The organism is Aetokthonos hydrillicola CCALA 1050, assembly GCF_017591665.1.
Lineage (GTDB): Bacteria > Cyanobacteriota > Cyanobacteriia > Cyanobacteriales > Nostocaceae > Aetokthonos > Aetokthonos hydrillicola.
In genome coordinates this window covers 57,672-219,693 of the sequence record NZ_JAAKGC010000002.1, presented here as the reverse complement: position 1 = coordinate 219,693, position 162,022 = coordinate 57,672, and the positions used below count along the sequence as shown (strand labels likewise).

The following is a 162,022-nucleotide window of genomic DNA, read 5'->3' as shown; positions in this document are numbered from 1 at the left end:
TCTTTGTTGGGGAGATTGGGGTGTAACTGCTGGTATTTGTGTTTGCTTTTTGACACGGTCAGAAAGTTTACTTTGTGTCCGTCTCGAAATTTTCTCTTCTCGCTTAGAATCTCTAAATTTTCTTCTTCTGCTAGATGACTTCTGCATGAGTGCATGAGGATTAATCAATTATCAGTGAAAAGCATAGGGGATAGGGCATAGGGCATAGGGCATTGGTAACATACCCCATGCCCCATGCCCCATGCCCCATGCCCAAAAACTCCATCTCCTCATGGGTGTAGTTTTTCATAAATTTGACTAATATCCTAGTGGGTTGGCTGTTTCCTGTTGTGTTTGAGAATTTTGTGTTGTGTTAGGGAGTATTCGTTTAGACCCGACAGGTGCTGGGTTCAAGAAAATGGTTCCTTTAGGACTTGGCGATACCAGTCCTGCTACTGGTCGTTGGGCTTCTTGTGCCATTTTCTCTTTCAGAATCTCGTTGGTTGTCGCCAACTGCCGCTCATGGTGTTGCAAGTTTTGCAGCTTACGGTAAGCCTGACTCCAAAGTTGTTGCGAATAGACAGTCCAACCATAAATCACCAGTGTAACTGTCACTAAGAAAAACACTACTATTGAAGAATACCGATGTATAGAGTATAACTTTATTAACCATAAAGGCACTGATTCCGAGTTAGGCATAACAGGAATACTCGGCAATGCTTCCTCGGAGGAAATTTGGTTTGAGGGTAACACTGTCCTAGATGGTTTCCTCAAGTTGGTCTGTGTAGCTATTTTTCCTCTTCGATGTGGTAACTGCTCCATCTGTTGCTTGTGTGGAGCTAAAGGGGCACGAGGGTGATCTAGGGAGAGTTCACGCCGTGGTGAAGTTTCACGGATGGGGGATCTTACAAGTTTTCCAGATGAAGTGGTAGAGCGTCGGTTTCTACGGTTTCTAATTGCCGTTTGGAACCAACTCCCCGTTGCAGAAACATCTGATTTGCGAGCAAAAGCCATAATTTTGTATTGAATTTAAAATACTACTGTACTTCTGATATTTTCTTTTCGGTAGCTGCACTGTTCTTGCGTGGGTATTGCTTACAGACAATTTTGAGGGATGAACACTCAACTCAAACGAGCAAGAGTGCCCTAAACCACATCTATTTTGAGAACCATAGTTTTTTTATATAGGGGGAGGCGGAGATCTCCCTAAAGATAGTGGCAAGCTTTGCAGCTCGCACTAATCCGGGTTTCAAAATCGACAAGGTTTAAAAAGTCATATTTTTTGGTATGATAACCTGCTGAGCGGCTAAGCCGTACTATTTGATGAATAAAAAAACTATGTTGTGGGATAATATTAGGACTTTGCATATAAATATGTACTCTTTAAGATAAGATCATTTAAAAAAAAGCAATAAATAGGGTATCGTAGTCAACAGGCTAAAATTGATCTTGCCGCAATTGGTGAAAGAGGAGTTATGAAAACAAAAATTCTTGGTTTGGCTCTGATGCTAAGTTTGGCAGCAGTTCTCGGAGCTTGTGAGGGTGGTGGCGGCGACAACACAACACCTTCAGCTACGTCTAGTAGCTCTCCTGCTGCTGAACCGACTGATACTGGCGCTGCAACTCCTGGTGGAGCTTTGAGTACTCCCGGTGGCGCTTCGAGTACATCTTCTCCCGGTGGAGCTTTGAGTACTCCCGGTGGCGCTTCGAGTACATCTTCTCCCGGTGGCGCTGCGGGTACATCCACTCCTGACGCGACTCCAAAGGCTGCTGCTACTAAAAAACCGAAATAGATTGTAGTCTGACAACTAAAACAAGCTTGATAAGAGCGATCGTCATTACATTAGTTCAGTGATGAGCGCAGTCGACTACGGGAGCATCCCGACTTGAAAAAACATATGTAGTAGGAGCATCTTGCTCCATATATCTAACGCGGCCTTTCTGTCCCAGACTACAACTTAGAAATTTGGGATGCTCCCTTTAGTATGGAGTAGATGACCTTTTTTGAATTGTTTTGACTCAATTTTGAGAGTGTAAAAAAATTACCACGCTCCCTAGCAATTTCTATTGGCTATTTTCTTATAGTCTAATACTGATTAAAAAAATAACGTGACCTGGTAGTGAGAGATCATTTGGCCAGGTCTTTATTTTTTTTAGTGGGTTTGCATCACAACGCTGATTTTTCTATCCCTACGCCCTGTATGATTCAATTATGTGGTGAACTACTACCACTACCACCAGGACTATGGGGATGGGAATACGCAAAGCAGGTCTGTTAACCGTTGTTGCTGGCGTAACGTTGGCATTAACTAGCCGTTTGGGGGCGTCAGTAATAGCATTACCGCCACCAGAAGATACGCCTGAAGAAATATTACGGACAGAGATTATTACAGAAGGGCGATCGCCAATCGACGGTACGCCAGTCAACGCCGCTGAATACGCGGAATTACAAGCACAACTGCAAACACGTCCAACCCCGAAACTTGCTCCTGTGATCAGGCAGAATATTTTTCTGCTACGTCTGCGTAAGGCATTACGTGTGGTTTTTCCTTTTCTCAAATTCTAAAAAAGTAGTCCTCCATCAGGATGACTCGTAACGAGACGTCCTCAAGACTATATAATAGGCACGCATAATATCTGAATTTTTGGATAAATGTAAAGAAAATTATATATAAATATATATATATAAATATTAAAAAACCAGAATTACTTACCCACTTTATTCCACGTAGGTAGCTTCATGTCTATGACCACGACCGCTCCTGATCAGGTTAACCGCATCGTTTGGAATCAGCACCACGACCCCTTTGAAATCCTTGGTTCCCACCAAATAGAAGAGAATGGTAAAAGCGTTTGGGCTGTGCGAGCTTACCTACCAAATGCCAGTGCAGTCTCGGTAATCCTTCCTGAAGATCGGAAGGAATACCCGATGCAATCGGTGCATCATCCCCACTTTTTTGAATGTGAGATTGATACAAAAGAATTAGTAAACTACCAATTACGAATTAAAGAAGGAGAACACGAGCGAGTCATCTACGATCCCTACGCCTTCCGCTCTCCTTACCTCACCGACTTTGATTTGCACCTGTTTGCCGAAGGTAATCATCACCGGATCTACGAGAAACTAGGATCACACCCCACAGAAATAGATGGTGTCAAAGGTGTTTATTTTGCAGTTTGGGCACCTAATGCTCGTAATGTCTCAATCTTGGGAGATTTCAACGAATGGGATGGGCGTAAACACCAAATGCGTAAGGGTGCTACCGGAGTTTGGGAATTGTTTATTCCCGAAGTCAGTTTAGGAGAGCGTTATAAATACGAAATTAAAAACTTGGAAGGACATATTTATGAAAAATCTGATCCTTACGGTTTTCAGCAAGAACCTCGTCCAAAAACCGCATCCATTGTCACTGACTTAAATGCCTACACTTGGACTGATCAAGACTGGTTAGAAGCAAGGCGTAACAGTGATCCCCTCACTCAGCCGATCTCGGTTTACGAAGTACATATAGGATCTTGGTTACATGCATCTAGTGCGGAACCTGCTAAACTGCCTAATGGTGAAACTGAGCCTGTTGTTCCTGTATCAGAACTCAACCCAAATGCACGTTTCCTGACTTACCGAGAATTGGCAGAGCGATTGATCCCCTACGTCAAAGACTTAGGATACACCCATATTGAATTACTACCTATTGCGGAGCATCCCTTCGATGGTTCATGGGGTTATCAAGTTACTGGGTATTACGCTCCTACCTCACGCTATGGTAGCGCTGAAGATTTTATGTACTTCGTTGACCAATGCCATAAAAATGGTATTGGCGTAATTGTGGATTGGGTTCCGGGACACTTTCCTAAAGATGGTCATGGTTTAGCCTTCTTTGACGGTACTCACCTTTACGAACACGCTGATCCCCGTAAAGGAGAACACAAAGAATGGGGTACTCTCGTATTCAACTACTCACGTAACGAAGTCCGAAATTTCCTTGTAGCAAATGCCCTGTTCTGGTTTGATAAGTACCACATTGATGGCATTCGTGTTGATGCTGTAGCATCAATGCTTTACCTCGATTATTGCCGTAAAGATGGAGAATGGCTTCCTAACCAGTACGGCGGTAGAGAAAATTTGGAAGCAGCAGATTTCTTACGTCAGGCAAATCATACTATCTTCAGCTACTTCCCCGGTATTGTTTCAGTTGCTGAAGAATCCACTTCTTGGCCTATGGTATCTTGGCCTACTTACACAGGGGGATTGGGCTTTAACTTAAAATGGAACATGGGCTGGATGCATGATATGTTGGATTATTTCAGCATGGATCCGTGGTTCCGCCAGTTCCATCAAAACAACATCACGTTTAGCATGTGGTATCACCACAGCGAAAACTTTATGCTTGCTCTTTCTCATGATGAAGTCGTGCATGGTAAGAGCAATATTATTGGCAAAATGCCAGGAGATAGATGGCAGAAATTCGCTAACGTACGTTGTTTATTTGCCTATATGTTTACTCATCCAGGCAAAAAGACTATGTTCATGAGCATGGAGTTTGGTCAATGGAGTGAGTGGAATGTCTGGGCTGACTTAGAGTGGCAATTATTTGAGTTTGAGCCACACCAACAGCTAAAACAATTTTTCAAAGAGTTAAACCATCTCTACCGTTCTGAACCAGCTTTATATACCAATGATTTTGCTCAAGAAGGGTTTGAATGGATTGACTGTAGCGATAACCGTCATAGTGTAGTGTCGTTCATTCGTAGAGATAAGGATTCTGACAACTTTATTGTCGCTGTTTGTAACTTTACTCCCCAACCTCATTCTCACTACCGCATCGGTGTTCCAGAACCAGGGTTTTATACCGAGTTGTTTAACAGTGATGCTCGCCAGTATGGTGGTAGCAATATGGGCAATTTAGGTGGTAAATGGACGGATAATTGGTCTATGCACAATCGTTCTTACTCTCTAGATTTGTGTTTACCACCCTTGGGCGTGTTGATTCTCAAGCTGGATAAACAGAAGACAGCAGAAGTGGTTGGGAATGGAGAGCAATAATGACTAATTAGGGTGTAGGGAACACACACCCTACACCCTATTTTTTCCATCCCAACTTCTAACTGTGAAATTCAGTAAAATGGAAGTCAAAGAATTGGCTGTGCAATAACTTAAAAGTCATGCTAGAAACTGCTATAGCTGAATCATCGGATGTCATACTACCACCAACACAGGCAGAACTTCCCTATGATGATGGAGTACCGATGGAAAGCGAACGACATAAAGCCCAGATGGATCTGCTGATTGACGGGTTATCACCTTGGCTAGCAGAAAGAGCAGATGGCTTTGTTGGTGGTAATATGTTTGTTTACTTCAGCCTGGCACAGGTGAAAAACCAAGATTTTCGTGGACCAGACTTTTTTGCTGTATTGGAAGTTCCAAAGGGAGAACGTCGTAGTTGGGTTGTTTGGGAAGAGGGAAAAGCCCCAGATGTTGTGATTGAACTCCTCTCTAACAGCACTGCACAGCAAGATAAGAATGAGAAAAAGCTAATTTACCAAAATCAGTTACGGGTATCAGAGTATTTTTGGTTTGATCCTTTTAAACCAGATGATTGGGCTGGCTTCTTTCTCAAGCAAGGAATTTATCAACCCCTAAATTTTAATGAGCAAAATCAACTAGTAAGTCAATCATTAAACTTAGCATTGCAGCTTTGGCAGGGTACTTACAAAGGTATTGATGCTACTTGGTTACGTTGGGCTAGAATCAAAGGTGAATTGCTGCTAACTTATGAGGAACAGGAACGCTCACGAGCAGAACAAGAACGCTTGCGAGCAGAACAAGAACGCTCGCGAGCAGAGAAAGCAGAATTACAATTGGAACAAGTGCAGTTGCAGCTACAGCAAACAGCACGCAATTTACTTCAGGCTGGGATGGAAGTTATGGAAGTTGCGAGAATTACAGGATTATCTGTATCTCAAGTAGAGCAATTGCTGAGCGAAAACTTATAGATAACGCTTTAGTAAACCGATCATCACTTCTGGTACTTCTAGATGAGGTAGTACTCCTGCATCTGCGATCGCGTGAAAATCTCGAATTGCATTTGGATTCAAAGCAGCCAGATTTCGCCCTACATTTATACTGGTGAATTGCGCTTGTTCACCCCAAAATATAACAGTAGGAATTGTGAGTTGTTGAATATAGGGACTCAAATCAAAGTAAAGATCACCGCGTAAAAATGATAATGCGGCAAACTTAGCGTTCTCCTGTTGTGCTGAAGTTAAATAAGCCTGCACCATTTCTTGAGAAACTCGTTTTGGTTTAGCAAACAGAAATCTTTGCAAAAAGTTACGTACAGCGATTTCATTTTCTGCTCCAATTGCATAAATTAAATTGTCCAAAATAGGTGTATTAATAACTGGAAGTGGAAGTCTACGCCCAGCACTTTGCTTAAAATCATTAAACCCAGATGGACAAACTAGAAACAGTTCTTGGAACAAAAAAGGGTGTTGAACAGCAAGTTGAATAATCAACGCTGCTGTTAAAGAAGATGCTACCACTGTCACAGATGAGCGGCAAGTTTGTCTAATAAACTCTGTTAAAACTCTCAAATAATCGCTAATTTGGTAATCTCGTACTGGATGGGCTGATTCGCCCCAGCCAATTAAATCCGGAGCTAAAATGCGATGTGTGGTTGCAAAAGCTGGATATATTTTAGACCATTCGTAAGCAGATGCTCCACCGCCAAAGTTGTGAAGAAAGACTAGCTCTGGTAAATTAACAGTCTCAGGAATTAACCAAGGTAAAGTGGTCTGGGTATAGTAAACCATAAACCCCAGTGAAGTATTAACGACTTTTTGCCCAAAACCAGGAGGTTGAAATTGAAGCATAGGGGGGGGAGTTTCAGTGAACAGTTATCAGTTATCAGTTATCAATCGTCGGGAGCAGGGAGCGAGCTGTATTGGTTTTTCTGCAAATGGTTTGGGATTGCTATATACAACGCTTTCGAGGTGGGTGAAGTACATTAGTAGGGGCAAACGGCGTTTGCCCTTGGACTATCGGTGTACCTCATTTGTCTCAAAACTGCTATATATAAAATTGTGCTTGACGACAGGCGATCGTGAATTTCTGAATTTTTTTAAGTCAAGCTGCTATTAGAATCATTTTACTCGTACACCTTATTACCTGGAAGTATCTCCCAATCGGAGCAATGTTATAAGCAACGTATCTTGCTAAGTTGTAAAAGCAAGAATTTAAACATCATTCGGTAACAAGTATGTACGTGCTAATAGGTGGAGCTGGCTTAGTGGGGTTGAGTTTGGCACAAAGATTGGTAGAATTGGGGCACACTATCGCCGTTATTGACCGCGATCCAGTCGCTTGCCGTTATGCTCGTGAGCAAGTGGGAGTGATGGCTTTTGAAGGTAGCGCTGTGAGTACAGAAGTTTTGCTAGAAGCTGGGATTCGCAGGGCTGGCTCTGTCGCAGCTGTCCTTAGAAGTGATGCGTTGAATTTGGCAATGGTGACTCTAGCCAAACATTACGGTGTCTCCCATATTTTAGCAAGGATGCGCCATCGCGATTTTGCCGAACCACTACGTCTGGCAGGAGCCAACCAAATCGTCAGTACTATTGACTTAGCAGTTTCAATGATGGTGAATGCCATTGAGTATCCCCAAGTCGAATCGATCATGCATTTTGAGCAGGGACAGATTGAGGTTTTAAAACTTTCTATTCAAAACAATTGCTATGTTGTTGGTCATAGCCTTGCTGAAATTGCTCAGGATTCACGATTTCCCCTTGATTCTCTAATTATTGGCTATCAACCTCATCCTAATGAAGGTTTAGTGATTCCTAACGGGAGTACAGTGCTAGAACCCGGTTCAACAGTACTAATTGCAACAAAACCAGGTTCGTTACACCAAGTTATCGATTTTATTGAGGGCTGCCAATAATTCTTATGAAGCTAAATTTTTACATAGCAATTGCTGTTATGGGTCTTGTATCTCTTGCATCTTGTAAATCATCAGAAATAGCACAACAGTCAAAAACCAATACAACGCTGGCAATTCCATCTCCAAAAACGGTAACTTTGGATAAAAATTTTCAGATAGCAACGGGTCAAACTACTTATGTTCCTGTTTATTCCCATATCTATCATGATAATAAAAAGGCAATTTTTAATTTAGCGGTTACGCTCAGTATTCGTAATACAGATTTAACCAATCCTATTATCATTACTTCTATACGCTACTATGACTCAAATGGTAAATTAGTCAAGCAGTATTTAAAACAACCTATTCAACTCGATGCTCTAGCTTCTACAGATTTTTTTGTTGATCGAGATGACAAAAGCGGAGGTTTAGGCGCAAACTTTATTGTGGAGTGGGTAGCCCAAACAGAAATATCTGAGCCTATAGTACAGGCGGTGATGATCGGTACTGACTTTCAGCAAGGAATTTCTTGGATCAGTCCTGGTAAGGTCATCAAGAGTCAAAAGAGGGAGCAGGGAGCAGGGAGCAGGGGGGTCAGCCAGCCAGCGATTAAATCGCTTGTTGATAGCTAAAGTCCTCTCAAGAGGACTGATCAAGGATTTTAGTCCATTTCAATGGACTTAAGCTATTAGCCCGGAACTTCAGTTCTGGGCGGGATATCGGGCTGATTCAGTCCGGGTGCAAGACGTCAGGTAAGGGAATACCCGTAGATTAAAATCATGGGGTTTTGAAAAGCTATTCATCCTCAAGTTGGAGCAGTTGTTCATCAATAGTTTTTATGCGTTCTCGGACAATTTCTTCTGAAAGAATTCTCTTACGTATTCCCTCGTTTAGCGCTCCTTTTTCTGCAAGTAGTAGGCGGCGACGGAGCGCATCAAGTTTAACACGCTGGTGAAGCTCTCCACTTTTGGGATCAAACTCATCTGGGCGGCGATTATAGAGTTCTCGCAAAGCTCTTTCTGCCCCAGCTACTTGCACTTGGTAAACTGATCGCATCTCTTCATAAATGGCTTTGGGCAATACTCCTGACTTTAACAAGCTATCCAATTCATCCTGTGCTGCCTTAGCAGTCATCAACTGAGCTTGCAATTCTTCTGTCTGTCGACGAGATGCTGAAAAGTGAGACAATCGCAAACGCTTAACTAACCAAGGTAAACTGAGCCCTTGTCCTACTACTGACAGCAACACTCCACCAAACACTAAAGCAATCAACTGTTCTCTTCCCTTCAAAGTAGCTGGTAAACTGAGCGCTAACGCCATCGAAACAGAGCCTTTGATGTTACCAAGAAACAAGACGTGCTGCCAGCGCCATGGAATTGGACGTTCAAAACGACGCATCCCAGCTAAGAGCGGGTAGACAGAGAGAATGCGTCCCACTTGGTATGCAAGAACCGCTACCAGAACGGAGGGCAGAGTTTTCCAGAAAGTTATCAGATCAACTTCTATCCCGATGAGTAGAAAAATTACGCTATTAACGCTAAAGCTAGCGTATTCCCAAAAGCTTAACAGGGTCAATCGACTAGAAGCCGATACTCTTTCAGATAGCCCAAGTGTACCAACAACTAACCCCGCAACAACGACTGCTACCACACCGGATACGTGCATTAAATTCCCAATTTGATTGGCTCCTAATGCGACTGCCATTGTCAGTAAGATACTACTGAGCGAGTCATCTGTGCGCACAAACAAACCTGTACTTAAATAACCCAAGGCTAATCCCACAAGGGTACCACCGACAATCACCACAAACAGTTCTTGAAGCCCATCGAGAATTGTGAGTGATCCCGTTGCATAAACTTTCGTCAGTAGGCTAAATAAAACCAGAGAAGCGCCATCATTGAATAAGCTTTCTCCCTCCACAATGGTGGCAAGCTGGGCTGGTACAGATATTTCCTTGAACGCCGCCATGACGGAAACGGTATCAGTGATAGCCAAAATGACGCCAGTGAACAGCGCCGGAATCCAAGCGAGTCCCAGTCCCCATTTCAACAGCACTGCTGTCACACCAGAACAAATAACAACCCCAGGTCCAGCTAGCAGGGCAACTGATTTAATACTACTGCGTAGGCGGCTAAAATTAACATTGATAGCTGCATCGAACAGCAGAATCGGCAAGAATACATTTAAAATTAGAGAGTCATTTAGGCCAATCCGCCGTGGTAATAGTTCAGTGATTGCTAAACCAGCTAACACTAAGCCTGAGACATAAGAGACTCTGAGTTTACGACACAGTAATGCTACGCTGGTGGCAACGAGCAAGAGAATAATTATAACGGTAACTAATTGAGCAACATCCACTTAGGTTTTCACCAGTAACAGGAAAATCTGAGGCAGCTTGTTACCAATATCACGCTGTGGTATTTACTAGCTGTTAGTGAATACCTAGGACTTTATCAAAAAACTAATCGTAAACGTTTGTTACATTATAACAACTCTGCTTGGAAACGTTGTTTTCTGAAGAAAATACCTGAAATTTATCATTATAAAGGGCTTTGAGATGAAAGATGACAAAAATTTATAATGGAAATTCATGTCGTGCAATTAATTTTGTCACAGTATCCATCAATTAAGTAAATTTTTGTAAAATAAATAAGGGTTTGTAGTTGCGCTTTAGCGCACTAAAGCGCAACTACAAACCAATGATGATTTATTTCTAATTCCCTATTCCCTACCCCCGAACGCTATGACTGATAAAAATCGCTCTCAATGGGACTTAGGCAGATTCATCCAAACCTTGACATACTTTGAGGTTATCCCATTCCTCAGCTGCATACAAAGATTATTTCAAGGTGCTAAAGATAGTAAAGATAAACCTGATGGAGCAAAACAAGTGGGTGTAATATTGGTAGCAGGTGCGACGGGTGGTGTTGGTAAGCGGGTGGTACGGCGATTGGTAGAAGGCGGTTATAAAGTGCGATCGCTTGTACGAGATATTGACAGAGCCAGGTCAATCTTAGACGATAACACTGAATTAGTCGTAGCAGATATCACTAAGCCAGAAACTTTGACTCCATTGGTGATGGCGAATATCCAAGCTGTAGTGTGTTGCACCGCAGTTCGTGTACAACCTGTAGAGGGAGATACTCCACAACGAGAAAAATATTACCAAGGTGTGAAATTTTATCAGCCAGAAATCGTTGGTGATACACCAGAGAATGTAGAGTATCAAGGCGTTAAAAACCTGGTAACAGCAGCAGCAAAATATCTCCCTAAACCAGGAGAAAAACTATTATTTGATTTTACAAATCCGTCAACAGAATTAAAGAATAGCTGGGGTGCTGTTGATGACGTTGTTATGGGTGGGGTGAGTCAAAGTAGTATCCAGTTAGTAGACAACACAGCATTGTTTGCAGGGAATGTCTCAACCGCTAACTCAGGAGGATTTGCTTCTGTAAGAACTAAAAATTTCACTCCACCTTTCAATTTATCTGGTTATCAAGGTATAGAATTACGTGTCAAAGGCGACGGTAAACGCTATAAGTTTCTCTTACGTACAGAAACACAATGGGATAGTCTTGCTTACAGCTATTCTTTCGATACGGTAGCAAATACCTGGATAGATGTTCGTGTTCCTTTTACAGATTTAATTCCTGTATTCCGAGCAAAAACGGTGAAAGATTGTCCGCCAATTGATGCAAGTAAAATTGTTGCGTTGCAACTGATGTTGAGCAAGTTTGAATACGATGGCGGGTTAAATAACACATTTTCACCAGGGGGTTTTGCTTTACAGGTGGAATCGATTAAAGGTTATGGTGATGCGATCGCACCACAGTTTGTCCTAATTAGTTCAGCAGGTGTCACCCGTCCAGGACGCCCCGGAATCAATTTAGACGAAGAACCGCCAGCAGTCAGATTAAACGACCAACTAGGAGGAATTCTCACTTGGAAGTTGAGAGGAGAAGACAGTTTAAGGGAAAGTGAAATCCCTTATGTGATTATTAGACCATGTGCTTTGACTGAGGAAGCAGGAGGCAAAGAGTTAATTTTTGAGCAAGGCGACAATATCAGAGGAAAAATCAGTCGAGATGATGTTGCAGAACTTTGTATACAGGCGTTAGAGCAAACGAAAGTATACAATGTTACTTTTGAAGTGAAAGAGCAAGAAAATAGTGCTAGGTCTACCGAGTTGCAGAATCTCTTTACTCGTGTGCAAGCAGATGTGAAAAAATGACTTTTGACTTTTGACTTTTGACTTTTGACTTCCCCAAAGGGGCTGACCGCTTTGCTAAGGACTATTTGGAAGAACTATTATCACCATTAGGTACAGTAGAAACAAGTAAAGATGTCGCTGGAGAAGTACTAGAAATTGATGTTTATTTTGTACCATCACCCCAATCCCAAATCGATCCAGAAATCTTAGGTTTACTAGGAAGATTTGCCGAAAAACCAGGACTTTTTGAACCTTTCCGTAATGCGGTAACAATATCAGAAATTCGTAGTTGCACGATTAAATTTTGTAATACTTGTGCCAAGAAAGAACGTGAAGCCAAACGTAATAAGGTAAGGTTATCAGAAGACTATTTACCAAAGTTATGGATTCTCTCCCCCACAGCTTCGCCAGAATTTTTGGATGGTTTTAACACAAAACCTGATGAAGAGAATTGGTTACCAGGTATTCATTTTTTTGGTAAATCTTGGCGAATGGCTATAGTGGTAATTCATCAATTACCAGTAATACCAGAAACACTTTGGTTAAGATTATTGGGCAAGGGAGGAGTACAAAAAAGGGCGATTGAAGAAGTGCAATCGTTGGATATTAACAATCCTTTACGGGAAAAAGCCATAAATTTATTGGCCAACTTGAAAACTACTTTAGAATTAAGTCAGAATTTAGACACAGAGGATAGGGATTTAATTATGCAGTTATCGCCGATTTACGAACAACGTTTGGCAGAGGCTGAACAAAAAGGTAGACAAGAAGGTAGACAAGAAGGAGAAATAAATGAACGTCGCACGATTATAGAAAACTTACTTCGAGTTCGATTTGGTACCTTAGATAACTCCCTGCAAGGAATTGTTGAACCTTTATTAGCATTACCACCAGAAGAATTTAGTTCTTTATTACTACAACTATCAAATTTATCTCGTGAAGATTTATTAAGGAGATTTCATCAACACTAAAATTACGGGTTTAAACGTCAACGCAGCACCAATATTTGAGTTTCAATTCTCTAGCATCTAGATTGTTGTGGATGAACGCAGTTAAAATGGGAATATTTAGGCGAACGTTCGATGTTGATGGCAAGGGGTGTCTCTAACTTTGATATTTATGCAGGAAAAGTCAGAATTGATGGAGAGATTTTTGATATTCCTGTTTATGCTGGTGGTGGAGTACCAGAAGTTTTACTCGGTCGTCGATGGCTGACTAATCGTAAGTTGGTCGTTGATATGCCATCAGGTGTTTTAACCTTGGGAGATTGACATAAAGTCGAGCTAGGATCAAACAAAGAAATTGAGAGCGCAGCCATGACGACTCACCTGTCCCGTCAGCCCCACGCAAAAAGTCAAGATCTGCCTACTCTGGAAAATGGCGATCGCTTAACTCGTTTTGAATTTGAGCGTCGGTATGCAGCAATGCCTCATCTCAAAAAAGCCGAATTGATTGAAGGAGTTGTTTACGTGGCTGCTGCTCTGCGGTTCAGAAATCATGGTCAACCTCACGCTCAACTATTAGGCTGGTTGTTTAATTATCAGGTTGCAACTCCAGGGATTGTTCTGGCAGACAACACCACTGTACGCTTGGATCGAAACAACGAACCCCAGCCAGATATTACACTGTTTCTCGATCCGACTGTTGGCGGACAGGTTAAGATTTCTGAGGATGACTACATTGAAGGCGCACCAGAACTAATAGCAGAAGTCGCCGCTAGCAGCGCATCTTACGACTTGGGTGATAAGAAAAAAGTTTATCTACGCAACGGAGTACAAGAATACATCGTCTGGCAAATGTTTGAGAACAGGCTGGATTGGTTTGTGTTGCAAGATGATGATTACGTGGTTTTGCTTCCTGACACCGACGGTATTATTCGCAGCCCGCAATTTCCGGGACTATGGCTAGCTGTTAATGCCTTGCTAGTGGGCGATATGGTGCAAGTGTTAGCGGTGCTGCAACAAGGATTAACCACGCCAGAGCATAAGGCATTTGTACAGCAGTTATCAAAGCACCATCACAGTTAAACACACGAAAAGATAAAATCATTGTAGTGCGGGCATCTTGCCCACGTTTTATATACAAATTAAGTGCGTAAAGGCAAAAGCATTTGTCAGTACCGCCCATCTCTACTCACTAAGCTAGCCGTTGGGAAGTTTTTTTGCTGGTAGGTGCTGTTAACAGCAACCCAGTTACTTGCAATAGGCATTCGCCAACCGGTACCAAAGGCGCGATCCGTGATTTTTAATCCCGGAGGTGCTTGTCGCCGCTTAAATTCTGCACGCGCTACCATTTTAATAACTCGGTCTACAACTGCTTGATCATGACCAGCAGCAATGATTTGTGTTGCTGATTGGTAATCATTAATTAGGCGTTGCAAAATATCGTCTAAAATATCGTAAGGTGGTAGGGAATCTTGATCAACTTGACCTGGTCTGAGTTCAGCACTGGGTGCTTTGGTAATAACGTTTTCTGGGATAATTTCAGTGGGGACGGCTTGCGAATGATTATTTAACCAATGACATATAGAATAAACGCGGGTTTTAGGAACATCAGCAATAACTGCTAATCCGCCATTCATATCACCGTAGAGAGTGCAGTAACCAACAGCCATTTCTGACTTGTTACCAGTAGACACAAGGAGATAGCCAAATTTGTTAGAAATTGCCATCAATAAATTTCCCCTAATTCGGGATTGAAGATTCTCCTCTGTTAGTCCAAACTCTGTTCCAGCAAACAACTCGCCTAAAGTTTTGTCATAGTCTTGCATCAACTCCCCTATCGGAATTGTGGTTGTTTTTATCCCAAGATTTTTCGCCAATGCTAAAGCATCGCTGATAGAATGAGCAGAACTATGGGGAGAAGGCATAAGAACACCGAGAACATTTTCTTTGCCTAGCGCTGCAGTGGCGATCGCCGCAACCAAAGAAGAATCCACACCACCACTTAAACCCAGCACCACTTTAGAAAATCCACACTTACGAGTATAGTCTCGTAACCCCAAAACCAAAGCGTGCCAAATTTCCTCATCTTCTGACTCATATCCTGGCGCAAGATAACCCATTTGCACATCCTGCTTGGCTTCATTAAACTCCACTATTTGCAGATCTGTCTCAAAAGCGTGAAGGCGACAAACAATCTCACCCTGACGATTTAAGGCAAAACTACTACCATCAAAAATTAAGTCGTCGTTTCCTCCTACTTGGTTTGCATAGATAATTGGTTGGTGAAACCTTATCGCGCCATGCTTTAGCATTTTTTCTCGAAAGCGTTGCTTACCAAAAGTGTAAGGAGAGGCTGACAAATTCACAGTTACATCTACACCGAGAATTGCTAAGTCAGCAATCGGATTGCTAGCGTAACTACGTTTACCCCAAAATTCTTCATCGTTCCACAAATCTTCACAAACGGTAACACCAATATTGAGATTATCTAGAGTGAAATAATTTGCTTGAAACCCAGGTTCAAAATAGCGATTTTCATCAAATACATCGTAGGTAGGCAAAAGCCGTTTATGAAAAAATCGCTGAACACTACCTTTTTCTAATAAGGCAATGCTATTAAATAATGGCTTACCACCATTAACATGTACTTTTAAATTCTCCTCAACTGTTCCTACTAAAACAGCTATATTTGGTGGCAAATCGCTTGCCAATTGCCGCAGTACAATGTCCATAGATTTAACAAACCCAGGATTTAGTAATAAATCCCGTGGTGGATAACCACACAAAGAAAGTTCTGGTGTTAATAACAAACGGGCACCTTTTGCTACTGCCTGATGTGCGGCATCTAGAATGTGTTTAGCGTTTTTAGGTAAATCACCTATGGTAGGATTTAGTTGAGCGATCGCAATCTTCATTTTCAGTTTCTAATTTTAAATTTTATAGACTTAATTAATTTGATTTTTACTAATTACTCAGTATAAATAATTCATCTCTGGTTCGTAGTTGCGCTAAAACGCAACTACGAACATAGCACCCTTGTTTCCTATCCCCTTAAATAAATACCAAAGGCTTATCTTTAAAAGGTGCAAAAGCCTCCGCATCAAATTTATATAAACTTGCTGGACGACCAGCACCCCGTGATACCTTAATACCAGTATCAGACAAAAAACCCAATTTCAACAGACGTGCCCGAAAATTAGAATAATCAGAGAAGTTTTCTCCTAAAACCGTTGTATACAGTTGATATAGATCGTTTAAAGTAAACGTTTCTGGTAACACGTCGAAAGCAACTGGACTATACTCCAACTTATTTCTTAACCGGCTATGTCCATAGGCAAGAATTTCATTATGGTCAAAAGCTAGTTGTGGAACTCGCTTTACTGGATACCAAGCTATTCCAGCAACTTTATCAGCAATCAATTCCGCTTCCTCGAAACGTACGAGGGCAAAGTAACTCACTGACAAATAGCGCACACCATAACTATCAGATGCTTCCCGTGGATCGCGTACTGGGCCACCAAAAGTATACAATTGCTCCAGATAGAGATTCTTAACGCGAATTTTCTCAGCTAAGATACGATACGCGGCATCTTCTAAGGATTCGCCTTGACGTACCAAAGTACCAGGAAGACTCCAATAATTTAAAAATGGCTCCTGCTGTCGCATAACTAATAGAACTAGCAGCCGATTTTGAGTAGTATCCACAGAAAAAATTACATTATCAACACCGACCTTAAAATCAGCTAAAGGTTGTTGATTTAGAAGATCTGTAATCTTTCTTTGGTTACGTCCTACCATAGAACTTTTTGTTCAAAGCCTTGCTTACTTTTACTATGCTGCTTAGTCTTGATGAAAGTTGCTTGTACATGTTATTTATACAAGTGCTGCCTGTGAATATACGCAAAAACAGGAGGCGCTAGGGCTTTGCGATCGCCATTGTTACGATACTCTGTAGAAGATACTTCTGGCCCTGTGAAGTTGGCGATCTCAATCTTTGCTCCTAACATGCGTACTTTTTCTAAACTCAACTCATCTATTGCATATCCTGGTCGCGGTATCACGAGTAATTGTACTTGTTGTAATAAATCTTCAAAACGATACCAACGCGGTAACTGAGTTAGCAAATCTGAACCGATTACCAACGTTAACTCAGCGTCGTTACCCCAACGTAATTTCGCCTTCTCCACCGTCTCCAGTGTTCGTAAACTACTCAAGTCTTGCTCTAACCGAACATTCTGCCATGATGGATTTTTATTCGCAATCAATAATTGTAGCATTGCCACCCGATGTTCTAAAGGTGTTTGATGGGATTTAAATGGATTATCCGCAGCCCAAACAGCGACCCTATCGTAACATTCAGATAACCAATTAATAACAGCCTGATGTCCTGCAGTTGGCGGATCAGCGCTTGTACCAAACAAAGCAACTCTCATAATAGCCTAGTTGTTAGTAGTAGGTTGTTTTTGTTCTTCAGCGTGGAGTTCGTTTCTTTGTTGTGTCTTTTGAGTCAATTCCTTCAACTCATCTGAAATTTCAACTTTTACGGACACAGGATTATTCAGTTGTCTTACTTGAGAAGGCAAACTTGCTACTGTTGCAGTAGTACGTTCGCGAATTTGTGCTAAAGTCTCTGGTGGCTTTACTCGTTTACCTTCTTTCATGAACAGTTGCAATAAAGGTTGTTCCCCAATAAAACTCTCTGTTGCTAATCCCAATCTGTCTTTCTTTAACATACCTCCTTCAAAAGAGCGGAAAATTTGCTTGCCTCCTGGATAAGTCACTTTCCCAGTTGATTGTTTCATCACTGGAACGCCATCAATCTCCACAAGTTTATAGACTCCGTTAACAGGCGAACCTGTAACGAGTTTCGTTCCGCAAGCATAACCATCAATTTCAGCACCGGCGGCTTTTAACCTTGCAATTTCCCACTCATCAAGATCGCCACTAGCGAAAATTGACACACCAGGAAGAAGCGATCGCACTTGTTTTGACAAAGAAACCAAATCACCAGAGTCTATTCTTACCCCAGCTAATTCTATTTCCCCGGAATTTACTTTTTCAGCCAACCGCTTAGCAGCGGCGACGGTATCGTAAGTATCAATCAACAATGATGCATTGGGAAAATAGCGATGAAAAGCTGTAAAAGCTTTGTCTTCACTTCCCTCCATCGCTGCCCAAGCCATCACCAAAGCGTGAGCCATTGTACCACTAGGTTTTTCCCCGAGTTGTAGCGCAGCCAACACATTTGATGTAGCATCTAAACCTCCTGCCAAAGCTGCTCTAGCTGCCCACAAAGAAGCTTGAGGACTAAATGCTCGTCTTGTTCCAAATTCGAGTACAGTTGCTTGTGAACCTGCTACATCACGAAGACGAGCAGCCCGCGTCGCAATCAAAGTCTGGTAATTGAGAGTATTCAGCAGATACGTCTCTACTAACTGAGCTTGCCAAAACGGTGCTTCCACCCGCAATAAAGGTTCAGAAGCAAATATTGCTGTCCCTTCTGGTACAGCCCAAACATCACCTGTAAAACTTCCCTCAGCTAGCACCGACCAAAATCGATCGGTCGCCTGCGCAAAAATACCCGTTGCTTGTAAAGCCTCTATTTGGGCTTGACTAAAACGGAATCTTTCTAAGTATTCTAACGCTTGCGCCAACCCCATAGCAATCAAGTAGCCAAAACCTTCTGGCAAATGCCTTGCGAACAACTCAAAGCTTGCTTGTTTTGTTTCGACTCCTTCACCCACGTAACAAGCCGCCATGGTTAGCTCATAAAGATCAGTTAGCAAGCTGTAATCAACAGCAGACAACGTCAGTTCCTCATTCTTAAAGCTTGCTGGGTGCTGATTGTTCGTATATCTAAAGTCTAGGCTAGGGAAAGTTGTCATCGCAGAGCGCCCTACAGAAATATTTATTTCTTTATGGTACTTATCACCATAATTAATGTCAACAGCCAGATGATATAGCGATCGTATAGATTGTATGAAGAATAGCTGATTTTATAGACTCGCTACAACCCCTATTTCTACAGTGTTTACTCTACAAGGGTTTTCCCCAATCCTCCAGGCTAGCTAGATTGCCAGAGAAAATCAGTTCAAGCAGTCTATTTACAGATAGCTTAATACTATATTTATCTAATACTTAATATTTTTAAATGGTTATTATGCATAATATCTAGTAAATAAAAGAGACTAGGAGAGCAAACGAAGTACATTTCCCCATGCCCCATGCCCCATGCCCCATTACAATCAGCATTAAAAAAGAAAGTTTGGCTTTATTCCAAGTCAAAGTATTGCAAATATGTATCAACGATTATTGCAGACAATGTAAATATATTTCAAACCTGAATATATTGGCGATGGCAAGACTAGAGTAGATACACGACTACAAAAAACCAGAAATTGGAGTTTGAGATTATGGCTATCAGCAGAATGCTTGCCAGGATGACCCAGTATATTTCTGAAGCGGTGATGCGGATTTTTGGTCCTAATGATGATGCTTATCCGAATATTGGTGTTCAACCCTTTACGGGTGAGCCTTACAGAGGAAGAACAGCAGACTCTTGGTAACATTAATTATCTTTCATAACATCAAAGTCGGTGGAGTCGAACAACCCAAATCCACCGCTTTTTATTTTTCTTGGGTTGTCAGCGAGGAAGTGATTACCAGGAACTCTCTTCAAGCGGCGCTTCATGATATCCCTTTTGTAGGGCTGTACCTTCCCCTGATCTAACATCAGCCTATTTATTGGTTTCACTGCGTAATTCCTATTTTATCCGACGTCTCGCAAGAGACATCTAATTTATTGCTTAGAGGAAAAGAAATTAGGAGTGTGAAACAATGTTTTGGAAATTGTTGATTAGTCTTTTAATATTGCCGAGTTTCTTGGGCTTTGATATAGTAGAAGCATCCATCAAACATGAGATTAATTTGCCAAAGTCAGAGGAAGTCCCAGAATTAAGCCAACAGACGCTGGCAAGTCACAATATAGTTAATTCCTCAACGTTTTCGCTCAAAGAAGATTCATTAATTGACACAAATCAAAAAGCTGATATAGGGGAAGTTAAACAAATAAACTACGAATACCCCTACAAAATAGCTCATGAATATTATTCCCGTCGTAGTCGGTGCAATCACAGTTACAGGAGGTATCACCGTCAAAGCAATTACTACCCTGACTACATTGATTACCGACGGTCTTACAATCGTGAGTACTACTATCCAGGATACTACCACCGTCGGTACTACAATAGTGGGTATTATCGTCCCACGTATTATCACAACAACGGGTATAACCATCACCAGTATTACCGTCCCAGATACCACAACAATGGGTATTACTACAACGGCTACTAACTGAGTATATATATAGATCGATTTCTAGGGGCTTAGGGTACGGTGTACCCTAAGCCCTGCGACAACGCTGCCCGTAGCTTGCTTTCCGGTAGAGCTCTGCGGGCATAGCTGTGTGTCGGGCAGGCTCGCGAGCGAGGAACTTCTAAGACAGTAGCGAGAACGGAGAGGAGTACACTTGCTTAGCGATAAGTTTTCTGTATTTTTTCTTATAATTTTTCTCTGAAAGTGGGAATCCTAAGTAAGTAGTCAATCTGTTTATGTATTTATGATGTCCTAAATAGAGAAATAAATGAGCTTACTCAAAGCTCACCCAATTTATGGTTCGAATACGATTAGTATATCAGCATTAATTAATAATGAGAGGGGTTTTTGTATGGAACAAAATAATTCTTCGCAAAAAGAATTATATCAAAATAACTATTTAGAGGGAAAAGAGACGATTTTAGTTATAGATGACAATCAATTTAACCTAGATTTTTTATTTTTTATACTAGAAACCTCTAATTATCAAGTTTTACTGGAAAAAGATAGTACTCAGGGAATTGAACGAGTTAAAAACGAAAAAGTTGATTTAATATTATTAGATGTTATTATGCCTCGAATCGATGGATTTGAGGTTTGCGAAATATTAAAATCTGATCCAGCAACACAAGATATTCCTATTATTTTCATGACTGCTCTTACAGACCAAGGACAAAAAGTTAAAGGACTTCGTCTAGGAGCAGTAGATTACATTACAAAGCCATTCCAACAAGAGGAGATATTAGCTAGGATTCAAGTACATATAAAAATGCGACGCTTAAATCTAGAGTTAGATCAACAAAAACAACAACTAGAACAACGAGTACAAGAACGAACTGCCGAATTATACCAAGCTCTTGAAGAACTAAAAAAAACTCAATTACAATTAATACAAAGTGAAAAAATATCTTCGTTAGGGCAGCTTGTTACTGGAGTTGCCCACGAAGTTAACAATCCCCTTGGTTTTATTTCTAGTAATTTGCATTATGCTCATCGGTATATTCAAGATCTGAGTAATTTGGTAAAACTGTATCAAAAACAATTTCCTGAGCCAGGGGATGACATTAACAAAGAAATTGAGACAATTGATCTAGAACATGTATTACAAGATTTGCCAAAACTGATTTCCTCAATGAAAATTGGCACTGATCGTATTCAAGGAATCATGCAGTCTTTACGAAAATTTTCGCGGGCAGATGGAGATAACAAAAAAGCTATTGACATTCATCATGGATTAGAAACGACCTTAATGATTTTGCAGCATCGCCTTAATGCTCAACGTCAGCGCCCGGCTATTAAAGTAGTCAAAGACTATGGGAATTTACCCTTAGTTAAATGCTACCCTGGACAACTCAATCAAGTGTTTATGAATTTGCTTGGAAACGCTATTGATGGTTTGGAAGAATCATTTATAGAGAATAAAGAACACATAAAAAGTTTACAAATTACCATATCTACTACAGTAGACAACGAGAAAGTAACAATTCGGATTCGAGATAATGGAATAGGAATACCAGAATCACAACAAAGTCACATATTTGAACCTTTTTTTACAAATAAGTCAGACAGTAAAGGAACTGGATTAGGGCTGTCTATTAGCTACCAAATTATTACGCAAAATCATGGTGGAAATTTGCAGTGTCTTTCATCTCTAGGACAAGGTACAGAATTTGTAATTCAAATTCCAATAAATACTGTTGGATAACTGATATTTCCTTGAATATTCAAATATTTTAAGATGAAAAATACGAATTATTAGCTCAAAAATAAATCCAAAATATATCCATAAATATACGAGGAAGCATAGAGTGTTTTCCCCAATTTTTCAACAATTTATTTTAAATAAAATTGGGAAAAAGTTGCTATAAATGATTTTATTGCTTAAAATAAAATTATACCAATTCAAAAAATGTTTGCGACAGATACCCCACCCGCCCTACCCTTAGCAAGGGGAGAGTTAGCCAGGGGTCTGTTCCATGTGTTGCATTCTTTTTTCAAATTTGTATTACCTTTTTAAAAATCATTAAACAAAGAATTATGTCTGGTGACAATATTGAAATTATTTTTAGCTTTGATACAACTGGAAGTATGTATCCTTGCTTGACCCAGGTACGCCGTAAAATCAAGGAAACTGTTAATCGGCTAATGAATGAAATCCCAAATATAAGCATTGGAATTATTGCTCATGGGGATTATTGTGATCAACACTCAACATATGTCACTAAACATTTCGACTTATCTAGAGATGTTGAATCTATTTGCAATTTTGTACAGAATGTAGAGCCAACTGGTGGAGGACATGCCCCAGAATGTTATGAATTAGTCTTACATGAGGCACAATCTCTATCTTGGTCAAATACATCTACTAAATCACTGGTTTTGATCGGTGATGATATTCCTCATCCGCCAGCACATAATCCCCAACAACTAAATTGGCGACAAGAAGCCGATCAATTGATTGACTCCCCTATGCCCATTGCCCCATGCCCTATGCCCAAAAAATTATTAACCTAGATCTGTTATTGGATGGAGAAGTATATGGTGGAATTAATGAACCCGGAAGTTAAAGAGCGTATTCAGGAGCTGCGGCAAGTACTACAAAAGGCAAGCTATGCTTACTATGTCCTCGATTCGCCTATTATGGAGGATGCTGTTTATGATCAGTTGTATCGAGAACTGCAACAGTTAGAAATTCAGTACCCTGAGTTTGTGACGCCAGATAGCCCTACTCAGCGAGTGGGTGAAAAACCTGCAACGCAGTTTACTTCAGTGCGTCATAACATTTCACTGTATAGTTTAGAAAATGCATTTAATATTGGCGAATTAAAGGCATGGGAGCAGCGTTGGCGTCGAAATTTAGAGACGGGGGCTGTAGAGTACGTTTCTGAACTGAAGATTGATGGTTCTGCTTTAGCCTTAACGTATGAAAATGGCATTCTCAAACGAGGTGCCACTAGGGGTGATGGCGTTATGGGTGAAGATATCACTCAGAATGTACGCACAATTCGCTCAATTCCTTTACGTTTAAATTTAGAAGCTATAGAAACTTTGCATGGAATGCCTCTACCAGAGCGAATAGAGGTTCGTGGTGAAGCATTTTTGCCTTTGGAAGTGTTTACACAAATTAATCAAGAACGGCAAAAAGCAGGTGAAGGGTTATTTGCTAATCCTCGAAATGCCGCAGCCGGTACACTACGACAATTAGACTCTCGGATTGTGGCAAGACGTCGGTTAGATTTCTTTGCTTACACACTGCATATTCCTGGTAGAGATGATACGAGTTTTGCTAATACTCAATGGGAAGCGTTGGAATTGTTGCAAAAAATGGGGTTCCGCGTCAATCCTAATCACAAGTTATGTCGTTCTTTGGACGAGGTTGCAGAATATTATGAACACTGGGATACAAAACGGCTGAATTTGCCGTACATGACTGATGGGGTGGTTGTAAAGCTCAATTCTTTTAAGGTGCAAGAACAATTGGGATTTACTCAGAAGTTTCCTCGTTGGGCGATCGCGCTTAAGTATGCAGCCGAACAAGCGCCTACCCGTGTTGAAAATATTGCCGTAAATGTCGGCAGAACCGGGGCTCTCACTCCTTTAGCACAAATGCGTCCAATCTTACTTGCTGGGACAACTGTTTCCCGTGCCACACTACACAATAGCGATCGCATCGCTCAATTAGATATCCGAATTGGTGATACAGTCATTGTTCATAAAGCTGGTGAAATTATACCGGAAGTAGTGCGCGTCCTCAAAGAACTTCGTCCTGCTGACGCTAAACCTTTTGTTATGCCTACACATTGTCCTGTTTGTGGGCAGCCGGTAGTGCGCCAGATGGGTGAAGCGGTAACTCGCTGTGTTAATACTTCCTGTCCAGCTATCCTAAAAGGGGCTATTGAACATTGGGTGAGTCGTGATGCTTTGGATATTAGAGGAGTGGGAGAAAAGCTAGTACACCAACTTGTCGATAGAGAAGTCGTGCATTCCGTTGCTGATTTATATCACTTGACAGAAGATAAATTATGTGGATTAGAACGACTAGGTAAAAAATCAGCCCAAAAATTACTGGAGGCGATCGCCCAATCAAAAAATCAACCTTGGTCACGTGTATTGTATGGTTTAGGTATTCGTCATGTTGGTAGCGTCAATGCTCAATCGTTAACTCAAAAGTTTCCCACTGTGCTACAGCTAGCAGAAGCATCTTTGGCAAATATTGAATCGGTTTACGGTATAGGGGCGGAGATAGCCCAGTCTGTCTACCAATGGTTCCGTATTGATGCTAATAAAACTTTGATTTCTCGCTTGCAAGAGGCTGGTTTACAATTTTCTGCAAAAGACGAAGCACCTACACTAGCCAACACTAATCAAAAGTTAGCGGGTAAAACTTTTGTGGTTACTGGTACGTTACCCACCTTGAAAAGAGACGAGGCAAAAGCTCTAATTCAATCATCAGGTGGAAAGGTTACAGATTCTGTTAGTAAAAAAACAGATTATTTAGTAGTTGGAGAAGATGCAGGTTCTAAATTAGCAAAGGCGCAAGAGTTGGGTATTACTCAGTTAACTGAGGCGCAGTTATTGGAGATTTTAGGTTAATAGCATGTTGCTTACACCATGGGTAAAGGGCAATAGGCAATTGGTGAACTACAGTAATTTTCACCCAAATAAACCACATGGCTTGTAAGGGCGCAATGCCTTGCGCCCCTACGAGTGTGGTCTAATAGTTCTAATTTCCCGTGCCCCATGCCCTATGCCCTATGCCCCTCTCACGCTATATGCATCTTCAAAACACTCTTAGGTGCTTTGCGGACTCTGGCTAGGATTGTTTCTTTGCCTAAGCGTTGACAAGCTTCATAGCGGTGACATCCAGAAAAACCGTAATATTGTCCATCTACTTCCAAGACATCTATTGGTTCTTGTTGTCCAATCTCAGCGATTGACTCCATTAAGGCTTGTACCTTTTGGGGATCGTTCTGACGGGGTAAAGGACGCTTAATTGCATTTAATGGAATTTCTTTAACCTTATTCATATGTTTGTTGTACTTTGTAACCCTCTGTCTAAATCATAGTCGTTATGAGTTTATTATGCAATAAGCTGGGATGAGAGTAACAAAACAGCAGAAACATTTACAATCCCGTAGTCGTCGTTGAGGATAGTCGCTAAACTCCAAAAAGCACTCCTCATAATTTTTATGAAAATCTCATTAGGGCGTTTTGCGTACACCTTGCTGACAACATTTTGTTTATTAGGGTTGACTGGTGCATCAGATCCGGCGAGTCAAACAAAAGATGTGAATCTGAAAATTGGGATTGTGCAGCGATTTGGAGAAAAGCCAAAAGCACAGATACAACTCGAACCAACGGTAGGCGATCGCCTAAAATTGAAATTCAAAGCTGGAAATCGAGAGGAAACACTAGTAACTGCCAGCCCAGTTAAACTAGAAACAGTCATGCAAGCTTTACCACAACCAGTCCTTGAAGAGAGGGTGGTTTTAGGAATTTACCGTACCTTTGAAACGGCTGAAGACAGTGCTGAAAATTGGAGAGAGCAAGGAATTGACGTAGAAATAGCACAGCCAGATCGTTGGCAAGTTTGGGCAAAACGGGAAGTTTACAACACCCCTTTATTAAGACGTTGGCTATTGCAAAGTGTGCAAGCTAAGGGAAACAACACAGCCTACCTTGATACTAAAATGTTGGGACAAGTACCAAGAGTCACTTGGGTAGTGAACGGGAACCGCTACAGTCGCAATCATTTAGAAATTAGCAGTGGCAAAAATTTAATCCGGGTGAATACCACTCAAAAACAAGAGCTTGCGCGTCTTTACCCTGGTAGCATGAAATTACAGCCAAATGCTTATGGTACATATACTTTGGTAAATGAAGTTCCTCTAGAAACTTATTTGCGAGGAGTTGTACCCAATGAAATTGGCACTTCAGCACCACTACCAGCATTAGAAGCACAAGCAATAATTGCCAGAACGTATGTCTTGCGTAATTTGCGTAGATTTGCTGTAGATAACTACCAGTTATGCGCCGATCCTCATTGCCAAGTTTACTATGGGTTAAACGGAGCATCTAGTAATACAGATAGAGCGATCGCAACAACACAGGGTAAGGTACTAACGTATCAAAACGAACTAGTTGACGCACTCTATTCTTCTACCACTGGTGGTGTTACTGCTTCCTTTAGTGATGTTTGGAATGGTAAAGACCGTCCTTACCTACAACCTATCATTGATACTCCAAGTAGTATTTGGAACTTGTCTGGGAAGAGTTTAGCAGATGAAAATAACTTCGAGCAATTTATCAGTCTACGGCAAGGGTTTAATGAGAGTGGTAACAATAGCGAAGCGCTCCATCTATTCCGCTGGCGCAAGGAAAGCAGTCTAGAAGATATCACTAAAGGATTGCAGAAATTTCTTAAGGTGAAAAACAGCCCTTATGCAAAGTTAAAAACGATTGAACAAATGGACGTAGTAGAGCGAAGCAAAAGCGGACGGATTCTCAAACTTAACGTCAAAACAGACATTGGCACGGTTACGCTCCACAAAGATGAGGTACGTAGTGCGTTTGCTGCTCCCATAAGTACACTGTTTTACCTAGAACCCTTAAATAAAGGAGAATCAAAACTTTGGGGATACGCCTTTATCGGTGGTGGTTTAGGACATGGAGTTGGTTTGAGTCAAACAGGTGCTCAAAATTTAGCCAAGCTTGGTTGGTCTAGTCCAAAAATTCTTCAATTCTATTATCCTGGCACTCAGATACAATTGCTCAGCAATAAGGTTAAGGGATAGGGTATGGGGCATGCATGGGGCATGCATGGGGCATGGGGCATGGGGCATAGGGCATAGGGCATAGGGCATGGGGAGCAGGGAGATAGAGGGCGAAATGACAATATTGTTAGTCTTCGAGGTTTCTATCATTAACAATGATATATTTACCAGTCCGCAATGCCCAATGCCCCGTGCCCAATGCCCCATGCCCTATCCCCACGACTCATAAAGTATATGCCACACTAGTAGTATGTCATGCCAATAGAACAGGAACACACACTTTTGTGTGTTCCCGTTTGGTGATGACTGATATAGATAGACTATTTGCCAAAGTAGACTTAACAAGCAGACACAGCAGAGAAAAAAATTTCTTTATGTGTGCTGCTTATTTTTTTGCTCTTGCACAAGATTAAGTGTTTGAGATACCTACTTTTAGTAAAGTTCTTCTTCTTTGTGGGTTTCGATAGTACAGTCAGAGACTGGATAGGCGACGCAGGTCAATACATACCCAGCTTCAATTTGGTCGTCATCTAAGAATGACTGATCAGATTGATCCACAGTACCCGCTACAATTTTACCAGCACAGGTAGAACAAGCACCAGCGCGACAAGAGTAGGGCAAATCTAGTCCAGCTTCTTCGGCAGCGTCTAGAATATAAGTATCATCGTCCACATCAATCGTCTGGTCTAAACCTTCAGATTCGTTTTTGAGTCTCACTTTAAAAGTTGCCATTCAGTAATCCTCTCTTTTGCTAACGGCAGTATAAGTTATCCTGAAGCAAACGCTAGGGCTCATAAAATATGGTGAGCCGGTTGCTCAAATTTACTTCACTTCTGATACTACGAGAAAAATTAAAAGATGTAACTGAAAATTGACCACGATTAGTAATGAAATTTAGTTGCTCATTACTGATAAGTATTACTTATATAAATAGAAATTACCCGTAGCTAGGTTATTAAATAAATTTATATTTATAAAAAAATATAAAGGTAAGTAACTATAATGTATAGTAAAATTGCTGATGTAAGATGTCCGGTAAGAGTGGGTTTAGCTGGAACTGGCTACGTAGCAAAGCTAAGAACTGAATTCTTGCTTCAAGATGAACGCTCGCATCTAGTAGCGGTTGTGGGCAATACACAAGAAAAGACACAAATCTTTGCAAACAACTACCAGATTGAAGCGATCAGTTCTTGGCAAGATCTGGTAGAGCGAGAAGATATCGATCTGGTTGTGATTTGCAATGTTAATCGGGATCATGGTGCGATCGCTTCATCGGCACTTTCTAAGGGCAAACATGTTATTGTAGAATACCCAATTTGTTTAGACCCACAAGAAGCAGAAGAACTAATTGCGCTGTCAAAAGCAAACAACAAACTTCTCCATGTGGAACACATTGAACTATTGGGCGGGATGCATCAAGCATTAAAGCAGCACTTACCAGAAGTTGGTGAAATATTCTATGTTCGCTACAGTACTATCAATCCCCAGCATCCTGCTCCTCGTAAATGGACTTATAACCATGAGCTTTTTGGGTTTCCCTTGGTTGGAGCACTCTCAAGATTGCATCGTCTTGTAGATTTGTTTGGTAAAGTCTCAACGGTTAACTGCCATAACCGATTTTGGCAAACAGAAGCAGAATATTACCAAGCTTGTCTTTGTACAGCCCAACTTAACTTAAAAAGCGGATTGCTAGCACAAGTGATTTATGGTAAGGGTGAAACCTTATGGCAGGCAGAACGAAAGTTTGAAGTTCATGGCGAACATGGAGCATTAATTTTTGATGGTGAGCAAGGATTTATAGTACAAGGTGAACAGAAGGTACCAATAGAGGTTGGTACTCGTCGCGGCTTATTTGCCAAAGATACAAGTCTAGTTTTAGACCATCTCATTAATGGCACTCCCTTATATATCACCCCAGAAGAAAGCTTGTACACTCTTAAAGTTGCAGATGCGGCAAGGCGTTCTGCTAACACCGGAGAAACTACAATTGTATCAGAGACATTAGATGAAGCTGCATGAAAACCGAAACAATTGTTATTTTATCCAACAGAGAAATAGACAAAATGCGAAAGGCTGGACAGTTAGCAGCCCAACTTTTAAATCATCTTGAACCAATGGTAAAACCAGGGATTAGCACCCTTGAAATAAATGATGAAGCAGAACGATGGACTCAGGCTCATGGAGCAAAAAGCGCACCTTTGAATTATAAAGGCTACCCAAAGTCTATCTGTACTAGTGTGAATGAGGTTATCTGCCACGGCATTCCGAGCGCGAAGCAAATCCTCAAGGAAGGAGATATAATTAACATTGACGTAACGCCTATTGTTGATGGCTATCACGGTGATACATCTAAAACTTTTTTTGTGGGTACACCATCCCCAAAGGCAAAAAAGTTAGTTGAGGTGACACAGGAGTGCCTAATGAGAGGTATTGCTGAAGTCAAACCCGATGCACGTATTGGAGACATTGGTGCAGCGATTCAAGAGTACGCTGAGGGAGAGGGCTTTTCTGTAGTGCGCGATTTTGTCGGACACGGTGTTAGCAATATTTTTCACACTGCACCAGAAATTCCTCACTTTGGTACACGTGGTAAAGGAAAGCGTCTCAGACCTGGTATGGTTTTTACTATCGAGCCAATGATTAACGAGGGAACTTGGGAAGTTGAGGTTCAAAGTGATAAATGGACTGCTTTGACACGCGATCGCAAGCTATCTGCCCAATTTGAACACACTGTAGTTGTGACAGAAGATGGTGTGGAAATCCTCACTTTGCCTTAATTGGGCATGGGGCATGGGGCAATGGGCATAGGGCAATGGGCAATGGGCAATGGACAATAGGCAATAGGCAATGGGTAATGGGAATAAAAAAAGAAGAAATACTATACAGTATTCACTTCCTTGCCGAAAACAAATTTACCAATATAATCTTTACTCACATGCCCCATGCCCTATACCCCATGCCCTATACCCCATGCCCCATGCCCCATGCCCCATTATGAAACGTTATTTTTCGCATGGTTTATATAAAGCGCGTAGAATTGACCAACTTCAAATCATTCGGGGGGACAACTCAAGTACCCCTGCTATCAGGGTTTACGGTCATTTCTGGACCAAATGGTTCCGGTAAATCAAATATCTTAGACTCTCTACTGTTTTGCCTTGGGCTCTCCAGTTCTAAGGGAATGCGAGCTGATCGCTTACCTGACTTAGTCAATAATACTCAGACGAGCAAATCGCGATCCACTGTTGAAGCTAGTGTCACAGTAACGTTTGATTTATCAGATTTTATAACAGATAAGCTCACAGATGATCAGCTGACTGAAGGAACAGAAGACACAGAAACAGAAACAGACGAAGCATCTGCTACAAAATCCGTTTCTAAAGCTACTGAATGGAGTGTTACCCGCAAGCTACGAGTCACCCAGCAAGGAACTTACACGTCAAATTATTATATTAACGGTGTTTCCTCTACCCTCACGGAATTACACGAACAACTAGAGAGATTGCGAGTGTATCCTGAAGGATACAATGTCGTGCTTCAAGGGGATGTGACTAGTATTATTTCAATGAACTCTCGTGAGAGGCGAGAAATCATTGATGAATTGGCTGGGGTGGCGGCATTTGATCGTAAGATTTCTCAAGCTAAGGGAACTTTAGACGAAGTTAAGGAGAAAGAAGATAGCTGCCGTATTGTCGAAACCGAATTAACTGCGCAGCGCGATCGCCTGGCGCAAGATCGTGCTAAAGCGGAAAAATACCAAAAACTCAAGACTGAATTTCTACAAAAACAATCTTGGGAAGCGGTTTTAGCATGGCGTTCTCTTCAGGAACAGCAAGAAAATTTAGTGGCGCAAATTCAAAGTGGCGATCGCACTACTGGTGAATTGACAAATGAGCTCACTACCCTTAACACCCAAATCAACAGCAAAACAGCTGAATTAGAAGAACTCAATGCTCAAGTCAAAGCATTAGGTGAAGAAAAACTTTTAGCAGTACAATCAACTCTTGCTACTCAAGAAGCAGAACGTAAACAAGTTCAGCGTTCAATAACAGAAGTACAAACAGCTAGCCAACAGACATCACAGCGTCTTGCAGGGCAAAAGCAAGATATTCAACAACATCAACATTCTCTACAGCAAGTAGCACAACAAGAAGTTGAACAAACTCAGTTAATCGCGGCGGCTCAGGAGCAACGAGATCAAGCTCAACAAGCTTTAGAAAATTCTCGCTTGTCTGCTGCGGAAATTGCATCAGCCTCGGAAGCTTGGGTACAGCAACAAACTGCTCTCAACCGTCAAATTGAAAACTTGCTACAAACAGTTGAACCTCAACGTACAGAGCAAGCACAAATTAGGGAGCGGAATAACCAGCTAAACGAGCTAATTCAACAGCAAACCCAAAGCATTCAAATTTTAGAACCTCAATTGGCACAAAGACAGGCTGAGTATACTCATCTTGAAACTGAGTTTAACACGTCTGCTGAACCGATTGAAAAATTAGCCCAGACTTTATCGGCTACAGAGCAAGAATTACAAATTCAGCAGGACACTCAAAAGCGCTTATATCAAGAGCAACGAGAAAAACAACGTTCGTTGGATAAACTAGAAGCGCAACTTGCAGCACAGCAAGAAGTACAAGGAACCCAAGCTAGTAAGGTTATTTTACAATCAGGAACGCCTGGTATTTGTGGTTTGGTTGTTCAGCTAGGACGTGTAGAACCTAGGTATCAGTTAGCTTTGGAAATTGCTGCTGGTGGACGTTTGGGGCATATTGTTGTGGAAGATGATAGCATCGCCGCAGCTTTGATTGAATTACTTAAACAAAAACGGGCTGGGCGCGCGACTTTTTTACCGCTAAATAAAATTCAGGTTCCAAAATTTACCCAAGATGCAACGTTGCGGCTGGCTAGCGGTTTTGTTGGTTATGCTGTGAACTTAATTGAGTGCGATCGCCGCTATCGGGATGTATTTTCCTACGTTTTTGGTAGCACGGTTGTGTTTGAAAATATTAATCAAGCACGTAAGCAGTTAGGGCTATATCGTATTGTTACTTTAGAAGGAGAATTGTTAGAAACCAGCGGCGCAATGACTGGTGGTAGCATCACCCAGCGTTCAGGGCTGCGGTTTGGCGCAGTGGAAGCGGCAGAATCGGAAGAAGTCGCCAGTTTAAAACGTCGCTTAGGGGATATTGACAGGATTTTAGACCGTTGTAACGAAGCGATTAGTTCTCTTTCTCAAAGAACTAAATTATTGTCACAAGAATTAACACTTTTGAGACAGACGCGACGAGAACAGCAGCTAAAGTTGGAACAATTGCAAAAAGAAATTAAAAGTTCAACGGCGCAGTTGGAAGGAACGCGATCGCAGCTTACCCAAAACACCGAAAGATTAGCCGTTGTTCAATCCCGTTTGGAGGTTTTAGATCGGGAATTACCAGATCAAGAACACGAACTGCAACAATTGCGACAAGCTTTAGCAGAGTTAGAACAGTCTCAAACCCCCCAAGAATGGCAACAAATTCAAGCAACCATTAAGATTCAAGAGCAACAATTGCAACAAAGAGAGACAGAATTCAGAAATGCCGAGCAAAAATTAAAAGATTTAGAAAATCAACAGCAACGATTGGAAGAAAAAATTACCGAATGTGAGCAACGCGTCCAAGAATACGAGAAGGAACAAATAAACCAGCAAAATCAGTTAACCACACTTAACACCAATCTAGAATCATTAAATAACCAAATTGCAGAAACTCGGCTTGCTTCGAGCCAGATGGAAGCTTCTTTGGGAGAAGAAAAGCAAAAACGGGATGCGACAGAACAAGAATTGCGCTCAGATTTGTCGCGTCAACAACACCTAGAGTGGGAACAACAAAAACTGCAAGAGACTCAAACAAAACGCCGTGAAGAACTAGTTTCTTTACAAACACAGTTACAAAATGTTACGGCGGAATTGCCTAATCCTTTGCCAGAAGTACCTATGAAGGTAGACTTAGAAGAACTGCAAAAAGAATTGCGATCGCTCTCAAAACGCCTACAAGCAATGGAACCAGTTAATATGCTGGCTTTAGAACAATATGAGCGTACTCAAAACCGCCTTGAGCAACTCAGCGAAAAATTAACGACTTTAGAAGCAGAACGTACCGAACTGCTGTTAAGGATTGAGAATTTCACCACTTTGCGACAACGCGCTTTTAAAGAGGCATTTGACGCCGTGAATGAAAACTTTCAATCTATTTTCGCCACCCTTTCTGAAGGTGATGGTTATTTACAGCTAGACAATCCGGAAGATCCTTTTAACAGTGGGTTAAATTTAGTTGCACATCCTAAAGGCAAACCAGTACAGCGCTTGGCGTCTATGTCTGGAGGCGAAAAATCTATGACAGCTTTAAGCTTTATTTTTGCCTTGCAACGCTACCGTCCATCACCATTTTATGCCTTTGACGAGGTAGATATGTTTTTAGATGGGGCAAATGTGGAACGATTAGCTAAAATGATCAAACAACAGGCGAAACAAGCACAATTTATAGTTGTAAGTTTGCGACGCCCGATGATTGAATCAGCCGAACGCACAATCGGCGTGACTCAGGCAAGAGGTGCTTACACTCAGGTGTTAGGAATGAAGTTAAAATCGGACCATACATCTGCTTGAGTTTTTGTTAATAATAGTGTATAGATTAACCGGATAAGAGATCAGGACTCAATATAGAATGACCTCTGAACAAATTATTAGACGTTCCGATATTTTAAATACCCAGGTCATCACCCGTGATAACGGCAAACGCCTTGGAGTCGTAAGCCAGGTGTGGATTGACATTGACCAAAGAGAGGTAGTAGCCCTTAGTTTACGAGACAGCCTGATTTCTATTTCTGGTGTGCCTCGCTACATGTACCTTAACAGCATTAACCAGATTGGGGATGTGGTTCTGGTTGATGATGAAGATGTGATTTCAGACGTTGATGTTGAAACCTACAGTAACCTTATAAACTGGGAGGTTATTACAGAAACCGGTGAAATGTTAGGCAAAGTACGGGGCTTCAAATTCAATGCCGAAACAGGTAAGATGCATTCTATCGTGATTGCTTCTTTCGGGCTCCCCCAAATTCCCGACCAATTTCTCAGCACCTACGAGTTAGGGGTAGAAGAAATTGTGAGCACTGGTCCAAATAGATTGATAGTATTTGAAGGAGCCGAAGAACGAGCGAACCAATTGACAGTTGGTTTACTAGAGCGCTTAGGGATTGGTAAAGCGCCTTGGGAGCGTGATGATGAGGAATACGGTAGCGGTTATGCTACTCGTACTACTCCAGTATCAAATCAGCTGCCCGCCGGGGTACCATTAGAGCAACCAAAACCAAGAACTATTCGCACACCAGAACCCGTAGCACGAGAAGAGTGGGATGAAGACTACATAGAAGAACGTCCCCGTCGTCAAGTGATGCAAGCGCGACAGTATGAGCCTGCTGACTATGAAGAAGACGAAGAACAAGATAACTGGAGTGAGGCTACAGGTAAAGACAAGTATCAACAACAACCAAAGTACGAACCCCAGCCTTACAATAAGCCGTACGCTGAAGAGTACACCGATTATGACGACGATCTAGAGCGCGATGCTTGGGATGATGATGAGCAACCAAAGCCAGTCAATATTCCTAAGAAAGTAAAAGAGAAACAGCCAGAATACGAAGAGGAAGGCGGATATTAAAATGCTCCTCATCCCCAGCCCTTCTCCCAATAGGGAGAACGGAGCTAAATTCTTTCTCCTCTCCCTGTTGGGAGAGGCTTAGGGTGAGGGATAAGTACATATTAAATGCGAGAAGTTCTCAGTATGGTTTTAACAAACATAGTCGCAGCAGCCTTAGAAGACCCTTTGATCGATACAAAAGGTGAACAAACTATAATAATATTTGTTTGGGTTCTTCTGATTGCTATCGCTACAAGCGTAGGGCTTTTTAGCCGCCGAATAGAGTATGCTTTAGCGGTTGCTTTTGTTACTAGCGTTATAACTATTGCTTTCTTCTTAATCCCTTAATCAACTGCGGCACGATATTGAAGTTAATCGAGAATTATAGGGAATGGGCTTGGGTACTCGAGATGTTAGGATAACAGTGCCTTTAGAGTTAACATACCAACCTCGCGCTGGAGGTGGCAGTTTTGGTGTATTCGTTTCACTTGTGGCGAGTGCAGAATTAGAAAGAGATTGTGCTTGAGTGGGACTAGATTCAAAACTTAGCAAAGTCTCACTGCTTAGCGGATCATCCGGTTGAGGTGGCAATCCTCCACGCCCAGTGATAGTAAACTTATTTTCATGTTGTGCTCTATTTGCTGGACAAATCTGTGCGACTATTTGTTCTGGTTTTATAATCTCTTCCGGCAAATTGATGACTTCAGCATTTTTTTCTATTTCTGGCGTGATGATTCGTACTATACCACTGAATCCTAATTGGGAACTAGCAGAAATCTGACAATCGGAGCAGGCGAATAATCCATTAGTATCGATTTGAATATTTCCCCCTCTTCCTTGAAAAGCATTGGCGTTAATTTTGCTACCCTCTAGCAACAAAACAGAATTGGGGAGGGTAAAGCGAGTGATGTTAATGTTCCCACCGTTGCCAGTCCCACCTGCTTGTGCTAATATTTGGCTCCCGTGGCGCATTTGTAAAGTATTCGTCTTGATGCTGATGTTTCCACCTTCACCTGATGTAGTGCTTGCAGATAGAGTCCCTTGATTATCAAGCTTGACAGAGTTAGCTTGAATTTCGAGATTACCTGCATTTCCTTTGCCTATACTTCTTACATCTATAGTTGCCCCATTTTGAACAATTAACTGATCTGTAGCAAGCTTGATATTTCCAGAGGCACCAGTTGCATTAAGATCTGGTAAATTTGCTCTTCCTGAGGCAGCAAATAAGCCCCCAAGAGTTAGACCATTGACTTTTATTCCACTCAGTTGGATAGACTCGGAAGCATTTACACTCAGAGTTCCTGCGTCTCCAGAACCCAAAGAATTTGTCGCTATATCTGCTCCATCTCGAACTATGAAGTTCTTAGTAGAAATTGTCAAGTTTCCTGCGTTGGAATTACTATAAGTTGTACTACCTATACCACTGGTAAATCTAGTATTAGCGGGGACGCCAGACACGTCTATAGAATCGGCTGTAATAAATAGATTTCCTCCCGAACCCCCTATTGGGATAACACCTGTTGGCAGCAAAGCCCCTGTATTGCTGCCAATCACTGCATCCCGGATATTTAGCTGTTTGGTGTCAATTCTAACATCACCGCCTTTTCCTTTGCCAAGGCTAGTGTTAGTATATATGCCGGTCAGAAGCAAAGCATCAGCCAGAGAGTTCAGCAGTTGTACAGAATCAGACGCTTTTATATCTACATTTCCTCCAGCACCATCGGCAAATGTCGCATTGATGACAACTCCTCCATCCCGAACAATCAACTGTCCTGTGTTAATTTTAATATTACCTGCTGAACCCGTACTACCAACTGCGGTTCCCGTTTCCAACGCAGAACCTATCACTTCTACTGACTTAGAATTGCTAATGTTAATGTCACCGCCTTTCCCTGTAGTAAAGGTAGGGCTAAATACGACTGCTCCATTATTGAGAAGCAATGAGGGAGTTTCAATTGTAATATCACCAGAGGATCCTGAACCTGCTGTGACACTTTCAATTCCAGTACCTCGATCAAATGGAGTGATTGTCCCATTTAAAACATTTACCTGAAAAGTCTGCTCATATTCTTTAAACCCAGTTCCAGTGAATTCCGCAGAGTTAGAAGCACGAACTGTAATATTCCCCCCTTTTCCTGCTCCAAAAGTTGTAGAAGAGAGGAATCCGCCATTATTAATAATTAAATTGCCCGTTCCAATCATCAAGTCTCCGCCAATTCCTGCACCGTAATTATCAGTTGATATTTGACTATTTTTGCCTGTGATTTGTCCTGACTGTGAGGCATTGACATTGATATTACCACCTGTTGCAGGAGTGAAGGTTTTCGCTTCAATGCTTCCTCCTCCCTCTACAGTTAACCGTTTGGTTGAGACATTAATATCTCCTCCTCTACCCGTTCCTACTGTTTCACTGGTTAGGCTGCTCTTAATTGTTCCATTTGCATTGGTTCCGCTCAATTTCACAGAATCAGAGGTATTAATGTTAATAGCTCCTGCTGGTTGAGTTCCCTGATTTTGTATCAAAAAAAGTGAACCACCACTCACTAACAGGTTTTGTCCTTGCACTTGGATAGAACCACCACTAGTCCCGCTAGCATCAGCGCTGGAGAGCGATCGCATTTCTATATCCTTGAAAGAAGACACTCCGTCATAGCCTAAAGCCCACCCACTGAGCGTGGGATTGAGACGAACTAAACCTTCCGCAACACCACCTAACTCTATTCGCCCTCTCTCTGCTGTGAGAGTTCCTCCATCTATGTTGATATTACCTCCAACTAAAGCCAAGGTTTTACCAGGCTGAACCCGCAAACCAGTTGAACTAGTGCCTCTATTTATAGGTAAGTTATCAGCAGCAGTTAAACTATGCCCCGTACCTTGCACATTAATTGCGCTTGAATTTTTCCCTAATTGCAAGCCTACCGGAACACTCACAATTATTAGGGGAGAAGTTTGCGGATTTACCGCGCTAAATTCTCCGCCATCAGCAAATTTCACGCTATTTGCCGTACTTGCTAAAAAAGAGCCACCAATATTTAATTGCGCATTTGAACCAAAATTAATACCATTGGGATTAATCAAGATTAAATTAGCGCCACCATTCGCTCGAATTAATCCATCAATACTAGAAATAGAATTGCCAGTAACCCTGCTAATAATATTGCTAATATCTAAACTGTTATTGAAAAAGGCTGTATTACCAGTAGGAACAGAAAACTCGACAAAGCTGTGAAAGAGGTTACCCCCAGCTTTTGTTCCTCCTGTAATCTCAAATACATTTCCAACTCTACTGACGTTAGTTTGAACAGTGTTATCAGCAGAAATTTGCGCTTGAGCAAAGTTGTTATTAGTAAAAATACAACACAAACTTAAAGTGCCAATTGTCAAAGTTTTTGATACAACTTGTTTCATTTTTAAGAGCTAGTAAACGTAACATAAATTGATTCAACAAAGCCTAACTGTGACGATATAGTAAACTTTTGTAAAAAATTACTTAAGATTTTTTATATTAAACTTTACGTAAATTTAACTATGATTATTGACTTTACAACGAAGAATCGATTTAAGTCAAGCAATTATGACATAGCCACAGATTATGCTTGTTTGTAACAAAATGTAAAACTCCTAAAATTCGTTCGTAGTAGCGCTGTCTTCGCAAAACCAAGAGTCATCTCGAATCCGATACCGTCTCTCATGAGAAAACAACCGCATAAACAGACTACCCTGTTTGACCACACAATTGCTGGTATCGCTTGTACTCGTAAGTTGGTTGATGGTCGCTGTGTTGCTCAACTACATAAGCGAGGATAACAGCTTCACCTGAAAGGGTTTGAAATTTCTTGTCTACGTATCTTGGTAGTATTGATCAACCGCGAACTCTTGAAAAATAGGACGATTCCCAAAAAAATAATTATTTTGAATTCGGTTGCCGGGAACAGTCACTCAAAGTCCATTTGGGCAAAGTGGTCTTGCAGCATTTTATGAATGAATCGATAGCGTCCACCAATACGTTGAACTAGTAGACGCTCAGTGCAGTAGTTGAGGAAACGGGCATAATTCCAGGGAATATAACCGTTAAAGTAAAGGATAAGGCGTAGGATAAAGTGTTTAATACAAGCGTCACCACCCCCAAGAAGAAAACTAATAATACCAATAATTAATCCATTAAATATTGCAAAATTTAAATCTAAATATACTGCAGTAATTAAAACCCCAGTTAGTGCACCTATAGCACCAAAAATTCCAATAGCAATGTCGTCAGCGTGATAATCTCGCAATACAACGGGAACGATATAGAGGGTGATAGCGCAATCTCACTACGTCGTTTTGGTAGCGTCTTTGTTTACTAGGCGGTGGATTCCTCGGCGCAATGAAAACTTAATTTGTGGAATCGCGACGGAGAATAAAAAAGAAAGGTTGAGAGGAGTTTTTCAAATCCATAACTCCTAATAAGGTATTGTCATCAATTTTCCGAAAAGCATCATTAATGGGAAAATGATCATAAATCATCGTGGCGCTAACTTTTGAGCGATATTCGACCATCCGCAGCCTGGCTTGGCTTTTCTCTGTTTTCAGTAAAGAATTAGTCAGAATCCCCAAAGGTTTGAAAAAATCATTTTTGAGAATGGGAAACTTCAAAGCTAAGTTTGTTATTGACATGTACTTGGGTTCAACTTTGATAACTTTTCCCTTGTTATCAAAGAATAGTAATGGGTGAACGTGTTCGGGATCGACAAATTCTTTTCCATACCAATTAAATTGTTCTAAATAGCCATCCATAGGATGATTTGTATGAAGCCCAGAACCTCGCCAACGACCGAGCATAAAAGTTAAATTAACGGGTTCGAGAGCGTCAAACAATTCTAAAGCTTTTTCTGTAGTTGTTTGACCACTTTTAAGAATCGAATCGTATGTTTCTAATGTTTGCATTTTTTCCTGTGTATCTTATTCGCTTTTTATAAGTTTTTATCCGAGTATGTTAAGCTTCTTGGTTTTGGTTTTCACCATGAAAAATCTTTCAAAAGTCTTTTTTCCGGTGAAAGATAGTTGATGTTACTAATTTTATACTTTGCTGTTTAAAAATAGCCGAGTCAAAAGGGGAACATTCCGAATTTTAAAACGCAGTGCAATCATCTTACTCGCTTGCCATGGTACGCGGGTAAAATCATTTCAGTCGAAAGCACAATACAGCTGGCATCGTTACGGGCTTTGAAATATCTATGCTTTGATAGACTCGTTACAGATTATCGTTCAGTTCTCTGCGTCCTGTCTCTGCCAAAGGAATGAGTTTTTTGGGCAAATTTACAACAATTAACCGTACAGATACCGTTTTAGAAACTGTTGACTGCTGTTTAAAAAGAGGTTTGTTGATAGAAATGTCAAGTTTTAATAACAATTCAGCGACGAGCTATCTTAATAATTGCTCCATTATGTAGCTTGTCCCACACCCTGCTGTTACAGTATCAGTCGACAAATTATTCAAAAGTTACTGGTAATTGTAGGGTTTGGGTCAGATCGCCTCCAGTTGAAGAGTTATCATTAAACAAGCATAGGAGCCAAGTTGGTAACTGCCTTGGGAAGCGTTTTCAACCCGAAAATTGTTTTGGCTCCCGCGTAGCGGTAATAGCATCATTCGTTGAGGTAATCACTATGACTCAAGCTTTACCAAAAACTAAGTTAGTAACCTTTGAAGAATTTGTAGCTTGGTATCCTGAAAATTCGGAACGGCGTTATGAGTTGTATGATGGAGTGATTGTAGAAATGCCTTTGCCAAAGGGTAAACATGAGAGAGTTGTTGGGTTTTTAGCAGGGAAGCTGACTGTGGAGTTTGACCGACTCAACCTACCCTACTTTATCCCAAAAACTGTAATCGTCAAACCACCTCTTCATGAATCTGGATACTCCCCAGATATACTGATACTAAACAACGACAATCTTGTAAATGAGCCTGTATGGGAAGACGAATCATTCATCCAAATGGCTGAATCAATATCTTTAGTGGTTGAAGTTGTGAGTACTAACTGGCGTGATGATTATCTCAAAAAATATGCTGATTATGAGGAAATGGGTATTCGTGAATATTGGATCGTCGATTATGCAGCTTTAGGTGGAAGAGAATTTATAGGAGATCCGAAACAACCTACTATTTTGGTTTGCTCATTGGATGAAGGTGAGTATCGAGTTACTAAGTTTCGAGGTGATGATCGTATCGTATCTCCTACGTTCCCGGAACTTACGTTAACTGCACAACAGGTTTTTAATGTTGGGGTATGAATCTATACTAGAAATTTAAAATATCTAACGATTCTTCTAGTTCTAAATCTAAAATTTTTTCTCTTACATTTTTGTGTTCTACTAGCTTACCATCTTTTCGATATAGTTCTGTTGCTTTGTAAAAATCTTCAATTGCTCCCTGCTTATCTCCTACCTCACAACGAGCATTACCACGTTCGTAATAAGCATCGGCATCGTTAGGATTGATCTTGATTGCTTGGGTATAATCTTCTATTGCTTTCTGGTAATCTTCCAAGTCAGAAAGAGCATTACCACGATTGTAATAAGCATCAGCATTGTTAGGATTAATCTTGATTGCCTGGGTGTAATCTTCAATTGCTCCTTCGTAATCTCCTAAATCAGAGCGAGCATTACCACGGTTTTTGTAAGCATCAGCATCATTAGGACTTATTTCGATAACCTGGGTGAAAACCTCAATTGCTCGTTTGTATTGTTCAATCTCAGAAAGAACATTACCATTTTTGTCATCAGCATTGTTGTTCTGATAAATTGGGATTACCTGATTCAATTCGTGTTTATCTTCTAAAAGATAGGGATTAATTTTTATTGCTTGGGTGTAATCTTCAATTGCTCCTTGGTTATCTCTGATATGAAAACGAGCATCAGCACGATTTCTATAGGCTAAGGCGTCGTTAGGATTAATTTTGATTGCTTGGGTATAATCTTCAATTGCTCCTTCGTAATCTCCTAGCTGATAACGAGCATTACCGCTTTTGTTATAGGCTTTGCCATAATGAGGATTAATTGCGATCGCCTCCAAAAAATCTGCAATTGCTCCCTCATAATCTCTGATGTGATAACGAGCATCACCACGTTTGTAATAAGTAGTGGCATCTTTAGGTTTAACTTGCAATGCCTCGTTGTACGTTGTAATTGCAGCCTCGTATTGCCCTTTGTCAAAGCATTCATCCCCTAGTTTTATATAGAGGAGATTTAAATCTGCATTCTGATAACGATATGAATTATCTTCCTGTGGAGGAGAGAAGCCAGGTTTTATAACTTGATTTTTCGGTGGCTTATAAATTGGTTCTTGTCTAAGGTTATATTGATAAATTGGAGGTTTTTGTCTGTAAGAATTGTCCTCACCAGGAGATTGTAGTTGTTCTAGGTAGCACCGTAAACCCCCACCATACAGCAATTGATCTATCCCAAATGCAATATGACCAGTTCTCAGCTTGATCATTTGCGTTGGCAAAAAGCCCGCGAAAAAAAGGTGATATTCTGGTTGTGCCTCACTTACCTCTTCTTGAATCAGGATGCAGGCGACAACTGTGTTTTTTTCAACTTCCTCTGAATTAATTGACCATCTAACTTTATCAGTACTGCCATAACGTGATTTAACGGAAATGCCAACTGATGAGTCGTAAGTCAGAGTAAAATCTATTTTACCATCTCCACCGAATCGTCTTTCATAATCGACTTCTGTTATTAAATCAGCTAAACGTTCTTTGACAACTTCCTCACCTAGTTTTCCTTTCAAATTATTGATAAACACATCACGAACTGGCGAAGTACGCTTATATTTCTCAGCCATTTGCCAGCAAAATTCTCTTAATGCTTTTAACCTCTCTCCAGAAATAACCGTTAACTCACTATATTGACCTTCTGTTTCACAATGAAGTAGATAACCAGATGTTAACCTTTTGGTAAAATCAGATTGTAGCGATCGCAGTAGGGTAATCCAGTCCATTGATAGTTCTGCGAATCTTTTTTATAAAGTAGTCAGGAGGAGCCACTGCGTTGGGCGGCTTCGCCGACTTGAAGCACGTGGCGTTCAGAATTCAGGAGTCAGAATGATTATTGGTTTAAAACCTCGTCTACTCGTTACCGAGACAGGGGTTAAAACTTTTTGTTTAAAACACCATCCTTTTATGGGTGGTGTATTCTGACTCCTGACTCCTGAATTCTGAATTCTTTTTTGTTGGCATTATTTTATCAAACTTCCCCATCATACTCTACACTTACCGTCTAACCAAGATTTCCGCTACAATACAATACCTGAGAAACGTCGATAGGGAGACATTAGGGTTGTGCCTACACTAGGAGTGAATATAGACCACATCGCCACCATTCGACAAGCACGGCGGACAGTGGAACCAGATCCCGTCGCTGCGGCTGTACTCGCAGAATTAGGTGGTGCAGACGGTATTACAGTGCATTTGCGGGAAGATAGGCGACATATTCAAGAACGGGATGTGCGCTTGTTAAGACAAACTGTAAGAACCCACCTAAATTTAGAAATGGCGGCTACAGATGAAATGGTCGCGATCGCCCTTGATGTCAAACCCGACTACGTGACTTTAGTACCAGAAAAACGAGAAGAAGTGACCACAGAAGGCGGACTCGATATCGTTGGCCAAATTGCTAGAATAGAGGAGGTAGTTCATAAATTGCAAAGCGCTGACATACCAGTTAGTCTGTTTATCGATGCAGAAACAGCACAAATCGAAGCTTCTGTCAAGGTGCAGGCAAAATTTATTGAGCTACATACAGGGCGCTACGCTGAAGCAACAAATGAGAAAAGTCGCCAGCAAGAATTAGCGTCGCTAGCATCTGGGTGTGAGCAAGCTATTCAAGCCGGATTGCGAGTAAACGCTGGTCATGGACTCACTTATTGGAACGTCTACCCTGTTGCTTGTCTTCCAGGCATGGAAGAACTGAATATAGGTCATACCATCGTCAGTCGAGCTGCATTAGTTGGTATGGTCGCAGCAGTTCGCGAAATGAAGCAAGCTATCAAGGGGGAATAGGTAAACAGTGAACAGTAAACAGTTATCAGTTATCAAGGCGTATGGTGAGGGCTGATAACTGTTTACTGATAACTGATAACTGTATAGGGGAAATTATCTGCGGAAAATCCTGTGTTGATACCAAAAGTAAAATTTTCAGCAGAGGCTTTTATGAGCGCAACAGAATCTAATAAACTTCCGCTTTGGGTACAGGATAGAGACAAAGTTATTGAACAAAGTACTGATGTGGAATGGCGTTATGGGGAACGTCCAGATTATAGCCGCTCTAAGGAGAATCTAGCACAGGAGAGTCTATATAACCACCTTAATGGTTCGGTAGAGGCGATCGTTCAAAACTTGGTAAGAACCTTTGAGATGGAGGTATCCTTTAAAAGCAACCCGCAACAGTGGTTGTCTATTGTGAACGACAAGTTTCGCGTAAGTACCAATGGTGGTCCAGAGTACACAGCAGCAGATTTGTCTGCACAAGGCACTTACAATTTATTCATGGCAGATTCAGAACATTACAAGGCTTCTGCTGAAACCTTTGAATCATCAGGAAAGCTTTTCCACACGTGTTTTCCCAAAGGGTTTCCTTGGGAGGTATTGGAAGTTTATTCAGGTCCACCAAACGTTACCTTTAAATGGCGTCATTGGGGAACTTTTAGTGGTCCTTATAAAGACTATACACCAACAGGGGAGAGAGTGGAGATTATCGGGATGAGCGTTGCGCGTGTTACTGAGGACTTAAAAATTCTTGCTGTGGAACACTATTTCGACAACACCCTGTTTTTAGAAAAGCTGACAGCAGGTGGAAAACAAGGAACTGGTGACAAGCGCTCAAGTTTTTGGGGTTTCCTCAAACGATTTTGGAATCGCGAACAACAGCAAGCTAGTCTTTGTCCCTTTAGTGCTTTGCTCAAGTGATTTAAATTTTTTTTAATGGGTAAAGGCACGATGGAGAGCATTGTGCCTTTATTATTATTTTATTTCAATTCCCGACCAGGATTTACAACTTTCTTGCCATTAAACTATACACTTATTGACGGACAGATCTACGAACCACAAGAAGACTATGAAAACATACTATTACGTTTTGGCAAGCCAGCGCTTTTTACTGGAAGAGGAACCGTTAGAAGAAGTTCTTAGAGAGCGTACTCGTCATTACCACGAACAAGAAAAAGAAATTGATTTTTGGTTGGTTAAGCAACCAGCTTTCCTGGAAGCACCCCAAATGGCTCAAGTAAAAGAGAAGTGTCCCCAACCAGCAGTTGCCATTATTTCGACGAATCCCCAATTTATCACTTGGTTAAAACTACGATTAGAATATGTAACCACAGGTGAATTTCAGGCTCCTTCTGAAACAATCCCTAATGCTTTAGCATCTCTTGCTACTGTCAATAGTTAATACTGAATCTTAAGAATAACAGGAACTATGCCACTCTCTTTAAGTCAAGCTAGTACAAATGACAGCCATCCTGGTTTCATGGTGACTAGCGAGGGAAACCTACTCACAAGAGTGGCTTTGTGAATACATTGTCTATATTATTGTTTACCTGGGACAAGCTCTGGACTCATAACGAAATAAAAAGGAGTCAGGAGACAGAATTCAGGAGTCAGAATGCGCCACCCATAAGGGGATGGTGTTTCAAGAAAAGTTTCAATTCCTGTCTCGTCCATTTATAGACGAGGTTTTAAACCAGTATTCCCAACTGACTCCTGTCTCCTGACTTCTGAATTCTGTTTGATAAAACTTTCGAGACAAAATAATCTATGTACAAAACCGCTGTCAAACGATTTCTAACTTTATCAAATGGTTTAGTGCTGGCGTCTATCGGCTTGATTGGTGGTATAAACTCTGTTGCAGCTCAACAACAAATTTCTGCTTGTCAACCACCAAGTCCTGGTGAGTACCTTTTATTAGTAGTGAGTCCCACACCAGATAATCAAAGCCAACTGCGTCGTGCCTTACCGCCTGAACTTAAGATTCTTACTTGTAAGTATCTCAAAGATACAGTAACGCGGATAGGCGGATTTACCAAGATAGAAGATGCTAATCGTTGGGCGAGGTATATTAACAATGTTGTGGGCTTAACTGGTATTATCACCACTCGACCAAAAGATACTATAGCAACCAGTCAACCAGCAAGCAATCACACCGCAAGCCGTCAACCAGCAAGCTACAAACCCCAAAAACTAGGACAAGGTTTTGCAGTACTGGTGAATTATTACAATCGCCCAGAAGTTGCAAATCAAGTTCAGCAAATTGTTGGAGGGGACGTCGGTTTTGTTTCCTACGCACAACACCCTTACTTGTTAGCAGTTTACACAACCAACCAAAAAGAGGCGTACAACACATTACAGAATCTAACTAACCACGGTCTTTTTCCCATACTGGTAGATAGCCAGAAAGTAATACTACTACGCTCCGTCGTGCATTTGCAGTAGTGGGGCATGGGGCATGGCGCAAAGGAGAAAATTAATACTGGTAAATAGGGCTTGCTGGTAAGAAGTCAATATTGCGCGGTTAGCTCTTTTCCTCGCCTGCTTCCTCTTAACCTATGCCCATTGCCCTATGCCCCATGCCCCAATTTAATAAGCTGCTCTAGCTAACCAAGAAATGGTTATACCCAACGCGGATCCGGCTATCACTTGAAAAGGAGTGTGTCCGAGCAATTCCTTGAGGCGATCTTGGTTAAACTCTGGGTGTTCGTGAAATAATTCATCAACCATTTGATTGAGAATACGAGCTTGCTTACCAGCAGCTTGGCGAACTCCAGCAGCATCGTACATGACTATGATGGCGAAAACCATCGCTACTGCAAATTCAGGAGAAGCCCAACCAATACTTTGCCCAACACCAGTTGCTAAAGCGGTCACTAGAGCAGAATGGGCGCTGGGCATACCTCCAGTTGTGAATAAAACACTTATATCTAGTTTACGATGTTTGATGATATGAACTACAAGCTTCAAAGCTTGAGCCATCAAACAAGCTATCAGAGCAACCAGCAGCACCCGGTTGTCTATGATGTTGCCTATGTCCTGCATGGTCTTTTTGTTAGGTGAAAAAATGATGAATTATGAATGATAAAAATACTTATGAATCATGAATGATAGATTATGAATTGTAAAATTATGTAACAGAAGAATTCAGGAGTCAGCAGCCAGAATTCAGAATTACCTGAAAGCGACTAGTCGATAAATCGATATCAGATTCCCCATACCTTGATTCTGGCGGATTCATTCTGACTCCTGAATTCTGACTTCTGAATTCTTTTTTAATATTTATCATTCATCATCCATCATTCATTATTTAGTGGTTACGACTAGTAATGAATTGAGCGATCGCTTTGAGAGGCAAAGCTTTCACCCCAAATGGGTCTAATTCTGCACAAGCATCGTCAATTAGCTCTTGGGCACGGCGACGAGATTCTTCTAACCCCCATAAGCTGGGATAAGTTACCTTTTGAGCTTGTTGGTCTTTACCGATACTTTTGCCCAATTGTTCTTGAGTGGAGGTGATGTCTAAAATATCATCCACGATTTGAAAGGCAAGCCCTATATTTTGAGAATAACGAGACAACCTTTGTAAATCTTCACCGGAAACTCCTGCCAAAATACCACCACAAACAACACAAGCTTCTAAAAGGGCAGCTGTTTTGTGATTGTGAATAAAATTCAGGGTTTCTAGGGCAATATCAGTCTTGCCTTCTGAGTCTAAATCTAGCACTTGACCCCCAACCAAACCAGCAGCACCGGTTGCACGTCCTAAACGGACAATAACCTGTAAGACTCGGTCTGCCGGGACATTTTGAGTATTATCTGCTACAAACTCAAATGCGTACGCGAGTAAGCCATCTCCTGCCAAAATCGCAATATCTTCGCCATAGACTTTGTGATTTGTTAGCTTACCACGGCGGTAATCGTCGTTATCCATTGCTGGTAAGTCGTCATGAATTAACGACATTGTATGAATCATTTCTACCGCACAAGCTGTGGGTAGTGCCATAGCGATTGTTCCACCAGTCATCTCGCAGGTAGCAAGGCAAAGAATGGGACGCAGACGCTTACCTCCAGCTAATAGCGAGTAGCGCATTGCTTCGTAAATTTTTTCTGGATAACGTATGGAAATAGCCTCTTCTAAAGCTGTCTCGCAAAGCTTTTGTCGCTCTTTCAGGTAGGCTAATAGGTCAAATTTAGCTTCTTCTGGAGTTTTTTGAAGATTATCTGCTGCTACCATCCTTAATTTCCTTAGTGTTCTGTTATCTAAGTAACAATTTTAAAGGAAAGCGTCATTCGTTTTATGATTAGTTGTTGGTTGTTGGCTGTTAGTGGTTAATAAAAAACTAACCGCTAAACAATTAACAATTAACACTACTTGACAAAGGACAATTCCTAAATTTTTGAGCGTTGACTGTAGCTAGTTACTGTGTTTTGCAATAGCATGGTCACAGTCATGGGACCAACACCGCCAGGAACTGGGGTGAGAAATTCTGCAACCCTCTTAACTGAGTCAAAGTCGACGTCTCCGACTAAGCGATTGTTGCCGTTGGCATCTGTGACGCGACTTATTCCCACATCTACCACAACAGCGCCTGGTTTTACCATTTCCGCAGTAATAAGTCCAGGACGACCTACTGCTGTAATGAGAATATCAGCATTTTTGATGATATTCTCTAAAGAGTGTGAACTTTTATGAGCAATGGTGATAGTAGCATTAGCCTCCAACAACATTAATGCCATTGGCTTACCTACTAAAATACTACGACCTACGACGACAGCTTGTTTTCCCTCCAGAGAAATTTCATATTCTTGCAACAGGCGCATTACCCCAAAAGGAGTGCAGCTGCGTAAACCAGGTTCTCCTCTAACCAATCGTCCCAAGTTAATTGGATGGAGTCCATCAACGTCTTTATCAGGGTCTATTTGATGCAACAGGGTTACAGCATCCAAGTGATCGGGTAGAGGTAGCTGTACAAGAATACCATCCACCCGTTCATCTTGGTTTAGTGCGGCAATAACTTCTTCTAGTTCTGTTTGAGTTGTTTCAGTAGGAAAATGTTTGCCAAACGAGGCAATACCCACTTTTGCACAGGCTCGCTCTTTACCCCGTACATAAGCAGCTGAGGCTGGGTTATCCCCAACCATCAGGACTGCTAAACCTGGTGGACGCCCTATTTGGGGTTGTAATTCTGTAATAGTAGCAGAAAGTTCTTGCTGTATTTTTTCTGCTAGAGCTTTACCATCAATGAGTTTGGCAATTTGTGTTTCCATAGGGATTGGGGATTGGGGATTGGGTACTGGGGATTGGGTACTTCGTTCAATAGTTCCTCTGCTCCCCTGCTCTCTTGCTCTTTAACACCAGACAACCAGTTTATGATACGGAAAAACGTAGTATTAATGGGAACTAGTTAAACATAATTTGCGACGAACCAAGCACGGATGCCAATATTTGCTCATAGATATAGCTTTCATGCAACACCTATCGTTTCTACACAGGTACAGCACTACCATGCTCTTACGCTTTGGATTGACATTTTTTCTTTTAGCACAAATTGTAAGCTGTGGTAACCTTGGAAAGTATGGCATGAACACAATAGGTGTTAATGTCACCCCGATCAAGGAACTTAAACAACAACCAAAAGATAACCCTACACTCTACATCCAAGGTAAGGTGGAAAGGCAAGTTCCTCTTTTACAACAGCAAGCTTATCAAATCAATGACTCTACCGGAAAAATATGGGTCTTAACACATCAAACAAATCTCAAACCAGGAGATCAAGTTGTGTTTAAAGGTCAACTTCGCTACCAAAGTATTCTGTTGGCTGGCAAGGAGTACGGTGATGCTTATCTGGAGGAGCAGTAATGGGGTATGGGGCATCGGGTAGAGGAAAAAAATTATATTGGTATGAAATGTTTAGCATTTACGACTTGGGAGTGCGAGCATCTTGCTCGCTTGTTACGGTACGTGAGCAAGATGCTCACACTACCGTTTAAAAATTGGGATGCTCCCGTCAATACTGCATAAGGTTTGCCTCTTTCTCCTCCAATGCCCATTGCCCCATGCCCCATGCCCCATCCCCTAATTAGGCAACAATTCAGTCATCACACCAAATATCAGGAATATCCCCATTGCTAAGCGATAGAAGACAAAAATGAGGGTGTTGTGTTTTTCCAGGTAATGTAATAGACCGTAAATTGCCAAGAAGGCTGAAATACTGGCGGAAGTTAAGCCTATTAGTAGAATCAACCAGCCGTTAACATCAAGACCAGCTTTGAACAGAACGTGTAGTTCTTTAGCCCCTGCTAATATAACAGCTGGTATACCTAGTAAAAAAGAAAATTTAGCTGCTGTTTCTCGCTCCATTTTCAGAAAAATTCCGGCGGTTAATGTTGAACCAGAGCGAGAAACCCCAGGGATCAAGGCAAATGCTTGAGCAATTCCTACTATGATGGCATCTCGCATGGTTAATTCGCTAAAGTTTCGCTCATGGTGACCCTGTTTTTCTGCCAAAGCTAGTAACAGAGACATCACAATAGAAGCTATTCCAATCACTGTTAAAGTCCGGAAGGGAGAATTGCAAGCGTTGATAGGTTTATGTAATGCTAGACCTGCAACAACAAGCGGAAGTGTACCTAGCAACACTCCCAACACTAGACGAAAGGTACTTGATTCGAAGTTCCGGTCGGCGATCGCTCTTACTGTACCACCTGTCAATTGCTTGATATCTTTCCAAAAATAAGAAATGACGGCTGCGAGACTTGCTAGTTGCATCGCTGCTGAGAAAGCTGTACCTGGGTCTCTCCACCCCAACAAACCTGGTACTATTCGTAAATGGGCAGTACTACTGATGGGCAGTAATTCTGTGATCCCTTGGACAATGCCCAAAATAACTACCCTAAACCATCCTAATTGGACAAACCCCATGTCTACATCATTGGAGCAAGATGAAGCAGCGAAAAAAATGTAATTCATCATCAGTTTCTACGGTTTAAATAAGCTTCCGCAAGTGGCAGCATGACTTATAATGAGAATCTGTACTTCCTTTAACAAAGTCAGAAATAACTATAGCAGTCCGTGTAAGAGTAAGCGAAAATACTGTAAAGACGTGACAGTTTAACGTCCTCACATTGGCAGAGCATCCCTTCAGCAGAAGAGTTCATTAAGGATTGCCATAGCACAGATTAACAAAAGTCTAATTGACTTTGCTAATTTTGGAACAGCTTCCGTCTACTTCTACAACAGAAACGATCATTTTTCTAGTTTTTTAATGAAATTACTTTCAGTAAATTAACTGCGGTTGATGCATTTTTTGTAACTTATATATTGTATCTGAGTTGTAACAAGACACAAATGTTGTTTCTTTAAAAATATTGCAATATTGATAAACAGATTATTCTGTTTTATCCTAAATCAGAAGGGCAAATAGGGTGTTAAAAACTCTTAAGAGTATTTTACTATATGAATTTTACCCACAATAGCAGTGTGTAGGTGAGAAGTGAAGCGAAAAAACAAGACCGAAAGATCTAAGCTGTTCAAACAGCCATTCTTTTGGGGGACGATGGCGCTGGTGTCTGTGATTTCAGGATCACTTTTTGCAGCCCTTATGACCCTAACTCCTTTGAAGAATCTAGCATACTCTCGCTTGCCCCACAGTCGTGGAAGATTGACAGGTTTGATCCCCACAAATCTCAAAGATCCTGTAAATATCCTGATCCTTGGTATAGACAATTCAGGACATCCACACCAAGGCAAATTCACCCCTGCTGAGGCACTTGCAGGCAACAGTGATACGATGCTGCTGGTAAGATTAGAGCCAGATACCCACAAAATCAATGTGTTATCAATTCCGCGAGATACACTGATACACTTAAAAGGGGTTGGTATTGACAAGATCAATGATGCCAACGTACGAGGCGGACCAAAGCAAGCAGCTGAGGCTGTGCATGATCTATTAGACGGTGTGGGTATTGACCGCTATATCCGGCTTGATACAGAAGGATTTATTCATTTGGTGGATGCATTAGGAGGAGTGGAAGTTACTATTCCTGAGAAAATGGACTATGTAGACCATACTCAGAAACTGAACATTCACTTTTCCCCAGGAAGGCAAAGACTTAATGGACAGCACTTGCAGGAGTATATTCGCTTTCGTCATGACCGCCTAGGGGATATTGGTCGTGTACAAAGACAACAGCAAGTACTTAAAGAAATTTTACACACACTGCTTCAACCTGCAAGTCTCGGTAAGATACCTCAACTGCTTGAAGTTGTCAAAGACAATGTAGATTCTGATTTGTCTGTCAACGAGATGCTCGGAATAGCTCATACTCTTATGGTGAGCGATCGCCAACACATGCACTTAGTTATGCTTCCTGGGCGCTTCAGTCGCAGAAGTGAATACAAGCTCAGCTACTGGATTCACGATCCAAAAGTAACTTCTAGTATTGTGTCACGCTATTTTAATATTAACACTACTCAAGAATTATCCAAAAATTCTGATTTAACAGAACCATCATTGAAAATTGCGGTAGCAAATGGCACCGGAGTACCAAGAAACGGAGAAATTGTCGTTTCTTTTCTCAGAAAACACGGCTTCAGAAATGCTTACGCTACAAATATTAATACAATAACCAATACTCAAAACACACAAATTATAGCTGAACACGGTAATCCTGATTCAGCCAATACTGTTAGCAGTGTACTGGGTACAGGTGAGGTACAGGTTGCTTCAGTTGGAGATATTCTCTCTGATGTGACTATTGTAGTAGGTCCAGATTTGGTTGAAAAACTCAGAAATCAGAAACCGGAAGCCAATAGAACTTCACTGACAAAACTTCATCACAGATAGTTTATTGCTTAACATTTCTTAAGCTATCAAGAATCGGTGCAAAACCGGATTGTTCTAATAGTTTTTGACCTTCAACGCTCAAGAGCAAATTAGCATACGCAGTCCCAGCCTGTTCATCTCGACCATGGTCTTTTTTGATGATTACATAGAGTTGGCGAGTAATTGGATAAGAGCGATCGCTAAAAGCCTGTACATTTGTTTTGTAAATATTTTTTGCGCCTTTCCTTTACGCCTCAGTTCATTTAATCCTGCTTAATTCCATTAAACAGGGACTATGACTTAGAACACACAGGGGATATTTCTGATTTAGCTATGACTTAATAAGCAGTTTTCAATTTATGACTCAAGAATAGGATTTGTCCTTAAGCTCGGCACAAAAGGCAGTATAATCTTTTTCAACCTGAGCAGAATAAGCGCGAGCATAATCAAGCAAAGGTTGACGCCAGTTTGTAGCAGATGCAAAATCGATCAGTTCATCTGCGATCGCTGATTTCTGACGACCACTGCTGCGTAACTGTCCCCAAGCAACAACCTCACTCATTGTTCGGATTACTTTTTCCAATCGGTTAAACTTCCCGTTGGAGTCTTTCAAGTTCACCCTGTCCTCAAGCGGTTGTAACTCTCGTAAAACGTAAGCTTTTCCGTCGCTCTCTAAGGCTGCTAATAACGCTGGTGGAGTTCCTTGCACCCTATTTTGAATGGCAATGACTCTCTGGGCTTGATTACTCCAATCAGGTTGAGGTAAACTCAGATAGCGCTGCAACGCCGAAGTTGATTCTGCTTTAAGGTCTAAAAGATAATTGTGGTTGGGAGAGCCTTCGGCTTCAATCAAAATCACATAGCGCTCTACACCTAAACTACCTGTACCAGCAATGCGATAAGCAACATCTAAAACTTTGAAGAATTTAGGATCTGGTTGTTGGCTAGCCCAATTCTCTAACGGGTGTGTTATTTTCAGACGTTGTTCTTTAGTCGCTGCTCGAGTGCGTTTTTCATCAATTCGTAATTTGCGTTTCCCATCAGCTTCGTGAGTTCTTTGGTCAAGGAATTTTTTGCGATCGCGTTCCTTGAGACTTAACAGCAAATCCTTCACCATCCCAACCGCCGTTTCCCTTTCCACTGTACGAGCTTGTCCTTTGGCTAAAGCGCTAATGTAGTTATCAATAAAACAATTGCACAGTGCTAAAGCTTCTGATTCATTCACCTCTAATGAGCGAAACCCTACTAAAACACTAGTCAAAAATCTCGCCAAATCCCAAGTACAAGGAGCCAAGATAGCTTCGTCAAAATCGTTGATGTCAAAGTAAACTAATCTGTTGTCTCCTTTGTAGCTACCAAAATTCTCCAAATGCAAGTCTCCGCAAACCCAAACTGCTGGTGCTGTATTTAACACTGTGTTCCCAGCCCAATCCTCGTAAAATAAATGACATGTACCCCGAAAGAAAGCAAATGGATCTGCTCGCATATTCTGATACTTTAAATGCACTAGTTCAGGAATGCGCCCTTGATTAAAGTTTTCTATTCGTTCAAGAACAGTTGTCATCGGCGTAGGAATCTGGCGTTGTGGGGTGTAGGGTGTAGGGAAGACGCATTCTCGAATTGTACACCCTACACCCTGTTCAATAGAGACTTGTCTTTAGTTTTTAAAATAACATTTCCAATGAAAACTTTATATTATCTTAATGTTTTTTCATGAAGAAATACTGTAAGTTTACAGTTGTCATAAAGTAAATATTAAATTTGTAGAGTCTGTTAACACATTTCTACAATATCTTTTCGAAAATTCGGAAAGATTTACAAAAAATACAGATGTTAATCAGCCGATTAGGACTGAATTTTTTGATAAATTAACTCGAGAGCCAAACTCAGTTTAATAATTTGACAGTTCTGTAAGATAATTACAAATTACTTGGTCATTTTTCAGACTATAAGCGTCTGATCGCATCAAGAAAATCGGTTCGATATACTTTATTGGTCTTTCTTTTTGTCAGCAAATTAATTTGCTCCATAAAAGGTAAGTTAGGTTGCTACAGAAAAAATCTTGATGTCAAAAAGACCAAGAGCTTGTTGTTTTATATTGGGAGAAAAAACTTATGGGTTGGTTACAACGACTATTTGGTCAAGACACGCCTGAAGACGCTCAAGTTAATCCTGAGCCAGCCGCAACAAGTGATGAAAGTGGTAGTGAAGGCGAATCAATTCCACCAGAAAGATTAGGGCTAAATGGAGAGTACGATCAGAGTGGTCTTGCAAAGCGAGTAGCTTTAGCTTTTGACGAAGACGGTCGGTTCGATGAGATTTATTCCATATATGTAGCCCAACTTGGTGGCACAGTTGTGCTAAAAGGGGAAGTACCCAGTCAAGATATTCTTGACCAATTGGTAGAAGTCGCTCAAGGTGTAACTGGCGCAACAGATGTTCAGAGTGACCAAGTTAGTGTTGTTGAAATAGAGTAATAACATCAGGCTATCAAAAGTATGAAACATCTATTGCGACATCAAGGGATTCTTACCATCTCATTATTGGCTGTCTTAACCATCTCAGGTTGCGGGGGGCAAAAGTCTGATAATGCTGGTGGTGGAGAAGCAACATCTACACCGACTGCGACTGCGACTGCAACTGCTTCTCCTGGAGCAGGAAACTCATCAAGTTCAACAGGAACGACTACAACAAAGGGAACTGTTCCAGCTGATGCTCAAAAGTTGGGTGTGACACCTACTGGAGAAACTACTTGTCCGAAGGATGCTCCTGTTAAGGGCTTAGTGACAGCGAAGCGGGGTAATATTTATCGAACAGCTAAGGCTCCAGACTACGCCAAGGTTAAGCCAAAAATCTGCTTTAAAGATGAAGCGACTGCTCAAAAGGCTGGCTTTAAAGCTCCCACAGCTAAATAGTTCAGTTTGATGTAAATGTTTTAAGCCCTTGCTTAGCAGGGGCTTAATTATTGTATCGCTTTTATTATTAAGGTGAATATGGTAGCTCAAGTAGCGATCGCTATCCTATACCAAGAAAATAAATTCCTAATGCAGTTGCGGGATAATATTCCTACTATTAGCTATCCGGGCTTTTGGGGGTTATTCGGTGGACACATGGAACCAGGCGAAACTCCTGATGTAACGGTAAAGCGAGAAATTTTAGAAGAAATTGGCTATGTACTACCAACAGTTTCTGATTTTGGCTGCTACCCTGATGAAAAAGCTGTGCGTCATGTCTTTCATGCACCTCTCGTGGTGGAATTGAATCAACTCGTTCTCAGTGAAGGCTGGGATATGGGTTTAGTAACACCAGAAGACATTCACCAGGGTAGTTGTTATTCCGCGATCGCAGGAGAAGTTCGACCCCTTGGATCAATCCATCAACGTATTTTGTTAGATTTTATGAGAAGGAAGAACCTAACCACTAACACCTAACAACTAAATTTTCAATGATGCAATCAGCAAATAAACTGCCACGATGGTTAAGTTTAGGATTAGCGTTTCCTCTTGCAATACTCAATGCTTGGGTATTGCTTCAGGTGGTGCAGTATTTTCAAACTCTGGTGACCGTTTTTGTCGCCGCCATGCTCCTAGCTTTCATTTTAGACTACCCAATCCAGTTTTTACAAAAACGAGGAGTACAAAGAAACCTAGCTGTTTGGGGCGTTTTGCTATTGGCTGTAGTGATTGTAGTTGGTTTAGCTATTACCTTAGTTCCCCAAATTCTTGCACAGCTAAATGAATTTGCAAACATTTTACCTGCTTGGATTGATTCAGGAACTCAACAATTACAAGCCTTACAAAACTGGGCTGCAACTCAGCAACTACCATCTAATCTAAGTAATCTACTCACCCAAATTTTAGATAGATTATCCAGTCAAGTTCAAACATTTATCGGTAAAATTCTCAGTTTTGCTGTTGATACAATTGGCACTCTTCTCAACATACTGCTGACGGTGGTACTAACTGTTTACTTAGTGTGGAACGGTCAAAGTCTCTGGGATGGGGTTTTTGTGTGGCTACCGCCTCATATTGGATTAAAAATTAGGCAAAACATCCGAGAAGATTTTCACGGTTATTTCATTGGTCAAGCAACATTAGCTGCTTTACTAGGGCTAATCTTGACATTAGTATTTGTAGCTCTGCAAGTTCCTTTAGGATTACTTTTTGGTATTGGAATTGGATTTTTTTCTCTGTTTCCTTTTGGAACTGGGTTTGGGATAGCCATAGTTAGTTTCTTAGTAGCTTTACAAAACTTTTGGTTAGCGGTTGAGGTTTTAATTGTAGCGGTGACAATAGATCAAATAAATTCTAACTTTGTTGCGCCTCGTATTCTCGGTAATTTAACTGGCTTAAATCCTGTGTGGGTGGTTGTTTCTTTACTAGTAGGAGCCAAACTAGGAGGAGTACTCGGTTTGTTAATTGCCATCCCTGTAGCTAGTTTTCTCAAGGATATCGCAGATATTTGGCGTGCAGGGGGATTTAATAAGATAGAGAATGTTGAGTCAGAAGCAGAAAAAATCACAAGTGAAACAGCAGGAACTTATAGTTAAACAAGGAGCCAGATGTCAGGCTTAATGGTCAGCTTGTTTACTCTGTGGGCGAGCATGGAATGTTAAGCAATCCAGTACAACTGGAGCTTTTTGAGGTTGGTGTGATTCCAACGGGAAATGATGCGGTAAGCTGTTGCCGCATCTCGGTCTGGACGAAAGCCAAGTAAACGTAGTGTATCTACTCATACCCAGCTTTTCCTAGATTTAAATTAACGGTGAGTTAGCCACTATTTGCTTTCCTGCATAATTCTCACTAACTTTGTTACCACTTTTCTGGGTGTAAATCTTATTGATTCGGCTAGTATTTTATTTTTCAGTCCGGGAATAACCACAGTTTTACCCTCAAGTAAGCTGCGATAGCCAATTTGAGCTACCGTTTCAGCATCCATAATTTTCTGACCACTGACTAGTTTTGAGTCTTCCATAGCAGCCCTTTGTTGAAAACCAGATTCTGTTGGACCCGGACAAAGAGCAGTTACAGTAACACCTGTACCCTCTAATTCATTGGCGATCGCTTCTGAAAAAGATAACACATAGGCTTTAGTAGCGTAATAAACTGCCATTAAAGGACCAGGTTGAAAAGCAGCAGTTGAAGCAAGGTTCAAAATTCTACCATAACCTTGCCCTATCATGTCCTTGAGAAACAACCAAGTTAAATGGGTCAGGGTCACCATATTAACCTGCATCATTTCCAGTTCTTTAGTTATATCGTTTTCCTGAAATAATCCATAACTAGCAAAGCCAGCATTGTTCACCAATACATCGACTTTAATGGATTCTTGCTGCAATTGTGTAAAAATTTCTTCTGCAGCTGTTGGTATAGCTAAATCTTTAGCAATAGCTTTTACCTCAATACCGTATTTTTGTTTAAAATCATGTGCAATTTGAGTTAGCTTTTGACCACTTCTAGCGATGACAACAAGATTATAACCATCCTGAGCAAATAGCTTTGCGAATTCGTAGCCAATTCCTCCAGATGCTCCTGTAATAAGAGCTGTTTGTTTACGCTTACCCTGGTATGTTGTGTTCATGATTTTCTCTTGGGATTTGCTTAGTATGTTTGCTAGATAGATAAAAAACCGTCAAGGCTTTGTTAAAAAAGTCAATAAAAGAGGAGTCAGGAGGAGCCACTGCGGTGGACGGGTTCCCCGGCATAAAGCATGTGGCGTTCAGAATACAACCTTTTCAAGAGCAAAGACGCTCTCACACAAAGAGCAAGCTCCGCGTTCGCGGAGCTTGCTTCCACGCAGGGGAACGATTTGATGCTCTACACTCAGACAAATTGTATTAGAAAGTCTTCAGAAACTCGATCAGCCCTTTTTTATCTTCATCTGATAATTCTGAGCCAAAAGTGTGACCCTTGTCTTCAAAGAAGTCAGGAGACTTGTTTGCCCTTAAAAGTACTCGCACAAGCTTACCTTTAAGACCACCTTCAGGGTTCAAGTCTTCTATAACGTTTTTCAGGTTGATATTGGCGATCACATCTTTAGGATCTATGTTTGCTACCAGATTGACGGGTGTCCCTTTTGGGACTTTAGCCTTAAATCCTAGAGGAAGACCCAAGGTGCTATCTTGAGTTGTTCGGTAGATAACTTTATCACGCTTTTCAGGCCACAGCAGTTTCTCCATTGCATCAGTATAGGCTTCGATACGTCCTTTTACTGATGGATCTTCATTATATTTTCCTAAAGAGTTGTTGTGGAGGAGCGGTGCTGTTGCCCAGATGCTTACCAATGTTGGTGTACGATAATAACCCACACCCCCAGAAGGCACCTCAAACTTAATTGGTTTGGTTTCGTTAAAAGGATTTTCTAGAGTCAGTTCCCCTGGTGATGGTAGTTCTTTGTACGTCTTAGACGAGAACTCTCCCCAGATATGCCCTTGGGTTGCATTTGTTCCTAGTGTACGACTAGCATTAGTGCCTATTAATGTGACTGGATAACGCTTGTCATCTGACAAGTAGTTGTGATCTAAGAAATCACTACTAAACACAGATTCCAAGTACCACTGTTGAGCTTTTTCGGGGTCAATAGCTATTTCCGCAGGAGGCTGTTTACTAGAATGACAGCTAGCACAAGTGTTAGCAAAGGCAATCTTACCGCGTTTTAAAACAGACTCATCCTTTGTGAGGAAAGCCTCACCTCCAGGCGCGTCTTTAAGATACATCGGTTTGATAGTTTTCAGAAACGCCTCTGCATCAGCCATACGGGCTTCTGTTTTTCTCCAGTATTCGCAGTTTTTTCTAGCAGTTTCTATGTCGAAAGGTTTTTGCGGTTTTCTACCTAACATAGCGTCATGGAGACTCAGCCAGTAATCACCGCACATCCCTATGTTGACGTAAACGCGCAGTGACGCGTTTGCAACTCCTGTAGAGTCTGCGTCATCCTTGAGGATGTGATGTACCTCCTTGGTCGAACCATCGTCCATGACCTCAGGGTAGGTCGGGCGATCGCTCAAATTAAAGATGGAGTTGATCGCATTTGGGTTGTTGATATGATCAGTAGCCACACGAGAAGTATCTGACGTTCCCGGTGGCTGTGTGTTTAGCACCTGCTTAACAAAATTATCATCTTTGAGTTTAGTCGAGAATAATTGAGCTTCCTTAATATACTGATTCCCCAGTGCTGAAACCAAATTATCCCATGTCGGGTGTGCTGGGTCTTCAGGTGGGTTGAGGGGATTCAACGCCACATGACAGATAGCACAAGTTTGCCCAATTCTGTAGGGAGGCTCAATTTTTGCATTTTGACTATACTTGACAGGATCCCATTTTTTTGGATCGAAGTCCGGGTTGTTGAACTTACGCAACCCGATCACCCCTGTTGAGAGAGGGTCTTTGCATTTATCGAGCCACAAACCGTATTTGTCGGGTTCTGTCGCTTTTTCACATCCAGGATCGTTGATTGTGCCAAACTTTTTGAATCGCTCATCACGCTTGCGTGAGTCAATGAGGCTTAGTAAGTCCACATTACCGTCGGTTCTCTTGGCTATCTCACGATAGTACTTATCATTACCCCCAGTCCATAAGTACCAAGTGCAACGACCTCGATTTTCTGCCTCTGTTAACTGTGAGTTATATGGTAGATATCCAAGTCCATCACAATTATCACTAGACTCAGATGTTGGTGTTTTATCGTATTCACTAGCAATAGGTACAGGTTGACTATACTCACTTGCCAAAGCTGTAGATACTCCGTAACCGCAGATTAGGCACACAATCACAGTTAGAAGCATCAGACAGCCCTTGAGAATTAGACTTATCCTCTTCATAAAAATCTCTGGTTGGAATATTTAAACATTCAGAAGGTGTATCTCACTCGCAAGATACGTTGACCTAAGAAGTTAAAGCCTTCCTGTAAATATTTTATCCACAAGAGGGCATCCTAGTTTAACAAAAATACAATAAGTTGACAGTTCTTAATTGTATTTTCTCGCAAAAAACTCGGAAACTTATAGAATACAACGAGTTGAATTCTGTTCATCTCTTGTCTAGTCCAGAAAGGACGACGTTTTAACCAACATTCCTAACTGACTTCCTGAACACCAGGTGACGCGAAATAAAAAGGAGTCAGAAGACAGAATTCAGGAGTCAGAATACATAACCCCCAAGCGGGATGGTGTTTTAGGAAAAGTTTCAACCCCTCCGCACGATAACGAGAAGGGGGCGTGGTTTTGACCAGCATTTATCATTCTGAATCCTGGCTCCTGACTCCTGAATTCTTCTTTATAAAGTTCGTGAGAAATTATTGTGAGAATTCAGCCTCCCACTTTTTCCAAAGTTTTTTGAGTTCTTGAATTTGTTTTTGGTCTTTTATTGCTATCCAACCATTTTTAATCGCTTCCTTTTCTCTTTTAGTTAGCTTCCAGGAAAGAGGAGGTTGGTATTCGCCTTGTTTACTATAAAATTCGGGTGCTTCCTTCTTGGAGGGGAAAAAGATCGGGAAGTATTGAATTTCTATGTTGTCATCTTTTTGGTTGTTGTATTTTTCTTGAAAAATTTCTACTTCGGCGCAGTTTCGAGCAGTATTGATGGGATCTCGAACTTGATACATCGTTTGTAGTGGGCCTAATGTTGCAATGAACAAACCTGAATTTTCTTCAGTTTCATTTGGTTTATCAGATGGAGGCTCAGGCTTAGGAAAGGGATTAATTTGTATCAACAAAACTTTCTTAATATTTAGTTCTCTCTCGGGTTTGAGCCATTCATTAAGCCATTCTAGTACTGCGACAAAACCAGAATTGTCGAAATAACCACCATCAGCTATATGATAACTGGGATAATTAGGATTGACTACTTGCTTGTCACGACCACGACAAATAGGTGAGACATAAGGAAAAGTTGCTGAGAGTCTAGCAGCCGTGACAAGATTAATGTCATAGTCGGCGTAAAGGGTGTTAAAGTCTACATATTTTTTCTCAGGATTTTTTCCAAAAGTCATTGGTGAGATTAGGAAGCGACGACCATCTTCAACCAAAGTCGCGTTAAGTATAGGAATGGGGATTTCACCTCGAAAAATTTGTTCTCGCCAGGTTGCTAAAGTTTTCGGGTTGTGTATCTTATTTTCTGAACCTTTCATTTCTCCTTGCCAGTCTGTCTCTAGAGCAATACCGCGATCTGGTACTAAGTTCGTAAAAATAGAGGGAAACAGTGGTAAGCCAATGATTTTCCACAAATCTGGATAGGTTAATCCCCAACCAGTAGCATCTAAACTATCTTCAGTAGCACTAGTAAAGATCTTCTGTAGTTCCTCTGTGTCTGGATAACCCTGAGAACTAAAACGATCCAAATAGTAAATTGTGCCTACCGAACCACCTGAGACAGCACTAATCAAACCAATAGATTTGGTAAACGAACTCCCTAACAATTTCTCATCCTGCAATCCAGTCAGTACTTCAGCTGTCCATCCGGCTGCTTGAATTCCACCACCACTAGCGCAGACAACGACTAAAGTTTTTTCTTGGTTCTGATGTTGGAGACGTTTATCGATTACTGTTTTAAAATCTTTTAGCTGTTCGTTCTTATCTTTGTTCTGAATAGTATCTTTTTTGAGTTCAAAAAAGTGGTCTACCTTAAATTGCCAATACATAGCAGCAGAAATCAGCAACCAGAAAAATAAGACAGAAACTCGAAAGCAATCAAAATAAAAGGTAAGACTCCCTAAGAAAAGACTTGCGATCGCAATCAGAAGCGTTACATAAAAAAGTGCGGAGGCTTCTCTTTGGTTATGAACTGGACGAGGTTTAAAGACAATAAAAACAAACAGGTAGACGGCTAAAAGAACTAAAAAGAAAGCGAATGCGTTAATATGATCGTCGGTTAGTTGACCATTGTTAGGATTGATATAGCCTTGGTTAGAATGTTTTGTCAAAAACGAAATTACCACAGCTAACCAATGTTTTAGAAAAGCGCTACGAGTTAATGAATCTCTTATCCAATCAAAGGCAAAGAAAAATACGGCACTAGATAATATACCAGCAAAAAATCCTATCCATCTTTTGTCTTTAATTTCTTCTTGCGATAGGTCAGTTGCAGTTATAGCAACAGGTGAGGCTAGCGCGATCGCTAGCAGATACTCGAACAGTTGCGGCATTACTGGTAATTGTGGTACGCCAAAGCGAGCTGGTGCATTATATACTATGATATGGGCAGTAAGTATTACTACCATTGATGCTGCGCTTGCGCCAAGTATAGTAAAAGTTAATTGCCCGGCACCGCGTAGAACAAATAAATTCTTGAGCATCGCTGGTAAGAAAAATTTAGCGACCGCAGGTAAGCCTAACAGCAATAAACCCATTAAAATAGGTACGCGCAAAAAGAAAATGTATTGCCAAAAAGTAGCAGGCACTAGCAGCCAACCGATTACAATTGCGAGGACTAAAACAGTCCACACAACGATCTGTGGACCGATATTTTTGTCCAAAGTCAAAATATTTCTCATAACTTCTCTTCAGCTAAATCGCTTCACTCCTGGAATTTCAAGAATAAAATTTGCCCCATATACAGATGCAGGAGTTTGAAATCCTAACTCTGTCTGACCTTGAAGAATATGTTTGATAGTTGCTACAGCAGTGAGTGCGGTCAAATCATAAGCTTCAGATCCTTCTAGCCTTGCTTGAATTTTTTGGCCTGTTTCGTCTTCTACAATACCTAAAACTCTTGTCTTTCCTTTAGCTCGCTCTGCTTCCGTAGGTCCTGAAGGTAAAGTTTTCAGCAAACTTTTTATACCACTCTGGAACAATGGCGAATCAAATATCCCTCTCAAATAACGACTTGATTGCATCAGCAAAGGTAAGGGAGCAGGAAATACAGTATAGACCTCAATATTTTCAATCTTGGTACTGTAATAAGCAGTAACCAAATCTGCTCGCCAAGGGTTAGTTACCGCAGTTACAAAACCATCACCCAAATCAATCCTCAGACTTTTTGCTCCTGGTTGAGCAGAAATAAGTTTTCCGTCCTTTCTAACTACACCCATCACATGAAGATTAGGGAGAACTGTATTTGCAGTTCCCTGGGATACACCTCCTTGGGTTTCATAGATGAGAGTTAGTTTATTAGCTGTTGGTAACTGAGATTTGAGGTATACAGCTAAGCAGTCAGTGGGGACGACACCGAATCCGATACCAGGAAGTAGCATTATTCCTGCTGCTTTAGCTTCTGCATCACGCTCAAGTAAAGCTTGGAACTCAGGTACTTCTCCTGCTATATCTGTGTAGTGAGTTCCAACTTTTAGACAAGCGTCTACCAAAGGTTTGGCACTGAGGGAAAAAGGTCCAACACAGTTAAGAACTACAAAAACATCAGCGAGCGCGCTTTCAATTACTGCAGCACTATCCAGACTAAAAACTCGAAATTCTAGACCTAATTCATTTGCTTGTGCGGCAACTGATTCCCGGTTTCGTCCGGCTAGAATGATATCTAAAGAATCTCTTTTTGCCAATTGGGCAATCAGTTTACCAACGTATCCAGTGGCACCATACAATAACACTTTGGCAGTCATCTTAAATATATACCCCCGTTATATAGCGTTTCTAAATTCATGGAACAAAGTCAATATGCTCCCATAAATTAATTTCAACGGGTTCTACCAAAAACTCACTTGCTTTTTCGCTAATTGCCTTCATGTAAGGCATTTGTAAGTGCTGATCTAAAATTTCTTTGCTCATCCATTTTTCATACAGCATAAATATTGAAGGATTAGCTTGAGATTGATATAGGTTGTAATTGAGGCAACCTTCTTCAGCTAACGTTAAATTTACAATCGGCAAGTATTCCTCCTTAAATCTTTCCTCCATACCAGATTTAACTTTAATGGAAGCAGTAACGATAACTTGTTGAACTGTCATTATTTTTCTCCTCTTTGCAATAGAATGATTAAGCTCAAGTATTGATGCTATTAATAATCTGCGACGGTTTAAAATACTGATAAGGAACTTGACGAGTTTGATTTTTTATATCTATTTGTCTTTCCACATCAGCTAGGTTTTGCCGGAATTGAATGAGAAGTTCCTGAGCTAGAGGATCGGCAAATTCCTCGTCATAAAATCCTAATTTATCATAATGATAAGATGTTAACACCATAGTCCAGAAGACTTGATCCGCAGCTTGCTTAAAGGGGGGCAAGAACTTCATAATAGTTGCCATATCAATTCCTTTGGTTTCTGGAACTGGGTGATAGGCAGCGTAGGGCATATTCGGCACAAATGCCATGTATTCGTATTGGGTAAAATTCAAAACAGAATGCAAAGGACCACAGGTAAAAATAACGACGGTTAGAACTTCAATCAATTGCTCTAGAGTCTCAATTTTCTGCGGCATACCTTTAACGCAACCTCCGTCTTTAGCAGCGAGTTCCTGCGCCCAATTCTGCAACTCATAGTCTTCAGCTAAATCTTGTGGCGTCTTGTAATAAAGTTTGACATAATTAATAACAAAATTTTCAACAGCCTGCCACACTAATAAACCATCATCCCGAAAAGGATAGTGAGGAAGAACTTCAGGATCATCCATCTTCCGTTTCTTAATTTCCGTTGGGAAAACGAAATCTTGTATACTCCATGTTTGATAGGTCTGAGCTACGAAAGTCAGAGATTCTTCTAGAGTCCCCGCCATAAAGCGATCTACAGGTCCTCCTGCTTGTAAGAATTGTTTTCTCCCCAAATCGTTGTCAAATAGCATAAATCGGAAGTGGGGTTTAAGGAGTAAAGCAATAGGATGATTTTCTCCTAATTGTCTAGCAGTCACGATCGCAAAAGGAGCCATAACAGCATGGGTAAAAGAGAAGTGGGAACCCAGTTCTTGATGATTGCCTTCTGCAACCTGTAGACAAAGTTTGGCAAAAAACCAATCTAAAGGAGCATCTTTGGGTGTGTAAACGAGTTTATTATTTCCCGATTCGCTCTTAAGTTCAATAGCAACAGAAACTAAAGAACCCCCTTGAGGTGAATTACTCGGTTGCCAGTAGAATAAGGCTCTGGTTTTAGGTAGATATTTTCTGCCACTTTCAGAATTTCCCCCTTTAACATTTTGCAATAAGGGGTAATCTAAGAAGTATATTTTTCCTTGTTTAAGGGCTGTATCTAGGTTGTAGTCAGCACCTAAAACTTGCTGAAAATGACTATTGTTGATTGCTAAATCTTCAGGTAAATCATCAATCCGATGAGTGGCGATCGCATTAGCTCCAGAAAGTCTTTGTTCCGCAAAAAATGAGTCGGTGCGATAGTGTGGGATGAGATTTGGTTTGGGGAGCAAATTTAACAATTCTTCGTATTCCTCTAGGTTATCTAAAGGATCGAGAAAATTTTTGGCTTTTGCCGCCAGCATATTAGCGGGAAGATTTGCCATACTGGCTAAACGCTTTGCTGTATATTCGGCAGAGAAGCATTCTTGCTTGGGTACGCGGTCTATTACGGGAATCGGAGCTAGGGCTTTATGATCGAATTGGTAATCTTCTCGATTTTTCTTAAGGATATTTTCTCTGGCAGTCGGATTTGGTTCTTGTTGGGGTAAATAGGGTTTCATTATATCCCTCCATTTGGAATTACTTAGGTATTTCTCGACTTATAAAGTTTTCAGATACTCGATTAAGGCTTTTTTATCTTCAGCAGGCAAATCGGTACCGTAGAGATGTCCTTGATTTCCATTGGCTTCCACGCTGGTATCGTATTTAAAACCAACTTTAAGAGCTTCTTCCCCTTCAGCAACAAAGCCAACTTTCTGTGGATCATAGACATCGTATCCTCGATAGAATACTTTGGTACGGTTTTCAGGAAGTTCAAGCAGGTCTGTTAAGTAAGGTACTGAACCGTTATGTAAATAAGGTGCTCTCAGCCAAAGTCCATCAAGGGAAACCGATACATAACCATCTGTCTTCCGTAGCTGTTTAAAATCCCACTCATAGCCGTCGGCAAAGTGGCTATAAGCATCTACTGCTTGCTGAGTCCACATATCTATACGGTGGCGATCAGTTCCCACTTCATTAACTGGAATAACTTTACCTGTTCTTTCTCCACCAAAAGCATGACAAGAAGCACAGTTTTGTTCAAAAATCTTACTTCCCGTGTCTGCTAATTGTGGCTCGATCGCAAAAGGATATTTCGGCGGTTCGAGTTGCTTAATATAGTCTTCTACCCGCTTGAGATCTTGGATAGGAAGTGATTTTTTGGTAGCACCGTCGCCGATTGCGCCTTCTTGAATGGTTTCCGTCAGCGAAGTTTCCAGTCCATCCCAATGCAAAGCAAACTCTTTATGCAGCTTTTCATTCCACAGTGGCATCATATCAGAGTTGCCAATCGTATTATCTATAGGCAAGCCTAAAGTTCTAAATTTAACTGGATTAAACGGATCAATACGACCAGGTCCCCAATTGGGTCGAGAATCCATCCAAGCATAGGATTGTTGCAGTTTGAGGAGTGTTTTTTTGGTTTGTGGAATTAGCAGATAGCGATAAAGTTGTTTTTCCAACCAAGATAACTGATGGTTATACTCGATCGCTGGCAGAATATAGTCGGCAGTAAATTTAGGGTCATTGGCACAAGCGAACAAAAATCGCAGGTAACTTTGAGAATCAAATTTACTAGAAGCTCCTGCTGGAACGATGGTAGGTTTATCTTTAGGAGTTTTCCGGAACGTGCTTTGATGGCAAACCGCGCAGGTAATCCCTTGACGCGGAAAGCCAATGGTTTTTTTGGAAATTCCGACGGGTGTCTCTTTCCCCTCTTCCCATGTCAATCCTAGAGAAGTATAACCACCGGAGCCTGGTAGCTTTTCGGGAAAGACGCGCGGCAGTACCAGCCAAATCCAATAAGGTGTCCCTTCTGCATTTTCCGTGCCAATGGAACCATATTTAAAGTGTTCCTCTGATGACTCGTAATAGGTAGGAACTTCTCGAAAGAGATTATACCACCCGATATAAGCCACAGAACCCACCAAAAGCAGAATAATGACTGTGATTACAGTGATCGTTTGCCCTAATTTTGTCTTCAATACGTTCATAAACTTTCTTTTCTCCCTATTGCACAAGTTCAACCCCAAATTAGGAGAATCCCTTGGCGGGTTGTGAAATTTCTGGCTGTTCGCGCATAGCGAGGTACAAAAGAATTCCCTCGATGACACCGAAGACAAGATCGACCAGAGCGATCGTTAAAAATCCCAGACTTTGACCAAACAAAAAGACAGCACAAAGGAAAAAAGATGATCCACCACCTCGCGTCACCAATACCGACATCCAAGCTGTTGCTTTGTAGCGATAGGGATCGATCGCGCCAGGAATATACAAAATACTGATTTCCAACAGCAGCAATCCCGCCGCACGCACCCAGATAATTGGGACAGGAATCTGCATTTTTAGTAAAGAGAGCAAAGTTTCTGGAAAGAAGCAACAGGGAATGACAAAAAACAGATTGGCAATAATCCCTAACCAGACAACCCGACCGAACCATTTGGCATAATTATTCATGAGTTCTTTTTCCTATCGAGAGATTTTACATTTTGCACTCTAGCCATTTATCTTCAAAGTTTTTTCATATACTCAACCAATGCTTCTTTCTCCTCCGATGAAAGATCAGTACCATACAAATGACCGCTATTGCTATTGCCAGGTAACTTCGTATCGAACTTAAAAAAGTCGTGGTCGCCTTCTGCTGCGACATTAGAGACAAAGCCAACGTTTTTTTGATCAAAAACGTCATATCCTCGATAGAACTCCTGAGGGCGCTTTTCTGGTGCTTCTAGCAAGTCTCTTAGACTTGGTACGGAACCATTATGCAAATAGGGCGATCGTAACCAAATCCCATCTAAAGGCATACTGGCATAACCATTCGTCTTACGGAAGTGATTGAATCGCTGGTTTACACCCTGATAAGAAATGTCAGTAAAGAGTGTATTTTGATTCGAGAGTGTCTCATAGGTGTAAGAATCGAGACGACCGGGATCTGTACCAATCTCTTTAATTGGGACTACCTTACCGACCTGGGAACCACCAAACACATGACAACTAGCACAAGTATTTTCAAAGATGGGTTTTCCTACAGCCGCCAAATTTTCATTAATTGGGTAGGGATAGGAAGGAGCAGGTAAATCTAGAAGCCAATCTTTAACGCGGTGAATCGCATCAAAGTTAATCGTCGTTGGTGTAACTAATGCCAAAGCAGCACTATTGTTACGCTCGTCAACGGAATTATTATTGCCATCCCAGTGTAATTGCATTCCCTGTCGCTGTCGTTGCTCCCAGATGCTTGGGAAATCAGCAATGCCATTGAGTTCGTCTTTTGAAAGCTTCTTAATGGGAAAATTAAACTGGCGTGTTTTATAGCTGCTAAAGGTATCGACTCGCCCCGGTCCGTAGTCGGATTGGCTATCCATAAACGCAAATTTACTTCTCTGTAAAATCAGTGCATCCCGCGTTTGAGGAATGACAAAATAACGATAAACTAATTTTTCAAGCGGGTTGAGTTTGGCTCCCATCGCTTCAATATGTGGCATCATTTCCCTAGCATTGAACCGCTCGTCAATGGCGATATCTGAGAGAAACCGGATATACGCCCCTAAATTGACCGTATTAGAGGGCATAGTAGTAATAATTTGCGGTTGACTATTGGGTGTCTCGCGCACGGATCCAGCATGACAGGTGGCGCAATTTTGACCGACCCGTTCAAAGCCAATCTTGCTTTGGGAAAAGCCTATTGGGAGATCCTTCCCTGGTTCTTGAATAAAACCTAAAGAGGTATACCCTTTCCCTGGTAATTTATCAGCAAACACGACGGGGAGAACTTTCCAGACCCAATAAGGAATGCCATTCGCCTTTTCACCGCCAATCGACCCATATTTAAAATGTTCGTTAATGTCTGCATATCTGACCGAACCATTATTCCAAAGGAAGGGCCAAGCTAGAAGTAGTACCACAGCTAAGACAGTTCCAATAACAAACACCCAAATGCGTTTGAAAACTGTTTGAATTAGTATTGGTTTATCTTGTTGGCTCATAAATTAATCCAAAATCTAAAATTATGTAAATGGTGGCGGGTTAAATACAGTCATGACTTCTTTAACCATTTCATCATAGTCGCCGCCGTAACGGGAGCTTTCGTAGCATCCCAAAGGGTTTTCTAAGGTATTAAGTAAGCATTTATTGCAATAAATACAGGGTCGTTCTGGAATATCTTTTCCTTTGGCAAATTGCTGAACTAGATCGTTATTAGCTACTAGAGGACGAGCGATACTTACTGCATCGCAAAATTGCTCCTCAATTGCTTTACGAATGTAAGAAGCCTGTTGAAATCCCCCTGTGCAAATTACCGGAATCTTGACGTTTTTCTTAATCTCTCCTGCATGACTCAGACTAATTCCTTGGTAAGTGTGTAGCAGTTTCTGCATCTCTTGGGACGACACAAATTCACGAAACGATTGGTCTAAAGCCTCAGCTTTTACCTCTAACCCTTGAATTGGGTTAGTTTCATTCTGCCTCTGTCGCTGAACCCGATACCAGAACCACAGAAAAACCGGATGTAAGAACTTATAGCGAAAGAGCAGATAGTTGCGGAAGGTTTGGTTACCACTAGAAAGCATGGTGTCGTAAGAACTACTGGCTTTATCCGTTGAAAACTTACCTTCTAGGGGAAAAGTCCCAGCAGGGTTCAGGGGATGGGGAAATAAACTTCCAGTGGACACATGAATCGCATCAGCCCCAGCTTCCTCTACCCACTTGCAGACTTGAATGGACTCTTCTAAGGTATTTCCTGGTTTTTCCCAAGGAATTACAGCATTGTTATATTCCACGGCACTGATTTTAGCTTGCAGGTGAAAATCATTTCCCACCTCCTTGCGAATTGCTTGGATAACCTCTAGTAAAAAACGCGCTCTATTTTCTAGAGAACCTCCATATTCGTCGGTGCGGTCGTTGATCCCGGAGCTAAGAAATTGAGTAAATAAATAACCATTGGCACTATGTAGTTCTACCCCATCGAGTCCTGCTTCGCGGGCGCGTCTAGCACCATTGGCAAAAGCCCGGACTGTATCCCCAATCTCTTCTTTTGTCATCGCCCGACACTCTAATCCGTGAAATGACTCGGTATGGTTGGTCGAACTCTGGCGTATATAACTGTTCTCAACGCCTTGGATATCTTGCTGGCGACCGGAATGGCTCAGCTGCATAAGAAATTTGCAGCCGTATTCGTGGACTTTTTCGCCCACTTTGTGCCAGAAAGGAATGCGATCATCGCTGTGAATCGTCGCATAATTGGGCACAATTCTTCCTTTGATAGTCACGGGAACGAAGGAAGAAACAATCGCCCCTACACCACCTCTGGCAAACTTCTCCTCCCAATTAATCCTTGCCTGGTTTCCTGAACCATCGTAGTTATCAAATCTACCGGAGATATTAGAACGAAAGATCCGATTTTTGACGGTTAGGTTCCGAAACGTTAGAGGCTCAAAAATGATGTCATTCTCCATTTGTTTTCCTTTTGTCAAAGTTATGTTATTTGGAAATTTTCCCTATAAAAATCTGAACCGCCAAAGGAATTTAGGACTTACCCATTGACAGAAATCATTAGATATGGGGCACTAATTAATAGCACCTCGACCAAAGATTTTTCCGCAAATGAGGGTGTTCTCGTCCATTGTAGGGGGGCAAGCATGAGCGCCCCTACAAGTCTAAAACAACCATGATCTGTTGATAGACATCATATTCGATTTGTATAGTGCGTAAGTCCTATAATTGATTATTTTGTTTACGAAATGGAGATGAGTATAACCTCATCGAAAATTGCAGATTAATCTACAAGTAATTATGGGGAAAATTTGTAAAAATCAGAAAAACTGATTTTCAAGTAAGAAGCTAGAGGACAGAAGCGATTGATGATCGTTGCCTAAAGCCTTGTGGTATATACACAAGTCTTGAAATCACCACCTGAAACTTGGTTTCTTTGTCTTAATCCTAAGACTAGTCACAGGCATAGATTTTCAATTCCGCCAAAGTTTGGGCATTTCGGGCTCTAAAAGAGCCACCTATGTGTATACCATAAGGTTGAAGACAGAGTATTCTAATAATGACACCCTATCCCTCTCCCAAGTAGAGACGCTTCTCCTGACGGAGAGGCTTCGCCCGACGCGCAGCTATGCCCGCAGGGCTTTACGCGAACGCGCTGCGCGCCTCGCAACAGGTTTTATTTTCTGTTCCGGTTTTATCCGGAAACCTGAACCGATTATGGGCAAAGTTGGGCAGCTATGCTTTACCCTTATTTTTCTCAATCTTCTCTCGTTTTTCTGCCTTTTGCCTTCTGCATAGCTGCCTTGCCCGAAGGCTCGTCAATAGTTGAGTCAAACCGAAATTTGCTCACTCATTCTTTTGTATCTCAGACTTGGTTAAAGCACAATCGTCGTAGAACTTTCTTTATAAAACTTTATGCTTTTTGGAGAAAGTTCCACCGGGAGCAACGCTCTAACAGTGAAAGCAGGCGATCGCGAAAAACCAACTTACTTAAGTAATAAAGTATTATTTGACACAATTAAATGAGCATAGACATCAGCGACCGGAGAATACCACCTCCTTCGCTGTTGGAGATCATTGGTAACAAATTAAAGCTGTGCCAACTTTGTCAATAGGTCTAAAGTAGGAAACGCGATCGCACTCCTTTAAAGCGCGAAGCCATAGTAAAAAAATACGGATTGAAGATGCACAAAAGACTTCTATGGGTGATGCTAGTATTGTTATTTTAGTTACTCCATCATAAATTCTATAGAATTAAGATTATCAGATAAAAGGAGAATTACTTGAACGGAAAAACCTTTATCCGTCGCTTACGATTAGAAAACTTCCTTTCCTACGGAAGTGAGGGAGAAGAAATTGAACTGCGACCTTTGAATATATTAATTGGTTCAAATGCATCCGGCAAATCTAATTTAATTGAGGCGATCGCGCTTCTTAAAGCAACACCTACAGATTTACCTGCGTTTATTCGTCAAGCGGGAGGGATTAGTGAATTTTTGTGGAAAGGTCAACATAGTAACACTGTAGCAGAAATACAAGCTATTGTAGACTATCCCAGAATACAGACACTAAGCTATCAAATTAGCTTATCTATGGCTGGTCAAAAATTAGAGTTGATAGACGAATTTGTGGAAAATGAACAACCATTTCCTGGTGAAGATGATGTTTATTTTTACTATCGTTATCAACGTGGTCGTCCTGTTTTAAATGTAAAACTAGACGGTGTGGTGAAACAAAGAGAACTCCGCCGTGAGGACATGATTCCTGATCAATCAGTTCTATCGCAAAGAAAAGATCCCGATTTGTATCCGGAACTTTCATATTTAGCAACTCAATTTTCTAATATTAGTTTATATAGAATTTGGAATATTGGGCGAGACTCAGAACCTAGAAATCCTCAAAAAACAGACTTGCCAGAGCATCCTCTTCTAGAAAACGGTAGTAACTTAGGTTTATTTTTAAATAACTTACAATATCAACTAGGCAATAGACAAATCATAGAAAAACTTAAGAAATTTTATGATGCAGCAGAAGAATTAAGTATAAAAATCTATGGTGGTACAGTACAAATATTTATTCGTGAAGAAAATCTTGCACAACCTATTCCCGCAACTCGTTTATCTGATGGTACTCTCCGTTATTTATTTTTAATGGCTTTACTTCTAGATCCAACACCACCACCACTTATTTGTATTGAAGAACCAGAAATCGGTTTACATCCAGATATTCTCCCCACGATTGCTGAGATGCTAATTGAAGCATCTCAGAGGACACAGCTGATTGTAACAACTCATTCTGATGCTTTAGTTTCTTCGCTCCCCCCTGAAGCTGTGCTGGTATTTGAGCGAGATGAACAAGGAAGCCATTTACGTCGTCTTGATCCTGAAAAATTGAAAGACTGGCTAGAAAATTATACTCTAGGAGATCTCTGGCGGATGGGTGAAATTGGAGGAACCCGATGGTAAAGGAGATCCGTATTTATATTGAAGGTGGTGGTGATGGTAAAGAGTCAAAAGCTAAACTTCGGGAAGGATTTCATAAATTTCTACAAGTATCACGCGAGCGACGAATAAACATTACTATGTGCGGTAAGCGTAATGACGCTTTTCGGGACTTTAAAAATGCTTTAAAATCTCACCAAGATGCCTTTAACTTGTTGCTTGTAGATGCTGAAGCTCCAGTTAAATTGTCTCCTTGGGAGCATTTAAAGTCGAGGGATAATTGGGATTTACCAGATGTTGATGATATTCATTGTCACTTAATGGTTCAAGTTATGGAAGCATGGTTTATTGCTGACATTGAAACTCTTAGAAAGTTTTATGGTCAAGGGTTCAAAGAAAATGCAATTAAGAGAAGTCAAGATGTGGAGAGTCTTGATAAAGATATTTTAAACAAAAAACTGAAAGCTGCTACTTGTAACACTTCTAAAGGTGAGTATCACAAAATAAAACATGCTTCACTGCTTTTGGCAAGCTTGAATGCTGATCAAGTCCGCAAAGCGTCACTTCACTGTGACCGACTTTTTAGAACACTCGTACAAATAATTGACACTTCCATGAAATAATCTCTGAATTTCCGTTATCATCGAGTATTAGCAGCTTGTAACTTAGTAACCATGACGGCTTCTGACTCTGCGTCCCAAACAAACGAACCTAATAACTCGACTGCACCTCATGCTGATCATCGACTAGTGGATCGCAGTAGGCTCAGTAAAATGTATCAGCACTACGTGGAAATGAAGGATAAGTATCCTCACGCACTGCTGCTGTATCGGGTAGGAGATTTTTTTGAAACTTTTTTTCAAGACGCGGTTACTATCTCCAGAGAACTGGAATTAGTTTTAACAAGTAAACACGGGGGAGAAGTCGGTAGGGTATGCATGACAGGTGTACCACATCATGCATGGGAGCGTTATACTACCCAGTTGGTAGAAAAAGGCTATGCAGTGGTGATTTGCGATCAAGTGGAAGACGCTGCTGACGCTGTTGGTTTGGTGCGACGTGAAGTAACCCGCATCCTCACTCCTGGTACTTTGCTAGAAGAAGGAATGCTCAAGGGGAGTCATAATAACTATCTAGCTGCTGTGGTTATTGCGGGAGATCATTGGGGTTTAGCTTATGCAGATATCTCTACTGGTGAATTTCTCACAACTCAAGGAACTCCTTTAGAACATCTCACCCAAGAATTAATGCGGTTGCAACCTTCAGAGGTACTGGTTCCTACCAATGCTCCTGATTTGGGAACTTTACTACGTCCGGGTGAAAAATCAGAACATTTACCAGATTGTTTACCACCATCGTTCTGTTATTCTTTAAGATCGCAAAATCGGTTCAGCGCAGGTGAAGCAAGAGCAAGATTATTGCAAACGTTTAAAGTGCGATCGCTTGAAGGGCTCGGTTGCGATCACCTACCGTTAGCAGTTCGCGCTGCTGGTGGGCTTTTAGAATACATAGAAGATACACAAAAAGAAAACACCGTTCCTCTACAACTACTCCGCACCTACACCCTCAGTGACTTCTTAATTGTTGATCATCAAACCCGCCGTAACTTAGAAATTACCCAAACAGTTCGTGATGGTAGTTTTCATGGTTCTCTGCTTTGGGCGTTAGATAACACCTGTACAACAATGGGGAGTCGCGCTTTACGGCGCTGGTTATTGCAACCTCTACTTGATATAAAAGGTATTAGCGCTCGACAAGACACGATCCAAGAACTCGTAGAAAACACTAACCTCCGCCAAGAATTGCGGAAACTGTTAAAGCAAATTTATGACTTGGAACGCTTGGCGGGACGTGCTGGTTCTGGTACTGCTAATGCAAAAGATTTAGTCGCATTGGCGGATTCGTTATCTCGTCTACCAGAATTATCTCACTTAGTCAGTGAGGCTGAGTCTCCGTTTTTAAAGGCTCTACAAAAAGCACCACCTCTGCTGCAAGATTTAGCACAAAAATTACAAGCTCATATTGTGGAGTCACCACCAATACATTTAACAGAAGGTGGTTTGATTCGCCCTGGAATTAATCCTCAGTTAGATCAGAGGCGCGTTACTGTAGAAGAAGATCAACAGTGGATTGCTAATTTAGAAGTTGATGAGAGAGCAAGGACGGCAATACCCAATTTAAAAGTAGGGTTTAACAAAACCTTCGGGTATTATATCAGTATTTCTCGTGCAAAAGCTGATTCTGTACCTTCTAATTACATCCGCAAGCAAACATTGACCAACGAGGAGCGCTACATCACACCTGAATTGAAGGAAAGAGAAGCCCGAATTCTCACAGCGCGGGATGATTTAAATAAGTTGGAGTATGAAATTTTTGCAGTGTTGCGCGAAGAGGTAGGAAAACACGCGGAGAGCATTCGCAATATTTCTCGTGCAGTTGCTGCGGCTGACGTGTTGGCTGGTTTGGCAGAATTGGCGGTTTATCAAGGTTACTGTCGTCCGGAAATGATACCAGGACGAGAAATTAGGATAGTCGATGGGCGTCATCCGGTAGTAGAAAAGTCTTTACCAGCAGGGTTTTTTGTGCCAAATTCTACTCAGCTAGGGTTGGTAGAGGAGAACTTATATGAGGTATCACCTGATTTAATTATCTTGACTGGACCTAATGCAAGTGGTAAGAGTTGTTATTTAAGACAGGTGGGATTGATTCAGTTGATGGCACAGATTGGTAGTTTTGTGCCTGCTAAGTCTGCTAAGTTGGGGGTGTGCGATCGCATTTTCACTCGTGTCGGTGCAGTGGATGACTTGGCGACTGGTCAATCAACATTTATGGTGGAGATGAATGAGACAGCAAATATTCTCAACCATGCAACTTCAAGATCCTTGGTGTTATTAGATGAAATTGGGCGCGGAACAGCAACATTTGATGGACTTTCAATTGCTTGGGCTGTAGCAGAGTATATTGCAACAGAAATTCGGGCGCGAACAATTTTTGCAACGCACTACCATGAGTTGAATGAGTTAGCGTCAATTTTACCAAATGTCGCTAACTATCAAGTAACAGTGAAAGAGTTACCAGACCAGATTATCTTTTTGCACTCCGTTCAACCAGGTGGTGCTGATAAATCCTATGGAATTGAAGCAGGACGTTTAGCCGGTTTACCTGCGGTAGTGATTCAACGAGCAAAACAAGTCATGGGTCAAATTGAGAAACATAGTAAGATAGCGATCGGCTTACAAAGTTTAGATTAGTTGTACTCGTTCGTTCGTAGTTGCGCTTTAGCGCACTCAAGCACAACAACAAACCTTTCAAGTCCTTTGACTTTCAAGCCTTAATACAAGCTGGCTAGACTATTTTCCGCAATCTTCTGTCTGTTTCTGTTCAAAACCCAATCACCGAAACAGCTAAGGATTTATGCTGTTGTTAACTCGTCCCCATCAGTCACGATTGAGACTTTTTGCTGCTCGTTTGAGGTCAGCTTGCTGTATTTGACCACGAATATCTATGTTGGGAGCGATCGCACCTAATAAGTCTGGTGGGAAACTTCACTTTGGGGCGAGAATTGCCTATGTGGTTCAAACCCACATTAGTATATAGTCCTTGTGGCTCCGGTTGGGAGATGCGGCAGGGACATAAGTTTTCCCTATAGTCAGCAATAAGATTCCCTGCTATTATTTTTAAGTGTGGGAAACATTACTGACTAATGCTCGGAATTAGGCTAATCTATAAGATGAAAGGTTATCTCACTCGGTCATAGCATTTTTTAAAGATGAAGCTCCCAGATTATGAAAGAGTTATTTATGAGTATAATCCTCTAATCGAGGTGATTGCTCAGATTAGATTTCCAACTATTTTGAAAATTACAAGTCAAGAACCTGTAGATTTTCAAGATAGGTTAAGATTTGAATACCCTATTTTTGAAGCTTCTAAAAACTTGCAAGTACCAGTTGAGTTGTCAAATGTTTTAACCCAATTTAATTCAAGTATTGCTAGTGATTTAATGTATCAATTTAAATCAGAAGATTTAAGTTGGCAGATTTCTGTAGATAAAAACTCTATCACACTTGTGACTAATAAATATGAAAGATATGAAAAATTCATTGGAAGATTCAAATATGCTGTAGAAATTTTTGAGCAAATATATAATCCATCTTTTTATTCAAGAATAGGTTTAAGATATCGGGATTTAATTATTAGGTCAAAACTGAACATTACCAACAAAAAATGGATTGAATTAATCCCTAAACATATCGCGTATGAGCTATATACTCCAGAGCTAGAAGAATCAATAATAAATTTACTTAAAAATTTACAATTACGAACCGAATTTGGTCAGGTCAATTTTAATCATGGACTTGTTCAAGTCAGAGATATAGAAAAAAATCTTGATGAAACATCTTATTTGTTAGATGCTGATTTTTTTACAGAACAAAAGATAGAAAAAGGTGAAAATGTCTGGAATACATTCGACAAAGCAAATCGTGTAGCCAGAAATCTTTTTCGCTGGAGTATCACAGAAGAATTACACAACACAATGCGACCTCAAACTATATAGATATATGCAAAGAATAACTGGTGTAACTCAAAGTAATCATATAATCGGGCAAAGGTACGAACTAATATCAACCCCTGCCCAAACACATAATTGGCAAACTTTATCGCCTAATATATCCAATTTAAAAATTACATTTTCGATAGAATCACCTTTCGCTGACGAATTGACAAACCAAGTACATCAAAACAGCGTTCTATTAATCAAATGTTTAACTTTAATTAGTATTCTTTTTGGGAATTCTAAAACAGAAGGCTTACAAGAAGCATCGGAAGCCCTTGAAAGCATGGTGGAATACTATAAGGATAGTACCTCTGATTTGCAACAAACTAGCTTACCCCAAAATTTAGAAGTTATTACTAATAGCGTGTTACCAACAGAAGTCAGACCACCTTTAATTCTTAATTTTGAATAGCTTTCATCATGCCCAAAAGTTTGATTTATCGAGCCTCGGATGAAAAAGAGGCTCTTAGGCAGGGAGAAATTTTAACGGGAGTAATACAGTTTAGACCTGTTCCTGACGAATCATCTCCAGAGCTAGATAAAACCCAGTTTCGACCGATAATTCATCCTTACGCAATTATTGTGACGCAAGATTGCGATTTAGATTGGGATTATACAGCTAGGCAAAATCAAGATAAAATATATAAATTGTTAAATTCAGTCATTCTTTGTGAAGTTTATACAGCGCAAGATATTCGTTATGATAAAACTCTGCGGATAAACTCATCTGATTGGAACTTGGTGAAATCTAACCGTCATCAGCAATTTCATTTCTTTGAAAAAGTACCTTCAAATTGCGAATTAAGTCAGGAAGGGTTACCAGAATTAACAGTAGATTTCAAAAAAGTTTTTGCAATAGATGCCGGATTTTTGTATCACCAAATCAGTCAGCATACTGCTAGACGACGCACAGTTCTTGAATGTCCATATTTAGAACACTTTTCGCATCGTTATCATGACTATCATGGACGTATTGCACTTCCTGAACAACATGAAAGTGAAAAGTTATGACAATGTATTGCAGGCATCTTGCCCGCGTCCCATATACAAATTAAATGCGCAACAGCTTACAAGTACTCACACAAAATTATTTACGCCAATAGCCCATGACTATTAAAGAAGAAATTACTATTAAAGTTCCCTCTGAGGTAGCACAAGCATACCGCGATGCTACAGAAGAAGAGCGCGAACAATTGCAGATCAAAATTGCAGCAATTATGCAGTCTTCATTTACAATACCTCAACCTGAGGCAATTTCACGCCTGAGAAACACGATGGATAAAGCAAGCTTTGAAGCACAACAGCGAGGATTAACGCCTGAAATCTTAGAATCGATTTTAAACGATGACGAATAAACAACGGTTTGTTTTTGATACTAATGTGGTGATTAGTGCATTTTTGTTTAGTCAAAGCAAGCCACGTCAAGCATTAGATCTAGCTCAGGATATTGGCGTTCTCATATTCTCAATTTCTATTTTATCTCAGTTAAAATAGGTTTTATATAGCAAAAATTTTTAGCCCAATTCACATCACTACCGTTTGATGATCTAGTAAGTATGACATTTGGAACGATTCGATCTGGGCTAGAAGCATTAGGCACTCCCATCGGAGCTTATGACTTACAAATTGCTGCGATCGCGCTGACAAATAATTTAACTCTCATTACCCATAATACTAGAGAATTTAAGCGTGTTAATAACTTGCTGATTGAAGATTGGGAAATACAGTAACATAGGCTACAAACAAATTAGCGTAGGCGCAGCCCGCCGCAGGCATTGCTCTTTGGAGAAAAACTTTTTGGTTGACTGATTGCAGATCTATAACCCAATACGGTTCAGTTAAGGCTTAGTGGTAGGTTGGGTTGAACGCTCGTGTTGCCCAACGAAATTCTAAAAATGTTGGTCTTCGTCCCTCAGCCCAACCTACACAACTACACAACTACACAACTTTAGGCTTTAACTGAACCATATTGACCTATAAACTTCAATAAGTCAGACAAACCGTTCGACTTTGCAGCCTACTAAGCTATCCGACTCAGTTTTATTTTCGAAGATTGTTTCCAACCCCACTTATCAGTTATCAGTTATCAGTTATCAGTTATCATTCTATTGATTGTTGTTTAATTTTTGTTTTTTTAAGGATTGAAAATAGAATTTTTCCTATTTCATCTGCATCTTCATAAATGCTATCAAATGCTTTCTGCTCAATGTATGCTGTATCTTTTAACAAAGAAAGCCAATATTTCGTTTCCAAGCATTCTTTATAAGCAATAGAAATTTTGCAGCAAAAATCTGCTTGAGATATTGCTCCATTAGCTTCAGCGATATTAGCTCCAATTGAGGTTCCGCTTCTAATTAATTGCTTTGATAAAATATATTCTTTCTTCTCTTCAGAAAGATATTTGTATGCGTTTACAATGCGAATGGCAAATTTATACGCTTTCTCATAAACTAAACTATTCATAATCGACTGATAACTGATAACTGATAACTGATAACTGAATTCGAACCGCCACGCAGCAGTCGGTATTGCCTACCCCACAGTTGAGGATAACATATTAGGGTTTTTTTGAAAACACGAGAGAACTAAATATTTCCTGGCGCAATCGCCAAGTATCTCCATGTTTTAAGTGACCAATCCAACTCCGAATTGACTGAGATACTTCCTGTTGGGTAATTTTGCCCTCTCTATAGTCTAAAACCATCTTTCGTAATCTTCGCCTTGCGAGACGCAGATTATCGTTCCTTACTCGAATCCGATTTGGTAAGATGCGAAAACCAACAAAATTGGCACCGTGTTTTGTCTGAAATAATTGGCTCTTAACAGGATGAAGCTTGAGCCTCAGACTAGCAAGGTGTTCTTCGATTTCTCGTCTTGCGTTTTCTAAAAATTCTCGGTCATCTGAAAACAAAGCAAAATCATCAACGTAGCGAACATATTTGGTCGCTTTGATTTGTTCTTTAACAAAATGATCTAAACTGTTAAGGTATACATTCGCAAAGAATTGGCTGGTTAAATTACCAATTGGCAAGCCTCTTCGTCGTTCCAAAGGCATAAGTAAATCATCACCAGGGAAGTAATCGATAACTGGTTCTTGAGGGTTACTTGCATCAATAATATTGTCGATTAGCCAGAGTGTATCACGGCATTTGATTTTACGGCGTACCAGTGACCTTAAAATTTCATGGTCGATGCTGGGAAAATATTTGCGAATATCGCATTGCAGAATGTAGCGACTTGAGCGCGCAAAGCTTGTAAAACGACGTAACGCGCGGTGACTGCCAAAACCAACGCGGTTAGCGTAGGAATCATGAATGAATGTTCTTTCAAAAATAGGAGCAATAATGTTGCAAAGAGCGTGATGTACTACTCTATCGCGATAAGGAGCAGCAGAAATCAGACGTGGCTTTGGTTCAAAAATCCGAAATGTTGTATATAAACCGGGATTGTATGTTTTTGACTGTAATTCTGCTTGTAGTTGAAATAGCTCTTTCTCTAGATTGTAATTGAACGACAGAACATTGTCTCGAAAACGTTTGCCCCGTTGTGCTTTCCGGCTAGCTGTTAGTAAATTCTCAAACGCGATAACGTCCTTCCACAGATTACCATGTCGTTTCATGCTGTTGTCTTATTAAATAGAACTCAGGAATCAGGAGTCAGAATGAGCGCATGAATTCTGTACGACTGGCAGATGAGTTAAGGGGCTTAAGACCCCGGCTAAATCGTACCCCTTTGGGGAAGCAAGCTACGCGTAGCGTCTCCGATAGGAGAAGATTTAGCGGTCTGCAATTAGTGGCAGGTTTGAATCGAATCCCTTACGCTCTTGTTCTGACTCCTGAATTCTGACTCCTGAATTCTTCTTCAAAGATTCTAACTGAGCTAACTTGTCTTTGGTGGAATACCGTGCTACGATCAGAGCATCCCGAATATCGTACAGTCCTGTAATCATCCGGTTTGCCAATAAAAATTTATGTTCTCTCGGCACGCGGTTTAAAATTGGGACATACCACTTGATCAAATCGTAGGTTTTCTGTATAATAGGCAAATCGCTCATCTTAAAAAACTCAAAAAAAATCGATCCGCCTGCGGCGGAGTAAAGGTAAATAATAGAGGGTAGAGTGCAAAAGTGCAAGAGAGTAAAGGGCTAATGAGTCCTGGCTGCACCAACCACGACCACGCGAAAACCCACAAGGTCGTTCGAGAAGGCGCGCGCGAGCCTGACGCGAAACGCCGAACGACAGAACCTCGGATCGTTGACCCACGAACCGCCACGCAGCAGACGTCGAGAATTATTAACATTATTATCGCTCACCCATGCAGTGCCGTCATCTGGCGCACCTTGGTAGTTATCATGCCAGGTATCTTGACACCACTCCCATATATTACCATGCATATCATATAAACCGCAAGCGTTTGGTGGAAATTTTCCTACTTCGGTTGTTTGCTGACGGTAAACGCCTTTTGGTTCAGATGCATAAGTATAGTCACCGTTATAATTTGCTAAATCCGTTGTAATCGTCTCACCAAAATAAAACGGCGTAGTAGTCCAACCACGACAAGCATATTCCCACTCAGCTTCACTTGGTAGCCGATAGGTTTTACCTGTCCTTTGAGATAGTTTAGCACAGAAAGCGATCGCATCATCCCAACTTACTCCTTCAACAGGTCGTTTTTCTCCTTTGAAGTTCGAGGGATTTTTCCCCATAACTGCCTGATATTGCTGCTGGGTAATGGTAAACTTGCCCATGAAAAAACGTTTAATCGTCACATTGTGCTGTGGACCTTCAGAATCAGATCTATCCTTTTCTGTTGACGGGGAACCCATAACAAACTTACCCCCAGGAATTTCTACCATATCTAAAGTCACACCATTACCCAAATCTTCAGTAAAGAAATTTGCTTGTTTATTCGTGCGGTTGGTAATTTTTCCTGTTGCATCCACCTTCACTACCGGAAATTCAAACTGCTGCAGATTCTCCTGAAACAGTTGCTGCAGCGCTATTGCTCCTACGAATCCTGCACTAACAAAACCAGCCCATTTGATAAACTGTCGCCGAGTGATTCTTTGTGGCTTTTGTAGTAAATGACTGAAAGTATCTAGCACCTCAACAGCGAGTTTTGGCTGTCCCGTCATAAAGCTTAAAAACAAGTAGTCTCGTAATGGACTACCTTCAGTCGCTCTTCTAGATAACAGGGAAAGTATCGAATTAGCAAGTTTAGGTAGAAAACTGTGATGCTTTTGTGCAACTTCTAATTGCTGTCTACCTACAGATCCCTGAACAGCAGTGATGAGTAAATCTTGAAGTGCAGTGCGGATTGTATGCTTCTGTTCGTATGTAAGGGTTGCAATGAGACGAGAACGCAACCAATCTGGTATGTAACCATAACGAAACCAGGGTAAGCGAGCCAGATTAGTTAGTGAACAAACCTCCAAAAGACTTTGACTGTCCTCTGTTTTGAGAGCATTACCCAGATAGATTGTAATGTTCCAATGTAACTCCGGAAAAACAGCACAAGCGCTGAGCCAGTAAAAACCGTCTTCGCCGAGATATTCCTGCAATGAGTTTAACATTGTATTGATCTGCTCAGGTTTTGGCGGGTTGCGCTCAATCCAGTAATGGGGTTGAGTACGCAACGTTTCCGGTAGAGGATTTTGGTCTTTTTCAGAGAGAACGTAGGTTGCAGATCCGTGATGTAAAACTTGGCTAAGCGATCGCACCCCTTGAGGAGTTGCGGGTAAAACAATAAACTGGCGTGCGAGTTCTAACTCTTGATATCCCCAACTTTCGAAAGGTTTTGGGGTTAAAATAGCTCTATGCTCCCAGCTTGTCATTTGACTCACCCAAGATTCTAGCTCACCAGTTTGAGAACTAAATAGCTTCTCTATATCTGAGACGATAACAAGGCGATGTTGAGCAAATTTTGCTGCTATTTCGTTAAGTTTCTGTGGAGAGCTTATACCATCACTAGGAAAGCAAATTCGCGGATCATCATCAAAGAAATAGCTTGTGATAAAAACTCCATTGTGTTTAAGGCGCTCAACCATCTCTTCTATAAATTTAGCCTGATGATCAGAGTAGCTAGCACGATCAATAAGAAACAGATACTCGGGAAGAACTTGACGAATACCGTATACTGGTGTCAGCCATCCTCCTTGGCGAAAAGTTGCATCAATGGTTTTATCAATATCAAGTTCATCGGATGGGATACGGATTCGATACCTTAAACTCTGAGCAGCATGTATCAATATAATTGTAGGGAATAAGTTTTGCTCAAATTCACGGAAAGCAATCTTATATAGCTCAGGCTGTTTCGTAGTTCCATGACGCTGTAAGAACAGGCGAGCACGCCATAACCACCATAAACGCCACACTATAAAAATAATACCAGAAGTAAGCAAAAAAGAGAACAAATATATCTGCCAATCCTGTGGAAAGTCTCGATTGCGTGGCGTTACAAATGTTGTAGAAGGTTGTGTTGTAGAAGGTTGTGTTGTAGAAGGTTGTGTTGTAGAAGGTTGTGTTGTAGAAGGTTGTTTTGCGGAAGGTTGTTTCGCAGAAGGTTGTTTTGGCCTAGTACTCTCATCTTTTATAGACTGTTCCAAGAACAAGGGTAGAATGATTCCTGTTAGAGCAATTAGAATAAGTCTTCTATTTAACTGAGGCAAACGCCTTTCGATCTTTCCTAATTCTTCTGATAATGCTTGAGCTTTTACATCTGCTCCCTCCGTTGCGCGACCAGTTTGACAAACCAACTCAACCCAACGGTCAAAGCGTTGCTGAAAATCTTCCTGCTCAGCTGGTGAACTACAAAAGATTGGTCCAAGCAGAGTTTTGAGACGCTCTGGTTTATTCAAGGGTTCACCCTGAGCCGTTAGTGCTAAGATTAAATCATAAGCTGCAATATACTGAGCAATGCCAATGTTATAGCCTGCATCTCTGAGTTCATCAATAAAATCGGTTAGAACATTGCGATTTAACCAGTCAGGGATATTTATTTCTATTGCAGCATCCATTGCTTTACAAGTTGTCTAGCTTTTTCTTGATCTTCGGAAGTTTTGACTAAGCTACTGAGGGTAGCTTGAACCAGATCTAATTTATCTAAGGGATTAGGTGTATCACCAGCAACGGTTTTTAGAGCCAAGAGCCAACCTAATAGTTCAGCTGTTGCAGGTTTTTTCCTTAAACCACTTTGAGGGGAACGTAATTGATAAAATAAGTCAAGAGCATCTTGTAAAAATGGATTGCTGCTACCATTATAAAGTCCAAGGCGGTTGGCAATAATTTCTGCAAGTCTCTCATGCTCTGGGAAGGGAATATCATAATAAATGCAACGCCGTAGAAAGGCATCTGGCAAATCCTTTTCAGTATTGCTGGTAATAATTACAATGGGTTGGAGTGCTGGATCAGTTTCAATTATTTTATTTCCTAACTCTGGAATACGAAAATACATGTGTTCCAGTTCATTGAGCAGATCATTTGGGAAGTCACGAGGAGCTTTATCAATTTCATCAATTAAAATAACAGAGCGTACTTTGCCAGGATGTGCGAAATTTGATGGTAAGATTTGCTCAACCTCAGCCGGATCTCGGGTTAGTAAAATCGCCAGCCCCAGAGCTTGGTAGGTGATATAATCCAAGGGGCTTGATAAAACACCGCTTTGGGCATCTTGGAAACGTTTCAATGCATCATAGGTATAGAAAAGATCCCGAGCGGTACTAGTAGACTTAGTTTCAAACTTTAATGGTGGATCGAAACCAAGTTCCCATGCAAGACTGTAGGCAAATTGAGTCTTTCCAGTTCCGGGTTCTCCCGTAAGCAGAAGGGGTTGTCCCAATAAGAGGGCTACATTACAAGCATCTTTAAGTCCTAGATCAGCAATGTAATATTCTGGCTTCAGTAGTAGAGAACGCCTAGAGATAGGTAGTTTTGCTGGCGATTCATACTGCTGTCGAGTTCCATCACCTCTGTAGAATGGAAATTTCATATCTATTTGCTCCTATTAGGCTTTTTCTTATCATGAGTATAATTAGTAACTTTTAGTGACTTTAGTAGGCGAGTTAACTCATCAGCTAAATCATCCATAGGAATTGTGTCCTTTCCCCAATGATTAAACATAAGTGTTACGTCATTAATCAGTTTCTGAGTCTTCTCCTCACCAACAAACTGTTTCGTTTCTTTATCGCGTACCCAGTGTTCAACATGCATTATGTTAATATTTTTCAATTCTGACAAGATAGTATACGATAAGCGATTAAAATGTTTATTTTTTGATTTATTAAGTACTTTTGAAATCTTTTTATTTATACTTTGATAGTAATGCCGCTTGTACAAACTGGGCAAGCAATTGAAAATCCGTGGAAACGAAAATTCTTCAGTATGTTTGTGCAGATAGATAGTGTATTTAATAAATACACAGACTATGAGTCTCTGTCCTGGAATAAGATCAGGCCAATTGTCCCAAAACTCCAACAGTTTATTTAATATTTCAAATCCTTGCTGCTGCCAGTCTTGAGTACGTATATGAGTATCAATGACAATTGGACTAGGGTATTTGCAGAAGCTTGCATTTATTTCTTTTAAAGTAGCATTAATTTCTTCCGGACAATCAAAATCATGACCTAGAACTTTGGTTACTAGATTTTTGCATAACCGATCCTTCAGTAGATCTAAATTTTTTAATCCAGTCGGCCACTCGAGACAGTATTCCTGTACCTTCTGGGTTGGATCTAATTTTAAAAATCTTGGCAGAAAGGATTTTTGCAACCGCTTTAAAAATTGATAATGACCTTGAAATTCGCTACCATGAATAATGCAAACTAGAGGGCGAGGATGGACTTGTTTCAACAACAGTTTAACTGCGTTTTCTAACTCCTCTTCCTGTTCTTTTCTATTTACTAAATATGGCAGCAGAGAGGGAGGTTCCTGTTCAGAACGAGGTCGTTTTACATGCTTCCGAATACTACTTTCAAAGGTGACCTTTCCAACAACAACCTGGTGAATCTGGATATTGTCGTTCCCCTGAATAACTTTTACTCCACCATCAATTGTGGAATTTTTTGCCTGGAATTCAATATTTGAGTCTTTAATGAGTGGTAAATTATCTTCAGGGGGTAAATTGTTACTCATTTATCAGTTTGCGTTAAAGATACTAGAAACTCAAGATAATTGATGAGAGATATAGTATAAAAAGGAGTCAGGAGTCAGGAGTCAGGAGTCAGAATGCACCACTCGTCAACAGTTAGCAGTTATCACTTAATACCATTTTTATGTGAAGACGTGTAGAAAGAAACCCACCGCCTTCTTTCCTCCCCTTGGAAAGGGGAGGTTAGGAGGGGTAAAAATAATGTGCAGCTTCACAGAAAATTGGTATAAACACTGATTTTTTACAAATCTTCTATAGATTCTAGTACAATCTTTGCTAACGGGTGGTTAATTTCTTTTTTTAAAGCTTCTTTTCTATCTGCGTTGATTAATTCTAATACACGCGCTTTCAAGGCTGAATTATTTTCAATGTGTTCAACAGCTTTAGTAACAATCATTAGTTTTTCTAATCTCGTTGTGGCAGGATTTGAATTTTCTATTTTTTGCAAAAGTTGTTGAATTTCTTTTGCAACTTCTGCAAGATTTAACTTTTGTTCAATAGCTGCATAGTTAGTCATGCTTTGTAGATTGTTATCACCCTGTACAGCTTGTATCCCACCGCCTATTTTAGCACCGCTAATGTTAAAGACAATTCCCTCACTGGATTTTTGTTGTGATTTTTTTTCAGACATAACATCGGATTTTACAGCTTTTTTAACAGAAACAGAAGATGGTCTAGATTTAATGACTGGTGTTGAATTTTCCTGGCTAGCTTTTAGCTGAATAGCATTACACCCCATCCTAAAAGCATAGTCATAGCTTTCTCCAGCACCCAAAGCATCATAAAAGCCAATAGTAAATTCAATTCCAGCTACGTCCCCAATTGACTGATTCATCCCAATTACGTGATCAACGTGCTGGTGAATTGCTTGTGCTTGAACTTCGCTATAGCAGGCGTTAAGTAGGACACACTCAACTGTTCCACGAAACAATTCAAATAAACTTGCTATAGCCTCGCTGCTCACCAACTGCGTCATCCCAGAATTATCTTCAAATGCCAAACCCTCTGCTCCCACTCCATGTCCGGAAAAATGAATGATATTCGGTTGATAGTCTATCATTGCACGGCGTAAATCTTCTACTCGTACTGCCCAAGAAGTCGCAATTTCAAACTCATCTCGATGTTTAGCTAGTTTCAACGCTTCTTGAATTTTCCGTGCTTCTTCCCCTAAGCGTAAAGGATTTGTGTTCTTAGGATTTGCTGATAACATTAATATTTTTTTCGCGGGTTTCATGAAGATAGGAAAATTTACTAACGTTCAAGCCTTAATACAAGCTGAGCATACAATTTTCCGCAATCTTCTGTCTGTTTCTCTTCAAAACCCAATCACCGAAACAGCTTTTTCCCCTTGCTCTGGTGCTACTCCCAATTTTATATGAAGACGCACATAACTTTACCCCCCTGTAGTCCCCCCTTGGTAAGGGGGGACGGCGCAGCCGGGGGGTTCATAAATGCAGCTTCATAAAGAAACGGTATTACTCCCAAGTAGCGCTGCAAGCTTTTAAAAGGATTCGGGCTGTTGTTAACTCGTCGCCATCCGTCAGGATTGAGACTTTTTGCTGAGCGTTTGAGGTCAGCTTGCTGTATTTTACCACGAATATCTATGTTGGGAGCGATCGCGTCAAGTTTACCTAACAGAAAGATAGGTGCATCACTTCATAGTTAAAATTAAAGGAATGTTGGAGCAGTAACAATGTTAGGTTTACTAGAGAAGTTTAGCCGCTTGGAAGAATTAATAAAGTGCTAAACAGTCCTGGCTGCACTAACCGCAACCACGCGAAAACCTACATTGCTGTCCGAGTAGTCGCGCGCGAACCAATCGCGATCTATTGTTCGGCATATTCTCGGAACGTTGTTCCAAGCACCACCCCGCAGCAGATGTAGTGTATTATTTTTATCATCGCTCACCCATGCAGTGCCGTCAACCGGCGCACCTTCATAGCTATCATGCCAGGTATCTTGACACCACTCCCATATATTACCATGCATATCATATAAACCCCAAGCGTTTGGTGGAAATTTTCCTACTTCGGTTGTTTGCTGACGGTAAACGCCTTTTGGTTCAGATGCATAAGTTGAGCTACCGTAATAATTCGCTAAATCCGTAGTAATTGTCTCACCAAAATAAAACGGGGTAGTTGTAAGAGCACGACAAGCATATTCCCACTCAGCTTCACTTGGTAGCCGATAGGTTTTACCTGTCCTTTGAGATAGTTTATCACAGAACGCGATCGCATCATCCCAGCTTACTTGTTCAACAGGTCGTTTTTCTCCTTTGAAGTTGGAGGGATTTTTCCCCATAACTGCCTGATATTGCTGTTGGGTAATGGTAAACTTGCCTATATAAAAAGGTTTAATTGTAACATTGTGCTGTGGACGTTCAGAATCAGATCTATCCTTTTCTGTTGACGGGGAACCCATAACAAACTTACCCCCAGGAATTTCCACCATATCCAAAGTGACACCATTGCCCAAATCTTCAGTAAAGAAATTTGCGCTACTAGTGTTGCTCTTGATAATTTTTCCTGTTGCATCCACCTTCACTACCTGAAATTCAAACTGCTGCAGATTCTCCTGAAACACTCGCTGCAGCGTTATTACTCCTAGCAATCCTGCACTAGCAAAACCAACCCCTTTGATAAACTGTCGGCGAGTTAATTTTCTAGTCTGTGGAGTGCTTCTTTTTTGGTTTTCTAGTAAATGACCGAAACTATCTAGCACCTCAACAGCGAGTTTTGGCTGTTCTGTCATAAAGCTTAACAACAAGTGATCTCGTAATGGACTACCTTCAGATGCTCTTCGTGATAAGAGGGAAAGTATCGAATTAGCATTTCATAATAAAAACACCCACTCAGATCAACCAACTAAACTATCAGAATTCTTCCGTCAAACCTCCTTGGCTGAAGTCACGGAAGAATTAGACATTAGCCGTGGCTATGCATTGCTAAACTCTGAAGAATTCATTAACGATAGATATAGAGTTGTTTCATTTGCCGAATCAGTTCTCCTTGAACTTCACTTTTGATTCGGTTTCCACGTTGACATTGTTCTAACTTAATATTATCAACGTAAAATTTCACGACGTAGTCCATAGTGGCGATAGTGTCTGCTATTCTTATTCCATCAGCCCAAACTTTAGGATCCTGCCAAACTGGTTGGGTACTTTTGAAATTTTGATTCAGCCATCTGATTATACTCAATGTATAATCATCTAGTCTTTGTTCATCAATACTTGGTTGCGAAATTTTGATAAAGACTTTATTTATTCTTCGCTTAAGTAACTGAATTTTTCTCTCCCATTCTTCCTCCAAGAAATAGGGATCTTCCTCTATTAAATCTGGATCTTGTGACCAAATTTTATACCAATTTCTCACCAACCCTATGAGTGTATTTTCTAGGATCTGCGATTCTTCGAGGCTCAACAAACGCCGTTTGCCAGAACGCTCTTTCATCACTTCTAAACCAATACTTGTGGTAATATCCAGATAGTAATTTTGAATTGTTCTTGATTCTTCTATATCCAATCCACCCTTTTCAAACATTTGAATTTTATCTGCTAAATCTTGAAGTGTTTGTTTGATTTCTATAAGCTTATTATTCAAATGTCTTTCTGCTATTAATCGTCGCTTTCCGGCTTCTTTCTTAGACCGTTTATAGTCACTAAACTCGTTATTTTCAAATTCATAATAAGTATCTAAGACTCTAAGCTTCTCATCAATATTCCCCAAAGTATCTGGATGTGCCAAGATAACTTCGCTAATAATTTTCTTTGCTTTATCTGGAGCAGTATCTGCTCTAAGAGGCAAATGAAGAGAATAGTAATAAAAAGGTCCAGGACGACTCAGATTCATGATGTTTTGGCTTTCTAAAGAACCATTTGGTATGAATAACTCACAATGGTTCTCAATAAGAAATAAGTTGGTTAATCGAATACCAACTTTTTTAATAACTGCGAGTGAACCGTTTGGTAGAGAGATGACATCTCCGAATTGAAAGGGTGTATCAATTAACAAGACTAAACCACTAAAGAAATTGGCTAAGATATCCTTAAGTGCAAAACCTATTACAAATGTAGCACCACCCAAAGCTACCCAAATTCCAGTTAAATCAATATTAAATGATTGTAAGAACAAGAAGATACCGAACAAGTATACTATAACTGGAACGACACCTTCTAAAAGTGGAATCAAGACATCATCCCACATTGCCTCACTTTGTTGTGCATACTTTTTCAAGTAGTAACCAATAACTTGAGTAAATAGCTGAGCAACCCAATAACTTACCGCTGCTACCATCAAAGCCGTTAATAGACGGTCAGTCCACTCAAGAACTATCGTTTGAGACAATCTCTGAAAAGAGGTTTTGAGGCTAAAAAGTATCAGGATTGCTAATACAGGAATTTGCGAAATATTTAAAGTGACAAGCCCTATTTCGTTTTGCCATCGACGAAATAGTAGGCGCAACCCATAAAATATTGCCACGTAGCTCAACAACGCTATGAGCAGAGAAATCACCAAGGTGCTTCCAAAAGAGGTAATTTCTCCCGAAGTAGGAATTAAGAATAATGGTTGTTGTAGTTTAGCTGATGCCGAGCCTATCGGTTGCGGAGTGCCTGTAAGGATCAAAAACATATTATTAATAATTATTATTAGTATCGTTCATCCATGCACCGCTGTCATCTGACGCACCTTGATATTTATAATACCAGGTATCTTAACAACGTCCCCATACATTACCATGCATATCATATAAACCGCAAGCATTTGGTGGAAATTTTCCTACTTCGGTTGTTTGCTGGCGGTAAACGCCTTTTGGATAAGTATTGTAAATTTTTAATAATAAAAATAGACCAATACAGTCACCGTTATAATTCGCTAAATCAGTAGTAATCGTCTCGCCAAAATAAAACGGGGTAGTTATCCCAGCACAACAAGCATATTCCCACTCTGCTTCACTTGGTAAACGATAGGTTTTACCTGTCCGTTGAGATAGCTTAGCACAGAACGCGATCGCATCATGTCCCGACATGAGCGCCAGTTGCGGAAATATGTGTACACTGGCTTGCCTTGCGTGGAAAGTCCCCAGGTAGCGTAGGCGTAGCCCGCCTTTGGCATCGCCATCTCATGATTCCGCCCTTCTTGATGCCAATACTTTATATTCGGCACCAATGTGGGATGTGCTGTTACAACTTGCAGTGACTGAATCTCTGCGCCAAAAATCAGGATTGTAAATAACAAAATACAAAACTCCCATTCGCGCATAAGCATTCATGTTTTCATGATATTCTCCGCTTGGGGTTTGGGAATTAAATTTCTTCTAGAATATATTTCTATTCTAACTTAATCAATCTATTTAGATTTGGTAGCAAATAGAGCGGTCATTGGCTTAACTCCATTCTTTGTGTTACCCGCTTCATTAAGGTATTCGCTAATTCCAAAAGCGTCTTCAGTTGTTCGTAGCAAAGAGTAGTGATTGTAAGGAGTGTTATCTACCACCCCACGCGGTCCATGATTGGTAATGACAATCGTAGGGATCTGTCCACCACCAAAGTTAGCATAACTTTTGGGGTCAAATCCACAGCATCCTTGAGTCCCTGTTTTGTCTCGTGGATTGTTATCCTCGTCCCATGTAATAATAATCGCATTGTTGCCGGGCGAATTCCAGAGACTAGAACTTGTAATTTGCTTTACAACTCTACCAATCCAAGCGTCACCAGTTCTAATTAACCCTCCTGTACCAAAACATTCTGGCAGACCATGCATTTCATGACATTGGTTAGCTATGATGTGACTGTAGTTCGGAACATTCCCACTTTTGAGATCAGCTGTAAGTTGATCTAGTCCTACAATCTTTTTCAATTGGTTAGGATCATCCTGAACTTTCTTAAAGCTAATAAAGCCATTGTGCTTAGAAGCATAAAGTGCGCGAATCACATTAGGATAGACAACAGCCTTTGATCCAGGAGCAGGTATGCTCTCAAAGTAACCCTTCCAAGTCAGCCCTTTTTCCTCGAGTTGATCCAGTAAGCTTTTACTAGAAACGGTATGATTAGCATAGTCTGGTAGCTTAGAGTTGCTACAGAATCGGTCTGCTTGATTCGGGTGACAATAGAAAGCATCATCGTCATGAATACCAAAAGTACTACCACCAAGCATTGCAATATAGTTTGCTTCGCTGGGGTGTACTTCACCATAGAAGTTAGAAGCTAAACCATAGGTTTTTGCAAGTAGATTTATATTTGGAGCATTGGAACTACCAATGATTTCTTTATAAGCTTTGTTTTCCTCAACAATCACAAAAATGTGTTCGTACTTAGGAATTCCTTTGTCTTGCGCAACGGCTGATTGGTTATTAGGTTCTGCTCCATCTGTCTTGTTACTGATATTTTGTTGCTTGGGTGAGCAAGCGTTCATCATCAGACTTAAGGTAAAAACACAAAGCGATAAAAGAGTCGTTTGATAAGGTAGACGTACAGACATAATTTATTGTAAGCGAGGTGGTTATTCTTGGTAGAGTTCGCCTGAGTTACTGCAACCGTAAGCTTTTTTTAGTCTTCAAGAATCTCTAGTAGAAGACGTTAAATTTATAGCACTAAATTGTTCTCTATATGAGTAAATTGTTCGATTGAAAACAAATTTTACAATAAGTTGTTGTAATACACATTATACACAAAAATTTTATTTGATTAAAGTATAATATTACACTCAATACACAGAAAAACTGTTTTGAACGGCTTAGCGCTTCTCCTATTTCCATCATCACCTTTACTGTTGTCGCTAAATTCATAATTGTGTATTAATATCTACATCAAGCAAGTATTTTTATGTCAAGCCTGTGTTTTCATTATCGGTTAGTAAAATTTATTGCATTGTAGCGATTAGTTTTGTAAAAGCTTATAGTATAAGCTTTTCACATTCTTCTGTAGAGAGGGTGTAGCAACTTTCTTGTCGCATTTATTCTGCTAGTAAATTTGCATACAAAGAATGATGGTAATTTTAGAAATTCATGAAACAAATTTTATCCACTAAAGTGAAAAATTTTCTATTCTTTAATATCTTTCTTCCAGTGAGTTTTTTTATTTTTGCAATTTACTTTATGCCTATTGAGCAAGTCTTTCAATTCGATACTAGTGATGAAGGAATTGAATTGATTAAAGCTTCGCTTCATTTAGAAGGCTTTGCTTTGTACACGCAAATTTGGAACGATCAACCACCTCTTTTCACTATTATTTTATCATTCTGGCTTGGTTTATTCGGTAAATCAATCTTTATAGCGCGGCTTTTAACTCTTAGTTTTTCAACGATACTCATCTGGTCTTTTTGCCAAACTTTACGTATTCATTTAGGCAACTTTTCAGCGATTGTTGGAACTTTATTGTTAATTATTTCTTGCAATTTTCTTAGAGTTAGTGTTTCTGTGATGATTGGAGTGCCAGCTATATCATTAGCTATGCTTTCAATTTATCTATTAACTCTTTATGAACAAAAAATGTCTCGTTTTTTTATTGTTATTTCAGGGGCATTACTAGCTTTATCTTTGCAAATAAAACTATTTACAGCATTTATAATTCCTTTAGTTATATTTGAAATTATTAAATTCACATTTCTTAAGAAGCTATGTCGAACAAAATTATTTATTGATACTCTTTTATGGATAGCTTCTTTTTCTATTATTTTTATTCTTGTTGGTTCTTTATGTAACTCTCTTGATAGCCAGCAACTACTGAAATCCCACTTGGATGACAGTGTGAAAATAGGTTTTAATCAGAAAAGTAGCCTGAAACTAACGTTGTCATTTTTTTTGGAAGACTTCGATTATTTACTTTTAGCAATTCCTGCAATTATAACTATTTTGAAAAAACGACAATGGGAAAAATCTTTTCCTCTTGTTTGGTTAATAAGTGCTATTATTGTACTTATTCATCATCGACCAGTTTGGTATCATCACTACCTTTTAATCTCTATTCCTCTAACCTGGTTAGCTACTTATGGAGCTACATTATCATTTGATTTTTTCCGGAAAAAGAATTGGCTCCATAACTTCAAGCTAAACCAAATCCAGAGTTTTGCAGCGGTAGCATTAATTTTCTCACTTTTTGTTACCCCTATTAAGCTGGTAATTATTCAATTAGAAAATCATAGCTATTTACAGAAAGGTAAAGAAAATACCGAGTTACTTAATATCATGTTACAGCATAAACAGTCTACTCAATGGGTTTTTACAGACTGTCCAATTTATGCTTTTTATTCGGGGTTACGTGTTCCACCAGAGATTGGCGTTCTCTCTCACATAAGAATAGAGTCAAAAACTATAACACGTCAACAATTGCTTTCGGTTTTTGAAAATTATCACCCTGAGCAAGCTCTATTATGCAAATCTAAAACTATTCGTGGCTATGTAAATAGTTATCTCGATGAACACTATTTAAAAATCTATCAAAATCATGTAGGTTCACTTTATTTGTTGAGAAAAAACTGAGCATTAACTTCCATTCGCCACTAACTCTCTCAATTTCGTGAGGACTGCGATCGCATGATTCTTCGCTTGCACTTTTGGCCAAGCATAAGCAATAATTTGATCAGGTGCAATCAGGAAAGTTGAACGCTCTATCCCCATATACTCCTTACCCATAAACTTCTTCAATCGCCATGCTCCATAAGCTTCAGCCACATGATGCTCTGGATCACTCAATAATGTGATTGACAAGTTATGTTTAAGGATAAACTTGCAGTGTGATTTTTGTGAATCTGAACTAATCCCTAATATCTTAGCTCCTAATTGAGTAAACTCACTATTAAGCTCTGTAAAATCTTTAGCTTCGACTGTACAACCAGGCGTATCATCTTTGGGATAAAAATAAACAACCACCCACTGGCTGCTAAAATTAGCGAGGCTCACTGGATTTCCGTCGTGGTCGCTTGTTGAAAATAAGGGTGCTTGTTCTCCTGGTTGAGGAATGTTGTTCGGTGCCATCGTCTCTAACTGTTACTGCGATACTCCATAAATACCACAGGAATCGCGAGTAATTTCTTACCTAAGTTAGAAAATCCAAACTTTCTCTTAAGAGATGGAGGTACATCCTCAATGGATATCGGCACAAAGCCAAAGCGAGTATAAAATTTTGCTAGTTGCTGACCCAGACATTCTAAATATAGGGGTTGAGTTGCTTGACGAATCAAGTGCTGTGTTAAAAATATCCCCAAACCTCGATTTCTCCAACTAGGAGCGACAACCAAACTCCCGAGTTCTTGCGCATCAGAGAAGCTGCGGAGTTGTCCGCAAGCTACCAATTTTCCCTCACATTCAATCACCCAAAATTGTTGCCAACGTAATTGAGTTGGGTCAAGTTTTGCCGAGAAAACCAACAAGCGTATCGACCAAGCATCTTCAGAAGTTGCTCTGCGAACAATACACCCTAATGGTAATAAGTTACTTTGTTCCATTCATCTTAAGTAGGGGAGATAGATTGCTACGACATTCAATACGCGAGTTATACTATCAAAATACCTTAGCTAACTCGTACTTGGACTAAAATCAGCTAACCTAATAGATAAGTCGGATGAAAAATTGGTAACGCTTGATATCATATGTTTCAAATAGATCCTCCCCGTCCCGCTAAAGAAATACTACCCACGATGTACGATCTAAAAAGCGAAGATCCGGAGGAACCTGGTTTGCCTGATGAGTTTCACGTTTTCCAACCCCAATTGCTGCGAGAAACCTTTGTCCCAACAGATTATCCAAAAGATGAGGTATTTATTGGCGCAGACTTGAATGTTTACTACGATCCCAATCATACCCAATGGTACAAGCGTCCGGATTGGTTTGCAGTTTTGGGGGTTTCGCGGTTATATCAAGGTCGAGATTTGCGTTTGAGTTATGTGATTTGGCAAGAAGGGGTAGATCCTAACGTAGTGGTGGAATTAATTTCTCCAGGTACGGAAAAAGAAGATTTGGGACAGAGTTTGCGAGAAGTTAACCAACCTCCGACAAAATGGGAAGTCTACGAACGCATTTTACGCATCCCTTACTACATTGTGTTTGACCGTTATACCGAGGATCTCAAAGTATTTCAAAATATTGCAGGTCGTTATCATTTAATGCCAGTTACTGATAATCGGGTGTGGTTACCAGAATTAGGGTTAGGAATTGGTTTATGGTTGGGTAACTATCAAGATATTGAGCGGTTATGGTTGCGTTGGTATAATGATGGGGGAAATTGGATTATTACTGCCGAAGAGAAGGCATTACGTCTAGCTGCAAAATTAAGGGAATTGGGAATAAACCCAGACGACGTAAGTACTTAAGCAAAATGAACCTACAATCCTTCTACGGCTTAGGCTCATATCTAATTTCTGGAGATGTTTAAAGGCAAGACAGGGTTGTTCAACCAGTCCCTTTTATACAAAAGTCTGATCGATATAACACCACCGCCAGTCTTCACCCGGTTCAATCGATTGCACAATTGGATGATTAGTAGCCTGAAAATGCTTGGTTGCGTGTTTGTTTTTTGAAGAGTCGCAGCAACCAACATGACCGCAGATTAAGCATTGACGTAAATGCACCCATCTATCACCCATCTTGAGACATTCCTCACAGCCATCAGCACTGGGTGTCACGTCTTGAATTTCCTCGCGATGCGTACAACCTCTACTCATAAAATCCTCCTTTTTGCTTGCTCCCCTTTTGAGCTTACCAGAGAAGATGTGGTGTGTGGGAGAGAGGAAAGACAGTGAACAGTTATCAGTTATCAGTTATCAAGGTACTGAAATTACGTAACCAGTGAAGTTATTAGTTATCAGTAATCAAGGCGTGTGGTGCAGTGATAACTGATAACTGACTAAACATCTTTTCCCTCTCGTGTACTATCCTTATGGTCTTACCATTACCTTGATTGCTTCTCTCTTATCCATTGCTGCATACCCGGAAGGAACACCATTAAGGTCAACAGTGAGATCTAGAACAGGGGAAGGGTCAATTTTACCCGCAATTACGTCATCGAGTAGTTCAGGTATGTAAGCGCGCGCTGGTGCAACCCCACCACGCAAAGTTATGTTAGAGAAAAACATGTGCGATAGATTGATTGTCTCACTACCGTGAGGTACTCCCACATAACCGATGGCACCACCAGGACGAGTGATGGAAATCGCATTATCCATAGATGATTCAGTACCAACACATTCCAGCACTGACTCTGCACCACCCTTGGTTATCTCTAAAACTTCATCCACTGCTTGCTGATCTTTACTCTTTACCACATCAGTAGCACCGAAACGCCTTGCAATATCCAAACGGTCTTCGTGACGACCAATAATGATAATCCGTTCTGCACCTAACCGCTTTGCTGCTAGTACCCCACATAAACCAACAGCACCATCACCAATCACGGCTGCTGTACCCCCTTGCCGTACACCAGCAGAAATTGCTGCGTGGTGACCAGTTGACATCACATCGGTGAGTGGTAATATCTTAGTTAAAATCGCATCGTCATTCTCAACTTCTTTGGGAATAGTGACAAGAGTACCATCAGCGAATTGCGCACGTATAGCCTCAGCTTGTCCCCCATCATTAGACTCTCCACCCCAAAAACCACCTCGAACACAAGAAGTTTGTAAGCTTTTACCACAGAACTCACAACTACCATCAGAGAATGCAAAGGGAGCAAGAACGCGATCGCCTTTCTTGATATTGCGAACTTCAGACCCGACTTCCTCAACGATCCCCATCCATTCATGACCAGTGCGCCATCCAGGTTTCCAGTTATCTAACCCGCGATAAAACCACAAATCAGAACCGCATATACAAGCATGGGTGATCCGCACGACTGCATCCGTAGGCTGTTTAATAACAGGATCAGGAACATTCTCGACTCGGACATCGCCGGTACCCTGGTACACTGTTGCTCGCATTACAAGCTCCTTGTAAATTGTTGTTATGGCTAAAAACATTCCATATCATAGTTAAACCTTGCCTACATCGTCTATATCCTCAGACTTATTGAGGCTAAAGAACTGAAAATATAGAAATAATGCGCGTATTTGCCTGCTAAAACAAGGTAGAGCGTCATAACGTGGAAATTCCAGACAGCAAACTTAATGAATAGGTGGCTTAGCCAAAAACCATCAAGGAATTTCGGTCTTTGAGGACACTACAACAACTTTGGCGTTGCATAAGTGCGGGGGCAATCAGCAAAGAAACAAGTATTATTGTATACTTCTAAGTACAAAAGTAGCAATCAAATTGATATCTATAAGCATATTTATTGATTTATAATAACATCATACACTTAGATATATATTGAGTAATCTTTTGGAGGGCTATAGATATCTATAAGTTGCTGACCACAAGTAAAAAAAGTGATTTTATTTACGTTATAGTTCACAACTTTTTTTGAATTCCGTAGACTGCCAGTATGGAAAATGCACAGTACACAACCTCAATTCATCCCTATATTATGCAAACCTCTCTGAATCAGCCCCTTAACACTATTCCGATTAGAAGTAATAGTTTTGTTTCTGAATTCGTGGGATCAGATACAGAAGTTACGACTGACAGCGAACTAACTTTGGTGGAACAAGCAGAGCGACTGTATTTGGAGAAAATCTTTGAAAGGTCATTTTATGAAGCTGGTAAGGCTTTGGTTCAATTGCGCGATCGCCGCCTATATCGCAGCACGCATAGAACTTTCGAGGAATACTGTAAGGAGCGATTTGGGTACAGTACCCACCGACAGCCCTATCTTCTAATAGAAGCTGCCGCAGTTGTCGATAATCTTTTAGAAAAATATGATCCATTGGATCACATTCTGCCAACTAACGAGCGCCAAGTCAGACCACTTACCAAACTCCTACCAGACGATCAGTGTGAAGCTTGGCAGATGGCAGTTGAGGAAGCCGGAAAAAAAGTCCCAACTAGTAGTATTGTCCAAGATATTGTCCAACGCATTAAAAACAGAAACAAAGTGCTGAATTTTAACCGAGTAGGCGAAGTCTGCCAAATAATTCCTAAAGATAATCCAGAGTTAAAAGGAAAAAGCGGCTGTTGGTGCATTGTGACTGGCATTGGAGATGGAGTCTGCACTGTGACAACTTGGGAGAACGAATATGTTGTCAGACCAGAAAATATTAAGTCCTTTGATTACCTGGAAGAAGAATGCGCCTTTATGCAACAATTATGTTTACGGTTGAAGAAATTTCAATCATTTGGCAATCTAGATGATGCTGCTTATTGGATTCTCAAGGGATTAGGAAAACTCTCCACTCCTTACCTAACACCATTACAACAAAAGTTATTGAATGTTTTGGAGCAGGAGTACAACGAGTGAGTCAACAAAGGTTAGGGAGGTTCTGCCATAAACTGCTACTTTAATTGAAAGCACAAATATTAAACCTCAGCACTCAGGTAATTGCAAGGGGTTTAGATACGCGATCGCTACTGTCTTTCGTGTTCAGATCATCCCACTTGGCTTCGTCTACATTAAAATCTGTTGGTCTAAGAGCAACCTGGGGCTATGGCACTGACGATAATAAAGTGAGAATTGCCAGTATAATTTAGGAGTATTGAATCAAATCTTGGTAATCATACCTCACGTTTATGAAACTGTGGACACCAAACCAATCGGTGAAAAACGGCAGATTTGTCATCCAAAAAGTGCTGGGAGGGGGTGGATTTGGTGTCACCTATAGCGCTATAGAACAACGAAGCGGAAGGTTATTTGCAATCAAAACCCTCAACCCATTGCACCAAAGTGAACAAAACTTCCTAGAGAAACAAGAAAAATTTGTAAATGAAGCGATAAAGTTAGCAAGTTGTCAACATCCTTACATAGTCAGAGTGTATGAAGTCATCCAAGAAGAAGGAATGTGGGGTATGGTGATGGAATACATAGACGGGGAAGATTTAGGAGTATACGTAGATAAAAATGGATTATTGTCGCAAACACAAGCACTCCGTTACATAGATCAGGTGGGACAAGCATTAGAATATGTTCACCAGCAAGGATTTTTACATAGAGATATAAAGCCGAATAATATTCTTTTACGAAATCAGAGAAAAGAAGCTGTATTAATAGACTTTGGACTAGCGAGGGAGTTTACAATAGGAAAAACCCTGAGCATGACCAGCGCGAGAACAGAAGGATATGCACCAATAGAGCAGTATGAAAGACAGGGACGATTTACAGCAGCAACAGATGTATATGGGTTAGCAGCAACGCTGTATGCGTTAGTAACAGGAGAAGTCCCGTTTGCGTCAAATTTTAGAAAGTTTGCAGAATTACCCCCACCAAAAAAATACAATCCAGAGATTAGCGACACAGTGAACGATGCAATAATGACAGGTATGGGGATAGAACAGCAAGAACGCCCGCAAACAGTGAGAGAATTTAGAGAATTGCTGGAAGTTGTGAAAACACCAGAACCGACATTTAGCTTTGAGGTTGTGATAGTCAACAGTCGAGGAGAAATAATCAAACGAGAAAGCAAACAAGCGAAATACTATAGTGAAGACTTGGGTAATGGTGTTGTACTAGAAATGGTCTCAATTCCTGGGGGTCAGTTTGTTATGGGTTCTCCAGAAACCGAACTAGAACGATTTTATCATGAAAGTCCACAACACACAGTTACGATTCAACCCTTTTTTATGGGGAAATTTCCGATAACCCAAGAACAGTATCAAGCTATTATGGGGCAAAATCCCTCCTACTTCAAAGGAGAAAAGCGACCTGTTGAACAAGTTAGCTGGGATGATGCGATCGCGTTCTGTACTAAATTATCTCAAAAGACAGGAAAGACTTATCGTTTACCAAGTGAAGCAGAGTGGGAATACGCTTGTCGTGCTGGAACAACTACGCCGTTTTATTTTGGGGAGACGATTACTACAGATTTAGCAAATTATTGCGGAACAGACAGCCATTTCTCCGGGACAGTGTCTAATGGCAATTATGCTCAGGGCGCTACATTTTTCCTAGACAAAAACGGACAACCTTAGAAAAAACGCACCTGCCTACTCCCAAAAAATACCCCGACATTTCCAGACAGGTGCGTTTTTTCGCACCCTCTCCTAGAAGTCTACATCCCAAACTGGGACAAAGGTTGTCCGTTTTTGTCCGGGTTCATCCCAACCCCGCTCCCCACTAATAAGGTGATTTCCAAGAAAGAAAATACCTGGGGAATGCGAGTTTCGACTTCGCTCAACTCGCGCTCTCTCAGTTGGTTGAGCGAAGCTCATACCATTTCACGAAAAAAATGAAACAGATGGGTAGGCAATACTGCTCGGTTAAGCATTTTCAGACCCATGTCTGGTTTTGGGAAAGGGTTAAAGGGGAAGGGGTAAAGGACTTTTCTAAACATGCATCCCCTTACCTTTTCCCCAAAACCTATACAATCATAGTTAAAGCTCTATGATTGTACTTAGACCCTATATGACAAATACCTCTACGGTAGAAATCCTGATTTCCTTGGATTCACCAGACTTAAGTGGATCTGAGTTACAAGAACAAGCAGAAAACTTACTACCACAGATTAGAGAAGTGGATGGAGTGGAAGCAGCTAATTTGGTGACAGAGGAACTCTCTCAACGAGGAGCGAAGGGAGATGGTTTTATTGTAGGGACAATCAAAGCAGTGATTATTCCTGGTAGTATGAGTTTGTTTAAGTTTCTCAAAGAACGCCTAAGTGGTAAACCACTGGAGATGAATCTCAAACGAATTGATGGGCAAGAATTGAAAATAAAAGCTGGGAGTAAAGAAGATATAGAATTTTTGTCTAAAAAAGCAGAAGAATTTTTCAAATCTTAAGGGTAGGTAGGATGGCAAAAGTAGCACTGCTGATAGGAGTCAGTGAATATAAGCCAGGATTAAACCCGCTACCTGCTGCGGTCAAAGATGTAGAAGCAATGCGCCGAGTTTTATTAAACTCGCAAATGGGTAATTTTGCTGTTGAGAATATCACAGTCCTGGAAAATCCCCAACCATTGGAAATGCAATACGCAATCTACAATCTGTTTGCGAATCGCCAAAGAGATGATTTAGTACTATTGTACTTCTCAGGTCATGGAATAAAAGATGAAAGTGGTAGGCTGTATCTAGCAAGTCGTGAAACGTACAAAGAAAATGGAGGGTTAGTTAAACCATCAGCAGTAGAGGCAAGACAACTGCATGATAATATGAACGAAAGTCGCTCAGAGCGACAAGTCATTATCTTGGACTGCTGCTTTAGTGGTGCGATCGCCAAAGGCTTAACAGTAAAAGACGATGGTAAAGTAGACCTCCAAACACAACTAGGTGGTAAAGGGAGAGCAATCCTAACATCATCCACATCTACCCAGTACTCATTTGCAGAGGAAGGTTCAGAATTATCAGTATACACGCGCTATTTAGTAGAAGGGATAGAAAAAGGTGCAGCAGATCAAGATGGGGATGGATGGATTACGGTAGATGAGTTGCATGATTATGCTTGCGGGAAAGTAAAAGAAGCATCACCAGCAATGACACCGAAATTCTATCCGGTAGAAGAAGGTTACAAGATCCGCTTAGCTAAAGCACCTGTTGATGATCCTTATCTGAAGTATCGTAAGGAAGTTGAGAATATTGCCAAAGAGAATGAAGGAGAGATTTCTCGGATTAACCGCAGTTATTTAAATGAGTTGCGCAATAACTGGAGCTTGCGACCAGAAGAATCTGACAATATAGAAGCAGAAGTTTTGCGACCTTACTTGATACGTCAGGATAAATTACGGCGTTATGAACAAGTTTTTACTGAAGTCATTCAGCAGCAGAATTCTTTGACACAGAGGGATCGCAAAGAACTCAAACGACTACAGCAAGCTTTAAATCTTCGAGACGAAGATATTGCACCAATTGAAAAAAGAATTACTCGACAAACCAGCAGACTCTCATTACCACAAATATTAACTCGGCAACAGTTTATCAGATTAGCTGGTTTTGGTGGTGCAGGATTGCTAGGAACAATAGTAGTTTCCCAAGCATTTCGGGAGGACAATCAACCCAAAAATGATTCACAACCGTCTGTTGTACCTTCACCATCTGCAAATGAAACCAAATTGCAGCAGTTTGAATTTCCGGTAGTGAAGGTGGATGCAAAAGGAAAAATTACCAGCCGCACCACTAAAAATGCAAATTTCTTTACAGAAGATTTGGGTAACGGTGTCACCTTGGATATGGTGGAAATTCCAGGTGGTAAGTTTGTTATGGGTTCCCCGTCAACAGAAAAGGATAGATCTAACTCTGAAAGTCCACAGCACAACGTGACGATTAAACCTTTTTTCATGGGCAAGTTTACCATTACCCAACAGCAATATCAGGCAATTATGGGGAAAAATCCCTCCAACTTCAAAGGAGAAAAACATCCTGTTGAACAAGTAAGTTGGGATGATGCGATCGCTTTCTGTGCTGAGTTATCGAAAACGACAGGAAAAACCTATCGTTTACCAAGTGAAGCTGAATGGGAATATGCTTGTCGTGGTTGGACAACTACCCCGTTTTATTTTGGGGAGACAATTACTACAGATTTAGCGAATTATCGCGGGACAGACTGGAATAATTCGGGGACGGTGTATAATGGCAATTATGGTCAGGGTCCCAAGGGTATTTACCGTCAGGAAACAACCGAAGTAGGAAAATTTCCACCAAACGCTTGCGGTTTATATGATATGCATGGTAATATATGGGAGTGGTGTCAAGATACCTGGCATGATAGTTATGAAGGTGCGCCAGATGATGGCACTGCATGGGTGAGCGATGATAAAAATAATACTAACCGGCTGCTGCGTGGCGGTTCGTGGGACAACCTTCCGAGGAGCTGTCGTTCGGCGTTTCGCCACAGGCACGCGCGCGACTACTGGTACAACAACGTGGGGTTTCGGGTTGTCGTGGTTGGGCTTGCCAGGACTATTTAGCCCTTTGCACTCTTGCCCTTTTGCACTTTACACTTCTTAACCCTGTCTCCGCCGCAGGCGGATCGATTTTTTTTAGTTTTTTATAGACGAGCGATTACATTAATATAGGAGAAATTTAGTCTACAGTCAAGAGTTACGTCCCGTTTTTACGAGCTTTCTGAACATAAGGGTTTGGGATGGGGTTTAAAGTTTGCTCTAAAGGTTTCGGTGCGTTACGGACTTCGTCCTAACACACCCTACGGATCACGCGAAATTGTTCGCAACATTTCTCGGACTGTAATTTTACACTCAGGAAATGCTAGTGGTGAAATTGTAACATCTTCCAATAGAATTGTCCTTGTATTATTAATGGAAATTTTTTATAAAAATTACCCGCAATTTTATTATGGTTAGTTGTTCCCCCTGCCATTGGGATAATTTCTCCGTCCCTGTATTCACTTTTAAATTCAGCTTTCTCCTCTAGCTCCAAATACTCTTCTGGTGTATAGAAACGTTTTTCTGTCTGTAACACCATCTTCTTTTCCTCAATCGATGGGCTGTTCTAATTCTAATCTATGTCTTAGAACTCTAAAATAGCGGTGCGTTACGGCGCAAAAATTGACTAATTGGTCGAAGGTGATACTTGATAATGCGCCTAACACACCCTACGGTAATTTAATATTTTCTTGCATCAATTAATACTGCATAAAACACCTTGATCACTGATAACTGATAACTGTTCACTGATAACTGTTTTCCGCTCTCCCAATCCCCAATTCTTGAAGTTTGGCTTTAACATCCGACCACCCGGTGCCGCAGTAGTAGTATTTTTTATCCAGTATGTTTGCTATATAATAACCCTGCTTGCCACCGTTGATACGGAAAAGTTCAATAGCAACCTTTTTCATAGAAGTGTCGAAGACAGCGAACTCATCTTCAATAGACAGTGTAGGGGCGTTGAATAAGTTAATGAACGGTTCGCCGTGTTTGAACGCCCACCCGTTACCACGACGCTCTATGATTTGATAGTAAGCAGGATAAAAAACTGTAGTGCTAGAATTTGTCATAATAAAATTAGCTTGATTTGCTAAGATATAGCCCCTAGGGCAAGCTAGGGGCTGATAACTAAGTGTTAGTTATCGGTGTTGTCTTTTCTTTCTGGTTGATCTGCCAAATCTTCCAGATCGGATTCGACAACTTCAGAGTCTACGAGGTATGTTTCCCCTGAGACTTCATCCCGCTTTTTCCAAACGCCTTGGACAAGACGGATAAAAATCTTAACAGGGTTATACAAACCTTGATGACCATTACCATTTTTGCTCAATAAATACCTCCTTTTTTGAACGATTGGGGACACTAAATGTCCCCTGTTTTATTTTACACCATTTATCACAAATTTATTTAACCATTTTTAGAAGATTCATTTCGATTTTTCGTGGAGATTAATATTAATTCACCATTGGCGATCGCATCTAATAACTGACCGGTTGAACCTTCGCTATCGTAGATATATCCTAATATTTGTGCAATTTCTTTAAGCTTGTCGCCTGTTCCCGGAGCAACCCTCGCATGAAGATTAGTGCGGTCTAACTTCTTCCTTCCTGCCATAAATGTTAACCATAAAATCAAAAAAGTGGTTTACACATATTAGCATAACAAAGGGTGTAACCAGCGTGTTAAGCTGTGGATCGGGATGAGCGCAATACGATCGCGCCCCATCGTCAAGTTTTCAACAAATCCACAGAGGCTTGCAACTGCTGTGCGATTTCGACAGTTTGTTGTAGAGATAAAGACACAGCACTAGACAAATCGGCTGTACTTTCTGAGTCTTGTGCAATTTGTTTGATTAATGATGCGATCGCCTCAGACATTCCTGCTTGAGATACGGTTGTTTCAGAGATTAATTTTACAAACTCGTCAAGTTGGCTAGCTACTGTTAATACCTCTTCCAAAGTCTGCTTAGTATTTTTAACAAGATTAGCTCCTTCAACAACCTGTCTTGTACTCAATTCTATAGCTGAAGCAACTACAGTAATTTCCAATTGGATCTTATCCAATATTTCGTAAATTTCCTGAGTTACCATAGCAGACTGAGTGGCTAATTGACCTGCGTCTTCTGTTAAAGTTCCATCACCTGTCCGAGAACCTTCTAAGCTGGCGTTTATTGCTAAAACATTAGTTTGTAAAGCAAGTTGGTTAATTAACAATACAACTTTGGAAATTTCCTCAGAAGATTGAGTCAGGTGATTCACCTTCTTAACTGTCTGCGTCACCGTGTGTTGCAAATTCGAGATACTCTCAACAGTGCTATCCATTGCAGCTTTAGCAAGACTAGCTGTGTCAGAAGTTGCAAGTGTCATTTGTGCTGCTTGATGCGCATTATTTGCCATTTCTTGAATCGATAGAAACATTTCATCTATCTGTTCAAAAATACCCCTGATTTCAGACGCCTGTTTGAGTGCTTTATCCGTTAATTCACCCACAACATCAGAGTTTTCACCAACAGAAATATTTACTTGCTGGACAACTGTTTTCACTCGAGTGGCAATTGTGTGCAAATTCTCTATGATGATATTGATAAAATCAGCAAAGATTCCAATTTCATTAGTTGTTTTTTCCGCGCGCACAGTTAAGTCACCATTGGATGCTTCTTTAACATAATCAATAAGTTCTAGCAACTGATGTTCAACAATTTGTTGATTATGCCTTAACTCTTGTTCTGCTTGCTGGTGCTGCGTAATATCCACTAGCACTCCAATAAAATTGATAACTTCTCCGCTAGTATCACGCACTGGAGATATGGTTAATTCACACCAGAATGAAGTTTTATCTTTGCGGTAATTCTTGATTGTGGCTTGACATTCATTAGCATCACGCACGGCGCTGCGTATCTTCTCAAGAGTATCTTGGTCTGTGTCGTCTCCTATGAGAAGTTCGTAATTCTGCTTAAGAACTTCTTTGAGTGAATATCCTGTGATTTTCTCAAAAGCAGGATTGCAAAAGATGATTGGGTTATTTGGCTGTTTGTTGTCAGTAATGAAAATTGCGTTACTTGCAACGGCGATCGCGCGATCGCGAAGCTGTAGTACTTTCTGTGCCTGCTGAAGTTCATCCAACAAACTTGCTTGTTCTATAGCAATCCCCACTTGAATTGCTATTTGCCTAAACAACTCTATTTCGTCTTCCTCCCAAATTCGAGTTTGAGAACACTGTTGAACAGACAATAAGCCTAAAAGCTGACTGTTCTTAAAAAGAGGTGCAACCATGTATCCTTGAATTTGAAAACTTTCCAGAATTTTTCGATGTCTATGAAAGTCTCTAAACCCCACTTCATAAATGCTGTTGACGACTTGAACAAAAACACTTTTATCTGTTTCAAGTCCATTTACCCAAAAAGGATTATTAATTGTTTTTCCTAAAGTTTTTATCCAATTTTGTGCTATCGACTCAGCAATAGTCGTGATACTTCTATCAGGATTAAGACGATAAACACTAGCGCGGTCAGTGTTCAGCAGATAGCGAACTTCATTAACCGTTGTGTTAATAACATCGTTTAACCTCAAAGATCGCCGAATGGATAACATAAGTTGTGTCAATTGTTCAGAGCGCTTAGCTTTGACTTCTTGTTTTGCTAAACGTTCTACAGATGCTGTCAATCGCTGATCGATAAATGAAGTCAAAAGCGTGAAACCCAAAATAATAAACGCTGCAAAACCAACTGCAGTAGCCAACCAAGTCAGTGAAGAATTTGGCTGGAGTGCAGATACTGCTTTTGACTGAGTTACGGTGAAGCTAGCTGACGCCATTCCTATATAGTGCATTCCACAGATCCCAACCGCCATGACCAATGCACTTATGATCTTGTATCCTGTAACAACTGTACCAGATTGCAAGCGCAGTTGAAATGCAATCCATAATGCTGCCATTGATGCAGCAATGGCGAGCAGTACAGAAAGTATAAAAAGCATCGGTTCATACCGAATAGTTGCGTTCATCTGCATCGCATATATTCCAATGTAGTGCATGGAGGCGATGCCTAAACCCATTAAAACTCCTCCCAACAATAATTGCTCCACTTTGAGGACTGGGCGGCTAGCGAGAAGAAGCGCACCTCCAGAAGCAACAATAGCTGGTAATATCGACATGACCACCGTGAATACATCGTAGCTGACTAAAATCGGTAGTTTCAAAGCCAGCATTCCAACAAAATGCATTGACCAAATACCGATTCCCATCACAATTGCACCACCAACTAACCAAGCAAGTTTGGATTTTGCAACAGATGCTGTGACTCTTGCCGCCAAATCTAATGCAGTGTAGGAGGCAAAAACTGCAATCACAATCGAAAGAATTACAAAGCGTAAGTCGTATGTACCACTTATTGCCATATCTGCTGGTAACATGATAGTTATCCTCAAGCTGTTTGTCTTCATTGGTTGGGGTAATCTTATTTTTGATTCATTTCCACTAATTACCTACTAGCTTGATAAGAATCAGCTAATCTGGCAGATAGATGCTACATATGAACTCCATTAAAACAAAGTTTTGAACACTTATAAACATGATTTTTACTAATCTTAGAATTGTAGCTCTAAGCCTTAAATTTTGAAGTGTAGAATCACACATTTAAGAGTTAGTAAAAAAGTATTTATTTGTCAATTATTTGTGTAATTTATTGCTTAGAACAGGTTTTCAATTCCTAATTAATACCTCATTAATTAAGCAGCAGCAAATTTGGCATACCCTTACGTAGTAATGATATTTCAAAAAATTGGTAAGATTTTTCTTTTTCAACAGAGAGATAAAAAGATTATACCGATGGTGTACGTGGGCATTAGGTAAGGCGCTTTCTTGTAGCAGCGTTGCTTGTGGGTTAAGTATCTATTGTTGTTGTTGAGCTTATAAATGTATCTGTAAACACAAATGTATATCTATCTAAAGATAGATATACGTGTCTAACTAATGACACAAAACTCTAAGCGTTGCATGATGGGGAATATAAATTAGAGCTATTGTGCAAACTGCAGATGGGTGATGAAGTGCAAAAAGTCTCAATCAACCTGTATTCGTAACAATCGGGTTATTTGTAGTAAATAAAAATACATATACTTCAATGAGAAAACATTAGTTCATCACATTTTAGTTGCCAAAAATAATACGCTTACTGTAAGCTAGTATTAATTAATACAAGATTCCGAACAATCATTGCGGATCAGGTGTAGAACGACAGTCGAAAACCTGTAGAGCGTGAAGACCTGGTATAAGCAATCATTAGTCGAAAGGAAAAGAATATTAATGCCTTCTGTCCTACGGATACCATTATTTCAAAGCTGGTTCTCCTTGTTGAAAACTGATTCATTTAGCAATTGCACAGTGCGACAACTGATTCCTGGTGTCAGCGCTCCTTGGGCGCATCTTTTAGCTATCGGGGCACCTTTGCTACTTGCTGGGCTCATTCATCAGGGACAACAGGCTGGTTGGTATAATGACAGCTTCGGGCTGTTGGTGATGTCACTAGCATCTATGATTAGTGCTTTTGGACTCCTCAAGCGGGGTGCTGTTATTCTCAATCAGGTAAACCACAATCTACAAGCAGCTGAAGCCGAAATTCAAAGGCTAAAGCAAGAACTAGTTTGCGTTGCCACTATTACGGAAGTTACTGCACTTAAACAAGCTGAAATTTCCCTGCGCCAAAAAGAGCAGCAATTACAGCAACAGGCAATACAACTCCAAAACCAAAATCGGCTCAAAGATGAATTTCTCAGTGCGTTGTCTCATGAACTGAGAACACCCCTTCACCCAATTCTTGGTTGGATCACCTTGATCAGAAAGCAAAAGCTTACACCTGCCAAAACTACTGAAGCGCTACAAATTATTGAGTGTAACGTCCGACAACAAATGGCGTTAGTAGACGATTTGTTAGATGTTTCCAGCATAATTCAAGGCAAGCTGAAGCTGAACTTTCAACGAATAGATTTAGCAGCCGTATTGAACGCCGCTATCGGAACAGTATATTTCGCAGCTCAAGCTAAACGTATCACCATCGAGCTTCAGGGTTTATCCTCACTGCAAACGATTGGGGATCCCGATCGCCTGCAACAAGTCTTCTGGAATTTATTATCAAATGCGATTAAATTTACACCAGATAATGGGCAGGTCAAAGTAGAATTATCGCTCGTCCATAATTCTAATGCTGCCCATTCTGCCCAAATTAAAGTGAGCGACACTGGCATTGGAATTGCTAGTGACTTTCTAGAACACGTGTTTGATCGCTTTCTCCAAGGCGATAGCAGTACAACCCGTAAGTATCGTGGTTTAGGATTAGGACTCGCTCTCGTGCGACATTTGGTCGAACTCCACGGTGGGACGGTGACGGTAGAGAGTCCTGGGGTTGGGCTTGGATCAACATTTACAGTCAGACTGCCGTTGCAAGTCAAAGCAGAACCATTAACGTTTATTGGTGCTGGCACTCCTGTTTGCGGTGCAAACAATTCTCTTTGTGAAGCTTCATTTGAGTCTCAAACTATGCAAACAGCCTCTGCAAAAACTATTAAACTAAGAGGAGCGAGGATTTTACTGGTTGATGATGACCCAGATAATCTAGACCTTTTGCGCTTTTTTCTTGAGCAAGAGGGGGCTGTGGTCATAGCTGTAACTTCACCTTTAGAAGCACTCGAACTCGTTGCCAAAAACCCACCTTCTCTAATCATTAGTGATATTGGGATGCCGGAAATGAATGGTTATGAGTTGATTCGTCAAATCAGAATATTGCCTCAGACTAGACAAACTCCAGCACTTGCAATGACTGCGTTTGTGCAACCTGAAGATCAGCAACTTGCACTAATTGCTGGATTCCAAGCACACATTGCCAAACCTTTTCACCTAGAGGAATTCTTAGCATCTATAATCCAACTCGTACAAAAAGAAAGTTATCCCATTTCACTTTAAGGCTGATACATTACACACATGGGCAATGTGCATAGGGAAATTGTACCCTTAACCACATTGCCCAGTAAATAAGAGTTTCAACCACCAAGAAATTTAGGTCGTGCTTGTTGATTTAGTTGCAACTTTTTTTCTAAATTTACCCAATCTTCTTGCTGTATAAGGGTAATCAGTTCATCAAGATTATGGCGGTACTCCAGGAGCGATCGCAATAAACAAGAACGATTATACCGCGCCATCATCAACCCTAATTCTGGATTGCCACCACCCACACGACTTGTATCGCAGAAGCCCGAACTAGCAAGGTTTTGAGCTAATTGTAAAACTGATGGCTCCGTTTCACCCATACAAGCAGAAATTAAAGAAGTACTCACCATCACAGGTAAATGAGAAATCCAAGCTACAGCACGGTCATGTTCTTCAGGAAGACAATGATAGATAGTCGCACCAAGCTGTTGTACAATTTGCTCTAGCGCCGTAATTGTCGCAGGTGGTGTTGTAGCTAATGGTGTCAATACATAAGGCCTGTTTACAAATAAATTTGGCACAGCTGCTTCTATACCACTGTCAGCTGTTCCGGCCATAGGATGTCCACCGACAAAGTTATGCCAGCGTGGGGAAATCTCGCTGACTATTGGTGCTTTTACTGAGCCTACATCAGTAATTATTGTAGTACAAGGTAGATGAGTAATTAGTGTCTCAAATGTGGGAATAATAAGTGATAGAGGTGTACAAATAAATACAACTTCTGCAGTCGCGAGCAAACTAACGTCAACAGAGGCTTCGTCTACAGCGTTTAGCGCGATCGCCCTAGTACAAGTTGATTCTCTCCGACTAACCCCTAGCACGTAATGTCCGTGCGATCGTAAATCCAAACCCAAAGAGCCGCCTATGAGACCAAGTCCCAAAATACCAATATTCATTCTTGATTTTCCTTCAATTAACAAGAATCCAGGAGTCAGGAGTCAGGAGTCAGGAGCAAGAGTAGAGTATAAATTCTGTCTTCTTGGCGAATGAATAAGAGGGTTTAAATTCCCAAGAAGATTGATTCTAAATTTTGTATTCTGACTCCTGCATTCTGTCTTCTGACTCCTTCTTCCATTTCTGTATACTTTACCAACTATTGCCTGAATGACCGTAGAGGAATTGCTGGAACAATACGCAGCAGGAATCAGAGACTTTCATAAAATTGAACTCTCTGAAGCTAACCTGAGTGGTGCAAAACTAAGTGGTGTAAATTTTAGTCATGCTAATTTGAGTGTGGTAAACTTTAGTGGTGCAAATCTCAGCACTGCTAATTTAAGCCATGCCAAGCTGAATGTCGCAAGACTCAGAGGGGCTAATCTTATCAGTGCTAATTTGAATAATGCTAGCCTTAACGTCGCCAATTTGATTCGGACAGATTTAAGTCACGCCCAATTAAGATCAGCTTCACTAATTCGATCTGAGTTAATTCGTGCCGATCTGAGTAACGCTGACTTGTCGGAAGCCAATCTCCGTAATGCAGATCTACGAGAAGCTACACTTCGTAACGTTGTACTCGAATGTGCCAATTTAAGCGAAGCAACTTTGCGAGACGGTTTTTTAACCGGGGCTAATTTACAGCAAGCTAAATTAAACAGCACTGACTTAAGTCGTACTGATCTCGCTAGTGCAAATTTTCGGGATGCTGATCTTAAGCAAGCAAATCTCAACCGTGCTAATCTCAGTGGAGCGAACTTAATTGGTGCTAATCTTCGGTGGGCAGATTTGAGCGGCGCCAATCTCTCGTGGGCAGACTTAAGTGAGGCAAAATTAAGCGGGGCTAACTTAATAGGGGCAGACTTGAGTAATGCCAATTTGACAAATGCAAGCTTAATCCATGCTGATTTAACTCATGCAAAATTGATTAAGGTTGATTGGGTAGGTGCAGACTTAACAAAAGCAATTTTGACCGGAGCAAAACTTTATGGTACATCCCGCTTCGGCTTAAAAACCGAGGGTACGATTTATGAATGGGTTGACCTCAGTCCTATGGGGGATCACTCCATCATCAAATATTTTAACTCTGTTGAATACCAAGACTTTTTTAATGAAACTCCGCCAACAATCCAAATTATTGTAGACAGACCTTTAGACTACGAAGCCAATTTTATCCTCGCTAGTGCTTATTACCAAATTGCTCAGCAATACCAAGAACTCAAGCAACCTCCTACCATAGACATTGGGCGTCGTAGGACCGTTTTTACCTTCCAAGTAGATAGTGATGAGAGTTTATTCCCCACAGCTTACGTAGCCGTTGTTCCGTTTAAGGACGCCGCCGCTACGCAAAAAAATATCTCTACCTTAGTACAAATGATAATAAGCCAAGATATTGCTAAGCTAGGTTTAAAGGCCCCTAAATCTGTCAAGCTACTAACCACTCTTTTTGAGCAAGCGATGGATCACGCATCTGTAGTCAATTACAAGAAACAAAAATTAGAAATAGCACCAAAATTCAATTTTTTTCAAGTTCCTACACAAACAATTTTAACAAATTCCAGCGCTCAAAATTTGATTGTATATAGTCACCCAAACTTTGGTAAAAAATTTACTGATATCCCCGATGTTAAGTATTCTGTAGCCGATGAGATTTCTCATACAACTACGAAGTCGATGATTCCCTCACTAGATATGCTCGTTGATTTTTTTCAAGGATTTCATTGTGTAAGTAACTAAGGAGAAAAAATGCGCGCTTTTAACAAAATGCTCGGTCGAACTCGCTATGTAGTCTGTCGTATAATGCTCCATTTAGGAGGAGCCGAAGTAGCACCAATTTTAGGAGTGTTGAATCGTGCCGGACGCGCAGCTATAGATGCTGAGGGTGACTTAGAAGTTTTAGGAGAAGAATTGGTCGAAATCTGCCAAACCCTTCTCCAGAACGATGAAAACTGGCTCTCTGGTGCAAATGAAGGTGACGTATTTTGGAGTGAAGGTGAAGCAGGAGACTATGTAAATGAATTATTTACTGACTCAGCTCAGCGTTACCTAAGTGAACCAGATTATAATTCTGGATCTAATGATCCTTTATCTTTACCTGTAACTCGTAATTTGATCGTGATGATTACAGTAGCGTGTGAAGGAGAAGTACCAGAATTAGAGACTGACCTTTCTAACACTCAGGCGATGAAAGAAGGGATAAAAAGCTTAATTAATTTGCACTACAAACATAAATTCCAGGCAATACAAGTGCATTTCTCCCCAGCACGGTTAGGAGAGGAACTGACTAACGATCAGTTATTGCAATATTACCCCGAGTTAATACCTCTTTAATGGGCATGGGGCATGGGGCATTGGGCATGGGGCATGGGGACTGGGGATTGGGGACTGGGGACTGCAGTCTAGAGAAAATGTTTACAGTCCAAGTCCCTTTCCCAAGGCTTAATTTCCAATCTCTAATCCCCAATACCCAATACCCAATACCCAATACCCAATACCCAATACCCAGTCCCCAATCCCCAATACCCAATACCCAATCCCCAATCCCCAGTCCCCAATCCCCAATTGTAGGGTTGTCCGCACTCATCACCCATCAACAAATTGTTAAGCTGGAAGGCAGGAAAATAGTCCAATGTTTATGACACTCTTGCGTAAATTTACAGTCATTGTTTTAGCATTGAGTTTGTGCTTAACAACTGTCGCTTGTGGCGGAGGAGGGAATCAAACGACTCCTCAGGGGCGAAACGTCTCTCAAACCACGCCTACTAAACTCAGCGATGGTCAGTACCCAGTGCAACAAGCGAGTTATGATGATGGTAATGGGGAGTACACGCTGTTTCTACTTAACAGTCCATCCCCAACGTTTAGAACTCAGAGTTTACAAATGGCTCGCCTGACCGATGAACAAATTAAGCAAGGTCAGAAAAGTTTCCTGAAGGTGGAAAAAGGACAGCCAATTTTATATCTAACCGAGGATTTTAAAATTGAATATGTCCATAACGTTGCTGAGACTAAAACGAATCCTCAAACAGGACAACAAGAAACAGTTGTAGCTCGTCGCGAATCAGGTTTCTGGGCTCCATTTGCAGGTGCTTTGGCAGGTCAAGCAATTGGTAGTCTTTTATTTAGACCCCAATATTATGTTCCACCAGCTTATCAACCAGGAGGAGGCTCGTTGCTGACTGGTTACGGTGGCTATGGCAGAAGCTATAACGATGCGATCGCGAGTTATCAAACTCGCTACAATGCCCCACCAGCCGAAGTGAGAAACCGCACTACTTTCCGTAGCACAGGAACAATTAGAAGATCATATCCAGACAACACAAGTACACGCACCATACCACCCACGACTACTAACCGTCCTACTGGTTCTGGATTTGGTAGCAGTACCCTAAGACCATCTGGTGATTCTAGTTCCATTAGAAGACCATCTAGTGGTTCTTTTGGTAGTGGTGGTCGTTCGCGAGTCCCTCGCGGTGGTTTTGGTAGTAGAAGGCGTTAATAAGTAAAGAATTCAGGAGTGAGGAGCCAGAATTCAGCATGAATTTTGTGATTCTGAATTCTGACTTCTGAATTCTGACTCCTTTAAATTTTAATGAACTGCGACAGCAGGTTGCTGCCAGCGTCCAACGACTTTACCAATCACTGCTAGTTCTTGCATCAAGCTGTCAAAACGGTCTGGTGTGAGAGATTGGGGTCCATCAGATAAAGCTTTGGGGGGGTTGGGGTGAACCTCGATCATTAAGGAATCAGCGCCTACAGCGATCGCCGCCATTGCCATTGAAGGAACATAAGCAGCCCAACCTGTGCCATGGCTGGGATCAATCATAATCGGTAAGTGAGTCAGGTTTCGCAACACTGGCACTGCTGATAGATCCAGAGTGTTTCTAGTGTACTGATTATCAAACGTGCGAATTCCGCGTTCACACAAAATCACATTCGGGTTTCCTGCTGCCAAAACATACTCTGCAGCCATTAACCAGTCTTCAATTGTTGCAGCCATTCCCCGCTTCAGGAGAACTGGTTTTGTGATTCGCCCAACTTTTTTGAGTAAGGAGAAGTTTTGCATATTTCTTGCACCTACTTGGACAACATCCGCAACTTCTGCGATCGCCTCCAAATCAGCAGCATCCATCACTTCTGTAATAATACCCAATCCCGTTACTTGGCGTGCCTTTGCCAACAGTTCCAAAGCACTCTCGCCGTGTCCTTGAAACGCATAGGGAGAAGTCCGAGGTTTGTATGCTCCACCGCGTAAAAATGAGGCTCCAGCCGCTTTAACTCGCTGCGCTGTCTCCACAATCATTTCTTCATTTTCTACTGAGCAGGGACCAGCAACAACTACTACAGGATGGTGTTCGCCAAAGACGACTCGTCCCAGAGGAATTTCAACCACAATCTCAGAAGCCTCCCCGTGACGAAACTGGCGGCTAGCTCGTTTGTAAGGCTTCTCAACCCGCAACACCTGCTCAATCCAAGGGCTAACTTCTTGAATCTGTCGTGCATCTAAATCAGCAGTTTCACCAACAAGACCGATGACTACTTTATGTTTACCGACGATTTTTTCTGGTGTTAGCCCCCAACCACTCAGTTCCTCGTTAATACGGTTTATTTCCGCTTCAGGGGAACCAACTTTCATAACTACAATCATGCTAAATACCCTGCTTAGTCGATTTATGAAGTTACTTGCTACTCGTGGTTAGTTGTTGAAGTTTCATACGAACTGATAACTACCAACAAGAGTAAAATATAGCGCTCAGGCATTTTGTTACTCATATAGAGTGTAAAAACTAAGCATAAATTTAAAATGAGTAATGTTGAAGCTATAAAATTTAAACTTCAACATTTCCTCTAAAAATCTACGCAACACTAAAGTCGTCAAAAATCTGAGCGCTGATAATTATACGTTTTTTTGCCGCGTTTCGCGCCAAACTGCAACCATTCTTCCCAAATTAGTGGTGAACTCACTCCAGCCCAACAAACTCCCGACGCTCTTTTCATCCCAAGAAGCAGAGAGAACCCCATAAGTTATTCCCACCACCCCTAAACCAAACAACCCCATATTCACCAGTAAAACGGCGACGTGAGGCAGTTTAATTTTGGCATAGACCAGGAGTACATAACTAATAATCAGGGTGCTAATACCCAAAGCTGTTGGTATACCACAGAAAGCAGCGACTCGCCGAACCATCCTTTGGCTAACGACTTTAGGGATAGCCATTTCTTCTTTAGTAAAAGGTGGCTTTTTCTGATCTTTTACTTTTGGTTCGGACTTAGTGACTGGTGGTTGATTTTTTGCTTGTCGTGGTTTTTGGCGCTTTTTGTTTGGTTCAAAAGGCAAACGATTGCGTTCAGATTCACTAGACATAGGCGGTAGTTCTATCCACGTATGCCGAGACGACCAATCAAAGCTTGATAATGTTCTCGGCTATCCTTTTGAATATACGATAGAAGGCGCTTGCGCTGACCAATTAGCTTCAACAATCCTCTCCGGGAGGAATGGTCTTTTTTATTGGCTTGGAGATGTTCGCTGAGGCGGTTAATCCGCTCCGTCAGCATAGCAATTTGGACATCAGCCGAACCGGTATCGGTTTCGTGAACTTGGTAGTTGGAAATTATTTCTATTTTGCGCTGTTGCGTAAGAGCCATGATCCAATTAATTTTTTTCTAGTTTATGCAGCAGTCTCTCATGTTATCACAGCCATTATGTTCTGTGCTGAATTAGCTCACATGCACTATACAACAAGGAATGCAGCAGGTAAAAGCGCGAAATATCGGCTAGATGCGGTCACAGTCACTATCCCTTGCGTAAAAACAGTAATATCACGCTAGTGATTGTATACTGATCAACATTATAATGCTGAGTATAAAGATCCTCATTTGTGTTGTGTAATCATAGTTGTGTTAGCGTGGCGTCCCAGGCGTCACGTTTTTTGTTTCTTATATTTTTGTTCAAATTTCGATGGGTACAGTACCTACTGTAGTAAGATCTGTGCTGCAATAATTTCATCAGAGTTTGACCGCAATAATAATGCCACTCGCCCAGTTCAGCTTAGTAATAGTCACATCATTTCGACTCTCTAGTGTGGCAATTAGCGAGACTACTTTAGCTTCGTGACCATTAGGCCAATTAGTTTGTTGCAATAATGGGAGCATCCCAATGAGTGCAAAAAGACTGTAGTGGTAGCCGGAAAGCTCCCGCTACATTTTTTCCGGACAAAACAGGACAACCTTTGTCCTAGGTTAGGTGTTTAACACCAAGGTCAGGATACAAAAAAACGAGCCTGTCCGGAAATGTCCGGGTATTTCAAGGAGTTGGCAGGCTCGTTTTTTTGAAGGTTGTCCTGTTTTGTCCAGGGTTCCCCCCACCCTACTTTATTACAGAAGCGGGCAGGATGCCCGCACTACAAAATAACATAAATTTACACATTTGGGATGCTCCTAACATAATATTATTCATCGCCTGATAATCTCAACTTTTCAGCCATTACTATGAATCGTGACAAAGTGAAAAAGCAGCCAGATTCTTCTCGAAAAACAGGTATCTTGCCCAGGTCAATTGGAAGAATATTTAATATTATTAGAACAGAGCTTTCCCCACAAGGAGAGCGTCAATATGTTAGAAATTTTCAATTCTCAAAAAAAAGAACCAGAACATCTCTAAAATTCTTGCTTGTATTATTAATTGTGCCCATCATAACTCATTACGTATCCAAGCAAGTTTTAGTAAACCCTATAGTAGACAAAATTAGAGGTGAAAATACATTACAGATTTTCCTAAACAAAAAAATGGAAGATGAAGCTCTCGAGGAATTGACTACTTATCAAAAACAACTAAGATTTCAAAGCCTTCTCCATAAGGCACCTAGTCTCTCACAAGATGCTCTGCAAGAAAAACTCAAGGAAAAAGCAAGTGAGCTAGCCAAAGAGTTTAGAGAGAAAAGTAATAACTCCATCAGCAATGTATTTGCTGATTTGGTATCACTAACTGCCTTTGCTGTAATAGTCGCTAATAGTAAAAGAGAAATTGCAATTCTCAAGTCATTTATGGATGAAATTGTCTATGGTATTAGCGATAGTGCCAAAGCTTTTTTCATAATTATGTTCTCAGATATATTTGTAGGTTACCACTCACCAGATGGTTGGGAGGTAATTTTGGAAGGATTTACAGAACATTTAGGGTTGCCACCAAATAAAAGCGTGATATTTATGTTTATCGCGACCTTCCCTGTAATATTAACCTCTATCTTTAAATATTGGATATTCAACTATCTGAGTAAGTTGTCTCCTTCAGCATTAGCTACATTAAAAGAAATGGACGAGTAAATAAATAACAAGCTACTCAAAACGCCTAACATCAAAACCCTGTAACCCTTCCGGTTCTTCATACTCTACTACGACATCTTTAACCACAGCAGCAGGTGGCCCTTGATAACACCAACGTATCATTTCTTCTACCACCTCGCGGCTACCTTCAAAAACTGCTTCTACTCGATTATCTGGGAGATTTCGTACCCAACCGCTTAATCCCAACTGGCTAGCTGTGTCCACAGTGGCATAGCGATAGCCTACGCCTTGGACTTTTCCAGCAATAACTACACGGGCGCGGATTTGCTTTGACTGTGGTGCAGGTTTATGCATTTACTGGTCAAGTCTTGAGGTTTTCTAGCCTACTCTGTTTATTATGCCCTAGAGAGTGCCTCATTCGAACAACTTTAACCAAAATGCTTATCCACCCTATATTTAGGCTACATTTTTGTAAATACAAGTTTATAGCACGAAGGCTGAAAACTAAACAAAATTTTAAGTTTTTTGATTTTTAATTCTACAAATTGTTATAAAATGTTCATATTTGTTTAAATTTCAAAACAAGGGAGCAGGTAACACAGTTATCAGTTACCAGTTATCAGTCAAGAATAGTGTGTTTATCGGAACGCGAAACACCCCACCATACGCCTTGATCACTGATAACTGTTTACTGTTCACTGATAACCCCTGCTCCCTGCTCCCTGCTCCCTCTCAATTATGACAAACCTACCACCACTTAATACGGAAACTATTTGGGCAATTATCAATGAACAAATTGACGATGCTACAGTTAACCAGTTAGTTTGGCACTGTTTGGGTTACCGCTATGACTCATCATCTCAACAGTGGGACAGTACAGAAGTATCTCCAGAATGGCAACAGGAGTACCCTCAACCACCAGATTTTATTGACAGTCGTCCTGCAACAGTCAAGCTAACTCGTTCAATTCCGCCAGAAAATAAACAGTTACTCAAAGAGCAACTGGGTTTCAAAGGTTACAAAATTGGTGAATTTGGTCCTCGACAAACTCGTAGGGCTACAGCGGCTAATTGGTTATTAAGTTATATGCGACAAAATCTTATCAGCAAAGAACAGGGAACGGGGAAATCATAAGTACTGGTAAAAGCTCACTGAAAAGCTGGCAACCAATATATGGAGAAAATGTCAATTGCTCCACCCACAAGGTTATAGGCTTTCAATCAATACCCATTACCTAAAGTGTTATGCACCTAAAATTTTCTCAAGATATTAAGTCATTATTGCAACATCTAGCAGAAAAACCTCTAACTCTGGGTGATGTTATTTCCGAAACCTCAGAACGGGGTTTTAGCTTAGTGATTGCATTATTAGTGTTACCATTTTTGATACCCACGCCACCTGGCTTAAGCACTCCTCTTGGTGTAGCTTGCTTATTGATGTCAGGACAGATGGCTTTGGGGCGTCGGACACCATGGCTACCGAAAAAAATTGCCCGCATCAAATTCCCTAATTGGTTTGCTCAAACACTGTTGCAGAATCTACAACGTGTAACCAAAGTTCTAGAAAAAATCTCGCGCCCGCGTTTTGAGAAAGTTGCTGAAAATCGATTAACTTGGCGGTTCAATGGTATTTGTCTGACTTGGTTAGCAATATTACTAATGTCGCCATATCCTCCCGCTACAAACCCTATTCCTGCGGCGGGAATGTTACTGTTGGCGGTTGCAACTATAGAATCTGACGGCATATTGATGTGTATAGGCTATCTAACCACCGTTTTGAATAGCTTGTTTTTCGGTTTTGCCTTTTACCTTTTATATACAGGGGCTACCTATTTGTTACCTAATTTTTTTCGATAAACTAATAACTCTTAGCGGCTATTTGACTTGAGGCAGCGATACTAATCTATTGTTATGTTTTGTTAATATTTCTTTCTTTAGAAGGAGGTAATAACCAGTTAATTATTTCCGTAGAGCGATTGGCTAACCTTGTCTTGAACCCCGAAAATATTAAGTAATAGATAAGCTTAATTGAACGTAACTTTTTCATGAAAAATTGCTGGTAAACAAATGCATTTAGTAATTTCTCATGTCCAGTAGTTATCTTCGTTTAAGCATATCTGTTATTTACATAGTTTTACTTTTGTGCTAATTATATGGCAAAGCCAATCGAATTTAATTTATTTGCACCTTACAACAAAGCAGCTTCTTTAAAAGGTTCTTTTTCAGATTGGGAAGAAATCCCAATGAAAAAGGGAAATGATGGTTATTTTCGCACAACTGTTGAACTAGAAGACGGTGTTTATCAATATAAATTCCGTGTGCAGTCAAAATCTTGGTTTTTCGAACCAGATCAATGGGTTGATGTAACCGATCCATACGCGACTGATGTTGATGGATTAAGCGGAACAGATAACAGTGTCGTCACAATAAAAGATGGAACACGGATTGTCGATACCCACGTTTGGAATCATGATGATAAACCCTTACCAGCTGATCATGAACTAGTAATATATGAAATGCACGTTAAAGACTTTTCAGGTGGTGAGGATGATCCTTATGCACGAGGAAAGTACAAGCATGTCATTGAAAAGTTAGATTACATTACTGAACTGGGAATCAACGCTATTGAGTTAATGCCAGTTAAAGAATATCCAGGCGATTATAGTTGGGGTTATAATCCTCGTCACTTCTTTGCCACAGAATCCACTTATGGAGCTACGGCAGGGTTAAAAGCGTTAATCGACGAGTGCCACGCTAGAGGCATTCGTGTGATTATGGATGGTATCTATAATCATTCAGAAGCATCGGCTCCTTTAACACAAATCGACCACGATTATTGGTACCACCACTCTCCCCGTGATCCTGGTAATAACTGGGGACCAGAATTTAATTACGAATTCCATGACGAGAAGTTAGATACCTATCCTGCCAGAAAATTTGTTGGTGATGTTGTTCGTTATTGGATTGAAGAATATCACATTGATGGTATTCGCTACGATGCAGCACGGCAAATTGCTAACTACGACTTCATGCACTGGATCGTATCAGAAGCCAAAAAAACTGCTGGTATGAAGCCTTTTTACAATATTGCTGAGCATATTCCAGAAACTACCAGCATTACCAATGTAGATGGTCCCATGGATGGGTGTTGGCACGACAGTTTCTACCATGCAGTTCTTGCACATATTTGTGGCGATCGCTTTGAGTTAGAAGAACTCAAAGATGTCATTGATTGTAAACGTCAAGGTTTTCTGGGTGCTACCAATGTTGTCAATTACTTGACAAATCATGACCATGAGCGATTAATGACAGAGTTAGGTAATCGCAGTATCTTAGATGAGGAAGCCTTTAGAAGAGTTAAGCTAGGTGTTGCTATACTCATGACGGCGGTTGGTGTCCCTTTAATTTGGATGGGTGAAGAGTTTGGTGAGTACAAGCCAAAAACACAAGAATCCGCCAAAATTGATTGGACATTACTAGGTCAAGACTTGAATCGAGGCTTATTTGAATACTACAAAGGTTTAACAACCTTGCGTAAAGAAAATCATGCCCTTTACACAGAAAACATCGACTTTATCCACGAAAATGCAGATGCAAAAGTCCTAGCTTACAGTCGTTGGAATGATGAAGGTTCTCGTGTTGTGGTAGTGGCTAATTTCTCGGAAAATTTCCTAGCTGGCTATCAAGTTCCTAACTTCCCCGCTGGTGGCACATGGCACGAATGGACTGGCGATTATGATGTAGAAGCAGGGGATGATGGAATTATGACTGACATTGGACCATACGAAGCCAAGGTTTTTGTCTGGCGTTAATTATTACGGGATCATTCCTTTAGGTGCCAAAACCTTGATAGCCCTCATCCCCTCACCCCTTCTCCCAATTGTGGGAGAAGGGGAACTAGAACTATTTCATTTTTCCCTCTCCCAAACTTGGGAGAGGGTTAGGGTGAGGGTAAAGTGATGTTTGACAGCTTGTCTTTTGACTATATAAGCCTTCAAGATTAAGAATTATCAAGGAGATTCGCACGAGGATAGCTTTATGAATCGGTTCCAGCGATTCATTCTCAGCTTTGGTATTGCCGTTATACTTACCTGCTTTCTTATCTCTCTACCCTCATACTCGTCCACGACAAGCACAAACAAAATGACGGTGAGTGACTTTAAGTCGGGGGTAGAAAAAATGGTAACCGGTAATTACCAGGGAGCAATTCCTGATTTGACTCAGGCGATCGCAAACAACAGCGATGTTGGTGCTGCTTATAGTAATCGTTGTCTTGCTTATCTTCAGATTCAAGATTATCAGAATGCGATTGCGCAGCGCAGTGGCGAAACGCCGATCGCCGATTGCAATCAAGCGCTCAAAAAAGCACCTAATAACGCTGAGGCTTATCTTAACCGAGGTCTTGCATATTACAGACAAGGAGATTATTCATCTGCCATTGCCGATTACAATCAAGCGCTCTCTCTTAAAGTATATGATTTCCGAGCCTACTACAACCGAGGGTTAGCAAACGCTATGTTGGGGAATTATCAGCAGGCGATCGCAGACTATAATCTCGCATTGAGCCAAATTTCCCAAGATCCCCTGCTACTAGCAGATATTTATAATGACAGAGGATTAGCTCATTTCGATTTACACAACTTCCAAGCAGGTATGCTTGACTTTTCAAAAGCAATTCGCCTAAACCCTAAAGATTATAGAGCTTATTTCAATCGGGGTTGTGCCTGTGGTAAACACGGCGATAACTTTGGAGCAATAGACAATTTTTCTCAAGTCATCCGGCTTAACCCAAGCAATGGGCAAGCCTATTTTAACCGAGGGGTAGCTTACCATCAACTTGGTTACGAACAAGCTGCAATAGCGGACTTACAACAAGCAGCGCAACACTTTGAACACCAAGGACAAAAACCTGCTAGTGAAAAAACTCTTGATTTAATCAAGATTGTACAACAAGAAATCCCATCGCACGTAGAAACTGCTCTTGCTTTTTGAAACTCAAAAGTAACAGGAAAGTAGCACCTATGAGCTTCTCCAGCAAAAGTATAGAGCATCGAGAACAAGAACAGAAAGTTTTAAGAACTTTTCTGTTTTTTAGCTTTATAAGTTCAGTTGTGCTGCACACTGTGGTACTTACCCTTTTTAGTTTTTGGTTTAGAACACCTAAACTTGAACAACAGCCAATTGAATTGATCCTTATCGATCCACCTAGTCTTCCACCAGCAAAACCAAAACTAAAGACGAAAATAAAAGTTCCAACAGATAATGACCATAAGTCTGATACCCGTCAGTCAATAAAAAAAATCCCAGCACAAAAAACTGGCGGTTTTGCACCTTCGTCTCGATCAACTGCTTCTGTTGTGGCGATCGCTCCATCGCCATTGGTTATTTCTAAAAAACCGTCCCAGCCAAATACATACAAACAAATTCTCACAAAGCCAGCGAAAGTAGTTGAAACTCCCAAACTACCGCCAAACCCTATTGCGACTGTACCACCGAAAGTAGTTGAAAACCCCAAATCACTCCCAACACCTATTGCGACTATACCACCGAAAGTAGTTGAAACTCCCAAACTACCGCCAAACCCTATTGCGACTGTACCGCCTAAAGTAGTTGAAAACCCCAAACCACTCCTAACACCTATTGCGACTGTACCACCGAAAGTAGTTGAAAACCCCAAACCACTCCCAACACCTATTGCGACTGTACCGCCTAAAGTAGCTCACACACCAAAGCAAGTTAGTACACCAACTCCAAAACCAACAATAACCTCTGATCTCGTTGCTCCTATCCCATCGTCTTCATCATCAGAAATTACTAAGAATAGTATCCACCAGCTAGATAATCCTAATGGAGTCAGTACGCGTAAGAACACTGCTCTTGCTTCAGGAAATACGGAAAGCAATCGAACCCAGGGATCTCGAAATAGCTTGAAAGTAGCTACAGATTCTCACCATGGTAATGGCTCTTCTAGCAGTTTAAGCAATGGAGGCGAAGGTTCTGGAAATAGCTTGAAAGTAGCTACAGGTTCTCAACATGGTGACGCTTCTTCTAGCAGTTTAAGCAATGGATCCGAGGGTTCTGGAAATGGCTCGAAGGTAGCTACAGGTTCTCAACATGGTAACGGTTCTCGAATAAGATCAGGTACTAGTGGTGCAGTTTGCCGTCGTTGTCCTAAGCCTGATTACCCCCGAGGATCTGAAAATTTAGAAGGTCGAGCGGTTGTGGAAATTGAGATTGATAAGGATGGGAATGTAATTAGTGTAGAAATTGTCAAATCTACTGGGCACGATAATCTTGATCAAGCTGTTCTTGAAACAGTCAAAAAAAAGTGGAAGTTTGCGTCATCAGAAAATAAACAGCGTGTGAGAGCAGCAGTTAACTTCGCAATGACAGGTTCAGACTTCTATCATCAAGCTCGTAAAAGAGAACACGAGACCCTCAAAAAATAAGCTGTAGACCGTGAAATCCTGTTAATAAGTAAAACGTGCCACCATAGACCCCAGAAGTCAAGCCAAATTCTAAATGACTCCATTCCATAGCTTGACCATAGAGAAAATAACTACCCATTGCCTACTTTTGATAGCAACAGCGATCGCCATTCTCTGTATGGGAACAAAAGGACAGATGGTTGGATTTTGGGATGGTTGTGTGGCTTATGCGATCGCTTTGGGCTTTTGCTGTGGGCTAATCATTAAATTACTGATATTAACATTTGAGGCGTTTCGTCTGCTACAAGAAATTCGTAGTTATCCTCATATTGAGTTACAAAAGTTATCCGCTCGTATTATCAATACAGATGATATATTCATAGCTCAAGTTGGATTTTTGCATCCGGAATTGGTTGCAACTCAAGGGTTATTATCGGTTTTGGATGCACCACATCTACAAGCTGTCCTGTTACACGAACAAGCCCATTACTATTATCGAGATACTTTTTGGTTTTTCTGGCTCGGTTGGCTCCGTAGTTGTACAAACTGGCTACCGAATACAGATATTATACATTCAGAGTTAATAGCATTAAGAGAATTACGTGCTGACCGTTGGGCAGCAAATCATGTTGATTCGCTGTTGTTAGCCGAGTCTTTATTGCAAGTAGCTAGAGCGCCGGTCAAGTACTTGTACTTGACGTTAAATCCAACATATGCATGTTATGTAAACTAAACTTTTAGGGACCGAGTTTTAATGCGATCGCCCTTAACTAGACTTAAAAATTGAGCTAGAAATAGACGTTTTGTCCTAACTCACATAATTCTGTTTTTGTCAACACTTTCTACTCGACCGGCGCTCTAGTTATTCATCCAACTTTCTCGAAAAAAAAGGGGGAATAGCAGAAACTTCTACTTTCTACGCCCCGTCATATCTGAGTGCCAAATTCTGTGTCTCGTTTTATGAAGTGAAATCTTCCAGTCATTTTTTAGAAAGAATAGAGGCTTTACTTGCACAACCACAGGATTTATCGTCGCCTAGTTGTTACTGGTTTTGGATAACTTTGAGTTTGGCATTTCTCCCTCTAATAATTGTGCCTTTTCATAGAAACTAGGGTGTAGGGTCACAAAGAGGCAGGGGATCTGCTAGCAACTACCGTTGTCGCCATTGGTGCTAGTCTTTCATCTTTCTGGATTATTGTTGGTAAGGGAGATCCAATCAATAAAATGCGCCCGCCGTGTAAGAGCCCTTTGGGCTGGGACAACCGCACCGACCACGTTTCGGTTAACTGATAAATTAGACGGCTTGGCATTTTATTTTCACAGAAGAGCCTAAACAAACTTTCAGGTAATGGATCACCCCACCCCTTCAAAGAGGGCAGAAGCTTAATATGATGGTTTATACCTGAAAGGAAATGTCTTCTGCCCTCTACCCTCTGACTTCTCAAAACCTATTTTAGTTGAAATGCGGTGTACTGACCTCCTAGACCCTCGACAATTGTCTTGGTATTAGCAGCCAGCATATGTTGATAAGTATCACCTTCGCTACCAGCTTCTCCCAATCCATCGGCAAAGATTTCCCTGTCTGATACTTTCACATTCGCTTCCTTTGCAACTGTCTCAATTAACTTAGGATTAATGGAGAGTTCCGCAAAAATTGTCGAAACTTTAGCTTTCTTAACAGTTTCAACTGTCTGTTTTACCTTGGCAGCTGTAGGTTTTTCTTCAGTACTGATACCCTCAAGTGCTGCAACTGGAATCCCGTAAGCTTTAGAGTAGTATCCCAATGCATCATGGGTTGTGACTAGTGTCCTCGATGCTGGAGGAATTGTATTAATCTGCGATTTAATCCAACGATCAATCTGGGTTATTTCCGTTATTATGGCTTTGGCATTTTTGGTATAAAGGGCGGCATTCTCAGGAGCAACTTTTGCGAGATTACTTTCAATCACCTCTACCATTCGAATACCGTTTTGAGCATTGTGCCAGACGTGCGGGTCATTCTCAACTTTGCCATCTTCTTCAAATTTTTGCGGGTTAGGAACTGCCACTTCATCAACGGCAATTTTTGGTGCAGGATTTGATGTGGCTTTAATTAATTTAATTAAACTTGGTTCAAAGTTATAACCCCCGTATAGTATGAGTTTTCCATCCTCAATGGCTTTGCGGTCTTCGGGAGTGGCTTGATAGATGTGAGGATCTGACCCAGCCTTAATCAAACAAGTCAGATCAACAGTATTTACTGCGATTTGTTTGGTCAAATCACACAAAACAGTATTAGTCGCTACGACCTTTAAACCCTTACCAACAACAGCAGCACTAGTGTTAGTATTTTTCGCCGGACTAGTATCAGGGGTAGAGGAGCTATTTTCACTGGTAGATGGGGGAGACTGACCGCAGGCACTAAACAAGCCTAATATCAGAGCAAAAGCTACAGCTTTGCATGTTCGATTAGTTTTAATGTACATAATTAAACACCTAAAATTGTAATTTTCAAACAGGAGAGAATGATAATCATTATCATGATATAGTCATTAGTGTTATTATTTAAATTTGTTATGCTGCAAGTTCAACAATTAGCCGTCGATTATCGGGGTGTGCGGGGAATAGACAAAGTCAGTTTTCGTATTGAACCAGGTCAACTGGTCGGAATTGTTGGACCTAACGGAGCAGGTAAAACCACGCTACTCAAAGCAATGCTGGGTTTAATTCCCAAAATCAGTGGTTCTGTCGAATATTGCACCTACTCTCTACATCAACAATTAGAAAAAGTTGCCTATGTACCACAGCGCAGCCAAATTGACTGGGACTTCCCAATTACTGTTTGGAATGTCGTAATGATGGCTCAAACTCGCTCATTGGGCTGGTTTCGTAGTCCTGGTCAAGCAGTCCAGAAAATAGTCAAAGCGGCTTTAGAGCGAGTCGAAATACAGCATCTTCAACATCGCCGCATCGGGGAATTATCTGGTGGACAGCAACAACGAGTGTTTTTGGCGCGTGCTTTAGCTCAGCAAGCTCAACTGTTCTTGCTTGACGAACCATTTTCTGGAGTGGATGTTAAAACTGAAAAAATTATTCTAGGGATTTTTGACGAATTGCGATCGCAAGGCAAAATCTTGTTAGTCAGTAATCATGATTGGGGACAGGCTTTGACACGCTTAGACCGATTACTGTTATTGAATCAACAGCTAATTGCAGATGGTTCACCGCAACAAGTGATGACTAAAGAAAATTTGCAACGAGCTTACGGTACAAGCTTACGAAATCCAGTGACGACTCCACACACCTCCCCTCCGGGGTAGGTGTGGGCTTCTCAAGAGAAGCGCGTCATTAGCTTGAGTAGCCCGACATGCAAGGGTTACTACGTTTAGCCAGAATATATAGGTACTCCGGGGTATAGGGTTAGCAACCCATGTTCTAGCTCCGTGACAATACGGTTAAGATTAAACATTCCTACAGGGAGAGGGAAAGTGTCTTTAACGCAAAACCTGGTTAAACATTAGCAAAGGACACCACCCGTAAGGGTCGAACTCATTACTAGTTCAAAAACATGCTCGTATTGGTTATCAACAAACACGGACAGCCGTTAATGCCCACAACTCCAAGAAAAGCGCGAATCCTTTTACAATCAGGCAAAGCCAAAATTGCAGGAAGAGATCCGTTTACAATTCAGTTGATTTATGGCAGCAGTGGTTACAAACAACCTATTTCATTAGGGATTGATGCTGGCTATAAACACGTCGGGTTTAGCGCTATTACTGAGAAAGAAGAATTGATAGGTGGAGAGGTAGAACTTTTAGATGGGGTGTCAGAGCGCATCATCGAAAAAAAGAAATATCGTAGAACCCGCCGCAATAAATTACGCCATCGTGCCAAACGGTTTGACAATCGTAAACGTAATAAAAACTGGTTAGCTCCATCAATTCAACACAAACTAGATACCCATTTGCGGTTTGTAGAACGTGTTAAATCTAGGCTACCTATCACCAAGATAACGGTAGAAACAGCCAAGTTTGATATCCAGAAAATCAAAAACCCAGACATTCAAGGGGAAGGATACCAACAAGGAGAACAGCTTGGCTACAGAAACTTAACAAACTATATTCGTCACAGAGACGGGTACAAGTGTCAAAACCCTGATTGCAAAAATAATCTGGCTGATAAAGTTCTTCAAGTTCACCATATTGGCTATTGGAAGAATCCGCCAGATAGAAGCAATCGACCCAGTAACTTGATTACTCTTTGTGATAAATGCCATAGCTCACCCAATCACAAAAAAGGAAAGCTTCTGCACGATTGGCAACCAAAAGTTAAATCATTTAAAGCAGAAACTTTCATGTCTACTATCTACAAGCTAATACTTGAAGATCTAGATGCAGAGCAAGCTTTCGGCTATGAAACGGATTTCAAGCGGGAAGAGTTAGAGCTTACAAAAAGTCACCACAATGATGCTTTTATTATTGCTGGAGGTGAATTACAGCAAAGAATAGAAGCTTTAATGATTGAACAAATTCGTCGTCATAAAAGGTCAATGGGACAGTTTTACGACGCCAAATATATCGATAAGCGTACAGGAGAAAAAGCCAGTGGTTCTATCTTGAATTCTGGTAGACGTACCCGCAACAAAAACTTAAATGGAGAAAACTTGAGAGTTTATCGGGGCTTAAAGGTTTCCAAGGGTCAACGACGCATCAAAAAGCAACGTTATCGTTACAATCCCAACGATTATGTGATGTTTGAAAACAATATTTATCGAGTTGTTGGAATGCAAAACTTAGGAACTGGCGTTAAGTTAGCCAACTACCCTGGTGTTGCAAACAAAGTTGTTAATGTCAACAAAGTTCAGCCCATTAAAAGGAGAACTGGTCTATGTGTCCGTGCATAGTTTGGCAATTCCGACGCTCGTTCGCCTTTGGCGTCTCCCCTTGGGAGAGGACTCGAAGAGAGCTCCGCTATCACCCATCCCGCTTCCTCGCTCCCGCGTTGGTCAACTTTGGTCGGGGATGGCTTCGTCATTGCCCCAAAATTCATCTCACATCTGAATCCGGTACTCCGGATTCAGATGTGAGGCTTCTTTTGGTGCTAGCTAAATCAAGATCCGGATACGGCGTTATTCTGTTAAGTAGCCGTCATGAACTGCGTACACCAGAACAGATCTCCCGCAAGGACTCTGACCTAGGAAAATAGTTTTCCAGACATTTCCCGAACAAGTTAAAAGGATCAGGAACAAATGCTCGATTGGCTATTACAACCGCTAGGGTATGAATTTATGCGAAATGCGCTCGCAATCGGTATCCTTGTCGGTATTCTTTGTCCAGTAATGGGGAGTTACCTGATAGTGCTGCGGATGACGCTTCTTGGTGATGTGATTGCTCATAGCGTCTTACCTGGGCTTTCTATCTCATTCTTCTTGGGGATAGATATCTTGATTGGTGCTTTTTGTTCTGGCATTTTTAGTTCCTTGTTAATTACCTGGATTCGTTCTCAATCTCGAATTAAAGTAGATGCGGCAATGGCATTGACTTTTTCAAGCTTTTTTGCTTTGGGGGTCACACTAATCACAGTACTAAAAAATAAACTTGACCTAGATAGTTTCTTGTTTGGGGATATTTTAGGAGTGACGCTGCATGATATTGGGCGAACACTTATCATTACTGTGATAATTTTGTTACTAATCAAGCTGTTTTATAAAGAGTTATTATTTTACGTTTTTGATAAAACAGGATCTCAGGCAGTCGGGTTGCCCACTAACGTCATATATTTTGGGTTTATGGCAGCAATTACGCTGACGATCATTGCTAGTATGCAGGCAGTAGGAGTTATTTTAGTCATTTCCTTGCTTGTTGGACCAGCCCTAAGTGCCTATCTTCTGGTCAATGAGCTACACCACATGATGGGATTAGGAGCAATAATTGGGGTATTTGCTAGCATAACAGGCGTGTACCTAAGTTATTACTGCAACATTCCATCTGGACCTGCAATTGTCCTAGTGTCGTGTGTTTTATTCTTGGTAGTGTTGTTGTTGAGTCCATCTCAAGGAATTCTAACTCGTTCAAGTCTAGCAAAAAACCTTGCAAGGATTTTTGGTCAATTAGGATTCTTAAAACGCAGGAAATGAGAATTTTTTGAGATGGAACTCTTAGCAGGGGGAGCAGGGGCTTGCTGACAACAGTTAGCAATCCACCAATTCAGGTGTTTGGTTAAGGATTTGGCTACGGATAGAGATGAAATCTAGGTATGCAGGTGAATTTAATTTATCTGTCGTAAAGGCGGCAACATTATGACAATTTTGAAATGCTAATTTGATCCTAAAGTGACGCTCCACTGCTCCACGAATAGCGTCTCCACCCATCATTCGCAATAATTGAGCACGTGCTTGTTCGCTTGGTGGTGGAACTTGATGATTTGCCCACTCTTCACCTCGGACGATACGTTCAGCAAGACCTTCTACAACGCCCCAAGCATAAGGCAGTGAATGTCTAATGGTTTGGACAAACTCTTTTTCGTCAACTTTATCCGCTTTGGCTTGCTCAATTAGATGCTCGCTTACATTCAATGACATAATTATTCTGTCCTTGTTTCGATTTTACGGTCAAGTTTCAATTGATTGAATCCAGTTGCCAATGAGAATGATAATCATTAACTTACTAACAACAGGAATATTGTAAACAAAAGTAATATTATGAGAACGACCTAACCAAGATATATTTCAAGACTCATGCATGATTGACTTCTGAAAATGATAATGATTATCATTATAATATAAATTAAATCGTAGAAAGATTTTAACTATGGCTAATACTGTGACAACAAATGTAGTTCCTGTAACTGTTCTTACAGGGTATTTGGGAGCCGGTAAAACCACACTCCTAAATCGTATCCTGACCCACGAACACGGCTTGAAGGTCGCCGTGATCGTCAACGAGTTTGGAGAGGTCGGCATTGACAACAAGCTAGTGATCGATGCGGATGAAGAAATTTTTGAGATGAACAACGGCTGCATTTGTTGCACTGTACGAGGCGACTTGATTCGGATCATTAGTAATTTGATGCGGCGGCGGGACAAGTTTGACCATCTGGTTATTGAAACGACTGGATTGGCTGACCCAGCGCCAGTGATTCAGACCTTCTTTGTTGATGAAGATATGCAACGTCTGTTATCTCTAGATGCGGTGGTAACAGTTGTCGATGCTTTTCACATACACCATCACTGGGATGCGGACGAAGCGAAAGAGCAAATTGCTTTTGCTGATGTGGTTTTACTCAATAAGACTGACTTAGTCACACCGGAACAATTGGACGAGTTAGAAAGGCGCATCCGCGTAATGAATGCGATCGCCAAAATTTATCGAACCCGGAATGCTGAAGTAGAAATGGATGCACTTTTAGGTGTGAGAGCATTTGACCTGAGCCGTGCTTTGAAAATTGACCCCTATTTCTTGAGCGAAAATGCGCATGAACATGACGAAACCGTCTCTTCTGTTGCTTTGATAGAAGAAGGCAAATTAGATATGCAACAGTTAAACGAATGGCTGGGATATTTGTTGCAAAGCCAAGGAGCAAATATCTTCCGAATGAAAGGTATTCTCAACATTGCTGGGGAAGATAACCGTTTTGTATTCCAAGGGGTGCATATGCTGTTTACTGGAACAGCAGACCGTCTGTGGAAACCAGGGGAACAGCGTAAAAATGAACTCGTGTTCATCGGTCGAAATCTTGATGCAAATCAACTGCGGGAGGATTTTTTAGCGTGCGTGGTTTAGGTGGTAAAAGTTTTAAGAGATTTCGACAAGACTGGCATGGCACACTTTCAGATTATGTCAGTGCAATCACTTGGTCTCCGACTGGTCAATTCTTTGCCGCTAGTTCTGTTGCTGGGGAGGTTGTGCTGTGTTATTCACCCTCGGGTAACCTAGTAACTTTGCATGAACCGACAGACAAATCCGTGGATTGTCTGGCTTTTTCTCATGATGGACAGTTTCTCGCATCTAGCGGACAAGATGGTAAGGTAAACATTTGGCGAGCAGATCAACTCATTACAACTTTAGAAAACGCTCCAGCTTGGGTTGATAAACTCGCTTGGAATCCCACTAATTATTTGTTAGCTTTTAGCATTGGACGTTCTGTTCAAGTTTGGGATGTTATCAATACAAAGAGTGCTATTGTTCTGAATTTTGATACTTCTTCAGTACTGAGTATTGATTGGCGTGACGATGGGCAGCACTTAGCAATTGGTGGTTTTCAAGAACTCAAGATTTGGAATAGCCAAAACTGGAATTTGGAACCAGATATTATTAAAATTCCTTCTGCTAGTCTTGCTCTCGCCTGGTCGCCTGATGGCAAATACCTTGCCTCTGGTAACATGGATCGTACTATCACCGTTTTCGAGTGGAAAAGCCCCGATCCTTGGGTGATGCATGGTTTTCCAGGAAAGATTCGCCACCTCTGTTGGTCAACAGCTAAGACTAAACTAGGTGTCTGTTTATTAGCTTGCGCAAGTGAGCAGAGCATTTTTGTGTGGGAAAAGCACTCTGATGAGTCAGTCGGTTGGAAAGATCGAGTATTAACTAGTCATATTGATATAGTTGAAGCGATCGCCTTTAGAGCTAACAGTTTTCTTCTTGGTTCCGCTGGTTCCGATGGCTCGTTGTGTTTATGGCAATCTTCTAAGCAATTATCCCAGGTTCTCCAAGGTGCGCCAAATGGCTTTTCTCAACTTGCTTGGCATCCTCAAGGTAACCAAATTGCTGCTGGAGGTCAACATGGAGAATTGCTTGTGTGGTCGCAAGGTACTGCTGGTGAGGGATTCAGTCGCCTTTAGCTAAGAACTATGACAACACAAGCAAATCAACTTAAACGGTTCACCCAATTTCAACTTGTCAACATGCGTGAGAAAGTTGCACGTAATCGTTGGTTTTTTTCCACCGGATCGTAGGACAGCGATCGCACGAGTCAAATGATGATCATTTTAGTTAAGTTATATGTTGCCTGAAAATTCAACTACCGATAAGCCATTGAACTGCTTCCAACGTCCTCGTCGTCTGCGTCAAACTGCAACGCTGCGACGGATGGTGCGGGAAACAATTCTGAGTGTGGATGATCTAATTTATCCGATGTTTGTCACTGAAGGTGAAGAGCAAAAAGTAGAAATTGCTTCCATGCCAGGCTGTTATCGATATTCTCTAGATTTGTTGCTTAAAGAAATAGCAGAGGTGTCTAGATTGGGAATTAATGCGATCGCGCTTTTCCCCGTCATCCCCGAAAATAAAAAAGATGACACAGGCAAAGAAAGTTACAATCTAGAAGGATTAGTACAGCAAACCGTCAAAGCCATTAAACAAGCAATTCCAGAAATTGTTGTCATCACTGATGTTGCCCTTGACCCCTTCACCACTCATGGTCACGATGGTTTAGTGGATGAAAATGGCACTATCCTAAATGACCCCACTGTAGAAGTGCTAGTAAAAATGGCACTGTCTCAAGCCGCAGCTGGAGCAGATTTTGTTGCACCCTCCGACATGATGGATGGTAGAGTTGGCGCAATTCGCCAAGCGTTAGATGCAGAAGGTTATATCAATGTAGGTATTCTGGCATACTCCGCCAAGTATGCTTCTGCTTACTATGGCCCTTTTAGGGATGCTTTGGACTCTACCCCCAAATTTGGCGACAAAAAGACTTATCAAATGGATCCAGCTAACGCTAGAGAAGCACTAAAAGAAATAGAACTAGATATTGCTGAAGGTGCAGATATGGTCATGGTCAAGCCTGCTCTAGCTTACTTAGATATCATCTGTCAGGTAAAAGAAACTACAAATTTACCAGTTGCAGCCTATAACGTCAGTGGCGAATACGCCATGATTAAAGCCGCCGCGCAAATGGGTTGGATTGATGAAAAACAGGTAATTTTAGAAACCTTAACCAGCATGAAACGCGCTGGTGCAGATTTGATTCTGACCTACTTCGCCAAAGAAGTTGCGTTGATGTTGCTTTAAGTAAGCGACTGTTAACCAATGACTAATAACTAATAACTAATAACTAATGACCAAAAAAATTGACTTAGCTATCGTCGGTGCAGGTCCTCACGCTCTGACCTTAATTACCCATCTGCTGCAAAAACGGCAGTCTATGAGGACTAGATTCTCAGTGTTTGATTCCAGTGGTATGTGGATGAGTCGGTGGAAGCGGCAATTTGCAGCTTTGGAAATTCCTCATTTACGTTCTCCCGCAGTTCATCATCCAGACCCCAACCCCTTTGCTTTAAGGAAATTTGCCGAATCTCGTCCGCGTGAGTTATTTGCCCCCTACGATTTTCCAGGAACTCGATTATTTGAGGATTTTTGTCAGGAAGTAATTAAAGTTTGGCAGTTACAAGACCAAGTTATTCCTTTAGCAGTGAGGAGTATTGAACCCTTATGTGATTTTGTACGTTCTCAATTTCGCCTGTGTTTGCAAGACGGACAAGAAGCCATCGCACGGAGGGTAGTTTTGGCAACTAATAGCGCTCAAATTCAAATACCTGATTGGGTAAACCAGATTCAGACAGCCTACCCTCCAGATAGACTTTACCACTCACAAACAATTGATTTACGAAAATTACAGTTAAGGAGTAAGAGGGTATTAATTGTTGGTGGTGGGTTGACAAGTGGACATTTGGCAGTAGGTGCAATTTCTCGCGGTGCGAAGGTGCATTTGCTGCTTCGGCGAAACTTAGCAGAAAAGTTGTTTGATGCTGAAGCAGGTTGGTTGGGGCCGAAGTACCTCAAGGATTTTTTTGCTCAGTCAGATTGGCAACTACGCTTTACCATGATTCAGCAAGCTAGAAATGGTGGGTCGATGACACCGGCGATCGCTACTCAACTACGGCGACAAGTGCGTAGTGGTAACATCAGAATTGACGAAAACTGCCAAATCATCAAAGCCCAATGGTTGGGTGAGAATTGGTGTGTTCAATGTAGTGACGGTAGCCAGCATGAGTGTGATTATATTTGGCTTTCGACTGGCACTAAATTTGATGTCACCACTGAACCTTTATTAAAAGATATTCTCAAGGCTTACCCTATTCCCATCGTTAAGGGTTTGCCAGTTTTAGATACTTGTCTGCGTTGGCCTGGCTGTGAATTGTTCATTATGGGTGGGATAGCAGCCTTACAAGTAGGGCCGACAGCTAGAAATTTATCAGGTGCAAGGATGGCCTGTGAAAAAATCGTTCCAGCGATTGTCAAGCCCAGTGTAGCTCTTTCCCACACGTTCAGTGGACTACAAGCAAGTTGAGCAAAAACGGGCGTTGCTGAACTGAAGTATTAAATTGAAAAATTCGCTTTTTCTTTCTTCTTACTCTGGAGCGCCTCTGCGTGAAATAAATTCATGCCCCTAATCAGCAACGCCCTATCTTTTTTCCATCGAGATTGCACCATCAAACTTTTTTTACGCTATTATGATAATGATTCTCATTCTTTTGAAATAAAGGGCGTACTACCCCAAAAAATGAAGCAGTTTAGAAGTGTTAAGTGAGTGATAGCTGATTTAGTTAATAGTTATTCATAAATTCTAGGACTATTAACTAAATTTATTAATCTATATCAATCAAAGAAAAAATAATGACTCTATCGATTCGTCTCGATACAGATTCTGCTGCTCAATTGGTTTCATCTTTATCTACTCAGCAGTTACCAACTGTCACAGAAGCAGAAATGGTGCAGGCTGTACGTACTTTGCTAATTGGATTAGGAGAAAAGCCTGATAGAGAAGGGTTAATAGATACTCCTAAGCGAGTTGTCAAAGCTTTGCAGTTTCTTACCAAGGGATATCATGAATCTTTGGGTGAACTGTTAAATGGGGCAGTATTTACAGAAGATGCCAATGAAATGGTGTTAATTCGTGACATCGATATTTTCAGTTCTTGCGAACATCATATCTTACCGATTATTGGTCGCGCTCATGTTGCCTATATTCCTAATGGCAAGGTGATAGGATTATCTAAAATTGCCCGCATTTGTGAAATGTATGCCCGACGTTTACAAGTGCAAGAACGTCTCACCCTACAAATTGCTGATGCGCTGCAAGGTTTACTCAAACCTCAAGGGGTAGCAGTGGTAATAGAAGCAACTCACATGTGTATGGTGATGCGTGGCGTACAGAAACCTGGTTCTTGGACTGTAACTAGTGCAATGCGTGGTGTGTTTTCAGAAGATGCGCGGACTCGTGAGGAGTTTATGAATTTAGTGCGCCACAATGCTAGTTTTCACTCTTAAGTTTCGGATAGAGTAGATGTTTATTTATCATCTGCTATGTAGAGACGGGGATTTTCTTGTCTCTAGTTCTTAATTTAGTAATTTTACTCACACGTCGCAAAGAACCTTTTTATCCAAATGATTATCATTACATTGTATGTCTGTACCAAAGATTATTGTTGTTGCTGGTTCATCTGGGGCTGGAAAAACTACCTGGGTTTGTCAACAGATGCGAGATGTCGCCGATGTTGAGAAAATAATTTATTACAGCCCTGGTACTGGGACTGTTCCCGTTGACCAAACCCGCATAGCTTCTGAATTTCCTGATTTACAGGTCTTTAGTGATATTCAACAAGCCGAATTTCTCAACCAAATACCCTCTTCAGATGCAGTTTACATTGAGTGGGGATTTTATCTGGAGTTGGGATCCATAGCACAATTATTAGATAATCTGACTTACCGTACCGTAGCAGTTCTACCATCCGACCTCAAAGACTCGGAATATCACCCTTGGGCGAACGAGATTGTACGCGGCGCACCAACCCAAACCAGTAATGCTGAAAGTTTATGGCGGGCGGCAAGCAATGGTCAAGTTATTGACGAAAACAGTTTAGAGGAATTTTGGTACGAAATCACCCACGGTGCTTACGGTATTGTCACCCGCGCCAAAGGCATTTTTGACGTGAACGATGGACGGTCACTTTACTGTGATTTTGTCGCTGGCGTTCCCCAAACAGACTTTTTGGAATTAGACCTACCGCGCTACTTGGAAGGTAGACCTCAGCGTTTCAGTGGCTTGGAAGTGGTAGGAAAAAACTTGGATAAAGCAACTTTAAGGCAAACTTTATCAGATTGCTGTTTATCTGACGCTGCGATTTTGCAATACCAACAACAAGTAAAAGAGATTTTATTAGAGGGGAAACAAGTGTGAAAATAGCCGTTATTTCATGTATTCATGGCAATTACGAAGCTTTAGACGCTGTATTGCTAGATATCGACCAGCACTCATGCGAAAAAATCTTTTGTGTTGGCGATTTGGTAGGATATGGGCCGGATCCCAATGCAGTTGTAGCTCAAATTCGTGCTTTAGATATTCCCACCTGCGCTGGCTGTTGGGATGAAGATATTGTGGAAGGTTTGAACGCCTGCGATTGCAGCTATCCCTCGTTATTGGCAGAAAAAAGAGGAATACAGGCTCATGAGTGGACTAATAAAGAAATCCATCCAGAAAATCGGGAATTTTTAGCCCAATTACCCTACAGTCTGAAAGAGGGCAATTTAGCTTTTGTTCACGGTAGTCCTCATAGTAACCATGAGTATTTGTTACCTGAACTAGACGCTTTTGTGGCACTAGAGCGAGTAATGTCCACAGATTCAGATGTGCTTTTTTGTGGTCATACCCATGTGCCTTACGCCCGAACTCTTGATGCTGGACAGTTACAAGTTCGTGTTGGAAAAGGAGAAAAATCACAGGAAATCAGCTTTACATCTCCTCTCAAACGGATTGTGAATGTGGGTTCAGTGGGAGAACCCAGACATGGACGACCGAATGCTACTTGTGTAATTTACGACACAGACACCCAAGAAATTAAACTACGCGAAGTAGCTTACGACTACCAAAAAACCTGTGCAGCGATTATTGAAAAAGGTTTACCTGCAATTTTTGCTTGGCGTTTAGCAAATGGGCTGGAGTATGCAGAAAGAGCAGATGACCCAACTCATGTGTGTACACGGTAATCTCTCTCCCTCCTCCCTCACAGGTGTAGGTTTTTTACAGATACATCTAGGAGGGGTGAGACTAGGTAGACCTGGGGGAGAAGGAGGACAAGGAAGAAACAGCAAATTCAAGTATATGTACTGAATATGAGTAAAAAAAACATCCTTGTCTACTTTCCTTCCTTGTCCTCCTTGTCTTGCCAACACCCAGGTGTAAAAAACCTACCCTTGTGAGTTCCCTCCTCCTCCTCCTCTTCCTCCACGATCCTTTGGGCTTTCCTTGGCGTCCCTCTGCGTTGAAAAAATAACTATGAATAAATGGGCAATTTTAAGTGGAATTGAAGCTAACTTGGCAGCTTATGAAGCCGTAATAGCAGATATTAAGCGACAGGGTAATAGCGTAGAAGCTTTGTATATTTTAGGTGATTTGGTAGGGCCAAGACCAGAAGCCGAGAAGTTCGTAGAACGAGTGCTTAACCCACGTCTGGGAGAATTAGAACCACTGATTTGTAAGGGATGGTGGGAAGAACAGTGTTTGATTTTGCATGGTCTGGGTCCGACTGGGAATGCTCCTGAACTGATGGCAAAATATGGCGGTGATACAGCAAAACTACTGTGGGATAGTGTATCGCGTAAGACTGTGCAATGGTTGCGATCGCTCGATTTTGGTTTTTTTGAATTAGATTGTTTGTTAATCCACGGTTCAACGGTAGGTGTAGATGATGAACTAACCCCAGAAACTCCCCCAATTCAAATGCTTGATAGACTTTCAAGGATGCAAGCAAATAACTTGTTCTGCGGTCGTTCTGGTTTAACTTTTCAGTATCAGTTGCAAAGTGGTTCCATCACGAGTGCATTAACTACCCTTGATAACCAAACATCTCCTCAAACTGTCGCTGTTACACCGCGTCAAGTAATTGGGGTTGGGAATGTGGGACGGACACCAGGTCAAGCAACTTATACTCTCTACAACCCTGGCACGAATCAGGTGGAATTCAAGACTGTTTATTACGGCAATAGTAAGGGATTTCAAAGCCAGCGCCAAGTTACAGAATCGAAATTTCGCGTGTAATCAATTGTGAAGGCGATGGTGTATATATTGCCAAGGCAGAGGTTTCTAGCGACTGTTAAGAACTTCTGCATCGGAGACTATAACCTCCAAAGCAGTAATTTAACAGATAGAGAGACAACTGGCGACTAAAATTTTGAAACTTAAGGAAGATTGAATTGATTATGAATCAACTAACAGCACCAACTTCAAACGAAAGTTTTGATATTTCCAAACAAGGAATGCCTGTTACCATTATCACCGGATTTTTGGGCAGTGGGAAAACAACACTACTAAATCAAATTCTCAAAAACAAACAAGATTTAAAAGTTGCCGTACTTGTAAATGAGTTTGGTGATATTAACATAGATAGCCAATTGCTAATTTCGGTAGATCAAGATATGGTCGAACTGACTAATGGCTGTATTTGCTGCACAATAAATGATAATTTAGTCGATGCAGTTTATCGAGTTTTAGAACGAGAAGACCGCATTGATTATCTAGTCATTGAAACCACTGGTGTTGCTGACCCATTACCAATTGTCTTAACTTTCTTGGGTACAGAGTTAAGGGATTTAACAAATCTCGACTCGATTCTTACAGTAGTAGATGCTGAGACATTTGATGAAGAACACTTCCATAGTGAAGCGGCTTTAAAACAGATTACCTATGGAGACATTATCCTTCTGAATAAAACAGACCTCGTAACTCCACAAAAACTTGAGGAAGTAGAAAATTTCATCCATAATGTAAAAAATGGTGCCAAAATTCTGCGTACCACACATGGAGAAGTGGCATTACCATTAATTTTAGGCGTGGGTTTAACTCCAACAGATGAGTATACTGCTAATGATGCAGAAACTCACGAGGATAAACACCACCATCATGACCATGACCATGAACATCATCATCATGACCATGACCATGACCATCATCATCACCACAAACATCACTCACATCATTTAGAAAATGATGGATTTGTTTCGATTTCTTTTCAAAGTGATAGACCATTTGATGCTCATAAATTTGAGAAATTTATCACCGAAGAAATGCCACAGGAGGTATTTCGATCCAAGGGCATTTTATGGTTTAGTGATAGCGAATTGCGCCATATTTTTCAACTGAGTGGGTCTCGCTATAGTTTGCACACTGATGAATGGCAGACTCCACCTAAAAATCAAGCAGTTTTTATTGGTAGAAAGTTAGATATTAGCCAAATTTACTCAAAACTTAATGAATGCTTGGTAGAGTTAAATAATGTTAAGCAATTGCCTGGTTTCGTTAATAGTTAAAAACGTATGGAGCGGATTTTTCTCTCGACAGTGGCTGAATATTGTAATGGTAATTTTTACTTTTTTGGCCTAGACTCAGATAGTACCAATGCTTATTCAACAGGTGAATTATGAATAAAATTGCACTGACTTTAATTTGCTGTTCTAGTTTTTTCGCCTTAACAGTATTAAATGTCAACCCAGCTTTTGCCAAGAAACTTTCCCCCCAACAAATAGCAAATCCTATATTGAGAGCAGCTGATACCCAAAAAGTTAACGTACCCATTTCTCAAGAAGATCTGCAATCTCCGTCAATGCGTTCTTTGCAAACAGAGAGAATAAAACAGCTTGCTGTGCAAAAGTTTGGTTGTGATTGCCCTGGTTGTCAAGCTCTTGCTAGTCAAATGCTACTACAAGGTCAATTACCCACACCACAGTAGTAGAGTCAAGCGAGCCAGAAAATTCCGACGCCTCGTCAAACGCCACTTTCCTCAACTGAGGATCGCTCAGGAAGGCACTGGCTCACTTTGTCTTTTGAAATTTGGACTTATTACTCCTGGTTCACCCATTTTTTCTCAAGTTCGAGAAATTACCAAAAAATGGCGCTTTACGTCTAAGCCAAGGTATATGTTTTTGTGGTCGGGCAAGTCAAATTTAGTTGACAAAAATTTTCGATTTTACAACTTTCGTTCATAACCTTGCCAATATTTATCCCGCAGTTTACCCTTCTGTATTTTGCCGCTTGGTGTTCTGGGCAAAGATTCGGTAAATTCAACACTTCTCGGTAACTTGTAATCAGCAAGTTTACCTCTAACAAAATTGATAATATTAAACGCCGTTGCTTTCATCCCTGGTTTGAGAACGATAATAGCTTTAATGGTTTCTCCCCAATCTTGATCTGGAACACCAATAACTGCTACATCAGCAACAGCAGGGTGTTCATATAAAATATTTTCAACCTCTGCTGGATAAACATTCTCGCCAGCATAGCAAATCATATCTTTCACGCGATCGCAAATGTAAAGATAACCTTCTTCATCAAAATAGCCTGCATCTCCTGTATGTATCCAGCCATCAATTAGCGTTTGTGCTGTAGCCTGGGGTAATTTCCAATAACCAATCATATTAGCAGGCGACTTGATACAGACTTCACCCACTTGTCCAACAGCTAAGGTTTCTCCCAGACTATTCACAATAGCGACTGATACACCAGGGAACGGTTTACCTGCTGACTTCAGTCTATCTGGATTAGCACAGGTATGAGCATCAGCTAGTAGACTTACAGCACAGTTTCCCGTCTCAGTCATACCATAAATTTGCACAAAGTTACAGGAAAACGTAACCATTGCTTCTCGCAATAATGACTCAGCAATAGGTGAACCCCCGTAAACGATATATTCAAGCGATGAAAAATCCGTTTGTTTACATTTAGGTTCAGTTAATAGAACTTGAATCATTGCGGGAACCATACAGGTTTTTGTTATCCGGTACTTTTCAATTGCTTGGAGAACCTCAGTTCCAACAAAAGTTTTCAGCAAAATATTTTCAGCACCAGAAGCCAAACCACGAATAGCCCACCATAAAGCACCTATATGAAAAAAAGGTAAAACCAATAAACTTTTATCTGTTGAACTCCAATTAATCCAGCTTTTACCTTGTCTCACAATTTCTTTAGCAATAGCAAAGAAACTGTAATGTCCCAATTGAACACCTTTAGGATGACCAGTTGTTCCACTTGTGTAAATTTGTACCACCACATTATACGGATCAACGATAATGTTCGGTTGAACATCACTAGGCTGTTGATACCAACTGTCGTAAATCAACCAATCATTTTGCTGAGAACTATCTAAACTAATGATGGTTTTAACACTATCAAGTTCATGGATTATCGATTTAATTAACCCGTGAAACTCATCTCCCACAAAAAGACATTCAACATTAGCATCCTTAAGGATATAGCTCACCTCAAAAGAGGTTAAACGCCAATTAATAGGGACTAGAACAACATTAATTTTCGCACAAGCAAATAATATTTCATAACTTTTGAGTGAATCTTTAGCCAATATTGCAACTCGCGCTTGAGCTTTTAATCCTTGATTTAAAAGAGCATTAGCTACGCGATCGCTTCGAGTGTGTAGCTGTAGATAAGTAAGCACCTGCTCCTCAAAAATCAGCGCTCTAGTATCTTGAAATTCGCGTGCTTGTATACTGACTAAATCTGCTAATGTTTTTATTTCATTGTTATGTATCATATAGCAATCCGTGTAGGAGTTGTAAATTTTCTCGGTTAGGGAGGGAACAGGGAATAGGAAAGACGCATATATACGTACACACAAATATGCTTATTTTTTTTCACAAATGATTTAGGGCTGCAACAGCAATTCATGCAAAAGTTGTCAATATTCTAATAGACATTCTTGCAATCCTTCAGCAACCCTCTGAATATAGGGCGGACGCATTATGGTAAAGTGGTTAGCATTTACTATTTGTGTACGGCTAACCGCCGTTGTGTATTTATTCCAATAAGTATTAGATAGTCCTTTTTCGAGACTATTCAAAGCCCACCAAATAAATAGCGGAGATTGAATCTGGGGTGGGCGGTGAACTTTGAGGAGTTGTTCGTGACTTTCGATAAGATTGACTTGTTCTTGCAGGATATTAATAGAAATCTCTGTTGAGATTAAGTTTCGTTTTTGTCCCCAAACCATCATTTTCTGCAAACGTTCACGAGAAGGTAAACTTATCAGTTCGTTTCTTAATGCTTGCTGCTCAACAGCACTCAAAGCCATGAAAGCATCAACAAAATTACCACCAAAAGCTAGCGGCAAATTCTGCAAAGAATCGTATTCAGAAGTTGGTTGATTTTCTGGTATTACAAAGGCGTCCACAAGTCCAACAAAAGCAACTTTTCGTCCTTGTTCTTCTAACTCTTTAGCAACACTGACAGCAATGACCCCACCCATAGACCAACCCATAAGATAATAAGGATCATTAGGCTGATGCTGACGAATGACTTTAGCGTATTCAACAGCCATGTCATCAATGCTATTATGCTCTAGACTGGAGTCGTTGATAGCACGAGACTGTAAACCATAGACAGGTCGATATAATCCCAGACAAACTGCTAGATGCTGATACACCATCACCTGTCCCCCCGCTGGATGAATACAGAACAATGGTGGCTGAGTTCCCTCAACTTGGATAGGAACTAAATAGGAAGGTGTTGCTGAAGCATAAACATTTTTAATGAGAAAATTCCCTATCTCTGCTACAGTAGGATACTGGAAAAGTATACTAACAGACAGGTTTGTGCCTAGTTGTTGATTAATTTGCGATATCAGTTGAAGCGCCAAAAACGAGTGTCCGCCTAACTCAAAGAAGTTATCATGAATGCCTATGGGGTTAAGTTGGAATACTTTAGCCCAAATTCCTGCAAGTACCTCCTGGAGGGAATTTTGAGGAGCCACAAAAGTTTTTTCTAATTCTAGTGTCGTTCGATAGGGTACAGGAAGCGCCTGGCGATCAACTTTACCGTTTGGTGTCAGTGGTAATGATTCTAACAACACAAATGCTGAAGGAATCATGTATTCTGGTAGTTTTTCTTTAAGAAAGCGACGTAGTTCATAAGCGATGGTGTTAGATTCTTGTTGCAAATTTATCTCAAGAATATTAAATATTTCGCAGGCTTTTCTAGGTTCAAGAACCACGTAACCTGTCAAAACCTTAACTTGGTCTTGTTCTACAGTAGTCGAGATCGCCTCCTTAATCGCAGAATGCTGTTTCAGTGCAGCTTCAATTTCACCAAGCTCAACACGGTAGCCATTAATCTTAACTTGAAAATCGTCCCGTCCTAAAAACTCAATATTACCATCAGGCAAATAGCGTCCCAAGTCACCAGTTTTGTACAAACGCTCTTGAGTTAAAGGGTGGATAATAAAGCTAGCCTTTGTTTTATCCTCATCTCTCCAATAACCTTTTGCCAATCCCGTCCCCCCAATATAAACTTGTCCACTCACCCATATAGGAGCTGGTTCCATCAACTCATTGAGGACATAAAAACGTTGGTTAGCCATTGGACGACCATAAGGAATACTCTTCCAACCTGAATTCACCTCCTCAATAGGGTAGAAAATAGACCAAATAGATGCTTCGGTAGCACCACCAAGACCAATAACTTTTACTTTAGAACAGAGAGTTTTAATCTGGTCAGGTAAACTTAACGGTATCCAATCACCACTTAGTAAGACTAACCTGAGAGTATTAAACTGAATTTCTCGATGATCTGAGGCATACTCCACTAACATTTTCATTAAAGCAGGGACTGAATTCCAAACACTAACTTGGTGTTTTATGATCAGTTCTGCCCAAACCCCCGGATCTTTAGTACTACCAGCTTCAGGAATAACAATAGTTCCTCCAGCAGCCAAAGTGCCGAAGATATCGTAAACTGATAAATCGAAACTAAGAGACGAAAGAGCTAAAACTCGGTCACTAGCATTAACATTAAACCGTTGGTTAACATCAAGTATGGTATTGACCGCACCTTGATGAGTGATCATCACACCTTTGGGTGTTCCTGTAGAACCAGAGGTATAAATGACATACACGAGATCTTCGGGTTTTTGCACTACCTCTAGTGGTTGGTTAATTAGAGAATTAGGCAACTGCTTTAAATCAGAATCATCTATACAAAGGCGTTTTATATCGTCTGACCACTCCAATGTATTGTCTAGTTTGGTTTGAGTCAGCACCAGATCAACTTCAGCTTGTTGTAAAAGATACCTTCGCCGCTCGGTTGGAAGTTGAGGATCAATCGGGACATAAGCCGCACCAGCAGCAAGAATTCCCAAAGCAGCAACAATTTGCTCCCAGCCTTTCTCCATCATGATCGCTATTAATCGGTTAGGACGACTTATTTGTCGTAGTTGATATCCTAGGTGAGTTGCGCGAGTCGCTAACTCGTGATAGGTTAAACTACAATGGGCCGATATTATAGCCGTCTGATGTGGAAGCAAACGTGCTTGTTCAAAAAACAAGGTATGGAGTAACGCAGCTTCTCGAATAGGTTTAGTAGTCGCATTAACAGCTACAAGTTGCTTTAGCTGTGTTTCTGGAAGTATTTCTCTTCTTACAGAATCCCAGTGTTCGTCCTCCTGCGCCAATTTTTCCAAGAAATGACAGTAAGCTGTAAACATCTCATCTAGAAGATTTTGAGGGAAGAGTTCTTCTACCACATCCCAGTTAAACACCAATGCAGCATTTTGCTCTGTGACTTGATGATCTAACCAAACTTGTGGCGTTTGGCTGATACTGTAGACTTCTTTTCCTAGAAAATTAAAATCTAAATCTCCCTGAGTGGAAGAATTTAAGCCTAAAATACTGGTAAAAACTATAGGCATAGCTGCGGTTAATCCCATTTTACGGCGACGAACCAATTCGCGCAGTACTTGCACCCCACTGATATCAACGTGATCTAAATCTTGCAACAATTGCTCTTGCAGTCGCAAAGCACGAACAGTAAATGTATCTTGGGTTGAATTGTCTACCGCTAATAAATTTGTGTTGGTAAAATCTCCAATAATTTGGTTTACCTGAGAATGGAGGGGAAGACGCTCAAATACAGTCAGGTTGATAGTAAATCGAGGATTTTTGCTCCACAATGTTAAAATTTCGGCAAAAGCAGCAAGTAATATTGTAGAAGGAGTTAAACTAGCGTTTTTCCCTCGCTGCTTTAATTGCTGCCAGATATTGGGTTTTAATCCTCCACGTAGACGTTTGAATCGATACTCTTTTAGCTGACTTGGAAAACAAGCTAAAGGTAATTCTGGTGCTGGGGGTAAGGTGTCTAAACGATTAAACCAATAATCTTGCGATCGCGTCACCAATTGTGGATCAGACAAAGCTTTCTTATGAAGAACGTAATCCCGAAATGATAATTCTAGCGGTGTCAAGACAATTTCAGGATTCTGATAAAGTTGATTCCACTCATAAAACAGAATCCGAATACTCGCAGCATCCATCATCAGTAAATCTATACCAATGTGAAGTCGAAAGCGTTGATTGTCTAAATAAGTGGCTTGAATATTGAACAAAGGCCATTGATCTGACGGTAACACTTGATGGGATAATGTTTGGCGAATCCCTTCTAACCGAGCATCTATTTCTTTGGGTTCCAATCCTCGTAAATCCAATATTGAAATTTCATACGGTGGAACATTTTGTAAAATTTGTTGCTCCCCTGTAGGGAGGATGATTGCCCGCAGCATATCATGGCGTTCAATTAATTTCTGCCAAGCTGCTGAGAGTCTTAACACATCTAAATTGCTAGTTTCAAACTCAATATAGCCGTTAATTGCGACATTCCCTAACTCAAATATACCACTTCGCCCTACCCAATAAGCTTGCTGAATATCAGTCAGAGGAAAAGGTTCGTACCGGTTTTGAGGATCTGGCTTAATAGTAGCTACAGAAGTTGTATTTGTATCAGAGATCTGCAACAAACGTATAATTTCTTGTTTATGTTCTCTTAGTGAATCACGTAGTTCTGGCGTTAGAACTCCTTTTGGTGCTTCAATATTTAATTTGTCATTTTCAACCCATAATGTGACGCCTCGTTTTTCGAGTTCAGCTAATAATTCTTTCCTATTCATAATTCAATTCTCTCCTTATCATCACTAGGTAAACTTGACAAGGGTTTTTGTTTTATTTTTGATAATGTTAATTGTTCATCTACAGTCAAAGCCAGTTCTGCAATATTGGTTGTTTCTACTAACAGTTGTTTCATCGACACATTGACGTTTAGTAAAGAAAGCAACTGGTTTCTTAACTGTACTAATTTGAGTGAATCCATCCCCAAAGCCAAAAAATTGTTATGGATACCTACAGCTTCTATCTCAAGAAGATCTTGCACAATTTTCGCTAAAGTTTGCTCCAGTTCAGTTGTGGGAGGCGTGAAAATTGCGTCGGAATTCAACGTTATATCGGGACTAGGTAGCGCTTTGCGATCTACCTTACCATTAGCAGTTAAAGGTAAAGCATCCAAAAGGATATACTCAGAAGGAACCATGTACTTCGGTAACTTCTGCTGGAGGTACTTTCTTAACTGGGTAGAAATTGGAGTATTGTTAGGTAATAACCACTGCTTTGTAGAAGTTAAATCTATCTTTCCACCTACAAAGCTATAAAGTAAAACCTCATTTGATTCTAGCCTAAAAATATTTTGCAACTCGGCAAATTTCAGGTAACCAATAGGACAAAGACCAATTTGATGAGTTGGTGCAGTATTCATAAGCAACTGACCAATGTGACCTGCTTCTAAAAGACAGAAGTCTTTTGCAAGCTCTCCGTACATTGGCGCGCTCGCACTCAATTTCCCAATCAAAAACAATGAAAAAGCGGACTGCTCAAAAAGCCGTTGGTTTCCACCATAAACACTGCTATCAATGTCACTCCTGGGACTTAGTAAAATCAACCTGTGATCAGCAGGATGGTAATAGTATATTCCTGCTTCTAAACTTTCTACTGCATTAGGTTTAATTAACAAGTAAGTCTGTACAGGATAAAGACTTCCAGCAGAAGGATAACGATATTTTGGGAGAGGATAATCATCCAGCTTCATCTGTAGCAAACAGCTTAAAAACTGGCTGAACTTTTCCAACGAGATAGGTTGAGCTAGAAATTGTCGATAGCTTTGACGTTCAAAATAATCCTGGGTGAGAACTTCAGATTTCGGTAACTGAATACTAAATTCTGAAGATTCTAGTTGTCGTAATCCTGGTTGTTTAAGCTTAAATTCAATACGTTCAACCGGATCAACCATCACTCCTTCTGGCTGGTAAGCTTCTTGTAATGGAAGCATATTTGTAGAGACAACATAAGCAACAAGCTGGGACTCTCCCACCACAGTGACCACCGCTTCCTTAACATTAGGATACTGTTTCAGTGGTGCTTCAATTTCTCCAAGTTCAACACGGTAGCCATTGATTTTAACCTGAAAATCCTCTCGCCCTAAAAACTCAATATTACCATCAGGTAAATAGCGTCCCAAGTCTCCAGTTTTGTACAATTGCTCCCCAGTGATTGGATGGGTTATAAAACTAGCTGTTGTTTTATCTTCATCCCGCCAGTAACCTTTTGCTAGTCCTATCCCTCCAATATAAAGCTGTCCACTTACCCATATAGGAGTTGGTTCCATCAATTCATTAAAGACGTAAAAACGTTGGTTTTTCAACGGTTGTCCATAAGGAATACTCTTCCAATTAGGATCTACCGTCTTAATCGGATAGCAAATTGACCAAATAGAAGCTTCAGTTGCTCCTCCCAAACTGGCGATCGCTACATTTGACCACAAAGCTTGAATTTGAATTGGTAAGCTTAAAGGTAACCAATCTCCACTCAACAAAGCCAACCGCAGCGATAATCGTGCTTTTTCTGGTTGTGCAAACAAATATTCTACTAACATCTGCATCAGAGCTGGAACTGAGTTCCATAACGAGACTTGCTCAGATACCATTAACTCTAGCCAGTGAGCAGGATCTTTGATTCCTTCTTTTGCAGGTACGACAATCGTTCCTCCTGCGGCTAAAACCCCAAAAATATCGTATACTGACAAATCAAAGTTCAATGCCGATAGCGCCAGTACTCGTTCAGATGGCTTTACACCAAAACGCTCGTTAATGTCTAAGATGGTGTTTACAGCTCCACGATGAGTAATCATGACCCCTTTAGGTAGCCCTGTAGAACCAGAAGTATAAATTACATAAGCTAAATCATCGGCTGTCTGTACTGATTCCAAGGGGTTAGAGTAAAGTACCCCTGAATCCTCACTTTCAACATATAAACATTGAAGATCTGATGGTAAATTTAAATGGGGCTGAGTCACTGCTAGCTTCACTTCCCCTTGCTCAAGCAGATACCACTGTCTTTCTTGAGGTAGTTCCAAATCAATAGGGAGATAAGCCGCACCAGACATTAAGATTCCCAATACCGCTACAATCTGCTCCCACCCTTTTTCTAAAATGACAGCAACCAAGGTGTTGGTAGTGGCTCCTAATTGTCGTAAACGATGCCCTAATTGATTCGCTTTGTGGTATAGTTCGCCGTAAGTTAAGGTGCGATTTGGGGTAATGACTGCGGGGGATTGAGATCTTGCTTCTACTTGGTTAATAAACAAACTATGCAAAGTTTGCTCAGAAACCGGTGCTGCTGTGTTATTCACCTCAGTTTGCTTCTCAACTTGACTTTGAAGCAGCAATTCTGTGTGAATTTCAACCCAAGCAGACTCTTTTGAAGCTAACTGCTCTAGAAAATTGCAGTAAGCTTCAAACATATCGTCTACAAAACCTTGAGGGAAGAGTTCTTCTACCACATCCCAGTTAAACACTAATGTTCCATTTTGCTCAGTAACTTGATGATCTAACCAAACTTGTGGGGTTTGGCTAAGACTGTAAACAACCTCTCCTAACTGAGAGAGCGTTGATGCGTTTTGGCTAAGAGAGTCTAAACCTAGAGTACTAGTAAAAACTACTGGCATAAATTGGTAGCTTCCTCGCCTACGGCTGAGTTCTCGCTGAATCTCTAAGCCACTAACATAGCCATGATCTAAATCTTGCCATAATTGCTGCTGTATTTGTTGCGCACGGGTGGTAAATGAATTCGGTAATGAGTTGTCTATTTCCAGAAGTGTTAAGGAGGTAAAGTCTCCTACCAACTCATTAACTTGTGGGTGCAGAGGCAAACGATGAAATAGTGTAAGATTGATTGTAAACTTAGGACTTTTGCTCCATCGGGTGAGAATTTCAGCAAAAGCGCTCAGCAACACCCCAGAAGGAGTTAAATTGACTTGGTTAGCCTGATCTTTCAATTTTTGCCATTGCTCTGGCGACAGTTTAGCACTACGACGTTTGAACTGAGGTTTGGTTATGGAACCAGGATTTTGAGCTAAAGGTAATTCTGGTGCTGGGGGTAAGGTATCTATGCGGGTGAACCAATACTCTTGAGAAAGGTGATATTGTGGTGTAGCTTGTAAAGCTAACTCCGCAACAACATAATCCCTAAATGAGAGTTCTAGTGGTGGTAATAAACTCTCAGGATTTCGGTAAAGTTCAGACCACTCTCGGAGAATAACAAACATACTTAAAGCATCACCTATCAAAGCATCAAAGCTGAGGTGAAGTCTGGTACGATTATTATCTAAGCGAGTGGCTCGAAGCTTAAACAAAGGCCATTGATCTGCTGGTAATACCTCATGTGACATCTGATGACGAATCATCTCTAGCTGTGTGGTAATGGCTTCCGGTGGTTGTCCACACAAGTCTAAAACTTCTATTTCATACAAAGGCACCTGTTGGAGAATCTGCTGCTGACCATCTGGTAAAACCACTGCTCGTAGCATATCATGACGCAAGACGAGTTTCTGCCAAGCATGGTTCAAGCTTTCCAAATTTAACAGATGACAGTCTAACTCTAAGTAACCATGAGCCGCAATATTACCAAGCTCAAAAGCTTCATTTCGACCTAGCCAATAAGCTTGTTGAATGTCTGTTAAGGGAAAGGGTTGATAACGTTGCTCTGGGGCAGGTAAAATTTTTGGCAGAACAGGAAAAGATTGTTGAGCAGGTGGAAGTTGAAGGTATTCTAAGAGGGTTTGGTTAAGTTCATCTACCGTGGGGGATTCTAACAAACGGCGTAGGGGAAACTCAACGTTAAAAGCTTGCTGTAATCGGGAAACGACTTGAGTTGCAAGTAGCGAGTGTCCACCAAGTTCAAAAAAGTTGTCGTAGATACCTACTTGTTCTAGTCGAAGGACAGAAGCGAAAATGTTGGCGATCGCGTCTTCTGTAGATGTCCGGGGAGGTACAAACTCTGAAAATCGATATTGTGATCTATCTGGTGCAGGAAGCGCACGACGATCCACCTTACCATTGGGAGTTAAAGGTAGATCTTCTAGCTCCACAAAAGCAGATGGTACCATGTATTCCGGCAACTTCTGCTTAACAAAATTACGTAGCTCACGAGTGCTTAAAGACTCCTGGTAAGGAACAATATAACCAACTAGAGACTTGTTACCTACTTGTTCTTCTCGCGTCATCACCACTGCTTCTCTTACTTGAGGATGAGTACTTAAAACCGCTTCAATTTCCCCAAGTTCTATCCTGAAACCACGAACCTTTACCTGATTATCAATCCGACCCAAAAATTCTATATTCCCATCACATAAATAACGTGCTAAATCCCCAGTTTTATAAAGCCGCTCCGAACTAAAGAATTGGTCTTTTCTACTCCTGTGATCCTGTGTTCCCCTGCTCCCTGCTAAGAGATCCCTCCTCTCTTTAAACGGATTAGAAATAAATTTCTCCGAGGTTAAATCTGGTCGATTGAGGTATCCTTTGGCAACACCAGCACCTCCAATATATACTTCACCTGTAACTCCGATAGGAACTGGTTGAAGATAGGGATCTAAAATGTAAATTTGGGTGTTTGCAAACGGACTTCCTATTGGGACTAGTCCATCAACAGATAAGTTGACCTTTCTATTTTCAAAATAAGTACTATCTATTGTCGCTTCAGTAACTCCATAGGAATTAATTAAGCGAGTATCAGAACCACAAAAACGTCGAAATTCTTCATACTCTTGAACATATAAGCTATCTGAACCTATTATTAGCAAGCGCATGAAGTGAAGATTTTGGTTAGTTCTTGTCAAATACTGAACTAAGTTTCTTAGAACAACTGGAACAAACTCTGCACTATCAATCTTTTCCTCTAGCATCAGTTGGTACAGATTCTCTGGTTCCAAAAGCCACTCACGAGGACACAACACTAATTTTGCTCCAGAACAAAGAGCGCGAATTAGATCTCCTGAAAAAACATCAAAAGAGAAACTAGCCATTTGGAGATGACTGGTTACAGAGCTAAGCTGATAAGCTTTTTCCCAAGCCCAATATGCATTAACCAGACTGCTATGAGCAATCATGACACCCTTAGACTTACCGGTAGAACCCGATGTGTAAATAACGTAAGCTAAATTTTGGAGTGTCGCACCACTTAATAGATTTGCTTCGCTTTCTTGGGAAATAATTTCCCAATCTTTGTCTAATAAAACTAGATGTGTATCCTGTTCTGGAAGAGATTCTACTAAACTTTCCTGAGTCAACAACACTGAAACTTGTGCATCCTCAAGCATGAAGTTTAAATGCTCTTTGGGATAAGCAGGATCTAATGGTACATAAGCACCCCCTGCTTTAAGAATTCCAAGCAATCCCACAACCATTAAAAGCGAACGTTCAACACAAATACCCACTAGTACGTCTTGTCTTACTCCTAATTTTTGCAAGTACCGTGCTAGTTGATTCGCTTGGTTGTTTAACTCTTGGTAGGTTAGTTGCTGGTCTTTAAAAGTTACTGCTACCGCGTCGGGAGTTCTTTTTACCTGAGCTTCAAACAAGTGATGAATACACTTATCATGAGGGTATTGTATTTGATTATTGTTCCGTTCAACGAGCAAATGATGTTGTTCTGCTTCGGTTAGTAAGGATAATAACGAAATTTCCTGATTTCGATCAGCGATAATTCCCTTTAGTAAGACTTGGAAGTGATCAGCCATTCTGCTAATCGTTGCAGAATCAAACAAGTCTGTGTTGTACCTTAAAATACCAGTAAGTGATTCTGTTGTCTCCATCATATCGAAGACAATATCATTTTGTCCTTCTTGCTGGGGAATTACAAAAGGCTCTAGACGTAAACCTCCCCAATCTTCTCTAGGGTGTGTTTTAGTAGATATTGATAATTCATAGTCCTCTGCCATTTCCTGTAATTTCAACAAGTTAAACGAAACTCGGAAAAGTCCTGGAAGGCTGGGATCTCGGTTTACCTGCGATCGCACACTCAGCATAGGAGAGGGATAATCTTGATGCGTAAGAGCAGCTAAAACTGTTTGACGCACTTGAGACAGAAGCTTTGAAAACGTGGGATTTCCAGCAAGATTAGCCCGCAAAGCAAGCATATTCACAAAGAAACCCACCGTAGAAGCAAATTCAGATTGACTTCTACCCTCAGTAGGAGAGCCAACTATAATATCTTCTTGACCTGTGTAGCGGTGAAGCAACACTTGAAAAGCTGTCAATAAAACCATGTAAAGAGTTGCACCTTCAGCCTTCGCGATCGCCCTTAAACTGAAAGTCAACTCTTTACTCACCTCAAAGGTATGAGAAGCCCCTTCATAGCTTTGGATTGGTGGTCGCGGTCTATCAGTCGGTAACTTTAATACTGGTAACTCACCTGCTAATTGTTTCTGCCAATAGACCCAAAGATTTTCTCCAACAGGACTGGCTAACATGTGCCGTTGCCACTGGACAAAGTTTTTATATTGCTGTTTACTAGAAGCTAGTAGATATGATGGGCTACTTTTGTCTTCAGACTCGTATAGCAAACGCAACTCATTGAGAATAATTCCGAAAGAGAAGCCATCAACAGCAATGTGGTGTATTGTCAGTAAAAGCACATAATCTTGTGTAGAGCGAGTAAATAAACTCACTCGCAGGACAGATCCTCGTTCCAAATTGAAGGGACGCTTATATGCTTCGATCACTTTTGTGGTTAACTCATCAGAGTTCCAAGTTGAAGCGTCAATTGTCTCGAAACAAAGTTCCTGGGATTCATGAACTTCTTGAAAAGGTTCACCATCTCGTTGACCAAATGTACTGCGCAGTGTCGGATGGCGAACAATTAAAGCTTGAAAAGCACGTTGCAAAGCCGCAACATTTAAATGGGAGCAGATGCGTGCTGTAAAAGCAATGTTATAAGCTGCGCTCTGAGGTGCAAGTTTATACAAAAACCACAAACCTTGCTGACCATGGCTGAGGGGATAAGATTGAGAGGGGTTAAAATCTTCGCTTCGACTCAAGTCTTCCTTATCCTCACAGAGGATCTGTTCACTTACTTGTGTTGCAAGATTGATGATGTTGGAATCCTCCATAAATTTCACTACAGGTATATCTACCTCTAGATCAGTTCTCAGTTGGTTTCTCAACTTCACAGCTATTAGGGAATCAATTCCCATATAATTGAGACTTTGTTCTACATCTAGTTCTGATGCACTTATCCCTACAGCTTTGGCAATCTGCTCTTGAATGTAAGTTATCAATAAGTCTTTACGTTCATTTGCAGATACTTGTGTCAATTTTTGTAAAAGTTTATGGCTTTCTATAAACACCTGTTCTGCTTCTTTTTGTGGTTTATTTTCATCAACAAATTCTGAGTACATGGAAGAGTAATTTATGTTTTAATTCAATTAATTAGGTTATGTAGTTTGGGTTTCGTTCCTCAACCTAACATTTTTAGGGGGTGGTGTATTCTGACTCCTGAATTCTGTCTCCTGACTCCTTTTCATCTATAGTTTCTTCAGGATGGCTATTCAAGATTGCAATAGTTACATCACCTTCAGACCAACCACCATTTTTATCGTAAAAGGTGCAGGAAGTTTTTAAGATAATCAAATTATTCCGAGCAGTGGATTTATTAATTACTAGGCTTCCCTGAAAACTACTCGAATCTATTGGCTTTTTAAATGTGCTAGAAAATTTAACAATCAGAAAATCACTAAGCTGACGGCGTTTATAAGTTTCTAAATCCCAGTCTTTCATTACATCTAGAAGCTTATTATCCAATAAATAAGCTATTTTGACGTAAAACAATTGATTGTAGCAAATATTAAATTCAACAGAATTAAAGTGTCCAGTATCAGCTATGTAGCAAGATTCTGGAATAGAAAAATCGGCTTGTATACTCCATAGATTATGAGAGCTATTTTTAGATTTATCTGATGAATCACTTTGTTCGAGATATTGAAATCGCGCTTTTTTTAGGTACTGACAATTCTCTTTATACGGTTCAAGAAATCGAGATAATAGGTTATGATTTACGTCATCAATTTTTGTGAATTTCTGTTTGATATTCATATTGATTCTGATTCCTGAATTCTGTCTCCTGACTACTTTTGATAAAATGGTAAATTATCGTAAATACCGATACGATAGCTTACACTTTTTTCACCTTCTGGTACTGTAGATGCTTTATGATTCAAAGTTCTGTTCTCCCATAAGAGAATGTCACCGTCTTTCCAAATGTGTGTATAAATATGCTCGTTGCGTTCAATAAAAGAAAATAATTCCTGCAATATTTTTTGATTTGTTTCGTAATCTAAACCAACAATACCAGTGGTAAAACCTTGACTCATGTACAATATTTTTTGAGCAGTCACTGGATGAGTAATGATTGCTGGATGTTTAACAGGGGGAAATCTCTGTTCAAACTCGTTCATTATATCTATAATTGCTTTGTCAATGTCCCAGTCTTGGACTTTGTATCGCCATTTTGCTTCATGCAATAAATATTTATTATCGACATAATTTTTCAATTCAAAAGGCAATTTTTTATAAACATTCTGCATGTCGATATAGTAAGTTTCCCTAATTGAATTAGGCAAAACTTGGGGATACAGCATCGTAAATGGAAGAGGTTCTTCAAGAAATGCACAGTCTGTGTGCCAGTACCTACCAGTTCCGCGAACTCCAAATTTCTTTCCATCTTTGGGAACATTAGAAGACACAAATATTTCGGGATAATCTGGATGATGATAGTTATCTTGAGGATAAATTTGTGGCGTTCCAATTTTGCTTGCGAATTCTAAATATTGGTCTTCGGTAATATTTTGGTTTCTGAAAATTACCAATTTATGCTTGTATACTAGTTGTTTAATTGTATTTGCCTGGTCTTTTGTTACTGAAACAACATCTACATCTAAAATTTCAGCACCAATAGATTCAAAAGATGGGCTATAAATTTTCATGATTTTCCCCTGATTTCTGTAACTGGAAACTTCCGAGAAAGTGTTTAAGAAAAGTCTATTGAGGTTCAGTGAAAGACTCGTCAAAGATTGTAGCAATAACAGCAACGCTAGCTAGAGCGATCGCAACACTCAGGACAAATACTCCTTGATACCCAATAGCTTTGGCTATAAAACCACTCATTCCACCAGCTATTAAGCTGCCAATAAAAACAATTGAAACTTGCAAAGTGTAGTCAAATCCAGCAGTTCCCAACCTACTTTTATCCATCATGACGGTGTACATTGGGATACATGCCATGCTGTAGGTGAACTGAAACCAACTGCTCACTAGATAGAGAACCGGTAGACTAGTAAACCCTAGAGTGGGTAGAACAAAAGCAGCATTCGCGATCGCCATCAACACCCCAAATACAATCAAAGATTGTTTTCGTCCTAGAGGTTTGATCAAAAATCCTCCAACAACTGCTCCTACAATACCTGCACTGTAAGCTACGACACCATTCATCAAACCTATTTGCGCTAGAGACAGCTTAAGATCCACTAGCAACGGATGGAACATAGTATTGGCAATAGTAGCTCCCATCATGTAGAGCAATAACACCAGTATCCAGCGCCCCATTTTTAACCTAGAGAAGAACTTAGGTAACAAACTCCAACTGAATTGGTTAGGAGTATAAGTAGTTAAATTTTCGCGATGGAACAGTATAGGAATGATTAACAACAAGACGCTTAATGCCATTGCTAGCATGCTTCTTGTCCAACCCCAGTGTTCTAGTAGTATCAGAATTCCGCCACCACCTACAATACCACCCAAATATCTTCCCGCATTCTGAATACCATTTCCCAAACCCCGCTCTGACGGTTTGAGCAATCCAATCGCTAAAGCATCAGTCGCAATATCTTGAGTAGCTGCAAATGTAGTGATTAGTAACATACCTACCACTAGTAGTAAAGCATGAGTTCGGATGTTCAGCGATGCACAAAAGACGATTGTCAAAGCTAAAAGACTCTGCATCGCTAAAATCCAAGATTTATAGTGTCCCCATCTTGTCCAGCCGTAGCGATCAACAATAGGTGACCAAAGTACTTTGAGAGTCCAAGGTAAACTTAGAAAATTAGCTAGCCCAATTGCTTCCAAGGAAACCCCTTGCTGTCGCAAGAAAACAGGTAGGGTTTGCATGAAGAAAGCAACAGGCAAAAACTGCGCTACGTACAAGCTACCGAGTAATCCCAATTTTTTCATGCTTTGCTCACTAAAGTTGAGTTCTCAATTGAAAGCCGTAGGTGGCTGGAGCATTGTAGCTAGAAATAGTCCCGAAGGAACCAAAAGGTACTGCTGTAATCGGATATTCAGTCCCAAAAATGTTATTAGCGAAAAAGTAGATTCCAAAATTATTTAACTCATATCCCAAACGAGCATTGACAATTGCCCAAGGACCTTGTTTGAATCTGTTAGCATCATCGAGAAATGCTGTACCTGAACCTTGTAGTTCTACTCTGGCAAATATGCCAGTGCGAAAGCGGTATTGCAAGGCTAAATTATAAGTAAAATCTGGCACATAAGCAGGCCTCTTGCCGTTATAATTTTGACCTGTGAATGGGTTCGTATACTTAGTAAATTCTGAATCGAGAAAACCAAACCCAGCACTTACCGTTAGTCTATCAATCGGAGTTGCTTTCACCTCCAATTCAAAACCAGTAATACTAACTTCAGCATTCGCAATTTGACGGAATAAACCTGTGCTATCAGGGACAGGCTCCTGATAATTATTTACTGGGTTATGAAATACAGCCAAATTGACATTTAATCGGTTATCCAACCAAGACGATTTCAAACCGACTTCATAATTCCAAGATTTTTCTGCCTCATATGTCAACGTTTCCTGATTTTGCGCTCGATAGTTCACTCCTGGTGGTCTATAACCTCTAACAATTGAACCGTATGCCATGACGTTGGGATTAAAGCGATATTCCGCAACAAAACGGGGTAAAAATATATCTCCATCTTTCTCAACATTACTAAAGGTGGCTCCAGTAGAGAAGGAAGGAGAACCATTGGCTGGAATAAAGGTAGTTTTTGTGTTGTCTAGAAAGCTATTAAAAGATTCATATCGTAATCCAGCGGTTAGTGTCAGGGGTTCAATGGGTTTATAACTAGCTTGGGCAAAAATAGCCTTAGTGGTTTCGCTTATTTTGGCACTTGTTTGATTGCGTCCAGGTTGAGGTATTAAACCTCTATAATATGCTACGGCATCAGCCCCATATCTAAAACCATCAGCATCTAAGTTGAAATCTCTAGATTCAAAATAGCCTCCAAACAACCACTGAAATGTCTTAGCATCTTCAGGGGATTGCAAGCGAATTTCTTCGCTGAACAGAGTTGCTTGATCTTCACCTACCTGTGTAAGAATATCACGAGTTGTTAAGTCGGCTTCGTTTTCAAACTTTCGATGGGAGAAGCGCCGAGCAGTAATTGAAGTCAATCGAAAATCTGGGTTTTTGTAAACGACTCTGAGTGATTGAGTATTAGAATTTAGGTCACTAAAGCCATTGTAGTTTTGCTGTATTTTATATGGATCTCGCTGTCCAAACTGAACTAAGGGAGTAGCTCCATCGTGGTAATCGTCAAATGAAGTATTAAAAGAAATATCCAAATCCTTTGAGGGAGTCCAAAGCAATTGAGCGCGACCTGTTCCTCCGGATTGATAATCTACATCACTGTTTGTAAAAGTATTTTTTAGAAACCCATCTCGCGACCCATATTTACCCGATAGACGGAAAAATAATTTATCTTCTACAAGTGGTCCACTGCCACTAGCTCGCAAATCAAGGTTATTGTAATTGCCGTAATTGGCGCTACCGTTAAATTCAAATTTATCAGTGGGTTTTTGAGTAATAATATTAACTACGCCCGCTTCAGCGTTTCTGCCATAAAGGGTTGATTGAGGACCCCGCAGTACTTCCACTCGTTCGAGGTCAGGTAGATCAACAGTTAA

General features: G+C 40.8%; 132 protein-coding genes and 5 pseudogenes (1 of these 137 running past the window's edge). 72 read left to right on the top strand and 65 right to left on the bottom strand.

Translation table 11 applies throughout. The annotated features are described in order from the left end of the window. Nucleotides 1-297: 297 nt before the first annotated feature. Entirely contained in the window at nt 298-993 is a 696-nt protein-coding gene (locus G4P69_RS02140) for a hypothetical protein (protein WP_208346088.1), read from the bottom strand. A gap of 461 nt (nt 994-1,454) precedes the next feature. On the opposite strand from G4P69_RS02140, the gene G4P69_RS02135 reads away from it, so the two are divergent. From G4P69_RS02135 to G4P69_RS02120, 4 genes are all read left to right on the top strand, one after another. After that, nucleotides 1,455-1,772, top strand: a complete 318-nt coding sequence (locus G4P69_RS02135) for a hypothetical protein (RefSeq protein WP_208346089.1) — start codon at nt 1,455-1,457, stop codon at nt 1,770-1,772. A 458-nt stretch (nt 1,773-2,230) separates the two neighbouring features. After that, nucleotides 2,231-2,545: a hypothetical protein gene (locus G4P69_RS02130; protein WP_243902050.1), complete on the top strand. Its 315-nt coding sequence runs from the start codon at nt 2,231-2,233 to the stop codon at nt 2,543-2,545. A gap of 180 nt (nt 2,546-2,725) precedes the next feature. Continuing rightward, nucleotides 2,726-5,023 (top strand): 1,4-alpha-glucan branching enzyme, encoded by a 2,298-nt coding sequence (gene glgB / locus G4P69_RS02125; protein ID WP_208338189.1) that lies wholly within the window; start codon nt 2,726-2,728, stop codon nt 5,021-5,023. 119 nt (nt 5,024-5,142) lie between these two features. After that, on the top strand, nt 5,143-5,973 hold the full coding sequence (locus G4P69_RS02120; protein ID WP_208338190.1) for a Uma2 family endonuclease: 831 nt from the start codon (nt 5,143-5,145) through the stop codon (nt 5,971-5,973). On the opposite strand, the gene G4P69_RS02115 is transcribed toward G4P69_RS02120, so the two are convergent. Next, nucleotides 5,968-6,852: an alpha/beta fold hydrolase gene (locus G4P69_RS02115; RefSeq protein ID WP_208338191.1), complete on the bottom strand. Its 885-nt coding sequence runs from the start codon at nt 6,850-6,852 to the stop codon at nt 5,968-5,970. The genes G4P69_RS02120 and G4P69_RS02115 overlap by 6 nt on opposite strands. 386 nt (nt 6,853-7,238) lie before the next feature. Between G4P69_RS02115 and G4P69_RS02110 the strand changes: the two genes are divergently transcribed. After that, nucleotides 7,239-7,916 (top strand): potassium channel family protein, encoded by a 678-nt coding sequence (locus G4P69_RS02110; RefSeq protein WP_208338192.1) that lies wholly within the window; start codon nt 7,239-7,241, stop codon nt 7,914-7,916. 5 nt (nt 7,917-7,921) lie between these two features. Further along, the gene (locus G4P69_RS02105) at nt 7,922-8,527 is read left to right on the top strand and encodes a DUF3124 domain-containing protein (RefSeq protein ID WP_208338193.1); all 606 of its coding nucleotides are present in this window, start codon (nt 7,922-7,924) and stop codon (nt 8,525-8,527) included. Between the two features lie 163 nt (nt 8,528-8,690). On the opposite strand, the gene G4P69_RS02100 is transcribed toward G4P69_RS02105, so the two are convergent. Then, nucleotides 8,691-10,253, bottom strand: coding sequence for a cation:proton antiporter (locus tag G4P69_RS02100; RefSeq protein ID WP_208338194.1), 1,563 nt, complete (start codon nt 10,251-10,253; stop codon nt 8,691-8,693). Nucleotides 10,254-10,638: 385 nt separating this feature from the next. Between G4P69_RS02100 and G4P69_RS02095 the strand changes: the two genes are divergently transcribed. The 4 genes from G4P69_RS02095 to G4P69_RS02080 all read left to right on the top strand — a co-directional run bounded on the left by G4P69_RS02095 (nt 10,639) and on the right by G4P69_RS02080 (nt 14,132). After that, complete coding sequence (locus G4P69_RS02095; RefSeq protein WP_208338195.1) at nt 10,639-12,126, top strand: CIA30 family protein; 1,488 nt, start codon at nt 10,639-10,641, stop codon at nt 12,124-12,126. A gap of 17 nt (nt 12,127-12,143) precedes the next feature. Next, nucleotides 12,144-13,076: a hypothetical protein gene (locus tag G4P69_RS02090; RefSeq protein ID WP_208338196.1), complete on the top strand. Its 933-nt coding sequence runs from the start codon at nt 12,144-12,146 to the stop codon at nt 13,074-13,076. A 111-nt stretch (nt 13,077-13,187) separates the two neighbouring features. After that, on the top strand, nt 13,188-13,376 hold the full coding sequence (locus G4P69_RS02085) for a hypothetical protein (RefSeq protein ID WP_208348183.1): 189 nt from the start codon (nt 13,188-13,190) through the stop codon (nt 13,374-13,376). Nucleotides 13,377-13,421: 45 nt separating this feature from the next. Next, nucleotides 13,422-14,132, top strand: a complete 711-nt coding sequence (locus G4P69_RS02080) for a Uma2 family endonuclease (protein ID WP_208338198.1) — start codon at nt 13,422-13,424, stop codon at nt 14,130-14,132. Nucleotides 14,133-14,218: 86 nt separating this feature from the next. Here the strand turns inward: G4P69_RS02080 and G4P69_RS02075 are convergent, their stop codons facing one another. From G4P69_RS02075 to G4P69_RS02060, 4 genes are all read right to left on the bottom strand, one after another. Continuing rightward, entirely contained in the window at nt 14,219-15,964 is a 1,746-nt protein-coding gene (locus G4P69_RS02075) for an NAD+ synthase (RefSeq protein WP_208338199.1), read from the bottom strand. Nucleotides 15,965-16,100: 136 nt separating this feature from the next. Further along, on the bottom strand, nt 16,101-16,847 hold the full coding sequence (locus G4P69_RS02070; protein WP_208338200.1) for an NUDIX hydrolase: 747 nt from the start codon (nt 16,845-16,847) through the stop codon (nt 16,101-16,103). Nucleotides 16,848-16,918: 71 nt separating this feature from the next. Further along, a complete protein-coding gene (locus G4P69_RS02065) occupies nt 16,919-17,482 on the bottom strand; it encodes a nicotinate-nucleotide adenylyltransferase (RefSeq protein WP_208338201.1) in 564 nt (187 codons plus the stop codon). Nucleotides 17,483-17,488: 6 nt separating this feature from the next. Next, on the bottom strand, nt 17,489-18,934 hold the full coding sequence (locus tag G4P69_RS02060) for a nicotinate phosphoribosyltransferase (RefSeq protein WP_208338202.1): 1,446 nt from the start codon (nt 18,932-18,934) through the stop codon (nt 17,489-17,491). Between the two features lie 528 nt (nt 18,935-19,462). Between G4P69_RS02060 and G4P69_RS02055 the strand changes: the two genes are divergently transcribed. The 5 genes from G4P69_RS02055 (at nt 19,463) to ligA (ending at nt 25,016) form a co-directional block, all read left to right on the top strand. Further along, nucleotides 19,463-19,615, top strand: a complete 153-nt coding sequence (locus G4P69_RS02055) for a hypothetical protein (protein WP_208338203.1) — start codon at nt 19,463-19,465, stop codon at nt 19,613-19,615. A gap of 271 nt (nt 19,616-19,886) precedes the next feature. Beyond that, nucleotides 19,887-20,402 carry a hypothetical protein gene (locus G4P69_RS02050; RefSeq protein WP_208338204.1) on the top strand — a complete coding sequence of 172 codons (516 nt, stop codon included), beginning with the start codon at nt 19,887-19,889 and terminating at the stop codon, nt 20,400-20,402. A 373-nt stretch (nt 20,403-20,775) separates the two neighbouring features. Beyond that, nucleotides 20,776-22,128: a hybrid sensor histidine kinase/response regulator gene (locus G4P69_RS02045; protein ID WP_208338205.1), complete on the top strand. Its 1,353-nt coding sequence runs from the start codon at nt 20,776-20,778 to the stop codon at nt 22,126-22,128. A gap of 332 nt (nt 22,129-22,460) precedes the next feature. Continuing rightward, entirely contained in the window at nt 22,461-22,937 is a 477-nt protein-coding gene (locus G4P69_RS02040) for a VWA domain-containing protein (protein WP_243902051.1), read from the top strand. A 24-nt stretch (nt 22,938-22,961) separates the two neighbouring features. Further along, on the top strand, nt 22,962-25,016 hold the full coding sequence (ligA, locus tag G4P69_RS02035; protein ID WP_243902052.1) for an NAD-dependent DNA ligase LigA: 2,055 nt from the start codon (nt 22,962-22,964) through the stop codon (nt 25,014-25,016). Nucleotides 25,017-25,186: 170 nt separating this feature from the next. Here the strand turns inward: ligA and G4P69_RS02030 are convergent, their stop codons facing one another. Then, complete coding sequence (locus tag G4P69_RS02030) at nt 25,187-25,450, bottom strand: ParB N-terminal domain-containing protein (protein ID WP_208338206.1); 264 nt, start codon at nt 25,448-25,450, stop codon at nt 25,187-25,189. A gap of 162 nt (nt 25,451-25,612) precedes the next feature. Between G4P69_RS02030 and G4P69_RS02025 the strand changes: the two genes are divergently transcribed. Further along, nucleotides 25,613-27,217 carry a SpoIID/LytB domain-containing protein gene (locus G4P69_RS02025; protein ID WP_208338207.1) on the top strand — a complete coding sequence of 535 codons (1,605 nt, stop codon included), beginning with the start codon at nt 25,613-25,615 and terminating at the stop codon, nt 27,215-27,217. 411 nt (nt 27,218-27,628) lie between these two features. Here G4P69_RS02025 and G4P69_RS02020 read toward each other — a convergent pair whose 3' ends face one another. Then, complete coding sequence (locus tag G4P69_RS02020; RefSeq protein WP_208338208.1) at nt 27,629-27,928, bottom strand: ferredoxin; 300 nt, start codon at nt 27,926-27,928, stop codon at nt 27,629-27,631. A gap of 270 nt (nt 27,929-28,198) precedes the next feature. Here G4P69_RS02020 and G4P69_RS02015 point away from each other — a divergent pair, with 270 nt between their 5' ends. The 5 genes from G4P69_RS02015 (at nt 28,199) to G4P69_RS01995 (ending at nt 35,223) form a co-directional block, all read left to right on the top strand. Then, on the top strand, nt 28,199-29,215 hold the full coding sequence (locus G4P69_RS02015) for a Gfo/Idh/MocA family protein (protein ID WP_208338209.1): 1,017 nt from the start codon (nt 28,199-28,201) through the stop codon (nt 29,213-29,215). After that, nucleotides 29,212-29,973 (top strand): type I methionyl aminopeptidase, encoded by a 762-nt coding sequence (map, locus tag G4P69_RS02010; protein ID WP_208338210.1) that lies wholly within the window; start codon nt 29,212-29,214, stop codon nt 29,971-29,973. The genes G4P69_RS02015 and map overlap by 4 nt, the downstream gene beginning before the upstream one ends. A 236-nt stretch (nt 29,974-30,209) precedes the next feature. After that, the gene (gene smc / locus G4P69_RS02005) at nt 30,210-33,842 is read left to right on the top strand and encodes a chromosome segregation protein SMC (protein WP_208338211.1); all 3,633 of its coding nucleotides are present in this window, start codon (nt 30,210-30,212) and stop codon (nt 33,840-33,842) included. 58 nt (nt 33,843-33,900) lie between these two features. Continuing rightward, entirely contained in the window at nt 33,901-34,896 is a 996-nt protein-coding gene (locus G4P69_RS02000; protein WP_208338212.1) for a PRC-barrel domain-containing protein, read from the top strand. 123 nt (nt 34,897-35,019) lie between these two features. Further along, a complete protein-coding gene (locus tag G4P69_RS01995; RefSeq protein ID WP_208338213.1) occupies nt 35,020-35,223 on the top strand; it encodes a hypothetical protein in 204 nt (67 codons plus the stop codon). Here G4P69_RS01995 and G4P69_RS01990 read toward each other — a convergent pair whose 3' ends face one another. The 3 genes from G4P69_RS01990 to G4P69_RS01980 form a co-directional block, all read right to left on the bottom strand. Further along, nucleotides 35,224-38,283: a two-partner secretion domain-containing protein gene (locus tag G4P69_RS01990; RefSeq protein WP_208338214.1), complete on the bottom strand. Its 3,060-nt coding sequence runs from the start codon at nt 38,281-38,283 to the stop codon at nt 35,224-35,226. A gap of 527 nt (nt 38,284-38,810) precedes the next feature. Beyond that, the gene (locus G4P69_RS38930; RefSeq protein ID WP_243902053.1) at nt 38,811-39,149 is read right to left on the bottom strand and encodes a hypothetical protein; all 339 of its coding nucleotides are present in this window, start codon (nt 39,147-39,149) and stop codon (nt 38,811-38,813) included. 100 nt (nt 39,150-39,249) lie between these two features. Next, entirely contained in the window at nt 39,250-39,801 is a 552-nt protein-coding gene (locus G4P69_RS01980) for a DUF4334 domain-containing protein (protein WP_208338215.1), read from the bottom strand. A 720-nt stretch (nt 39,802-40,521) separates the two neighbouring features. On the opposite strand from G4P69_RS01980, the gene G4P69_RS01975 reads away from it, so the two are divergent. Beyond that, nucleotides 40,522-41,145 (top strand): Uma2 family endonuclease, encoded by a 624-nt coding sequence (locus tag G4P69_RS01975; protein ID WP_208338216.1) that lies wholly within the window; start codon nt 40,522-40,524, stop codon nt 41,143-41,145. A gap of 7 nt (nt 41,146-41,152) precedes the next feature. Here the strand turns inward: G4P69_RS01975 and G4P69_RS01970 are convergent, their stop codons facing one another. Next, nucleotides 41,153-42,856, bottom strand: a complete 1,704-nt coding sequence (locus G4P69_RS01970) for a tetratricopeptide repeat protein (protein ID WP_208338217.1) — start codon at nt 42,854-42,856, stop codon at nt 41,153-41,155. 340 nt (nt 42,857-43,196) lie between these two features. Between G4P69_RS01970 and G4P69_RS01965 the strand changes: the two genes are divergently transcribed. The 4 genes from G4P69_RS01965 (at nt 43,197) to G4P69_RS01950 (ending at nt 46,343) form a co-directional block, all read left to right on the top strand. After that, nucleotides 43,197-43,916, top strand: a complete 720-nt coding sequence (locus G4P69_RS01965; RefSeq protein WP_208338218.1) for a pyridoxine 5'-phosphate synthase — start codon at nt 43,197-43,199, stop codon at nt 43,914-43,916. A gap of 150 nt (nt 43,917-44,066) precedes the next feature. Next, nucleotides 44,067-44,822 (top strand): nuclear transport factor 2 family protein, encoded by a 756-nt coding sequence (locus G4P69_RS01960; protein WP_208338219.1) that lies wholly within the window; start codon nt 44,067-44,069, stop codon nt 44,820-44,822. Nucleotides 44,823-44,970: 148 nt separating this feature from the next. Then, nucleotides 44,971-45,303, top strand: coding sequence for an MgPME-cyclase complex family protein (locus tag G4P69_RS01955; protein WP_208338220.1), 333 nt, complete (start codon nt 44,971-44,973; stop codon nt 45,301-45,303). Nucleotides 45,304-45,668: 365 nt separating this feature from the next. Continuing rightward, the gene (locus tag G4P69_RS01950; protein WP_208338221.1) at nt 45,669-46,343 is read left to right on the top strand and encodes a hypothetical protein; all 675 of its coding nucleotides are present in this window, start codon (nt 45,669-45,671) and stop codon (nt 46,341-46,343) included. Nucleotides 46,344-46,487: 144 nt separating this feature from the next. On the opposite strand, the gene G4P69_RS01945 is transcribed toward G4P69_RS01950, so the two are convergent. The 3 genes from G4P69_RS01945 to folD all read right to left on the bottom strand — a co-directional run bounded on the left by G4P69_RS01945 (nt 46,488) and on the right by folD (nt 49,169). Continuing rightward, the gene (locus G4P69_RS01945; RefSeq protein ID WP_208338222.1) at nt 46,488-46,943 is read right to left on the bottom strand and encodes a divergent PAP2 family protein; all 456 of its coding nucleotides are present in this window, start codon (nt 46,941-46,943) and stop codon (nt 46,488-46,490) included. Nucleotides 46,944-47,208: 265 nt separating this feature from the next. Then, nucleotides 47,209-48,135 carry a geranylgeranyl diphosphate synthase CrtE gene (gene crtE / locus G4P69_RS01940; RefSeq protein WP_208338223.1) on the bottom strand — a complete coding sequence of 309 codons (927 nt, stop codon included), beginning with the start codon at nt 48,133-48,135 and terminating at the stop codon, nt 47,209-47,211. Between the two features lie 155 nt (nt 48,136-48,290). Further along, complete coding sequence (folD, locus tag G4P69_RS01935; protein ID WP_208338224.1) at nt 48,291-49,169, bottom strand: bifunctional methylenetetrahydrofolate dehydrogenase/methenyltetrahydrofolate cyclohydrolase FolD; 879 nt, start codon at nt 49,167-49,169, stop codon at nt 48,291-48,293. Nucleotides 49,170-49,482: 313 nt separating this feature from the next. Here folD and G4P69_RS01930 point away from each other — a divergent pair, with 313 nt between their 5' ends. Beyond that, nucleotides 49,483-49,761 (top strand): hypothetical protein, encoded by a 279-nt coding sequence (locus G4P69_RS01930; protein ID WP_243902054.1) that lies wholly within the window; start codon nt 49,483-49,485, stop codon nt 49,759-49,761. A gap of 216 nt (nt 49,762-49,977) precedes the next feature. Here the strand turns inward: G4P69_RS01930 and G4P69_RS01925 are convergent, their stop codons facing one another. Continuing rightward, nucleotides 49,978-50,874 carry an undecaprenyl-diphosphate phosphatase gene (locus G4P69_RS01925; RefSeq protein ID WP_243902055.1) on the bottom strand — a complete coding sequence of 299 codons (897 nt, stop codon included), beginning with the start codon at nt 50,872-50,874 and terminating at the stop codon, nt 49,978-49,980. 628 nt (nt 50,875-51,502) lie between these two features. Here G4P69_RS01925 and G4P69_RS01920 point away from each other — a divergent pair. Continuing rightward, the gene (locus G4P69_RS01920) at nt 51,503-52,747 is read left to right on the top strand and encodes an LCP family protein (RefSeq protein WP_243902056.1); all 1,245 of its coding nucleotides are present in this window, start codon (nt 51,503-51,505) and stop codon (nt 52,745-52,747) included. A gap of 343 nt (nt 52,748-53,090) precedes the next feature. On the opposite strand, the gene G4P69_RS01915 is transcribed toward G4P69_RS01920, so the two are convergent. Continuing rightward, nucleotides 53,091-54,290 carry a DUF2252 domain-containing protein gene (locus tag G4P69_RS01915; protein ID WP_208338226.1) on the bottom strand — a complete coding sequence of 400 codons (1,200 nt, stop codon included), beginning with the start codon at nt 54,288-54,290 and terminating at the stop codon, nt 53,091-53,093. Nucleotides 54,291-54,840: 550 nt separating this feature from the next. On the opposite strand from G4P69_RS01915, the gene G4P69_RS01910 reads away from it, so the two are divergent. From G4P69_RS01910 to G4P69_RS01895, 4 genes are all read left to right on the top strand, one after another. Then, complete coding sequence (locus G4P69_RS01910; RefSeq protein ID WP_208338227.1) at nt 54,841-55,203, top strand: BON domain-containing protein; 363 nt, start codon at nt 54,841-54,843, stop codon at nt 55,201-55,203. A 21-nt stretch (nt 55,204-55,224) separates the two neighbouring features. After that, nucleotides 55,225-55,641: a sunset domain-containing protein gene (locus G4P69_RS01905; RefSeq protein ID WP_208338228.1), complete on the top strand. Its 417-nt coding sequence runs from the start codon at nt 55,225-55,227 to the stop codon at nt 55,639-55,641. 78 nt (nt 55,642-55,719) lie between these two features. Continuing rightward, nucleotides 55,720-56,157, top strand: a complete 438-nt coding sequence (locus G4P69_RS01900) for an NUDIX hydrolase (RefSeq protein WP_208338229.1) — start codon at nt 55,720-55,722, stop codon at nt 56,155-56,157. Between the two features lie 17 nt (nt 56,158-56,174). Continuing rightward, complete coding sequence (locus tag G4P69_RS01895) at nt 56,175-57,275, top strand: AI-2E family transporter (RefSeq protein ID WP_208338333.1); 1,101 nt, start codon at nt 56,175-56,177, stop codon at nt 57,273-57,275. Nucleotides 57,276-57,502: 227 nt separating this feature from the next. Here the strand turns inward: G4P69_RS01895 and G4P69_RS01890 are convergent, their stop codons facing one another. The 10 genes from G4P69_RS01890 to G4P69_RS01845 form a co-directional block, all read right to left on the bottom strand. Continuing rightward, complete coding sequence (locus tag G4P69_RS01890) at nt 57,503-58,306, bottom strand: SDR family NAD(P)-dependent oxidoreductase (RefSeq protein WP_208338230.1); 804 nt, start codon at nt 58,304-58,306, stop codon at nt 57,503-57,505. Nucleotides 58,307-58,562: 256 nt separating this feature from the next. After that, nucleotides 58,563-60,545 (bottom strand): hypothetical protein, encoded by a 1,983-nt coding sequence (locus G4P69_RS01885; RefSeq protein ID WP_243902864.1) that lies wholly within the window; start codon nt 60,543-60,545, stop codon nt 58,563-58,565. 473 nt (nt 60,546-61,018) lie between these two features. After that, nucleotides 61,019-63,214 carry a patatin-like phospholipase family protein gene (locus G4P69_RS01880; RefSeq protein WP_208338231.1) on the bottom strand — a complete coding sequence of 732 codons (2,196 nt, stop codon included), beginning with the start codon at nt 63,212-63,214 and terminating at the stop codon, nt 61,019-61,021. A 9-nt stretch (nt 63,215-63,223) separates the two neighbouring features. Next, nucleotides 63,224-64,276, bottom strand: a complete 1,053-nt coding sequence (locus tag G4P69_RS01875; RefSeq protein WP_208338232.1) for a saccharopine dehydrogenase family protein — start codon at nt 64,274-64,276, stop codon at nt 63,224-63,226. 37 nt (nt 64,277-64,313) lie between these two features. Then, on the bottom strand, nt 64,314-64,622 hold the full coding sequence (locus G4P69_RS01870) for a putative quinol monooxygenase (RefSeq protein WP_208338233.1): 309 nt from the start codon (nt 64,620-64,622) through the stop codon (nt 64,314-64,316). Between the two features lie 34 nt (nt 64,623-64,656). Further along, the gene (locus G4P69_RS01865; protein WP_208338234.1) at nt 64,657-66,297 is read right to left on the bottom strand and encodes a lipoxygenase family protein; all 1,641 of its coding nucleotides are present in this window, start codon (nt 66,295-66,297) and stop codon (nt 64,657-64,659) included. Between the two features lie 39 nt (nt 66,298-66,336). Then, the gene (locus G4P69_RS01860; protein WP_208338235.1) at nt 66,337-67,770 is read right to left on the bottom strand and encodes a c-type cytochrome; all 1,434 of its coding nucleotides are present in this window, start codon (nt 67,768-67,770) and stop codon (nt 66,337-66,339) included. A 40-nt stretch (nt 67,771-67,810) separates the two neighbouring features. Continuing rightward, nucleotides 67,811-68,233: a hypothetical protein gene (locus G4P69_RS01855; protein ID WP_208338236.1), complete on the bottom strand. Its 423-nt coding sequence runs from the start codon at nt 68,231-68,233 to the stop codon at nt 67,811-67,813. Between the two features lie 53 nt (nt 68,234-68,286). Then, complete coding sequence (locus G4P69_RS01850; protein WP_208338237.1) at nt 68,287-69,759, bottom strand: c-type cytochrome; 1,473 nt, start codon at nt 69,757-69,759, stop codon at nt 68,287-68,289. 21 nt (nt 69,760-69,780) lie between these two features. Next, nucleotides 69,781-71,226: an NADH:flavin oxidoreductase gene (locus tag G4P69_RS01845; protein ID WP_208338238.1), complete on the bottom strand. Its 1,446-nt coding sequence runs from the start codon at nt 71,224-71,226 to the stop codon at nt 69,781-69,783. Between the two features lie 1,320 nt (nt 71,227-72,546). On the opposite strand from G4P69_RS01845, the gene G4P69_RS01840 reads away from it, so the two are divergent. The 9 genes and pseudogenes from G4P69_RS01840 to G4P69_RS01800 all read left to right on the top strand — a co-directional run. After that, nucleotides 72,547-73,728 carry an AAA family ATPase gene (locus G4P69_RS01840; protein ID WP_208338239.1) on the top strand — a complete coding sequence of 394 codons (1,182 nt, stop codon included), beginning with the start codon at nt 72,547-72,549 and terminating at the stop codon, nt 73,726-73,728. Further along, nucleotides 73,722-74,327, top strand: coding sequence for a DUF4276 family protein (locus G4P69_RS01835; protein WP_208338240.1), 606 nt, complete (start codon nt 73,722-73,724; stop codon nt 74,325-74,327). Before G4P69_RS01840 ends, G4P69_RS01835 begins: the two co-directional genes overlap by 7 nt. A 51-nt stretch (nt 74,328-74,378) precedes the next feature. Further along, nucleotides 74,379-76,955 (top strand): DNA mismatch repair protein MutS, encoded by a 2,577-nt coding sequence (gene mutS / locus G4P69_RS01830; RefSeq protein WP_208338241.1) that lies wholly within the window; start codon nt 74,379-74,381, stop codon nt 76,953-76,955. 518 nt (nt 76,956-77,473) lie between these two features. Beyond that, nucleotides 77,474-78,259, top strand: coding sequence for a TIGR04255 family protein (locus G4P69_RS01825; RefSeq protein ID WP_208338242.1), 786 nt, complete (start codon nt 77,474-77,476; stop codon nt 78,257-78,259). A gap of 4 nt (nt 78,260-78,263) precedes the next feature. After that, on the top strand, nt 78,264-78,671 hold the full coding sequence (locus G4P69_RS01820) for a hypothetical protein (protein WP_208338243.1): 408 nt from the start codon (nt 78,264-78,266) through the stop codon (nt 78,669-78,671). Nucleotides 78,672-78,679: 8 nt separating this feature from the next. After that, nucleotides 78,680-79,270: a hypothetical protein gene (locus G4P69_RS01815; protein ID WP_208338244.1), complete on the top strand. Its 591-nt coding sequence runs from the start codon at nt 78,680-78,682 to the stop codon at nt 79,268-79,270. 95 nt (nt 79,271-79,365) lie between these two features. Beyond that, nucleotides 79,366-79,614, top strand: a complete 249-nt coding sequence (locus G4P69_RS01810; RefSeq protein ID WP_208338245.1) for a hypothetical protein — start codon at nt 79,366-79,368, stop codon at nt 79,612-79,614. Further along, entirely contained in the window at nt 79,604-79,753 is a 150-nt protein-coding gene (locus G4P69_RS01805) for a PIN domain-containing protein (RefSeq protein WP_208338341.1), read from the top strand. Before G4P69_RS01810 ends, G4P69_RS01805 begins: the two co-directional genes overlap by 11 nt. Before the next feature lie 11 nt (nt 79,754-79,764). Beyond that, nucleotides 79,765-79,989: pseudogene (locus G4P69_RS01800) on the top strand (PIN domain-containing protein); the annotation flags it as partial. 370 nt (nt 79,990-80,359) lie between these two features. Here G4P69_RS01800 and G4P69_RS01795 read toward each other — a convergent pair. The 11 genes and pseudogenes from G4P69_RS01795 to G4P69_RS01740 all read right to left on the bottom strand — a co-directional run bounded on the left by G4P69_RS01795 (nt 80,360) and on the right by G4P69_RS01740 (nt 93,882). After that, complete coding sequence (locus tag G4P69_RS01795; protein WP_208338247.1) at nt 80,360-80,722, bottom strand: four helix bundle protein; 363 nt, start codon at nt 80,720-80,722, stop codon at nt 80,360-80,362. Nucleotides 80,723-80,816: 94 nt separating this feature from the next. Further along, nucleotides 80,817-81,878, bottom strand: coding sequence for an RNA-directed DNA polymerase (locus tag G4P69_RS01790; RefSeq protein ID WP_208338248.1), 1,062 nt, complete (start codon nt 81,876-81,878; stop codon nt 80,817-80,819). A 156-nt stretch (nt 81,879-82,034) separates the two neighbouring features. Then, nucleotides 82,035-82,313, bottom strand: a complete 279-nt coding sequence (locus tag G4P69_RS01785) for a hypothetical protein (protein WP_310833507.1) — start codon at nt 82,311-82,313, stop codon at nt 82,035-82,037. A 90-nt stretch (nt 82,314-82,403) separates the two neighbouring features. Continuing rightward, a pseudogene (locus G4P69_RS40870) lies at nt 82,404-83,231 on the bottom strand (formylglycine-generating enzyme family protein); the annotation flags it as partial. A 2,027-nt stretch (nt 83,232-85,258) separates the two neighbouring features. Then, nucleotides 85,259-86,245, bottom strand: a complete 987-nt coding sequence (locus G4P69_RS01770) for an AAA family ATPase (RefSeq protein WP_208338249.1) — start codon at nt 86,243-86,245, stop codon at nt 85,259-85,261. Nucleotides 86,246-86,247: 2 nt separating this feature from the next. Next, the gene (locus tag G4P69_RS01765; RefSeq protein ID WP_208338250.1) at nt 86,248-87,387 is read right to left on the bottom strand and encodes a hypothetical protein; all 1,140 of its coding nucleotides are present in this window, start codon (nt 87,385-87,387) and stop codon (nt 86,248-86,250) included. Between the two features lie 257 nt (nt 87,388-87,644). Then, nucleotides 87,645-88,613, bottom strand: a complete 969-nt coding sequence (locus tag G4P69_RS01760; protein ID WP_243902863.1) for a CHAT domain-containing protein — start codon at nt 88,611-88,613, stop codon at nt 87,645-87,647. Nucleotides 88,614-89,146: 533 nt separating this feature from the next. Beyond that, the gene (locus G4P69_RS01755; RefSeq protein ID WP_208338252.1) at nt 89,147-90,154 is read right to left on the bottom strand and encodes a formylglycine-generating enzyme family protein; all 1,008 of its coding nucleotides are present in this window, start codon (nt 90,152-90,154) and stop codon (nt 89,147-89,149) included. 212 nt (nt 90,155-90,366) lie between these two features. Further along, nucleotides 90,367-92,034 (bottom strand): mechanosensitive ion channel family protein, encoded by a 1,668-nt coding sequence (locus G4P69_RS01750; RefSeq protein ID WP_208338253.1) that lies wholly within the window; start codon nt 92,032-92,034, stop codon nt 90,367-90,369. A gap of 10 nt (nt 92,035-92,044) precedes the next feature. Next, a pseudogene (locus tag G4P69_RS01745) lies at nt 92,045-92,431 on the bottom strand (formylglycine-generating enzyme family protein); the annotation flags it as partial. 320 nt (nt 92,432-92,751) lie between these two features. Then, a complete protein-coding gene (locus G4P69_RS01740) occupies nt 92,752-93,882 on the bottom strand; it encodes an alkaline phosphatase family protein (RefSeq protein ID WP_208338255.1) in 1,131 nt (376 codons plus the stop codon). Between the two features lie 526 nt (nt 93,883-94,408). Here G4P69_RS01740 and G4P69_RS01735 point away from each other — a divergent pair. Further along, a complete protein-coding gene (locus G4P69_RS01735; RefSeq protein WP_208338256.1) occupies nt 94,409-95,881 on the top strand; it encodes an ArnT family glycosyltransferase in 1,473 nt (490 codons plus the stop codon). A 3-nt stretch (nt 95,882-95,884) separates the two neighbouring features. Here the strand turns inward: G4P69_RS01735 and bcp are convergent, their stop codons facing one another. Both bcp and G4P69_RS01725 read right to left on the bottom strand, forming a co-directional pair. Beyond that, nucleotides 95,885-96,376, bottom strand: a complete 492-nt coding sequence (gene bcp, locus G4P69_RS01730) for a thioredoxin-dependent thiol peroxidase (protein ID WP_208338257.1) — start codon at nt 96,374-96,376, stop codon at nt 95,885-95,887. A 5-nt stretch (nt 96,377-96,381) separates the two neighbouring features. Beyond that, on the bottom strand, nt 96,382-96,846 hold the full coding sequence (locus G4P69_RS01725) for a GNAT family N-acetyltransferase (RefSeq protein ID WP_208338258.1): 465 nt from the start codon (nt 96,844-96,846) through the stop codon (nt 96,382-96,384). Between the two features lie 144 nt (nt 96,847-96,990). Here G4P69_RS01725 and G4P69_RS01720 point away from each other — a divergent pair, with 144 nt between their 5' ends. Further along, a complete protein-coding gene (locus G4P69_RS01720; protein WP_208338259.1) occupies nt 96,991-97,710 on the top strand; it encodes a Uma2 family endonuclease in 720 nt (239 codons plus the stop codon). A 93-nt stretch (nt 97,711-97,803) separates the two neighbouring features. Here the strand turns inward: G4P69_RS01720 and G4P69_RS01715 are convergent, their stop codons facing one another. Further along, nucleotides 97,804-98,061 (bottom strand): ubiquitin carboxyl-terminal hydrolase 14, encoded by a 258-nt coding sequence (locus G4P69_RS01715; protein WP_208338260.1) that lies wholly within the window; start codon nt 98,059-98,061, stop codon nt 97,804-97,806. Nucleotides 98,062-98,274: 213 nt separating this feature from the next. Beyond that, entirely contained in the window at nt 98,275-99,312 is a 1,038-nt protein-coding gene (locus G4P69_RS01710) for a zinc-dependent alcohol dehydrogenase family protein (protein ID WP_208338261.1), read from the bottom strand. 503 nt (nt 99,313-99,815) lie between these two features. Between G4P69_RS01710 and G4P69_RS01705 the strand changes: the two genes are divergently transcribed. The 4 genes from G4P69_RS01705 to G4P69_RS01690 all read left to right on the top strand — a co-directional run bounded on the left by G4P69_RS01705 (nt 99,816) and on the right by G4P69_RS01690 (nt 105,319). Then, nucleotides 99,816-100,727, top strand: a complete 912-nt coding sequence (locus tag G4P69_RS01705) for a hypothetical protein (protein ID WP_243902058.1) — start codon at nt 99,816-99,818, stop codon at nt 100,725-100,727. A 269-nt stretch (nt 100,728-100,996) separates the two neighbouring features. Next, nucleotides 100,997-102,391: a bifunctional serine/threonine-protein kinase/formylglycine-generating enzyme family protein gene (locus G4P69_RS01700; protein WP_208338262.1), complete on the top strand. Its 1,395-nt coding sequence runs from the start codon at nt 100,997-100,999 to the stop codon at nt 102,389-102,391. A 433-nt stretch (nt 102,392-102,824) separates the two neighbouring features. Beyond that, nucleotides 102,825-103,199, top strand: coding sequence for a sugar ABC transporter permease (locus tag G4P69_RS01695; RefSeq protein ID WP_208338263.1), 375 nt, complete (start codon nt 102,825-102,827; stop codon nt 103,197-103,199). A gap of 11 nt (nt 103,200-103,210) precedes the next feature. Beyond that, entirely contained in the window at nt 103,211-105,319 is a 2,109-nt protein-coding gene (locus tag G4P69_RS01690; protein ID WP_208338264.1) for a caspase, EACC1-associated type, read from the top strand. A gap of 325 nt (nt 105,320-105,644) precedes the next feature. Here the strand turns inward: G4P69_RS01690 and G4P69_RS01685 are convergent. The 5 genes and pseudogenes from G4P69_RS01685 to G4P69_RS01665 form a co-directional block, all read right to left on the bottom strand. Further along, a pseudogene (locus G4P69_RS01685) lies at nt 105,645-105,833 on the bottom strand (Uma2 family endonuclease); the annotation flags it as partial. 205 nt (nt 105,834-106,038) lie between these two features. After that, nucleotides 106,039-106,365 carry a hypothetical protein gene (locus G4P69_RS01680; protein WP_208338265.1) on the bottom strand — a complete coding sequence of 109 codons (327 nt, stop codon included), beginning with the start codon at nt 106,363-106,365 and terminating at the stop codon, nt 106,039-106,041. A gap of 65 nt (nt 106,366-106,430) precedes the next feature. Continuing rightward, a complete protein-coding gene (locus G4P69_RS01675) occupies nt 106,431-106,622 on the bottom strand; it encodes a hypothetical protein (protein WP_208338266.1) in 192 nt (63 codons plus the stop codon). A 77-nt stretch (nt 106,623-106,699) separates the two neighbouring features. After that, a complete protein-coding gene (locus G4P69_RS01670) occupies nt 106,700-106,906 on the bottom strand; it encodes a hypothetical protein (RefSeq protein ID WP_208338267.1) in 207 nt (68 codons plus the stop codon). A gap of 113 nt (nt 106,907-107,019) precedes the next feature. Next, complete coding sequence (locus tag G4P69_RS01665; RefSeq protein WP_208338268.1) at nt 107,020-109,701, bottom strand: MHYT domain-containing protein; 2,682 nt, start codon at nt 109,699-109,701, stop codon at nt 107,020-107,022. Nucleotides 109,702-110,593: 892 nt separating this feature from the next. On the opposite strand from G4P69_RS01665, the gene G4P69_RS01660 reads away from it, so the two are divergent. After that, nucleotides 110,594-112,246, top strand: a complete 1,653-nt coding sequence (locus G4P69_RS01660; protein WP_208338269.1) for an ATP-binding response regulator — start codon at nt 110,594-110,596, stop codon at nt 112,244-112,246. A 77-nt stretch (nt 112,247-112,323) separates the two neighbouring features. Here G4P69_RS01660 and G4P69_RS01655 read toward each other — a convergent pair whose 3' ends face one another. Further along, a complete protein-coding gene (locus G4P69_RS01655; protein ID WP_208338270.1) occupies nt 112,324-113,166 on the bottom strand; it encodes a prephenate/arogenate dehydrogenase in 843 nt (280 codons plus the stop codon). Between the two features lie 208 nt (nt 113,167-113,374). Here G4P69_RS01655 and G4P69_RS01650 point away from each other — a divergent pair, with 208 nt between their 5' ends. Beyond that, nucleotides 113,375-114,940: a pentapeptide repeat-containing protein gene (locus G4P69_RS01650; RefSeq protein ID WP_208338271.1), complete on the top strand. Its 1,566-nt coding sequence runs from the start codon at nt 113,375-113,377 to the stop codon at nt 114,938-114,940. 9 nt (nt 114,941-114,949) lie between these two features. Beyond that, on the top strand, nt 114,950-115,534 hold the full coding sequence (locus tag G4P69_RS01645) for a DUF1517 domain-containing protein (protein ID WP_208338272.1): 585 nt from the start codon (nt 114,950-114,952) through the stop codon (nt 115,532-115,534). A gap of 122 nt (nt 115,535-115,656) precedes the next feature. On the opposite strand, the gene G4P69_RS01640 is transcribed toward G4P69_RS01645, so the two are convergent. Continuing rightward, the gene (locus G4P69_RS01640) at nt 115,657-115,833 is read right to left on the bottom strand and encodes a hypothetical protein (protein ID WP_208338273.1); all 177 of its coding nucleotides are present in this window, start codon (nt 115,831-115,833) and stop codon (nt 115,657-115,659) included. Here G4P69_RS01640 and G4P69_RS01635 point away from each other — a divergent pair. Continuing rightward, nucleotides 115,833-116,702 (top strand): hypothetical protein, encoded by an 870-nt coding sequence (locus G4P69_RS01635; RefSeq protein WP_208338274.1) that lies wholly within the window; start codon nt 115,833-115,835, stop codon nt 116,700-116,702. The genes G4P69_RS01640 and G4P69_RS01635 overlap by 1 nt on opposite strands. 90 nt (nt 116,703-116,792) lie before the next feature. Here the strand turns inward: G4P69_RS01635 and aroF are convergent, their stop codons facing one another. The 3 genes from aroF to rpsO all read right to left on the bottom strand — a co-directional run bounded on the left by aroF (nt 116,793) and on the right by rpsO (nt 118,849). Continuing rightward, complete coding sequence (gene aroF, locus G4P69_RS01630) at nt 116,793-117,851, bottom strand: 3-deoxy-7-phosphoheptulonate synthase (protein WP_208338275.1); 1,059 nt, start codon at nt 117,849-117,851, stop codon at nt 116,793-116,795. Nucleotides 117,852-118,100: 249 nt separating this feature from the next. Then, a complete protein-coding gene (locus G4P69_RS01625) occupies nt 118,101-118,568 on the bottom strand; it encodes a PAM68 family protein (RefSeq protein WP_208338276.1) in 468 nt (155 codons plus the stop codon). An 11-nt stretch (nt 118,569-118,579) separates the two neighbouring features. Next, the gene (gene rpsO / locus G4P69_RS01620) at nt 118,580-118,849 is read right to left on the bottom strand and encodes a 30S ribosomal protein S15 (protein ID WP_208338277.1); all 270 of its coding nucleotides are present in this window, start codon (nt 118,847-118,849) and stop codon (nt 118,580-118,582) included. Nucleotides 118,850-119,692: 843 nt separating this feature from the next. Here rpsO and G4P69_RS01615 point away from each other — a divergent pair. Further along, nucleotides 119,693-120,526 (top strand): CemA family protein, encoded by an 834-nt coding sequence (locus G4P69_RS01615; RefSeq protein ID WP_208338278.1) that lies wholly within the window; start codon nt 119,693-119,695, stop codon nt 120,524-120,526. A gap of 12 nt (nt 120,527-120,538) precedes the next feature. On the opposite strand, the gene G4P69_RS01610 is transcribed toward G4P69_RS01615, so the two are convergent. After that, the gene (locus tag G4P69_RS01610; RefSeq protein ID WP_208338279.1) at nt 120,539-120,841 is read right to left on the bottom strand and encodes an acylphosphatase; all 303 of its coding nucleotides are present in this window, start codon (nt 120,839-120,841) and stop codon (nt 120,539-120,541) included. 384 nt (nt 120,842-121,225) lie between these two features. Here G4P69_RS01610 and G4P69_RS01605 point away from each other — a divergent pair, with 384 nt between their 5' ends. From G4P69_RS01605 to G4P69_RS01585, 5 genes are all read left to right on the top strand, one after another. Further along, complete coding sequence (locus G4P69_RS01605; protein ID WP_208338280.1) at nt 121,226-121,621, top strand: DUF1823 family protein; 396 nt, start codon at nt 121,226-121,228, stop codon at nt 121,619-121,621. 110 nt (nt 121,622-121,731) lie between these two features. After that, complete coding sequence (locus tag G4P69_RS01600) at nt 121,732-122,343, top strand: exopolysaccharide biosynthesis protein (RefSeq protein ID WP_208338281.1); 612 nt, start codon at nt 121,732-121,734, stop codon at nt 122,341-122,343. A gap of 296 nt (nt 122,344-122,639) precedes the next feature. Further along, nucleotides 122,640-124,298 (top strand): alpha-amylase family glycosyl hydrolase, encoded by a 1,659-nt coding sequence (locus G4P69_RS01595; RefSeq protein ID WP_208338282.1) that lies wholly within the window; start codon nt 122,640-122,642, stop codon nt 124,296-124,298. A gap of 226 nt (nt 124,299-124,524) precedes the next feature. Further along, nucleotides 124,525-125,478: a tetratricopeptide repeat protein gene (locus G4P69_RS01590; protein ID WP_208338283.1), complete on the top strand. Its 954-nt coding sequence runs from the start codon at nt 124,525-124,527 to the stop codon at nt 125,476-125,478. Nucleotides 125,479-125,507: 29 nt separating this feature from the next. Continuing rightward, nucleotides 125,508-126,935: an energy transducer TonB gene (locus tag G4P69_RS01585; RefSeq protein ID WP_208338284.1), complete on the top strand. Its 1,428-nt coding sequence runs from the start codon at nt 125,508-125,510 to the stop codon at nt 126,933-126,935. Here the strand turns inward: G4P69_RS01585 and G4P69_RS01580 are convergent. Next, nucleotides 126,934-127,056: pseudogene (locus G4P69_RS01580) on the bottom strand (cytochrome c oxidase subunit 3); the annotation flags it as partial. The gene G4P69_RS01585 and the pseudogene G4P69_RS01580 overlap by 2 nt on opposite strands. Here G4P69_RS01580 and G4P69_RS01575 point away from each other — a divergent pair. Beyond that, nucleotides 127,009-127,647 (top strand): M56 family metallopeptidase, encoded by a 639-nt coding sequence (locus G4P69_RS01575; protein WP_208338342.1) that lies wholly within the window; start codon nt 127,009-127,011, stop codon nt 127,645-127,647. The pseudogene G4P69_RS01580 and the gene G4P69_RS01575 sit on opposite strands and share 48 nt — an antisense overlap. A gap of 388 nt (nt 127,648-128,035) precedes the next feature. On the opposite strand, the gene G4P69_RS01570 is transcribed toward G4P69_RS01575, so the two are convergent. Together G4P69_RS01570 and G4P69_RS01565 are read right to left on the bottom strand one after the other, a co-directional pair. Continuing rightward, nucleotides 128,036-128,224, bottom strand: a complete 189-nt coding sequence (locus G4P69_RS01570; protein WP_208338285.1) for a hypothetical protein — start codon at nt 128,222-128,224, stop codon at nt 128,036-128,038. A 138-nt stretch (nt 128,225-128,362) separates the two neighbouring features. Further along, nucleotides 128,363-129,379: a metal ABC transporter solute-binding protein, Zn/Mn family gene (locus G4P69_RS01565; protein ID WP_208338286.1), complete on the bottom strand. Its 1,017-nt coding sequence runs from the start codon at nt 129,377-129,379 to the stop codon at nt 128,363-128,365. Between the two features lie 90 nt (nt 129,380-129,469). Between G4P69_RS01565 and G4P69_RS01560 the strand changes: the two genes are divergently transcribed. The 4 genes from G4P69_RS01560 to G4P69_RS01545 all read left to right on the top strand — a co-directional run bounded on the left by G4P69_RS01560 (nt 129,470) and on the right by G4P69_RS01545 (nt 133,029). Continuing rightward, complete coding sequence (locus G4P69_RS01560) at nt 129,470-130,213, top strand: metal ABC transporter ATP-binding protein (protein WP_208338287.1); 744 nt, start codon at nt 129,470-129,472, stop codon at nt 130,211-130,213. A gap of 248 nt (nt 130,214-130,461) precedes the next feature. After that, nucleotides 130,462-131,796: an RNA-guided endonuclease IscB gene (gene iscB, locus G4P69_RS01555; protein WP_208338288.1), complete on the top strand. Its 1,335-nt coding sequence runs from the start codon at nt 130,462-130,464 to the stop codon at nt 131,794-131,796. Then, complete coding sequence (locus G4P69_RS01550) at nt 131,781-132,098, top strand: hypothetical protein (RefSeq protein ID WP_208348180.1); 318 nt, start codon at nt 131,781-131,783, stop codon at nt 132,096-132,098. Before iscB ends, G4P69_RS01550 begins: the two co-directional genes overlap by 16 nt. 43 nt (nt 132,099-132,141) lie before the next feature. Further along, nucleotides 132,142-133,029: a metal ABC transporter permease gene (locus tag G4P69_RS01545; RefSeq protein ID WP_208338289.1), complete on the top strand. Its 888-nt coding sequence runs from the start codon at nt 132,142-132,144 to the stop codon at nt 133,027-133,029. Between the two features lie 54 nt (nt 133,030-133,083). Here G4P69_RS01545 and G4P69_RS01540 read toward each other — a convergent pair whose 3' ends face one another. Further along, nucleotides 133,084-133,473: an SCO5389 family protein gene (locus G4P69_RS01540; RefSeq protein WP_208338290.1), complete on the bottom strand. Its 390-nt coding sequence runs from the start codon at nt 133,471-133,473 to the stop codon at nt 133,084-133,086. A 229-nt stretch (nt 133,474-133,702) separates the two neighbouring features. Here G4P69_RS01540 and G4P69_RS01535 point away from each other — a divergent pair, with 229 nt between their 5' ends. The 10 genes from G4P69_RS01535 (at nt 133,703) to G4P69_RS01490 (ending at nt 143,616) form a co-directional block, all read left to right on the top strand. Then, nucleotides 133,703-134,674: a CobW family GTP-binding protein gene (locus G4P69_RS01535; protein WP_208338291.1), complete on the top strand. Its 972-nt coding sequence runs from the start codon at nt 133,703-133,705 to the stop codon at nt 134,672-134,674. Further along, entirely contained in the window at nt 134,662-135,732 is a 1,071-nt protein-coding gene (locus G4P69_RS01530; protein WP_208338292.1) for a WD40 repeat domain-containing protein, read from the top strand. Before G4P69_RS01535 ends, G4P69_RS01530 begins: the two co-directional genes overlap by 13 nt. 160 nt (nt 135,733-135,892) lie before the next feature. Beyond that, nucleotides 135,893-136,903: a porphobilinogen synthase gene (hemB, locus tag G4P69_RS01525; RefSeq protein ID WP_208338293.1), complete on the top strand. Its 1,011-nt coding sequence runs from the start codon at nt 135,893-135,895 to the stop codon at nt 136,901-136,903. Nucleotides 136,904-136,949: 46 nt separating this feature from the next. Further along, a complete protein-coding gene (locus G4P69_RS01520) occupies nt 136,950-138,182 on the top strand; it encodes an FAD/NAD(P)-binding protein (protein WP_208338294.1) in 1,233 nt (410 codons plus the stop codon). 326 nt (nt 138,183-138,508) lie between these two features. Further along, entirely contained in the window at nt 138,509-139,162 is a 654-nt protein-coding gene (gene folE / locus G4P69_RS01515; protein ID WP_208338295.1) for a GTP cyclohydrolase I FolE, read from the top strand. A gap of 136 nt (nt 139,163-139,298) precedes the next feature. After that, nucleotides 139,299-140,072 (top strand): CobW C-terminal domain-containing protein, encoded by a 774-nt coding sequence (locus G4P69_RS01510; protein ID WP_208338296.1) that lies wholly within the window; start codon nt 139,299-139,301, stop codon nt 140,070-140,072. After that, nucleotides 140,069-140,878, top strand: a complete 810-nt coding sequence (locus G4P69_RS01505; protein WP_208338297.1) for a metallophosphoesterase family protein — start codon at nt 140,069-140,071, stop codon at nt 140,876-140,878. Before G4P69_RS01510 ends, G4P69_RS01505 begins: the two co-directional genes overlap by 4 nt. Nucleotides 140,879-141,167: 289 nt before the next feature. Next, nucleotides 141,168-141,929 carry a metallophosphoesterase family protein gene (locus G4P69_RS01500; protein ID WP_208338298.1) on the top strand — a complete coding sequence of 254 codons (762 nt, stop codon included), beginning with the start codon at nt 141,168-141,170 and terminating at the stop codon, nt 141,927-141,929. 161 nt (nt 141,930-142,090) lie between these two features. After that, on the top strand, nt 142,091-143,197 hold the full coding sequence (locus G4P69_RS01495) for a CobW family GTP-binding protein (protein WP_208338299.1): 1,107 nt from the start codon (nt 142,091-142,093) through the stop codon (nt 143,195-143,197). Nucleotides 143,198-143,307: 110 nt separating this feature from the next. Continuing rightward, nucleotides 143,308-143,616, top strand: a complete 309-nt coding sequence (locus G4P69_RS01490) for a hypothetical protein (RefSeq protein ID WP_208338300.1) — start codon at nt 143,308-143,310, stop codon at nt 143,614-143,616. A 237-nt stretch (nt 143,617-143,853) separates the two neighbouring features. On the opposite strand, the gene G4P69_RS01485 is transcribed toward G4P69_RS01490, so the two are convergent. The 7 genes from G4P69_RS01485 to G4P69_RS01455 form a co-directional block, all read right to left on the bottom strand. After that, nucleotides 143,854-145,431, bottom strand: a complete 1,578-nt coding sequence (locus G4P69_RS01485) for a long-chain-fatty-acid--CoA ligase (RefSeq protein WP_208338301.1) — start codon at nt 145,429-145,431, stop codon at nt 143,854-143,856. Nucleotides 145,432-145,575: 144 nt separating this feature from the next. Beyond that, nucleotides 145,576-149,829, bottom strand: a complete 4,254-nt coding sequence (locus tag G4P69_RS01480) for a non-ribosomal peptide synthetase (protein ID WP_208338302.1) — start codon at nt 149,827-149,829, stop codon at nt 145,576-145,578. Beyond that, nucleotides 149,826-157,442 (bottom strand): non-ribosomal peptide synthetase, encoded by a 7,617-nt coding sequence (locus tag G4P69_RS01475; RefSeq protein WP_208338303.1) that lies wholly within the window; start codon nt 157,440-157,442, stop codon nt 149,826-149,828. Before G4P69_RS01475 ends, G4P69_RS01480 begins: the two co-directional genes overlap by 4 nt. Nucleotides 157,443-157,515: 73 nt before the next feature. Then, a complete protein-coding gene (locus G4P69_RS01470; RefSeq protein ID WP_208338304.1) occupies nt 157,516-158,136 on the bottom strand; it encodes an FcoT family thioesterase in 621 nt (206 codons plus the stop codon). A 32-nt stretch (nt 158,137-158,168) separates the two neighbouring features. Further along, nucleotides 158,169-159,026: a TauD/TfdA dioxygenase family protein gene (locus G4P69_RS01465; protein ID WP_208338305.1), complete on the bottom strand. Its 858-nt coding sequence runs from the start codon at nt 159,024-159,026 to the stop codon at nt 158,169-158,171. 55 nt (nt 159,027-159,081) lie between these two features. Beyond that, on the bottom strand, nt 159,082-160,269 hold the full coding sequence (locus G4P69_RS01460) for an MFS transporter (RefSeq protein ID WP_208338306.1): 1,188 nt from the start codon (nt 160,267-160,269) through the stop codon (nt 159,082-159,084). A gap of 10 nt (nt 160,270-160,279) precedes the next feature. Beyond that, nucleotides 160,280-162,022 carry the 3' portion of a TonB-dependent receptor domain-containing protein gene (locus G4P69_RS01455; protein ID WP_208338307.1) on the bottom strand. It continues 777 nt past the right edge of the window, so the window shows 1,743 of its 2,520 coding nt (coding positions 778-2,520); its start codon lies beyond the right edge, outside the window — the gene reads right to left on this strand; the stop codon is at nt 160,280-160,282.

Bases quoted from the DNA above. Each gene is read 5' to 3' on its own strand.
- ligA (WP_243902052.1), top strand. From the start codon at position 22,962: ATGGTGGAATTAATGAACCCGGAAGTTAAAGAGCGTATTCAGGAGCTG.
- G4P69_RS01615 (WP_208338278.1), top strand. From the start codon at position 119,693: ATGAATCGTGACAAAGTGAAAAAGCAGCCAGATTCTTCTCGAAAAACA.
- G4P69_RS01595 (WP_208338282.1), top strand. From the start codon at position 122,640: ATGGCAAAGCCAATCGAATTTAATTTATTTGCACCTTACAACAAAGCA.
- G4P69_RS01480 (WP_208338302.1), bottom strand. From the start codon at position 149,829: ATGAATAGGAAAGAATTATTAGCTGAACTCGAAAAACGAGGCGTCACA.
- G4P69_RS01825 (WP_208338242.1), top strand. From the start codon at position 77,474: ATGAAGCTCCCAGATTATGAAAGAGTTATTTATGAGTATAATCCTCTA.
- G4P69_RS01610 (WP_208338279.1), bottom strand. From the start codon at position 120,841: ATGCATAAACCTGCACCACAGTCAAAGCAAATCCGCGCCCGTGTAGTT.
- G4P69_RS01770 (WP_208338249.1), bottom strand. From the start codon at position 86,245: ATGAAATTTCCATTCTACAGAGGTGATGGAACTCGACAGCAGTATGAA.
- G4P69_RS02080 (WP_208338198.1), top strand. From the start codon at position 13,422: ATGACGACTCACCTGTCCCGTCAGCCCCACGCAAAAAGTCAAGATCTG.
- G4P69_RS01910 (WP_208338227.1), top strand. From the start codon at position 54,841: ATGGGTTGGTTACAACGACTATTTGGTCAAGACACGCCTGAAGACGCT.
- G4P69_RS01565 (WP_208338286.1), bottom strand. From the start codon at position 129,379: ATGTACATTAAAACTAATCGAACATGCAAAGCTGTAGCTTTTGCTCTG.
- aroF (WP_208338275.1), bottom strand. From the start codon at position 117,851: ATGATTGTAGTTATGAAAGTTGGTTCCCCTGAAGCGGAAATAAACCGT.
- iscB (WP_208338288.1), top strand. From the start codon at position 130,462: ATGCTCGTATTGGTTATCAACAAACACGGACAGCCGTTAATGCCCACA.
- G4P69_RS01695 (WP_208338263.1), top strand. From the start codon at position 102,825: ATGACAAATACCTCTACGGTAGAAATCCTGATTTCCTTGGATTCACCA.
- G4P69_RS01900 (WP_208338229.1), top strand. From the start codon at position 55,720: ATGGTAGCTCAAGTAGCGATCGCTATCCTATACCAAGAAAATAAATTC.
- G4P69_RS01920 (WP_243902056.1), top strand. From the start codon at position 51,503: ATGACCCTAACTCCTTTGAAGAATCTAGCATACTCTCGCTTGCCCCAC.
- G4P69_RS02130 (WP_243902050.1), top strand. From the start codon at position 2,231: ATGGGAATACGCAAAGCAGGTCTGTTAACCGTTGTTGCTGGCGTAACG.
- G4P69_RS01890 (WP_208338230.1), bottom strand. From the start codon at position 58,306: ATGAACACAACATACCAGGGTAAGCGTAAACAAACAGCTCTTATTACA.
- G4P69_RS01645 (WP_208338272.1), top strand. From the start codon at position 114,950: ATGCGCGCTTTTAACAAAATGCTCGGTCGAACTCGCTATGTAGTCTGT.
- G4P69_RS01635 (WP_208338274.1), top strand. From the start codon at position 115,833: ATGTTTATGACACTCTTGCGTAAATTTACAGTCATTGTTTTAGCATTG.
- G4P69_RS01470 (WP_208338304.1), bottom strand. From the start codon at position 158,136: ATGAATATCAAACAGAAATTCACAAAAATTGATGACGTAAATCATAAC.
- G4P69_RS02105 (WP_208338193.1), top strand. From the start codon at position 7,922: ATGAAGCTAAATTTTTACATAGCAATTGCTGTTATGGGTCTTGTATCT.
- G4P69_RS02110 (WP_208338192.1), top strand. From the start codon at position 7,239: ATGTACGTGCTAATAGGTGGAGCTGGCTTAGTGGGGTTGAGTTTGGCA.
- G4P69_RS02025 (WP_208338207.1), top strand. From the start codon at position 25,613: ATGAAAATCTCATTAGGGCGTTTTGCGTACACCTTGCTGACAACATTT.
- G4P69_RS01905 (WP_208338228.1), top strand. From the start codon at position 55,225: ATGAAACATCTATTGCGACATCAAGGGATTCTTACCATCTCATTATTG.
- G4P69_RS02045 (WP_208338205.1), top strand. From the start codon at position 20,776: ATGGAACAAAATAATTCTTCGCAAAAAGAATTATATCAAAATAACTAT.
- rpsO (WP_208338277.1), bottom strand. From the start codon at position 118,849: ATGGCTCTTACGCAACAGCGCAAAATAGAAATAATTTCCAACTACCAA.
- G4P69_RS01670 (WP_208338267.1), bottom strand. From the start codon at position 106,906: ATGGCAGGAAGGAAGAAGTTAGACCGCACTAATCTTCATGCGAGGGTT.
- crtE (WP_208338223.1), bottom strand. From the start codon at position 48,135: ATGGTAGCAGCAGATAATCTTCAAAAAACTCCAGAAGAAGCTAAATTT.
- G4P69_RS01995 (WP_208338213.1), top strand. From the start codon at position 35,020: ATGGTTTTAACAAACATAGTCGCAGCAGCCTTAGAAGACCCTTTGATC.
- G4P69_RS02070 (WP_208338200.1), bottom strand. From the start codon at position 16,847: ATGGTAGGACGTAACCAAAGAAAGATTACAGATCTTCTAAATCAACAA.
- G4P69_RS01705 (WP_243902058.1), top strand. From the start codon at position 99,816: ATGGAAAATGCACAGTACACAACCTCAATTCATCCCTATATTATGCAA.
- G4P69_RS01765 (WP_208338250.1), bottom strand. From the start codon at position 87,387: ATGAGTAACAATTTACCCCCTGAAGATAATTTACCACTCATTAAAGAC.
- folD (WP_208338224.1), bottom strand. From the start codon at position 49,169: ATGGAAACACAAATTGCCAAACTCATTGATGGTAAAGCTCTAGCAGAA.
- G4P69_RS01460 (WP_208338306.1), bottom strand. From the start codon at position 160,269: ATGAAAAAATTGGGATTACTCGGTAGCTTGTACGTAGCGCAGTTTTTG.
- G4P69_RS01750 (WP_208338253.1), bottom strand. From the start codon at position 92,034: ATGTTTTTGATCCTTACAGGCACTCCGCAACCGATAGGCTCGGCATCA.
- G4P69_RS02050 (WP_208338204.1), top strand. From the start codon at position 19,887: ATGTTTTGGAAATTGTTGATTAGTCTTTTAATATTGCCGAGTTTCTTG.
- G4P69_RS01690 (WP_208338264.1), top strand. From the start codon at position 103,211: ATGGCAAAAGTAGCACTGCTGATAGGAGTCAGTGAATATAAGCCAGGA.
- G4P69_RS01680 (WP_208338265.1), bottom strand. From the start codon at position 106,365: ATGACAAATTCTAGCACTACAGTTTTTTATCCTGCTTACTATCAAATC.
- G4P69_RS02135 (WP_208346089.1), top strand. From the start codon at position 1,455: ATGAAAACAAAAATTCTTGGTTTGGCTCTGATGCTAAGTTTGGCAGCA.
- G4P69_RS01560 (WP_208338287.1), top strand. From the start codon at position 129,470: ATGCTGCAAGTTCAACAATTAGCCGTCGATTATCGGGGTGTGCGGGGA.
- G4P69_RS02060 (WP_208338202.1), bottom strand. From the start codon at position 18,934: ATGACAACTTTCCCTAGCCTAGACTTTAGATATACGAACAATCAGCAC.
- G4P69_RS02000 (WP_208338212.1), top strand. From the start codon at position 33,901: ATGACCTCTGAACAAATTATTAGACGTTCCGATATTTTAAATACCCAG.
- G4P69_RS01805 (WP_208338341.1), top strand. From the start codon at position 79,604: ATGACGAATAAACAACGGTTTGTTTTTGATACTAATGTGGTGATTAGT.
- G4P69_RS02020 (WP_208338208.1), bottom strand. From the start codon at position 27,928: ATGGCAACTTTTAAAGTGAGACTCAAAAACGAATCTGAAGGTTTAGAC.
- G4P69_RS01870 (WP_208338233.1), bottom strand. From the start codon at position 64,622: ATGACAGTTCAACAAGTTATCGTTACTGCTTCCATTAAAGTTAAATCT.
- G4P69_RS01550 (WP_208348180.1), top strand. From the start codon at position 131,781: ATGTGTCCGTGCATAGTTTGGCAATTCCGACGCTCGTTCGCCTTTGGC.
- G4P69_RS01860 (WP_208338235.1), bottom strand. From the start codon at position 67,770: ATGAACGTATTGAAGACAAAATTAGGGCAAACGATCACTGTAATCACA.
- G4P69_RS01475 (WP_208338303.1), bottom strand. From the start codon at position 157,442: ATGTACTCAGAATTTGTTGATGAAAATAAACCACAAAAAGAAGCAGAA.
- G4P69_RS01500 (WP_208338298.1), top strand. From the start codon at position 141,168: ATGAATAAATGGGCAATTTTAAGTGGAATTGAAGCTAACTTGGCAGCT.
- G4P69_RS02115 (WP_208338191.1), bottom strand. From the start codon at position 6,852: ATGCTTCAATTTCAACCTCCTGGTTTTGGGCAAAAAGTCGTTAATACT.
- G4P69_RS01535 (WP_208338291.1), top strand. From the start codon at position 133,703: ATGGCTAATACTGTGACAACAAATGTAGTTCCTGTAACTGTTCTTACA.
- G4P69_RS01495 (WP_208338299.1), top strand. From the start codon at position 142,091: ATGAATCAACTAACAGCACCAACTTCAAACGAAAGTTTTGATATTTCC.
- G4P69_RS01990 (WP_208338214.1), bottom strand. From the start codon at position 38,283: ATGAAACAAGTTGTATCAAAAACTTTGACAATTGGCACTTTAAGTTTG.
- G4P69_RS02085 (WP_208348183.1), top strand. From the start codon at position 13,188: ATGTTGATGGCAAGGGGTGTCTCTAACTTTGATATTTATGCAGGAAAA.
- smc (WP_208338211.1), top strand. From the start codon at position 30,210: ATGGTTTATATAAAGCGCGTAGAATTGACCAACTTCAAATCATTCGGG.
- G4P69_RS01760 (WP_243902863.1), bottom strand. From the start codon at position 88,613: ATGTTATCAGCAAATCCTAAGAACACAAATCCTTTACGCTTAGGGGAA.
- G4P69_RS02140 (WP_208346088.1), bottom strand. From the start codon at position 993: ATGGCTTTTGCTCGCAAATCAGATGTTTCTGCAACGGGGAGTTGGTTC.
- G4P69_RS01955 (WP_208338220.1), top strand. From the start codon at position 44,971: ATGAAAACATACTATTACGTTTTGGCAAGCCAGCGCTTTTTACTGGAA.
- G4P69_RS02095 (WP_208338195.1), top strand. From the start codon at position 10,639: ATGACTGATAAAAATCGCTCTCAATGGGACTTAGGCAGATTCATCCAA.
- map (WP_208338210.1), top strand. From the start codon at position 29,212: ATGAAAACCGAAACAATTGTTATTTTATCCAACAGAGAAATAGACAAA.
- G4P69_RS01740 (WP_208338255.1), bottom strand. From the start codon at position 93,882: ATGTCTGTACGTCTACCTTATCAAACGACTCTTTTATCGCTTTGTGTT.
- G4P69_RS02015 (WP_208338209.1), top strand. From the start codon at position 28,199: ATGTATAGTAAAATTGCTGATGTAAGATGTCCGGTAAGAGTGGGTTTA.
- G4P69_RS01510 (WP_208338296.1), top strand. From the start codon at position 139,299: ATGTCTGTACCAAAGATTATTGTTGTTGCTGGTTCATCTGGGGCTGGA.
- G4P69_RS01575 (WP_208338342.1), top strand. From the start codon at position 127,009: ATGACTCCATTCCATAGCTTGACCATAGAGAAAATAACTACCCATTGC.
- G4P69_RS01785 (WP_310833507.1), bottom strand. From the start codon at position 82,313: ATGAGCGATTTGCCTATTATACAGAAAACCTACGATTTGATCAAGTGG.
- glgB (WP_208338189.1), top strand. From the start codon at position 2,726: ATGACCACGACCGCTCCTGATCAGGTTAACCGCATCGTTTGGAATCAG.
- G4P69_RS01735 (WP_208338256.1), top strand. From the start codon at position 94,409: ATGAAACAAATTTTATCCACTAAAGTGAAAAATTTTCTATTCTTTAAT.
- G4P69_RS01875 (WP_208338232.1), bottom strand. From the start codon at position 64,276: ATGACTGCCAAAGTGTTATTGTATGGTGCCACTGGATACGTTGGTAAA.
- G4P69_RS01725 (WP_208338258.1), bottom strand. From the start codon at position 96,846: ATGGAACAAAGTAACTTATTACCATTAGGGTGTATTGTTCGCAGAGCA.
- G4P69_RS01960 (WP_208338219.1), top strand. From the start codon at position 44,067: ATGAGCGCAACAGAATCTAATAAACTTCCGCTTTGGGTACAGGATAGA.
- G4P69_RS01950 (WP_208338221.1), top strand. From the start codon at position 45,669: ATGTACAAAACCGCTGTCAAACGATTTCTAACTTTATCAAATGGTTTA.
- G4P69_RS01885 (WP_243902864.1), bottom strand. From the start codon at position 60,545: ATGAAGAGGATAAGTCTAATTCTCAAGGGCTGTCTGATGCTTCTAACT.
- bcp (WP_208338257.1), bottom strand. From the start codon at position 96,376: ATGGCACCGAACAACATTCCTCAACCAGGAGAACAAGCACCCTTATTT.
- G4P69_RS01520 (WP_208338294.1), top strand. From the start codon at position 136,950: ATGACCAAAAAAATTGACTTAGCTATCGTCGGTGCAGGTCCTCACGCT.
- G4P69_RS01865 (WP_208338234.1), bottom strand. From the start codon at position 66,297: ATGAAACCCTATTTACCCCAACAAGAACCAAATCCGACTGCCAGAGAA.
- G4P69_RS01915 (WP_208338226.1), bottom strand. From the start codon at position 54,290: ATGACAACTGTTCTTGAACGAATAGAAAACTTTAATCAAGGGCGCATT.
- G4P69_RS01845 (WP_208338238.1), bottom strand. From the start codon at position 71,226: ATGGAGAATGACATCATTTTTGAGCCTCTAACGTTTCGGAACCTAACC.
- G4P69_RS01850 (WP_208338237.1), bottom strand. From the start codon at position 69,759: ATGAGCCAACAAGATAAACCAATACTAATTCAAACAGTTTTCAAACGC.
- G4P69_RS02030 (WP_208338206.1), bottom strand. From the start codon at position 25,450: ATGAATAAGGTTAAAGAAATTCCATTAAATGCAATTAAGCGTCCTTTA.
- G4P69_RS01540 (WP_208338290.1), bottom strand. From the start codon at position 133,473: ATGTCATTGAATGTAAGCGAGCATCTAATTGAGCAAGCCAAAGCGGAT.
- G4P69_RS01710 (WP_208338261.1), bottom strand. From the start codon at position 99,312: ATGCGAGCAACAGTGTACCAGGGTACCGGCGATGTCCGAGTCGAGAAT.
- G4P69_RS01980 (WP_208338215.1), bottom strand. From the start codon at position 39,801: ATGCAAACATTAGAAACATACGATTCGATTCTTAAAAGTGGTCAAACA.
- G4P69_RS01975 (WP_208338216.1), top strand. From the start codon at position 40,522: ATGACTCAAGCTTTACCAAAAACTAAGTTAGTAACCTTTGAAGAATTT.
- G4P69_RS01625 (WP_208338276.1), bottom strand. From the start codon at position 118,568: ATGTCTAGTGAATCTGAACGCAATCGTTTGCCTTTTGAACCAAACAAA.
- G4P69_RS01790 (WP_208338248.1), bottom strand. From the start codon at position 81,878: ATGAAACGACATGGTAATCTGTGGAAGGACGTTATCGCGTTTGAGAAT.
- G4P69_RS01655 (WP_208338270.1), bottom strand. From the start codon at position 113,166: ATGAATATTGGTATTTTGGGACTTGGTCTCATAGGCGGCTCTTTGGGT.
- G4P69_RS01820 (WP_208338243.1), top strand. From the start codon at position 78,264: ATGCAAAGAATAACTGGTGTAACTCAAAGTAATCATATAATCGGGCAA.
- G4P69_RS01880 (WP_208338231.1), bottom strand. From the start codon at position 63,214: ATGAGAAATATTTTGACTTTGGACAAAAATATCGGTCCACAGATCGTT.
- G4P69_RS01810 (WP_208338245.1), top strand. From the start codon at position 79,366: ATGACTATTAAAGAAGAAATTACTATTAAAGTTCCCTCTGAGGTAGCA.
- G4P69_RS01855 (WP_208338236.1), bottom strand. From the start codon at position 68,233: ATGAATAATTATGCCAAATGGTTCGGTCGGGTTGTCTGGTTAGGGATT.
- G4P69_RS01970 (WP_208338217.1), bottom strand. From the start codon at position 42,856: ATGGACTGGATTACCCTACTGCGATCGCTACAATCTGATTTTACCAAA.
- G4P69_RS01895 (WP_208338333.1), top strand. From the start codon at position 56,175: ATGCAATCAGCAAATAAACTGCCACGATGGTTAAGTTTAGGATTAGCG.
- G4P69_RS01815 (WP_208338244.1), top strand. From the start codon at position 78,680: ATGCCCAAAAGTTTGATTTATCGAGCCTCGGATGAAAAAGAGGCTCTT.
- G4P69_RS02040 (WP_243902051.1), top strand. From the start codon at position 22,461: ATGTCTGGTGACAATATTGAAATTATTTTTAGCTTTGATACAACTGGA.
- G4P69_RS01660 (WP_208338269.1), top strand. From the start codon at position 110,594: ATGCCTTCTGTCCTACGGATACCATTATTTCAAAGCTGGTTCTCCTTG.
- mutS (WP_208338241.1), top strand. From the start codon at position 74,379: ATGACGGCTTCTGACTCTGCGTCCCAAACAAACGAACCTAATAACTCG.
- G4P69_RS01925 (WP_243902055.1), bottom strand. From the start codon at position 50,874: ATGATGAATTACATTTTTTTCGCTGCTTCATCTTGCTCCAATGATGTA.
- G4P69_RS01650 (WP_208338271.1), top strand. From the start codon at position 113,375: ATGACCGTAGAGGAATTGCTGGAACAATACGCAGCAGGAATCAGAGAC.
- G4P69_RS01665 (WP_208338268.1), bottom strand. From the start codon at position 109,701: ATGTTACCAGCAGATATGGCAATAAGTGGTACATACGACTTACGCTTT.
- G4P69_RS02075 (WP_208338199.1), bottom strand. From the start codon at position 15,964: ATGAAGATTGCGATCGCTCAACTAAATCCTACCATAGGTGATTTACCT.
- G4P69_RS02120 (WP_208338190.1), top strand. From the start codon at position 5,143: ATGCTAGAAACTGCTATAGCTGAATCATCGGATGTCATACTACCACCA.
- G4P69_RS01795 (WP_208338247.1), bottom strand. From the start codon at position 80,722: ATGAATAGTTTAGTTTATGAGAAAGCGTATAAATTTGCCATTCGCATT.
- G4P69_RS01945 (WP_208338222.1), bottom strand. From the start codon at position 46,943: ATGCAGGACATAGGCAACATCATAGACAACCGGGTGCTGCTGGTTGCT.
- G4P69_RS01755 (WP_208338252.1), bottom strand. From the start codon at position 90,154: ATGACAGAACAGCCAAAACTCGCTGTTGAGGTGCTAGATAGTTTCGGT.
- G4P69_RS01715 (WP_208338260.1), bottom strand. From the start codon at position 98,061: ATGAGTAGAGGTTGTACGCATCGCGAGGAAATTCAAGACGTGACACCC.
- G4P69_RS01720 (WP_208338259.1), top strand. From the start codon at position 96,991: ATGTTTCAAATAGATCCTCCCCGTCCCGCTAAAGAAATACTACCCACG.
- G4P69_RS01485 (WP_208338301.1), bottom strand. From the start codon at position 145,431: ATGATACATAACAATGAAATAAAAACATTAGCAGATTTAGTCAGTATA.
- G4P69_RS02065 (WP_208338201.1), bottom strand. From the start codon at position 17,482: ATGAGAGTTGCTTTGTTTGGTACAAGCGCTGATCCGCCAACTGCAGGA.
- folE (WP_208338295.1), top strand. From the start codon at position 138,509: ATGACTCTATCGATTCGTCTCGATACAGATTCTGCTGCTCAATTGGTT.
- G4P69_RS01545 (WP_208338289.1), top strand. From the start codon at position 132,142: ATGCTCGATTGGCTATTACAACCGCTAGGGTATGAATTTATGCGAAAT.
- G4P69_RS01600 (WP_208338281.1), top strand. From the start codon at position 121,732: ATGCACCTAAAATTTTCTCAAGATATTAAGTCATTATTGCAACATCTA.
- G4P69_RS01835 (WP_208338240.1), top strand. From the start codon at position 73,722: ATGGTAAAGGAGATCCGTATTTATATTGAAGGTGGTGGTGATGGTAAA.
- G4P69_RS01465 (WP_208338305.1), bottom strand. From the start codon at position 159,026: ATGAAAATTTATAGCCCATCTTTTGAATCTATTGGTGCTGAAATTTTA.
- G4P69_RS01590 (WP_208338283.1), top strand. From the start codon at position 124,525: ATGAATCGGTTCCAGCGATTCATTCTCAGCTTTGGTATTGCCGTTATA.
- G4P69_RS01490 (WP_208338300.1), top strand. From the start codon at position 143,308: ATGAATAAAATTGCACTGACTTTAATTTGCTGTTCTAGTTTTTTCGCC.
- G4P69_RS01585 (WP_208338284.1), top strand. From the start codon at position 125,508: ATGAGCTTCTCCAGCAAAAGTATAGAGCATCGAGAACAAGAACAGAAA.
- G4P69_RS02055 (WP_208338203.1), top strand. From the start codon at position 19,463: ATGGCTATCAGCAGAATGCTTGCCAGGATGACCCAGTATATTTCTGAA.
- G4P69_RS01570 (WP_208338285.1), bottom strand. From the start codon at position 128,224: ATGCCAAGCCGTCTAATTTATCAGTTAACCGAAACGTGGTCGGTGCGG.
- G4P69_RS01700 (WP_208338262.1), top strand. From the start codon at position 100,997: ATGAAACTGTGGACACCAAACCAATCGGTGAAAAACGGCAGATTTGTC.
- hemB (WP_208338293.1), top strand. From the start codon at position 135,893: ATGTTGCCTGAAAATTCAACTACCGATAAGCCATTGAACTGCTTCCAA.
- G4P69_RS01605 (WP_208338280.1), top strand. From the start codon at position 121,226: ATGACAAACCTACCACCACTTAATACGGAAACTATTTGGGCAATTATC.
- G4P69_RS01930 (WP_243902054.1), top strand. From the start codon at position 49,483: ATGAACACAATAGGTGTTAATGTCACCCCGATCAAGGAACTTAAACAA.